Annotated in this window: 205 protein-coding genes and 5 pseudogenes (2 of these 210 cut by a window edge); 106 read left to right on the top strand and 104 right to left on the bottom strand. The window is 66.9% G+C overall.

Going from position 1 to position 230686, the window contains the following annotated elements:
• The 11 genes from GJG85_RS31470 to GJG85_RS31420 all read right to left on the bottom strand — a co-directional run.
• Window positions 1–7, bottom strand: partial view of an oligosaccharide flippase family protein gene (locus GJG85_RS31470; RefSeq protein ID WP_204384748.1) — the 5' end (the start) only. 1226 nt of this gene lie to the left of the window's left edge; only the first 7 of its 1233 coding nucleotides appear in the window; it begins with the start codon at window positions 5–7; the stop codon falls past the left edge of the window.
• Between the two features lie 63 nt (window positions 8–70).
• Entirely contained in the window at window positions 71–2308 is a 2238-nt protein-coding gene (locus tag GJG85_RS31465) for a polysaccharide biosynthesis tyrosine autokinase (RefSeq protein WP_204384747.1), read from the bottom strand.
• Window positions 2309–2360: 52 nt separating this feature from the next.
• Window positions 2361–2795 (bottom strand): low molecular weight protein-tyrosine-phosphatase, encoded by a 435-nt coding sequence (locus tag GJG85_RS31460; RefSeq protein ID WP_050013562.1) that lies wholly within the window; start codon window positions 2793–2795, stop codon window positions 2361–2363.
• On the bottom strand, window positions 2792–3961 hold the full coding sequence (locus GJG85_RS31455) for a polysaccharide biosynthesis/export family protein (RefSeq protein WP_239469032.1): 1170 nt from the start codon (window positions 3959–3961) through the stop codon (window positions 2792–2794). Before GJG85_RS31455 ends, GJG85_RS31460 begins: the two co-directional genes overlap by 4 nt.
• A 167-nt stretch (window positions 3962–4128) precedes the next feature.
• Complete coding sequence (locus GJG85_RS31450; RefSeq protein ID WP_089490097.1) at window positions 4129–5205, bottom strand: sugar transferase; 1077 nt, start codon at window positions 5203–5205, stop codon at window positions 4129–4131.
• 732 nt (window positions 5206–5937) lie between these two features.
• Window positions 5938–6891 (bottom strand): helix-turn-helix domain-containing protein, encoded by a 954-nt coding sequence (locus GJG85_RS31445; protein WP_124630198.1) that lies wholly within the window; start codon window positions 6889–6891, stop codon window positions 5938–5940.
• A gap of 279 nt (window positions 6892–7170) precedes the next feature.
• Window positions 7171–7410: a hypothetical protein gene (locus GJG85_RS31440; protein ID WP_124637467.1), complete on the bottom strand. Its 240-nt coding sequence runs from the start codon at window positions 7408–7410 to the stop codon at window positions 7171–7173.
• A gap of 709 nt (window positions 7411–8119) precedes the next feature.
• Window positions 8120–8944, bottom strand: coding sequence for an alpha/beta fold hydrolase (locus GJG85_RS31435; protein WP_089490189.1), 825 nt, complete (start codon window positions 8942–8944; stop codon window positions 8120–8122).
• 142 nt (window positions 8945–9086) lie between these two features.
• Window positions 9087–10076: a LysR substrate-binding domain-containing protein gene (locus GJG85_RS31430; RefSeq protein WP_050013566.1), complete on the bottom strand. Its 990-nt coding sequence runs from the start codon at window positions 10074–10076 to the stop codon at window positions 9087–9089.
• A gap of 619 nt (window positions 10077–10695) precedes the next feature.
• Window positions 10696–11547: a ferritin-like domain-containing protein gene (locus GJG85_RS31425; protein WP_204384808.1), complete on the bottom strand. Its 852-nt coding sequence runs from the start codon at window positions 11545–11547 to the stop codon at window positions 10696–10698.
• A 29-nt stretch (window positions 11548–11576) separates the two neighbouring features.
• Window positions 11577–12524, bottom strand: a complete 948-nt coding sequence (locus GJG85_RS31420) for a fatty acid desaturase (RefSeq protein WP_050013567.1) — start codon at window positions 12522–12524, stop codon at window positions 11577–11579.
• A 427-nt stretch (window positions 12525–12951) separates the two neighbouring features.
• On the opposite strand from GJG85_RS31420, the gene GJG85_RS31415 reads away from it, so the two are divergent.
• The 23 genes and pseudogenes from GJG85_RS31415 (at window position 12952) to GJG85_RS31305 (ending at window position 36697) form a co-directional block, all read left to right on the top strand.
• On the top strand, window positions 12952–14715 hold the full coding sequence (locus GJG85_RS31415) for a fatty acyl-AMP ligase (protein WP_239469031.1): 1764 nt from the start codon (window positions 12952–12954) through the stop codon (window positions 14713–14715).
• Window positions 14712–15422 carry an ABC transporter ATP-binding protein gene (locus GJG85_RS31410; protein ID WP_050013569.1) on the top strand — a complete coding sequence of 237 codons (711 nt, stop codon included), beginning with the start codon at window positions 14712–14714 and terminating at the stop codon, window positions 15420–15422. Before GJG85_RS31415 ends, GJG85_RS31410 begins: the two co-directional genes overlap by 4 nt.
• Window positions 15394–16611: an ABC transporter permease gene (locus GJG85_RS31405; protein WP_124630059.1), complete on the top strand. Its 1218-nt coding sequence runs from the start codon at window positions 15394–15396 to the stop codon at window positions 16609–16611. Before GJG85_RS31410 ends, GJG85_RS31405 begins: the two co-directional genes overlap by 29 nt.
• The gene (locus GJG85_RS31400; RefSeq protein ID WP_204384745.1) at window positions 16608–17351 is read left to right on the top strand and encodes an outer membrane lipoprotein-sorting protein; all 744 of its coding nucleotides are present in this window, start codon (window positions 16608–16610) and stop codon (window positions 17349–17351) included. The genes GJG85_RS31405 and GJG85_RS31400 overlap by 4 nt, the downstream gene beginning before the upstream one ends.
• Window positions 17341–18678, top strand: a complete 1338-nt coding sequence (locus GJG85_RS31395; RefSeq protein ID WP_204384743.1) for a hypothetical protein — start codon at window positions 17341–17343, stop codon at window positions 18676–18678. Before GJG85_RS31400 ends, GJG85_RS31395 begins: the two co-directional genes overlap by 11 nt.
• Window positions 18679–18691: 13 nt before the next feature.
• Window positions 18692–19777, top strand: coding sequence for a hypothetical protein (locus GJG85_RS31390; protein ID WP_050013573.1), 1086 nt, complete (start codon window positions 18692–18694; stop codon window positions 19775–19777).
• Between the two features lie 58 nt (window positions 19778–19835).
• Window positions 19836–20090 carry an acyl carrier protein gene (locus tag GJG85_RS31385; protein ID WP_006481176.1) on the top strand — a complete coding sequence of 85 codons (255 nt, stop codon included), beginning with the start codon at window positions 19836–19838 and terminating at the stop codon, window positions 20088–20090.
• 7 nt (window positions 20091–20097) lie between these two features.
• Window positions 20098–20973: a hypothetical protein gene (locus GJG85_RS31380; RefSeq protein ID WP_050013574.1), complete on the top strand. Its 876-nt coding sequence runs from the start codon at window positions 20098–20100 to the stop codon at window positions 20971–20973.
• 1 nt (window position 20974) lies between these two features.
• Window positions 20975–21601, top strand: a complete 627-nt coding sequence (locus GJG85_RS31375; protein WP_050013575.1) for a hypothetical protein — start codon at window positions 20975–20977, stop codon at window positions 21599–21601.
• Window positions 21601–22584: a ferritin-like domain-containing protein gene (locus tag GJG85_RS31370; protein ID WP_050013576.1), complete on the top strand. Its 984-nt coding sequence runs from the start codon at window positions 21601–21603 to the stop codon at window positions 22582–22584. The genes GJG85_RS31375 and GJG85_RS31370 overlap by 1 nt, the downstream gene beginning before the upstream one ends.
• A 1-nt stretch (window position 22585) precedes the next feature.
• Window positions 22586–23575, top strand: a complete 990-nt coding sequence (locus GJG85_RS31365; protein WP_050013577.1) for a 3-oxoacyl-ACP synthase — start codon at window positions 22586–22588, stop codon at window positions 23573–23575.
• Complete coding sequence (locus tag GJG85_RS31360) at window positions 23565–24737, top strand: PLP-dependent decarboxylase (protein ID WP_204384742.1); 1173 nt, start codon at window positions 23565–23567, stop codon at window positions 24735–24737. Before GJG85_RS31365 ends, GJG85_RS31360 begins: the two co-directional genes overlap by 11 nt.
• A gap of 16 nt (window positions 24738–24753) precedes the next feature.
• Window positions 24754–26345, top strand: a pseudogene (locus GJG85_RS31355) (acyl-CoA ligase (AMP-forming), exosortase A system-associated).
• On the top strand, window positions 26342–27436 hold the full coding sequence (locus GJG85_RS31350; protein WP_050013580.1) for a hypothetical protein: 1095 nt from the start codon (window positions 26342–26344) through the stop codon (window positions 27434–27436). The pseudogene GJG85_RS31355 and the gene GJG85_RS31350 overlap by 4 nt, the downstream one beginning before the upstream one ends.
• Complete coding sequence (locus tag GJG85_RS31345) at window positions 27436–29286, top strand: acyl-CoA dehydrogenase (RefSeq protein ID WP_050013581.1); 1851 nt, start codon at window positions 27436–27438, stop codon at window positions 29284–29286. Before GJG85_RS31350 ends, GJG85_RS31345 begins: the two co-directional genes overlap by 1 nt.
• A 1-nt stretch (window position 29287) precedes the next feature.
• Entirely contained in the window at window positions 29288–30535 is a 1248-nt protein-coding gene (locus GJG85_RS31340) for a citrate/2-methylcitrate synthase (protein ID WP_204384740.1), read from the top strand.
• Window positions 30536–30563: 28 nt separating this feature from the next.
• The gene (locus GJG85_RS31335) at window positions 30564–31226 is read left to right on the top strand and encodes a class I SAM-dependent methyltransferase (protein ID WP_050013583.1); all 663 of its coding nucleotides are present in this window, start codon (window positions 30564–30566) and stop codon (window positions 31224–31226) included.
• A gap of 3 nt (window positions 31227–31229) precedes the next feature.
• The gene (locus GJG85_RS31330; protein WP_050013584.1) at window positions 31230–32303 is read left to right on the top strand and encodes a TauD/TfdA family dioxygenase; all 1074 of its coding nucleotides are present in this window, start codon (window positions 31230–31232) and stop codon (window positions 32301–32303) included.
• A gap of 11 nt (window positions 32304–32314) precedes the next feature.
• Entirely contained in the window at window positions 32315–33328 is a 1014-nt protein-coding gene (locus tag GJG85_RS31325) for an ABC transporter ATP-binding protein (RefSeq protein WP_050013653.1), read from the top strand.
• On the top strand, window positions 33321–34400 hold the full coding sequence (locus GJG85_RS31320) for an ABC transporter permease (RefSeq protein WP_124592601.1): 1080 nt from the start codon (window positions 33321–33323) through the stop codon (window positions 34398–34400). Before GJG85_RS31325 ends, GJG85_RS31320 begins: the two co-directional genes overlap by 8 nt.
• Before the next feature lie 37 nt (window positions 34401–34437).
• Entirely contained in the window at window positions 34438–34980 is a 543-nt protein-coding gene (locus GJG85_RS31315; RefSeq protein ID WP_124555100.1) for a permease, read from the top strand.
• A 2-nt stretch (window positions 34981–34982) separates the two neighbouring features.
• On the top strand, window positions 34983–36401 hold the full coding sequence (locus GJG85_RS31310; protein WP_204384738.1) for an FAD-binding oxidoreductase: 1419 nt from the start codon (window positions 34983–34985) through the stop codon (window positions 36399–36401).
• A 32-nt stretch (window positions 36402–36433) separates the two neighbouring features.
• Entirely contained in the window at window positions 36434–36697 is a 264-nt protein-coding gene (locus tag GJG85_RS31305) for a hypothetical protein (protein ID WP_204384737.1), read from the top strand.
• A gap of 168 nt (window positions 36698–36865) precedes the next feature.
• On the opposite strand, the gene GJG85_RS31300 is transcribed toward GJG85_RS31305, so the two are convergent.
• The 5 genes from GJG85_RS31300 to GJG85_RS31280 all read right to left on the bottom strand — a co-directional run bounded on the left by GJG85_RS31300 (window position 36866) and on the right by GJG85_RS31280 (window position 42712).
• Window positions 36866–38425: a methyl-accepting chemotaxis protein gene (locus tag GJG85_RS31300; RefSeq protein ID WP_050013589.1), complete on the bottom strand. Its 1560-nt coding sequence runs from the start codon at window positions 38423–38425 to the stop codon at window positions 36866–36868.
• A 182-nt stretch (window positions 38426–38607) separates the two neighbouring features.
• Complete coding sequence (locus tag GJG85_RS31295) at window positions 38608–39699, bottom strand: lactonase family protein (protein ID WP_050013590.1); 1092 nt, start codon at window positions 39697–39699, stop codon at window positions 38608–38610.
• Window positions 39700–39793: 94 nt separating this feature from the next.
• Complete coding sequence (locus GJG85_RS31290) at window positions 39794–41146, bottom strand: TRAP transporter large permease (RefSeq protein WP_006481162.1); 1353 nt, start codon at window positions 41144–41146, stop codon at window positions 39794–39796.
• Window positions 41147–41150: 4 nt separating this feature from the next.
• Window positions 41151–41729, bottom strand: a complete 579-nt coding sequence (locus GJG85_RS31285) for a TRAP transporter small permease (RefSeq protein ID WP_089490111.1) — start codon at window positions 41727–41729, stop codon at window positions 41151–41153.
• Window positions 41726–42712: a TRAP transporter substrate-binding protein gene (locus tag GJG85_RS31280; protein WP_050013592.1), complete on the bottom strand. Its 987-nt coding sequence runs from the start codon at window positions 42710–42712 to the stop codon at window positions 41726–41728. The genes GJG85_RS31285 and GJG85_RS31280 overlap by 4 nt, the downstream gene beginning before the upstream one ends.
• 456 nt (window positions 42713–43168) lie before the next feature.
• Here GJG85_RS31280 and GJG85_RS31275 point away from each other — a divergent pair, with 456 nt between their 5' ends.
• On the top strand, window positions 43169–43363 hold the full coding sequence (locus GJG85_RS31275) for a hypothetical protein (protein ID WP_050013593.1): 195 nt from the start codon (window positions 43169–43171) through the stop codon (window positions 43361–43363).
• 35 nt (window positions 43364–43398) lie between these two features.
• Here the strand turns inward: GJG85_RS31275 and GJG85_RS31270 are convergent, their stop codons facing one another.
• The 3 genes from GJG85_RS31270 to GJG85_RS31260 all read right to left on the bottom strand — a co-directional run bounded on the left by GJG85_RS31270 (window position 43399) and on the right by GJG85_RS31260 (window position 45531).
• Window positions 43399–44490, bottom strand: coding sequence for a helix-turn-helix transcriptional regulator (locus tag GJG85_RS31270; RefSeq protein ID WP_050013594.1), 1092 nt, complete (start codon window positions 44488–44490; stop codon window positions 43399–43401).
• 193 nt (window positions 44491–44683) lie between these two features.
• Entirely contained in the window at window positions 44684–44935 is a 252-nt protein-coding gene (locus tag GJG85_RS31265; RefSeq protein ID WP_050013595.1) for a hypothetical protein, read from the bottom strand.
• Window positions 44936–45204: 269 nt separating this feature from the next.
• Window positions 45205–45531: a hypothetical protein gene (locus tag GJG85_RS31260; RefSeq protein WP_124630049.1), complete on the bottom strand. Its 327-nt coding sequence runs from the start codon at window positions 45529–45531 to the stop codon at window positions 45205–45207.
• Between GJG85_RS31260 and GJG85_RS31255 the strand changes: the two genes are divergently transcribed.
• The gene (locus tag GJG85_RS31255) at window positions 45530–46267 is read left to right on the top strand and encodes an NAD-dependent epimerase/dehydratase family protein (protein ID WP_239469030.1); all 738 of its coding nucleotides are present in this window, start codon (window positions 45530–45532) and stop codon (window positions 46265–46267) included. The genes GJG85_RS31260 and GJG85_RS31255 overlap by 2 nt on opposite strands.
• Window positions 46212–46652: pseudogene (locus GJG85_RS31250) on the top strand (hypothetical protein); the annotation flags it as partial. The gene GJG85_RS31255 and the pseudogene GJG85_RS31250, both read left to right, overlap by 56 nt.
• Before the next feature lie 119 nt (window positions 46653–46771).
• Here GJG85_RS31250 and GJG85_RS31245 read toward each other — a convergent pair.
• Window positions 46772–47260 carry a RidA family protein gene (locus GJG85_RS31245; RefSeq protein WP_089490114.1) on the bottom strand — a complete coding sequence of 163 codons (489 nt, stop codon included), beginning with the start codon at window positions 47258–47260 and terminating at the stop codon, window positions 46772–46774.
• 226 nt (window positions 47261–47486) lie between these two features.
• On the opposite strand from GJG85_RS31245, the gene GJG85_RS31240 reads away from it, so the two are divergent.
• Complete coding sequence (locus tag GJG85_RS31240) at window positions 47487–47786, top strand: H-NS histone family protein (RefSeq protein WP_050013598.1); 300 nt, start codon at window positions 47487–47489, stop codon at window positions 47784–47786.
• A 173-nt stretch (window positions 47787–47959) separates the two neighbouring features.
• Here the strand turns inward: GJG85_RS31240 and GJG85_RS31235 are convergent, their stop codons facing one another.
• Window positions 47960–48292, bottom strand: a complete 333-nt coding sequence (locus GJG85_RS31235; protein ID WP_204384735.1) for a cupin domain-containing protein — start codon at window positions 48290–48292, stop codon at window positions 47960–47962.
• A 464-nt stretch (window positions 48293–48756) separates the two neighbouring features.
• Window positions 48757–49680, bottom strand: a complete 924-nt coding sequence (locus GJG85_RS31230) for a LysR family transcriptional regulator (RefSeq protein ID WP_089490115.1) — start codon at window positions 49678–49680, stop codon at window positions 48757–48759.
• Between the two features lie 67 nt (window positions 49681–49747).
• Here GJG85_RS31230 and GJG85_RS31225 point away from each other — a divergent pair, with 67 nt between their 5' ends.
• Window positions 49748–50365, top strand: a complete 618-nt coding sequence (locus GJG85_RS31225; protein ID WP_089490116.1) for a LysE family transporter — start codon at window positions 49748–49750, stop codon at window positions 50363–50365.
• A gap of 50 nt (window positions 50366–50415) precedes the next feature.
• Here GJG85_RS31225 and GJG85_RS31220 read toward each other — a convergent pair whose 3' ends face one another.
• Window positions 50416–51048, bottom strand: coding sequence for an NAD(P)H-dependent oxidoreductase (locus tag GJG85_RS31220; RefSeq protein ID WP_089490117.1), 633 nt, complete (start codon window positions 51046–51048; stop codon window positions 50416–50418).
• Between the two features lie 132 nt (window positions 51049–51180).
• On the opposite strand from GJG85_RS31220, the gene GJG85_RS31215 reads away from it, so the two are divergent.
• Window positions 51181–52059, top strand: a complete 879-nt coding sequence (locus GJG85_RS31215; protein ID WP_089490118.1) for a LysR substrate-binding domain-containing protein — start codon at window positions 51181–51183, stop codon at window positions 52057–52059.
• A gap of 76 nt (window positions 52060–52135) precedes the next feature.
• Here the strand turns inward: GJG85_RS31215 and GJG85_RS31210 are convergent, their stop codons facing one another.
• Window positions 52136–53386 carry a saccharopine dehydrogenase NADP-binding domain-containing protein gene (locus GJG85_RS31210; protein WP_204384734.1) on the bottom strand — a complete coding sequence of 417 codons (1251 nt, stop codon included), beginning with the start codon at window positions 53384–53386 and terminating at the stop codon, window positions 52136–52138.
• 43 nt (window positions 53387–53429) lie between these two features.
• A pseudogene (locus tag GJG85_RS31205) lies at window positions 53430–53810 on the bottom strand (acetoacetate decarboxylase); the annotation flags it as partial.
• Window positions 53811–54153: 343 nt separating this feature from the next.
• On the opposite strand from GJG85_RS31205, the gene GJG85_RS31200 reads away from it, so the two are divergent.
• Window positions 54154–54561 carry a DUF3224 domain-containing protein gene (locus tag GJG85_RS31200; protein ID WP_089490120.1) on the top strand — a complete coding sequence of 136 codons (408 nt, stop codon included), beginning with the start codon at window positions 54154–54156 and terminating at the stop codon, window positions 54559–54561.
• A 9-nt stretch (window positions 54562–54570) separates the two neighbouring features.
• Here the strand turns inward: GJG85_RS31200 and GJG85_RS31195 are convergent, their stop codons facing one another.
• From GJG85_RS31195 to GJG85_RS31180, 4 genes are all read right to left on the bottom strand, one after another.
• Window positions 54571–56136, bottom strand: coding sequence for a methyl-accepting chemotaxis protein (locus GJG85_RS31195; RefSeq protein WP_124555112.1), 1566 nt, complete (start codon window positions 56134–56136; stop codon window positions 54571–54573).
• 345 nt (window positions 56137–56481) lie between these two features.
• Window positions 56482–57327, bottom strand: a complete 846-nt coding sequence (locus tag GJG85_RS31190) for an MBL fold metallo-hydrolase (RefSeq protein ID WP_050013654.1) — start codon at window positions 57325–57327, stop codon at window positions 56482–56484.
• An 18-nt stretch (window positions 57328–57345) separates the two neighbouring features.
• Window positions 57346–57672, bottom strand: coding sequence for a hypothetical protein (locus GJG85_RS31185; protein ID WP_204384732.1), 327 nt, complete (start codon window positions 57670–57672; stop codon window positions 57346–57348).
• Window positions 57665–58195, bottom strand: coding sequence for a sugar ABC transporter (locus tag GJG85_RS31180; RefSeq protein ID WP_204384731.1), 531 nt, complete (start codon window positions 58193–58195; stop codon window positions 57665–57667). Before GJG85_RS31180 ends, GJG85_RS31185 begins: the two co-directional genes overlap by 8 nt.
• 149 nt (window positions 58196–58344) lie before the next feature.
• Between GJG85_RS31180 and GJG85_RS31175 the strand changes: the two genes are divergently transcribed.
• Window positions 58345–59238 carry a LysR substrate-binding domain-containing protein gene (locus tag GJG85_RS31175; RefSeq protein WP_204384806.1) on the top strand — a complete coding sequence of 298 codons (894 nt, stop codon included), beginning with the start codon at window positions 58345–58347 and terminating at the stop codon, window positions 59236–59238.
• A gap of 54 nt (window positions 59239–59292) precedes the next feature.
• On the opposite strand, the gene GJG85_RS31170 is transcribed toward GJG85_RS31175, so the two are convergent.
• Entirely contained in the window at window positions 59293–60198 is a 906-nt protein-coding gene (locus GJG85_RS31170; RefSeq protein ID WP_050013609.1) for a LysR family transcriptional regulator, read from the bottom strand.
• Window positions 60199–60314: 116 nt separating this feature from the next.
• Between GJG85_RS31170 and GJG85_RS31165 the strand changes: the two genes are divergently transcribed.
• Both GJG85_RS31165 and GJG85_RS31160 read left to right on the top strand, forming a co-directional pair.
• A complete protein-coding gene (locus tag GJG85_RS31165; protein ID WP_204384730.1) occupies window positions 60315–60908 on the top strand; it encodes a flavodoxin family protein in 594 nt (197 codons plus the stop codon).
• Window positions 60909–61080: 172 nt separating this feature from the next.
• Window positions 61081–61323: pseudogene (locus tag GJG85_RS31160) on the top strand (aldo/keto reductase); the annotation flags it as partial.
• Between the two features lie 22 nt (window positions 61324–61345).
• Here the strand turns inward: GJG85_RS31160 and GJG85_RS31155 are convergent.
• The gene (locus tag GJG85_RS31155; protein ID WP_050013611.1) at window positions 61346–62029 is read right to left on the bottom strand and encodes a TetR/AcrR family transcriptional regulator; all 684 of its coding nucleotides are present in this window, start codon (window positions 62027–62029) and stop codon (window positions 61346–61348) included.
• Window positions 62030–62082: 53 nt separating this feature from the next.
• On the opposite strand from GJG85_RS31155, the gene shc reads away from it, so the two are divergent.
• Window positions 62083–64143: a squalene--hopene cyclase gene (gene shc / locus GJG85_RS31150; protein WP_124630047.1), complete on the top strand. Its 2061-nt coding sequence runs from the start codon at window positions 62083–62085 to the stop codon at window positions 64141–64143.
• A gap of 64 nt (window positions 64144–64207) precedes the next feature.
• Here shc and GJG85_RS31145 read toward each other — a convergent pair whose 3' ends face one another.
• Window positions 64208–65122, bottom strand: a complete 915-nt coding sequence (locus tag GJG85_RS31145; RefSeq protein WP_089490124.1) for a LysR substrate-binding domain-containing protein — start codon at window positions 65120–65122, stop codon at window positions 64208–64210.
• A gap of 149 nt (window positions 65123–65271) precedes the next feature.
• Here GJG85_RS31145 and GJG85_RS31140 point away from each other — a divergent pair, with 149 nt between their 5' ends.
• The 5 genes from GJG85_RS31140 to GJG85_RS31120 all read left to right on the top strand — a co-directional run bounded on the left by GJG85_RS31140 (window position 65272) and on the right by GJG85_RS31120 (window position 69955).
• Complete coding sequence (locus tag GJG85_RS31140; RefSeq protein ID WP_204384728.1) at window positions 65272–66396, top strand: FAD-dependent oxidoreductase; 1125 nt, start codon at window positions 65272–65274, stop codon at window positions 66394–66396.
• Window positions 66389–66688, top strand: a complete 300-nt coding sequence (locus GJG85_RS31135) for a (2Fe-2S)-binding protein (RefSeq protein WP_050013615.1) — start codon at window positions 66389–66391, stop codon at window positions 66686–66688. Before GJG85_RS31140 ends, GJG85_RS31135 begins: the two co-directional genes overlap by 8 nt.
• On the top strand, window positions 66685–68121 hold the full coding sequence (locus GJG85_RS31130) for a (2Fe-2S)-binding protein (protein ID WP_204384727.1): 1437 nt from the start codon (window positions 66685–66687) through the stop codon (window positions 68119–68121). Before GJG85_RS31135 ends, GJG85_RS31130 begins: the two co-directional genes overlap by 4 nt.
• A gap of 40 nt (window positions 68122–68161) precedes the next feature.
• Window positions 68162–68944 carry an ABC transporter substrate-binding protein gene (locus tag GJG85_RS31125; RefSeq protein ID WP_124592584.1) on the top strand — a complete coding sequence of 261 codons (783 nt, stop codon included), beginning with the start codon at window positions 68162–68164 and terminating at the stop codon, window positions 68942–68944.
• Between the two features lie 105 nt (window positions 68945–69049).
• Window positions 69050–69955, top strand: coding sequence for a LysR substrate-binding domain-containing protein (locus GJG85_RS31120; protein WP_089490128.1), 906 nt, complete (start codon window positions 69050–69052; stop codon window positions 69953–69955).
• A 78-nt stretch (window positions 69956–70033) separates the two neighbouring features.
• Here the strand turns inward: GJG85_RS31120 and GJG85_RS31115 are convergent, their stop codons facing one another.
• Entirely contained in the window at window positions 70034–70219 is a 186-nt protein-coding gene (locus tag GJG85_RS31115; protein WP_256975844.1) for an SRPBCC family protein, read from the bottom strand.
• Between the two features lie 17 nt (window positions 70220–70236).
• Window positions 70237–71256, bottom strand: coding sequence for an aldo/keto reductase (locus GJG85_RS31110; RefSeq protein WP_050013622.1), 1020 nt, complete (start codon window positions 71254–71256; stop codon window positions 70237–70239).
• 331 nt (window positions 71257–71587) lie between these two features.
• Here GJG85_RS31110 and GJG85_RS31105 point away from each other — a divergent pair, with 331 nt between their 5' ends.
• Window positions 71588–71932: a DUF4148 domain-containing protein gene (locus tag GJG85_RS31105; RefSeq protein WP_176015977.1), complete on the top strand. Its 345-nt coding sequence runs from the start codon at window positions 71588–71590 to the stop codon at window positions 71930–71932.
• Window position 71933: 1 nt separating this feature from the next.
• Here GJG85_RS31105 and GJG85_RS31100 read toward each other — a convergent pair whose 3' ends face one another.
• The 3 genes from GJG85_RS31100 to GJG85_RS31090 all read right to left on the bottom strand — a co-directional run bounded on the left by GJG85_RS31100 (window position 71934) and on the right by GJG85_RS31090 (window position 74169).
• Window positions 71934–72227: a hypothetical protein gene (locus GJG85_RS31100; protein ID WP_050013623.1), complete on the bottom strand. Its 294-nt coding sequence runs from the start codon at window positions 72225–72227 to the stop codon at window positions 71934–71936.
• Window positions 72228–72470: 243 nt separating this feature from the next.
• Window positions 72471–73646, bottom strand: a complete 1176-nt coding sequence (gene ampC / locus GJG85_RS31095; RefSeq protein WP_050013624.1) for a class C beta-lactamase — start codon at window positions 73644–73646, stop codon at window positions 72471–72473.
• Between the two features lie 154 nt (window positions 73647–73800).
• On the bottom strand, window positions 73801–74169 hold the full coding sequence (locus GJG85_RS31090) for a hypothetical protein (RefSeq protein ID WP_204384726.1): 369 nt from the start codon (window positions 74167–74169) through the stop codon (window positions 73801–73803).
• A gap of 88 nt (window positions 74170–74257) precedes the next feature.
• Here GJG85_RS31090 and GJG85_RS31085 point away from each other — a divergent pair, with 88 nt between their 5' ends.
• From GJG85_RS31085 to GJG85_RS31075, 3 genes are read left to right on the top strand one after another with little or no spacing between them, the layout of a single operon-like run.
• Window positions 74258–75556, top strand: coding sequence for a hypothetical protein (locus tag GJG85_RS31085; RefSeq protein ID WP_050013625.1), 1299 nt, complete (start codon window positions 74258–74260; stop codon window positions 75554–75556).
• Window positions 75550–76332 (top strand): DUF1266 domain-containing protein, encoded by a 783-nt coding sequence (locus GJG85_RS31080; protein ID WP_050013626.1) that lies wholly within the window; start codon window positions 75550–75552, stop codon window positions 76330–76332. The genes GJG85_RS31085 and GJG85_RS31080 overlap by 7 nt, the downstream gene beginning before the upstream one ends.
• 14 nt (window positions 76333–76346) lie before the next feature.
• Window positions 76347–78335, top strand: a complete 1989-nt coding sequence (locus tag GJG85_RS31075; protein ID WP_235356202.1) for a DUF4034 domain-containing protein — start codon at window positions 76347–76349, stop codon at window positions 78333–78335.
• Window positions 78336–78390: 55 nt separating this feature from the next.
• On the opposite strand, the gene GJG85_RS31070 is transcribed toward GJG85_RS31075, so the two are convergent.
• Together GJG85_RS31070 and GJG85_RS31065 are read right to left on the bottom strand one after the other, a co-directional pair.
• On the bottom strand, window positions 78391–79203 hold the full coding sequence (locus tag GJG85_RS31070) for an alpha/beta hydrolase (RefSeq protein WP_089490129.1): 813 nt from the start codon (window positions 79201–79203) through the stop codon (window positions 78391–78393).
• A 70-nt stretch (window positions 79204–79273) separates the two neighbouring features.
• Window positions 79274–79708 carry a hypothetical protein gene (locus GJG85_RS31065; protein ID WP_235356206.1) on the bottom strand — a complete coding sequence of 145 codons (435 nt, stop codon included), beginning with the start codon at window positions 79706–79708 and terminating at the stop codon, window positions 79274–79276.
• On the opposite strand from GJG85_RS31065, the gene GJG85_RS35130 reads away from it, so the two are divergent.
• Together GJG85_RS35130 and GJG85_RS31060 are read left to right on the top strand one after the other, a co-directional pair.
• Window positions 79602–79916 (top strand): hypothetical protein, encoded by a 315-nt coding sequence (locus GJG85_RS35130; RefSeq protein ID WP_239469039.1) that lies wholly within the window; start codon window positions 79602–79604, stop codon window positions 79914–79916. The genes GJG85_RS31065 and GJG85_RS35130 overlap by 107 nt on opposite strands.
• Window positions 79917–80036: 120 nt before the next feature.
• Window positions 80037–80306: a hypothetical protein gene (locus GJG85_RS31060; protein ID WP_176015849.1), complete on the top strand. Its 270-nt coding sequence runs from the start codon at window positions 80037–80039 to the stop codon at window positions 80304–80306.
• Window positions 80307–80546: 240 nt separating this feature from the next.
• Here the strand turns inward: GJG85_RS31060 and GJG85_RS31055 are convergent, their stop codons facing one another.
• The 8 genes from GJG85_RS31055 to GJG85_RS31020 form a co-directional block, all read right to left on the bottom strand.
• The gene (locus GJG85_RS31055) at window positions 80547–81734 is read right to left on the bottom strand and encodes a beta-propeller fold lactonase family protein (protein WP_124630044.1); all 1188 of its coding nucleotides are present in this window, start codon (window positions 81732–81734) and stop codon (window positions 80547–80549) included.
• A gap of 127 nt (window positions 81735–81861) precedes the next feature.
• Window positions 81862–83364: a M81 family metallopeptidase gene (locus GJG85_RS31050; protein ID WP_124630043.1), complete on the bottom strand. Its 1503-nt coding sequence runs from the start codon at window positions 83362–83364 to the stop codon at window positions 81862–81864.
• Window positions 83361–84650 (bottom strand): Zn-dependent hydrolase, encoded by a 1290-nt coding sequence (locus tag GJG85_RS31045; protein ID WP_050013657.1) that lies wholly within the window; start codon window positions 84648–84650, stop codon window positions 83361–83363. Before GJG85_RS31045 ends, GJG85_RS31050 begins: the two co-directional genes overlap by 4 nt.
• A gap of 32 nt (window positions 84651–84682) precedes the next feature.
• Complete coding sequence (locus GJG85_RS31040; protein ID WP_204384722.1) at window positions 84683–85384, bottom strand: ABC transporter ATP-binding protein; 702 nt, start codon at window positions 85382–85384, stop codon at window positions 84683–84685.
• On the bottom strand, window positions 85381–86148 hold the full coding sequence (locus tag GJG85_RS31035; protein ID WP_089490131.1) for an ABC transporter ATP-binding protein: 768 nt from the start codon (window positions 86146–86148) through the stop codon (window positions 85381–85383). The genes GJG85_RS31040 and GJG85_RS31035 overlap by 4 nt, the downstream gene beginning before the upstream one ends.
• A complete protein-coding gene (locus GJG85_RS31030; RefSeq protein WP_089490132.1) occupies window positions 86145–87188 on the bottom strand; it encodes a branched-chain amino acid ABC transporter permease in 1044 nt (347 codons plus the stop codon). Before GJG85_RS31030 ends, GJG85_RS31035 begins: the two co-directional genes overlap by 4 nt.
• The gene (locus GJG85_RS31025; RefSeq protein ID WP_050013636.1) at window positions 87185–88045 is read right to left on the bottom strand and encodes a branched-chain amino acid ABC transporter permease; all 861 of its coding nucleotides are present in this window, start codon (window positions 88043–88045) and stop codon (window positions 87185–87187) included. Before GJG85_RS31025 ends, GJG85_RS31030 begins: the two co-directional genes overlap by 4 nt.
• A 70-nt stretch (window positions 88046–88115) precedes the next feature.
• A complete protein-coding gene (locus GJG85_RS31020) occupies window positions 88116–89324 on the bottom strand; it encodes an ABC transporter substrate-binding protein (protein WP_050013637.1) in 1209 nt (402 codons plus the stop codon).
• A 228-nt stretch (window positions 89325–89552) separates the two neighbouring features.
• Between GJG85_RS31020 and GJG85_RS31015 the strand changes: the two genes are divergently transcribed.
• The 3 genes and pseudogenes from GJG85_RS31015 (at window position 89553) to GJG85_RS31005 (ending at window position 93231) form a co-directional block, all read left to right on the top strand.
• Complete coding sequence (locus tag GJG85_RS31015) at window positions 89553–90410, top strand: FCD domain-containing protein (RefSeq protein ID WP_089490193.1); 858 nt, start codon at window positions 89553–89555, stop codon at window positions 90408–90410.
• Between the two features lie 11 nt (window positions 90411–90421).
• Window positions 90422–90673 (top strand): annotated as a pseudogene (locus GJG85_RS31010) (helix-turn-helix transcriptional regulator); the annotation flags it as partial.
• Window positions 90674–90795: 122 nt separating this feature from the next.
• Complete coding sequence (locus tag GJG85_RS31005) at window positions 90796–93231, top strand: PEP-utilizing enzyme (protein WP_179233196.1); 2436 nt, start codon at window positions 90796–90798, stop codon at window positions 93229–93231.
• Between the two features lie 71 nt (window positions 93232–93302).
• Here GJG85_RS31005 and GJG85_RS31000 read toward each other — a convergent pair whose 3' ends face one another.
• Entirely contained in the window at window positions 93303–93680 is a 378-nt protein-coding gene (locus tag GJG85_RS31000; RefSeq protein WP_204384804.1) for a sugar ABC transporter ATPase, read from the bottom strand.
• A gap of 89 nt (window positions 93681–93769) precedes the next feature.
• Here GJG85_RS31000 and GJG85_RS30995 point away from each other — a divergent pair, with 89 nt between their 5' ends.
• Both GJG85_RS30995 and GJG85_RS30990 read left to right on the top strand, forming a co-directional pair.
• Window positions 93770–94822 carry an RNA-guided endonuclease TnpB family protein gene (locus GJG85_RS30995; RefSeq protein WP_060733338.1) on the top strand — a complete coding sequence of 351 codons (1053 nt, stop codon included), beginning with the start codon at window positions 93770–93772 and terminating at the stop codon, window positions 94820–94822.
• 206 nt (window positions 94823–95028) lie between these two features.
• The gene (locus GJG85_RS30990) at window positions 95029–96009 is read left to right on the top strand and encodes a helix-turn-helix domain-containing GNAT family N-acetyltransferase (protein WP_089490133.1); all 981 of its coding nucleotides are present in this window, start codon (window positions 95029–95031) and stop codon (window positions 96007–96009) included.
• A gap of 209 nt (window positions 96010–96218) precedes the next feature.
• On the opposite strand, the gene GJG85_RS30985 is transcribed toward GJG85_RS30990, so the two are convergent.
• From GJG85_RS30985 to rbsK, 13 genes are all read right to left on the bottom strand, one after another.
• Complete coding sequence (locus GJG85_RS30985) at window positions 96219–96548, bottom strand: H-NS histone family protein (RefSeq protein ID WP_050016590.1); 330 nt, start codon at window positions 96546–96548, stop codon at window positions 96219–96221.
• Between the two features lie 325 nt (window positions 96549–96873).
• Window positions 96874–98223 (bottom strand): reverse transcriptase family protein, encoded by a 1350-nt coding sequence (locus tag GJG85_RS30980; RefSeq protein ID WP_204384720.1) that lies wholly within the window; start codon window positions 98221–98223, stop codon window positions 96874–96876.
• A 327-nt stretch (window positions 98224–98550) separates the two neighbouring features.
• Window positions 98551–99306, bottom strand: coding sequence for a histidine utilization repressor (hutC, locus tag GJG85_RS30975; RefSeq protein WP_050016586.1), 756 nt, complete (start codon window positions 99304–99306; stop codon window positions 98551–98553).
• A gap of 50 nt (window positions 99307–99356) precedes the next feature.
• The gene (hutH, locus tag GJG85_RS30970) at window positions 99357–100850 is read right to left on the bottom strand and encodes a histidine ammonia-lyase (protein WP_050016584.1); all 1494 of its coding nucleotides are present in this window, start codon (window positions 100848–100850) and stop codon (window positions 99357–99359) included.
• Between the two features lie 7 nt (window positions 100851–100857).
• Window positions 100858–101649 (bottom strand): ATP-binding cassette domain-containing protein, encoded by a 792-nt coding sequence (locus GJG85_RS30965; RefSeq protein WP_050016582.1) that lies wholly within the window; start codon window positions 101647–101649, stop codon window positions 100858–100860.
• 27 nt (window positions 101650–101676) lie between these two features.
• The gene (locus GJG85_RS30960) at window positions 101677–102423 is read right to left on the bottom strand and encodes an ABC transporter permease subunit (protein WP_050016580.1); all 747 of its coding nucleotides are present in this window, start codon (window positions 102421–102423) and stop codon (window positions 101677–101679) included.
• Window positions 102424–102435: 12 nt separating this feature from the next.
• Window positions 102436–103158: an ABC transporter permease subunit gene (locus tag GJG85_RS30955; RefSeq protein WP_050016578.1), complete on the bottom strand. Its 723-nt coding sequence runs from the start codon at window positions 103156–103158 to the stop codon at window positions 102436–102438.
• A 93-nt stretch (window positions 103159–103251) separates the two neighbouring features.
• Window positions 103252–104112: a transporter substrate-binding domain-containing protein gene (locus GJG85_RS30950; RefSeq protein WP_050016577.1), complete on the bottom strand. Its 861-nt coding sequence runs from the start codon at window positions 104110–104112 to the stop codon at window positions 103252–103254.
• Window positions 104113–104443: 331 nt separating this feature from the next.
• Window positions 104444–105409: an SDR family oxidoreductase gene (locus GJG85_RS30945; protein WP_089490195.1), complete on the bottom strand. Its 966-nt coding sequence runs from the start codon at window positions 105407–105409 to the stop codon at window positions 104444–104446.
• Window positions 105410–105607: 198 nt separating this feature from the next.
• Complete coding sequence (locus GJG85_RS30940; protein WP_050016574.1) at window positions 105608–106021, bottom strand: DoxX family protein; 414 nt, start codon at window positions 106019–106021, stop codon at window positions 105608–105610.
• A 629-nt stretch (window positions 106022–106650) separates the two neighbouring features.
• Window positions 106651–107598: a dihydrodipicolinate synthase family protein gene (locus tag GJG85_RS30935; RefSeq protein ID WP_124555142.1), complete on the bottom strand. Its 948-nt coding sequence runs from the start codon at window positions 107596–107598 to the stop codon at window positions 106651–106653.
• Between the two features lie 43 nt (window positions 107599–107641).
• Window positions 107642–108961, bottom strand: a complete 1320-nt coding sequence (locus GJG85_RS30930) for an MFS transporter (RefSeq protein ID WP_050015698.1) — start codon at window positions 108959–108961, stop codon at window positions 107642–107644.
• Window positions 108962–109021: 60 nt separating this feature from the next.
• Window positions 109022–109948, bottom strand: coding sequence for a ribokinase (gene rbsK, locus GJG85_RS30925; protein WP_050015576.1), 927 nt, complete (start codon window positions 109946–109948; stop codon window positions 109022–109024).
• Window positions 109949–110198: 250 nt separating this feature from the next.
• Between rbsK and GJG85_RS30920 the strand changes: the two genes are divergently transcribed.
• Complete coding sequence (locus GJG85_RS30920; RefSeq protein ID WP_089490135.1) at window positions 110199–111266, top strand: LacI family DNA-binding transcriptional regulator; 1068 nt, start codon at window positions 110199–110201, stop codon at window positions 111264–111266.
• Between the two features lie 16 nt (window positions 111267–111282).
• Here GJG85_RS30920 and GJG85_RS30915 read toward each other — a convergent pair whose 3' ends face one another.
• Window positions 111283–112353, bottom strand: coding sequence for a lysozyme inhibitor LprI family protein (locus GJG85_RS30915; RefSeq protein ID WP_089490196.1), 1071 nt, complete (start codon window positions 112351–112353; stop codon window positions 111283–111285).
• 116 nt (window positions 112354–112469) lie between these two features.
• Here GJG85_RS30915 and GJG85_RS30910 point away from each other — a divergent pair, with 116 nt between their 5' ends.
• Entirely contained in the window at window positions 112470–112748 is a 279-nt protein-coding gene (locus GJG85_RS30910; RefSeq protein ID WP_143328927.1) for a hypothetical protein, read from the top strand.
• Between the two features lie 2 nt (window positions 112749–112750).
• Here GJG85_RS30910 and GJG85_RS30905 read toward each other — a convergent pair whose 3' ends face one another.
• Both GJG85_RS30905 and GJG85_RS30900 read right to left on the bottom strand, forming a co-directional pair.
• Window positions 112751–113872 carry a Fic family protein gene (locus tag GJG85_RS30905; protein ID WP_204384718.1) on the bottom strand — a complete coding sequence of 374 codons (1122 nt, stop codon included), beginning with the start codon at window positions 113870–113872 and terminating at the stop codon, window positions 112751–112753.
• 92 nt (window positions 113873–113964) lie between these two features.
• Entirely contained in the window at window positions 113965–114882 is a 918-nt protein-coding gene (locus GJG85_RS30900) for a LysR family transcriptional regulator (RefSeq protein WP_089490136.1), read from the bottom strand.
• Window positions 114883–115010: 128 nt separating this feature from the next.
• Here GJG85_RS30900 and GJG85_RS30895 point away from each other — a divergent pair, with 128 nt between their 5' ends.
• Together GJG85_RS30895 and wrbA are read left to right on the top strand one after the other, a co-directional pair.
• Window positions 115011–115736, top strand: a complete 726-nt coding sequence (locus GJG85_RS30895; RefSeq protein ID WP_050015583.1) for a pirin family protein — start codon at window positions 115011–115013, stop codon at window positions 115734–115736.
• A 61-nt stretch (window positions 115737–115797) separates the two neighbouring features.
• On the top strand, window positions 115798–116400 hold the full coding sequence (gene wrbA / locus GJG85_RS30890) for an NAD(P)H:quinone oxidoreductase (protein ID WP_050015585.1): 603 nt from the start codon (window positions 115798–115800) through the stop codon (window positions 116398–116400).
• Between the two features lie 106 nt (window positions 116401–116506).
• Here wrbA and GJG85_RS30885 read toward each other — a convergent pair whose 3' ends face one another.
• The 6 genes from GJG85_RS30885 to GJG85_RS30860 form a co-directional block, all read right to left on the bottom strand.
• Entirely contained in the window at window positions 116507–116815 is a 309-nt protein-coding gene (locus GJG85_RS30885; protein ID WP_050015587.1) for a hypothetical protein, read from the bottom strand.
• Between the two features lie 230 nt (window positions 116816–117045).
• Window positions 117046–117780, bottom strand: a complete 735-nt coding sequence (locus tag GJG85_RS30880; RefSeq protein WP_050015589.1) for an LrgB family protein — start codon at window positions 117778–117780, stop codon at window positions 117046–117048.
• The gene (locus GJG85_RS30875) at window positions 117777–118148 is read right to left on the bottom strand and encodes a CidA/LrgA family protein (RefSeq protein ID WP_089490138.1); all 372 of its coding nucleotides are present in this window, start codon (window positions 118146–118148) and stop codon (window positions 117777–117779) included. Before GJG85_RS30875 ends, GJG85_RS30880 begins: the two co-directional genes overlap by 4 nt.
• Before the next feature lie 228 nt (window positions 118149–118376).
• On the bottom strand, window positions 118377–119405 hold the full coding sequence (locus tag GJG85_RS30870; protein WP_050015592.1) for an alpha/beta hydrolase: 1029 nt from the start codon (window positions 119403–119405) through the stop codon (window positions 118377–118379).
• Window positions 119406–119459: 54 nt separating this feature from the next.
• The gene (locus tag GJG85_RS30865) at window positions 119460–119888 is read right to left on the bottom strand and encodes an organic hydroperoxide resistance protein (RefSeq protein ID WP_050015594.1); all 429 of its coding nucleotides are present in this window, start codon (window positions 119886–119888) and stop codon (window positions 119460–119462) included.
• Window positions 119889–120114: 226 nt separating this feature from the next.
• Window positions 120115–120681 carry a TetR/AcrR family transcriptional regulator gene (locus GJG85_RS30860; RefSeq protein WP_050015596.1) on the bottom strand — a complete coding sequence of 189 codons (567 nt, stop codon included), beginning with the start codon at window positions 120679–120681 and terminating at the stop codon, window positions 120115–120117.
• Window positions 120682–120988: 307 nt separating this feature from the next.
• On the opposite strand from GJG85_RS30860, the gene GJG85_RS30855 reads away from it, so the two are divergent.
• Both GJG85_RS30855 and GJG85_RS30850 read left to right on the top strand, forming a co-directional pair.
• Window positions 120989–122842, top strand: a complete 1854-nt coding sequence (locus GJG85_RS30855) for an ABC transporter ATP-binding protein (protein ID WP_204384716.1) — start codon at window positions 120989–120991, stop codon at window positions 122840–122842.
• Between the two features lie 175 nt (window positions 122843–123017).
• Complete coding sequence (locus GJG85_RS30850; RefSeq protein WP_204384714.1) at window positions 123018–124190, top strand: porin; 1173 nt, start codon at window positions 123018–123020, stop codon at window positions 124188–124190.
• Between the two features lie 80 nt (window positions 124191–124270).
• Here GJG85_RS30850 and GJG85_RS30845 read toward each other — a convergent pair whose 3' ends face one another.
• The 3 genes from GJG85_RS30845 to GJG85_RS30835 form a co-directional block, all read right to left on the bottom strand.
• Window positions 124271–124735, bottom strand: coding sequence for a sodium:proline symporter (locus tag GJG85_RS30845; protein WP_204384712.1), 465 nt, complete (start codon window positions 124733–124735; stop codon window positions 124271–124273).
• A gap of 60 nt (window positions 124736–124795) precedes the next feature.
• The gene (locus GJG85_RS30840; RefSeq protein ID WP_050015628.1) at window positions 124796–125461 is read right to left on the bottom strand and encodes a hypothetical protein; all 666 of its coding nucleotides are present in this window, start codon (window positions 125459–125461) and stop codon (window positions 124796–124798) included.
• Between the two features lie 220 nt (window positions 125462–125681).
• Complete coding sequence (locus GJG85_RS30835; protein WP_089490143.1) at window positions 125682–126644, bottom strand: LysR substrate-binding domain-containing protein; 963 nt, start codon at window positions 126642–126644, stop codon at window positions 125682–125684.
• Between the two features lie 57 nt (window positions 126645–126701).
• Between GJG85_RS30835 and GJG85_RS30830 the strand changes: the two genes are divergently transcribed.
• From GJG85_RS30830 to GJG85_RS30820, 3 genes are all read left to right on the top strand, one after another.
• A complete protein-coding gene (locus GJG85_RS30830) occupies window positions 126702–127601 on the top strand; it encodes an EamA family transporter (RefSeq protein WP_050015631.1) in 900 nt (299 codons plus the stop codon).
• Window positions 127602–128171: 570 nt separating this feature from the next.
• Complete coding sequence (locus GJG85_RS30825; RefSeq protein ID WP_089490144.1) at window positions 128172–129326, top strand: branched-chain amino acid ABC transporter substrate-binding protein; 1155 nt, start codon at window positions 128172–128174, stop codon at window positions 129324–129326.
• Window positions 129327–129413: 87 nt separating this feature from the next.
• Complete coding sequence (locus GJG85_RS30820) at window positions 129414–129716, top strand: hypothetical protein (protein WP_050015635.1); 303 nt, start codon at window positions 129414–129416, stop codon at window positions 129714–129716.
• Between the two features lie 95 nt (window positions 129717–129811).
• On the opposite strand, the gene GJG85_RS30815 is transcribed toward GJG85_RS30820, so the two are convergent.
• Window positions 129812–132856, bottom strand: coding sequence for an FAD-binding and (Fe-S)-binding domain-containing protein (locus GJG85_RS30815; protein ID WP_204384710.1), 3045 nt, complete (start codon window positions 132854–132856; stop codon window positions 129812–129814).
• Window positions 132857–133009: 153 nt separating this feature from the next.
• Here GJG85_RS30815 and GJG85_RS30810 point away from each other — a divergent pair, with 153 nt between their 5' ends.
• Entirely contained in the window at window positions 133010–133900 is an 891-nt protein-coding gene (locus GJG85_RS30810; RefSeq protein WP_050015638.1) for a LysR substrate-binding domain-containing protein, read from the top strand.
• Window positions 133901–133921: 21 nt separating this feature from the next.
• Here the strand turns inward: GJG85_RS30810 and GJG85_RS30805 are convergent, their stop codons facing one another.
• The gene (locus GJG85_RS30805) at window positions 133922–134770 is read right to left on the bottom strand and encodes a LysR substrate-binding domain-containing protein (RefSeq protein ID WP_050015640.1); all 849 of its coding nucleotides are present in this window, start codon (window positions 134768–134770) and stop codon (window positions 133922–133924) included.
• Between the two features lie 111 nt (window positions 134771–134881).
• Between GJG85_RS30805 and GJG85_RS30800 the strand changes: the two genes are divergently transcribed.
• Entirely contained in the window at window positions 134882–135529 is a 648-nt protein-coding gene (locus GJG85_RS30800; protein ID WP_050015704.1) for a LysE family translocator, read from the top strand.
• A 59-nt stretch (window positions 135530–135588) separates the two neighbouring features.
• Here GJG85_RS30800 and sfnG read toward each other — a convergent pair whose 3' ends face one another.
• Together sfnG and msuE are read right to left on the bottom strand one after the other, a co-directional pair.
• Window positions 135589–136692 (bottom strand): dimethylsulfone monooxygenase SfnG, encoded by a 1104-nt coding sequence (gene sfnG, locus GJG85_RS30795; RefSeq protein ID WP_050015642.1) that lies wholly within the window; start codon window positions 136690–136692, stop codon window positions 135589–135591.
• A 37-nt stretch (window positions 136693–136729) separates the two neighbouring features.
• Window positions 136730–137290 (bottom strand): FMN reductase, encoded by a 561-nt coding sequence (msuE, locus tag GJG85_RS30790; protein WP_089490148.1) that lies wholly within the window; start codon window positions 137288–137290, stop codon window positions 136730–136732.
• 453 nt (window positions 137291–137743) lie between these two features.
• Between msuE and GJG85_RS30785 the strand changes: the two genes are divergently transcribed.
• Window positions 137744–138871: a sigma 54-interacting transcriptional regulator gene (locus GJG85_RS30785; RefSeq protein WP_089490150.1), complete on the top strand. Its 1128-nt coding sequence runs from the start codon at window positions 137744–137746 to the stop codon at window positions 138869–138871.
• Window positions 138872–139119: 248 nt separating this feature from the next.
• Entirely contained in the window at window positions 139120–140820 is a 1701-nt protein-coding gene (dhaL, locus tag GJG85_RS30780; protein WP_050015646.1) for a dihydroxyacetone kinase subunit DhaL, read from the top strand.
• Between the two features lie 19 nt (window positions 140821–140839).
• On the opposite strand, the gene GJG85_RS30775 is transcribed toward dhaL, so the two are convergent.
• Window positions 140840–141127 carry a DUF1330 domain-containing protein gene (locus tag GJG85_RS30775; RefSeq protein ID WP_050015648.1) on the bottom strand — a complete coding sequence of 96 codons (288 nt, stop codon included), beginning with the start codon at window positions 141125–141127 and terminating at the stop codon, window positions 140840–140842.
• Window positions 141128–141390: 263 nt separating this feature from the next.
• Between GJG85_RS30775 and GJG85_RS30770 the strand changes: the two genes are divergently transcribed.
• A complete protein-coding gene (locus GJG85_RS30770; RefSeq protein WP_089490151.1) occupies window positions 141391–142773 on the top strand; it encodes an MFS transporter in 1383 nt (460 codons plus the stop codon).
• 307 nt (window positions 142774–143080) lie between these two features.
• Complete coding sequence (locus tag GJG85_RS30765) at window positions 143081–144013, top strand: MBL fold metallo-hydrolase (protein ID WP_089490152.1); 933 nt, start codon at window positions 143081–143083, stop codon at window positions 144011–144013.
• Between the two features lie 140 nt (window positions 144014–144153).
• On the opposite strand, the gene GJG85_RS30760 is transcribed toward GJG85_RS30765, so the two are convergent.
• The 8 genes from GJG85_RS30760 to GJG85_RS30725 all read right to left on the bottom strand — a co-directional run bounded on the left by GJG85_RS30760 (window position 144154) and on the right by GJG85_RS30725 (window position 153399).
• Entirely contained in the window at window positions 144154–145548 is a 1395-nt protein-coding gene (locus GJG85_RS30760) for an aspartate aminotransferase family protein (RefSeq protein WP_050015652.1), read from the bottom strand.
• Window positions 145549–145568: 20 nt separating this feature from the next.
• Window positions 145569–147047 (bottom strand): NAD-dependent succinate-semialdehyde dehydrogenase, encoded by a 1479-nt coding sequence (locus GJG85_RS30755; RefSeq protein ID WP_050015653.1) that lies wholly within the window; start codon window positions 147045–147047, stop codon window positions 145569–145571.
• Window positions 147048–147168: 121 nt separating this feature from the next.
• A complete protein-coding gene (locus tag GJG85_RS30750) occupies window positions 147169–147639 on the bottom strand; it encodes an Lrp/AsnC family transcriptional regulator (RefSeq protein WP_050015654.1) in 471 nt (156 codons plus the stop codon).
• Between the two features lie 13 nt (window positions 147640–147652).
• Window positions 147653–148678 carry a N(2)-acetyl-L-2,4-diaminobutanoate deacetylase DoeB gene (gene doeB, locus GJG85_RS30745; RefSeq protein ID WP_089490153.1) on the bottom strand — a complete coding sequence of 342 codons (1026 nt, stop codon included), beginning with the start codon at window positions 148676–148678 and terminating at the stop codon, window positions 147653–147655.
• A gap of 4 nt (window positions 148679–148682) precedes the next feature.
• Window positions 148683–149891 carry an ectoine hydrolase DoeA gene (gene doeA / locus GJG85_RS30740; RefSeq protein WP_089490154.1) on the bottom strand — a complete coding sequence of 403 codons (1209 nt, stop codon included), beginning with the start codon at window positions 149889–149891 and terminating at the stop codon, window positions 148683–148685.
• A 10-nt stretch (window positions 149892–149901) separates the two neighbouring features.
• Window positions 149902–150906, bottom strand: coding sequence for a cyclodeaminase (locus GJG85_RS30735; RefSeq protein ID WP_089490155.1), 1005 nt, complete (start codon window positions 150904–150906; stop codon window positions 149902–149904).
• A gap of 1 nt (window position 150907) precedes the next feature.
• Entirely contained in the window at window positions 150908–151879 is a 972-nt protein-coding gene (gene eutB, locus GJG85_RS30730; protein WP_050015658.1) for a hydroxyectoine utilization dehydratase EutB, read from the bottom strand.
• Window positions 151880–151986: 107 nt separating this feature from the next.
• Window positions 151987–153399: a PLP-dependent aminotransferase family protein gene (locus GJG85_RS30725; RefSeq protein WP_050015659.1), complete on the bottom strand. Its 1413-nt coding sequence runs from the start codon at window positions 153397–153399 to the stop codon at window positions 151987–151989.
• 356 nt (window positions 153400–153755) lie between these two features.
• Here GJG85_RS30725 and GJG85_RS30720 point away from each other — a divergent pair, with 356 nt between their 5' ends.
• From GJG85_RS30720 to GJG85_RS30695, 6 genes are all read left to right on the top strand, one after another.
• Complete coding sequence (locus tag GJG85_RS30720; RefSeq protein ID WP_204384708.1) at window positions 153756–154235, top strand: MarR family transcriptional regulator; 480 nt, start codon at window positions 153756–153758, stop codon at window positions 154233–154235.
• Window positions 154232–156355, top strand: coding sequence for an FUSC family protein (locus GJG85_RS30715; protein WP_050015661.1), 2124 nt, complete (start codon window positions 154232–154234; stop codon window positions 156353–156355). The genes GJG85_RS30720 and GJG85_RS30715 overlap by 4 nt, the downstream gene beginning before the upstream one ends.
• Window positions 156356–156389: 34 nt before the next feature.
• Window positions 156390–156602 (top strand): DUF1656 domain-containing protein, encoded by a 213-nt coding sequence (locus GJG85_RS30710; RefSeq protein WP_006481008.1) that lies wholly within the window; start codon window positions 156390–156392, stop codon window positions 156600–156602.
• 1 nt (window position 156603) lies between these two features.
• On the top strand, window positions 156604–157581 hold the full coding sequence (locus tag GJG85_RS30705) for an HlyD family secretion protein (protein WP_089490157.1): 978 nt from the start codon (window positions 156604–156606) through the stop codon (window positions 157579–157581).
• On the top strand, window positions 157578–159074 hold the full coding sequence (locus tag GJG85_RS30700) for an efflux transporter outer membrane subunit (RefSeq protein ID WP_050015665.1): 1497 nt from the start codon (window positions 157578–157580) through the stop codon (window positions 159072–159074). Before GJG85_RS30705 ends, GJG85_RS30700 begins: the two co-directional genes overlap by 4 nt.
• Window positions 159075–159241: 167 nt before the next feature.
• A complete protein-coding gene (locus GJG85_RS30695) occupies window positions 159242–159667 on the top strand; it encodes a TOBE domain-containing protein (protein WP_050015667.1) in 426 nt (141 codons plus the stop codon).
• A gap of 118 nt (window positions 159668–159785) precedes the next feature.
• Here the strand turns inward: GJG85_RS30695 and GJG85_RS30690 are convergent, their stop codons facing one another.
• Both GJG85_RS30690 and GJG85_RS30685 read right to left on the bottom strand, forming a co-directional pair.
• A complete protein-coding gene (locus GJG85_RS30690) occupies window positions 159786–160847 on the bottom strand; it encodes a DMT family transporter (RefSeq protein ID WP_089490158.1) in 1062 nt (353 codons plus the stop codon).
• A 470-nt stretch (window positions 160848–161317) separates the two neighbouring features.
• Window positions 161318–162016 (bottom strand): ProQ/FinO family protein, encoded by a 699-nt coding sequence (locus GJG85_RS30685; RefSeq protein ID WP_204384706.1) that lies wholly within the window; start codon window positions 162014–162016, stop codon window positions 161318–161320.
• A gap of 649 nt (window positions 162017–162665) precedes the next feature.
• On the opposite strand from GJG85_RS30685, the gene GJG85_RS30680 reads away from it, so the two are divergent.
• Complete coding sequence (locus tag GJG85_RS30680; RefSeq protein ID WP_050015673.1) at window positions 162666–163250, top strand: DUF2889 domain-containing protein; 585 nt, start codon at window positions 162666–162668, stop codon at window positions 163248–163250.
• A 107-nt stretch (window positions 163251–163357) separates the two neighbouring features.
• Here GJG85_RS30680 and GJG85_RS30675 read toward each other — a convergent pair whose 3' ends face one another.
• Window positions 163358–163849: an NAD(P)H-dependent oxidoreductase gene (locus GJG85_RS30675; RefSeq protein WP_089490160.1), complete on the bottom strand. Its 492-nt coding sequence runs from the start codon at window positions 163847–163849 to the stop codon at window positions 163358–163360.
• A gap of 173 nt (window positions 163850–164022) precedes the next feature.
• Window positions 164023–164676 (bottom strand): TetR/AcrR family transcriptional regulator, encoded by a 654-nt coding sequence (locus GJG85_RS30670; RefSeq protein ID WP_050015677.1) that lies wholly within the window; start codon window positions 164674–164676, stop codon window positions 164023–164025.
• Window positions 164677–164760: 84 nt separating this feature from the next.
• On the opposite strand from GJG85_RS30670, the gene GJG85_RS30665 reads away from it, so the two are divergent.
• The 4 genes from GJG85_RS30665 to GJG85_RS30650 all read left to right on the top strand — a co-directional run bounded on the left by GJG85_RS30665 (window position 164761) and on the right by GJG85_RS30650 (window position 170382).
• Window positions 164761–165885 (top strand): MBL fold metallo-hydrolase, encoded by a 1125-nt coding sequence (locus GJG85_RS30665; protein ID WP_050015679.1) that lies wholly within the window; start codon window positions 164761–164763, stop codon window positions 165883–165885.
• 127 nt (window positions 165886–166012) lie between these two features.
• Window positions 166013–167029 carry an AraC family transcriptional regulator gene (locus tag GJG85_RS30660; RefSeq protein ID WP_050015681.1) on the top strand — a complete coding sequence of 339 codons (1017 nt, stop codon included), beginning with the start codon at window positions 166013–166015 and terminating at the stop codon, window positions 167027–167029.
• 1633 nt (window positions 167030–168662) lie between these two features.
• Window positions 168663–169358, top strand: coding sequence for a ParA family protein (locus tag GJG85_RS30655; RefSeq protein WP_006497839.1), 696 nt, complete (start codon window positions 168663–168665; stop codon window positions 169356–169358).
• Complete coding sequence (locus GJG85_RS30650) at window positions 169351–170382, top strand: ParB/RepB/Spo0J family partition protein (protein WP_124555189.1); 1032 nt, start codon at window positions 169351–169353, stop codon at window positions 170380–170382. Before GJG85_RS30655 ends, GJG85_RS30650 begins: the two co-directional genes overlap by 8 nt.
• 95 nt (window positions 170383–170477) lie before the next feature.
• Here the strand turns inward: GJG85_RS30650 and GJG85_RS30645 are convergent, their stop codons facing one another.
• Complete coding sequence (locus tag GJG85_RS30645; RefSeq protein WP_050015685.1) at window positions 170478–171794, bottom strand: replication initiation protein; 1317 nt, start codon at window positions 171792–171794, stop codon at window positions 170478–170480.
• A gap of 2346 nt (window positions 171795–174140) precedes the next feature.
• Here GJG85_RS30645 and GJG85_RS30640 point away from each other — a divergent pair.
• Window positions 174141–174449, top strand: a complete 309-nt coding sequence (locus GJG85_RS30640) for a hypothetical protein (RefSeq protein WP_050015708.1) — start codon at window positions 174141–174143, stop codon at window positions 174447–174449.
• Between the two features lie 154 nt (window positions 174450–174603).
• Here the strand turns inward: GJG85_RS30640 and gcvA are convergent, their stop codons facing one another.
• Window positions 174604–175509, bottom strand: coding sequence for a transcriptional regulator GcvA (gene gcvA / locus GJG85_RS30635; RefSeq protein WP_089490163.1), 906 nt, complete (start codon window positions 175507–175509; stop codon window positions 174604–174606).
• Between the two features lie 140 nt (window positions 175510–175649).
• Between gcvA and GJG85_RS30630 the strand changes: the two genes are divergently transcribed.
• The gene (locus GJG85_RS30630; RefSeq protein ID WP_124637405.1) at window positions 175650–176948 is read left to right on the top strand and encodes an adenylosuccinate synthase; all 1299 of its coding nucleotides are present in this window, start codon (window positions 175650–175652) and stop codon (window positions 176946–176948) included.
• A 298-nt stretch (window positions 176949–177246) separates the two neighbouring features.
• Window positions 177247–178197, top strand: coding sequence for a LysR family transcriptional regulator (locus GJG85_RS30625; RefSeq protein ID WP_204384704.1), 951 nt, complete (start codon window positions 177247–177249; stop codon window positions 178195–178197).
• 169 nt (window positions 178198–178366) lie between these two features.
• On the opposite strand, the gene GJG85_RS30620 is transcribed toward GJG85_RS30625, so the two are convergent.
• Window positions 178367–179221 carry an AraC family transcriptional regulator gene (locus tag GJG85_RS30620; protein WP_239469029.1) on the bottom strand — a complete coding sequence of 285 codons (855 nt, stop codon included), beginning with the start codon at window positions 179219–179221 and terminating at the stop codon, window positions 178367–178369.
• Between the two features lie 721 nt (window positions 179222–179942).
• On the opposite strand from GJG85_RS30620, the gene GJG85_RS30615 reads away from it, so the two are divergent.
• The 4 genes from GJG85_RS30615 (at window position 179943) to GJG85_RS30600 (ending at window position 187011) form a co-directional block, all read left to right on the top strand.
• Window positions 179943–180824: a LysR family transcriptional regulator gene (locus GJG85_RS30615; RefSeq protein WP_050015694.1), complete on the top strand. Its 882-nt coding sequence runs from the start codon at window positions 179943–179945 to the stop codon at window positions 180822–180824.
• Between the two features lie 224 nt (window positions 180825–181048).
• Entirely contained in the window at window positions 181049–182299 is a 1251-nt protein-coding gene (locus GJG85_RS30610; RefSeq protein WP_050015696.1) for an efflux RND transporter periplasmic adaptor subunit, read from the top strand.
• Window positions 182300–182314: 15 nt separating this feature from the next.
• Complete coding sequence (locus GJG85_RS30605) at window positions 182315–185506, top strand: efflux RND transporter permease subunit (protein WP_050015697.1); 3192 nt, start codon at window positions 182315–182317, stop codon at window positions 185504–185506.
• Window positions 185507–185508: 2 nt separating this feature from the next.
• Window positions 185509–187011 (top strand): efflux transporter outer membrane subunit, encoded by a 1503-nt coding sequence (locus GJG85_RS30600; protein WP_204384700.1) that lies wholly within the window; start codon window positions 185509–185511, stop codon window positions 187009–187011.
• Between the two features lie 131 nt (window positions 187012–187142).
• On the opposite strand, the gene GJG85_RS30595 is transcribed toward GJG85_RS30600, so the two are convergent.
• From GJG85_RS30595 to GJG85_RS30585, 3 genes are all read right to left on the bottom strand, one after another.
• Complete coding sequence (locus GJG85_RS30595; protein ID WP_124557709.1) at window positions 187143–187856, bottom strand: dienelactone hydrolase family protein; 714 nt, start codon at window positions 187854–187856, stop codon at window positions 187143–187145.
• A gap of 278 nt (window positions 187857–188134) precedes the next feature.
• Entirely contained in the window at window positions 188135–188446 is a 312-nt protein-coding gene (locus GJG85_RS30590; protein WP_050018207.1) for a DUF4148 domain-containing protein, read from the bottom strand.
• A gap of 292 nt (window positions 188447–188738) precedes the next feature.
• Window positions 188739–189704 carry a GlxA family transcriptional regulator gene (locus tag GJG85_RS30585; RefSeq protein WP_050018208.1) on the bottom strand — a complete coding sequence of 322 codons (966 nt, stop codon included), beginning with the start codon at window positions 189702–189704 and terminating at the stop codon, window positions 188739–188741.
• Window positions 189705–189877: 173 nt separating this feature from the next.
• Here GJG85_RS30585 and GJG85_RS30580 point away from each other — a divergent pair, with 173 nt between their 5' ends.
• From GJG85_RS30580 to GJG85_RS30570, 3 genes are all read left to right on the top strand, one after another.
• Entirely contained in the window at window positions 189878–190519 is a 642-nt protein-coding gene (locus tag GJG85_RS30580; protein WP_050018209.1) for an HD domain-containing protein, read from the top strand.
• 299 nt (window positions 190520–190818) lie between these two features.
• Entirely contained in the window at window positions 190819–191274 is a 456-nt protein-coding gene (locus tag GJG85_RS30575) for an antitoxin Xre/MbcA/ParS toxin-binding domain-containing protein (RefSeq protein ID WP_050018210.1), read from the top strand.
• Window positions 191271–191750 (top strand): RES family NAD+ phosphorylase, encoded by a 480-nt coding sequence (locus GJG85_RS30570; protein WP_050018211.1) that lies wholly within the window; start codon window positions 191271–191273, stop codon window positions 191748–191750. The genes GJG85_RS30575 and GJG85_RS30570 overlap by 4 nt, the downstream gene beginning before the upstream one ends.
• Before the next feature lie 38 nt (window positions 191751–191788).
• On the opposite strand, the gene GJG85_RS30565 is transcribed toward GJG85_RS30570, so the two are convergent.
• Window positions 191789–192721 (bottom strand): tyrosine-type recombinase/integrase, encoded by a 933-nt coding sequence (locus GJG85_RS30565; RefSeq protein WP_050018212.1) that lies wholly within the window; start codon window positions 192719–192721, stop codon window positions 191789–191791.
• Between the two features lie 632 nt (window positions 192722–193353).
• On the opposite strand from GJG85_RS30565, the gene GJG85_RS30560 reads away from it, so the two are divergent.
• The 9 genes from GJG85_RS30560 (at window position 193354) to GJG85_RS30520 (ending at window position 208339) form a co-directional block, all read left to right on the top strand.
• Window positions 193354–195339 (top strand): gamma-glutamyltransferase family protein, encoded by a 1986-nt coding sequence (locus GJG85_RS30560; protein ID WP_089490169.1) that lies wholly within the window; start codon window positions 193354–193356, stop codon window positions 195337–195339.
• Between the two features lie 373 nt (window positions 195340–195712).
• Entirely contained in the window at window positions 195713–196255 is a 543-nt protein-coding gene (locus GJG85_RS30555) for a hypothetical protein (RefSeq protein WP_124557703.1), read from the top strand.
• Between the two features lie 1162 nt (window positions 196256–197417).
• The gene (locus GJG85_RS30550; RefSeq protein ID WP_239469028.1) at window positions 197418–198374 is read left to right on the top strand and encodes an ornithine cyclodeaminase family protein; all 957 of its coding nucleotides are present in this window, start codon (window positions 197418–197420) and stop codon (window positions 198372–198374) included.
• A 68-nt stretch (window positions 198375–198442) separates the two neighbouring features.
• Window positions 198443–199750, top strand: a complete 1308-nt coding sequence (locus GJG85_RS30545) for an alanine racemase (RefSeq protein WP_235356334.1) — start codon at window positions 198443–198445, stop codon at window positions 199748–199750.
• Between the two features lie 3 nt (window positions 199751–199753).
• Complete coding sequence (locus tag GJG85_RS30540; RefSeq protein ID WP_179233198.1) at window positions 199754–200791, top strand: cysteine synthase family protein; 1038 nt, start codon at window positions 199754–199756, stop codon at window positions 200789–200791.
• Window positions 200788–202164, top strand: a complete 1377-nt coding sequence (locus tag GJG85_RS30535; RefSeq protein WP_050018217.1) for an MATE family efflux transporter — start codon at window positions 200788–200790, stop codon at window positions 202162–202164. Before GJG85_RS30540 ends, GJG85_RS30535 begins: the two co-directional genes overlap by 4 nt.
• Window positions 202165–203194: 1030 nt before the next feature.
• The gene (locus GJG85_RS30530) at window positions 203195–203971 is read left to right on the top strand and encodes a LuxR C-terminal-related transcriptional regulator (RefSeq protein WP_235356336.1); all 777 of its coding nucleotides are present in this window, start codon (window positions 203195–203197) and stop codon (window positions 203969–203971) included.
• Window positions 203972–203983: 12 nt separating this feature from the next.
• The gene (locus tag GJG85_RS30525; RefSeq protein ID WP_050018218.1) at window positions 203984–204232 is read left to right on the top strand and encodes a hypothetical protein; all 249 of its coding nucleotides are present in this window, start codon (window positions 203984–203986) and stop codon (window positions 204230–204232) included.
• An 81-nt stretch (window positions 204233–204313) separates the two neighbouring features.
• Complete coding sequence (locus GJG85_RS30520; protein WP_343300069.1) at window positions 204314–208339, top strand: DUF3683 domain-containing protein; 4026 nt, start codon at window positions 204314–204316, stop codon at window positions 208337–208339.
• 50 nt (window positions 208340–208389) lie between these two features.
• Here GJG85_RS30520 and GJG85_RS30515 read toward each other — a convergent pair whose 3' ends face one another.
• Window positions 208390–209349, bottom strand: a complete 960-nt coding sequence (locus GJG85_RS30515) for a thioesterase domain-containing protein (RefSeq protein ID WP_143328928.1) — start codon at window positions 209347–209349, stop codon at window positions 208390–208392.
• Between the two features lie 96 nt (window positions 209350–209445).
• Here GJG85_RS30515 and GJG85_RS30510 point away from each other — a divergent pair, with 96 nt between their 5' ends.
• The 7 genes from GJG85_RS30510 to GJG85_RS30480 all read left to right on the top strand — a co-directional run bounded on the left by GJG85_RS30510 (window position 209446) and on the right by GJG85_RS30480 (window position 215835).
• Window positions 209446–210156: an ABC transporter ATP-binding protein gene (locus GJG85_RS30510; RefSeq protein WP_050016640.1), complete on the top strand. Its 711-nt coding sequence runs from the start codon at window positions 209446–209448 to the stop codon at window positions 210154–210156.
• Window positions 210153–211544: an FtsX-like permease family protein gene (locus GJG85_RS30505; RefSeq protein ID WP_050016639.1), complete on the top strand. Its 1392-nt coding sequence runs from the start codon at window positions 210153–210155 to the stop codon at window positions 211542–211544. The genes GJG85_RS30510 and GJG85_RS30505 overlap by 4 nt, the downstream gene beginning before the upstream one ends.
• A 61-nt stretch (window positions 211545–211605) precedes the next feature.
• Window positions 211606–212040, top strand: coding sequence for a FixH family protein (locus GJG85_RS30500; RefSeq protein WP_235356274.1), 435 nt, complete (start codon window positions 211606–211608; stop codon window positions 212038–212040).
• Window positions 212041–212099: 59 nt separating this feature from the next.
• Window positions 212100–213242, top strand: a complete 1143-nt coding sequence (locus GJG85_RS30495) for a DJ-1/PfpI family protein (RefSeq protein WP_050016635.1) — start codon at window positions 212100–212102, stop codon at window positions 213240–213242.
• A gap of 128 nt (window positions 213243–213370) precedes the next feature.
• On the top strand, window positions 213371–214138 hold the full coding sequence (locus GJG85_RS30490; protein ID WP_050016717.1) for an outer membrane lipoprotein-sorting protein: 768 nt from the start codon (window positions 213371–213373) through the stop codon (window positions 214136–214138).
• Window positions 214135–215406, top strand: coding sequence for a hypothetical protein (locus tag GJG85_RS30485; RefSeq protein ID WP_235356273.1), 1272 nt, complete (start codon window positions 214135–214137; stop codon window positions 215404–215406). The genes GJG85_RS30490 and GJG85_RS30485 overlap by 4 nt, the downstream gene beginning before the upstream one ends.
• Window positions 215407–215442: 36 nt before the next feature.
• On the top strand, window positions 215443–215835 hold the full coding sequence (locus tag GJG85_RS30480) for a RidA family protein (protein ID WP_050016632.1): 393 nt from the start codon (window positions 215443–215445) through the stop codon (window positions 215833–215835).
• A 19-nt stretch (window positions 215836–215854) separates the two neighbouring features.
• On the opposite strand, the gene GJG85_RS30475 is transcribed toward GJG85_RS30480, so the two are convergent.
• The 6 genes from GJG85_RS30475 to GJG85_RS30450 all read right to left on the bottom strand — a co-directional run bounded on the left by GJG85_RS30475 (window position 215855) and on the right by GJG85_RS30450 (window position 222090).
• Window positions 215855–217126 carry a cytochrome c peroxidase gene (locus GJG85_RS30475; protein WP_235356272.1) on the bottom strand — a complete coding sequence of 424 codons (1272 nt, stop codon included), beginning with the start codon at window positions 217124–217126 and terminating at the stop codon, window positions 215855–215857.
• Between the two features lie 13 nt (window positions 217127–217139).
• The gene (locus tag GJG85_RS30470) at window positions 217140–218102 is read right to left on the bottom strand and encodes an amidohydrolase family protein (RefSeq protein ID WP_050016628.1); all 963 of its coding nucleotides are present in this window, start codon (window positions 218100–218102) and stop codon (window positions 217140–217142) included.
• The gene (locus GJG85_RS30465) at window positions 218099–218764 is read right to left on the bottom strand and encodes a GNAT family N-acetyltransferase (RefSeq protein WP_050016626.1); all 666 of its coding nucleotides are present in this window, start codon (window positions 218762–218764) and stop codon (window positions 218099–218101) included. The genes GJG85_RS30470 and GJG85_RS30465 overlap by 4 nt, the downstream gene beginning before the upstream one ends.
• A 13-nt stretch (window positions 218765–218777) precedes the next feature.
• On the bottom strand, window positions 218778–219803 hold the full coding sequence (locus GJG85_RS30460) for a cysteine synthase family protein (protein WP_239469026.1): 1026 nt from the start codon (window positions 219801–219803) through the stop codon (window positions 218778–218780).
• Between the two features lie 159 nt (window positions 219804–219962).
• Complete coding sequence (locus tag GJG85_RS30455) at window positions 219963–221813, bottom strand: alpha/beta hydrolase (RefSeq protein ID WP_204384698.1); 1851 nt, start codon at window positions 221811–221813, stop codon at window positions 219963–219965.
• A 10-nt stretch (window positions 221814–221823) separates the two neighbouring features.
• Window positions 221824–222090: a phosphopantetheine-binding protein gene (locus GJG85_RS30450; RefSeq protein ID WP_050016620.1), complete on the bottom strand. Its 267-nt coding sequence runs from the start codon at window positions 222088–222090 to the stop codon at window positions 221824–221826.
• 173 nt (window positions 222091–222263) lie between these two features.
• Between GJG85_RS30450 and GJG85_RS30445 the strand changes: the two genes are divergently transcribed.
• The 4 genes from GJG85_RS30445 to GJG85_RS30430 form a co-directional block, all read left to right on the top strand.
• Window positions 222264–223010, top strand: a complete 747-nt coding sequence (locus GJG85_RS30445) for an iron-containing redox enzyme family protein (protein ID WP_050016614.1) — start codon at window positions 222264–222266, stop codon at window positions 223008–223010.
• Complete coding sequence (locus tag GJG85_RS30440) at window positions 222955–224532, top strand: AMP-binding protein (protein ID WP_235356271.1); 1578 nt, start codon at window positions 222955–222957, stop codon at window positions 224530–224532. The genes GJG85_RS30445 and GJG85_RS30440 overlap by 56 nt, the downstream gene beginning before the upstream one ends.
• A gap of 68 nt (window positions 224533–224600) precedes the next feature.
• Entirely contained in the window at window positions 224601–226862 is a 2262-nt protein-coding gene (locus GJG85_RS30435; protein WP_050016612.1) for an AMP-binding protein, read from the top strand.
• A 46-nt stretch (window positions 226863–226908) separates the two neighbouring features.
• Window positions 226909–230686, top strand: the 5' portion of a protein-coding gene (locus GJG85_RS30430; protein ID WP_204384696.1) for a type I polyketide synthase. It continues 1841 nt past the right edge of the window; the window shows 3778 of its 5619 coding nt (coding positions 1–3778); it begins with the start codon at window positions 226909–226911; its stop codon lies beyond the right edge, outside the window.

The raw sequence follows: 230686 nt of genomic DNA, 5'->3' as shown, positions 1-230686 counted from the left end.
TGATCATCGCGCCTCCGTGCGCCGCGCGCGACCGGATTCGCATGCCGGGACGCCGGCTGCGCTGGACGTATCACGCATCCTGCGCTCCGTACTCGTAGGCGACATAGCGATAACCGCCGTACTTCGAACCGTAGCCGTACTGTCCGAGCCGCGGGTTGACGCCGTTGAAGATGACGCCGTTCAGGCGAACGCCGTTTTGCGCGAAGCGCTTCGCTGATTCGTCGATCTCGCCGAGCTTTGTCTTGCCCGCCATCGTGACGAGCAGCGCGGTACCGGCGAATGCACCGAGAATACCGGTATCGGGCACGGCGAGCACCGGCGCCGAGTCGATCACGACGATGTCGTAACCCGACGACAGGCCGTCGACCAGCGCCGCGAGATTGCGGTTCAACAGCAGTTCCGCGGGATTTTTCGGCATCGTGCCGGTCGAGATGAAGTCGAGACCCTCGACCACCTCTCGGTGAATCACGTCCTCCACGCGTGCGCTGCCGGCGATCAGCTCCGTGAAGCCGCGGCCGCGCGGAAAGCCGAGATAGTCATGCATCCGCCCCTTGCGAATGTCGCCGTCGATCAGCAGCACACGCTTCCCGGCGCTGGCCATCACGACCGCGAGGTTCGACGAGATGAAGGTCTTGCCGACGCCCGGCGCGGGACCGGCGATCAGCACGATGTTGTTCTTCGCCTCGAGCATCGCGAACTGCAGGGCGGTGCGCAGGCTCCGCAGGCACTCGACGGCCGGCTCGTTCGGGAAATCGATCGACAGGATCGACTTGTGGCCGCTCTTGCGCGCGGCTTCTTCGGCCAGGTCGCGCTGATGGTCGCTGATCGGGACCGTCGCGTACACCGCGAGGCCGAGGCGGCGCTCGATCTCGTTGTGATCCGAGATGCCGTGGAACAGCATCGAGCGGACGATCGCGGTGCCGCAGCCGGCGAGCAGCCCGAGCAGCAGCGACGCCAGCGCGACGAGCACCTTCTTCGGCCGCACCGCCACTTCCGGCACCGCGGCCGTGTCGACGAGACGCACGTTGCCGACCTTGCCGGCCTGCACGAGTTGCAGCTGCTGCATGTTGTTCAGCAATGCCGTGTAGAGGTCGGTGTTGACCTTCACGTCGAGCATCAGCCGCACGGCTTCCTGCTGCAGGTCCGGCAGGCGCCTGATCTGCAGCTCGGCGGCGTTCCGATAGCCGTTCAGCGCGGCGATCTGCTCGTCGATCACGGCCACGCTCGGGTGCCGTTCGGTGAAACGGGACATCAACTCCTGCCGCTTCTGCTGCAACTCGAGCAGGCGCGTCTTCGCGTCCGCGGTCTGGGCCAGCGCGAGCTTCGCCTCCTCGGTGAGGTCGACCGTGCCATGCTCGTCTCGCAGTTTGGTCAGACGCGCTTCGGAATCGGCCAGTTGCAGCTTGAGCTGCGGCAATTGCGCGGTCAGGAATTCAAGCGACTGCGCGGCCTCCGCCGATTTCCGCTCGATGTTCTGCCGCACGTACTGACGGCCGATTTCGTTCATCGTGTCGCAGACCCATTTCGGATCGGTATCCTGAAGACTGGCGACGACGACGTCCGATTGCTTCACGCGCTCCTGCACGTTGAGGCGGTCGCGGATGTCCTCGATCGTCTTCAGCCGCGAGTGGCGAACCAGCACGAATGCGGCGCCGGGCTTCGCGGCGATCGACGCGACCTGCAGCACGATCGGGCCGCGCGGCGAGTCGAAGCGCTCGAGCGCGCCGACGGTGCCCTCGACCGGCGCATCGAGATCGCCGCCGTCGAGCCGATAGCGCTTGCCCCCGAGGCTCGTCAGCGTGAACGCGTCGCCTTCGTTCTTGCGCGGCACGTCGAAACGCCGCACGTCGATGCGTTCGCGGCCCCACGCGTAGCCGCCCAGGCCGGCGAGGCCGGGTTCGGACAAGCCATCGCGATGGCGCGCGATCCAGTCGCCAATCAGCGGAAATCGCTTCGGCTCCGCGTCGATGAACAGGTTGAGCTTGTCGACCGCACGTTCGACGACGAGGCGCGACGCGAGGATCTGCTGTTCGGCGGCGGCCGACGACTTGACGTCGAACAGCGCCGATACGTCGCCGAGCAACGACTTGGCGGCCGACGTGTCGGGGCTGTCCTCGACCTGGACCATGATGTTGGCTTCGAACACGGGCTTGCCGAGCATCGCGTACGCGAGGCCGGCCGCCAGCAGCACGCACGTGATGGACGCGATCAGCCAGCGGCTTTCCAGCAGAATGTCGAGCACCGCAACGAAATCGGTCTCGCTGCCGTCTTCGGCGGCTTGCTGCGGCGGGGCGGAGGGTTGGGTCATGGCAACGATATGAGGCGTAGGGGTTCCAGTGGAGCGTCGGCCGACGGCGGCTTCAGACGATACGAAGGCGCTTCGACCACTCGGACACGCCGAGTTCGATCAGTCGCGCGCAGCGTTCGAATACGAACCTGGGCTGCCGGTAAGGGTCGTGCACGTCGAAGTCCGTGTATTCGCCGAGACGGAACACGCGTCCCCGCACGAACGGAAACCGGTTCTCGAGCGACGTGCGCTGTCGACGGTCCATCACGAGGATCAGGTCGGCGTCGGTACACAGCGCGCGGTCGACCTGCCGGGCGCGATGCGGCGACACGTCGAACCCGCGCAGGCGCATGACGTCCAGCGCATACGGCGCGGCCGGCATGCCGACCAGTGCGTTCAGGCCGGCGGACGTGACGCGGCGCCCCGGCATCGACTGACGCAGCATCGCTTCGGCCATCGGGCTGCGGCAAATGTTGCCTTCGCAGACGATCAGGATGGACTCCATCATTTGGTCGCGATCGCCGCGGTCAGGCCGGCATTGATGGCCGGCAGCAACAGGCTGAGCACGCGGCTGAAGCGGACGAGCCCGTTGCCGTCGACGTAGACGACGTCCTTCGGCTTCAACTGGAATTGATTGGCGAGCACCATCGCGACCGGCGAGCGGGCATCGAGGTGATAGACCTGCGGTTGCGCGTCCTGCATCCCGCGCACCACGTAGAGCTGCGCGGCGTCGGCCGTGTTCGCGTTCAGGCTGCCTGCCTGCGCGATCGCCTCGCTCAACGTCAGCCGGCCATTGCGCATCGGCAACGCCGTGACGGGCTTGTTGACCTCGCCCATCACGAATACGCCGCTCTCGTCGCGTGCCAGCACGCGCACGAGGTCGCCGTTGCGCAGCACGATCTTCGACGGATTGCGTCCTTGTTCGGCCATCCCGGTCAGATCGATCCTGCGCTCGACGCCGTCGCGCACCAGCACGATGCGACTCTGGTCGGCCGCCGCCGAGAATCCCCCTGCCCGCCCTATCGCGTCATACAGCGTCATCGGGATGTCGTTCACCGGCTGCGAGCCCGGCGTATGCACCTCGCCCTCGATATACACCTGCTTCGCACGGAACGATGCGATCCGCACCGTGACCTGCGGATTCCTGAACGTCTTGTCAAGACGCCGCGCAAGCTGCGTTTGTACCTGCTCGGCCGTCAGCCCGGCGACCGGCAACCGGCCCGCGTAAGGAAACTGCAGCGTACCGTCCTGATCGACGACGAAACCCGGCGGCGCATCCGCGGCACGCGGCGCGGACTGTGCCGGCGCGCCGAGCGCCGCCGCCAGTTCGGGGTGATCCCACACGGTGATCTGCAACACGTCGCCGCGGCCGATGGTGTATGCGTCCGGCGACGAGGCGATATCGCGGAGCTCGCCGGGCACACTGCGTTCCGTATCGCGCATGCGCCGGATCAGCGACAGGTCGATATTCGTCACCGGAACCGGCAGCGTGGCGTTGTCACCGGGCGTCGTGCCGCTTTGCAGCGGAATCGACGCCGGCTGCTGCATGCGCATGCCCGGCGCGATACCGCACGCGCCCAGCAACGCACACAGCGGCAGGATCATCACGAGTCGACCGACACGCGATCGTCGGCGCGGCGCGCGCGCCGGCTCCATTTGACGCAACCTCTGCATTACAACCTCGATCTTTTTTAGTCTGAAATTGCTTCGGTCGCCTCGCGTCGTGTCGACCGCGAGTACAGCACCCCTGTCGAGACCGGACATGCCTGCTGCCACACCGTACCGTTGCGCCGCCTTCCGCCACGCGCGATCGCACCGCCTTCACACGCGGGAGGAAGCGGCTAGTACGCGCCCGAGCCGCGCACCACCACGGTGATCGTCCTGAACAGAATGCCGATGTCGCGGCGCAGCGACCAGTCGCGCACGTAGGACACGTCGAGCGACACGCGCGTCGAATAGTCGGTGTCGTTGCGGCCGCTGACCTGCCAAAGGCCGGTCATGCCGGGCTTGGCCATCAGGTAGTAGCGCACGTCGGCGCCGTAGCGTTCGAGCTCGGCCTCGACGATCGGGCGCGGCCCGACCAGGCTCATGTCGCCCTTCAGCACGTTCAGCAACTGCGGCAGTTCGTCGAGGCTCGTCTTGCGGAGCAGGCGGCCGATCGGCGTGATGCGGACATCGTTCTTCAGCTTGAATTCGCGCGCCCATTCCGCCCGGGCGTCGGCGTCGCGCTCCAGCAGCGCCTTGAGCACCACATCGGCGTTCGTCACCATCGAGCGAAATTTCAGGCACTTGAAGCGCCGGCCGTTTCGGCCGACACGCTCATGCCCGAAGATCGCCGGACCACCGTCGCGCCTCACGGCCCATGCGATGCCCAGCAATGCCGGCGCGAGTACGACGAGCAGCACCGACGCGCCCACCAGGTCGAAGCTCCGCTTGACCGTCCGTTTGACGCGTCCGACCGTCCGGTGGCCGATCTCGAACTGGCCGCGCCGGTCCGCGTGCGCGATCGCCGCCGCGCGCACCTGACCGCCCGCACGCTCGATCACACCAAAGATCGCGAGCGTCAGCGCGCGGAATGCGATCAGGCCGATCCCGCTGGCGAGCGTCCAGCACACGAACCACTCGCTCGACAGCACATGCGCACGATGCAGCACGTAAAGCAGCGCGGTGCTCATGCCCTGCACGACGATCCATGCCAGCACCGTGCGCCCGAGCAGGTGCAGCGCCGATTGCGTCCGCACCTTCTCGTAGATGCCACATGCGGGAAATACCGACAACGCCAGCGCGGCGGCAAACGCGACGAGGGCACCGTCGAACAGGGTGCCGCGCGCACCGCCGGTCGCACCGATCAACGCGGGGATGAACGCGCCCAGCACGATCATTCCGATATCGGTCGCTCGATTGATCAACGAATTCATTGATATGAACTCCTAAGTCATCACCCAATATCCATTCACGACGCAGCGCGGCATCACATCACGCGGAACGCTGGTTGCGGCGCCTCTGCTTCAACGTTTCCGCAGTGCATCATATTCGCCTCGACTTTCGCCTTTATCGATTGCGTCCGAATCCGCCTTGTTGATGGCGGAACAAATCAAGGCCGATTTCCCGAGCGAATTATTCGATCCATTTCTCGAATCGAGCGATGCACGAATAACGTGCGTTCGCACCCATTCATGCCCGGATTCGGATCGGATGTACGACATGAATTTCATGTCGATTTGCAATTCGCCGCGGCCGCCATGCGCGCGCACGGGGCATGCGCATGCATCGCCTGGTGCGTCCTGGCCTACGAGCGAGCATCGGCCGAACGACGGCGCTCGATGCTCGCCTAACGAATAAAAAGGCCTGCACGGTGCGCTCACGACGACACGGCAGGCAAAATTCCGAGGAGTACCGGGGTGCCGACTCCTCGAAAGGCCAGTCGATAACCTAATCAGTGGAAATACGCGCGGGTTGATCGATGTCCGACCGCGCCACGATTGTGGCCGAATCCGCCTTCGTCAAATCAGAATTACCGATACCACTGATTTGCATTCCAAATCATAAAACCGTCATGCTGAATGAACATCGATATCCAGGCATGGATTTGAATTCGGGTAAAGCGACTTCGCCGATGGGCGTCCGATGGCGAATTGCGATCGCCCGCTCTAGGACGATGCGCCGCTCATCCAGTCGCCCAAATCCGACGCGTACAGCGTGTCCGTCGATGCGTCACTGTCTTTTCGTGCAGCCGCCCGAAATTCGGTCGGCGATGTCTGCAAGTGCTGGCGAAACAGTTTTGCCATCCGGTCGCCGCTGCCGAGGCCGGTGCGCCGCGCGACCTTGTCCGCCGGAAGATCCGTCTCGATCAGCATGCGGCATGCCTTTTCGAGGCGTATCCTCAGCACGAACTCGGTAGGCGTGACACCGATTTCGTTCTTGAAGCGCCGCAAGAAATTGCGCTCGCTCATCGCGGCGGCCTGCGCGGCATCGGCGATCGAAATGCGGTTCTCGCTATTGACCCGCAGATGATGCGCAGCCATCCGGATCAGCGTGCTCGCACGGGCGACGCGTGCACCGAACAACACGTCGGTCAGTTTGCGGTTCGCGCCGGACACCATGCACATCACGATTTCCTGCGCGATTTCGTAACCCATGTCCACCCGGACGATCGACAACGCATCGGAGAAAGGCCCGTCGTCTTCGTCGCCGGCGGCTTCATCGTCCGACGCGCCGCCGTCCGTTCCCGACGCTGCCCTCTCTATCTCCTTCTGCCCCAGGCGAATCTGCGTCAGCAATCTCCGGCCGCCATGGCTGCCGCGCACGACCCGCGCCCGCTGATGGACATGCCGGACCCACGCAATAAACTGTTCGTCGAGCTCGTCGGTCCCGCCTTGACCGCTCAACACGAACATCGCGTGCACCCTGCTGGCTTCGAGTGTGCGCGCCGCTTCCGTCCAGATGCCGACGCCCGACGACGAACGAACCGGGCCGCCATGCACGGAATACAGGCGCAATTCGTAACGGTCGACGAATGCGCCATCGACCCGTCCGAGCTGATTCGCCAGTTCGAAAACGGCGGCCAGCTTGCCCATCTGCATAATCGAAAAACCCTCGAGCAACAGGACGATTACGCTTGCCCGTTGATGTTCGTTGCCGGCGCCTCTTCCCCGATTCACGCTTGACCCCGTCGATGAATGATTCGGCACTGTTTGCATCCTGCGGCCCTTTAACAATTTCTTACATTTGTTGTTTTCTGCGCCGCATCATAAGGGGCGCTCCTCGCCCGCCGATTTGTCAATGTCTGTTTTCGCCGTGTTGTTGTCGGATTCAATCAAGCCAATGATATGGACCTATTTATTGAAATTCATCAATTTTGGTGGAAATACGATCACGCCATTTCATTGAAAATTGACGTGCATCAATGCCAGGAAATATAAATCGCGATAACGCAGGCGGGGGAAATCACCGGTAATGAAGAGAAACCGAAATCGATCGAATGAGCCGTCTTTTTCGAGTGCCGCCGCCGCAATGGGCGAACGGGCCGCATCGCGGCGACCCCGCGTGGGCGCTGGTGAGAGCCGTTCAGGCAGCATGGTCGAATGTCGCTCAGGGCGGGTGAAACCGGCGATTTCGCGCAAACGTCATCCCGGGATTTTGGCCAGGCATTTAAGGAAAATTCAGATCGTGCGTGACCTCGGATCGGTAATGAAATACCGGCTCCATCGTCGAATCTTTCGGTATAGCGGCACGCAAACGTTTGTCGTTGAAGAGACCGAAACCTATGGGCGATACACGGGATCACACGGTATGACCAAGGATTACATGCGATTACGATCAATTACACGGGACGATTCGTTCGCGTGCCGGATCCTATGCCGTTTGTCGGACTTGTCGGTATGGATCCGTCATAGGGCAGTTCGTCCGGCGCGCGCTCATCGAATTCGGATCGACTCGTTTTGATGGGCGTTCGCGTCGGTCGAATGCGGCGCGTGCGATATGCGCGTTGCCCTGCCCGCACCGCCGGCCCGGGTCAGGAAAGGAGGAAACGGTTGCGGGCGACCCCGCCCGGTGCGTTTTAAACTTTCGTTCGTACTGCAGATTTTCGTGTGTCGACAGGCAACCCCAATGTCCAACCGAATCGGTAGTATTCCGGAAGATCGGTGGTCGATCGCAACCATTCGGCCGCGCGACCCGAGGGCGGCGCTCACGCCCACGCCCACGCAATCAGGATCGCTAGAAACCCGGCAGCCGCCCATGCCCGTCCGACCGCTGCGCTGCGGCGGCTCGCCACCGGAAAAACCGATCTGCGCGGCGCCGAGCACGCGGGCGTCGCCGTTCGCGCGATCGTCAGTTCGACGGCAGTGACTGCGCGTCGAACCAGTCGAGCAGCGTGCGCGTGACGAACGCCGGATTTTCCAGGTTCGAGATATGGCCGGCGTCGGGCACCAGCGCATGCGCGCAACCGATCACGCTCGCCATCTTCACGGTTTCCGACGGCGGGCGCGCCATGTCGCCCGCGCCGCACATCAGCAGCGTGCGTGCGGCATCGAGGTCGGCGAGTGTCGCAAGTGTGTCGGGCCGGCCGAAAATCAGCCGGCCGAGCGGCGCGATCGATTGCCGCAGCCGGTCGGCCGGCAGGTTCGCGAGCGCATCGCGAAACGCCGTCGGCACCGGGTCGTCGAGATTGACGTCCGGCCGGAAGAACAGCGGCACGATCGCGTCGAGCAGCGGCGGCGCGACGCGGCCCGCTGTCTCGATCGCGTCGAGCATCCCGAAGTAGCGGGCGCGCGTCGCATCGGGTTCGGCCTCGAGCGACGCATCCATGATCACGAGCGAGCGCACGCGCTGCGGCTCGCGCAACGCGAGCCGCGCGCCCCACATGCCGCCGACGCTGAGCCCGACGATCGCGCACTGTTCGATCTCCAGCGCGTCGAGCAGCGCGCTGGCGTGCGCGGCGAGATCGTCGAGCGTGTGCGTGCCGTCCGGCAGCGCGCCCGATTCGCCATGCCCCCACAGATCCGGCACGATCACGCGATACCGGCGCGACAGTGCGTCGATTTGCGGCGCCCACATCGTCGCGTCCCACAGATAGCTGTGCCCGAGCAGCACCGGAAAACCGGCGCCGTGATCGAGGTAGTGCAGGGTACTGCCATGAATAGTGTGTGCGGGCATGCTGTCTCCGGATGTGAGGACGCGGCGATGGCCCGGAAACGGGTGCCGCAGTCGGCGGCGTTCTGCGACGAACGCGAAGCGGCGCATCATCGCACAGGTTGCAGGCGTCGTGCATGACGCCGCGCACGACGTATTCGCCGCGCTATCCGACGCGGTACATCGGCAGCACGTTGCTGCCGGCGATGCCCGGCTCCTCCTCGAGCGAATGACACGCTTGTTCGAGCAACCAGTTGGTCAGCACCGCGATATCGAATTCGTTGCACGCATCGGGGTTCTGCACGAGCACGTAGCTGCCCGATGCAACGGTGCAGTGCGGGAACAGCTCGACGAGCCGCCCCTGCTTCAACAGCCCGTCGACGAGGGGCCGCCTGCCGATCGCGATACCGTGGCCGTCGACCGCGGCCTGGACCAGTTGATCGTACTGGCTGAAGTGCAGCGCGCCGACCGGCCGCAGCCGCGGCACGCCGAGCGCCTTCAGCAAATGGCTCCAGCCGTGCCACGGCCATTCGCCGCGCGGGTCGTCGAGATGCAGCAGCACGTGCTTGTCGAGGTCGGCCGGCTTCATCGACGCGGCGTCGCCCGCCGCCACCAGGCTCGGGCTGCACACCGCGACGACACGCTCGCGAAACAGCACGTCCGTATCGTCGGTCGACGTATACGGGCCTGCATAGCGCACGGCCAGGTGCAAACGTTTGCGTTTGAGATCTTCGATTTCGCTCGTGGCCGACACGCGCACGTCGATGTCCGGATAGCTGGCGCGAAACGAACCGAGGCGTGGAATCAGCCACAGCGCGGCGAACGAGACGGTGGTCGACAACGAGATGGCGCGCTGGCCGACACTCGACGACAGCTTACCGACCACCGATTCCAGGTCGGACAACGCGAACGAGATCGCGTCGTACAGCTCGCGCCCCTTGTCGGTCAGCGTCAACGAACGAATGTGCCGATGGAACAGCTCGATCCGGAGCTGCTCTTCGAGCGCCTTGACCTGCCGACTCACGGCCGATTGCGTGACGTTCAGTTCCTGCCCCGCCCGCGTGAAGCTCAAATGGCGCGCCGCGCATTCGAAGCCTCTCAGGAAATCCAGCGAAGGCAGACTTCTCAATCGCTTTGCCAATCTCACATTAGCCATACCGCCGCCTCAAAGTTGCACCCATCGACCGATAAGTCGCCGTTCGTCTCCCTGAATCGTCTCTCCCATTTGGATTCGGAAACGATTTTATATTGAAGCATGGATGCACATCATTCTTATTTTCAATCGTGACACTTGTATTTATCTATCGATTTTGATCGCAATGATATCCTTACATGAACATTATCCAGGTAGTGATTTTGTAAATTAATATGAGAACGAATCCAGCACTTCAAATAGTCGACAAACTCCTTAAAAAACAGAGGATTACCGCCAGAATTCGACGCTATCACGTCGATCTCGTCGCACAATCAGATGCATCATCCGATTCCTACAATTCAATTTCAATCGGCCAACTTTTAAATTTATTTTCCCGGACTGCGAAAGACAACCGGTCGGTAACATACACGAAAATGCCATCTAAATCCGGAATTCCGTGTTTACATAAATATGCTAAACGAATGAATTTCAAAGCTGCCATGCAATTTCAAGCAACTGATGCGCCGATTATGTCTGGAATGATTAATTCGCCTGCCGGTAGCGCCGTTCGGCCGCATGGCGTTCGGATGTCGGCGGGATTTCGGCCCGCACCGCGCGACGGGCTGCCTGTATCGATCCGCTACGGGCGGCCCAACGCGCCATTCGTCCGCGCGGTCACTTCGCGGCGATAGCGGTTCAGTTCCTGCGCGGTCGCGAACGTGCGCTCGAACAGGATCGACAGGTTGTGCAGGATCCGCTCGACGACCTTCTTCTCCCACTCGCCGTCGAAACGGATCTGCTCGTCGAGCCAGCGCTCGAGCCATTCCGGATCGGGCAGGCGCGACTGCACGGTGTCGCGCGGGAACAGCGCCTGGTTCACGTGCAGGTTGGTCGGGTGCAGCGGCTTCTCGGTGCGGCGCGCCGACGCCATCAGCACGCCGATCTTCGCGAATGCGGCGCGGGCGACGTCGCCGCAGTTGTTCAGCGCTTTCTTCATATAGCGCAGGTACGCGCCGCCGTGACGCGCTTCGTCGCGCGAAATCGTTTCGTAAATCTGCTTGATGACGGGCTCGGTGTGCCAATCGGCCGCGCAGCGGTACCAGTGGTTCAGGCGGATTTCGCCGCAGAAGTGCAGCATCAGCGTCTCGAGCGGCGGCGCCGGATCGAACTGGAAGCGCACCGCGTGCAGTTCCGCTTCGGTCGGCACCATCTCCGGCTTGAAGCGGCGCAGGTATTCCATCAGCACGAGCGAATGCTTCTGCTCCTCGAAGAACCACACGCTCATGAACGCGGAGAAGTCGCTGTCGTGCCGGTTGTCGCGCAGGAACATTTCCGTCGCGGGCAGCGCCGACCATTCGGTGATCGCGTTCATCCTGATCGTCTCGGCCTGCTCGTCGGTGAGCAACGCGGCATCGAACCGGTTCCACGGAATGTCCTTCTCCATGTCCCAGCGAACCGCTTCGAGCGATCTGAACAGTTCCGGATAGAGCATCGTCGTCCCAAGATAGTCGGCAGCGGTAGTCATGCCGATTGCGTGGACGCCGGCGCAACCGCTTCGGCATCGGGCTCGCGATCGTCCCGATCGTCGTCCACCGAGCGAGGCGTCAGCCGGCCGCGCAGCAACGCGTAGTAGAACTGCCGGTACGTGCGGTGGTAATAGCGGATGCGCGGCGCGATCGCGCCATGCAGATCGTGCAGGCGCTCGATCGGCAGGTTCGGCATCATGTGATGCTCGACGTGATAGTTGTTGCCGTTCGTGAACCATGTCATGAACGCATTGCTCTCGATCGTCCTCGTGTTGCGGAACGGGTCGGTGCTCGTCAGGTCGCAGCGGTAGTGCTCGGGCATCTCGACCAGCGCATGCACGGGCGCCGCGACGCACACGAGCGGCACGACCCACACCCAGACGACGCACCACGAGTGCAGCGCGAACGACAGCGCGGCCAGCAGCGCGATCGCCGCCGCCATCAGCAGGTAGTCGCGGCGGATCGCACGCGACACGAGCGCGTTGTCGCCGAAGCGCGCGCCCGGCACGACGAGCTTCGCAACGCTCTTCGCGAACTGGATATAGTGCGCGGCCATCGACAGCCGCCACGCCCACAGCCCGACATTGACGACCGGGCGCGCGCCGTACTGGTCGCCGTAGTCGAAGAACTCCTTGTTCTCCGGCGTGCCGAGCAGCCGGTGATGGCGCAGGTGGCTGTCCTGGTACGCGTGGAACGACACGAGCATCGGCATGCCGAGCAGCACGCCGAACACCATGTTCAGGCGCTTGCTGCGGAACCCCTGGTAATGCAGCGCCTGGTGCTGCAGTTCGACGCCGTGCGCATACATCGCACCGATCAGCAGGATGCCGAAGATCTTCAGGATCACGAGCGCCGACAGCGCGAACATCATCCCGTGCGCGATGAGCGCGACGTACACCGCCAGCTTCAGCGAGAAGACCACGCCGCTCGGGCGGCTCTTCATGTCTGCAACCGATTTCGTTCGGGCGACCAGCGATGAGGTGACGGACAAGACGCTCTCCTTGAGCCGGGCCCCGCCCGGCACGATGACGCGGCGGCGCTGGCGCGCTGCCGGGATGCAATTCTTCTGTGAGTCGATGTTTCGGACAAACGAATTTTCCGAACGCATTGCATGACGCCTGCGCATGAGCGCACCACATCGTGAACTAGACGACCGGTCGAATGAGACAGACCAGTCACCTAGCGCGTATTCATCGTTCACGCTGATAACGAATGTGCGCTGCCCCGAGTGGATGCGCTCCGCTCATGCATAGCCTGCATAGATTCCGTTTGTCGCGGCCGATCGATCCGGCAAGAATCCACCTCACTCGACGAACGGCGCCGCCGGCACCGTGGCGCGAGCGGCCGTGTTCCGCAACGGGAGAACCCTCGTGACGAAGTACGCATCGACCATTCATCGCCTGATCGAATCGCTCGAGGACGTCGCGGGCGCCATGCATCGCATGACGTTCGTCGACGATGCGGGCAACGAAGCCGGCGTCACGTACCGGCGCTTCGCGGAAGCGGTGTTTCATCAGGCCGGCGCGCTGCGCGAGCTCGGTGTGCGCGAGAACGATCTGGTGATGCTGGCGCTGCCCGCGTCGGTCGAACATGCGGTCGCGATGATGGCCTGCGTGATGACGGGTGCGCTGCCCTGCACCGTGTCCGTTCCCGCACGGCGCGCGGCGGCCGGACGGCAGGTGATCGACGTCGCGTGCGAGCTGTACCGGCCGCGCATCGTCGTCGCCGCGGATGCGCAGGCCGCCGCGTGGCGCGACGACGCGTTTCCCGCGGCCTCAACGCGCGTGGTCGATCTCGCGACGCTGTCGAATGCCGCCGACGCCGGCGCGCGCGCACTGATCAGCGCGAAGAGCGGCAGCGATCCGCATCATGTGCAGCTCACGTCCGGTTCGACGTCGCATCCGAAGGCCGCGGTGCTCAGCCACGAGAACGTGATCGCGAACGTGCTCGGCATCGGCGGCTCGGTGCGCTTCGATATCGCGGCCGGCGACGGCACCGCGTCGTGGCTGCCGCTCTATCACGACATGGGGCTGCTCACGCTGCTGTCGAACCTGCATTACCGCGCGCCGCTGCTGATGATGCAGCCGAACAGCTTCATCCGGAATCCGCTCGGCTGGTTGAAGCGCATCGCGTCGGCGCGCGCGACGACGACGTCGGTGCCGACCTTCGCGCTGCGCTACTGCGTGCGCCGCTTCAATGCGGCCGCGATGATCGGCGTCGATCTGTCCGCGTGCCGCAACATCTTCATCGGCGGCGAACGCGTCGACGACGCGACGCTGCGCGATTTCGCCGCGACGTTCGCGCCGTACGGCCTGGCGGCATCGGCGCTGCAACCGTGCTACGGGATGGCCGAATCGACGCTCGCGGTATCGATGCATCGCGCGTGGCACGAAGGCGCGGTCGACCGCGCGCCGTACGTGATCGCCGACACGCTCGACCGGCGCGCGCTGATCGAGCGCCGCGACGCGCAGCCGGCCGCCGCGAACGACGGTCGCGAGACGGACACCGAAACGGTGCTCGCGATGGGCACGCCGATCGACGGGATGGCGTTCCGCATCCTCGACGACGGCGACCACGCGCTGGCGAACCGCGCGGTCGGCGAAGTCGCGATCCGCGGCACGTCGGTGATGCTCGGCTACCTGAACCCCGACGACGGCACGATCGCCGCGCCGCTGACGGCCGACGGCTGGTTCCGCACGGGCGACATCGGCTACGTCGCGGACGGCCAGCTGCATATCCTCGGCCGCAAGAAGGAAGTCATCATCATTCGCGGCAGCAACTATTTCCCGCACGAGATCGAGGAAGCGCTGGCGTCGCACAGCGCGCTGCGCAAGAGCACGTGCATCGCGTTCGGGCTGCCCGATCCCGAAACCGGCACCGAGCGGCTGGTCGTCGCGATCGAGGCGCGGCCCGTCGACGCGACGCCGCAAACGCGCACCGAGTGCCAGCAGCTGCTCGCGTCGCGCATCGGCTTCGCCGCGCAGGATCTGTGTTTCGTCGAGCCCGGCTCGCTGCCGCGCACGACGAGCGGCAAGCTGCAGCGCGTGAAGTGTCGCGATCTCTATGCGAACGGCGCGCTGCCCGTCATCGCGGCACCGGTTGCCGTCGAAGCGGGCCAGGGAGCATTCGCATGACGGCCGCGCCCCTGGCCCCGGTGCTCGAGCTGCGCGACGTCACACGCACGTACGAAGGCGCGGGCCGCGTCGTCGCGGTGCGCGACGCGACGATCTCGATCGCCCGGCGCGACGTCGTCGCGCTCGTCGGTCCGTCGGGCAGCGGCAAAAGCACGCTGCTCAACCTCGCCGGCTTTCTCGACGTGCCGACGAGCGGCGAACGCTGGCTCGAAGGCCGCCGCATCGACGATGCGCCGGACACGCTCGAACGGATTCGCCGCGAACGCATCGGCTTCGTATTCCAGCAGTTCAACCTGATACCGGTGATGTCGGCGCTCGAGAACGTCGAGCTCGGCTGCTTCGCATGGGGCACGCCGCGCACGCGGCGCGAACGCGCGCGCGCGATGCTCGACGCGGTGGGGCTCGCCGCGCGCGAACGACATCGCCCCGGCGAGCTGTCCGGCGGCGAACAGCAGCGCGTCGCCCTGGCCCGCGCACTCGCCAAGGAGCCGGCGATCGTGATCGCGGACGAGCCGACCGCGAGCCTCGACAGCACGAATGCGCGGGCGGTCGCCGAGCTGATCCTCGACACCAATCGCACGCTGGGCACCGCCTTTCTGATTGCGTCGCACGACGATCGTCTGTGCGCGCACCTGCCGCGCCGCATCGAGATGCGCGACGGCGTACCGGGAGTGAATCGTGAACTGGTCGACGTTTGCGTGGCGTAACCTCTGGCGCAACCGGCGCCGCACCGTGCTGACGATGGCGATGATCGGCGTCGCCGCGTTCGCGTCGAGCCTCGCGCTCGGCTACGTGATCGCGACGTTCGATGCCGTGCGCGAAGGGTCGATCGACAGCGGCGTCGGCCACGTGCAGGTGCTGCATCACGGCTACCTCGACCTGATCGGCGAACGGCCGCTGCAATACGGGCTGACCGCCGACGAACAGGCCGCCGCCACGCAGGCGATTGCAAAGGTGCCCGGCGTCGCGACGACCGCGCGCGGCATCGACTTCGACGGGCTCGTATCGAACGGCGATCTCAGCTACGGCTTCGTCGGCGAAGGAATCGAACCGAACCGCGAGCCGCCCGGCTTCTTCGACTATCACACGGTACTGTCGGGCCGCTATCTGTCGCCGACGAACGCGGGGACCGAAGTCGTCGTCGGCGCCGAACTCGCACGCAAGCTCGGCGTGCACGTCGGCTCGGTCGTGCAGCTGATGGCGTCGACCGCGCACGGCGGCATCAACGCGACCGACGCGCAGATCGTCGGCGTGATGAGCACCGGCAACAAGGACGTCGACGAACGGATCGTCAACGTGACGTTTACGGCCGCGCAGGCGCTGCTGCGCACCGACCGCGCGTCGCGCATCGCGGTGTTCCTCGAGGACACCGCCGGCACGACGGCCGCCGCTGCGACGCTGCGCACCGCGCTGCCGACGCTCGACGTGCGGACCTGGGACCAGCTCGTGTCGCTCTATCACCAGGTCGTCGCGCTGTACAAGAACCAGTTCTCGGTGTTCGGCGCGATTCTGTGCGCGACGATCCTGCTGTCGATGAGCAACTGGATTTTGATGAGCATCGTCGAGCGGCGCCGCGAGATCTCGACGCTGCGCGCGCTCGGCGTGCCGGCCGCGACGGTGCGCGGCGTGCTGATCCAGGAAACCGCGCTGCTCGGCCTGCTCGGCGCGGCCGCCGGCATCGCGCTCGCGCTGTTGACGATGGTCGCGCTCAATCACGCGCAGATCCACCTGCCCGCGCCGCCCGGCCGCGTGAAACCGATCCTGCTCGAATTCACCGTATCGCCCGTCGCCGTGGCCGCCGTCGAAGCCGCGTTCGTCGTGCTCGGCGTGGCCGCGGCGCTGCTCGCGACGATCGGGCTCGCGAAACGCAACATCCTCGAAGGACTCGCCCCATGAACCGCATTCGCCTTACGTTCGCCGCGCTCGTCGCGTGCGTGCCGCTCGCCGCGCACGCGGCCGACACGCCGACGGCCCAGACCATGCTCGCCCGTGCCGACGCATACCGCAGCACGGCCGCCGATACGCAGACGAGCATCCGGATCACCAACGAGGTCGGCGGACAAGCCGGCGACGCGACGCGCTATCTCGTCTACACGCGCGGCAACGGCGACACGCTCGCGCTGACGCGCAGCGGCGAGAACGACGGCCAGAAATACCTCGCGACGACGCGCGGGCACTGGTTCTACGTGCCGAACACGCGCAGCGCGGTGCGCATCAACGGGATGCAGCGGCTGCAAGGGGAAGTCGTGATCAGCGATATCACGCGCACGCACTGGGCGGACAGCTATCGCGCGACGGCCGTGCCGGGCACGACGCCGATCGCCGGCAAGCCGGCCACCGAGCTCGACCTGAGCGCGACCGATCCCGACAACGTGTACCCGACGATCAAGCTGTGGGTGACGCCCGACACCGACGTGCCGGTGCGCGCGCAGTTCTTCCTGGCGAGCGGCCTGCTGTTTCGCAGCGCCGACTTTTCGGCTCCGGTCGACGCGAACGGCCGCAAGGTGATCCGCAAGATCACGTATCGCAACGAGGTCGAGAAGCAGCGCGCGAGCGTCGTCGACATCCTCGACGGCCAACCGCGCACGATTCCGTCGGGCTGGTTCAATCCCGACACGCTCGCCGATGGCCAGTGAGTACGACGCCGATGCCGACGCTCATCGTGACCGCCTCCGTTCGTCGCCCGACCGCGCAAGCCGCACGTCCTGCGGCTGGCCCGGCGTCGCGCTCGCGATCCCGCTCGCGCTCGGTTGCACGCTCGCGCACGGAGCATCGCTGATGGATCAGCTCGGCACGCTCAACGGTATCGGCTACGCGCGCTCCGTCGACAGCATGGACGGCCGCGCGCTGCTCGGCCGCCTGATCGGCGACTCGCCGCGCAACCAGCAGGAAGCCGGCCTGCTCGCACGCATCGACGGCGAGAACCTGTTCGTGAACGCGCGCGTCGTCGCCAGCAACCATTCGCTCGGCGCGCAGGCGAGCCGCTTCAACGAAGCGGGCGTGCGCTACGCGTTCGACAACGGCATCACGCTGACGGCCGGCAAGCGGATCGATACGCTCGACACGTCGCAGGCGTTCTTCCCGCTCGGCTTCTTCCAGAAGCGGGCCGCGACGGCCGACATCTACGATCGCTACGGCGACGTCGAAGGCACGCCGCTCATCGAAGCGAAATGGGCCGGCGAACAGACCACGCTGCAGTTCATCGCCGGCGAGAACCGCACGTTGCGCAACGACGTCGACAACCGCGACGTGCAGGGCGCGACGCAACTCGTGCGCGGCGCGTACAACGGGTCGGGCGGCTCGGCCGCGCTGCTCGCGGGCCGTCACGCGGGCCGCGGCGGCGCGGGCGCGACGCTGTCGTTCGACGTCGCGCGCTCGAACACCGTCTATGCGAGCGCGTGGCTCGAGCGCGGCACGACGCGGCCGCTGCCCGCGTTCATCGCGAACGGCACGCCGCTCGATTCGGCCGCCGCGTACGACGCCGTCGATCGCCGCAACGATCGCCAGTACATGTGGCGCAGCGCGGTCGGCATGCAGAGCGCGCTGCCCGGCAATCTGTCGCTGATCGTCGAGTGGTCGCACGACGAAGCGCGTTACGACGCGAGCCAGTGGCGCCGAATGGTCGGCGCGGTGCAGGCGAACAACGCGCTGCTGCCCGTCGCGCCCGGCGCCGCGCTGGCCGGCCTCGGCGGCACGGCCAGCTTCGTGAGCGTCGACGGCAGCCTGCGCGACTACCTGTTCGCGCGGCTCGGCAAGAAGGTCGGCCGCGTCGAGTATTCGCTGCGCGGCGTCTATTCGCCGCAGGACAAGGGCCTGCTCGCGATCGCGCAGGTCGTCGCCGACGTGAACAAACGCGTGAGCGTCGATGTCGCGCTCACCCACGCCTTCTCCGACAGCCAGTCCGAGTACCGGATGGTCGGCCTCGGCACCCGCATCGACGCCGCCGTGCGCGTGCGTTTCTGACAGGAACCCTGCCATGTCCACGCTTTCCGCCCCCGCCCCGATCGCACCGCCGCTGCTGCTGCGCGTGGCCGACCAGGCTGCGTATCCGGTGCTGCGCCACCTCGACGCGATCGGCACGCCGCCGCGCGCGGCGGCCCGGCTCGTCGAAGCCGCCGCCGTGCGGCTGCTCGACAGCGAGATGGTGATCGCGCTGCGCGCCGCCACGCCGGACGTGCTGCCCGACGCGTCCGCGTCGACACCGCTGCGGCACGACGAGGCGCCGCTCACCGAAGCGCTGCTCGAGCAGATCGACCGCGAAGGGTTTCATCACCTGTTCAAGCCGTTCATGCGCGCATTCATCCGCATCATGTTCGGGCTGTTCTTCTCCGACGACCAGAACCGCCGTGCATGCGCGTGCATCGACGCCGGCCACAACTTCGCGTTCCTGATGAGCGACGGTGGCGGCCCGACGCTGGCCGCCTGGCGCACCGTCGTACGTAGCGACGACAACGGGCTCGCGCTGACCGTCGACAAGGTATGGGGCATCGAGGCGCATCGCGACTGCATGGCCGTCGTCGCCGCGCGCCTGCCGGGCGTGATGTTCCCGGCCGCCTATCTCGTGTGGCCCGAAGAGTATCGAAAACTGAAACGCACGACCTGCGGCGCGCCGTTCCTCGCGGGCAACCTGCAGCTCGCAAACGTCGGCGGCCAGGTGCGCGTCGCCGCCGAGGATCGGCTGCGGATCGGCGGGCCGACCGTCTTCAACAAATACCTGACCGTGGTGCGACCGTACTTCGTCCGCGCGCTGATGGCACACGTCGGCTGGCTCGAACGGACCGGCCGCGTCGAACTCGATGCCGACGCGCGCGCCGTGCACCGCTTCATCGCGGACGCCGCGCGCACCCAGACCGACGACGCGCACTACAGCTTCGGCAAGGTGCAGCGCGTGCTCGCGATCAAGCTGCTGTCGAACGAGTTCCTGAGCGCGCTCGTGCGCGACGGCAAGGTGCCGCTGTTCGACGACCAGCGCGACCTGCTGGCGTTTTCGAAGATGGAAGGCAGTTCGTACCGTTGTTATCACGAGCTTCGCAAGAGCCTGCGCTGCGAAGCCGGCAGTTGATCCACGCGACAGGCCGATCGATCCCGATCCATTCAACTCAACTCCAGGAGCTCCCCTCATGACGACCCAGAACGTTCCGGCCGACGCGCTCGACATCCTGTCCCGCGAAGTCGCGAAGATCCTCAACGTCGAAACCGTCGACACGGACGCCGGCATCGGCGAACTCGGCATCGATTCGCTGAACATCGTCGAGCTGATCGTGTTCTGCGAACAGCTTTACGGTTCGATCGATCCGGAAGCGCTGAACATCACGCAGTACACGACGCTGCAGCAGCTCGACGCGCAACTGCGCAGCCAGCAGCACGCGGCCTGATACGGCGATGCTCGCGCCCCTTGCCCCCGTGGCGACCGCCGCCATCGAGCCGGCCCCGGCGACCGCGCTGACCGTGCAGGCGCTCGCGTACCGGCGCGTCGCGCCGTCGCGCGACGGCGCGGCGGTGCCGCTCGACGACACGGCGCGCGCGATCGGCACGCTCGCGTGCGCCGAGCGCGAGCGGCTGTGCGGCGCGGTCGGCGCGGACGACTACGTGGTCAGCTCGACGATCCTGTCGATGCTGCTGATGAACGATTCGCCGCAGCATCGCGTGTTCGCGCAGGCGCTGGCCGGCGCGAACGACTACACGCCCGACTGGATGACCTGCTCGTACGAATGCGCGGGGTGGGGCTACGTGCTGCGCCGCACGCTCGCGACCGCGGCCGAGACCGGGCCGCGCACGCTGCTGCTGCAGATCGTCGACATCGACGTGCACGGCTATACGTACTGGCACGGCAATCCCGCATGGGGGCGCTCGGGCTTCGGCGTCTGCACGCTGCTCGTCGACGTCGGCCGCGAACCGGCGCAGTCGGTGATCGCCGACGCCGCGCCGCCGTCCAGTGCGGTCGTGCGGCTCGGCCGCGACATCCGCACGTTCTGCGCGGCGCGCCCGGGCCTGCACGCGGCGTTGCCGTTCTTTCCGGCGACGTCGCGGCGCGCGCTGCTCGCGTCGGTCGGCAAGACGCCGCTGCTGCCGGACGGCCACGGCGTGTTCGGCCATGCGTTCGGCAGCGACCCGTGGCTGTCGGTGCTGCTCGCGCGGCGCGACGGCGACACGCCGCGCCGCGCGGCCGTCTGCTCCCTCGCGCTGAACGGCTATTACGCGATCGCGGACGTCGCGTTCGCGCCGGACGCGACGTTCTCTCTCGACGGCGAGGCGTGACATGGTGCGACCCGTTCACTTCACCTACCGGATCGAGCGCGATGCGCGCCAGCCGGTCGCGGTCGCGGCCAGCGCATACCGGATGCCGCTCGACACGCCCACCGACTACGCACGCGCCGCGCTCGCGGAAGCGGCCGGCGATGCGTACGACGCTGGCAATACGTCGGACGCGGCCGACGGCGAACGCCGCGTGCTGCTCGACCACGTGCAGTATTTCGCATTCCTCGCGGAAATCACCGCGCGGATTCGCGACGCGGTGCACCCGGACGCGCGCCTGTTCATCGAAGTGTGCGCGCCGTATTTCGGTGCGCTGCCGGCCGAACTGCTCGCGCCGCACGTGCTGCTCGGCGTGCACCTGTACGACGAAGCCTTGCGCGATGCCGCGCGCGGCGCGCCGGTCGTCTGGATCGGCGACCGCATCCTGCGCGATGCGGAATTCGCCGGCGACAACCGCGTGTGCTGCGCGATCTGGCCCGCGCGGCTCGCCGATGCGTTCGACGCGCAACTGCGCGGCGCGTGGCCGGCGTTCGCGATCCGGCTCGAGCCGCACCCCGGCGCGTCGCGCGCCGCCCCATTCACCGATTCCGCCCATCATTCCGGCGCCGCCGCGCGGCCGGGGAGACCCTGATGAACGACACGCTTACCGTGATGCAGGACACGGCCGATATCCGCTGGTCGATGCCCGTCGATGCGCTGATGTCGAACGACTACGCGCTGCGCGAAGAGGCGCTGAACCGGCTGTACGAGAAGGCTAAGGCCGCGCAGTGGGACGTCGCGACCGACGTCGACTGGCGCCACGACCTCGACCCGGCGAACCCGCTCGGCATGCCCGACCCGACGCTGCTGATCTATGGCACCGAACTGTGGGGCAAGCTGGCCGACGCCGACAAGCGCGAGGTACGCCACCACGCGCAGGGCTGGCTGCTGTCGCAGATCCTGCACGGCGAGCAGGCTGCGCTGATCTGCGCGTCGAAGCTCGCGTCGGCCGAGAACGGCCTGAGCGCGCGGCTGTGCGCGGCCGCGCAGATGATGGACGAAGCGCGCCACGTCGAGGCGTACGCGAAGCTCGTCAACGAGAAGCTCGACGTCAGCTACCCGATGAGCCGCTCGCTGAAGGGGCTGCTGCACGACACGATCACGAGCAGCGCGCTCGACATGACGAACCTCGGGATGCAGGTGCTGGTCGAGGGCATCGCGCTGTCGATCTTCCAGAGCGTCGTCGCGTACAGCACCGACCCGTTCATCAAGGACCTGTTCCTGCGGATCCAGCGCGACGAAGCGCGTCACTTCGCGGTCGGCCGGATCACGCTGTGCCGCGTGTACGCGGAGATGAGTTCGCACGAGCTGCGCGAGCGCGAGGAATTCATCTGCGAAGGCGCGGCCGTGCTGTACGAGCATCTGTGCGCGGACGACATCTGGGAGCCGATGGGACTGTCCAAGCGCGAATGCAGCGCGATGGTGCGCGAGTCGCCGGTATCGAGCTCGATCCGCCGCTCGATCTTCCGGCGCCTGGTGCCGACGATCCGCGAGATGGGCCTGCTCACGCCGACCGTGCAGGCGACCTTCGAAAAGCTCGACGTCCTCGACTACGCGGCGATGCCGCTCAACTGACATGACGATGCCCTCCTCCCCCGCATCCCGCGACGCCGGCTTCTGGATCGGCATCGACGCGGTGGCCTACGAGCTGCCGGGCCCGCCCGTCGATATCGAAGCCTGGGCCGCCGAACGCGACTATCCAGCCCAGCGGGCGGCCGCGATCGCGCAGTCGGGCAGCCGCTATTTCCACATGGCGCTCGACACGAGCGAGACCGATCTCGCGATCGCGGCGGTCGGCCGGCTGCTCGATACCGCGCGCGTGCCTCCGTCCGACGTCGGCGCGATCGTGCATGTGCACACGCAGCAGTTCAGCGTGCCGCCCGCGCCGCGCAGCCTGCCGCACGAAGTGGCCGCGCGCTTCGGCATCGAGCCGCTGTGGCTCGGCTCCGTCGCGCAACTGAACTGCGTATCGGTCGCGGCCGGCATCGAAACCGTGCGCGCGCTGATGCGCCGCCATCCGCAGATCGACGCGGCGCTCGTCGTGTCGTCCGACCGCGTATACGGCGAGGATTACCGGATGCGGCAGATGACGGGCGTGCAGTGCGACGGCGCGGCCGCGATGCTGATCGCGCGCAACAGCACGAAGAACCGGCTCGGCGGCATTGCGATCGAAACGCATGCGAAATGGCATCGCGGGTCTGACACGGTCGCCGCGAACGAGGCCGACCTGATCATGATGGAGTGGCCGTACACGCGTCGTGCGATCGACGCGGCCGTCGCGCTCGAACCGCATGCGCTCGACGCATACGACCTCGTGCTGCCGCACAACGCCGACCTGCCCGGCTGGAGCGCGCTGTGCCGCGCGATGCGCGTGCCGGCCGAGCGGCTCTATGCGGACAACATCCATGCGCGCGGCCACGCGTGCTGTTCGGATTTCCCGATCAACCTGGCCGACGTCGGGCTCGATGCGGTCGCGCACGGCCGGCGCGTGCTCGGCGTGATGCAGTCGAACTGCGGCGCGTATGCGGCCGCCACGCTCCATCCGGTGAGCCGCCATGACGCCTGAGCGCCCGCTTCCCGCCGCCGATCAGGCGTGGATCGCCGATCTGCGCACGCCGTGCTACGTGTACGAGCCCGAGATCGCGATCGCCCGCTACCGGTCGCTGAAGGCGCGGCTCGGCACGCGGCTGATCGTGTCGCTGAAGGCGAATCCGAACCAGGACATGCTCGCGCGTTGCGCGCATGCGTACGAGGACGGCGTCGAACTCGCGAGCCGCGGCGAACTCGACGCGGTGATCGGCCGGATCAAGACGCCGCGCTACCTGAACAATCCGTCGATGGACGAGATGTTCATGCGCGCGGGGCTCGCGTCGCGCTGCCATTTCGTGCTCGACAACCCGGACGCGGTCGCGCGCTTCGTGCCGCTCGCCCGCGAAGCGGCGGCCGGCGGCAGCACGCCGGGCGCCGTGCTGCTGCGCGTGAACGCCGGCGCGCTGGCGGGTGAACACGCACGGGCGCTGTGGCACGACCACTTCGGGATGACGCCGAACGAGGCGCACGACGCGGTGCGCACGCTCGTGGCCGCCGGCTTGCCCGTCGCCGGGCTGCATGTGTTCTCCGGCCCGCATTCGTTCATCCGCCAGGACCCGACGCAGCCGGACACGCTCGTGTTGCCCGAACGGCTCGCGGCGCTGGCGCGCGATCTCGCACCGGCCAACGGTGCGCCGCTCGCGTCGCTGAGCCTCGGCGGCGGTTTCGCCGACGATCATCCGGGCGATGCCGCGTTCGAACGCTATGCCGCCGCGCTCGCGCCGCTCGCCGGCCAGTATTCGCTCGCCCACGAATCGGGCCGCGCGATCTTCGCGGATGCGGGCGTGTTCGCGACGCGCGTCGTCGCGGTCAAGACGTGGCAGGACCGCACGATCGCGGTCTGCGACGGCGGGCTGTCGCATGCGTTCCTGCTCGCGCAGACCGAAACGATGATGCGCCGCCTGGCCGCGCCGTCGCTCGTGCGCCGCACGCCCGCGCCGCCGCCCCGTGGCGTGCCGACGCTCTACGTCGGCAGCACCTGCAGCCGCGCGGACGTGATCGGCCGCGACGACACGGGCGCGCCGCCCCAGGTCGGCGACATCGCGGTGTTCGAACGCTGCGGCGCGTATCACCGCACGTACTCGATGGCGCATTTCCTGTCCCACGAAGCCGCGCACGTGTACGTGCGGCCGGCCTGAACCCGAGGAGCCGATCATGAACGCATTGATCAGCATCGCCGACCTGCTCGAACACGGCGCCGAGCGCTGGCCGCATCGTCCGGCGTATGCCGACGGCGGCGGCACCCTGACTTACGACCAGCTCGCGCGCGCGGTTCGGCGCGCCGCCGCCGCGCTCGCCTCGCGCGGCGTGCGACCCGGCGAACGCGTCGCGATCTACGCGCCGAAGCGCATCGAAACCGTGGTCGCGATGCTCGCGGCCAACGCACTCGGCGCGATCTTCGTGCCGGTCAATCCGCAGTTGAAGGAAGCGCAGATCGAACACATCGTCGCCGACAGCGGCGCCGCGCTGTTCGTGACCGGCGCGCAGCGGCTCAAGCGCCTGCCAACACTCGCCGCGCTCGTCGGCGAACGCACGCTGCTGATCGAGGAATTGGCCGATGCGATCGAAGCGGCCGACACCGACGCGCCGGCGTCGGCATCGGCAGCGCCCCCCTTCGGCCGCCCGGTCGACGACGATCCGGCCGCGCTGCTCTACACGTCGGGCTCGACCGGCAAGCCGAAAGGCGTCGTCGTGTCGCATCGCAACCTGGTATCGGGCGCGTTCAGCGTCGCCGCGTACCAGCAGCTCGCCGAAGACGACGTCGTGCTCGGCGTGCTGCCGCTCAGCTTCGACGCGGGCCTGAGCCAGCTGACGACCGCGCTCGCGTCCGGCGCGTGCTATACGCCGCTCGACTTCCTGCAGCCGGCCGAAGTGCCGCGCCATTGCGAAGCGTTCGGCGTCACGTCGATCACCGGCGTGCCGCCGCTGTGGATGCAGCTGACGTCGGCCGGCTGGAGCGACAGCACACGCACGCGGGTCCGCCGCTTCGCGAACACCGGCGGCCATCTCGCGACGCCGCTGCTGCATCGCCTGCAAGCGCTGTTCACGCAGGCGTCGCCGTACCTGATGTACGGGCTGACCGAAGCGTTCCGCTCGACCTACCTGCCGCCCGCGGACGCGGCGCTGCGCCCGACGTCGATCGGCAAGGCCGTGCCGAACGCGGAGATCCTCGTGCTGCGCGCGGACGGCAGCGAATGCGCGGCCGACGAGCCCGGCGAACTCGTGCATCGCGGCGCGTTCGTCACACGCTCGGCTACTGGAACCGGCCGGAGCTGACCGCGCAGCGCTTTCGGCCGCTGCCGCGCCGCCACGGCGAAATCCCGCGCCCGGACGTCGCCGTGTGGTCCGGCGACATCGTGCGGCGCGACGCGGACGGCTACCTGTACTTCGTCGCGCGCGGCGACGACATGATCAAGACGTCCGGCTATCGCGTGAGCCCGACCGAGGTCGAGGACGTGCTGTTCGCGCTGCCGCACATCCGCGAGGCTGCCGTATTCGGCGTCCCGCACCCGGCGCTCGGCGAGGCGATCGCCGCGTGCGTCGTGTCGACGCTCGACGCCGACGCGTGCCGCGCCGACATCGCCCGCGCATGCCGCGACGCGCTGCCCACCTACATGAACCCGCTCGTCGTCGAGCCGCTGCCCGCGTTGCCGCGCAACCCGAACGGCAAGATCGACCGACCGGCGCTGAAAGCGCAGTATCGCGACGCGTTCGCGCGCCCGAACCTCGAGGAGACCGCCGCATGACCCTGTCGACGCTCGATGAAACCTGTGTCGGCGCGCCGCGCGTCGCCGCGCCCGGCATGCTCGCGCTGTCCGGCGGCGTCGTGGTGCTGCCGCCCGCCGTCGTGTTCAGTGCGATCCAGGCGCAGGAGCGCCATCCCGGCTACCGGCACCTGCTGCTGCCGCAGGCGCGCTTTGCGCGGCCGCGCGGCCTGGGCGCGCTGACGCCCGACGAAGGCACGCGTCTCGCGCCGGGCGGCCGGCCCGCGCTGCGCGTCGCGCCGCCCGGGCGCAGCCTCGCCGATCTCGCCGCCGATGCCGCGCTCGACCTGCGCGACCAGCTCGGCTCCGGCGCGCTGGCCCGCACGACGCATGTGATCGTCGCCAGTTGCGCGCTCAACGAAGGCATCGGCGACTCGGTCGTCGGCCGCATGCAGTACGAACTCGGGCTGCAGCGCGTGACGCCGTTCGCGCTCGGCCAGAACGGCACGCTCGGCTGGTATTCGGCGCTGATGCTGCTCGACGGGCTGCTGCGCGACGAAGGCGACCAGGCGCTCGTGATCCTCAGCGACAAGTGGCTCTACCCGTTCTTCCGCCAGTTCGGCGACCTGGTCGGCTACGGCGACGCGGCCGCCGCGCTGCTCGTGTCGCGCGCAGGCCCGTCGCCCGAGCCGGCCGCGTGGGGCGGCGTGCGGTCCGTCGCGCTCGAATTCGGGCCGTCGATCGCCGATCCGTGGGCCGATGCGCCGGCCACGCTGCGCGACACGCTCGCGCCGGTCGCCGCGCGCGCGATCCGCCGCGCGCTCGACCAGGCCAACCTGCGTGCGAACCAGATCGACTGGTGCGTGCCGCCCGGCTTCGATCCCGGCTTCGCGGCGCGCGTGGCTGACGCCGCGTCGATTCCGGTCCCCGCGCGCATCCAGCACGACGGGTCGGGCCATCTGTCGTCGGCCGAATCGGCCGCCGCGCTGATCCGGCTCGCGGGCGCGCTCGACGAAGGCGAACGCCGCACGGTGCTCGTATGGGATGCAGCGCTGCATGGCGCGGCGGCAGCAGCCGTCGTCGACCTGGCCGGCGGGCTCGACGCCGCACTCGATATCGAAGGAGACGCATGATGAGCGCCTACAAGGTCAGCCTGCGCGAGCTGCGCTTCTTTCTGTGGGAACTGTTCGAGGCCGACAAGCGGTTCCTGTCGGAACACGGCCTGTACGGCACGCACGATCGCGCGTCGATCGATGCGCTCCTCGAACGCGCACGCGATTTCGCGCTCGACCTCGGCCGCAGCTACCAGCAGGCGGACGTCGAGGGCTGCACGCTGCTCGACGACGGCCAGGTACGGATTCCTTCGCATTTCCACGCGTTGTGGGCGCGCTTTCGCGACGAGTGGTCGAACACGCTGTTCGGCACCGCGCACGGGCTGCCGCCGATCGTCACGCAGATGATCTACGAGATGTTCATGGGCGCGAATCCGTCGTTCATGACGTACGGCGGCTTCACGCGCCCCGCGGTCAAGCTGCTGCAGATGCACGGCACGCCGCACCAGAAGGCGCTGATCGCGCCGCTCGAAGCATACCGCTGGGATGCGTGCTTCTGCGCGACCGAACCGCAGGCCGGCACCGACCTGACCGCGGTCGCGCTGCGCGCGACGCCGCTCGAACGCGACATCTACGCGATCGACGGCGAGAAGGTCTATATCTCGGCCGGCATGCACGAGCTGACGGAAAACACGCTGTACTTCGTGCTCGGGCGCGTCGACACCGCATCGCCGGATTCGTTCTCGCTGTCGTGCCTCGTCGTGCCGCGCTTCTGGCCCGACGAAACGACCGGCGAGCTGCAGCCGAACCACGTCGACTGCATCGGCCTGCCGCGCAAGATGGGGCTGAAGGGCTGCGCGAACACCCATCTCGTGTTCGGCTCGAACGGCACGACGAAAGGCTGGCTGCTCGGCGGCCGCCGCAACGTCGGCCTGCTGCAGCTGATGCCGCTGATGAACCAGGCGCGGATGAGCACCGGGATGTTCGGCGTCGGCGTCGCGTCGAGCGCGTACCTGCACGCGGTCGAGTATGCGGGCCGCCGGCTGCAGGGCCGGCCGATCGAGCGCGCGTCGAACACGAACGCGGCACGCGTCGCGATCGTCGAGCACGCGGACGTGCAGCGCATGCTGGTCGACATGAAAAGCCGCGTCGACGGCTGCCGCGGCCTGCTCGGCAAGCTCGCGGCGACCGCGACGCGCGCGGCGATGCTCGAGGCGACGCCGGACGCCGACCCGGCCGAGATCGAGCGTCATCGCAAGCTGCAACTGCTGCTGACGCCGATCTGCAAGGCGTTCATCTCCGATCAGGCGTGGCGGATCTGCGAAACGGCGATCCAGGTGCACGGCGGGCTCGGCTATACCGATGCGAGCCCGGTCGAGCAGAACGCGCGCGACGTGAAGATCCTGTCGATCTGGGAAGGCACGAACTACATCCAGGCGCAGGATCTCGTGCGCGACAAGCTCGGCTTCGGTCGCCATTCGCGGCTGATCCAGTACTACCGCGACGAACTCGACGCGTTCCTCGCGCAGCAGCATCAACCCGGCACGCATGTGGAATTGCGGCCGCTGTTCGATGCGCTGCGCGCGGGCGCCGACCGCATCGCCGCCGCGCTCGACGACATCGCGCGCGACGTGCAGGACGGCCATACGCATCGCAGCAGCCAGTTCTACACGCGCTTTCTGGAGATGTTCGGCGTGGTCACGTCGGCATGGGTGCTGCTCGAATCCGCGACGATCGCCGCGCGCCGGCTCGATGCGCCGGAAACGGCCGACGCGCCGGCCGAACTCGCGTTCTATCGCGGCAAGCTGAAAAGCGCGCGCTACTACTTCGCGAACGTGGTGCCCGTCGTCGACCAGCATGCGGCCGTGATCGCCGCGATGGCGCACGCGGCGATCAGCGTCAGCAGCGACGAACTCGCCGCGGTGGAATGACATGGACACGACGCTCGATTACGGCACCTCCGCCACCATCGCCGCGACCGACGATGCGCCGCGCAACCTGCTCGGCCGCTCGGCGACGCGCCATCGCGGCACCGACATCGACGGCGCGACGCTCGACCCCGAAGCGCTGCGCGTGCGCGATCTCGACCTGAACGCGCTGATCGGCGCGACGACGTTCGAAGGCGCGCTCGCGCATCTGTGGTTCGACGTCGCGCCCGGCAGCACCGACCATCGCGCGCACGAGGCGACGATCGGCGCGCGGCTCGCCGCGTTCGCCGACGCACTGGCGCCCGGCTCGGTCGCGCAGTCGGTCGCGGCCGAGCTCGGCGCGGCCGGCGTCGCTCCGGTGTTCGCGGCCGCGTCCGGCCTGCTGCGCGGCCTCGACGACGTGACCGCACGCGTACATGGCGCGGCGCCGGACGATGCCGATCTCGACACGATGCTGCGATGCGCGGCCGCCGCACCGTTTCTACTGCATGCGGCGATCGAGGGCCGGCCGTTCGCGGCAGGCGCGGGCGCTGGCAGCACGGCGCTCGACGCAGCGCAAACACAAGCGCAACGCATGCTCGTGCTGACCGGCGCGACGCGCCACGACGCACCGGCGCAAGCGGCGATGGACATGCTGCTCGTCGCGTGGCACGCGGGCTTCGGCTACATCACGCCGACCGTGCTCGCGCCGCGCGTCGCGATCGGCACCGGCGTCACGCTGACCCAGGCCGTCGCATCCGGCTTTCTCGCGAGCGGGCCGTCGCACGTCGGCGCGGCGCTCGAAGCGATGCAGTGGCTCGCCGCGCTCGCGCAGTCGGTGCCGGGCGGCGCCGGTGCGCGGGCCGCGGCGCTCGATACGGCCGGGCGCGCGGCGATCGACGCGGCGGTCGACGCGAAACGTACGCTGTACGGCTTCGGCCATCCGCTGTTCGTCGCCGATCCGCGTCCGCCGCACATACGTGGCCGGTTGACGGAAGCACGCTTCGACGGCCGATACATGACGCTGTTCGACGCGTGCTGCGCGCAGGCCGACGCGCGCCGCGCGCTGCGGCCGAACATCGATTTCCTGACCGCCGCGACGCTGCTCGAACTCGGCGTCGCCGCGCCGTCATGGGGCGTCGGCGTCGGGCTCGGCGCACGCATCGCGGCGATGGCCGCGCATGCCGTGGAACGGCGCCGCCGCCCGGCGTTCGGCGTCAACAGCGCGACCGCGCGACGGCTGCTGGCCGCCGTGCCGGTCGGCTGGCTGTGAACCCTCACCCTTTCGCACAAGGAACGTCATGCTGCTCAAGAACCTGCGCCCGGCGAACGACTACGATCGCTTCGCCACCGAAACGCTCGAACCGTGGGACCTGCTGTTCATCAGTCGCATCCGCCAGCTCGCGCGCGGGATGACGGCCGGCACGATCGCCGATATCGGCACGGCCACCGGCGTCGTGCCGGTGCGGCTCGCGACCGATCCGGCGATGCGCGGCTGGCGCTACGTCGGCATCGACCTCGATCCGGCGATGCTCGACGAAGGCCGCCCGCGCATCCGCGAACTGGGGCTCGCCGACACGATCGAGATGCGCGTCGGCGACGCACTCGCGCTGCCGTTCGACGACGGCACGCTGACGATGGCGGTCGGCCGCGCGACGCTGCACCACCTGCCCGACAAGGCGCTCAGCCTGACCGAGATGTATCGCGTGCTGGAGCCGGGCGGCATCGCGCTCGTGCACGACATGCGCCGCGACGCGCCGCAGCACCTGCTCGACCGCTTCACCGAGATGCGCGCGGCCGCCGACTATCCGCCGACCCACGTCGAGGAAAAGATCACGCTCGACGAAGCGCATGCGCTGGTGGCCGAAGCCGGCCTGACTGCCGTTGCGTCGATCTACAGCCCGAGCATGGGGCTCGGCGCGCTGGGCTTCGAAATCCTGCTGAAGAAACCGGCGCTGGCCTGAGCGATGACCGATCTCGCCTTCCTCGCCGCGCATGCGGCCGTGCGGCTCGGCGCCGACGACGTGCAGTGCGCGCCGGTCGCGCCCGGCGCGACGCTGCCGCTGTGCGTGACGCCGCGCAGCGCCGAACTCGCGACGTCGCCGGAGATGTTCGTCGCGTGGTACCGCTCGCGGCTCGACACGATCGACACGCTGCTCGATGCATGCGGCGCGCTGCTGTGGCGCGGCTTCGCGGTGCCCGACACCGCCGCGTTCGGCCGCCTCGGCGCGCTGTATCCGGCGCACGCGAACGGTTATACGGCCGGCGCCGCCCCGCGCCGGCAGATCGACGGCCAGGTCTATGAATCGACCCGCATGCCGCCGCCGTTCAGGATCGGGCTGCATCAGGAGATGGCCTACATGCCCGCGTTCCCGCGCCTCGTCGCGTTCTACTGCCGGCAACCGGCCGACGCGGGCGGCGAAACGCCGATCTGCGACATGCGGCGCGTGACCGCGCGCGTGCCGGCCGCGCTGCGCGCGCGGTTCGCCGAGCGCGGCGTGATGTATCTGCGCAATTTCGCGGCGCCGGGCGACCGCGCGGACGGCCTCGCCGCGAACCCGAACCTGCCGTTCGCCGCGTACCACCGGCCGTGGGACGACGCGTTCGGCACGACGGCGCGCGACGAGGTCGAACGGCTGTGTGCGGAACGCGGCGTCGGCTGCCGCTGGCTCGACGACGGCAGCGTGACCGTGTCGCACGTCGGCAGCGCGCTGCGCACGCATCCGCGCACCGGCGAGACGGTGTGGTTCAACCAGGCGAGCGCGCAGCACCCGAACCCGCGTTCGATGGGCGAGCTCAGCTATCGCTACCTGCAGCGCATCTACGGCGCGCGCGCTGCGTTCCCGTACGAGATCCGCTACGGCGACGGCGCGCCGATGCCGTTCGACGATCTGGCGGCGATCTACGACGCGCTCGACGACGAGGAATGCGCGTTCCCGTGGCAGGCCGGCGACGTGCTCGTCGTCGACAACATGCTGGTCGCGCACGGCCGCAACCCGTACCGGGGCGCGCGCGACACGCAGGTCATGCTGTTCGACTGAGGATGCCGACGATGAGCGTTTCGTTTCTTGCGTCCGTGCGCGCGATGTTCGGCCCGCCCGCCGCGTTCGACCGGCCGCAGCGCGCGGGCACGCCGCCGCTGCCCGACGCGCATGCGCCGGGCGCGGCGCTCGGCGCACGCGCGATCGACGTCGCGGCCGGCGACTTTCGCTTGTCCGCGCGCCACGTGCGGTTCCGGCTCGGCGCGATCACCGCGATCGTGGGGCCGAACGGCTCGGGCAAGACCACACTGCTCGAGACGCTGCTCGGCTTCCGGCGCGGCGGCAGCGACGTGCGCGTGCTCGACGTGCCGGCCGAACGCTTCATGCGCGATTCGCGGTCGCTGCGGCGGCTCGGCGCGCAATTGCAGAAGGTCGAGTATCCGGACCATCTGCGTGTGTCGGAGATCGTCGCGCTGCACCGCGCAATGTACGCGCACACCGATGCGGCGATCACCGACGCGCTCGGCATCGCCGAACTGCTCGACAAGCCGTGCCGCGCGCTGTCGAAGGGGCAGCGCCAGCGCGTGGACCTGTACGTCGCGCTCGCGCACCGGCCGGAGCTGGCCGTGCTCGACGAGCCGTTCACGGGGCTCGACCGCCGCTATGCGGGCGTCGTGATCGACCTCCTGCGCCATCGCGCGAGCGGCACGAGCGTCGCGATGATCTGCCATTCCGACGAAGAGCTGAGCGTGGTCGACGATCTCGTGTGGGTGCGCGACGGCGGCGTGCGCTACCAGGGCGACCAGGACACGCTGCGCGCCAGGCTCGTCGGCGATGCGCGCGCGGTCCTGCATTGCCGCGACGAAGCCGACGCGCGCGCGCTGCGCAAGCGGCTCGCGGCGCTGCCCGGCGTGACCGGCGTGCGCGTATCGGCCGCGCATGTGGTCGAGGCGTTCGGCGATGCGACGCTGCATCCGAACGTGCACCGGATCGTCGGCGAACAGGGCATCCAGCATCTCGCGCTCGCGCCGAGCACGCCGGGCGACCTGCTGCGCCTGTGCACCGAGGGCCCGACCCATGACTAAGGTGTTCCTGATCCTCGTGCGCAACGAGCTGCTCGGCTATCTGCGCAGTCGCTCGTCGCTGTTCTGGACGCTCGTGTTCCCGGTGTTCCTGCTGAGCGTGATGCTGTTCGCGTTCGGCGGCTCGGGCTCGCTCGGCACGGCCGACCTCGCGTTCGACCTGCCCGGCGGCGCGACACCGTACAACCAGGCGTGCCAGGCGCAGATCGTCGCCAGCCTGTCGCACAGCGACACGGTGAAGGCGACCTTCGGCGGGCGCGGCGCGCCGGCCGATCGCGTGACCGTCGTGCTCGGCGCGGACGAACGCACGCCGGCGACGATCCGCTACGACTTCAACGGCTCGCTCGCGGTAAAGGCCGCGTCGCGCGTCGTCGAGATCGCGCTCGCGCGCTGCGCCGCGCAGCGGCTCGGGCTGCCGGCCGCGCAGGCGCGCTTCGAGAACGCCGCCCCCACGCGCCGCCCGTTCGACTATGGCGCATTCTTCGCGACCGGCATCCTGGTGATGGCGTTCATGGCGATCGGCCTCAATTCGACGACCACCGCGATCGCCGCGCTGCGCGAGCGCAATACGTTCAAGCTCTACGTGTGCTTCCCGGTGTCGCGCGGCGTGTTCCTCGCCGCGCTGATCGTCGCGCGGATGGCGATGATGGCGCTGTCGGCCCTCGTGCTGCTGACGGTCGCGCGCGTCGCGTTCGGCATCGCGCTGCCGATCGCGACGCCGGACGGGCTGCGCGCGTTGCCGATCGTGCTGCTCGGCGCGGCGATGGTGCTGAGCATCGGCGTGCTGCTGGCGAGCCGCACCCGCTCGCTCGCGGCGGCCGAACTCGCGTGCAACGTCACGTATTACCCGCTGCTGTTCTTCAGCGACCTGACGATCCCGATGCACGACGCACCCGCGTGGCTGAAGGCCGGGCTCGCGTTCCTGCCGACCAACCAGTTCGCGGTCGCGCTGCGCGGCGCGCTGGTCGACGGCGCGCCGTACGCGCAGCTCGCGCCGCAACTGCTCGGCATGGCCGCGTGCACCGCGCTGTTCCTGTTCGCCGCCGCGCGGCTGTTCCGCTGGCACGACGCGTGACGCGTCGCCACGCTGTTTCGACGAAGGAGAGACACCGATGAAATCGAACCATCCCATAACCGACTACCTGCTGCACGCGAGCAACTTCCTGCCGGCGATCGTGTTTCTGTTCTACGGCCGGCTCGGCCCCGAGCAGCCGGACCTGCGCTGGACCCATGCGTTCCTGATCGGCGGCGTGCTCGCGCTCGTGCACGGCGCGTGGCTGATGCGCCGCGCGGAGCGCAACAGCATCGCGATCGGCGTCGACCTGTTCCTCGTGATCGGCGCGGTGCTCGCGCTCGTGTCGCCGACAGGTAGCCGTCTGTGGGGCGAGGAACTCGGGCCGGCCGCGATGCTCGTCTGCGTGCTGGTGGTCGGCATCGTGCATACCGCTTGGTCGGACGGCGGCTTCGTCGACGGCACGTTCGTCGACCATGCGCGCACGCGTTCGCTGTCGCTCGTGCTGCTTGCGGTTACCGTCGTCGCGCTCGCGGTGTCGATTGCGATGCGCCACAGCCCGCTGTGGGGCGGCGTCGTGCCGCTGATCGCGCTCGTCGTCGTGCGCGGCCGGCTGCGCAAGCAGCTCGCGCGAGCACGCTGACGATGAACGCGTTGCCCACACACGCGGCACACGCCGCGCAACGGCACGCGCTCGCCGCGGCGCTCGGCGACGGCTGGCTCGAAGGTACGGCCTGCGAGCCGTATGCGGCCGACGTCATGCAGCACGGCGGCGTGCCGCTCGGCGTCGCGCGGCCGGCATCGACCGCCGACGTGCGCGCGCTCGCCCGCGTCGCCGTCGCGCACCGGATCGCGCTCGTCGCCCAGGGCGCACGCAGCGGGCTCGTCGGCGCCGCCGTGCCCGATCGCAGCGGCACGCAATGCGTGGTGTCGTTCGAGCGGATGCGCGCCGTTCGCGCGTTCGATCCGGCCAATCGCAGCATCACGGTCGACGCCGGCGTGCGGCTGTCCGACCTCAATCGCGTGGCGGGCGAAGCCGGCCTCTGCGTGCCGATCGATCTCGGCAGCGATCCGGCGGCCGGCGGCCTCGTCGGCGCGAACGCGGGCGGCAGCCGCCTGGTCAAGTACGGCGATGTGCGCCGTCACGTGCTCGGCGTCGAAGTCGTGCTGGCGGACGAAGCCGGCACCGTGATCGACGCGCTCGCGCCGCTGCGCAAGCGCAACGCGGGCTTCGACGTCGCGCAATGCTTCATCGGCGCGAACGGTGCGAACGGGCTCGTGACGGCCGTGTCGTTCGCGCTCGCGCCGCTCGAACGGTCGTCGTGCGCGGCGTTCGTCGCGTTCGCGTCGTACGATGCGGCGCTCGCCGGCCTGCTCGCGTTCGAACGCGCATTCGGCGAGATGGTGTCCGCGTTCGAGTTCATGTCGGCGGCGACGGTCGGCTGCGTCGCCGCGGCGTTTCCGGCATTGCGCGTGCCGTTCGAGCCCGGTGAAGCCGGATGCTACGCGCTCGTCGAAATCGCGACCGGCATGCCGGGGCTCGATGCGCTGCTCGAGGAACGCACGGTCGCGACGCTCGATGCGCTCGCGAACGAACGCGTCGTACTCGACGCGGCGTGCGCGCCGGCCGAACGGTTCTGGCGGATTCGCGACGCGCTGCCGGCCGCGGTCGCGCTGGACGGCCTGCCGCTGTCGTTCGACGTGTCGTTTCCGCGCGGCGCGCTGGCCGGATTCGTCGCCGATGCCGAGCAGTGGCTCGCCGCCGCGCATCCGGCGCTGCGCTGTCATGCGTTCGGCCATTTCGGCGACGGCGGCTGCCATCTCGTCGTGTCGATTCCGCCTACCGCGGCGCAACGCTACGGGCCGCTGCAGCAAGTGGCGCTGCGCGGCGCGCTGTACGACCGCGTCGTGCAGGCAGGCGGCTGCTTCAGCGCGGAGCATGGCGTCGGGCCGGTCAATATCGCGTACTACCGCAAGCACGTGCCGGCCGCGCAACGGCAACTCGCGGGCGCCGTCCAGCACGCGATCGATCCGCTCGGCCTGGTCGGGCGGGTCCGTTACTGATGCACCGCTTCGACACCCCACGGAGAATTCGTATGATGTCGCCCCGCCCGCCCAGCCCCGCCGTCGCCGTCGCCGTCGCCGTCGAGCCGGACGACGATCCGTCGTCCGCGGGCATTTCCACGCTGCCCGACTCCGGTGCGATGGTCAACGTGCGCGGCGTCGCGTATGTCATTGAATTGCCGCCGCGTGACCATGCGCGGCCGGCGCTGTGGCGCGAGCTTGCGCACTGGCGCAACGATCGGTCGGGCGATCACGCATCGGATGGCGACGCCGAGCGGGATGCACCGCAGGGTTAGGTGAGCGTTCGCGTCGCTCCGTGCGGCCGTGACGAACGGCCGCGCGCGGTCGTCGATGTCGATGTCGATGTCGATGTCGATACAAGTGGGACGGCGGCTACCGGTGCCGACTCCGGTGACCGCAACGCTTCGCGCGGCATGCCGAACACGGCAGCTTCGGCCGACGGCTCACCCCGCCCGCGCGACCCGGAAGACCGACATCGCGACCTGCATCGAACCGGCCTGCTGCTCGAGCGCCGTCGCGGCCGCACTGGCCTGTTCGACCAGCGCGGCGTTCTGCTGCGTCATCTGGTCCATCTGCGTAACGGCCTGCCCGACCTGGTCGATGCCCGCGCTCTGCTCGACGGTGGCCGTCGTGATCTCGGTCATGATCGTCGCCACGCGCCGCACCGACGACACGATCTCTTCCATCGCGTGCCCTGCCTGCGTCACGAGCGCATTGCCGTCGCGCACGTCGTCGATCGACGCGCCGATCAGCTGCCGGATCTCGCGCGCGGCGCCCGCGCTGCGTTGCGCGAGCGTGCGCACCTCGCCGGCGACGACCGCGAAGCCGCGCCCGTGTTCGCCCGCCCGTGCCGATTCGACCGCCGCGTTGAGCGCGAGGATATTGGTCTGGAAGGCGATCCCGTCGATCATTCCGGTGATTTCCGCGATCTTCTGCGAGCTCGTGTTGATCACGCCCATCATGTCGACCGCGCGGCCGACCAGTTCGCCGCCGTGCTGCGCGAGGTCCGCCGCGCTGGCCGCGAGCGTGCTCGCCTGCTGCGCATTGTCCGCGTTCTGGCGCACCGTCGACGTCAGTTGCTCCATGCTCGCGGCCGTTTCCTCGAGCGACGCCGACTGCTGCTCGGTACGGCTCGACAGGTCGAGGTTGCCGGCCGCGATCTCGCGTGCGGCCGTATGAATCGCATCGCTGCTGTCGCGCATGCCGGTGACGGTCGCCGCGAGCCCCGCCTGCATCCGCTTCATCGCCGCGAACAACTGGCCGATTTCGTTGCCGCCGGCATCGGGCACCGTCACGGTCAGGTCGTTCGACGCGATGCGGTCGAGCAGCGCGGCCGCGTTCGCGAGCGGCCGCGACACGATCGCGCGCAGCGCGAAGTGCGTCGCGACGATCAGCGCGAGCGCCAGCGCGACGCCGATCCCGACCATCGCGATGATGCGCGTATAGGCGGCGTTGTCGGCGTCGATCGTGTCTTCCGCCAGTTGGTTGGCGGTGCGCTGGAATTTCTCGACGTTCGCCGAATACACCTGGCCGGCGAGCGTGATTTCCTTGTCGTTGATCGCCGCATACGCGGCGGTGTCGCCGTTGCGCAGCGCATCGGCCGCCCGCGCGAGCACGCTCGCGAGATGCGTCGACGACTCGACGAGCGCCTGCTTCAGGTCCGCGCCGAGGCTGCCGACCGGCGCGGCATCCTTGAACGCCTGCGTTTCCTTCGCGGACAGGTCGAACGTGCGTTGCGCGCTTTGCAGCGCCGAGTCGCGCTGGGCCGGATCGTCGTGCTCCTTCAGCGCCGAATACGCGCGGACGAGCGCCGAGCGCGTACGCGTGCTGTCCTTGTAGGCGTCGTTGACGAGCGACGTCTGCGCCGCGATTTCGTGCAGGCGCTTCGCGTTCGTGTTCGCGCCGCCGAGCGCGACGATCCCGACGATGCCGCCGACGACGATCATCGCGGCAAATGCAGCGAGTACGGCGAGCAAACTGCTTTTCACTTTCAGATCACGCATGGCGAATCGACTCCCGAAGTTATCCCTTGTCGGTTAACGACGGCAATTACGCCAACTTGAGCCGATTGACCGGAATTTCGCCGCGCGATCGTGCGGCGCGCGCAAGCGCGCGCGTGCGTGTGCATCCGGTTCGCGCAACGAGCGGCACGCGATCGACGCCGCCCGTTGCGCCGCCCGCCGAATCAGTTCGTCCCGTCGTACGTGACGATCTCGATCCAGTTTGCGCCCTTGCCGACCGGATACTTGCCGATCGCGTCGAGATGCCCGGTATCGCGATCGATCCGGTACACGGCCAGCGTCGGCGACAGTTGCCCCGCGGCGAGCAGATACTTGCCCGACGGATCGATCGCGAAGCCGCGCGGCTGCCGCTCGGTCGCGAACGTGCCGATCCGCGCGAGCCTGCCCGACTTCGCGTCGACGCGATACGCGGCGAGCGTGCTCGACGTGCGCTCCGATGCATACAGGAATTTGCCGTCGGGCGTGAGATGCAAGTCAGCGCCCCACGGCTTGTCACCATGGAAATCCGGCGGCAGGATCGACACGGTCTGGATCGGCCGCGCGTCGGCGCCGCCGCGCGACAGCGCGAGCACGTGCAGCTTGCCGTCGAGTTCGTCGATCAGGTAAGCGAAGCGCCCATTCGACGAGAACACGAAATGGCGCGGGCCCGATTTGTCGGGCAGCCGGTACGCGGGCGTCGTATCGTCGGTCAGCGTTCCCGTCGACGCATCGAACGGCAAACGCAGCCACGCATCGGCGCCGAGCACCGACGCGAACGCATAGCGGCCGTCCGGCGACTGGCGGATCGCGTGCGCCATCGGGCCGGTCTTCACCGTCTGCTGCACGTCGCCCGCGACGCCGTCCGCGCCGATCCGGTTCACCGCGAGCAGGTTGCCGCCGTACGACGCCGAGAACAGGTAGCGGCCCGACGCATCGGTCGACACGTACGCCATGCTCTCCGCGAGCGGCGCGCGGCCCAGCTCGATCAGCCGCCCGTCGAGCGGATTGATCGCGAAGCTGACGACGCGATACGGCGTCGAGCGCAATGCCGCGTACAGGCGCCGATGATCGGGCGACAGCGCCATCGGCATCACGGTGCCGCCGACCGGCACCGTCTCGATCGCGGTCAGCGCACCGTTCGACGTATCGACGCCGAACACCGAGATGTCGCGGCTGTCGCTGTTCGATACGTACGCATACGTCGCCGCGTGCGCGAGCGACGCGGCCATCGTCAACGCAGCCGCCGCAACGGCGCGCCGCAGGAAAGTCGTTTTCATGGGAGGGGCGTGAAGTGAAGAAATAAAACCGCGGATGCGAACGCGGCGCCGGACCACCTCGGTCGTCCGGCGCCGCGAACGGCGAAACATCCGGTCAGAACACCGCGTGCCCGCTGATCAGGCTCGGCAGCCACGTCGAGAAGAACGGCATGTACGTGACGATGTTGATCGCACTGAAGATCGCGAGGTAGTACGGCCACGCCATCTTCGTCGTCTCGCCGATCGACACGTTGCCGATCGCGCAGCCGACGAACTGCACCGACCCGATCGGCGGATGCACGAGGCCGAGCGAGCAGTTCAGCAGCAGCATGATCCCGAACTGCACCGGCCCGACGCCGCACGCCATCGCGATCGGCAGGAACAGCGGCGTCGTGATCAGGATGTGCGCGGCCATGTCGACGAACGTGCCGAGGAACACCTGGATGATGTTGATGTACAGCAGCATCAGCCACGGCGCCGCGGTCGACTGCTTCAGCAGCCCTTCGATCGCATCCGGAATCTCCAGGTACGACATCTGGAAGCGCAGCATGTTGGACACCGCGATCAGCAGCAGCACGACACCCGTCGTGCGCGCCGCATGCGACAGCGCGCGGCGCAGCTTCTCGGCCGTCAGCGTGCGGTAGACCACCGCGGTCAGTACGAGCGAGTACACGACGGCGATCGCGGCCGCTTCGGTCGCGGTGGCGATGCCCTTCGCGACGCACACGAGGATGATCGCGATCACCATCAGCCCGGGCACCGCGCCGACGAAGCTGCGCAGCACCGCATACCAGCCGGGAAACCGCGGCAGCGCGGACGAGCCGTCCTCGCGGCGCGGATAGCCGTGACGCACGGCCTGCCAGTACGCGGCGGCGAGCACGAAGCCCATCACCCACAACACCGGCAGGAGCCCCGAGAACAGCAGGTCGCCGATCGACACGCCGCTCACCGGCTGGCCGTGCAGCATCCCGGTGATGCCCTGCGCGGCGAACGCGTAGATGATCATGTTGGTCGACGTCGGCATCAGCGCGCCGGCGAGCGATGCGTGCGTGGTCACATTCACGGCATACGCGGCGCTGTAGCCTTCGCGCTTCATCAGCGGAATCACCACGCCGCCCATCGCCGACGTATCGGCGGTCGGCGAGCCCGACACGCCGCCGAACAGCGTGCACGCGACGACGTTCGCCATCCCGAGGCCGCCGCGGAAGTGGCCGACGGTCGCCTGCGCGAAGCGCAGGATCCGGTCCGCGATGCCGCCATGCAGCATCAGCTCGCCGGAGAAGATGAAGAACGGCACCGCGAGGAACGAGAACGCGTTCATCCCAGAGATCATCGCCTGCATCGCGGTCGCGATCGGCAGGCCCTCGACCATGTAGGTCAGCACGCACGCAATGCCGAGCGCGAACGACACGGGCACGCCGAGCACGAGGAATATCAGAAAACTGACGGACAGGATCGCGAGTTCCATGGCGTTATTGTCCCGACGAAGAACGACGAAGCGCGAGCAGGTGCTCGAGCGAGAAGAAGATGATCGCAACCGCCGCGGGCATCGTGATCAGGTAGCGCACGCCTTCGGGCAGCCCGATGATCGGGATGCGGTCGCCCATCGTCTCGGCGGCCATGCTGCCGCAGCCGATCATGATCATGATCGCGAACGCGATCAGGCTCAGGTGCTGGATCGCGATGACGACCGTGCGCGCCTTCGGCGACAGCCGGCGCACCAGCGAATCGAGGCCGATGTGGCCGCCGTCGCGCACCTTCATCGCGGCGCCGAACATCGCGATCACGATCACGAGCAGCAGCGCGATCGGCTCGACGAAATCCGGCGCGTTCTCGAACACGTAGCGCATCACGACCGCGTAGAACACCAGCACCGTGAGCACCGCGAGGCACGCGGACGCGATCACGGCCAGCACGCGGAACAGCACGTCGTTCACGCAGCGCAGCCGCGGCGCGGCCGCGTGCGGCCGGCACGGCGTCGCGCCGTCGGCGGCCGCCGCGTCCGGCGAGCCCACGGTCGCGGCGCCATTCAGCGAAGTGCGACGCGTCACTTGGTGGCCTCGATCTCGTCGACGATCTGCTTCATCTGCGGCGTCTTTTCATACTTGGTCCACAGCGGCTGCATCGCCTTCACGAATGCCGCGCGGTCGATCTGCGCGGCCGGCAGGATCTTCGCGCCGCCCTTCGTCACCAGCTGCTGCGCGGACGCCTCGCGCGCGGTCCACAGCTTCTGGTAGTACGGCACCGAATCGGCCGCCGCCTTCCGGATCGCCGCCTGCTCCTGCGGCGACAGCGTGTCCCAGATCTTCTTCGAGAACACCAGCACTTCCGGCGTCATCGCATGCTGCGTTTCCGAGTAATCGGGCGCCACTTCGTAGTGCTTGGTTTCCTCGTACGACGGCAGGTTGTTTTCCGCCGCATCGACGAGGCCCGTCTTCAGGCCCGTGTATACCTCGGCGAACGGCATCGGCGTCGGCGTGCCGCCCATCGCGCGGATCTCGTCGACCATCAGGTCCGACGGTTGCACGCGCACCTTCAGCCCCTTCATGTCGGCCGGCGAGCGCACCGGGCGCTTCGCGTAGATCGAGCGCGCGCCGCTCTCGTAGAACGTCAGCGCGATCATCCCCTTCGCGGTAAACGCATCGAGGATCTTCTGGCCGGCCGGGCCGTACATCGCCTTGCGGAAATGGTCGACGTCGCGGAACAGGAACGGGAACGACGGGATCAGCGATTCCGGCACGATCTCGTTGAACGACGCGCCGTTCACGCGCGCCATGTCGATCGCGCCGATCCGCACCTGGTCGACCGTGTCCTTCTCGGAGCCGAGCGCGCTGTTGCCGAACACCTTGATCGAGTCCTTGCCGCCCGTCTGCTTCGACAGCGCGTCGCCCATGAACTTCACGGCCATGTTGGTCGGAAAATTGTCGCCGTGCACGTCCGCCGAGCGGAACACACGCGCCTGCGCGGACAGCGCGAAGCCGGCCATCAAGGCAACGGCCAGGGCGGTACGGGAGCCGGTGAATCGGTGCTTCATGGTGAGTCTCCTGGATGGTCGATCGTTGTTGTGCGGCGATCCGGCGGCCCGCGCGGACTTCCCCGACGCGCTTCCCCGAACCGCAGAGTCATACGTCGTATGACGTGTGGAGCGAATGTACGTCGGTTAATCGTTTAACTCACTTGGTGCATACCCCTATAACGTCTGTCATCAAGCGCTTACGGGGCAATCCGAAAGCTGGATGCTCCGTTTTCGTACTTTTTTGCGAAACGTTTTCCGGAAACGCTCGGCGAGCGGATTGGCCGTCGACGTCGCAGTTTCCACCCGCCTGACGGCCTTCTTTCGCTTCATTCATTGTTGTCATGTGATGACTGACAACAATATTGCCGCGCCGCCGCGATAACCCGCGCGATCGATCCGTGGTCGACGGGCGCGCCGCCTGACAGGCACGCGCGATGCGCGCCGCCACCGCGTGAAACGCGAAAGGAGCCAGTCATGTCGATCACGAAGCGATCAGCGCCGCCCGACCCGGCTACCCCACCGAACGCCGGCGACGAAGGCCCTGCCGACGCGCCGGGCATCGGCGAGGACACGTGCCGCGTCTGCCGCGGCACCGGCATGGTGGAGGGACAGGCGTGCACCGTCTGCGGCGGGACCGGCAAGATCCTGCAGGGAATCGGCGGCGGATAGGTAAAAACGCAGGCGCGCCCGCGCGCATCGATCGCTCAGGTCTGCATGACCAGCGACGTCAGCTGCGCGGCGCGCGCCACGTCGGTCTTCGTGTAGATCGACTTGATCTGCGCGCGGACCGTGCCGATCGACACGCCGCGCAGCGCCGCGCATTCCTGCGGCGAGCGCCCGTCGCAGCACAGCAGCACGGCGAGATCGGCTTCCGCCGACGACAGCCCGTAGAACACCCGCAAGCGCTGCGCGCGCGCCGATGGCGAACGCAGGTCGGCGGCCGTCATCAGCGCCGCGACGCCGGGCCGTTCGCGCGCGAGGCGCGACTGTTCGGGAACGGGGATCAACGCAAGCGGCAGCGGCTCGCCGGTCGCACGACGCAGCAACAGCCCGCCGCGTGCGAATGCATGCCGCCATTGCGCATCGTCGACGCAGCCTTCCGGCGCGAAACGGCCGTTCAGGATCCGCAGCGCGGGTTCGGCGGCGATCAGCTGCTCGGCCGCGCGGTTCGTATAGCGCAGCTCGCGCTGCGCGCCGAGCAGGAATACCGGCACGGGCACCGCGTCGAGCGCCGATTCCGCGGCGGCCACGCGGGCTTCGAGCTCGCCGATGCGTGCGTGGATGCGCAGTGCGCGGCTGATGTGGGCGCCCATGATTTCGATGGTGCGGCGCTGCTCGTCGGACAGCCCTTGCGATTCGAGGCCGCTCTGTACGCTGAGGAAAGCGCTGGCGCCCTCGCCGCGATGGATGTACAGGCCCGAGATGCTGCCAAGCCCGAACGGCTGCAGGAATTCCCGATAGAACACGCCATGTGTGCGCTGCCGCACCGACAAGTGCCTGACGTCCTCGAACCAGCGCCCTGCCTGCCAGTCGGCGGCAACCGGCACGACCGGGTCGTACAGGTAGAACTCGGTGTTGTAGCGGCGGTGGCACGCGGCGACCCATGACGGATCGTCGCCGGCCGCCCGCTCGATCGCCGGCAGCCGCGCCGCGTCGTCGAACGACAGCAGCGTCGCCATGCGGACGCCGACGGACAAACGCAGCCCGTCCAGCACCGCTTCCCATCGCTGGTCGCCCAGCGCCGCAGCGTAGACGTCATCGATCCATGTCGATGGAACCACCCCGTTCATCTGCATCTGGCCACCCCGTGCCGTGCGTTTTTATCGAACGCCGTTCGGGCATCTTACTCAATCGGCCTCATTGTTCAAATTGCCGATGCAGGTTTGATCGAAATACCACGCTTATTACCGGTTCTCGTCAGACGTAACGCTCGTTTTCGACCGGGCGACGCGACGGGAACGCGTTTGGCCGCCCGGTCCGACGAGGCACTTACTTCATCGCGGTGAACCGCGCTTCCATCTCGTCGATCTTCGCGAGCACCGCTTCGCTCAGCTTTCTGACGTGACGCGGCACGTCGGGCGTCGCCAGCAGTTCCTCGATACGCCCGCGCCAGTATCTCGGATGCCGGACGCGCCCCGCGCCCGACATCGACACATCGACGACGGCCGTCTCGCTGTCCAGCAGCGCCACCATTCTCTGGATGTGAGAGAGCTCACGTTCCACATAGTCTCGTGCGAGCATATCGATTGAAATTCCCCGAAATACGACATCAGGCCTTCCGTCACCCACCCGCGATCGTCCGCGGCGCCGACGACGCGCCGCATACGTTGCGCATCAGCGTACGCGCCGATCATGTCAATCGATTGTGCGGACGCACACAGCGATCGACAAAGGAACGACAGGCCTGTCCGATTGTCCTGGCGACATCCGGTCGCGATGCCCCGTTGACCATCGTAGGCGCACCGTTCGGCGCCGGCATCCCCAAAACTGGGGATGCCGGTTGATATGGGTCAGGCGATGACTTCCGGAAAGGACGGGGTAAAAACGGCCGGCTGGCGCGGCGGCTCGTTGCGCAGCAGCACGACGGCGAGCATTCCGGCGAAGCGTGCGCTTTCACGTCTGATGAATCGGCCGCAGGCAGCGACGTGCGGCTTCGTCGCACGCGTTGCGATGTTCCAACGCACGGCATCGTCGTTCCAGTCGTAGCCCCTTCGACTGGAAGCCGGGCATGGTGTGCCAGTCTCGCGCCGCCTGTCGCCCCTGCATGTCGATTGGCGCGCTTTGCGAGTGAAGCGGCGCGCAAATGGCGCATCCCCTCTGCAACGGAATTCCTTCATGAATATCGATACCGACCTTCCCGTCATGGTCACCGGCGCGACCGGGTACGTCGCGGGCTGGCTCGTGCAGCGGCTGCTCGAAGCCGGCCTGACGGTCCATGCGGCCGTCCGCGACCCCGACAGCCCGGACAAGCTCGCGCACCTCCAGCGCATCGCGGCCGGCAAGCCCGGCACGATCCGCCATTTCCGCGCGGACCTGCTCGAACCCGGGTCGTACGCGGACGCGATGGCGGGTTGCGGGACCGTGTTCCACACCGCGTCGCCGTTCACCGTCACCGTTCGCGATCCGAAGAAGGCGCTGGTCGATCCGGCGCTGCTCGGCACGCGCAACGTGCTCGAGACGGCAAACCGCACGCCGTCGGTGCGGCGCGTCGTGCTGACCCGCAGTTGCGCGGCGATCTACGGCGACAATGCCGATCTCGCCGTGACGCCCGATGGTGTGTTCACCGAAGCGGTCTGGAACACCAGCTCGTCGCCGACCCATCAGCCCTATTCGTATTCGAAGACCGTTGCCGAGCGCGAAGCGTGGAAGATTGCCCGCCCGCAGCAACGCCGGGATCTCGTGACCATCAATCCGTCGCTCGTGATCGGGCCGGGTATCAATCCGTACGCGACGTCGGAGAGCTTCGAGATCGTGCGGCAAATGGGCAACGGCACGATCCGCCGCTGTTCGCCGCGTTGTGCAGCCCGAACCTGGAGATCGCGCTCCGGCGCATCGGCCAGTTCAAGCCGCTGATCGGCCCGGTCCGGTTGCGCGTGTCGCACGAGGCCGACGCGCTGACTCTCGCCGTCGATTTCCTCGAGCGCGACATCCCGCCGCCCGGCACGCTGGTCGCGGCCGAACCCGGCTTCTTCGTGAAACTCGCGCGACTGGCGACCCGCACCGAGCTGTCGGCGCGCGCCGTCACGCTGCCGCGCGACGTCAGCCCCCAGCCACCGCGGACGGCGTCGCGCAAACGCTTGCGATCAGCAAGCGGACGCTGCAGCGGCGGCTCGGCGACGAAGGCGCGAACTTCAAAACCCTGCTGGCGGAAGTCCGCGAGAAGCTCGCGTGGCATCCCCTCGATCGCTCGGACCTGCCCTACAGTCAGATCGCGCTCCTGCTCGGTTACCAGGATCCGAATTCGTTCTTCCGCGCATTCAACGAATGGACCGGGATGACGCCCGACGCCGCCCGCTCGCGCAGGCGCACTGATCGATACAACGCGGGCCGCTGTCCCGTCGCCGCGGTGATCCCGAATCAACCGGCGACGCCGCCGCGAGTCAGCCCGAAAATGAAATCGGCTTCGACCGACGCACCCTTCGGCAATTGCAGCACGCCGACCGACGAACGCGTATGGACGCCGGCGTCGCCGAGCACCGCGACCAACACGTCCGACGCGCCGTCGGCCACTTCGCTTTGCATCGTGAAGCCGGGCGCGCTTCGCACGTACACGGTCATGCGCGGCACCGTTGCGATCGCATCGAGCGTGCCGCACTGCTTACGGATCAGCGCCAGCGCGCGCAGCGCGGAAATGCCGGCCGCGCGGCGGCCGTCTTCGAGTGAAACGGATTCGCCGACGATACCGACGAAATGCACGACTTCCCCGATTCGCGGCACCTGGCCGGCAATGTAGGCGGTGCTTCCGTCGATCACGACCGGCGTGTACTTTCCGCCGATCCTGATCGTTTCGTCCGGATCGAATCCGAATTCGGCTGCGACCTGTTTCAGCTTTTCATCCCTGTTCATCAGTGAATTCCCCAATCCCTCTGAAAAAAGATAAAGAATAATTGAGTCTCCGAAGCTTGTCCCGCACGAGAAGATCGGACGCAAACGATCCCGCCGAGCCACTTCTCAGGTGTTCGAAGCAGTCATCCATTGCGATATCGACAATGGAATTCGTAGTCGGAGCAATTTTCTTCATTATTTCAGCTGAAACCGCTATCATGTATGGACACAACCTGAAGAGTGATATATGGCAACTTACAAGGAACTGAAAGCCCAAATGGATGCTTTGGCCGAGAAAGCCGAAGCAGCGCGCGCCGCTGAATTCCAGGCGATCGTCGACGACATCCGCACCAAAGTCGCGGAATACGGCATTACCGAAAAAGACATTTTCGGTACGCGCCGCGGTCGGCCGGCCAAACAGGCGGGCGCCCCCGTGCAGGCCAAGTATCGCGATCCGAAGACCGGGGCCACCTGGTCGGGCCGCGGTCGCGCGCCCGCATGGATCAAGGATGCGAAGAATCGCAATCGATTCCTGATCCAGGAATAAGATTCCCCGCATGGGCCGGCGCGTGATTCAACACGCTGCCCGGCAAGTTGGGCATTGATTGGGGGCATCGATACCGGCGGTATTCCATGGCCGCTCCGGTTGACGAGGTTTTGCCCGATCGGCGTGTCGTGCACGGATTGATCCACCGACCGTGCCGCACGCCCATCCTTTCTTCAGCGTTCGTAATAGATCGCAAGCCAGACGGTTTGCAATTCGTCACGCGTCCATACGACACGATGACGGCAATGCGGCTCGATCAGTACGTAATCTCCGGCGCGCATATCGAGCCGCGTCGCATTCTCTTCGAATTCGAGCACGGCCGCGCCGGATAGCAGCACGACCCATTCGGCCCGCGGGTCGTCATACCAGAACCCGGCCGGGCTCGCATGCCCCATCGACACGATTCGCTCGACATTCACGCGCGAGTTCTCGACGAGCATGTCGATTCGCTCGTCGCCGCCGCGCCGCCCTTCGACGCTGAATAAATTACCGGTTTGAAGTTGCATGGCTTCGCCTCGTCGTTGACCTTCGGGTAAAGGATGCAGATTTAAACGCGACGGGGAAATAGTCGCTGCAGCCTGACGTCGCCCAGGTTTGCGCGTGCATCGTTAAAAACCGTATCAAAAAGATGAAGAATGACGGCGACTTCATCGGCGCAGATTCGTTGCGGCGGTAAAGCACGCATCGGGATTCTTTTAGCGACGTGCGCGCGCCGGGACACGTCATTTCGATAAAAGCCGGTCGACATCCTGCCGCCCTATGCAGCGTCGGGCCAGGGCCTGTTCACGCTAATGGCGGGCTTGCGAACGCGTCTCCGCCAACGCATTTTCCGTTCGCTGGCTGGCATGAGCAAGCATCGGCAAGACCATGCATTCTCTATGTCGATTCGAGATGGCGTCTGCCCCATAAGCGACAATATCGTCTTGGGCGTCGATATCGATAGCGAGCGTCGACGAAGTACCGGCCCCCGTCAAACCCGCCCCCTCAACCACCCCAACAACGCCGCCTGCGCACTCCCGTCCGCCACCGGCGCCGGCGTCAACAGGTAGTAATCCGATCCATCCTCGACGAACCCCATTGGCGCAACCAGCACACCGCTTTCGATGTCGTCGCGCACCAGGTGCCACGGCCCGATCGCTACCCCCAGCCCCGCGACGGCCGCTTGCAGACTGAAATAGAAATGATCGAACTTCTGCCCGTGCCCGTTCACGGCCGGCTGATTCGCCGCCCCCGCCCACGCGTTCCATGCGTCCGGCCGGGTCCGCGTATGCAGCAGCGCAGCGTCGGGCTTCAACGTGCGGCCGCCGCGCCGCGACGCAAACCACGCACCGACCTTGTCCGGCCGGCAAACCGGCGCCACCCGCTCGGCGAACAGATGCTCGGCGTGATATCCCGCCGGCCACGCGAAATCGTTGCGACGAATCGCCATGTCGACACCGCTGTCGAACGAGAACGGCCCGCCCGCGGCGGCCAGATGGATATCGACGCCCGCGTGCCGCGCCTGGAAATCCGGCCAGCGCGGGATCAGCCAGCGCATCAGGAGCGTCGGCTCGCACGACAGCACCGAACGCCGCGCACGGGCGGCCTCGGCGCGCAACGCGTGGGCGGCGTGACGCATCAGGCCCAGGCCGTCATGGACGGCCTGCGCGAGTGTGCGGCCCGCTTCGGTCAGGAACACGCGACGGCTGCGCCGCTCGAACAGCGCCACGCCCAGATCGTCCTCGAGCAAGCGCACCGCGCGGCTGACCGCGCCATGGGTCACGCACAGCTCGTCGGCCGCGCGACTGAAATGCTCGTGACGCGCCGCGGCCTCGAAACAGCGCAGCGCCATCAGCGACGGCAGGTTCGTCCGAATCGATAGTGATTCAGACTCACCATTCTGGTCAGAAATCATCGTTTTTCCTGATGAAGCACGATCGATACGATTGTGCCATCAACCTATCCTTCGCAGGAACAACGCCATGACCGAATTGATAGTCGTAGTCACCATTACGCTGCTCGCCGTCGTCAGCCCGGGGCCGGACTTCGCGATGGTCACGCGCAACAGCCTGATGCTGTCGCGTCGTTCCGGCGTGCTCACCGCATGCGGGATCGGGCTCGGCGTGACGGTCCACGTGAGCTACACGCTGCTGGGCGTCGGGCTCCTGATCCGTCAGTCGCTGTGGCTCTTCGATGCCGTCAAGCTGATCGGTGCGATCTACCTGGTCTACCTCGGTGCAAAGATGCTCATGACGAAAGCCGGCAGCGTGCAAGCCGACACGAGCGTCGCGCCGCTGTCCGATCTCGCCGCGCTGCGCACGGGCTTCCTGACCAATGCGCTGAACCCCAAAACCACGGTGTTCATCGTCAGCCTGTTCATGCAGGCAGTCCGGCCCGACACGCCGTTGATCGTGCAGATCGGCTACGGCGCGTTCATCGCGGCCGCCCATGCCGGCTGGTTCAGCCTCGTGGCGATCTGTTTCTCGGCCACGGCTGTCCGCGATCGCCTGCTGTCGCTGCGGCACTGGATCGATCGCACGTTCGGATGCCTGCTGGTGGGCTTCGGCGTCGCGCTCGCCGTCGCACGCGGCGGGCGCTGACGCTCGACCCGCGCCGGGTGCACCGCGCCGGGTGCCCCACGCCAGCAACGTCAGAACGTCGGTGCGATCGCTCGTGCTTCGTCGATCGCCCGGCTCCGGTCGACCCGCCCGTCCGGACCGAACAACGTGCGCTCGACGACGATCCCCGTGATGTCCGTCACGCCCACGAACTTGAGCCACGTTTCCATGTAAGGGCGCTGCAGATCGAATTCGGCGGCCGGCGTAAACGAACCCGGCGACTGATAGGCAAGCCCGCGCGCGTAGACCACCGCCGCCTTTTTCCCGACCAGCTTGCCGGTGAAACCCGTTCCGTCGAACGTGAACAACACATCCTTCTGCGAGATCACGTCGATCAGGTGCTTGAGCTTGTACGGAATGCTGAAATTCCACAGCGGCACGCCGAACAGGAACTTGTCCGCTTCGTGGAACGGCGCCGCGAGCCGCTCGATCTGCTGCCACGCCGCCGCCTGCTCCGACGTCAACGCCGTGCCGCTCAGTCCGGCATATTTCGCGGCCAGCGCGGCGCCGTCGAATTCGGGCATCGGCAGATCCCAGATATCGAGCGTCCGGATCTCGTGATCGGGATGGGCCTGCCGGTACGCGTCGAGAAATGCATTGCACACCTCGATGGACGCCGAATAGGCCTTGTTGGGTGAGCCTTCGATATAGAGCACGCGTGTCATGGCGTCGGTCCTTGCCAAGAGTGACGACGGCGCGCCGGATGCGCGCTCGCCCACTTGGCTTCGCAGCCTATCGGGTCGTCCTATAATCCGGAAACGATATTAATTGATCAGATTAACCCGGATTGGTGATAAATGAATGCTCCCCTCGACACGGCGTTGCTTCATACATTCGTTGCGGTTGCCGACGTGCGCAGCTTCACCGGCGCCGGGCGTCGGCTGAACCTCAGCCAGTCCGCGGTCAGCGCGCAAATCCTTCGTCTCGAGGAACAGGTCGGCCAGGCGCTGCTCGTGCGCAACACGCGCAGCGTCACGCTCACCGGGCATGGCGAGACGCTGCTCGGCTACGCGCGCGCGATGCTCAATCTGAGCGAGGAAGCGCGGGCCAGGCTGGGAACGGGTGACACCACCGACGTCAAGCTGCGGATCGGCGTGTCGGAGGACTTTGCAGGCGGCTGGCTGCCGGACCTGATGCGCCGCCATGGCGCCGCGCGGCGTGGCCTGCGGCTGGATCTGGTCGTCGACATCGGCGACAGCCTGTTCCGGCGGCACGCCAACGGCGAATTCGATCTCGTGATCGGCAGCCGGTGCGCGCACGCGGGCCACGGCGCGACGTTGTGGCACGAGCCGCTCGTCTGGGCGTTCGCGCGCCACGAGCCGCTTCCGGAAGGCGACGTGCCGCTCGCGTGTTTCCCCGATCCGTGCCCGTACCGCGGCGCCGCCATCACGGCGCTCGCGCTGGCCGGCATGCGCTACCGGATCGCGTGCGAAAGCCCCAGCGTGACCGGCATCCGCACCTTCGCACGCGCCGGCATCGCGATCGCGCCGGTGCCGCGCAGCGCGATCGACGACACGCTTCGCGAACTGGGGTTGCCCGAAGGCTTGCCGGAACTGCCGGAGATGGAATTCGTGATGATGCACGACGCGCGGATGCCGGCGGCCATCGAATTCGCGGCGACGATTCTGGACGAAACCGCTGCCCGCACGGGCGCGGGCAAGCGCAACCGGGTGTAGCGGTAGCGCCCGCGAGCGTATTACCGGGACGGGTACCGCGCCCCGCCGGGCTCGAATGGTTGCTGACGTGCTCCGTTCAAATCACCTCGAAGCGCAACCCGGCATGGCGCACCAGACGCTCGATATAGCGTTCGTCGAACATCGTCGCAGGTGTCCAGAACCCGCCACCGCGTCCGGTCTTCACGCCGTCACGGCTGCAATCGAGTGCAAGACTGATCGCGGCCTGACCGAGCATCTTGCCGGTGGAGCCATAGCCCGGATCGCGATCGCCGGTGACTTTCACACGCAAGCTTCGGCCGTCGTCGGCGCGGCCGAAGAAGCGCAAATCGTAGCGGCCGGCCTGTTGGGCGTCCACGCTCGGCCCTTCGCCGGGCTTCGGCAGCAGGAAGCGCTCCATCAGGCCGCGCACCGGCCCGATGAGGACGCCGACCATGAATGCACCGAGGCCCGCCACCATCGTCAGCGCGGTCATGCGCCCCTTCAGACCCGTGCCCGTCATCACGGCTTCGTCATAGGTAAAGCGGCTGCCGTACGCATGGCCGGCCAGCGCATTGGAGCGATGCACGACACGCTCGTTGATCGCCGCCATCACGAACGGCGCGATCCACGCATCACAGTCGCGATCGAATTCGGCGGATCGAACCGCATGCTGCCGCACGGTGAAACCATGCCGTTGCGGGCACAACGAATAAGGATCGAGCAGTTCGCGGCGCAATGCCGGATCGGCCGCCGCTTCTCGCACCACGTTGATCACGCTGGCCACGGTGCCGCCCGATGCACCACCCTTCAGCGCTTTCACGCGCATCTTCACGTGAGCGGCCGGCACGCCCCACTGCTGCCGAGCCTGTTGCTGCAGGAAAAACACGCCCATGTCGGACGGCACCGAGTCGAAGCCGCAGCAATGCACGATGCGCGCGCCCGATTGGCGGGCCGCGGGCTCGTACTTGTCGATCATCCGCTTGATCCACTGCGTTTCGCCGGTGAGATCGCAATAGTCGGTGCCGGTCTGCGCGCAGACCCGGACCAGCGGCTCGCCGTACAGCGCGTAGGGGCCGACCGTGGACACCACCACCCGCGTTTGCGCGCACAGCGCCCGGAGTTGCGTCTCGTCGGCCGCGTCGGCGACGATGATCGGCACCGACTGCGCGGCCGCGCCGAGCGTATCCCTGACCTGCCTGAGCTTCGCGTCGGATCGTCCCGCGATCGCCCACCGCAGCGTTTCGCCGGCACCGGCGTCCGGCAGATAGTCGGACAGATAGCGGGCCAGGATCTGCCCGACGAAACTGGTGGCGCCGAATACGACGAGATCGTAGGTCGGTTGCGGCATGGACGACTCCTTCGGTGCGCGCACGTCGCACGCATCCGTATCGTTAGCGTGGCTTTCCGGGTTCATCGAAGGCCGTCAACGACGTCGGCAGATTGAGCACCAGTTGCGCATCCTTGACCACGTCGAGACGCATGATTGTGGATGCGCCGAGCCCGTCGAGCAACTGGCTGAGCGGCCCACCGTGCCGCACGAGTTCGACGTTGCGCGGCAACAGGCGCTGCGCGAACGACAGCATGTTGGTCTGCACCGACGCCTGATGCCATGCGCCGTCGATGCGGTTGACCATCGTCGTCGTGCCCATGTGCGATTGCGACGGCACGCTGGTCAGCACCGGCAGCGGCACGCTCAGGCTCAGATCGGGTCGGCCGCCCGGCCCCGCGACACGCGCGCGCGCCGTGGCGCCGATGTTCACGTCGGTATCCGCAAATCGGTCGTAGTACCCGCCCTCGGGCACGTCGACCGTGTGCGGCCCGAATTCGACCTGTGTAAAACGCCTGTCCATGTTCGTTGTCTCCCGTCGATGGTCGACCAGTGACAGGCGAGATCCGAAGCCTGCCGATTCACTGTCGTCGGCAAGCACTCTAAGCTTCAAGTCGACTTCAAGGTCAAGGCGACGAGTAGAGGAACCTGTCGAACTACGGCGGCGCACCTTTCAAGTCGGTCCTTTCGCGTATCAAACAGGACGATCATCGCGCATAGGGACGATCAGCCACCGTCGGCAGCGTTGGCTTATAGTGCCGCTTGCCCATTCAACGAGGAGAACAGTCATGAAACTGCAGGCCAGCGGTCCGTTCGAGGTGAAGCTGAATCCGGAACCCCTGAGTCACGTCGCGGAAAGCAGCGGGCTCGGCCGCATGTCGCTGGACAAGCATTTTCACGGCGATCTGGAAGCCGTCAGCCAGGGCGAAATGCTCGCGTTTCGCAGCAGCGTTCAGGGTTCGGCCGGCTACGTCGCGATGGAAACCGTCAAAGGCGTGCTCGGCGGACGCAAGGGCAGCTTCGTCCTGCAGCACAGCGCCACCATGACGCGCGGGCAGCCGACGCAGTCGATCACGGTCGTGCCCGATTCCGGCACGGACGCATTGCTCGGGCTGTCCGGCACGATGCTCATCGATATCGATAACGGCCAGCACGCGTATCGCTTCGACTACACGTTGCCGGACGCACCGCAATAAGCGCACCGGTCACGCGAACGCCGCTTCGCGCAGCCGGAACTGCGCGACCGCCGCGCTCAGCCGCGCGCCCTGTTCGTCGAGCGACAGTGCCGCGGCCGCCGCCTCCTCGACCAGCGCGGCATTGCGTTGCATCGTCTGCTCCATCTGGATCACCGCGGCGTTCACCTGCTCGATGCCCGACGACTGCTCGTCGAATGCCTGGCTGGTTTCGCCCATGATCGCATTGACGCGCTCGACCGCCGCGACGAGCTCGGCCATCGCCGAGCCGGCCCGTGCGACGAGGCCGCTGCCGTCTTCGACGCGTCGCGCGGAATGACCGATCAGCTCGCGAATTTCCTTCGCCGCCGCGGCACAGCGCTGGGCCAGCCCGCGCACCTCGGTCGCGACGACCGCGAACCCGCGCCCCTGCTCGCCCGCGCGCGCGGCTTCGACGGCGGCGTTCAACGCGAGGATGTTCGTCTGGAACGCGATGCTCTCGATCACGCCGACGATGCCGGAGATGCGCGTGGAGCTGGTCGAAATTTCCGACATCGTCTCGACGACGCGCTGCATCGCTTCGCCGCCGCGCGACGCGATGCCGGCCGCGCCCTCGACGTACGTGCGCGCATCGCGCGCGTTGTCCGCGTTCTGGCGCACGGCCGCCGTCAGCTGCTCGACGCTCGCGGCCGCCTGCTGCAGCGACACGGCCTGCTGCTCAGTACGCGCGGACAAATCGACGTTGCCGCTCGCGATCGTGCGCACGTCGCCGACGATCGTCTCGGTGCTCGCGCGCACCTGGCTCACGGTATCGACGAGGCCGTCCTGCATCCGCTTCAGCGCATTCAGCAGATACGCCATTTCATTGTCGCCCGGGACGACGACCGCGCCGGTCAGGTCGCCCTTCGAGATTTTCTCGAACTGGTCGACCGCGAGGTTGATCGGCTCGATGATCGCCTTCGCGAGTACGCGTTGCGCCACGAACCCGACGACGAGCGCCAGCGCCGCGACCGCGCCCATCCCCCACACGATCCGGTGGAAATTGACGCCGGCCGCCTCGTAGCGCGCCTTCTGGCGCGTGACCTGGAACGATTCGAGCGCATCGATCGCCGCCTGGTACGCGGCGAACAACGCAGGCGGCGCCGTGCGCTGCGTGTCGAGGAAGTTGAACGCGTCGTCGCCGTCGAGCTGCGACAGCGCCTTCAGGAACACGCGGTCGAGCAGCGCGCGACGGTGGTTCTGCAGCGTGTCGAACAGCGCCTGCTCGCTGGCGTCGCGCGCGTGCAGACGCGTGTACGCGTCCAGTTCGTCGTTGCTCTGCTTGAGCAGCGCGTGAAGTTGCGCGACTTCGTCCTTCGCGGGCTGGCCGGCACTGATGATCTGCGCGACGTCGCTCATGCGTTCGCGCAGCACCAGCATTCGCTCGGAGCTGGTCTTCAGGTGCAGCAGCGACGCGGTGTCGTCGCGGTACATCGCCTCGAGCGAGCCGTTGCCGACGTAGAGCGCCGCGATGCAGGCGCCGACCACCAGCACGAGCAGCACGGTATAGCCGGCGATGGTCGCGACGAGGCCACCACGGATAGTGAGTTGTTTTCGCATGACGTTCCCTTGAGCCGGCCGGGCACGGCCAGCGGCGGATGTGAATTCCGGAACACGAACGACGCGCGCCATCACGCAGTACGCGGCGCGGGGGCTGCGAACGGGTTAACGGCGCAGGGAACGGGCGGCTTTTATCCGCAAGCGACGCGAATCTTGACGATTGCGACAGGGGAAGGGGGAAGCAGCGCGGCTACCGGCCGCCGCCGAGCCTGGAGCGAATCTGCCGACAGGTCGCGCTGGTGCGTGGCGATCTGCCAAACGTTTCCGCACGCGTACTACCCCATTGCCCGCCTGTCGCCGTAGGGCATGTCGGCAGGCGGCTCCAGCGGGATCACCGGCATCGCGTCACGCGTCGGTCTCGTAAAACAGCCCGTATTCGCCGTTCGTTCGCCTGATTCGCGCGAACCCGGGCTCGCCCAGATGCATGCCGGCGATCAGCAACCCTTCCGCGCTGACCCGATCCAGCAGCCGCGAACGCGTGGTCGCCGCCTGCGACGCGTCCTGGTCGAACGCAATCGACACATCCGGCCGCTTGATCTGGATATGCGGAAAATGCACGATATCGCCCCACACGAGCAGGCCCTGATCGCCGGATTCGAGCAGGTAGCCGGTATGTCCGTCGGTATGCCCCGGCAGCGGTATGGCAGCGATTCCGGGCAGCACCTCGCCTTCATCGAAGGTCCGCAGCGCGTCGCCGTAAGCGTCGAATGCGTGACGCGCGATCCGGAAATTGCCGCGCGCGCGCTCGCCGGCGCGACTCAGGTTGCCGTCGTCGCGCCAGAATTCGACCTCGCGTCGATGCGCGACCAGTTCCGCATTCGGAAACGCCGCGTGTCCGGCCGCATTCACCAGCCCGCCGACGTGGTCGGGATGGGCGTGGGTGAGCAGGACGGTGTCGATCGCGGCAGAATCGATACCGGCGAGCCGCAAATTGCCGTGCAGGCGGCCACCCCATTCCTTGATGCCGCCCGCTCCGGCATCGATGAGAATCGTGCGGCCCGCGCCGCGCACCACGTAGCAGTTGATATGCACGGCGGACGGCTGCTGCTGCCCGGCCGCGCGCTGCATCCCGGCAGCGTCGGTCGCGTCGATATTCGACAGGAAATCGAGGCTGGCCGTGAGGTAGCCGTCGCTGATCGCGGTGATCGTGAAATCCCCGACACGCCGGCCGGGAAACGTAACGTTGGACATCATGCTTCTCCGCAGCGGCTAGTTACGGGCGTGAAGGTCCGGCGCGGCATGACCGAAGCAACGGATGCGCGCCGTCAGCCCCGTGCGGCGAACGATTGCGCGATCCAGCGCTTCCATGAACGCGTTCATGACCGCGGGCGGGCGAAACGACGCCACGCGATAGCGGATTTCCGCGAAAACGGGATGCCCGCAGCCGTGCCGGACCGCCACGTAAATGATGTGGACATTCCGCTGTTCCGCCTGAAGGACATCCGTACAGAGTTCGATGCAGTCGCCGGACAGTTCGGCGAGGCTTGCGTCAGGCGGCATGCGTTCCACATCGATATGGAAAGTCACGTCAGGCATCGCGGGCGGCCTTCGTCAGTTGCTCGGTCATCGGTGCGTACAGATCAAGGTCGGCCGGCACGTTCCCGGCAAGCGGCGCATCGCTGCGCGGCAGGACCGCGAGCCAGCGGCGCGCCGAACACTGCTCCAGCGCGACGGCCTGCATGGCCAGCGGCTTCAGGCCCAGTTGGATCAGCGAGTCGGGCCCGCTGGCGCTCAGCACGAGCAGTTCGTCGGCATTGACCGCCGGCGCACGACCGATATCGCTATAGAGGTTGCGGTGCCAGTCGGTGATGTGCTGCTGCCACCGCGCGAAATTGCCGCCGCCCTTCTGCCGATATTCGTCGCCGGTCAGTACGTCGAGGCCGTCGATCGTGTGAACGGCCAGATAGACGGGGCAACCGTCGCTGATCGCGCTGAAACGCTGCGACGTGTGAAAACCGGCCACCGAGATGAGCGCCGGCAGCTTGTCGAGGTTGTAGAAGTCGTTCCATTCGGCTTCGCTGGCAGGGTCGGCGAAGCTGCATTCCACGGTGTAGATCATCGGCTTGTCCTTCGCTTCGAATGCGGGATATTCAGTGCAGTGACGTAATGCTAATCTGCGGCTTCCCGCGTAGATATCGACTTAAACTCAGCCTTCAGTGATATTTGATCAAGCTGACGGTCGAACGCACTCCCACCGGCGAGACCCCGATGCGACGCAAGATTCCGAGCAATTCCGCGCTTCTGGCCTTCGAGGCGGCGGCCCGACACGGCAGCTTCGCCCGCGCCGCCGACGAGCTGGCGCGCACCGAGGGCGCGGTCAGCCGCCAGATCGGCCGGCTCGAGGCGTTCCTTGGCGTGACGCTGTTCGAGCGCGTCGGCAACCGCGTACGGCTGGCGCCCAACGGCACGCGATACGCGGTACAGGTGCGCGAGATTCTGGATCGGCTCGAACGGGACAGCCTGTATCTGATGGGGCAGCCCGTCGAAGGCGCGAGCATCGATATCGCCGCGATTCCAACCTTCGCGACCCGCTGGCTGATCCCGCGACTCGCGCGCTTCCAGGCGCGCCATCCGAACGTCACCGTGCATATCGCCGAACGGATGGAGCCGTTCCTGCTGGCCGGCAGCGGATTCGACGCGGCCATTCACTTTGCGCATCCGGCCTGGGCCGGCATGCATCTGCATCCGCTGCTGGAAGAGGTGCTGGTGCCCGTCTGCAGTCCGGCGCTGCTCGAACGCGCCGGCGCCAATCCGTCGCTGGATGCGCTGCCGCGCCTTCACCGGCGGCAGAATCCGGATGCGTGGCAGCGCTATGCGCAGGAGACCGGCATCGTGCTGACCAATTCGGCGGTCGGCCCGCGATACGATCTGCATTCGATGCTGATCGAGGCCGCGCTGGCCGGCCTCGGCGTCGCGCTGGTGCCGCGCCTTTACATCGGGGCCGAGCTCGAGCAGGAGCGTCTGGTCGCGCCCTGGCCCGACGGCAAGGCGGTGACGAAAAACTTCTGCCTCGTGCTGCCGGAGCCGATCGAATTGAGCGCGGCGCCGGTGCGGGCGTTTGCGGAATGGGTGCTGGGCGAGGCGCGGGGCTCGGCGTGTTGATGCAGTGCCCGACGTTCATCGCCACACGGATTCGGAAAATCCTGCCCCCCTCCGCTAATCGAGGTACGGCTCCAACACGCCCCCGATCCAGTCCATGAAAGCCCGCACGCGCGGCGAAAGATTGCGCCGATGCGCGACGACGAGCGACGCGGCAAGCGGCTCGGGCCGCAAGTCGGGCAGCACCTCCACGAGCGCGCCGCTTTCGATGTGATGCGCGAGCGCCGAATAGCCGGCCTGGATCAGCCCGATGCCCGCCAGCCCCGCCGCGTGATAGGTCTGCACGCTGTTGACCTGCATCGCGCTGGGCAACGGCAGCCACGCATAGCCGTCGCCGTCCGGGTATTCCCATCCGGGATGCCGCGCGCCGAGCGTCAGCGTGTAGTGAATCATCTTGTGCCCCTGGCTGCGCAGATCGGCGAGCGTATGCGGCACGCCGTGCCGCGCGAGATAGTCGGGGCTCGCCGCATTCGTCATGCGCAGCCTGCCAAGCGGCCGCGCAATCAGCGTCTCGTCGGCGATCGGGCCGAGCCGGATCACGCAATCGAACCCTTCCCGAACGAGATCGACACGCCGGTCGGTGCTCGAAAGCTCCAGCTCCAGATCCGGATGCGCGGCCATCAGTTGCGGCAGCGCCGGCACCACGACGCTGCGCGCGAGTTCCGTGGGCATGTCCACGCGCAACCTGCCGCGCAGCGAGGTACCGCGCCCCGAGAACATCGACTGCAATTCCTGCACTTCGGCGAGCAGATCGGTTGCGCGCGCATAGAACGCGCGTCCGTCTTCGGTGAGCTGCACGCGTCTCGTGGTCCGATGCAGCAGTGCGACACCCATGTCCCGTTCGAGCGCACGGATAACCGTGGATACCCGTCCTTTCTGAATGCCGAGGCTTTCGGCGGCACGCGTGAAGCTCGCCATTTCGGCGACACGGGCAAAAATCAAAAGCGCGTCAAGGTTCTGCATTGTTCATCCGGAAAGTAACAGAACGTTCAATCTGTCGTCGTTTATCACCGGATTGCGGCTCGGTAGAGTGACTTCCCACGTCGTCTGAACGACAACCCGAACGAAAGGAAACCCTCATGGATCAACAACTCGACCCGCCGGCCAAAACGGTCGTCGTCTATCACTCCGGCTACGGCCATACGCAACGCATGGCCGCCGCTGTCGCGGACGGCGCCGGCGCCGCACTCGTCGCGATCGATGCCGACGGCAACCTCGCCGACGACGCGTGGCACACATTGGCCGCCGCCGACGCAATCCTGTTCGGCTCGCCGACCTACATGGGCGGCCCGAGCTGGCAGTTCAAGAAGTTCGCGGATGCATCGTCGAAGGTCTGGTTCGAAAGCGGATGGCGGAACAAGATCTTCGGCGGCTTCACCAACAGCGCAAGCGTCAACGGCGACAAGCTCAATACGCTCGAATACTTCTTTTTGCTCGCCGGACAGCACGGCGGCATCTGGGTCAGCATGGACATCAAGCCGGCGAATCTGAAAGCGTCGACGCGCGACGACCTGAACCGCATGGGCGCCTACATCGCGCCGATGGCGCAGACGCCGGCCGATGCGTCGCCGGAAGAGATGTCGCCGGGCGATCTCGAAACGGCCCGACGCTATGGCGCGCGCGTCGCGGGGATTGCCGGGCAGTTGCGGGCCGGCCAATCACGCGCCAACTAACATTCCGACGTTCATGCGGGGCGCCACCGGCCGACGCCCCGCATCGGGTCCGGCCGATTCTGAAGGGCGCTGCAATGAAATACAAGCAATTGGGCCGCACCGGCCTGTATGTGTCCGAGCTGTGCCTCGGCACGATGACGATGAGCGGCAACGCGGATGCCGGCATGTGGGCGGCGTGTCGGTCGCGCGGATCGCGCTCGCGTGGTTGCTCGTCAAGCCGGCGGTCACGAGCCTCATCATCGGCGCGAAGCGGATCGACCAGCTCGACGACAATCTCGGCGCGGTCGACGTCGTGCTGACCGACGATGAACTGGCGCGTCTCGATGCCGTGAGCGCGTTGCCGCCCTGCTATCCCGGCTGGATGATCGCGCGTCAGGAAGCCGGCAGGGTTCCCGCGCCGTTCACGCGCGGCGCGGCGCAACAGGATCGGCGGCGCATCACTTCGGAAACACGCCCTTGCTCATCGCATCGAGCTGCCGAACGATCTCCGCGCGCAATTCGGCCGATACGTCGACGCTGTCGAGCAACTCCGAAATCCACAACCCGTCGGCCGCGAGCCGGCAGATCATCAGCGTCGCGGCGCGCTCGAGCGGCACCGGGTCGGGCCGCGTCCATTCGCGCATCGGCACCGACCAGCGCGCGCGCGTGTCCTGCTCGGTGATCATCGACGCGACCAGCACGCGCAGCACCTCGATACTCGCGGCGGGATTGGCCGCATCGAGCACCGCATGCAGATATGCGCGCGCCGCCGCGCCGTCGCCGCGGAAATCGACCGCCAACCGCGCGGCCAGTTGCGCGCCGAACCGCTCGGTCGCCTGCCCGAACAGCGCATCCAGCAGCCCTTGCTTGTTCGCGAAGTGATATTGCAGCGCGCCCTTCGTCACGCCGGCACGCTCGGCCACCGCGTCGAGCGTCAACGCGGCCACGCCGTGATGCGTCGCGATCTCCGACGCGGCCGCCAGCAATTGCGCGCGCACTTGGTCCGGCGCTTTTTTTCGCCGCACGCCGGCCACAGGTACGGCCGGCGCCGATGATCCTTCAGGCGCCCGTGCGTCGGGTGTTCCAGCCGGTTCGACGGGCGCGGACACGTCGCGCGGCGCGGGTTCGAGGCGTTTTTTCATGGTGCGGATGGTAGCATCCAGGCGTGTCGATATAAACATTCCGGCTGGATGGTATGATCCGCCGCATGAACAAAATGGCCCCCTCTCCCTGGTCCGCGCTCGACACTGCAATCGCCCGTGGACGCGACGCACTCGTACGCCTTCAGCAGCCCGACGGCAGCTGGTGTTTCGAACTCGAATCCGACGCGACGATCACCGCGGAATACATCCTGATGATGCATTTCATGGACAAGATCGACGACGTGCGCCAGGAGAAGATGGCGCGCTACCTGCGCGCGAACCAGCGGCTCGACACGCACGGCGCATGGGATCTGTACGTCGATGGCGCGCCGGACGTGTCGTGCAGCGTGAAGGCGTACTTCGCGCTGAAGGCGGCCGGCGACAGCGAACAGGCGCCTCACATGACCCGCGCGCGCGACGCAATCCTGAAGCTCGGCGGCGCGGCACGCTCGAACGTGTTCACGCGCATCCTGCTCGCGACGTTCGGCCAGGTGCCGTGGCGCGCGGCACCGTTCATGCCGATCGAATTCGTGCTGTTCCCGAAGTGGGTGCCGATCTCGATGTACAAGGTCGCGTACTGGGCGCGCACGACGATGGTGCCGCTGCTGGTGCTGTGCTCGCTGAAGGCGCGTGCGCGCAATCCGCGCAACGTGTCGATCCGCGAGCTGTTCGTCACGCCGCCGGAACAGGAGCGCGAGTACTTCCCGCCCGCTCGCGGCATGCGCCGGCTGTTCCTCGCGCTCGACCGCATGGTCCGCCCAGTCGAGCCGCTGCTGCCGAAGCGCTTGCGGCAGCGCGCGATCCGGTATGCGGAGACGTGGTGCGCGGAACGGATGAACGGCGAGGACGGCCTCGGCGGCATCTTCCCGCCTATCGTGTACAGCTACCAGATGATGCAGGTGCTCGGCTACCCGGACGACCATCCGCTGCGGCGCGATTGCGAAAACGCGCTGGAGAAGCTGCTGGTCACGCGGCCGGACGGCAGCATGTATTGCCAGCCGTGCCTGTCGCCGGTGTGGGACACCGCGTGGAGCACGATGGCGCTCGAACAGGCGCGCGGTGTCGCGGCGCCGGAAGCCGGCGAAGCGCCCGGCGCGCTGCGCGAGCTCGATGCACGCATCGCACGCGCGTATGACTGGCTCGCCGAGCGGCAGGTGAACGACCTGCGCGGCGACTGGATCGAGAACGTCCCGGCCGACGTCGAACCGGGCGGATGGGCGTTCCAGTATGCGAACCCGTACTACCCCGACATCGACGACACGGCGCTCGTCACCGCGATGCTCGATCGCCGCGGCCGCACGCATCGCGATGCGGACGGCACGAACCCGTATGCGGCGCGCGTCGCCCGTGCACTCGACTGGATGCGCGGGCTGCAATCGCGCAACGGCGGCTTCGCGGCGTTCGATGCGGACTGCGACCGGATGTACCTGAACGCGATTCCGTTCGCCGATCACGGCGCACTGCTCGATCCGCCGACCGAGGACGTATCGGGCCGCGTGCTGCTGTGCTTCGGCGTGACGAAGCGCGCGGACGACCGCGCGTCGCTCGCGCGCGCGATCGACTACGTGAAGCGCACGCAGCAGCCCGACGGCAGCTGGTGGGGCCGCTGGGGCACGAACTACCTCTACGGCACGTGGAGCGTGCTGGCCGGCCTCGCGCTCGCCGGCGAGGACAAGTCGCAGCCGTATATCGCCCGCGCGCTCGACTGGCTGCGTACGCGGCAGCATGCGGACGGCGGCTGGGGCGAAACGAACGACAGCTACCTCGATCCGACGCTGGCCGGCACGAACGGCGGCGAGAGCACGTCGAACTGCACCGCGTGGGCACTGCTCGCGCAGATGGCGTTCGGCGACTGCGAATCCGATTCGGTGAAGCGCGGCATCGCGTACCTGCAGTCGGTGCAGCGGGAAGACGGCTTCTGGTGGCACCGCTCGCACAATGCGCCGGGTTTTCCGCGCATCTTCTACCTGAAGTATCACGGCTATACCGCGTACTTCCCGCTGTGGGCGCTCGCGCGTTATCGGCGGCTGGCGGGCGCGAAGGATGCGGGCGCAACCACGTCGTCCGCGTCCGGCGCACCCGCCGCACGCGCAACGGACAGCGCGCTCGCCTGAGCCGGAGCGCCGGCACGCGTGACGGCGTCCGGCGCGCTCAAAACGACTCCCGTCCCCTTCCTGCCTACGCGTCGCGCGGCGCCCGCATCCTCGCGAACGCATCGCGCAAATCCGCGCAAAACGCGTCGCCGATCATCGACAGCGGCTGCGACGCGGACGTCACCAGGTAGAAGTGATCGGGCACGGCCGGCTCGAACGGCTTGACGACCACGCGCGGGCCCGCGTATGCGGCGGTCACCGGATCGATCAGCGCGACGCCGGCGCCGTTCGCGACGAACGCGACGATCGTCCGCGACAGCTGCGCCTCGATCGACAGCACGCGCGACACGCCGGCTTCGACGAACACGCGGTCGATCGCGCTGCGCGCCTCGAAACTCGGCGGAAACGAGATGAACGATTCGTCGCGCAGGTCGGCCGGCTGCACGACGCGCTTGCGCGCGAGCCGATGCCCGCGCGGCACGACGCAGCACATCGCGCTTTCCGCGAGCCGCTCGCCGCGCACGGCCGGATGCGGGACGGGTTCGGCGATCAGCCCGACGTCGCATTGCCCCGACGCGACCTTGTCGACGACGGTGGACGCACTGTGCGCGAGCAGCGTGATGTCGACACCCGGATGCGCGTGCGAGAAGCGCGTGACGAGTTCCGGCAGCAGGTCGAGCGCGACGGCGGGCGAACCGGCCACGCGCAGCGTGCCGCGCCGCATCGCGCGGATCTGCTCGGCGGCCTGCGCGACGCGGTCGAGGCCGACGAACGCGCGTTCGACCTCCTCGTACAGCACGCGCGCCTGCGCGGTCGGCGTGAAGCGCCCCTGCTGCCGCTCGAACAGCACGAAGCCGATCCGCGCCTCGAGATCGGCGATCAGCCGGCTCACGGCCGGCTGCGAGATATGGAGATCGCGTGCCGCGCGCGTGACGGTATGGCGCTGCATCACCGCGCGAAACGCTTCGATCTGGCGAATCCTGAGCGAAGGCGTGGTCATAACACTGGATTATGGGTCGTTGATCAAGCTGTATTGGACAGCCCATTTTGCCTGTCCGAACATCGGTTCCGCAACGTACTGAAAGCAAGGAGCCGCGCCGTCATGGGATATAACACGCAACCGCCTCACCCGCGACACCGGAGCCGCGCATGACCATGCGCTGCTTCGACGTCGTCGTGGCCGGCGGCGGTCTCGTCGGCATGGCCATCGCGTGGGGCATCGCGCGTCTTGGCCAGCGCGTCGCGGTGTGCGACGGCGACGACATCGCGTTTCGCGCGGCGCGCGGCAATTTCGGGCTCGTGTGGGTGCAGGGCAAAGGCGGCCGCTGCCTGCCGTACGCGCGCTGGTCGCGCGAATCGTCGGCGCGCTGGCGCGCATTCGCCACGCAGTTGCAGCGCGAAACGGGCGTGGACTGCGCGTTCGAACGCCCGGGCGGCATCGAGCTGTTCGAGCATCGCGCGGAGCTCGACGGCGCGACCGAGCTGCTCGAATCGCTGCACCGGCAGGACGCCGCGCTGTCGTACGAGGTGCTCGATCCCGCGGCGCTGCGGCGGCGCATTCCCGCGGCGTCGCCATCGCTGGCCGGCGCGCTGTGGTCGCCGAACGACGGTCACGCGAATCCGCTCTACACATTGCGCGCGATGCTGCACGCGTTCCAGCAGTGCGGCGGCGTCTATCTGCCGCGCAGCGAAGTCGCCGAGATCCGCCCGCGCGCCGGGCGCTTCGAGATCGACACGCGCGACGCGCAACTCGAAGCCGGGCGCGTGGTGCTCGCGGCCGGCCTCGACAACGCGCGGCTCGCGCCGATGGTCGACCTGCGCGCACCGATCTCGCCGTTGCGCGGCCAGATCATGGTCACCGAGCGCCTCGCGCCGTTTCTCGACTATCCGACGCTCGTCGTCCGCCAGACATCGGAAGGGTCGGTGTTGCTCGGCGACTCGGCCGAAGACGTCGGCTTCGACGACGGGCAGACGCGGCCCGCAATGGTCGACATCGCGCGTCGCGCCCGCACGGCATTCCCGGCGCTGGCCCATGCACGCATCGTGCGCGCATGGGGTGCGCTGCGCATCATGACGCCCGACGGCCTGCCCGTCTACGAGGCGTCGGCCACGTATCCCGGCGCGTTCATCGCGATCTGCCACAGCGGCGTGACGCTCGCGGCGACCCACGCCGATCTCGTCGCGCCGTGGATCGCCGGCGGCGCCGCGCCGGCCGACCTGTCCGCCTTTACCACCGCGCGCTTCGCCGCGCCCACGGAAGCCCGGCATGTTTGAATCCCTCGTTCCCGCCGCCGCGACGCTCGAACGCGTGCGCATCCATATCGACGGCACGCCGCACGACGTGCCCGCGCACGACAGCGTCGCGGCCGCGATGCTCGCCGCCGGTTCGGCCGCGTGCCGCACGAGCGCGGTGAGCGGCGCGCCGCGCGGCCCGTTCTGCATGATGGGCGTGTGCTTCGACTGCCTCGTCGACGTCGACGGCGTGCCGAACGTGCAAGGCTGCATGACGCCCGTCGCCGACGGCATGCAGGTGCGCACGATGCACGGCAAGGCGAGGCTCGCATGACACGCCGCCAGTGCGACCTGCTGATCGTCGGCGCCGGGCCGGCCGGGATGGCGGCGGCGACTGCCGCGCGTGCGACCGGCTTGTCGGTGGTCGTCGCGGACGAAGGGCGCGCGCCCGGCGGCCAGATCTACCGCAACGTGGCCGACGCGCCGGCGCCGCTCGCGCAATGGCTCGGCGCCGACTACACGGCGGGCCGCCCGCTCGTCGACGGCCTGCTCGCGAGCGGCGCGCATTACCTGCCGCGCAGCGTCGTGTGGCAAATCGCGTTCGAGCCGGAACCCGTCGCGATGCTCACGCAAAGCAGCCCGTCGCGCGGCACGCTCGAAATCGGCACACGTGCGGTGTTGATCGCGACCGGCGCGCAGGAGCGGCCGTGGCCGGTGCCGGGCTGGACGTTGCCCGGCGTGATGGGCGTCGGCGCCGCGCAGACGCTGCTGAAAGCGTCGGGCCTCGCACCATCGGCCGACGCCGTGCTCGCGGGGAGCGGCCCGCTGCTGTGGTTGTTCGCCGCGCAATTGCTGAATGCCGGCCGGCGCGTGCGCGCGCTGATCGACACGACGCCGCGCGACGCGTGGCGCCGCGCGCTCCCGCATGCGCTGCCGGCGCTGCGCGGCGCCGACTATCTGCTCAAGGGCTGGCGCATGCTGCGCGCGGTGCGCGATGCCGGGATTCCCGTGTATCGCCGCGCGACCGATATTCGCATCGACGGCGACGACCGCGCCGAACGCATCCGCTTTCGCGACGCGCAGGGCGTCGTGCAAACGCTCGACACGTCGCTCGTGCTGCTGCATCAGGGCGTCATTCCGTCGACGCAGCTCGCGCGTTCGCTCGGCTGTGCGCACGCATGGGACGAATCGTCGGCGTGCTGGCGGCCACAGTGCGACGCGCGCGGCCGCAGCAGCGTGCCGCACGTGTGGATCGCGGGCGACGGCGCGGGCATCGGCGGCGCGCGGGCGGCGGCGCTCGCCGGCGAAGTGTCCGCGCTCGACATCGCCGCGCGACTCGGTGCACTCGACGCGCAACGGCAGGCCGCACGCGAACGTCCGGTGCTGCACGCGTTGCGCCGCCATCTCGCGGTGCGCCCGCTGCTCGACGCGCTGTACACGCCGCCCGCCGCGCTGCGCCGCCCCGACGACGACACGATCGTGTGCCGCTGCGAGGAAGTCACGGCCGGCGAAATCCGCCAGCTCGCGGCGCGCGGCTGCCAGGGGCCGAACCAGATGAAGGCGTTGACGCGCTGCGGGATGGGCCCGTGCCAGGGACGCTGGTGCGGCACGACGGTCGGCGAACTGATCGCCGACGTGCAGCAGCGCAGCGTCGGCGACGTCGGTCACTACCGGATTCGCGCGCCGATCAAGCCGGTCACCGTCGGCGAGATGGCCGACGCACTCGACCTGTCGAACGATTTTCAGCGCGGCGAATTTCCGAGCTGACGCGCCCGCCCACTCTTCCCCACACGAACGGAGCCTGACCATGAAGACGCGCCTCACGATTCTCCTTTCCGCCGCCGCAATGGCCTTCGCGTCGCTGGCGTCGGCGAAGGAATGGACGACCATCCGCATCGGCGTCGATCCGACCTACCCGCCGTTCGAGTCGACCGCGACCGACGGCAGCGTGAAGGGTTTCGACATCGATCTCGGCAACGCGCTGTGCGCGAAGCTGAAGGCGAAATGCGTGTGGGTGTCGAGCAGTTTCGACGGGCTGATTCCGGGGCTGCAGGCGCGCAAGTTCGACGTGATCCTGTCGTCGATGGCCGCGACCGAGCAGCGGCGCCAGCAGATCGACTTCACCGATCGCCTGTACCGCAACCAGACGCGATTGATCGCGCGTACCGGGTCGGGGCTGCTGCCGGACGCGGCGAAGCTCGCCGGCAAGCGCGTCGCGGTCGAACAGGGCACGATCCAGGAAACCTACGCGCGCGAGAAGTGGGCGGCCGCGAAGGTCGAGGTCGTGCCGTACCCGAGCTACGACCAGGCGTATGCGGATCTCGTCACCGGGCGCGTCGACGGCGTGCTGATGGATGCCGTGCAAGGCCAGCTCGGGTTCCTCGCGACACCGCGCGGCACGGGCTTCTCGTTCGCGGGGGGCGTGGTGTACGACGCGAAGATCATGGGCAACGGCGACGCGGCCGGCGTGCGCAAGGCCGACACCGACCTGCGCGACGCACTCAATCGCGCCATCGCGCAGATTCGCAGCGACGGCACGTACAACCAGATCCAGTCGAAATACTTCGACTTCGACATGTACGGGAACTGACGGCGAATACGGGCTCGGTTCGGTTAGCGTCGAACCGTCTCCAGGTTGAGCGGATAAGTCCTTTCAGGACATAATCTGTCAATCTTGAGTCCGATAAGGTCTGACATGCTCGACATCCGCCAGCTTCAGTACTTCATCGCGGTCGCGGAAGAGGAACACGTCGGCCGCGCCGCCGAACGCCTGCATATTTCGCAATCGCCGCTCAGCCGCCAGATCGCGCAGCTCGAGGAAAAGCTCGGCCTCACGCTGTTCGAACGCAGCCAGCAGCGCATTCGCCTGACGCGCGACGGGCGCACGTTCCTCAGCGAAGCGCACGCATTCCTGCGCCACGCGAACCGGCTCGAATCGCTCGCGCGCCGGCTCGGTCGCGGCGACGAAGGCGGCCTGTGCATCGGCTACCTCGAAACAGCCACGCACTCGGGCGTGCTGCCGCGCGCGCTGAAAACGCTGCGCGCCGGGCGCCCGTCCGTTCACATCGCTTTGTACAACTATCAATCGGCCGCGCAGCTCGAAGGCTTGCGCGAGCGCAGCCTCGACATCGCGCTCGTCACCGAGCCGCCCGCGCCGGACGATCCCGAACTCGAATCGACGAAGGTGCTGGATGATCCGATGCTGCTCGCGATGCCCGACGGGCATCCGCTCGCGAAGAAAAAGACGCTCGTCGCCGACGATCTCGCCGCGCAGGCATGGATCGGCGTCACGCAGCAGGACAGTGCGCCGCGTCACGGCGCATTCGTCGCGGCCTGCGCGAAGGCCGGCTTCTCGCCGGACATTTCGGTGGAAGCGACCGAGCCGCTCGCGGCGCTCGGCCTCGTGGCCGCGGGGCTCGGCGTGACGATGATCCAGCAGAGCCTGCGTCACCAGGTGCCGGAAGGCGTCGTGCTGCGCGAGCTCCCGTGGTTCAGCTATCGCACGCCGCTGTGGGCCGCGTGGCACAAGGTCAACCTGCGGCCGCTGGTCGGCATCTTTCGCGAGATCCTGACCGGCGAGGAGGTCGTCGCGGCAGTCTGAAATTGAATCCATGAAAGCGCGGGGCGTTGTTGCAGCGCGACGCCTTGCGCGCCAGTGAAGACGGTGCCGATTGCTTCGCTACCCTGATCTTTGATGCGCGGTGCGCGACCCGTGATCGACGCGTGCCACAGATGCGACGCCTTCGCTCAGCGCGCTGGCCGGAATGTACGGCAACCAGCCGGGCAGCGACCCGAAGCCGCCGATCAGTTGCCAGACCGTGTCGGCCGACGCCGCGATCTCGATACCTGCATGGGCCTGCGCCATGTCGTCACCCTTCACGATCAACGCTCGGTCGGCAGCGGCGCATTGGCCGCGATCAGACCTTGTTCGCGCATCTCGCGCCAGAAGTCCGCCGGAATCGCCACGTTCAGCGCCGCCTGGTCTTCAGCGATTCGCTCCGGACGGCTCGCGCCCGGAATCACCGCGACGGTGGCCGGATGCGACATCGAGAACTGTAGCGCGGCAGCCTTGACCGGCACGTCGTAACGCGCGGCGATCGCCTTGATCCGGTCGACCTTCGCGAGGATGTCCGGCGACGCCTTCTGGTATTCGAAATGCGTGCCGCCCGCGAGCACGCCCGAGCTGTACGGGCCGCCGACGACGATCCCGACGTTCCGCGCGGCCGCCGCCGGCATCACGCGTTGCAGCGCGCGCTCGTGATCGAGCAGCGTGTAGCGGCCGGCCAGCAGCATGCCGTCCGGTTGCGGTTCGGCAAGGTCGAGCACCAGCTCGATCGGTTCGACGCGGTTCACGCCGAGACCCCATGCGTTGATCACGCCTTCCTCGCGCAGCTTGCCCAGCACGCGGAACGCGCCCTTGCGCGCCACTTCGAATTGCGCGAGCCATTCGTCGCCGTAGAAGTCCTGCGCGATGTCGTGCACCCACACGATGTCGAGGCGGTCGGTGCGCAGGCGCTTCAGGCTGTCCTCGATCGAGCGCAGCGTCGCGTCGGCCGAGTAGTCGTTGACGATGCGGTTCGGCCGGCCGTGTTCGAACAGGCCGCCCTTTTCGCCGAGATCGCGCGCCGACACGTCTTCGATTTCGTCGAGGATCAGGCGGCCGACCTTCGTGCTCAGCACGTATTCGTCACGCGGATGGTTCGCCAGCGCGTCGCCGAGGCGGATTTCCGCGAGGCCGGCGCCGTAGAACGGGGCCGAATCGAAATAACGGATGCCGTGTTGCCACGCGGCTTCGACGGTAGCCGCGGCTTCCGCGTCCGGGATGTTGCGGAACATGTTGCCGAGCGGGGCGGTACCGAAACCGAGGATCTTGTTGCCGGGCAGCTTGTCTTTGAGACTCACGATTTTCTCCAGGGAAAGATGGAAAGCGAGTTCAGTCTAGGCACGCGGGTTAAGTCTGTCCAAGACGGAATTCGACACAGTTGAGTCCCGCGAGGTCTGATTGGGCGATCAGCGGCCTGTTTCGATCCGCGGCTGCGGCGCGCTGTTCGGGCGAACGGCCCGACCGGCAAGGCTGCCGACCGAATTCACGTTCGATTCATGACTCAGGATCAAAAATGATTTGGCCGGGCGGCCATTTTTCCCGGCTGCCGCGATACCTATATTGGGTGCACTCGCAACGACATCGACGCGGTCGGCGTTGGTTGCGGCTCACTCAACCACACAGGTACCCATGATGAAAACGCTCGTTTCTTCCACCCTCGCCGCCCTGATCCTTTCCGCACCGGCGCTGTCGTTCGCGCAACCGGCCGACCATCAACCGACCCGTGCCGAAGTGAAGGCCGAGATGGCCCGCCTCGCGGCCGTCGGCTACACGCCGGCGCTGGATCACAACCAGTATCCGGCCGCGATCGTTGCCGCCGAAAAGCGCGTGCGCGAAAACGCCGTCGCGCAGGCAGCGCCGCACGCCGCCCCGCTCACCGATGAAACCGGTTACGGCAGCGAACCCCGCACCACCAGCGAATCCGGCCGCGCGATGATGATCAACGGCCGCGACTCGATCTATCGCGGTCATTGAGTCACGTCGGCGCGCACGAGAGCACGCCTTTCGATACGCGCACCCGCTCGTCCGTCCCCTCCGCATGGCCGGCCCGAATCGCCTGAACAGGCATTCGGGCCGCGCGCCGTCGCTGCACTTCCGCCCCCTTGCCCTGCTCCGCGAAACCGCTCGCGCGTCGCCGTTGCGGGCTGCGATTCGTGACTGCGCAGTACAAGTTCTTATGCCGCTTCATCGGTTTATCCGCCGCGCGCCGCACACGATACTTCGGACCGTCCGGCGCCATGCGCCTCACGAAGATCCCGATGCCTTTCATTCGTTGCTCCGGGAGCGAGACGGGCCATGCGGCGCACGTCCCGCGAGATGTCTTGCGTCGCAGTATCGATGGCCGGCGCCGGCGGCGGAAGGCGTGAATCACTCAAACAGTTTTGCGCGCGGCGGGATGATCGGCCGTGTCAGACGAATCCTTCTTCGACCAGCGTGCAGCCGTCGGCCGTGATCGCGTGCCGCTGGCCACGCGGCTCCAGCGCTCCGGTGCCCGGACACGCGCGTGCCAACGTTACCGCGCGTCGGCGTCGCCGAGCGACCCGAGAATCCGGTACGCGACCTTCACGCGATCCTCGATCGGCACATTGCCGTTCGCGAGCATCACGATTCCGATCCGCTTCGCGGGAATGAACGCGACGTACGTGCTGAAGCCGCCGGTCGACCCCGTCTTGTTGATCCAGGTCGCGGGGTTCGGCGCGAGCGGCGGCTGGATCGCGCTCGCCGGCACCGCATCGAACAGCATCTTCGGCGCGTTGCCCGCGAGCAGCGTCGGCAGTGCGACCGGGTATGGATACTGTTCCCAGATCAGATCCTGCGTGAGCGGCCCCGCGCGGAAATAGCCGGTGTGCGTGCGTTCGATCGCGCGCCGCAGGCGCGGCGCCGTCGGGATCATCTCCATGTTCGCCTGCACGAAGCGCAGCAGGTCGGCCGCCGTGGTCCGCACGCCGTACGCGGGCTGCCACAGCATGCCTTCCGTCATCCGCACCGGCTTGCCGTCCTTCGTGTAGCCCTGCGCATAGTCGGCCATGCGCGCGGCGGGCACGTCGATGGTCGTGTGCGTCATCCCGAGCGCGGCAAAGAGCCGCTGCGCCATCAGCGTCGCGAAATCCTGGTGCGTCGCCTTCGCGGTGAGCCAGCCGAGCATGCCGATCGCGACGTTCGAATACGTGCGGTGCGTGCCCGGCGCATACTCGGGCCGCCACGCGTCGAGATAGCGGATCAGGCCCGCGTCGTCGCGGATGCTGTCCGGCACCTGCAGCGGCGTCCCGCCCGGCGTGTGCGTGCCGAGCTGGAGCAGCGTCACGACGCCGAACGGCCTGCCCTGCAGCTCGGGCAGATATTTGGCCACCGGGTCCGCGAGCGACAGTTCGCCGCCCTCCTGCGCGTCCGCGGCGAGCGTCGCGGTCAGCGTCTTGCTGACCGAGCCGATCTCGAACAGCGTGTCGCCGGTCACCGGCTTGCCGGTTTGCCTCGACATCACGCCGTAGTCGAACACGTACGGCTTGCCGTCGGCGACGATGCCGATCGCCATGCCAGGGATCGCGTACTGCTTCATCAGCGGCGCGACCTGGCGCGTGACGGTGTCGTGGAGCGCGTCCTGCGTGACGGCGGCCGCGCGACCGGCCGTGGCGGTCGCGCATGCGGCGACGAACAGGGTCGCGGCGAAGCGTGTCGCGTTGAATCGCATGGGTGCGGTTCCTTTCCTTTTCTAATGGTTGCATGGACAACGGATGCGGCCGCGCCGCGCGCAGCGCGCGGCGGCCGGCCTGTCGAAGCAGGACTATCCGCTACCGCCCGGCCGCCAACAATCGACGATATGTTGCGCGAGCCGAAAGAAAAACTTATGAGATACGCGGCAAGCAGGATGGGGCCGCGCCCCGCTCGGAGCCGCATGCCCGTTTTTCAGGAAAACCTGTCGGTTTCAACTGCATCGAATCCGGCCACCGATTGGCGCCGTATCGAAAATCGACGAAAAAGAGATAAGTCTTGTCAGATCCGCGGGCGCCGGCCAGCGGCGCGATTGATTCATCCGCATGGATCGAAGTAGACTCGCGGAAGCAAAAAATAAAACCCATCCTGAGAGAAACAATGAATCGCCCTTTCCCGATCGCCCGCTCCCGCGTCGTCGGCTCCCGCGTGGTCGCGTGATTTTCACGCACCGACCGACCTGAACCGAAATACGCGACGCCGCCGCGTTGCTGCGCGCGCACGTTCGCCGTTTCGTCGTTGAGCCAGAAGAACCGCCAGGGTCCCGCGCACACCGCCTGCGCACGCCCTGCCCGACCGGAGAGTGAGCCCGTGACCGCAACCGTGGCCGCGTCGGCCTATCGGCCGCGCGATGTCGTCAATGCGCCCGACATCAAGGCGGCCATCGCGCGCCGCAGCGCCGAGCGCGGCGATCCGGCCGAGATCCTCGCGTGGCTCGGCAACCATTTCTTCCGCTGGGTCGTCGGGGCGTTCGAGCAGGCGCAGCCGCTCGCTTCGCTGGCCGATTACCGCGCGCTTGCCGGCGCCGACCGGCCGGCGCCCGAGTGGCTCGTGCGCCGGTTCCGCGCGCAATCGGCATCTCCGGCATCCGGCCCGACGCCCGATGCGGCGCTGCCGCCCGCCGCTGAACCGCCGCCGCTCTACTTCATCGATCCCGAGCACATGCTGCTGATCGACCGCGAACGCGTGCTGGTCGAATTCCTGCGCTCGCGTGCCGGCACGCGGCTCGCGCAGAAACTGCAACGCATCACCTGCGCGATGGCGCTCGACATGTGGGAGCGCGAGCACCAGCGGATGCAGGCGCGCCGCGACAAGGGCTGGGTGCCGAGCAGCGGCCTCGCGCTGCGCGAGGTGTTGCGCACGCCGAACGGGATCGTGTTCGAATTCGTCGGCGATCATCCGGCGCTGCGCGAGGAACTCGCGTACGAGTCGTACTACATGCAGCACTGTCTCGGCCAGTTCGCGGATCGCCGCCGGCTGCGCGGCGGCTACGGCGAGCAGTACGCGCAAGCCGCACGGGACGGCCGGCTGCGCCTCTTCACACTGCGCGGCGCGGGCAACCAGCCGCACGTGACGATCAGCCTGCAGGCGAGCGGCGACGGCCTGCGCATCGACCAGATCAAGGGCAAGCAGAACCGCCATCCGGTGCGCCGCTATGCGGACGACGTCCGCCAGTTCCTGCGCGCGCTCGCGCCGCGCGGCGAGCGTCATCCCGATTGCGAGGGCATGGGCCTCGTGTTCGAACCGGATGCGCCGGGTGCGGCCACCGGCGCGTGGACCTTCGTCACCGACGTGCGCTCGTCCGACCATCTGCTGAGCGTGATGAGCGAGAACTTCCACCTGATCGAGCATTTCGAGCAACCGCCGGCCGTGCTGCAATGGCTGCTGCTGCGCAATGCACCGTATGCGCTCGGCCAGTTGCGGCAGATCGATCCGGCCGTCGCGGCGGCCGCGCGCCATGCGTTGCCGGCCGATGCACTGCCGGCCGCGCGCGCACCCGACGCGCCGCCGGCCGCGACCGCATTCGAGATCGAAGGCATCGCGATCGATCCCGCGCTGTGCGCGGCGTTCGCGTTGCCTGCGCCGACGGACGGGAGCGCGTCATGCTGAAACTACTGCTTGGCGCGGCCGTGCTGGGGCTCGCGTGGTACGTGTGGCGCGCGTTCCGGGTCGCCGCACGGATGGTGCACGAAGTCGACGCCGACCAGGCCGCGGGCGCCGACAGCACGGTGCCGGTGCGCCAAACCGCGGCCGTCAGGCTCGCGCAGGCGCAGGCCGAGCAGGCGCCGCCGAACCGCCGCCGCTGGGCGCTCGCGCTCGCCGACATCCTGCTGATCCGCAACGGGCTGCGCTGCGATTGCGACGACCTCGTCCATGCGCTGCCCGACGCGCAGCGCGAACAGCTCGCGCGCCAGGTACGGCGCGAACTCGACCTGCCGGCCGACCTGCCCGAGTGGCAGATCGTGCAGCGCGTGCCGTCGATCCTCGCGGGCTGGATTCGCGGCGTCGGCCGCTCGCACGACGGCTTCTACGAACAGCTCGCCGCCGTCGGGCGCGTGCGCGACGCACTCGCGTTCGATTGCGCGCGCACCGCGTTTCTCGTGCGCTGCATCGCGCTGCTCGGCTGGGCGTCCGAACAGCACGCGTGGATCGTGCTGCTGCTCAATGCGCAGCGCGCGCAGGACAGCTTCGACAGCTGGGAAGACTTCGGGCTCGCGTATGCGCGGGCACGCCAGCAGTGGCTGCGCGGCAGCAGCCAGGACGGCCCCGCGTCGTCGCGCGCCACGCAGGAAGTGCGCGAATACCTGCGCAATCCGTCCGGAAACTGGCTTTCGCTGCCGTGGAAGCGCTACCGCATCTTCGACCCCCAACCCGTTTCGTCATGACCGCCGATACCGACATGTCCTCCGCTTGCGCCGACCTGATTCCGCCCGCGACGTCCCGCTGGTCCATTTGCGACGTCGACGCGCTGCTGCGCGCCGGCGACTATGCCGCGCTCGACGCGCAACTCGATGCCGCACTCGCCGCCAGCTTCGCCGATCGCACCGCCGAGGCGCGGTACGTCGACGCGCTGCCGGCCGACGTGCAGCCGTGTATCGACGCCGGCGCCGACGGCCTCGCGCGCCTGCGCGCATGGCAGGCCGCGAACCCGCGCTCCGCGCACGCGTGGCTGTGCGAAGCGCATTACTGGCACCACTGGGCCTACGAATACCGCGGCAGCGGCTGGGCCGAAACGGTGACCGAAGCCGGCTGGATCGGCGCGCATGCGTGCGCGACGCTGACGCTCGTCGCCGCGCTGCGCGCGCTGATGCTCGCGCCGACGTTGTGGAGCGCGCCGATGGTGATCTTCACGAGCGTGTCGTCGTTCGGCGAACCCGAGTGGCTCGCGCAGCTCGTGCGCGAGCGCCGCTGGCCCGTCACCGAACTGCAGTTGAACGCCGGCGCCGACGACGCAGCCACGCGCACCGAACTGCAACGCATGTTCGCGCGTTCGGGACTGAACCCCGACGTGCCGGTCGCCTGCCCGCCGGAATTTCCGGACGCGCTGCCCGGCCCGGTCCAGGGCAAGAAGCTGCGCAAGGAGAAGTGGTACTGGATGGAAGCGACGCTGCACATCCACCCGAAGCTGTTCTTCCCGATGCGCACGTTCATCTGGTACATGCAGCCGCGCTGGGGCGGCTCGCACGATCACATCCGCGCGTTCGTCGCGTCCGACGCGTGCGCGCACCTCGACGCGGTCGAAAAGGACCGGCTGCTGCACGAGATCTGGCGCGACGACTACGCCGGCAATACGCTGGACGCGAATGACGACGACGACGATGCGCGCCACGCGATCACCGCGACGCTCGCGCGTGCGCAGGCGGCGCTGCATCCGTATCACCGTTGGGAAACGCTGAGCTGGCTCGCGCACAGCCATTACATGCGCGAGGACTACGAAAAAGCGTACGCCCGCCTGCAGGAAGCGGAACGCGACCAGCCGATCGACAACGACCAGAAGATGGCGATCGGCGTGCGACTGGCGCTCAGTCTCGATCCGCATGGCGACTGGCTGACCCGCGCGATCGAACGTGCATCGGACGCTCGCGCGTGCACGGCGGCAATGATCCTGCGCGGCTACGGACATCGTACCGGCACGTTCGGTTTCGCCCAGGACGACGCGCGCGGCGATGCATGGCTCGAAGCGGCACGCGTGAACGAGCCCGGCTCGCTCGCATGGAACCAGGTCGCCACCGCGCTGGAGTACGAAAACCGGCGCCCTGCCGATGCCGTCGCCGTCTGCAAGCTTGGCTACGAGGCAGGCGGCGATTCGTGCGATTACCTGCTCGGTTGCTTCTACAAGGACGGCACGCATGTCGAGGCCGACCCGTACCGCGCCGCCCACTACTTCCGCGAGTCGATGGAAGCCGGCGGCAACATGGCCGCGTATCGGCTCGGCTACACGTACTACCACATCGGGCAGACCAGCACGGACCGGGCCGAACGCGCGCGCATGCAGGTCGAGGCCGTCGAGGCCGCGCGCAAGGCGCACGAGATGGGGCATACCGACGGCCTCGAGTGCATGCTGATGTTCATCGGCGACATCGACGACTATCCGTCGCGCCATCGCTACGTCGACGAACTGCGCCGGCATGCCGAAGGCGGCCACCCGGCCGCAATGGCCGCACTGTCGTTCTTCCTTGCCGACGTCAACGACAAGTCGCTGTACGACTATCGCGAGAGCGTGCGCTGGATCATGGGGGCGCAGGCCATCGCGCCGGACGACGAGTACGTGCGCACCATCACGCGTGTCAGCCACGAGGACGGCATGCTCGGGAAGCTGCGCTACAAGCTGCAGCGCAAGCAGATCAAGGCGCACGAGATTCCCGGCGCCGACAACGCGATGGTCTGAACGCGGGCCGACGCACGCCGCCGCTCGTCCGCGGGCCGTGCGTCCTGCCCGCGTATCACCGTGGCAGCCGGTCGAGAAACGCCAGCATCGCCGCGTTGAACCGCGCGGGCCGCTGCAGCGGCGCGAAATGGCTCACGTCGGGCAGGATCGTCAGCGTCGCGCCCGGGATCGTCCGCGCGAGGTACGCCGCATGCTCGGGCCGGATGAATTCGTCGTGCTCGCCCTGCACGATCGCAACCGGCACGGCGATCGCCGCGAGATCCTGCGCGGTGTAATTCGGTTGCGTGCGCATCATTTCGCTGACGGCCGCGACGAACGCGTCGAACTGGTCCGGTGTCGCGGACAGTCGCGCATAGTCCTTCCGATGCCGCGCGAAACAGCGGTCGATCAGCGGACTCGGCGCCATCTCCTTCGTGCCGCCCGGATCCATGTTGCACGCGAAGAACAACACGCCGGCCGCGCGTTCCGGTGCGCGGGCAGCCAGCACGAGCGCGATGCATGCGCCGTCGCTCCAGCCGACGAAGCGTGCACGGTCGACGTGCAGCGCATCGAGGACGGCAAGCACGTCCGATGCCATGCGTTCGTACGAATAGGGGCGGTCGTCGCGCGTGCTGCGGCCGTGACCGCGGCTGTCGATCACGATCGCGCGGTAGCCGGCCGCGAGCAGCGCCGGCACCTGGTTGCCCCAGTTGCCGCCATGACCGAGGCCGCCGTGCAGCAGCACGACCGCCGGCCCCTGGCCGAACGACGCGTGCCAGATGCGCGCGCCGTCGTGGTCGAGCCATCCTTCGGCATCGGCTGCCGGCAGCGGCGTGCCGCCGTGCGCGTCGAAGCGAACGAGTTCGTCGTCGTCGAGTTCCGCGTTCATCGTTCAGCCGTCCTTGAGAGGGAGACGAACTGACGATTGTAATGCGTGCGGCCGACGCCGCCGCGGCCGCTCAGGCCTGCGTCGACACCAGCCCGCCCGACTGCGACCCGCCGGATTTTTCCAGCGCCGCGGCGAGTTGCGAGATCGCCGTCGCGAGCGCGGCCGAAATCGCGCTGGCTTCCGCGTTCAGCGACTGCTGCTCGACGGCCGCGGCCGGGTCGTCCTTGGCGCGCTGGGCCGCGGCGGCCATCTGCCGCTCCAAGGTCGCGAGCTGCTTCTGCAGCCGCTCGATCAGCGCCTTCAGCTGGGCGACCGCCGGGTCCTCCGACGATGCGCCGGCGGCGCCGGGCGTTGCGCCGGCGGCGCCGGTCGAATCCTTCGTGCCGGGAGTGCTCGACGTGCCAGTCACGGCGGTGGCGCCCGTTGGGCCAGTTGTGCCCGTCGTGCTCGCGGCATCCGTCGCGCCGCCGGTGGACGACGTCGCGGCCGGCGGGTTCGCGGCCACGCCGCTGTCAACGAGCGGCGATCGCGTGGTCGTGGATAAATCGATCTGCATCGTGTCGGTCCGTGTGTCGGTAAACGAAGTCACAGGGGCGGAAATCGCCTTCCAGTCCGTTTACGGCATTCATCACACGAAACTTGAATATCGGGGTCGGGTGGATTGTCCGTTGATGATCGCAATTGATCGCGAAAGGGCCAGATTGGCAGCATGACGGCACTGGTAAAATCGCCGCTTCGCCGGCCGGATGCGCACGTCGGACGCCTCGTTCAGGCCCGACCGCGCGATGCCGCCGGCTCCGACTCCCGGACTTTCGAGGCACGGCATACAACGTATGCCGACGACGCCCTCGCAGCTTCCCCGAGTCGCCTTTTCCGTCTGCTTGCACGCGTACCGCACGGCGCTCACCGCCGAGCGGCGAACGCCGTGCGGCACGCATTCACTTCATTACGCATTCGAGGAACACACGATGGCCCGCATCGGCGCCTTCTGCATCACGACGTGGCTCGCCGCCGCGATTCTTTACTTCGGCCAGCACTCCGTCGCAATGATCGCGCTCAGCGGTGTCGTGGTATTCGGCGGGTTCGATCTGCTGCGTCCGTAACCGCGGTCGTGCGACCCGGTGCGGCCGTACCGCGCGCATCCCCGCGTGCGCGTCGCCGGCTCGCGTGCCCCTTCAACCCTTGAAGGGGCGCATGCCGCTCACGACCGAACGGCCCGCATCGTTCCGCGTGATCCGCGCCGCCGGCGTGCGCGGCTGACAACGCTTCGTCGAGCCGCGCGATGATGTTTTCCGCCATCTCGCAGCTGATCCGCAAGCCGCCGACCAGTCCCGCCAAGCCCGTCAGCGCGGCAACGTCCTCAACGAAGACGGCCCGCCCGTCAGCGCGATCCGCTTGCCCGTATCGCGCAGCTTGCCGCCATCGACCGCATACAGCGCAAGCTGCCGTTCGACGTTGAACTGCACGATCACGTGCCGGCTGTCGGCGGTAAACGCGATGCCCTGCGCGGCTTCGCCTCCCGGCACCTCGCTCACCTTCACGGCCTGCCCGTCGCGGATCTCGAACAGCAGCACCTTGCCGATCTTGTGGCGGCCCGGGTTGTCGGCCGTCAGGTTCGAGCCGTCCATTGCCTGCACGGCGATCCACTTCCCGTTCGGCGAAATCGCGACGCCTTCCGGCAGCGACGGCACCGTCAAATACTGAACCGTGCGGAACGGCACGCGCGACACGTCGATCAGCGCGACCGAATCGGCGTCGCCCGCGAGCGTGCCGGTATAGCCCGGCAGCCCGGCGAGCCCGACGTTGCTGACGACGGCCCAGCGGTTGTCGCTCGACACGTCGATCGTGTAAGGCGCGACGCCTGTACTCAGCCGCGTGCCGCTGTCGGTCACCTTGCCGTCGTCGACGTTCAGCACCGCGATGCCCTGCTCGTCGCGCAGCGACACGAGCGCGTGCTTGCCGTCGTGCGTGAAGCTGATCCCGGCCAGCCGCTTCTTGCCGATTTTCAGGTTGCCGTCGAGCGTCACCTGCGTGCCGTCGATGCGCAGGATCGATACGCTGCCGTCGACGTTGGCGACGATCGCGAGCCGGCCCGCGCGGTCGATCGCGATCCCTTGCGGATGCGTGCCGAGCTCGACGCGCGTGATCGCGGGCGGCGCGCTGTCGAGATTCACGACCTGCAGGAACGTGTCGAACACGAGCTGCTTCGCGGCCGTGTCGTAGCGCGTCGGCGCGCCGACCAGCGCGAGCTTCGCGTCGGGCGTGATCGCGACGGCCTGCGGCGGCCCCTGGATGCCGTTCTCGACGTCGACCTGCAAAGCAACCTTCGGCGGGAACGTGCTGGCGTCGAGCAGCGTCAGCGTGTCGGCGGGCGGGGCAGGCAGATAGGTGTCGCGGCCCTCGACGCGTTGATACTTGCCGTCGTTGCCGGACACGATCCAGTCGGCGGCGTGCACGGCAACGGCCGTCGTGGCGAGGGTCAGCGCGGCGAGCAGGCGCGCGCTGCGCAGGCGGAAGGGATTCGAATGCATGGCGGTCGGTTCTCCGGATCGGTTGCGGACGCAATGGATTGCCCGGCCCTGCTGCCCGACGGGCCGGCGCCATCGCATGATGCCCGAAAGCGCGCGCGCCCGGCGTCTCGCACCCGGTTCGGTTCCGTCAATCCGTGCGTCGCGTGCCCGCCGACCACTCGACGATGTCGTCGAGCGGATACACCGGCCGCGCGAGCTGCTCGTAGCGAAACAACCCGTAGTCCGAGCTCGTCACGCCGCGGCTGTCGCATTCGACCAGCGCGGACGAAATCGGCACGAACACCGGCCGGCAATACATCCGCGACTTCAGCAGCAGGAAGCGCGCGCGGCGCGGATCGACGCCGACGCTCTCGAACACGCCGAGATCCCACGGCTCCTGCGTGCGCTCGGTGACGACGAGCGTGGCCGTGCCGATATCGAGCACGGCCGCGCGTCCCATGTACGCACGCTGCCCGGTATACGTCGGCCCGGTAATCACGTATTCGCCGTCGGTGATCGCGCGCACGATGCCCGTCGCGCGAAACGGTTCGCGCCGCACGCCGCCGTGCGACGGCAACCGGTTGCCGACCGGCACCGTGACGGTCGCGCCGACGCCCGCGTCGATCAGCGCCGCGACCGCTTCCGGGTCGCACAACGGCCCGCTGACGATTCCGTCGAGCCCGTGCGCGAGCGCGGCTTCGAGCAGATCCATCGTGTCGCACGGGCCGCCCGACATGCAGTTGTCGCCGTGATCGAGCATCAGCACCGGGCGGTCCGCGCCGTCGGCGAGCGCCGCGGCCCGCGCGACCGATTCGGCGAGCGGCGCGCTGCGATAGACGAACGCGTCGCGCGCGTCCCAGATCTGCCGTGCGATGCGCTCGGCCACTGCGTCAGCCGCGGCGCGGTCGCCGTCGGCCACCACGACCACGCTGATGCACGGCGCGGGGATATCCGCGAGCGAGAAGCCGGGCAGGATCGACACCGCGAGCATGCCGTCCGCCTCGGCCGCGCGCGCGGCCTCCACCGCGCGCCGCATCGCGCCTTCGGCGCTCGCGCTGCGCAGCGTCGACGTCATCAGCGGCGGCTGCCGCCATGCGAGCACGGGCCGCGCGCGGCCGTGAATCCGGTCGAGCAACACGCGCGCCGCATGCTCGCCGGTCTCGACCATGTCGACGTGCGGATAGGTCTTGAAACTGACGATCACGTCTGCGTTGTCGATCAGCTTCTGCGTGACGTTCGCGTGCAGGTCGAGCGCGACCGCGATCGGCGCATCGGGCAGCGCCGCGCGCACGCGCGCGAGCAGGTCGCCCTCGCCGTCCGCGCTCTGCTCGGCGACCATCGCGCCGTGCAGGTCGAGCATCACCGCATCGCAGCCGGGCGCGGCGGCAACGATCGCGTCGCAGATCGCCGCATACGCGTCGGCCGCGACGGGCCCGCTCGGGTTCGCGGCCGCCGACACGGGCGTCACGATGTCCGCGCCTTCGCGCTCGGCCGCATCGATGAACGCGGCCATCGCGGTACGCATTCCGTGATTCGCGCGATACGCGTCGTCGCCCCAGTCGGGGCCGTGGCGGCCGAACGCGGCGAGCGGCGTCGGCACCGGCGAGAACGTGTTGGTCTCGTGGTTCATCCGGGCAATCAGGATCTTCATTGCGCGGCGCCCTCCGCGATCCCGGCCGCGCCCAGCATCGCGTGCAGCAGCACGTTGCAGCCGGCTTCCAGATGCACCGGATCGGCGTCCTCGATCTCGTTGTGGCTGATGCCGTCCTTGCACGGCACGAAGATCATCGCGGTCGGCGCGACGCGCGCGAGATACACCGCGTCGTGGCCCGCACCGCTGATCACGTTCATCGACGACAGCCCAAGTGCACGCGCGCCGGCACGGACCTGCTCGACCAGCGCCGGATCGAACGGCTGCGGCGGAAAGTACACGACCGGCTCGATGTCGATCCGCATCCCGGCCGCCGCGCCCAGGTCCGCGCATGCCGCACGCAGCTCCGCATCCATCGCCGCCAGCATCGCGTCGTCGGCCGCGCGCAGGTCGACGGTCAGCGTCACGCGGCCGGGAATCACGTTGCGCGAATTCGGGTGCACGTCGACCCAGCCCACCGTGCCGCGTCCATGCGGCGGATGCGCACGCGCGATCTCGTTCACCTTGCGCACGAGATCGGCCGCGACCAGCAGCGCGTCGCGCCGCAGTTCCATCGGCGTCGGGCCCGCATGTGCCTCCATCCCGTGGACGGTCACGTCGTACCAGCGCTGTCCGAGCGCGCCCTCGACCACGCCGATCGTCGTGTCGTGCGCTTCCAGCACCGGCCCCTGCTCGATATGCGCTTCGAAATACGCGCCGACCGGATGCGCGCCGTGCCCGTCGTCCGCACTGCCCGCGTAGCCGATCGCGGCCAGCGCGTCGCGCACCGACACGCCGTCGCGATCGCATTGCGCGAGCGCATGGTCGAGCGTGAACGCGCCCGCGAACACGCCGGAACCCATCATCACCGGGACGAAGCGCGACCCTTCCTCGTTGGTCCAGACCGCCACCTCGAGCGGCGCGCGCGTGCGCACCCCGGCGTCGTCGAGCGTGCGCAGCACCTCGAGGCCGGCCAGCACGCCGTAGTTGCCGTCGAACTTGCCGCCCGTCGGTTGCGTGTCGATATGGCTGCCCGTCGCCACGGGCGGCAGGTCGTCCCGTTCGCCGGCGCGCCGCGCAAAGATATTGCCGATCGCATCGACGCGCACCGTGCAACCGATGTCCTGCGCCCACGCGACGAACAGGTCGCGCGCGTCGCGATCGAGTTCGGTGAGCGCGAGACGGCACACGCCGCCCTTGTCGGTCGCGCCGATCCGCGCGAGCCGCATCAGGCTGTCCCACAGCCGCGCGCCGTCGACGCGCAAGCCGGACGCCGCGACGCCCGGAGTCGAATCCTGTACTTGCATCGTTGCCATTCCTCGCATTGAAAGGGCACGGCTCATGCGACGCCGACGCCCAGGTAGCGGTCCTTCACGTCGTGATCGGCCGCGAACGCCGCGTTGCTGCCTTCGTAGACGATCACGCCCTGCTCGATCACGAAGTGGCGATCGGCGAGCTGCGTGCACACTTCGAGGTTCTGTTCGACGAGCAGGATCGCGACGCCGGCCGCCTTGATCCGCTTCAGTTGCTCGACGATTTCCTCGACGATCACCGGCGCAAGCCCCTCGACCGGCTCGTCGAGCATCAGCAGCCGCGGATGATTCATCAGCGCGCGACCGATCGCGAGCATCTGCTGCTCGCCGCCCGACAACTGCGCGCCGCCGTTGCGACGGCGCTCCTTCAGGCGCGGAAAGATCCGGTAGATATCGTCGAGCTGCCACGGCGAATCGCGACGCGCGCCGAGCCGCAGGTTTTCCTCGACCGACAGCAGCCGGAAGATCCCGCGATGCTCGGGCACGAAGCACAGGCCGCGCGCGGCGATCCGGTGCGCGGGCTGCCCGGACACCGGTCGGCCCGCGAACGTCACCGTGCCGCCGGTCGGCGCGACGACGCCCGCGATCGTCTTGAGCGTCGTCGACTTGCCCGCGCCGTTGCGGCCGAGCAGCGTCACTGCCTCGCCTTCGTTCACGTTCAGCGAAATGCCCTGCAGCACGTGGCTCTTGCCGTAGCACGCATGAACCTCTTTCACGTCGAGCATCATGCGCGGCCTCCGGTGATCATGTTGCCGAGATACGCGCTGCGCACGCGCTCGTCGCCGCGGATCGCTTCGGGTTTGCCTTCGACCAGCACGCGCCCCTGCTGCATCACCGTGATCGTGTCCGAGATGTCCATCACGATGCCCATGTTGTGTTCGATCAGCACGACCGTGTAGTCGTCGCGCAGGCCGCGGATCAGCGTCTTCATGTCGTCGAGATCGTCGATGCCCATGCCCGACGTCGGCTCGTCGAGAAAGATCGCGCGCGGCCGCGCCGCCAGCGCCATGCCGACCTCGAGCCGGCGCTGCTGGCCGTGCGACAGCACGCCGGCCGCGGTATCGGCGAAGCGCTGCAGGCCGAGCCGCTCGAGGACGTCGTCGACGATGCCGTCATGCGCGAGCGCACCGCGCGGCGGCGTCCACGGATTCAACGCCCGCCGCGATTCGACGCCCTGCGCGGCGACGCGCAGATTCTCGCGCACGCTCAGGTTCGGAAACAGGCTCGTGACCTGGAACGAGCGTGCGATGCCGCGCCGCACGCGCTTGTGATCGGGTTCGTGCGACACGTCGCGACCGTCGAACAGGATCGAGCCCGACGTGATCGGCAGCGTGCCGGTCAGCGTATGGAACAGCGTCGTCTTGCCGGCACCGTTCGGGCCGATCACCGAATGCACGGTGCGCGGCATGATGCGCAGATCGACGCCGCCCAGCGCGGTGAACTTGCCGTAGCGCTTGACGATGCCGCGCGCTTCGAGAATCGCTTCGCTCATTGCCGCTCCTTGACCGTGGCCGCCGCGCGATCGCTACGCCGCAGCGACGCCACGATGCGTTCGCCCAGCCCCCACAACCCACGCTGCATGACCAGGCTGACCGCGATCAAGACGAGGCCGAGCAGCAGCAACCAGCGCGGCCACAGCGTCGACAGCCAGTCCGCGAACAGCACGTAGAACGCCGCGCCGAGCACCGACGCGAACAGGTTGCCCGTGCCGCCGATCACCGTCATCACGAGGATCATCTCGCTCGTGTGGTAGTCGATGTTCGACAGCGGCGCGATGCCCGTCATCAGCGCGTGCAGCGCCCCGGCCAGGCCCGTGACCGCGCCCGAGATCACGAACGCCGCGAGCTTGAAGCGCTTCACGTCGTAGCCGGCCGCCGCCGCGCGCGCTTCGTTGTCGCGAATCGCGAGCAGCGTGCGGCCGAACACCGAGCGCGATACGCGCAGCAGCAGCCAGAACACCGCGACGAACAGCACCGCGACGAAGCCGTAGTAGCGCCACGGCGAAGCGAGCGACACGAGCGGTTGCCCGAATGCGGCGAGCGCCGGGCGCGGGATGTCGAGCAGCCCGTTGTCGCCGCCCGTCACGTTCGGCGTCGTATACGCGAGGAAATAGAACAGCTGCCCGAACGCAAGCGTCAGCATCACGAAATACGTGCCGCGCTGCCGGATCGAGAACCAGCCGACGAGTGCGGCCGCGACGGCACCGAGCACCGCGGCCGCGACCAGCGCGGCCGTCACGGACGCGACGCCGCGCGTCAGCACGAGCCCCGCCGCGTAGCTGCCGAGCCCGAAGAAGATGCCCTGCCCGAACGACAACAGCCCCGTGTAGCCGAGCAGCAGGTTGCAGCCGAGCGCGGCGAGCGCGAACACCAGCACTTCGGTCGCGAGCGAGCCCGAGCTCAGCACAAGCGGCAACACGCACGCGGCCACCACCGCGAGCCAGCCTTCCGGCCGCTGCAACACGCCGCGCCACGGCTGCGGGCGTTGCGACGCCGCCGCGCCCGGCGGCAGCGGTTTCGACGAATCGATCATGCAGCCCTCCCCAGCAAACCGTTCGGACGCAGCAGCAGCACGGCCGCCATCGCGACGTAGATCATCAGCCGCGCGCCTTCCGGCCACAGCGTGCTCATCAGGCTCTGCACGATGCCGACCAGCAGCCCGCCGACGAGCGCGCCGAGAAAATTCCCCATCCCGCCGACGACGACCACGACGAACGCGACGCCGAGCGCCTCGATGCCCATGAACGGATCGACGCCGCGGATCGGGGCGGCGAGTACGCCGGCCAGCGCGGCCGTCGCCGCGCCGAGCGCGAACACGAGGCTGAACACGCGGGTCACGTTGATGCCGAGCAGCGACACCATCTCCGTCGACTCGCTGCCCGCACGCACCGTACTGCCGAGCCGCGTGCCTTCGAGCACCCACCACAGCAACGCGGCGAGGACGGCCGTGAACGCGATCACGAACAGCCGGTACTTCGGGTAGACGAAGCCGCCCCAGATCACGACGCCGTTCAGCGCGTCGGGCGGCGGCACGTTGTCGCCGAGCGGCCCCCACGCGAGGATCGCGCACTCCTGCAGCACGAGCGCGAGCCCGACCGTCGCGAGGATGTGGAATTCATGCTGCTGCGCGTACACGTGGCGCAGAACCAGCTTCTCGACGATCCACGCGAACGCGCCGACGACGAGCGGCACGAGCGCGAGCGCGACCCAGAAATTCGCCGACCATTGCAGCGCCTGGTAGCAGAGGTACGCCCCGAGCAGGTAGAACGCGCCGTGAGCGAAATTCACGAAGCGCAGCAGGCCGAACACGATCGACAGGCCGACCGCGAGCAGGAAATACAGCATGCCCACGCCGATGCCGTTGACGATCTGCAGCAGATAGACGTTCATGGCTTCCGTGTCGGAAAGAAAGGTAACGGACGCCCGCGGCGCGCGATGCGCCGCGAACGCATGCACGGCGTCACGCGAGCTTGCAGCCCGTCTTGTCGAGCGGCAGGAACGACTGGCCGGCGCTGACGATGTCGGCATAGTCGTCCGCATTCTTCATCCGGCCCTTCGGCTTGCCCTTCAGCAGGTAGTAGTTCTTCAGCACCTGGTGGTCGCCCTTGCGGATTTCCTCCGGGCCCGTGAGGCCGTCGTACTTCATCCCTTCCATCGCCGCGACGACCTTCTTCGGATCGGCGCTGCCGGCCTTTACCATCGCGTCGATCAGGATCTTCGAGCAGATGTACGAACCCGCGAGGCTGTAGTTCGGGTTCGCCTTGAACGCGGCGTTCGCGCGCTTCACGAGATCGCGGTTCAGCGGCGAATCGATGCCGTGCCAGTACTGCGCGCCGAAATACACGCCGTCGCAGATGTCCGGCCCGAGCGCCTCGAACTGCTCGAGGCCCGATGCCCATGCGAGCAGGATCGTGCAGTTGCGCTTCATCCCGAAGCTGACGGCCTGGCGCAGCGTGTCAGACGATTGCGAGCCGAAGTTCAGGATCAGCAGCACGTCCGGCTGCGCGGCCGCCGCGTTCGTCAGGTAGCCGCTGAACTCCTTCTCGGCGAGCGAGTGGTAGCTGTTGCCGACGTGCTCGATGCCCTTCTCCTTGAAGACCGCCTTCGCGGCCGACAGCAGGCCGTCGCCGAACACGTATTGCGGCGTGATCGTGTACCAGCGCTTCGCCTTCGGCAGCATCTGGATCAACGGGCGCACCGTCTGCTCGATCGCGCCGAACGTCGGCACCGACCAGCGGAACGTCGCCGCGTTGCAATCCTTGCCGGTGATCTCGTCCGCACCGGCCGTCGTGATGAACACGCCGTCCGCCTTCTGGACTTCCTTGCCCATCGCCAGCGATTCGGACGACAGGATGCCGCCCGCGAAGAAGCGCACGCCCTTCTGCTGCGCGATTTCCTGCACGCGCCGCACGGCGGTCGCGGGCTTGCCCTCGGTGTCGAGCGCCGTATAGGCGAGCGGCGCGCCGAGCACCTTGCCGTATTGCTTGACGACGAGCTGCATGCCGAGATCGGCGTACTTGCCGTTGGCGGCGAACGGGCCGGACATCGGCACCGGGCAGGCAAGCTGGATGGGCGAGCCCTGCGCGAACGCGACCCGGGACGACATGCTGCCGAGCGCGCCCGGCACGGCCGACAGCGCGGCCAGTTTCAACAGTTCTCGGCGATTCAAGTTGAGCTCCTCATGAACGGGGACACACGCGATACGACCGACTGCCAAACCGTGCCCACGCCACTCCTGGATGCGCGCCGCCGGTTGATCCTATTTATCATGATAAATAGAATGAACCTGATGCTAGAGTTGATCAAAATTGGTGTCAATCAGGCAAAATTCCGTACCCGCGCCGGCACCGGTCGTCGACGATGACGCGGCGCGCAGCCACACAAAGGAGTCGTGAAGATGGTCATGGACCGAGCCAGGGCGGGCCTCGCGGTCGAAATCAAGCAGCCGAAGCGGGCCGATCTGGTCGCCGAGGAGATCAAGCGGCTGATCACCGAGAAGGACCTGAAGCCGGGTGACCGCCTGCCGCGCGAGGCCGAGCTGCAGCAGCTCTACGCGGTGAGCAAGAGCACGATCCGCGAGGCGCTGAAGTCGCTTGAGGTGCAGGGGCTCATCAAGGTCACGACGGGGCCGTCGGGCGGCGGGATGGTCGTCGAGGTGCCGCTCGACCGCACGCTTCAGCTGCTGCAGAACTACCTGTTCTTCAAGGACGTGACGATCGACGACATCTATACGGTGCGCAAGCTGCTCGAACCCGAGCTGGCCGCCGGCGCCGTGCCGCATCTAAGCGAGCGCGACTTCGCGGCGCTGGAGGCGAACATCGCGTGCTGCGACGGCGCGTCGAGCGTGCACGATCGCGGCCACATGCTGCGTCAGCGGCAGGAAGACACGACGTTCCACGACATCCTCGCGGCCGCGAATCCGAATCCGTTCCTGCGCTTCAGCTGCGAACTGATCAACGAGATGATCCGGCAGTTGATCGAGTTCCGGAACGACACGCCGCTCGTCGAGCACAAGCGCTTCGGCGAAGCGAACGTGTCGATCCACAAGGCGATCCTGCAGGCCGCGCGCGAGCGCGATGCCGAGCGCGTCCGGGCGCTGATGGTCGAGCACATGACCGAGGCGCCCAAGCACGTGAAGCGGATGAAAGGCAAGCTGCGCGGACGGTTGATCCTCGATTCCGAGATCCGCAGGCGCGCGGCCGCCGGATCCGTTGCGGCACTCGATGCGGCCGCAACGGATCCGGAAGAACGCTGATCGGCGGCACGCTCGCCGATGCGCTGCACCCGACCGAACGCACGCTGCGCCGTCGGCTCGACAAGGACGGCATCACGTTCCAGTCGCTGCTCGACGACGTGCGTCGCGACGACGCCGTGCGGTTGCTCGACGATCACGCGCTGACGGTCGCCGAGATCGCGGAGCGGCTCGGCGACAGCGAGCCGCGCAGCTTCCGTCATGCGTACCGGCGCTGGACCGGCAAGACGCCGCGCGAGACCCAAACAAACGGCAAATTGACGTAAATCGACTCGCGTAGAATGCCCCACCATCCATCCGAGCGGGGCCACGCTTCCATTCCACTCGCACCGGGCAATACCAACGACAACCGCGGCAATCGCGACGATCGTCGACCGACGAAGCCTTCATGAGCCAACCGATCCTGTACCTCCTCGCCGGCAACGGCAGCGCAGCCGACTGGTGGGACGACGCGCTGCCCCACTTCCGGCGCTATCGCCCCGTGCCGCTCGAACTGCCGGGCTTCGGCGATCATCCCGCGCCGCCGTGCGAGGATCTCGCCGCCTATGCGCAGGCGCTGCTGGACGCGACCGAACCCGGGCACGCGATCATGGCGGTCGGCGTGAATGCGCTGGTGGTCCTGCACGCGTTGCAGCGGCGCCCCGGCCACTTCGGCCGCAGCGTACTGCTCGCCCCGGTCGGCGCGTTCCTGTGGGAGCGGCGCCTGCCGAAACTGATGGCGCCGAAGCCGCTGCGCAAGACCATCCACTGGCTGCTCGCGCACTACCCGGCGCTGTTCGCCCGCAAGTTCTCGAACCGGACCTGGACGTCCGCGCAGTATCGCCGCATGGGCGCCGGCTATGCCCGTTGCCGCGCGTTCGTGCCGCACTGGGATCTCGTGCGCGCCGATACCGCGCTGCCGCTGCTCGAGTGGGTCACCGATCGCATCGAACTCGTGTGGGGCGGCCAGGATGCGGTGCTCGGCGTCGGGCAGGCCGCCGCGTGGTCGGCGATCCTCGCGCGCGCCGACCTGACCGTCACGCTGGAGCCCGGCTGGGGACACTATCCGTGGATCGATGCGCCGGCGGCGTTCGCGCAGTGGCTCGAAGGAGACGACACGGGCTTCGTCGCGCATACCAAAGGCGGGCGCCTCGCGCTGGCCGCGATGGCCGGGCTGCCGGTGCCGCCCGCGCTGTCGCTGACCGCTGCCGACGATCCGCGCCTGCCCGGCTTTCTCGCGAGCCAGCCGGACGCCGAGTGGGCGATCCGGTCGTCGAGCCATGGCGAAGACCAGGCCGATGCGGCGAACGCGGGCCTGCACACGACGTTCCTGCGCGTACCGGCATCGCAAGCGGCCGCGCGCGTGGCCGAACTGCTCGACGGGGGCCTCGAGGAAGCCGTCGTGCAGCGCTTCATCACGCCCGTGCTGTCGGGTATCGCGTTCGTGCGCCATCTCGCGATCGAAGTCGAATGGGTCGAAGGTCACCTCGAAACGCTCGCCGACGGGCAGGCCAGCCCGCAGCGCGCGATTCTGTCGCGGCTCGGCGAGCCGTGGCAGCGCGGCACGTTCGCGACCGCGCACGGCCTGACCGCGCAGCAGCTGTGGGCGTTCCTGCAACGGGTGCTGCGCGCGTTCCATTACGTGCCGGGCGACGTCGAATGGGCGTGGGACGGTGCGCAGCTGTGGCTGCTGCAGTACCGTCCGATCAGCACCTACGGCTGGCATCGTCACCTGACCGCCGCGAACATCGCGGAGATCCTGCCGCCGCAGCCGAGCCGGCTCGTCGAATATGCGCAACGGCGGGCGGCCGGCAGCATCCCGGCCATCATGGCGCGCTGGGACGCACGCGTGCTGCGCGACAACGAACCGTTCACCGCGCTGTACGGCGGCGCGTCGTACATCAACAACGACCTGTTCCTCGCGCGTCTCTCGGACTGGGGCGTGTCGGCCGCCCACTACAGCGGCGAGATCGGCGGTGCGACGCCGCCGCTGCGCTGGCGAGCGCTGCGCCTGCTGCGTGCGCTGCCGGTGTTCTGGCGGATGCTGCGCGTCGCGCGCGGGCACCTGCCGACGCTCGCGCGCGGCCTGGAACGCTTCGACCGGGAACTGGCGACGCTCGTCGAACGGCGCGCCGACGGCCAGCAACTGGCCGACTGGTTCACGCGCTTCTACGTGTTCGTCGTGCAGGGCAACCTGTGCATCGCGTCATCGCTGGCGAGCAGCGGCGGCGCCCTGTGGGGGCGTCCGCCGACCGCGTACGGCCAGCTCGACGACAGCCCGCACCGCCTGCCGTGGGAAACCGATCCGGGCACCGCGCGGCCACCGGCCGCCGACCTGCCGCTGCAGCCGTTTCCCGACTGGCCGCTGCCGGTCCGCGTACTGCACGCGCTCGGCGCGCCCGGCATGCGCGGCTGGTATCTGCAGGTGCGCGAGTGGTATCGCGACAACCTGATGCGCGTGTTCTTCCGCCTGCATCACGCGATGCCGGCCGCCGACCGCGACACGTGGTTCGCACCGCACCCCGAGCGCCGCGATCGCAACGGCAGCTTCTGGCAGGACGGCAGCGAAGGCACCGACGAGGCCGCCGGCTTCATGATCTATCCGGGTGACACGCAGGGCGTGCTCGGCCGCGACATCCTGCTCGAAGACACGCTCGACCCGGGCCGGCACGCGCGGTACCAGGCCGCCCGGGCGGTGATCGCGCGCATGGGCGGCCGGCTGTCGCACGGCGCGACGCTGCTGCGCGAACTGCGCAAGCCGTCGGCCGTGCTGCCGCGCGTCGACGCGGCGTGGGTGGGGCGCGAAGTGCGGCTCAGCGACGGCCGGCTGACGCTCGTCGAATAGGACGCGCGCCGGCGTGGCGATCCGGCAACCGCATCGCACGTCGCGGTTGCCGCCTACCGAATCGGTACGCATCAGCGCAGCGGCGTGCGGATTTTCCCGTCGACCTTCAACGTGCGCCGGTCGCGCGCGACCTCGTATTCGACCGTCTGCGCGGGCGTGACCGCGCCATAGGACCGGCCGTTCACATAGACGACGCCGTCGCGCAACTCGACCCTGTCGCCGTTGACCGTCGCGGTGGCGCGGTCTCCCTGCAACACCGCGCCCGAACAGCCGGCGGTCGAGAAGCTGCGGACCGACGTGTCCGGCATCGCGGCCTTCCCGCCGCCCGGGTCCGCCGCATGCGCGGCGCTGCATGGCAGCGCGTCCATGGTGCCGGCCGCGTGGAGCGGCACCGCCCCGATGCCGCTCCCGGCAAGCAACGCGATCGTCATCGGCAGCAGCTTGTTCATCAGTTGCTCCGAGAAACCCCGTCCTTCAGGACGGGGAGGAAAGGAGTGCAGTTGACAGGCAGCTTCTTCCACGGGTTAGGATCACTTGCATGATCCTTGTCTACCGCTACCGCGTGAAGTCGCTCAACGGACTGCTCAACAAGCAGAGCCGTGCGGTGAACTACGTCTGGAACTTCTGCAATGACACGCAGAAGCACGCGCTCAAGTGGGGCAAGAAGTGGCCGACGGGATTCGATCTGAACGTGCTGACGACTGGCAGCAGCAAGGAACTCGGCATCCACTCCGGCACGGTCAACGCGACGTGCGAGCAATATGCGAAGTCGCGCAGTCAGTACCGTCGGCCCTACCTGCGCTATCGCGGCAGGAAATCGCTGGGCTGGGTGCCGCTGAAGGGCCGCGACCTGAAGCGCGAAGGCGACGCGTTTCGCTTTGCCGGCAACACCTTCCGCGTGTTCAACAGCCGACCGCTTCCCGAAGGCAAGATCAAGGATGGAACCAACTTTGCGCAGGATGCGCGCGGCAATTGGTTCTTGAACATCGTGATCGAGATGCCGGATGTTCAGGCTCGTCCGATCCGTTCCGGCGTCGGCATCGATCTCGGCCTGAAAGACTTCGCCACACTTTCGACCGGCGAGAAACTGCCCAATGACCAGTTCGGTCGACGCGCGGCGGAAAAGCTGGCGAAAGCGCAACGGGCGCGAAAGCACAAGCGGCATATCGCGAAGCTGCACGCCAAGGTCGCGAATGCCCGTGCCGATTTTCAACACAAGCTCGCGCTCGATCTGGTGCGGCGGTTCGATTACATCGCGGTCGGCAACGTGTCGGCCGTCAAACTTGCCAGAACCAGGATGGCAAAAAGCGTCTACGACGCGTCCTGGTCGTCCTTCCGGAACAAGCTCCGCTACAAAGCGATCGCGCACGGAGCCACGTTCGAGGAAGTGGACGAAAGCGGTTCGACCCAGTCCTGTTCGGCGTGCGGGTCGAAAGACAGCACGACGCGACCGAAAGGTATCGCGGGACTGAGAATAAGAGAATGGACCTGCAGTGACTGTGGTGTCGAACATGATCGTGATATCAACGCTGCGCTGAACATTCTCCGATGCGGACGTGCATCGCCAGGTGTGGGAATCCTCTCCCTTTAGGGAGAGGAAAACGTCAACGTGATCTCCGTGGTCCGCGGTCGTCGATCGTGGGTCGATCGACACCCCTGTTCGCAGGTCGGCCCGCGCCGCCCAGTATGCGGCCACTTCGCCGCGTCGAAACAACCGATCCACGTGAAAATCGCCTTGCTCAAGTTGCGACCCGCAACTATTATTGATTGCGATACGCAACCGTTCGGGAGCAAACCATGGACCTCATCGACGCACCGGCCAAGCCGCGCGACGCAACCATCCTCGAGCTGCGCGACTTTTCGCGCAAACTGGTGCGCGAGCTCGGCTTCATGCGCGCGACGCTGGCCGACAGCGACTGGGCGCCGTCGGCCGTGCATGCGATCCTCGAGATCGGGATGGCGCCCGGCATCAACGCGAAGGATCTCGGCGCCATCCTGCGGCTCGACAAATCGAACACGAGCCGGCAACTCGCGCGGCTCGAAGCGGCCGGTATCGTGGAGCGGCGCGTGTCGACCGAGGATGCGCGTGCGATCGAGCTGTACCTGACCGCCGAAGGCAAAAAGCTCCAAAAAAGAATCGACACGTTCGCGACCGATCAGGTGTCGAATGCGCTGCGCCGCATGATTCCGGCCGACCAGCAGGCGCTGCTGCGTTCGCTCGCGCTGTATGCCGATGCGCTCGCGCAGGACAACGCGGCCAGGGCGAGCGTCGCGCCGGCCGATGCGCCGTCGGTTCGCGAAGGCTATCGGCCGGGCTGCATCGGCGATATCGCGAGCCTGCATGCACGCTTCTATGCGGAGCACTGGGGTTTCGGCGCGTTCTTCGAACAGCGGGTGGCGACCGAGCTGGCCGCCTTCGCGGGCGCGCTGCCGGCCGACGGCAAGGCGCTCTGGCTGTGCGAGGCAGACGGCCGGACGCTCGCGTCGCTCGCGATCGACGGCGACCCGGCGACGGGCGTCGCGCACCTGCGCTGGTTCATCGTCAACGACGCGTTGCGCGGCTCGGGCGTCGGGCGTCGGCTGATGACGCTGGCGATGCGTTTCGTCGACGAGCACCGGTTTCGCGAGACCTATCTGTGGACCTTCAAGGGGCTCGATGCCGCACGTCATCTATACGAGTCGTTCGGCTTTGCGCTGACGAGCGAATCCGCGGGCACGCAGTGGGGGACCGAAGTGGTCGAGCAGCGCTTCAGCCGGCCGGGGCCGGCTGGCGGTTGAGATCAGCGGACGTGATCGCAGCTGGCCGGACGGCGGACGCGAAACGGCGGGCAATGCGCGGAAACGGAAAAGGAAAGGAGAAAACGTCGATCCGGTACGGCGGCGAGGCCGACGATGTCGCGATCAGGCCGGACACCGAATGAAAGACAGCCGGCCGGCCCGCCTGCGCGAACCGGCCGGCGCCGGATGGCCTTGCGGCGCGGCGGGCTTCAGCCCTGATCGTCGCCCGGCCACCAGGTCCTCGCCTCGCGGTCGACGGCGAGCGTGTCGAGATCCTTGCCTTCGAGCCATTTCGGCCGCGGGCCGCGCCCGGACCACGAGCGGCCGGTCGACGGATCGTAGTACTTGGCAGGCGCCTTGCGCTTGCGCTGGACGATGTAGCCGAGCGCGCTCAGCACTTCCTGCTGCGAAATTCCCAACAGTTCGACCTGTTCCTTGAAGGCCGCGAGCGCGGCTTGCTTCTCCTTCTGCTTCGCCTCTGACAGCTTGATGTTCAGGTCCCGAAGTTGTGCTTCGAGTTCCTGCAGGGCCTGGGTCATGTATTCATCCTCTTTGGGCATGTTTTTGCAAAAAGCTCCGATGGCCGAACCTACCACGAAGTTCCGCCCATAGGGGCTGTCAAATCGGTGAATCGTCCACCTGAGCCGGCATGATTTGCGCGACGCGCACCAAACGACGTCGTGCGTCACTGACAGGCAGGACCAGGCCGGCAACGGGCGGCACGCCGCGTACGCATGCACGGGACGAACGGCGGCGGCAAGTGATTCGCCGCCCCTGACACGGGCGCGGCATGGCGCGAATGATAGCAGTGCGCGGCGTCGTGTTGCAGAAGTCGCTGACCGGAGTCGATTCGGGCCCGACGGTTCAGCGGTTTTCGCTGCCGGCGTCCCATGCGATCCGGTCGAACAGCGTGCGCAGCTTCGCGCCGCGCGCCGCATTCAGCGCGGTCGCATGCGCGACGCGTCCGGCCAGATGCGCGCGAAAATCCGGATGCGCGTCGCGATTCTGCGACGCCGGGCCATGCCGGATGCAGTTGGTCAGGATGGCCTTCAGGCGATCGAACGCGTCGCGCGCCAGGTTCGGATGGCGGTTGACGACCACGCCGGCCAGTTGCTGCCGCGTGCCGCGCGGCATCACGCGCGTCTTGCGCAATTGCAGCGCGAAGCCTTCCTCGAATGCGATCGCGGCGACCCGGATTTGCAGCCGCTCGACGTCGCGCGCCAGCGCATCGCCGCCGGAAAACGCGAGATCGTCCGCATAGCGCGTGTAGGTCGCATCGAGCGAACGCGCGAGCGCGGCGAGCCGCATGTCGAACCGGAACGCGCACAGGTTCGCGAGCGCCGGCGACGTCGGCGCACCCTGCGGCAGATGCCGTTCGCGATAGCGCTGGCGGCCGATCCAGTCGAACCGGTCGCGCAGGTCCGGCGCGAGCAGCCGTGCCGACGGCACGCGATTGGTGCACAGCCCGGTGAGCGTGCGCGCGACTTCGGCCGGATACCCGAGCGTCGCGAACAGCGCATGGACGCGCGCGGCGCGCACCGACACGAAGAAATCCGCGAGGTCGAAGCGCACGACGACGTCGCGATCCGCATGCGGCGCCGCGAACGACACGATCCCGTGCCCCTTGCGAAAACCGTGTACCGCGCCATGCGGCGCGATGCGATCGAGCAGCTCGTGCAGGATGCGGCGCTGCGCTTCGCGCAGCCGCCCCTTCGGGATTTCGACGAGGCGGCACCCGCCGCTGCGCTTGTCGACCGGGACGTACGTGTAGTGATGCAGCGGCGTGGCGCTGCCGCGCGCGTCGACGCGCCAATGATCGGACAGCCAGTCGAGTGCCGACGTGCTGATGCCGAGCCAGCTGGCGAGATCGCCGGGCGTCGGCCATTGCGGCACGTCGCAGCCGGCGAGCGGCGCCGGCGGCGGTCGCTGCACCAGCGGCCGGCGCACGATGCGAATCACCGCCGGCCGACGGTCGCCATACCATGCACGCACGAACGCGGGCGCGTCGGCAAGGACCGCCGCGAGCACGTCGGTGTCGGTATCGGCCCAGTTCGCGGCGAAGCGGACGAGCGCGACGTCCGCGCATTCGTACGTCCACGGCGGCGCGTCGCCGAGCACGGCCGCCATCCGCGCGACGACGCCGTCGCGCTCGGGCGAACCGGCGAGCATCGCGTCGGCAATCGTACGGGTGGTGTCGCGCAGGGATGAGTGCATGGACGAAGAGGGGCGGGACGATGAGCCAACGTGGCTGGTACTGCGAGTGCAGTCGTTGCGCAACGCGCAACATGCGCACTTGCGACGCATCGGCGTATCGATCTGATCCACGGGGTAGCCCCGTAGTCCTGGAACATCGGCTGCCTGTTCCGGGCGTGTGCTTGACCCGCCGCCCCGCGTCGCGACTTTAATCGGCGACGACGCCGGGTGTCAAATCGAGCCGGACGACGCGCGATGCGCGGCGGCATCGCGATGCGGTCGCCCGATTTCCCGACGCGCCGGCCGAAGCGGCAAACGGCCCGCTCCGCCCAGCGCCACCCTGCTTCCCTACATGTTGCCCGCCAGATGAAACCGCGACGCCGGATGCCACAGCCTGACCGACGTGGCGACCTGCTCGCCGACCCACGTCCGGCGTCGCAGCAGCAGACACGGTTCACCGATTTCCATCACGAGATGCCGGCGCACCTGCGCATTGGGCTTCTCCGCGTAGATCTGGAACTCCGCACGCTGGATCGGCGCCAGTCGCACCATGTAATGGTTCGGCGTCTCGATCGTGAAGTCCTGCTCCAGATACGCGGGAAACAAGGCCGGATTGACGTAGCGATCCTCGAACTGGATCGGTTCGTCCTCCTCGTAATGCACGATCCGCGAATGAAACACGGGCCCCGCGCGCAGTCCGAGCGCGTCGATCGCATCCGGGTCGACGCTGCGCTCGATCATCAGCACGCGCGCACTGTGCCGATGGCCGCGCTCGGCGATCTCGTCCGCGATGTTGCGGATCTCCAGCACCGTCGATTCGTAATGCCGGCGCTCGACGAACGTGCCGGCGCCCTGGATGCGCGTCAGCACGCGCTCGGCCGTCAGTTCGCGCAGCGCGCGCGACACCGTCATCCGCGCCACGCCGAATTCCTTGACCAGTTCCGCCTCGGTCGGGATCGCGGCGCCGGGCTTCCAGTCGCCCTGCGCGATGCGCTCGACGACGTAGCGCTTGATCTGCTGATAGGCCGGCAGCGCCCGCGCCGGTACGGTGTCGACCGATGCCTTCGCAGGCCGTGCGGAAAGTCTGCGTTCAGTTTCGCTCATGCGCCCTCGACCGGATGAATGTGGGGTGATCGGCCCGTCCTCGACCGTCGTCACTGCAACGACGGCGGCGCACCGGCGACGATGCCGGCCGCGATCGCGATATCGTCCGCGAGCGGCCGGTCGTCGTGATACGCCGGCACGCGTTCGCGCACCTGCCGCCACAGCGCGTCGGTCGATGCGGCCCGCGCCGTTTCGGCCGGCTGCAGGTCGTACGCCTGCGCGGCGGCCAGCAGCTCGATCGCGAGCACGCGCGTCGTATTCTCGATGATGTCGAGCGCCTTCAGCGCGGCCGGCGTCGCGTGACACAGGTGATCTTCCTGCAGCCCCGACGTGATACCGCCGTCGAGGCTCGCCGGCGCGGCAAGCCGCTGATTCTGCGCGACCAGCGCGACCGCCGTGTACTGCGCGATCATGAACCCCGAGCAACTGCCGCCCGGCGCGGCAAGAAACGCCGGCAGCCCGCTGACGAGCGGATTCACGAGCCGGTCGAGACGCCGCTCCGCGATCGCGGCGACCTGGGCCATCGCCGCCGCGAGGCTATCCATCGCGAGCGCGATGCCCGCGCCGACCGCATGCGCCTGCGAATGCACGGCCGGCGCCTCCCGCGTGCCGGCGACGATCGGATTGTCGGTGACGGACGCGAGTTCGCGATCGACGACCTCCGCCGTGACGTCGAACACGTCGCGCGCCGCGCCGTGCACGTGCGGAATCGTGCGCAGGCTGAGCGGATCCTGCGTATGCCGGCCGCTCGCCGCGACGAGCATGCCGCTGTCCGCCAGCAATGCACGCAAACGGGCGCCGACCTGCCCGATACCGGGCGAAATCCGCAGCGCGAGCGAAGCCGGATCGAATGCGGCGAGCTGCCCGCCGAGGTTCTCGAAACTCATCGCCGCGATCCAGTCGGCCCAGTCGAGCAACCGTTCGGCGCGAACCAGCGCGAGCGCGGCCAGCCCCGTGACGCACGGCGTCCCGTTGACGAGGCTCAACCCCTCCTTCGCACCGAGGACGAGCGGTTCGCGGCCGATGCGCCGCAGCGCCTCGTCGCCGCGCACGCGTTCGCCGCGATGGCGCGCATGGCCGTGCCCGACGCAGACGAGCGCGACGTGCGCCATGTGGGTCAGGTACCCGACCGAGCCGTGCGCCGGCACTTCGGGCAGGCAATCGTGCTCCAGCAGCGCGACGAGCTGTTCGACGACGTCGGCCCGGACACCCGAATGACCGTGCGCATAGTTGTTGATCGCGGCCGCGATGATCGCGCGCGTTTCGGCCGCGCCGAGCGGCATGCCGACGCCTACCGCATGACTCATCAGGATGTTGTGCGACAGCGTGCTCTGCTGGGCCGGCGATACGATCACGTCGCACAGCGCGCCGACGCCGGTATTGACGCCATAGGCGCGAATCCCGCGCGCGACGATCTCGTCGACGAGTTCGCGAGCGGCCACGACCCGCGCGCGCGCGTCGTCGGCCAACGCCAGCGGCTCGCCGGCCGCCACCGCCGCCACCTGCCGCCAGTCAAGCGGCTGCGCCGCACGGAATACGGTCATGGCAGCCTCAGTTCGTGGTGCGGTCGTGGTGGCTCGACACGAATTGCCGGAAGCGCTCGGAGGTCTGCCCGCCGAACACTTCATTGGGCGTCCCGTCCGTATCGACCTCGCCCTGATGCAGGAACATCACGCGATTCGACACGTGGCGCGCGAAACCCATTTCATGCGTGACGACCAGCATCGTGCGCCCCTCTTCCGCGAGCGAGCGCATCACGCGCAGCACCTCGCCGACCAGCTCCGGGTCGAGCGCCGACGTCGGTTCGTCGAACAGCATCACCTTCGGATGCATCGCCAGCGCGCGGGCAATCGCGACGCGTTGCTGCTGGCCGCCCGACAGGTGTGCGGGATAGTAGCCGCGCTTGTCCGCGAGACCGACGCGTGCGAGCAGCGCCTCGGCCTCCTCCACCGCTTCCGCGCGACTGCGCTTCTGCACGCGCAGCGGCCCCTCGACGAGGTTGTCGAGCACCGTCATGTGCGACCACAGGTTGAAGTTCTGAAACACCATCCCGAGCTGCGAGCGAATCCGGTCGACCTGGCGCCGGTCGCTCGGATGCAGCTTGCCGTCGCGCGCGCGCTTCATCGCCAGCTCTTCGCCCGCGAGCGCGACGGAGCCGTCGTCGGGCGTCTCGAGCAGGTTCAGGCAGCGCAGGAACGTGCTCTTGCCCGATCCGCTCGCGCCGAGGATCGAGATGACGTCACCCTCGTGCGCGTCGAGCGAAATGCCCTTCAACACGTGATGATCGCCGAACGACTTGTGGATGTTTCTGACCGACAGCGCAACGGGAGCAGTGGTGTTCATCGGATTCTCTTTGAAAGGACGGGGCGCTCAGGAGGCGGCGCGCTGAGGATTGCGCGCCGCCGCGGCGGACGCACCGGACGGCTTCGGCGCACGCAGGTGCCCGGAGAGCCGCCATTCGAGCGCGCCGAGCAGGCGCACGACGATGAAGTTCAGGCCCAGATAGATGAGGGCCGCGCAGACGAACACCTCGGTCGTCCGGTAGGTTTGCTGAATGATCTGCTGCGCGACGCCCGTCACTTCCCACACCGTGACGAGGCTCGCCAGCGCGGTCGACTTGACGAGCAGCACGGCCTCGGTCGAGTACGCGGGCAGGCACTGGCGCAGCGCGATCGGACCGATCACGCGCCGCAGCAGCGCGAAGCCCGACAGGCCGATCGAATAGCCGGCCTCGATCTGCCCGACCGGTACGGCCATCAACCCGCCGCGCAGGATTTCGGCCGTATAGCCGGCCGTGCACAGCGCCAGCGACAGCACCGCGCAGACGTACGGCTCGCGCAGCACCGGCCACATGAAGCTGTCGCGGATCACGCCGAACTGGCCGAGCCCGTAATACACGAGGAACATCTGGATCAGCAGCGGCGAGCCGCGAAACACCAGGATGTAGGCGCGCGCGAAGCGGTTCGGCAGCCAGCTCGGCGACACGCGCATCGTGACGATCACGAGCGACAGCAGGCCGCCGAGCACGAGCGATGCGAAGAACAGGCCGAGCGTGGTCGGTACGGCCGCGAGCAGCTGGCGCAGCGTATCGACGAGAAATGCGAAATCGATGGACATGCCCGTTCTCCGTCAGTTGCGCGCGAAATTGCGGCGGAACGACCGGCCGACGATCGCTTCCGCCCGGTTGAACACGCGGTTCGACAAGCCCGTCATCAGCAGATACAGCGCACCGCCCGCGACGAAGAACACGAAGTACTGGTGCGTCGAATTGGCGGCGATCTGGCTCGTGCGCAGCAACTCCGCGAGACCGGTGACCGAGATCAGTGCGGAGTCCTTCAGGCTCAGTTGCCACACGTTGCCGATGCCGGGCAGCGCGAAGCGCAGCACCTGCGGCACCAGGATGCGCCGCAGCACCATGCTGCGCGGCATGCCGATCGAGCGCGCCGCTTCGAGTTCGCCCTTCGACACCGCGAGCACCGCCGCGCGATAGACCTCCGCCTGATAGGCGCCCGAGATCATCCCGACCGCGAGCGCGCCGATCACGAACGGCGGCACGCCGATGAAGCCTTCCGCGCCGAACCACTGGCCGACGGCCGTCACGAGCGTCGAGCCGCCGAAGTAGAACAGATAGATGACGAGCAGTTCGGGCACGCCGCGAAATACCGTCGTATACAGATCGCCGAGCAGGCGCAGGGTGCGGTAGCGCGACAGCTTCGCCGCCGCGATCGCCGCGCCGATCACCGCGCCGACCGCGAGCGCCGCGAGCGTCAGCGCGACCGTCATCAATGCGGCGAGAAGCAGCACACCGCCCCAGCCTTCGGTACCGAAGCCGAGCATTTCAAGAATCTCCATGCGTGCCTCCCTGCATGCGTTGAGTGAATCCGGCTGAATGCATGCCGCCGCGCGTCGTTCGACGACCTTACGCGGCGGCGACCGAACGTGCGCTTACGGCGTGACGTCGGTCTTGAACCACTTGTCGGCGAGCTTCTTCACGGTGCCGTCCGCGAGCGCCGCGGCGATCGCCGTATCGAACTTCGTCTTCAGGTCGGCATCCTGCTTGCGAAACGCGAGCCCCTCGCCCGGCCCCCAGATCGGGCCGCCGAGCTTCGGCCCCGCGAGCACGATCGATGCGTTGTCCTTCTTCGCGTTGTTCGCCGCGTAGTACGTGACGTCGTCGAACGATGCATCGATGCGCCCCGCGACCAGATCGAGATCGCGTTCGGGCGACGTCTTGTACACGCGGATCGACGCGATGTCCTTGAAGCTGTCGTTGATGAATTTCGTGTAGACGGTGCCCGACTGGATACCGATCGTCTTGCCCTTCAGCTGCTTGCGCAGCGTGTCGACGGTCGGCTTGTCCGCGTTGGCGTCGCCCGTCAGCTTGACGATCGGCGCGCCGGGCGCGGCCTTCGGCAGGATCTTCGTATCGGTGACGGCGAACGTCGCCGGCGTCGCCGCATACGGACGCGAGAACAGCAGGATCTTTTCGCGCTCCGGCGTGATGGAAATCGCATCCATCAGGATATCGAACTTGCCGGCCTGCAGGCCGGGGATCATCCCGTCCCAGTCCTGCGCGACCATGTTGCACTGCACCTTGATCCGCTCGCACACGTTGGCGAGCAGTTCCGGTTCGAAACCGCCGAGCTTGCCGCCCGGCAGCGTGAGGTTCCACGGCGCGTAGCCGCCTTCGAGCGCGACCGTCACCGTCTTCCATTCCTTGGCCTGTACCGGTGCCGCCAGAGTGGCCGCCGCAGCCGCGATGACGCCGATCGTCCTGATTGCCCACTTGATGCGCTTGCCGTTCACGAGATTTCTCCTTGCGTTGAGGTTCGCCATCCCTTCGGTGCAGCAAGCCGCCTCAGGAATTTGTCTATACAAGCATGCAAGAAGAAAAACAGCGAAGCAAGCCGTGGTCAATAAAAACCGCGGAAACGCGGGAAATCCCCTAATTTCAAGGGTCTAGCGTGCATCGTTGCGGGGAAATCCGGCACATGTTTGGTGCAATTCGACTGATCGAATCTCAAGGATGACTAGACAAATTTTGAATTCGATCGCCGCTGCGCTCGACCGTGAAACACGTCTGAGGATCGGCGAGTGGATGTCGGCGAGGTATCGTGAGCCGTGAAGGACGCCGACCCTACCGCGCCTGCGGCGCATCGCGCAGCACGGACCGCAACGCAGTATCGAACGGCGTCGCGTAATCGATCCCGAGCGCGCGCACGCGCGCGGCATCCAGATGGCAGTCGTACGGGCGCGGCGTCGCGTCGGTCGGCTGGGCGATCGGCGCGAGCGACGCGTCGATGCCGAGCGCGGCCGCGATACGCTGCGCGATGTCGTACTTCGTCATCGGCTCCTCGCTCGACCAATGGCGAATGCCCGTGACGGATTCACCCGCGAGATGGCGCAGCGTCAGGTCGCGGATGACCTGCGCAACGTCGGGCGTGTAGGTCGGGTAACGGATCGCCCATGCGTCCATGCCGACCGCGTCGGCGCCCGGCCGCGCCGACGCGACGACGGCCGGCACGAGGCTCGTGACGGCCGATTCGCTCCAGTCGGCGATCGGGCCGAAGAGCAGCGGCAGGCGCAGCACGCACGACAGCGGCGAGGCGGCCAGCAGCGCGGCCTCGCCTTCCAGTTTGGTGCGGCCGTAGATGTTCAGCGGGTTCGGGGCGGCGTCCTCGCCGTAGGGGGCTGCCTTGCCGTCGAAGACGTAGTCGGTCGAGATGCCGAGCGTCCATGCGCCGTATCGCGCGGCAAGCGCGCCGACGCGGGCCGGTGCGGTGACGTTGATGGCGCGGGCGGCGGCCGGATCGCGTTCGCAGACGTCGGGGCGGCGTTCGGCGGCGCAGAGAATCACCGCTGCCGGTCGGTGAGTTTCGAAAACGCGTTCTAGGGACGGCTGATCGAGAACGTCGAGCTCGGCGACGTTTTCCGGCGGCAACGCGAGCAGTTTCGCGCCGGCGGTTTGCGGGTTCCGGATGGTTGCCAGCAGCGTCAGCGACGATTCGCGAGCCAGGGAGGCCGCAACCGCGCGGCCGAGCAGGCCGGAGGCGCCGATGAGGAGGATGGTTTTGTGCAGGGTCGACGGAGAGGGGTTTGGCATCGGTGCGATCAATCACGGGAAACGAATGGATTATCGAGCCTATTGAATCGCAGGAACGATCGCCGCGCAACGCTTCGATCTACTGGCTCGCATCCGGTCGCGAACATGTGCACCGATCTCTCCGTCGCCCGAAAAGGCAAAACCCGGCGCGCTCGCGCGCGCCGGGCTCCCGATACCGAACGGAAACGTCGCCCTGCGTTACTTCCGGTCGACCGAATACCGCCCCGGCCCGCTCAACGCGAGCAATAGCAGCCCGCCGACGATGCTCACGTTCTTGTAGAAGTTGATCATCGCCATGTACTGCTCCATTCCCTGCAGCGCCCAGTAGCGATGGCCGATCAGCGCGGTCGCGAGCGTATAGGCGGCGAACGCCAGCGCGAGCGGACGCGTATAGAAGCCGATCGCGATCAGCACGCCGCCCACCAGCTCGACCGCCACCGCGATCGCGGCCGCCAGCTCGGGCGCCGGGTTGCCGGTCGACGCCATGTACGCGACCGTGCCCGAGAAACCGGTCAGCTTCTGCCAGCCGAACAGCACGAACAGGATCATCATCAGCACGCGAGCGGCCAGCAGCAGCTCGTCCTTCTTCGACTCCAGCGAAACGTAACGCATAGCAATCACCCTTGAATTGACGGTTTGATGCGTCCGGTGCCGCTGCGCGCCGAATCGGCGCGCGATCGCGGCAACGGATCGCTCTTCGCGCAATCGGACGGCAAGCCATCTGGTCTGCCACCGAAGAATCCGTCCGGTGGCGCCGCGGCAGGCGGCGCGCTCCGGACCGGTTCTGGCGAAGCACGGGTGCAGTCTACTGTCACGCCTGAAATCATCAATATGCCAAAACATGATTCGCTGTCTCGAATTAGTGGACAATCCACGAAGATCGATCCGTCACGCGGCGTCTGCTGGCCATGCAAACCGCCGCCTCCGTCTGTCAGCAAGTTGAAGCTTCTTTACGTTACGGAATCAGTTGATAGTCGACACCGCGCTCGCGGATCGCGGGCGGTTCGCGTTCGTGATGGGGTGAATGGCCGTCGAATGACAGCCGGCGGTACGGCGGCGCAGCGGTATGACGGTACGCGTTGCCGCCACCGGCGTGATGGGAATCGCGATGTTTGGATGGCGCCGCGATTGCGACGCATCGTGCAAGACGGATCGTTCCAGCAGGCAACGAGCGTGCCGGCCACGTGCTCAGCACGCGATGCGATCGCGTGCCACGCCACTGGCGTGACACGCGTCCTCCGTTACAACGCAGCGATCCGCCGGCGGAAATGTTCGGTACCGGCGACGATCTTGTCGAGCACCGCGTCGAGCGCCCAGAAGCGTTCGCGCACGTCGTAGTCGATCGCCCGGCACTTGATCGACCCGAACGTGCCGATCCGCTGGTGATACAGCTTCGCGAGCGCCGGGTAGCCCAACGCCTCCGAGACCGCCGAGACGACGAGGAACGTCGACAGTTCGTCGGCGAGCGCCGGATTCGACTCGCCTTGCGTGCGCAACCACCGGTAGAGATCGGGATGGAAGTTCGTGAACACGCCGTTGAAACCGGCGGAGCCGGCCTTCATCGCGTCCCACGCGATCGCGGCGTTCGCGTTCAGGATCTTCAGCGGCGATCCCTCGGCAAGCGCGACGCGCCGCTTCACCGTCGCGAGATCGCAGCTCACGTCCTTCAGCATCACGAACCGACCCGTGTCGATGCACGCGCGCAGTTCGTCATCCGACAGAAGCCGCCGGTAAGGCGCCGGACATTCGTACAGGCCGAGCGGGAGATCCGACGGCAGTCGCGCGAGCAACCGGTGCAGATGGTCGAGCAACGCGGCGCTGCCCTTGCGTTGCGGATCGAGCCGGTTGGTCACGAGCACGACGCCCTGCGCGCCCGATTCGGCCGCCGCGCACAGTTCGGCGACCTGCGCGTCGAGATCGTCGCTGATGTGGCCCGACGCGACGACCGGCACGCGCCCGGCCACGCGCTCGACCACGAAGCGCGCGAGCGCCGCGCGTTCGGCCAGGCTCAGGAACTGCATCTCGCTCGATTGCGCGACCGCGAACAACGCATCCGAGCCGTGCGCCAGATACCATTCGATGAGCCGCTCGAGCCCGGCGTAGTCGATCGCGCCGGCGTCGTCGAACGGCGTCAGCATCACCGGCACGATCCCCTCGATGGTCACGTTCGATTGCTGCGGATGTTGCATCGGTTTCTCCTTCCTTCAGTGAATGCGAATGCAGGCTGCACGATCACGCCGGCAACGGTCCGGGCGCGGCGTTCGCGGCCTGTTCGGGAATCGGCTTGCGCACGAGCAGCAGATAGGCCATCGCGCCGGCGAACGCGATCGCCGCCGCGGTGAGCAGCGCGGGCACGAACGACCACTTCTGCGCGATGATGCCGGTCAGGATCGGCGCCAGCGCACCGCCGATGAAGCCGCCGAAATTCTGGATTGCGCCGAGCGACGCGATGCGGCTCGGCGGTGCGGCCGCCGTCGCGAGCGCCCACGAGCACGCCGACGCCGCGTTCGCGAGAAAGATCACGACCGAAATGCATGCGAGCGCAACCGTATTGCTCTGCACGAGCGCGGCCGGAATCGTGAACGCGACCATTCCGAGCATCGCGGCCACCACCGCGTTGCGCCGGCTCACGACCGGCGACCGGCTGCGGCGCGTGACGAAATCCGACAGCCAGCCGGCGACGAGCGAACCGACGAACCCGCACAGGAACGGCACCGATGCGGCGAATCCGGTACGAATCAGGCTCATGTGCCGCTCCATCGTCAGGTAGCCCGGCAGCCAGGTGAGGTACACCCAGTTCAGGTACACGGAGCCGAAGAAGCCGATCAGCATCCCCCAGGTCGTGCCGTGCGAGAACAGGCTGCGCCATTCGACGAAGGTCAGTTTCGGCGCGGCGGCGACGCTTTGCGCATCGGCATCGAGATAATTGCGCTCGGCGGTAGATAGTTGCGCGCGCACCGGATCGCGATACAGCGCGAACCACACGACGGCGACGACGAGACCGAGCGCCCCGGTCACGACGAACGCCCAGCGCCAATGGAACGAGGCCACGAGAACCGACAGCAGCAGCGGCGCAAGCGCGGTACCGAGCGGCGACGCGGCATTGAAAATGCCGGTCGGCGTGCCGCGCGCCCGCAGCGGAAACCAGTTGCTCACCACGCGCGCTGCCGACGGGAATTGCGGCGCCTCGCCGATGCCGAGCACGATGCGCGCGACGATGAACCACCCGAACGTGGACACGAGGCCGCCCGACGCCTGCGCGAACGACCAGACGATCAGCCCGATGCCGAGCAGCCGGCGCGGGCCGATGCGGTCGACCAGCCCGCCGACCGGAAACTGGCACAGCGCATAGCTCCATGAGAAGGCCGACAGCAGCAGCCCCATCTGCGCGAGCGACAAGCCGAGATCGCCGCGGATCGCCGAACTTGCGACGGCCAGCGTGCCGCGATCGAGATAGTTGACGATCCCGCTCGCCATCAACAGCGCGAGCGCGATGCGTTGACCGCGCCGGATCCGGGGCGGCGCGTGCGGAACAGATGGGTTGTCGTTCATGTCGATTGTCTCCATGTCACTGATAGGGGCCGGGTTCGGCCGTTCCGTCGCATGCGGAATTCAGGTGTCCGACCGTATGACCTCGTCGCGCGTCGGGATCGACGTCTGCGCGCCGTGGCGCGTGACGCTGATCGCGGCCGCCCGCTGGCCGAAGCCGATTGCGTCGTCCATCGACGCGCCGCCGGCCCGCGCGGCTGCAAACCCGCCGACGAACGTGTCGCCGGCCGCGGTCGTATCGACGGCCGCCACCGCGATCGCACGATGATGGCCGCTGCCTGCGCTGCCGCGCCAGCAGACGCCGCGCGCGCCGAGCGTGACCAGCACGTTGCCGGCGCCCTTCGCGCACAGCGCCTCGGCGGCGCGCGCGGCCGACACGTCGTCCCCGACGGCGATGCCGGTCAGCGACTCGGCTTCGGTTTCATTGACGACGAGATAGTCGACCCGCGCCAGCAATGCATCGAAGAGCGGCTGCGCGGGCGCGGGATTGAGCAACACCGGCGTGTGGTGCGCGCTGGCGCTGGCAATCGCGCGCGCCACGGTGGCGACCGGCACTTCGAGCTGGCACACGAGCAGCGCGGCCTCGGCGATCGCGTCGCGCGCCGCGTCGATCCGGTCGGCATCGACGCACGCGTTCGCGCCCGGCACGACGACGATGCTGTTCGCACCGCCGTCGTCGACCGTGATCGTCGCGACGCCGGTCGCCGTGCCGCCGATCCGGTGCAGGTGCGTCACGTCGATGCGCTCCGCCGCCAGCGCGGCGTGCAGGCGCGCACCGAACGCGTCGTCGCCGACGCAGCCGATCATCGCGACCGACGCGCCGAGGCGCGCGGCCGCCACCGCCTGGTTCGCGCCCTTGCCGCCGTGAACGGTCTCGAACGTCGTGCCGAGCAGCGTCTCGCCCGGCACCGGCAGGCGCGGCGCGCGCGTGACGAGATCGATGTTGACGCTGCCGACGACGGCGATACGCGGTGACGGGATGCCGTTCATTGCTTGATGTAACCGCTTACATTTGAGACCGACAAAATGACTGAAAAGGCCGTCGTCTCGGAAAATTTCGCCATACGGATTGGAAAAGTGTCTGACATAATAGGGAATCAGCAGCAAGATAGCGCTTACATTCTGGCAGGCTCGATCGAGAATGCAAGCGGGCCATCATGAATCGAGGGTAAACAATGACGCCAATGACGCTTCTGACGGCACACGGCAGCGGCACGGTCGCCACGTGCGGAGGCAACCGATGAGCACGCCCCGCGCACGCCGCGGCAGCGGCCGCTCGGTGCTCGGCGACGTCGCGAAGCTGGCCGGCGTGTCGACCGCGACCGTCTCGCGCGTGTACAACGATCCCGGCAAGGTGTCGGCCGACGTGCAGCAGCGCGTGCGCGACGCGGCGCTCGCGCTGAACTGGATCCCGAATGCGGCCGGCCGCGCGCTCGCGTCCACGCGCACCCACATCACGGGCGCGATCATTCCGACCCTTGACGATCAGGTGTTTGCGTCGCAGGTCGCCGGCATGCAGACGGTCATGGCCGAGCACGGCATCACGCTGTTCCTCGGCTGCTCGAACTACGACCCCGCGCAGGCGCTCGCGCAGGTGCGCGCGATGCTGTCGCGCGGCGTCGAAGCGGTGTCGCTGGTCGGCGAAGCGTATCCGCCGGAACTGTTCGAACTCCTTGCGATGCATCGCGTGCCGTACGTCGTCACGTATGCGTACCGCGACGACAGCCCGCACTGCTGCATCGGCTTCGACAACCGCGCGGCGTTCGCGCGGCTCACCACGCACCTGCTCGATCTCGGTCATCGCGATTTCGCGATCATCATGCAGCCGTCGACAGACAACGACCGCGTGCAGGCCCGACTGCGCGGCATTCACGACACGCTGGCCGCGCACGGGCTCGCGGTGCGCCCCGTGCATCAGCACGAAGGCGCGGCCACGATCGCGTTCGGGCGCGCGAGCCTGCGCGCGATCGCCAGCAGCGACGCGGCGACGCGGCCGACCGCCGTGATCTGCGGCAACGACGCGCTCGCGCTAGGCGCGCTGCTCGAAGCGCAGGCGCTCGGCATCGACGTGCCCGCGCAGTTGTCGATCACCGGGTTCGACGACATCGCGCTCGCGCGCGAGATCCAGCCGCCGCTGACGACGATGTGGGTCGACACCGACGCGATCGGGCGTCAAGCCGCGCATGCGTTGCTCGACGCGCTCGAAAACGGCGCCACGGGGTCCGGCCATGCGGTCCAGCCCGAGTTGCGCATACGGGAATCGGCGGCGCCGCCGCAGGCGCGCGCGGCGCGGAAGAACAAGACGTAGCGGGGCAGCGCCCTGCTTACTGCATCACGTCGATCGGCAGCGTCTTGTCGAGATTGTCGTGCCACGCGTTGATCGTCTTCGGCACCGTTTTCTTCCACGCGGGCACGTTCGAGTAGTAACGCATCCGGACGTTGTTCTTCGCATCGAACACGAGCAGCCCGATCCACAGATCGGTGCCGCGGCGCATCACGATCGCCGCGTTCGTCGTCGCGATGCCGCGCACCCAGTACGACGTCACGTGTGCGTTGAGGCCATCGAGGTCCTTCTCGTCGGCGCTGAGATTGACCACGTCGACGAGCGTCTGATAGTCGGCGCCGAGCAGTTTGTGCGCGGCCGCGTTCTGCTGTGCGTCCGCGACGACCTTGAGGCTCAGCAGGTCGGCCGGCGGCTTTGACTGCGACTGCGCGGCGGTCACGTAGTTGCCTGCGTACATGACGCCCATACCTGCGTCGCAATCGACATCGGCACCCTGCTGCGTGACGCGGATGCGTCCGCCCTTCCGGTCGAAGTCAAGCCGGCATTTGTCCCGGCGATAGGTTCCGCTGTCACCGTGCAGCACGATGTTGCCGTCGAGCCCGCCATCATGGGCGCCGTTGTTGGCGCTCAGCTCGAAATGCAGGCGCGGCACCGTGCCGGTAAACGTCAGCACACCGCCGAACGATGGGTTGTCGCTGTCGAGATACCACGTCTGCTGCCAGCGATCGGCGGCCAGCGGCATGCCATTCAGGCTCGCGAGCCGTTCGCGGTAGCGGTCGCCCAGGCACGACGCATCGCTGCCGCACTGGTCGCGTTGCTTGAGCCACTTCAATTGCGCGGCCTTCAGCGCGGCCGTATCGCCGCCCTTCGCGAGCGCCCGCTTCCACGCCGTCGACAAATCGCCGTCGAGCTTCGATAGTGTGGTGTCCGCACAGATCCTTTTCTCGGTCGGCGACGCGGCCTTCGCGCAGTCGAAACCGGCCGCATGCGTGACGTGCGGCAGCAGCGTCAGCAACACGGCCGCCGCGACGGATAACAGGTACGTGCTCCGCTTGCCGCTTGCGCAACGTGCAGCGTGCGCGCGCGGATTCGATCGGTTGTGAATGGTCATCGGCTTGATCGTCGCTGGGTCGCGCATCCGTAGAAGCTACGTGCACGCGACATTCGAGGTAAAAACGCCCGGCCCGGCATGCGACGCATGGCGCCGCCCGGCGAAGCGTAACCCGAATGCGCGACGCCGATCAATCGACGTTCGATGTTGTCGGAACTATCTCGACGCCCGCGCCGCAGTGCACGATACCGTCGCGCAGCGCAGCTTTCGTCGCGCGATCGACGATCCCGATGAACACGATCGCGCGAGCGCCGTCACGCCTGATCGGCCCGCCGTCTTCCATCGGCGAGAACCGGATGCGCCGCAACCTGCCACACACGTCTGGCAATCGCACCGGCTGCATCGGCCACGCACATGACGCCTTTCGCGCGCAGGGCGAGACGAGCCGGCAATGACGTCAGCCGTCGAACGGCACCAGCTCATAACTCGTGCTCCGCCCGCCGGACGCCGAGCGCCGCAACATGCGCTGCTCGACGAGCTCCGTGATGTCGCGCAGCGCCGTGTCTTGCGAGCATTTCGCGAGAGCGGCCCACTTGGTGGTCGTCAGCTTCCCTTCGAAGCCGTCGAGCAGGCGATTCATGACCTTGACCTGGCGTTCGTTCAGCGCGACGCCCGCGCATCGCTGCCAGAAGCGCGCCTTGATCAGCACCGCATCGAGCGTCGTGTGCGCATGATCGATGGCCCGACCCAGCGTGTCCAGAAACCACGCGAGCCACTCGGTGACGTCGAGCGAGCCGCGCTGCGTGCGCTCCAGCACGTCGTAATACGCGTTGCGCTCGCGCTCGATCTGCGCGGACAGGCTGTAGAAACGCTGCGGGCTTCGATCCGCGCGCGCCAGCACCAGATCGCCGAGCGCGCGCGCGATACGACCGTTGCCGTCGTCGAACGGGTGGAGCGTGACGAACCACAGATGGGCGAGCCCGGCCCGGATCAGCAACGGCTCGGCCGGCGGCGCGTTGAGCCACGCGAGAAAGCGCTCGATCTCGTGCGTCAGGCGTACGGCCGGCGGCGCCTCGAAATGCACGCGCTGCCGGCCGATCGGCCCGGAGACCACCTGCATCGGCCCGCTCGCATCCGTGCGCCATTCGCCGACCGTGATCCGCGACAGCCCCGAATAGCCGGTCGGAAACAGCGCGGCATGCCACCCGAACAGCCGCGCTTCGGTGACCGGTGCGGCCGAATGGGTCGTCGCATCCAGCACCATGTCGACGACGCCTTCGACGTGGCGATCGACCGGCGCCAGCGCGCCGATGTCGACCCCGAGCCGGCGCGCGATCGACGACCGGACCGATGCGACATCCAGGTTCTCGCCCTCGATCGCGCTGGTCTTGACGACGTCCTCCGTCAGCGCGGCCAGGCTCGCCTCGTCGCGCAATGCCAGGCCGACATCCGCCAGTCGGCCGACCAGCATGCCTTGCGCACGGCTGACGTCGGCGAGCGGCGCGGCGAGGGCCGGAAGGTCGAAGCGCCATGCCGGCCAGTCGGCCGATTCCCAGATGAAGGTGTAATCTCCGCTCATGATGCGGAGATTATCCACCCATTCGCCGCACCACTCAATAATCTCCGCAAATTCTGCGGAGATTACACGCCCCATTCACCGCAAGCGGCCGGCTACCGTACCCGGCCCGCCGCGCTCGCCTCCGCCCCGGCCGGCTCCCCGAGCCGTTCCGCGAGAAACCCGATGAACGTGCGCAGCGTGACGAACCCTTCCCGGTGCTGCGGAAACACCGCATTGAGCGTGATCGGCGGCGGCACGTACGCGTCGAGCACCGGTACGAGCGCGCCGCTGTCGAGCGCCGCGCCGACGATGAAGTGCGGCAGCAGCGCGATGCCGAGCCCCGCGATCGCGGCGTCGCGCACCACTTCGCCGTTGTTCGCGACGAGCGGCCCCTGCACGTCGAACGTGCGCGCCGCGCCGTCGACGCGGAACTCCCAGCCGACCCGCCGCTCGCGCCCGTACAGCACGCACGTGTGGCCGGCGAGATCGGCCGGCGTCTGCGGCGTGCCGTGCCGCTTCAGGTAAGCGGGGCTCGCGCACGCGATCATCCGCCACGCGCCGAGCGGACGCGCGATCAGCGTCGAATCCTCGAGCGAGCCGATCCGCAGCACGAGGTCGAAACCCTCGCCGATCAGGTCGACGCGCCGGTCGGTCAGGTCGAGGTTCAACCGCACGGCCGGGTGCGCGGACAGGAATTCGGCGATCAGTGGCGACACGTGCGTGATCCCGAACGACAGCGGCGCGCTGATCTTGAGCGAACCATGCAGCTCGGTGCTGCGCACCGACATCGCCTGCTCGGCGTCGGCGATCTCCGCGAGGATCCGCTGCGCGCGCGCATAAAACTCCTGCCCCGATTCGGTCACCGCGAGATTGCGGGTATTGCGATGCAGCAGCCGCACGCCGAGCGACGCCTCCAGCGCCATCGTGCGCCGGCTGACGAACTGCTTGGACAGCATCAGCTGATCGGCCGCCGCCGTGAAACTGCCTGCGTCGACGGTCGCGACGAAGATCCTCAGGTCGTTGAGTTCCATATTGTCCACTCCAGAGCGACAGTCATTATCTCTGCAGCGATTTATTTGTCAAATCGATTGACCTAAGATTCATCTCAACGAACAGCCGAGCCCACTTCCGAGGTCCGGCGACTTCAAGGACAAAAATCATGATCGATATCCGTGCAGCAAACCAACGTGGCCGTGCGGAGCATGGCTGGCTCAGCTCCCGTCATACGTTTTCGTTCGCGAATTACTACGATCCGAAGCAAGTCGGCTTCTCCGACTTGCTCGTGATCAACGACGACCGCGTCGCCCCGGGCCGCGGCTTCGGCACGCACCCGCACCGCGACATGGAAATCCTGTCGTACGTGCTCGACGGCGCGCTGGAACACAAGGACTCGATGGGCACCGGTTCGGTGATCGTGCCGGGCGACGTGCAACTGATGAGCGCCGGCACGGGCGTGCGCCACAGCGAGTTCAACCACTCGCCGGACACGCCGGTCCACTTCCTGCAGATCTGGGTCGGGCCGGCCGAAAAGGGCGCCGAGCCGCGCTATCAGCAGACGAATGTCGCGGCCGACGACAAGCGCGGCAAGCTCGCCCTCGTCGTGTCGCCGAACGGCGATGCCGGTTCGCTGAAGATCCGGCAGGACACCCGGATTTACGCGGGCCTGTTCGACGGCGACGAAAGCACTACGCTGGAACTTGATCCGAGCCGCTTTGCCTACGTGCACGTGGCGCGCGGCAGCGTGACGGTCAACGGCGTGACGCTCGGCGAAGGCGACGGCGCACGCATCCGCGGCGAACAGGCGCTGACGATCGCCGACGGCAAGGACGCCGAGGTGCTGGTGTTCGATCTGCGTCCGGTCGAAGTGACGGCCGAATGGGCGTGATGCCCGTTCGGGAAACCGGGCCCCGCTGACCGCGGGGCCCTTTTAATCGGAGATTCGCAACATGGCCAAGGTTCTCGTTCTGTACTACTCGTCCTACGGGCACGTCGAAACGATGGCGCAGCACATCGTCGAGGGTGCGAAATCGGTGCCCGGCGTCGAGGTCACGCTCAAACGCGTGCCGGAAACGATCCCCGTCGACCAGGCCCGCGCGATCGGCGTGAAGGTTAACCAGGCCGCGCCGGTCGCCACGGTGGACGAACTCGCCGACTACGATGCGATCATCTTCGGCACGCCGACCCGCTTCGGCAACATGGCCGGCCAGATGCGCACGTTCCTCGACCAGACCGGCGGCCTATGGATGAAAGGCGCGCTCGTCGGCAAGATCGGCAGCGTGTTCGCGTCGACCGGCACGCAGCACGGCGGCCAGGAAACGACGATCACGTCGTTCCACACGACGCTGCTGCATCACGGGATGGTGATCGTGGGCGTGCCGTATGCGTGCAGCGGCCTCGTCAACATGAACGAAATCACCGGTGGCACGCCGTACGGCGCGACCACGCTCGCGGGCGCGGACGGCAGCCGCCAGCCGAGCGCGAACGAACTCGACATCGCGCGCTACCAGGGCAAGCACGTGGCGGAACTCGCGAGCAAGCTCGCGTCGTAACGCGGCGGGCTCGCGGGCCCGCCGTCCTGCTGTCCCGCCCTTCCGCAGATGAACGAACGGCGCCGGTTCGACCGGCGCCGTTCGTGCTGTGCCACGCGTTCGACCGTTACTGGCCCGAAGCCGGCGCGGCCGGCGCCGCGTTCGTCGCGGGCGCCTTCTGCACGGCATTCTGCGGATAGTTGCTCTGATCGCCGGTCAACCGGTAGCCGCTGCCGGTGCCGATCGCCTTCAGGTCCGACGCGTGCCGCGCGCGGGCCGCCTTGCGCGCCGCCTTCTTCTGCGCCTTGGCGAGCTGCTTCTGCGTCGGCGCGGACGCCGCCGCGTCCTGCGCGTATGCCGCCGGCGCGGCGGTCAACGACAGACCGAACGACGCCGCTACTGCTACTGCCACCGAAACCACGCGAGACTGCTTCATGGCCGATCTCCTTGTCGATTGTTGAGTGTGGGTCGGACACCGGCGTGCACGCGATGGCTTGCGACAACGGCGCCGATGCAACGTTAGCCGATCGGCGCGCAAATGTCCGTGTGCGTTCCTGAATTGTCCTGATAACGTCAACGATACATGCGCGCCGGGTGCGCCGCCCTTTCGGCGTGCCGTCCGCGCCATCGGGGAAACCGATACCCGGGGCGGGCGCGGGCCGACGCTCAGATCCAGCGCGACAGCACCGGCAGCAGGACCGGTACGACGAATGCCGTCAGCACGCCGTTCAGCCCCATTCCGAGCCCAGCGAACGCGCCGGCTTCCTCGCTGACCTGGAACGCGCGCGCGGTGCCGATCCCGTGCGACGCGACGCCGAGCGCGAAGCCGCGCACGGCCGGCTCGTCGATCCGCAGCAGATTGAGGATGCCGCGCGCGCACACCGCGCCGAAGATCCCGGTCGAGATCACGAGCACGGCGGTGAGCGACGGAATGCCGCCGATCTCGGCGGCGACGGCCATCGCGATCGGCGTCGTCGCCGATTTCGGCGCGAGCGACGCGATCGTCTGGTGCGACGCCCCGAACAGCGCGGCGATGCCGACCGCCGACACGATCGCCGTCAGCGAACCCGCGAGCAGGCCGACGAGCAGCGGCAGCGCGCTGCGCCGCAGCTTCGACCACTGGCGGTACAGCGGCAGCGCGAGCGCGACGGTCGCGGGGCCGAGCAGGAAATGGACGAACTGCGCACCTTCGAAATACGTCGGATACGGCGTATGCGTGAGCGTCAGCAGCACGACGATCATCGCGACCGCGATCAGCACCGGATTCGCGAGCGGATTGAAACGCGCCCGCGCATAGACGGCCTGCGCGAACAGATACGCGACCAGCGTGATGGTCAGGCCGAGCAGCGGGCTCGCGGCGAGATAGACCCAGATCGCGCCAAGCTTCGGGAACGCCGTCATTGCGCACCCTCCGCGGTGCCGCCCGCGCGGCGCTGGCGCCGCAGCAACGCGCGCGTGACGAGCGCCGTCACCGCGATCGCGAGCGTGGTGCTGACGGCCAGCGCGACGACGACCGCGGCCGCGTCGCCGCGCACGCGGTCGGCCGACACCATGATGCCGACGCCGGCCGGCACGAACAGCAGCGACAGGTGACGCAGCAGCTCGAGCGCGGTCGGCTCGATCGCATCGGCCGCCTGCGGGCGCAGCATCACGAAGCCGAACAGCAGCAGCATGCCGATCACGGGGCCCGGCACCGGCAAGCCGAACAGATAAGACACGCCTTCCCCGAGACACTGGAAGATCAGCAAGACCGCGAACGCCTGCAACATGAACCGCTTCTCCCGAACGTGGCCGCGCTGCCGTGCAAGCGCGGCCGATGAGCCGGCGGCTGGCGACGCCGGCGTGAACGATACGCGCGATCGTACCAACAATGCCGGCGGCCGGGCGCGATTGGGTGATCGACACGCTGCCGGGCATGAACGAAACGCCCGCACGCAAAAACGGCGGGCAACGTGCCCGCCGTCCTGTCGTTCAAGTTCGAATGACCGTCGACCGCGTTACTTCAGCCGCGTCGCGATTTCATTGGCCATCGCCTTCGTCGCGGCCTTCGTCGGCGCATCGTCGGCCAGCGCGTTCAGCAGGCCGAAATCATGGATCGTGCCGTCGTAGCGCGTGGTCGTCGCGTCCACGCCGGCCGCGTCGAGCTTGCGGCCGTACGCTTCGCCTTCGTCACGCAACACGTCGAACTGCGCGACCTGGATCAGCGCGGGCGGCAGCCCCTTCAACTGCGCGACGCTCGCGCGCAGCGGCGATGCGTAGATCTCGTTGCGTTGCGCTTCGTTCTTCGTATAGGCGTCCCAGAACCACTTCATCAGCGGCCGCGTCAGGAAGTGGCCTTGCTGATACGCGTTGTACGAACCCGTGTTGAAATTGTGGTCCGTGACCGGCCACATCAGCCCCTGGAAGCGGATCGCGGGGCCGCCCTTGTCCTTCGCCATCAGCGCGACGACGGCCGACATGTTCCCACCGACGCTGTTGCCGACCACCGCGAGGCGGCTGCCGTCGACGCCGATCTCCGCGCCGTGCGCGGCCACCCACTTCGTCGCCGCATACGCCTGGTTGATCGCGACCGGATAACGCGCTTCCGGCGACGGCGTGTAGTTCACGAATACCGCGACGGCGCCCGACTGCACGACGAGATCGCGCACGAGGCGCTCGTGCGTCGGGAAATCGCCGAGCACCCAGCCGCCGCCGTGGATGAACACGAATACCGGCAGCGTGCCCGTCACGCCTTGCGGGCGCACGATCGTGACCGGCACCGACAGGCCGTCCTGTTCGATCGTGCGGTTCGACACGTCGATGCCGGACAGATCGACCTTCACGCCGTTCTGCGCGTCGACCAGCACCTGGCGCGCCTTCGCGGGGCTCAACGTTTCGAGGCCCGGGCCCTTCTGGCCGTTCAGCGCGGCGAGGAACGCGCTCGTCTTCGCATCGGGACCGACGGCATCGGCGGCGAACGCGGCAGGCGCGGTGGACAGGGCGGCTGCAACGGCGGCGGCGATCAGCAGCGGCTTGACGATCTTCATGGTGCGACTCCTTGGTCGAATCTTCGAATGGCGATGAATGGTTGGCAGTGCGACTTATTGGACGAGCGTGAGCGTGACGTCGATGTTGCCGCGCGTCGCGTTCGAGTACGGGCAGACGACGTGCGCGCGGTCGATCAGCGTTTGCGCGATGTCGCGATCGAGGCCCGGCAACGAGATCTTCAGCTCGACTTCGATGCCGAAGCCGTTCGGGATCGCGCCGATGCCGACGCTGCCTTCGATCGCCGCGTCCGCGGGGATCGCGATCTTGTCGCGCGCGGCGACGAACTTCATCGCGCCGATGAAGCACGCGCTGTAGCCGGCGGCGAACAGTTGTTCGGGGTTCGCGCCCGCACCGCCCGCGCCGCCGAGCTCGCGCGGCGTGGTCAGCTTCAGGTCGAGGCCGCTTTCGGGCACCGTCGCACGGCCGTCGCGGCCGCCGGTGGCTTTTGCATGGGCGCGGTACAGCACTTTTTCGATCGACATGACAGACTCCTTTTCAGCAAGTGAATGAAACACCCTTCGAACCGGGGACGGCGTGCCGGCGGATTCCGCATCGGCGTCGCATTTATTTATCTACTCATAGATAGACAAACATCCCCAAAAAATGCAGCCGGATGATCCCGCCTGCGCCAGATTATCTATCTACTACATGATAGACAACGAGATTCAATAAAAAGGCGGCGAACCGCCTCCCTGCTTGCGCCGTCCGTCAGGACCGCGTTTTCCAGACGGACTCGACGTCCTCGAGACGCGCCCGCGTGTGAAACAACCGGCTGGCCAGCACGCTGCCCTGGAACGCCGCATACAACGTGCGCGCCGCGGTTTCCGGCTCGCCGCTGAACTGCAGCGTGCCTTCCTTCGCGCCTTGCGCGAGCAATTCCGCAAGCCAGCTTTCGTTGGCCTTGAAGAACGCCTGCACGGCCTGCCGCACGTTCTCCGGCAAGGTTTCGATGTCGGACGCGAGCATCCCGCACAGACAGATCAAATTGCCGTCGCCGAGCGTGCGGCCGAACATCTTCGTGTACAGGCTCAGCTTCACGTCGGCCGGCAACGCCGGATCGATCGCCCGCACGGCCGCGAGGACTTCGTCGCTGTAGGCCGCCACCGCTTCCAGCACGAGATCGTCCTTCGACGGGAAGTAGTAGTGGATGCTCGACGTCTTCACGCCCACCAGGTCGGACAGGTCTCGATAGCTGAAGCCGTTGTAACCGCGCTGCATCATCAGCGTGATCGCGTGGTCGAGAATCTGTTCGCGGACGGTCGGTTTCGTTTCCATGGATCGAACTTTATCTACTCATAGATAGATAGTCAAGCGGTTTTTTCGGGACGCGTGCGATGAGCCTTCGCGCGAGCCCGATGCGCAAGTCCGGCGCCATTCGCACGGCCGGCGCGGCTTACAACCGGCCTGCAGCACGATCGAATCGATGCGACACTTGAAACTTGGCCGGGCGCTGCGCGACGTCCATCGCCCGGACGGATGGGCGGGCACACGACGGATGGGCCGGCACACGATGACCGCCTCGCATCCGGCCCGGTATCATCGGCCCGCCCGCCGCGTCGGGCCGTATAAGGAGAACAAGTCGATGTATTCGTGGTTTGAACGGCGCCTGCCGACTTTCCCGCTCGAAGATCCCGTCACGCCGCCGAAGGGATTCTTCTCGTTCGTCTGGGCGTGCACGAAAGGCGCGCGCGGCTGGATCCTGCTGATCGCGCTGACGTCGGCCGCACTGGCCGCGTACGAAGCCGCGCTGTTCGCGATGATGGGGCACGTGGTCGACTGGCTGTCGTCGTCGACGCCGGCGCAATTCGGCGGCCGCCACTTCGGCACGCTCGCCGGTTTCGCGACGATCCTCGCGGGCAGCGCGCTGCTGATCGCGCTGCATACGATGGTCAAGCACCAGGTACTCGCGATCAACTTTCCGATGCGGCTGCGCTGGCTGTTTCACCGGCTGATGCTCGACCAGAGCCTGTCGTTCTACGCGAACGAGTTCGCGGGCCGCGTGACGACCAAGATCATGCAGACCGCGCTCGCGGTGCGCGACGCGCTGTTCATGTCGGTCGACGTCGTGATCGGCGTCACCGCGTACCTGATCGGCATCCTCGTGCTCGCCGCGAGCTTCGACTGGCGGCTGATGATTCCGCTCGCGCTGTGGGCGCTCGGCTACGGCGCCGCGTGCGCGTATTTCGTGCCGCGCCTCGGCGCGGTCGGCAGCCGGCAGGCCGACGCGCGCGCGCTGATGACGGGCCGCATCACCGACGCGTATTCGAACATCACGACCGTGAAGCTGTTCTCGCATACGCGGCGCGAAGCCGACCACGCGCGCCACGCGATGGAGGCGTTCAAGGCGACCGGCGACGCGCAGATGCGGCTCGTCAGCGCGTTCGAGATCGTCAACCACCTGCTGTCGACGCTGCTGCTGGTCGGCTCGGCCGGGCTCGCGCTGTCTCTGTGGATGCACGGCGAGGCGAGCGCGGGCGTCGTCGCGGCCGTGATCGCGATGGCGCTGCGCCTGTCGAGCTACTCGCACTGGATCATGTGGGAAATGACGGAACTGTTCGAGAACGTCGGCACGATCCAGGACGGCATCAACACGCTGACGAAGGTGCGCAGCGTGGTCGACGCGCCCGATGCGAAGCCGCTTACGGTGCAGCGCGGCGAGATCGTGTTCGACAACGTGCAGTTCGCGCACGAGGACAACGATCGCGCGGTATTCGACGGGCTGAACCTGACGATCCGGCCGGGCGAGCGGATCGGCTTGATCGGCCGCTCGGGCGCCGGCAAATCGACGCTCGTGAACCTGCTGCTGCGCTTCTACGACGTGGGCGGCGGCGCGATCCGGATCGACGGACAGGACATCGCGCACGTCACGCAGGACAGCCTGCGCGCCGCGATCGGGATGGTCACGCAGGATACGTCGCTGCTGCACCGGACGATGCGCGAAAACCTGCTGTACGGCCGCCCCGACGCGACCGAGCGCGAGATGCAGGACGCGGCCGTGCGCGCGGAAGCGGCCGAGTTCATCGACCGGCTGCGCGACCGCCACGGCCGCAGCGGCTACGACGTCGAAGTCGGCGAGCGCGGCGTGAAGCTGTCGGGCGGCCAGCGCCAGCGCGTCGCGATCGCGCGCGTGATGCTCAAGGATGCGCCGATCCTCGTGCTCGACGAAGCGACCAGCGCGCTCGATTCCGAGGTCGAAGTCGCGATCCAGCGCAGCCTCGACACGCTGATGAGCGGCAAGACGGTGATCGCGATCGCGCACCGGCTGTCGACGATCGCCGCGATGGACCGGCTGATCGTGCTCGACGAAGGGCGCATCGTCGAGGAAGGCACGCACCAGCAGTTGCTGCAGGCGGGCGGCATCTACGCGGCGCTGTGGGCACACCAGAGCGGCGGGTTCCTCGGCGAGACGGCGGACGCGGAAAGCGTGGCGGAGTAGGGACTGCCTGTGACGATGCACGAGCGATCCGCATGCCGCGCGTCAATCCGTTGCGCGCGCATCCATCGCCGCGTCGCCTCATAACGATCCGACAATTTATTGGTTCCCTCGACGATACGCCGTCCGTATCGTTCACCGATTCGTCAGGCCAATCGACCAACGGGGGAATCCAACCATGAAACAGATCCGGTCATTCGCGCTGCTCGCCCTGCCGGCCACGCTCTTCGCCGCTGGCGCCCACGCACAAAGCAGCGTCACGCTGTATGGGATCGCCGACGCGGGCATCGCGTACGTCCACAACGCGCAAAACGCGAACGGCAGCAACGCGTCGAGCCTCGTGAAGTTCAGCAGCGGCAACCTGTCGGGCAGCCGCTGGGGGCTGCGCGGCATCGAGGATCTCGGCAGCGGCCTGTCCGCGCTGTTCCAGCTCGAGAACGGCTTCAACATCGGCACCGGCGCGCTCGGCCAGGGCCAGCGCGAATTCGGCCGCAAGGCCGTCGTCGGCGTCGCAAGCAGCACGTACGGCACCGTGACGCTCGGCCGCCAGTACGATCCGGTCGTCGATCTCGTGCAGGGCCTCACGCAGGACAACTACTTCGGCGGCGTGTTCGCGACGCCGGGCGATCTCGACAACTACGACAACAGCCTGCGCGTCAGCAACTCGGTGAAATACACGAGCCCGCTGATCGCCGGCTTCCAGTTCGCGGCGCTGTACGGCTTCGGCGGCGTCGCCGGCGCGACCGGCAGCGGCCGCACGTACAGCTTCGGCGCGAGCTACGCGAACGGCCCGCTGTCGCTCGGCGCCGGCTTCTTCTACGCGAACGGCGGCACGACGGTCGCGAACGGCGTGCGCACGTGGTCGAGCAGCTCGGACACGCTCTTCAACACCGTGATCAACCAGGGCTTCTCGAGCGCGAAGTCGATCCAGATCGTGCGCGTGGCCGGCCAGTACGTGGCCGGGCCGGCGACCTTCGGCCTCGCGTATTCGAACACGCAGTACGGCGCGGACACGCTGTCGGCATTCAGCCAGAACGCGAAGTTCAACAACGGCTCGGCGTTCTTCAACTGGCAGTTCTCGCCGGCGCTGCGCGCGGGCGTCGGCTACAACTACACGTCGCTGACGGGCCCGGCTTCCGCGCACTACAACCAGGTCAACCTCGGCGCGGATTACGCGCTGTCGAAGCGCACCGACCTGTATGCGCTGTTCGGCTATCAGAAAGCGAGCGGCAACACGCTCAACGCGAACGGGGCGACCGTTAAAGCGGCCGCGTCGGTCGGCTCGTACGGCGTGAACTCGGGCACCGATACGCAGGAACTCGCGATCGTCGGCATCCGCCACAAGTTCTGATCGTCGCGTCGCACGACGATCGTTCCGACAGGCGCGCACCGCCGTGCGCGCCATACCGCAACGCAGCAGGTTCGAAGCCATTACGCCGATTCGCGTCGGGCCGCATAGTAGACCGCGGCTGCCGTGATCCCGAAGAAAAGATGAGCGATCAGCGTGATCGCGCCGCGCACCGGGATGAACCACGGAAAGATCGCCGTGAACCCATACAGGTTCACGCCGTACAGGAGAAGCCCGAACGCGCCGCCCGCAAGCAGCGCGGCCACGCCCGACAGACTGTGGATCAGCCGTGCCAGCACGGCCGCATAGACCAGCGAAAGCGCCGCATGCACGAGCGTCGCCACGCCCATCACCACCGGATCGAAGCCGCCGGACGCACCAAGCACGTTTCGCCCCATCACGATCGCGGCCGTGAGGCGCGCGTCGCGAAACAGGTTCTGGACGGCGTCATCGCCGGCGATTGTCCAGAGCAGCAACTCGACGACAGTCGATCCGACCGCCGCGCCAAATGCTGCCCAGAGAATCGGAGCCGTACGCGATTGTTTCAATGCTCGTCCTCATGGCCGGCCAATCGATGCATCAAACGAACCGCCGTGAAAACCGGCGTACTACGCCCCTTCGCAGTCCGACCAGTACGCAAACGGGTCGCGATGTTTCGGATAGTGCTCGTCCAGCCATTTCAGCAGCGTCGCGCGGGCATTGTCCATGTCGGCCTTCAACGACGACGTCGTCAGTTCGTGCACTTCGACGGACTTTTCCCGATCGATCACGAAGCAGTTCCAGTCGGGGCCGTCGAGATCCGGATCGTCGGATGCCTTCGACGACTTGCTCCAGCCGAAACGCTTGCGCGCATCGATGTAGTAGCGCGGATGCACCTTCAGATACGACATCTCGCCGCCCTGCAGGCTGCTCTCGGCGCGCAGCACGTCGCGTTCGTCGACGATCTGCGTGACTTCCGGCAGCCGGCGCGAGCGCCATCCGGCCGGCAGCGTCGCCACCGCGCGGACGCTGTCGTACGCGCCCCACTCGAGGCCCCACGCTTCGGCCATGCGCTTCATGAACGCGTCGGCGCTCGGATAACCGCGCAGCTGGATGCGGGTCGACAGCGTGACTTCCACCCCGCCGCGACCGCCGGATGCGCTCGACACCTCGTCGTCCGTTGCGAACGGATTGCCCGGACGCGGCGATTCGCGCTTCGCGTCCGTGGGCGCCAGGCCGGAAAAAAGTTGATCCAGCGCCGCACGCGCTTTCGACGATTTGTCTGGTCTATTCATCGGTTCCCTTTTGTGCAAATTTGAACCCGTACTGTCATGGTTGGTGATTGCCCTGCCGTCGGGCAAAGGCTCGATTCCGCTTCACTGCGGCGATCTCGCCGTATTCCGCGGCTGCATTGTAACGATTCGGCGGCCGCGGCCGAGCGAACGTGACAGGCGGCCCGCCACACGCGTGACGTGCGCGCCGAAGCGGTCGCCTGCGCGAACCGCCGGGTGCGCGCTACCGCAGCGCCTTCACCATCCGCTCCATCAACGCGAGCACCTCCGGCCGACTCTCGCCCTTCGCATGCACGAAGTGATAGCTGAGCAGCGAATCGACCTCGTGGCGGCTCACGCGCACGAGCGCACTGCGCTGCAGATACGCATCCGCCAGCGGCGTTCGCGCAAGCGCCACGCCCAGCCCCGCTTCGGCCGCCGCGAGCACGAGGTTGTAATCCTCGAACCGGCGATCCTGCGCACGCGGCTTGAACGGAATGCCGAGCGCGTCGAACCACGTGCGCCAGCCGGTCACGTCGGAATCGTGCAGCAACGGCATGTCGAGCAGCGCGGCGTCGCCCGTTGCGCGGCGCATCCTGGCCAGTTGCGCGGCGAGCTGCGGATGGGCGACCGGATACAGCCGTTCCGGCATGAACGGCCGGGTGTCGAGCCGACGCCAGTTGCCGCGCCCGTACCGGATCGACAGATCCGCTTCACCGCCGGCGATATCCACGTTGCGCAGCTCGATACCGAGCTCGATGCGCAACGCGGGCGCTTCACGCTCGAGCATCTGCTGCCGCTCCAGCAGCCACAGCTGCGCGAACGCGGGCACCACGCTCATCCGGACCAGCCGCGGCGTGCGCGGCGAGCGCCACTGATCGGCCGCGCTGTCGATGATCGCAAACGCCTGCTCGATCCGGCCGACGAAGCGCTGCCCGTCCGGCGTCAGGCGCACGCCGCGCGCATGCCGTTCGAACAGCGCCATCCCGAGCCAGTTTTCCACGGCGGCCACCCGTCGGCTGATCGCGCCGTGCGTGACGCCGGAGACGTCGGCGGCCGCGAGAAACGAACCTTCGCGCGCCACCGTGCAGACCGTCTCGAGGCTCGCGAGCGGCGGCCGCGGGGCCGGCATCGGCGCGGCGGCCACCGGGCGCACCGGCGCCGGACCGTCGGCCCGCCGTGCCCCCGAGCTGTGAGCCATATTCATATCCGGGTGTTGATCTGTGCGCTAGCTTAGCATCTCGCGACGCCGCACCATGGCTTCATGAATACACTTTCGTCACCGACGTCGCGCGGCGCGCGACAATCGCTCGTCGCGGCAGCGGCGGTCGCGTTCACGATCGTCTCGTGGGCGTCCGCGTTCCCGTTCATCCGGATCGGCCTGCACGGCCTCGCGCCGCTGCAGCTTGCGGCCGCGCGCTTCGCGACCGCCGCGTTGCTCGTGATCGCGTGGCTCGCATGGCGACGGCCGCCGCTGCCGACGAAAGCCGACGCGTGGCGCTTTCTCGCGTGCGGCCTGCTCGGCATCGCACTCTACAACGCGCTGCTCAATACCGGCGAACAGACCGTGTCGGCCGGCGCGGCGAGCTTCATCGTGAACACGCTGCCGATCTTCACCGCGTTGCTGGCCGCCGTGTTTCTGCGCGAGCGCTTCAATCGCTGGGGCTGGCTCGGGTCGCTGATCAGCCTGGCCGGCATCGCGGTGATCGCGCAAGGGCAGCCCGGCGGCCTCGTGCTCGGCTCGGGGAGCACGCTGATCCTCGGCGCGGCGCTGTGTTCGGCCAGCTATTTCGTGTTGCAGCGGCGGCTGATTCCCGTGTACGGCGCGCTGCCGTGCACCGCGTACACGCTGCTGGCCGGCGCGGTGCTGCTCGCGCCGTGGCTGCCCGGCGCGCTCGTGTCGCTCGGCGGCGGGTCGCGCGACACGGCGTGGGCCGTCGTCGTACTCGGCGTCTTTCCCGCCGCGCTCGGTTACGCGACCTGGACCTTCGCGCTCGGCTACTTCGGCGCGGCGCGCGCGGCCAGCTTTCTCTATTTGACGCCGGCGGTCGCGACGCTGCTGTCGGTGGTGCTGACGGGCGAGCGGCCCGGCATCGCGACGGCGTGCGGCGGCCTGCTGGCGATCGCGGGGGTGGTCGTCGTCGCGTTGCGCGGGCGGTCGTAGCGTGAGAGTGCAGCGAATTGCGTGGCCGACGCGACGATCCGAATGTAGAAGCGACGCCGGCCCCAAAAACGCCCCAGGCTTTGTCGATCCGGATGCGCGGTTCGGCCCGTGCAATCGGCACCCATTCGCGGGCGCCACCGAACTTGACCGTTAGTTGCATTGATCAGCAATCACGCTTGACGAAGCGCGACCATGAAACCGGCTACGCGATGCGCAACCGACCAAACTGTGCAGACAAATCGACCGAACAGTTCCGGATTGACCGCCCATCAGTGTCCATGGCTTCGCCGTGGCGACCGGTCGAATAATGGATGCAGCCGTAAGGCCCACGACAGCGAACCGCAATCCGCGGGCCGCCGCGGCGCGCCGCAGCACACGGAAGCGGGTTCCGATATATTCATACGAATTGCATGGCGTCAGGCGCTCGCTCCCTCGGCCGGGCGGCAAGTCACCCGGCCCGACGCCATGCAAGCGACGCCCATGACGGGTAGCGAAAACCGTCCGATCGCCCCGGCCCCCGGCCGGCCGGTCGAGACGTCAATAGAAAGACATTCAATTCGGAGATGGCAGATGGAACGAAGCACTGTCGGCATGCGCTGCAAATCCCTGATCACCGTTGCACTGGCTGCCGCCGCGTTCGCGGCCGCGTCGAGCGCGATGGCCGACCAGGTCGTGAAGATCGGCAGCGTCGAACCGACGACGGGTGGCATTTCGCACCTCGGCAAGGACAATGAAAACGGCGCGCGCCTCGCGGTCGAGGAAATCAATGCGAAGGGCCTGACGATCGGCGGCAAGAAGATCACGCTGCAGCTCGACGCGCAGGACGACGCGGCCGACCCGCGCCAGGCGACGCAGGTGGCGCAGAAGCTCGTCGACGACAAGGTCGTCGCCGTCATCGGCCACCTGAACTCGGGCACGTCGATTCCGGCGTCGAAGATCTACAGCGACGCGGGCATCGTGCAGATCTCGCCGTCGGCCACGAACCCGACCTACACGCAGCAAGGCTTCAAGACGACCTACCGCGTGGTCGCGACCGATGCGCAGCAGGGCCCGGCGCTCGCGAGCTATGCGCAATCGAAGGGCGTGAAGAGCGTCGCGGTGATCGACGATTCGACCGCGTACGGCCAGGGCCTCGCGAACGAGTTCGAGAAGAAGGCGAAGGCGCTCGGCCTGAAGGTGCTGTCGCACGACGCAACCAACGACAAGGCGGTCGACTTCCGCGCGATCCTGACGAAGATCAAGGGCGAGAACCCCGACGCGATCATGTACGGCGGCATGGACGCCACCGGCGGCCCGCTCGCGAAGCAGGCAAAGCAACTCGGCCTGCGCGCGAAGATCCTGTCCGGCGACGGCGTGTGCACCGACTCGCTGGCCCAGCTGGCCGGCCCGGCGGCCGACAACGTGCTGTGCTCGCAGGCAGGCGCTGCGCTCGAGAAGATGCCGGGCGGCGCGGACTTCCTCGCGAAGTACCAGAAGCGTTTCAACCAGGGCATCAAGTTCGATGCGCCGTTCGCGTATGACGCGGTCTACATCGCGGTCGACGCGATGAAGCGCGCGAACTCCACCGACCCGGCGAAGATCCTCGCGGCGATGCCGGCGACGAAATACGACGGCGTGATCGGCACGACGACGTTCGACGCGAAGGGCGACCTGACGCACGGGATCATCTCGATCTACGGCTACAAGAGCGGCAAGAAGACCTTCCTCGACCAGGTGAAGATGTAACCCGACGCGGCGCCGGCACGACGGGAACGCCACTCGTCGGCGCCGGCGCCGCGCGGGCCGAATGCTGATTCACGGAGACGAAGCATCATGTGTGCAATGGCGTATGCGGAATTCCAACAGGAGTTGAAGAAGGCGCAGTTGACGGCGCGCGAGTTCGCCCGGCTGATCCGGATGAACGAAAGTTCGATCACCAACTATTCGAGCAAGGGCACCGTCCCTTCCCACCTCGCGGTCATCGCGAAACTGATCGGCACGCTGGCCGCGCACGAAATCGACTTCCGGCGCGTGATCCGGCAAATGCGGATCGAGCCGAAACGGCCGCGCGGCGTCGGCGTGTTTCCCGCGGCCGAAAAACCGCGGGCGCGGAAAGCGGCGAAAGCCGACGCCTGACCCGCGCCGGCGAAGGTCGACAGCGGCACGGGGACGGCCGCTCGACACGCGATCGACGCCCCGTTACCGGCCGTGCGTCCCGCACCGCCCCGTCGTCACCCCACCGCCCGCACGTGATCGAGCAGCGCCTGCAACGGATGGCGCAGTTGCTTCGACGACAGGCGCTTCACCTGGCTGCGACACGAATACCCGGTCGCCAGCGCCTCGCCTTCCTGCTCCATCCCGTCGACGTGCGCGGCCCACGACTGCGCATAGATCGTCTTCGACGTCGCGAGATTGCGCGCCTCGTGTCCGTACGTGCCCGACATCCCGCAGCACCCGGCCGCCTGAACCTGCAAGCGCAGCCCGCGACGCGCGAACACCTGCGTCCATTGCTTGCCGCTGTCCGGCGCATTGGTTTTCTCGGTGCAGTGCGGCAGCAACCGATATGAAACCGTCGGCCCGCCCGCACCGGCTTCGGGCAGCGCATCCAGCAGCCATTCCTGCGGCAGCGCGACCTTCGGCACGTCGGCGAGGCCCGTCACCTTCAGATATTCCTGCCGATACGTGAGCGTCATCGCCGGATCGAGGCCGACCAGCGCGACACCCGAGCGCGCCAGCGCCGCAAGTTGCGTCGCGTTGCGGATCGCGGCCTGTTCGAATGCCCGAAGAAAGCCCTGCACGTGCAGCGCCTTGCCGTTCGGCGCGAGCGGCGCGAGCCACACCTGAAAGCCCAGGCGCGCCGCCAGCTCGATCAGCGTCGCCAGTTGCTCGGTATCGAAATAGCGCGTGAACGTGTCCTGTACGATGACGACGCTGCACGCGCGCTGCGCATCGCTCAGCGCGGCCAGCGCGTGCGGATCGGCCGGCTTCACGTTCCATGCGCGGATCACGGCTGCGAGATCGAAGCGGCTCAGCAGCGGGCTGTCGACCATGCCGACGTGGCGCTCGAGCAGCGTCCGCACCCAGCCGGCGCCCATCAGCCCGTTGTACAGCGCGGGCACGCGCGCCATCCACGGCATCGTGAATTCGAGCGAACCGATCAGGTAGTCGCGCAACGGCCGCAGATAACGCTGGTGATACAGCTCGAGAAAGCGCGAGCGGAACTCGGGCACGTTCACCTTGACCGGGCACTGCCCGGCGCACGACTTGCATGCGAGGCAGCCGGCCATCGCGTCGTACACCTCGTGCGAGAAATCGGCGTCGCCATGACGCGCGTGGCGGCTGTTGCGCCAGCGCTCGGCCAGCCCGCGCAGCCACGGCTGACGTTTGCGCCCCGCCGCGACGACGTCGACGCCGGCCTGTCCTTGCAGACGCAACCATTCGCGCATCAGCGACGCGCGCCCCTTCGGCGACTGCACGCGTTCGCGCGTCGCCTTCCACGACGGGCACATCGCGTCGTCCGGATCGAAGTTGTAGCACGCGCCGTTGCCGTTGCAATGCATCGCGGTGCCGTAGCTCTGCCACACGCGCTCGTCGATCTGCCGGTCGTGGTCGCCGCGCGTCGGCACCTCGTCGATCTTCAGCAGCCGCAGCGTCGAATCCGGCGGCGTCGCGATCTTGCCCGGGTTGAACTGGTTGTGCGGATCGAACGCGGCCTTCAGTTGCTGCAGCGACGGATACAGCTCGCCGAAAAACGCCGGCGCATATTCGGAACGCACGCCCTTGCCATGCTCGCCCCATAAAAGGCCACCATGGCGCTGCGTGAGTTCGGCCACCGCGTCCGACACCGGCCGCACCAGCGCCGCCTGCTTCGGGTCCTTCATGTCGAGCGCCGGACGCACGTGCAGCACGCCCGCGTCGACGTGGCCGAACATCCCGTACTGCAGCCCGTGGCCGTCGAGCAGCGCGCGGAATTCGCCGATGTACGCGGCGAGGTTCTCGGGCGGCACCGCGGTGTCCTCGACGAACGGCTGCGGACGCGCCTCGCCCTGCACGTTGCCGAGTAGCCCGACCGCACGCTTGCGCATCGCATACACGCGCTTGACTGCATCGTCGCCGGTCGCGAGCGTATGGCCGAGACGCTCGACGCTCGTATCGGTGCGCAAATGCTCGACGAACGCGCGCACGCGTGCATCGACGTCTTGTTCGTCGCCGCTGAATTCGATCAGGTTGATGCCGAGCGTCGGACGCGCGTCGTCCTGCGGGAAATACTCGGCCACGCTGCTCCACACGAAGTCCTTCATCGCGAGCATCAGCACCTTCGAGTCGACCGTCTCGATCGACAGCGGCTTGAGTTCGAGCAGCGCGCGTGCGTCGCGCAGCGCGTCCATGAAGCCCGCGTAACGCACGTTGACCAGCACCGAGAACTTCGGGATCGGCAGCACGTTGAGCTTCGCCTCGACGACGAAGCCGAGCGAGCCTTCCGCGCCGCACAGCACGCTGTTCAGGTTGAAGCGGCCGTCCGCTTCGCGCAGGTGCGCGAGGTCATAGCCGGTCAGGCAGCGGTTGAGCTTCGGAAATTTCGCGTCGATCAGCGCGGCCTTGTCGTCGCTGATGCGCCGCGCGGTGCGATACACCTTGCCGACGCGGTCCTGCCGCGCGCAGCGGCGTTCCAGTTCCTCATCGTCGAGCGCGTCGCTGTGCAGCCGCTCGCCGCCCATCAGCACGACATCGAGTTCGAGCACGTGGTCGCGCGTCTTGCCGTACGTGCAGCTGCCCTGTCCGCTCGCGTCGGTGTTGATCATCCCGCCGACGGTCGCGCGGTTCGACGTCGACAGCTCCGGCGCGAAGAAGAGCCCGTGCGGCTTCAGCGCGGCATTCAGCTGATCCTTGACGACACCGGCCTGCACGCGCACCCACCGCTCTTCGGCGTTGATTTCGAGGATCCGGTTCATGTTGCGCGACAGATCGACGACGATGCCGTCGGTCAGCGACTGCCCGTTGGTGCCGGTGCCGCCGCCGCGCGCGGCCACCGCGACGTCACGATGCGCGGGCTCGGCCAGCAGCCGGGCCAGCAGTTGGACATCTTCCGCATGCGCGGGGCAGACCACTGCCTGCGGCAGGCGCTGGTAGATCGAGTTGTCGGTGGCCTGCACGGTCCGGTTCGCGTGGTCCGCATGGATTTCGCCGGCGAAGCCGGCCGCCTGCAGCGCGGCGAGAAAATCGCGGTAAACGTTCGCGGACGGGCTGACGGGACGGGGCAACGGGGCGATCGACATGGGGCAAAAGCGCAATGTAGGTGGAGCCAGCCGGTTCGCGCACGCCAAAACATGATTTTTTGGCAAGTTTCCGCACAACCGGGAATTCCAGTATCTTTGGATATTCCGCCAGAAACAAACGAATTCTCGCCCCGCGAAACTTGCATAAAACTCATGAATTACCGTCGCCTCACCCCGTCGATGTCGCTGCTGCTCGTATTCGAGGCCGCCGCGCGGCATGAAAGCTACACGCGCGCGGCCGACGAGCTGTCGCTGAGCCAGAGCGCGATCAGCCGGCAAGTGCAGACGCTCGAGGATCAACTCGGCGTGCCGCTGTTCCGGCGCGAGGGCCGCTCGGTCAAGCTGACCGAAGTCGGCCGCCGCTACTTCGCCGAGCTGAGCGGCGCGCTCGGGCGCATTCGCGGCGCGACGCTGCAGGCGATGTCGCATCAGGCGGGCGCCGGCTCGCTGCGGCTGGCCACGCTGCCGACCTTCGGCTCGAAATGGCTGCTGCCGCACCTGCACGGCTTCTACGCCGCGCATCCGGGCGTGACCGTGCACCTGCATTCACGGATCGGCGCGATCGATTTCCTCAACGACGATCTCGATGCGGCGATCACCGTCGGCGCGGGCGACTGGCCGGGCCTGCACGCGCACCGGCTGTACAACGAGTTCCTGGTCGCGATCGCGCCGCCCGACACGGGCCGCGGCCGCCAGGCCGACGCGCGCACGCCGGCCTGGGCCGCGAAGCAGACGCTGCTGGGCGTGACGAGCAATCAGCAGGCCTGGGCCGAGTGGTTCTCGCACTATCGGCTCGATCATCGCCAGATGCGCGTCGGCCCGAGCTTCGAGCTGACGTCGCACCTGATCCAGGCCGTGCGCGCGGGAATGGGGATCGGGCTGGTGCCGAAGGTGCTCGTGGAGGACGAATTGAGCCGCGGCGAGCTCGTGTCGATCGGCGACGCGATTACCAGCCAGCGCAGCTATTACCTCGTCTACCCGCCGGGCAACGACACGCTGCCGTCGCTGGTCGCCTTCCGGGAATGGCTGCTGGCGTCGTGCTGACGCGCTGCCAGTAGGCGGACCTCAGGCGCGCCATTCACCGAGAATCTGCTCGGCGAGGTAGTCGCACGGCGGCCGCGCGGACTGCGCGCTGCGTGCAAGCACGACCTCGAGTTCGCCGAGCGACGGCAGCCCGTGGCTCTCCGACAGCTGCAACAGGTGATCGGGCACGCAGCAGCGCGCGAGCGGCGCGATCGCGAGGCCGGCCTCGACCATGCTGAGCAGCCCGAGAAAGCTCGGGCTTTCATACGACATCCGGAACGGAATCTTCCGCCGGTTCAGCGCCTTGATCGCATGATCGCGCGCCATGCTGCCGTGCGAGAACAGCGCGACCGGCAGCGGCCGCTCTTCCCATACGTTCCGTTTCGCCGATCCCGTCCAGACGATCGGCTCGAGCCGGATCAGCTCGCCGGACACGCCCTTGACGCGGGTCAGGCATGCGAGGTCGACCGTGTTGTCCTTCAGCATCGGCACGAGCGCGCTGCTCGGCTGGCCGATCACGCGCACCTCCACGCGCGGATGCATCGCGGCGAACTTGCCGAGCACCTGCGGCAGCAGCGACGAGATGTAATCGTCGGGCACGCCGATCGTCACGCGGCCGCGGATCTCCGGACGCACGACCGACGCCCATGCCTCGTCGCGCATCGCGAGCATCCGGCGGCCGTAGTCGGCCAGCATCCTGCCGTCGTCGGTCGCCGTCACGTTGCGCGTGTCGCGAATGAACAGCGGCTTGCCGAGCGCGTCCTCCAGCGTCTTGATCTGCATGCTCACCGCCGACGGCGACCGGTGCACGACTTGCGCGCCCTGCGCGAACGATCCGGATTCCGCAACGGCCACCACCATCGCGAGCACATCGAGGTCGAGCTTCTTCATGTCGATTCAGAAAAACTGATCAATCGATTCAGTTTATCCCGTTTTACTGTTCGCTTCCAGCGCCGGACAATGAACTCCGTCAGCACTCATTCGATGCAGGAAGCGGAAAACATGCACACGTCCGGATCGCTCTACGGGTTTCTCGTCATCGGCGGCATGCTCGCGGTCACGCCGGGGCCGAACATGGTCTACGTGATGTCGCGCTCGATCGCGCAAGGGCGGGCGGCCGGGCTGGTGTCGCTCGCCGGCGTGATGCTCGGTTACCTGTTCTACATGTTCGCCGCGGCGTTCGGCATCACGACGCTGTTCATGAGCGTGCCCTACGCGGGCAGCGTGCTGGGCGCGGTCGGCGCGACCTATCTGCTGTACCTTGCGTGGCAGGCGGTGCGGCCGGGCGGCCGCTCGCCGTTCGAAGTGAAGACGCTGCCGAACGAGCAGCCGCTGCGGCTGCTCGCGATGGGCGCGACGACCAGCGTGCTGAACCCGAAGCTCGCGATGCTGTTCGTGTCGCTGCTGCCGCAGTTCATCGACTACGGGCAAGGCAGCGTGTTCGGCCAGTCGCTGTTTCTCGGCTCGCTGCTGATCGCCGCGTTCGCGTCGGCCAATGGGATGGTCGCGATCTGCTCGGGCAGCCTCGCGAAGTTCCTGCATGGCCGCCCGACGCTGCTGCTCGCGCAGCGCTGGGCGATGGGCGCGGTGCTCGGCGGCCTCGGCGTGGAGATGATGATCGACGCGTCGAAGTTGGCGGGAATCGCGTAAGCGTCGTGCCGCCGCGCGCGTCCGCACGATCGCGGGCCACGCGCCGGCGGCGGGCGGCGTCACGCAGCGATGGCCTGCCGCTGTGCCTCGAGTTCGCGCACGAGCGGCAACACGCGCTTGCCGAAGTACTCGACTTCCTCGATGAAATGCAGGAACCCGGCCAGCACGAGATCGACGCCGATCGCCTTCAGCGCGACGATCCGCTCGGCGATCTGCTGCGGCGTGCCGATCAGGTTCGTGCGGAAGCCGTCGTTGTACTGCACGAGATCCTCGAACGTCGATTTCGCCCAGTTGCCCTCGCCTTCGGGCGACGCCTTGCCGGCCTGCTTCACCGCATCGCCGAACGCGTGCACGGCCTCGACGTGCGCGTGCCGGATGATGTCGTCGAGCACGGCCTTCGCCTCTTCCTCGGTGTCGCGCGCGATCACGAATGCATTGACGCCGATCCGCACGCGATGGTCGTTCGCGGCCGCCTTCGCGCGAATGTCGTCGATCTGCGCTTTCAGGTTCTCCGGCGTATTGCCGTTCGTGAAATACCAGTCCGACACGCTCGCCGCGTTGTCGCGCGCCGCGCGCGAGCTGCCACCCTGGAAGATTTCCGGATGCGGCTTCTGCACCGGCTTCGGGCTCAGCGTGTAATCGTTGAAGCGGTAGAAGTCGCCCTTGAACGTGAAATTGTCCTGCGTCCAGATGCCCTTCAGCGCCTGGATGAATTCCTTCGAACGTCGATAGCGTTCGTCGTGCTCGAGCCACGGCTCGCCGATCGCGGTGAATTCGCCCTTGAACCAGCCGCTCACGACGTTGATCGCGATGCGCCCGTTCGAGATGTGGTCGATCGTCGCGAGCTGCTTCGCGACCACGGCCGGATGCCACGGCCCCGGCAGGATCGCGGCGAGCACCTTGAGCTTCGTCGTCGCATGCAGCAGCGCCTGGCTGAACGACACCGACTCGTGCTGGTATTCGGCGCCGTAGCCGGCCGTGAAGCGGATCTGGCTCAGCGCGTAGTCGAAGCCGGCCGCCTCGGCCGTGCGTGCAAGCTTCTGGTTGTATTCGAGGCTCCAGTCGGTGCGCTGCTCGATCGTGCTGACGACGAGGCCGCCGCTGACGTTCGGCACCCAGTATGCGAATTTGACGCCGTCGGCGGAAGGGTCGGGAAGGCTCATGAAGGTGTCCTGGTCGAAGGGGGAACGAAAAAGCGGCTTACGCAGCCGCGGCGGAAAGCGCGTGCGGGCGCAGTTGCGGCGCCGCGCGCGCCACGGCGAGCGCGATGCGCTCGCGCAACGCCGGGTTCGCGATCTGGTACCGATCGAAATCGCTTTCGGACGCGTACACGCCGATCGGCAGCGTGCGCGCCTGGAAGAAGCTGAACAGCGGGCGCAGCTGATGGTCGATCACGAGCGCATGACGCTCGCTGCCGCCGGTGGCCGCGAGCAGCACGGGCACGTCGATGAGCGCGTCGTGGCGCACGAGGTCGAACAGGTGCTTGAAGAGGCCCGTGTACGACGCGCGATACACCGGGCTCGCGACGACGAGCGCGTCCGCCGTCTCGATCGCGCGGATCAGCGCATCGAGATCGGCCGGCACCTGCGCGCGCGTGAGCGCGCCGGCCAGCCGGCTGCCGATCTCGCCGAGTTCGATCAGCCGCGTCTCGATCGGCAGCGCGGCGCCGAGCGCCGCGACGATCGCGTCGGTCAGCGCCAAGGTGCGCGACGGCCGCTGCAGGCTGCCCGATATCGCGACGACGTTCAGGGTGTGGCTCATGCAATGCGTTCCCGTGGTGAAGCCGCGTGCCGTGCGGCGATACCGGTTCGGGTCAGCAAGGAGCGTGCCATCGGTTCGGGTGCGTGACGGAAAGGTCATCTGGATCCCGAAATTTTTCGCCATCGCCCAGCAGAAATGGCGCTCGGCCTCATGCGCGACAGTGACAAGCGTTCCCGTTCGTGCGTCACATCGATATTCCGTCACGCGATGAACACCATGCAGCGGGCCTGCTGATGCGCTGCTGATCAGGCAGCAGCGCATCGCACGCGATAGCACCGAATTCGACGACAAGGCGTCACGACACCGCCGCTCGTCCGCGCCATTGCGGGTTCCGCAGCAATCGCGCTTTGGTTATCAGAAATCGATGCTTTTCGCGCGCGGCGAAACGTTCAACACTCTGCTGACCACGCAGCAGCCGGCCCGCATTGCCCGGCCATCCAACGGTTCATCGCCATGACTTCCATTTCCGCATCGCCGCGCCCGCTCAATCTTCGTGTCGTCAACGCTTCCCGCGACCCGGCCGCGCTTCAGGCCGCGGCGCCCGTGCTCACGCAGCCCGAACGTTACGCGCCGTCACGCGCGCACGCGCAGGTGTTCGCCGATCCGCGCTCGCTCGCGCTGCTCGAACAGGTTCGCCGCGTCGCGCCGAGCGACGCGAACGTGCTGATCGTCGGCGAGACCGGCACCGGCAAGGAATTGATCGCACGCCGCGTGCACGATCTCGGCGCCCGGCGCGAGGGGCCGTTCGTCGCGGTGAACTGCGGCGCCTTCTCCGAAACGCTCGTCGACAGCGAGCTGTTCGGTCACGAGAAAGGCGCGTTTACCGGCGCATTCAGCGCGAAGCCCGGCTGGTTCGAAGCCGCGCACGGCGGCACGCTGTTCCTCGACGAAATCGGCGACCTGCCGCTCGCGATGCAGGTCAAGCTGCTGCGCGTGCTGCAGGAACGCGAGGTCGTGCGGCTCGGGTCACGCACGGGCATTCCGGTCGACGTGCGCGTGGTCGCGGCGACCAACGTCGACTTGCAGCAAGCGGTCGCGGCCGGGCAATTTCGTGGCGACCTGTTCTACCGGCTCAACGTCGTGCAGCTCGCGGTGCCGCCGCTGCGAGACCGGCCGGGCGACATCCTGCCGCTCGCGCGCCACTTCTTCGACATGTACCGTGATCGGCTCGGCGGCGGGCCGCGCCGCATCGATCCGCGTGCCGAGCGCCGGCTCGAGGCCCACGGCTGGCCCGGCAATATCCGCGAACTGGAAAACGTGATCCATCACGCGCTGCTCGTAAGCCGTCACGATGCGCTGCAGGACACCGACCTGCAGATCGCGACGCCGTGCCTGCCGGCCGTTGCCGCGCCTGTGGCCGAGTCGTCCGCCGATGCACAGGCGGCGCTCGAACACGCGCTGCGCGACCTGTTCGACGACGGGCACGGCAATCTCTTCGAACGCATCGAGGACACCGTGATGCGCGTCGCGTTCGAATTCAGCCATCGCAACCAGATCCGCGCCGCGCAGTTGCTCGGCATCAGTCGTAACGTGCTGCGTGCGCGGCTGATTCGCGCGAAGGCGATCGCCGCGCTGAAATAGCGGCATCCGGCGCGCGCCCCGACGCCGTGGCGCCATGACGCCATCGCGCCGCGATCCGTGTCGCAACATCCGAACCTGATGTATCGTGGCGCGAAGCGTACGCTTCGTTGCCCGCGCCGCATTCGGTCGCCGTTATGCGGCCGCCCGTGACCGGCAACAGGCCACGCACGATCCTCCGCAACACGAAAGCCGTCCGGCGCCCCGTGCGTGTCCGGCCGAGCCCCGTTCACCCGTCCGGAACCGTCGCCATGAAAAAGCTTGTGAACCGCCCGTCCGACGTCGTGCGAGAAATGCTGGAAGGCATCGCGCGGCAATCGCCGCATCTCGCGATCCTCGGCGACGAGCACGTGCTCGTGCGCCAGCCGCTGGCCGAGCCGTCGCAGCGGCCGGTCGCGATCCTGTCAGGCGGCGGCAGCGGCCACGAGCCCGCGCACGGCGGCTATGTCGGCGAAGGGATGCTGAGCGCGGCCGTGTGCGGCGAAGTGTTCACGTCGCCGTCGACCGACGCCGTGCTCGCCGCGATCCGCGCGAGCGCCGGCCCGAACGGCGCGCTGCTGATCGTGAAGAACTACACCGGCGACCGGCTCAATTTCGGGCTCGCCGCCGAGCTCGCGCGTGCGGAAGGCATTCCGGTCGAAACCGTCATCGTCGCCGACGACGTATCGCTGCGCGGCCGCGTCGAACGCGGCCAGCGACGCGGGATCGCCGGCACCGTGCTGATCCACAAGCTAGCGGGCGCCGCCGCCGCGCGCGGGCTGCCGCTTGCCCGCGTCGCGAGCATCGCGCGCGACGCGGCGGCCGAGCTCGGCACGATGGGCGTCGCGCTCGACGGCTGCACGATCCCGGGCGCCGACAAGTCGGGCTTCAGCCTCGCCGATCACGAAATCGAGCTGGGCCTCGGCATCCATGGCGAGAAAGGCGTCGAGCGTCGCGCGCCGTTACCGGCCGACGCGCTGGCCGACACGCTGCTGTCGAGCATCGTCGCCGATCTCGTGCTCGAGCGCGACGAGCGCGTCGCGCTGTTCGTCAACGGCCTCGGCGCGACGCCGGACATGGAACTCGCGATCGTGCTGCGCGCCGCATTCGACAACCTGACCCGGCGCGGCATCGTCGTCGCGCGCGCGTGGGCCGGCACGTTCCTGTCCGCGCTGAACATGCCGGGCTGCTCGATCTCGGTGCTGCGGCTGAACGACGAGCGCGCGGCGCTGCTCGACGCGCCGACGCAGGCGCGCGCATGGCCGGGCGGCGGCCTCGTGAACACGCAGATTCGCGTGGCCGCGGCCGCGTCGCAGGACGCGCCGCCGCCGCCGCTCGATGCAGCCGGCCGCGCATGGGCCGCGCGCCTGCAACCGGCGCTGCGCGCGGTCGCGCAAACGCTGATCGATCACGAGCAGACGTTGACGGATCTCGATGCGGCAGCCGGCGACGGCGATCTCGGCGCGAGCATGCGCCGCGCCGCGCAGGCGATCCTCGAACTGCCCGACACCGCGTACGGTACGCCGTCGGGTGCATTGGCAGCGCTCGGCGCCGCGTTGCGCCGCGCGATCGCCGGCAGCTCCGGGCCGTTCTATGCGACCGCGCTGCTGCGCGCGTCGCGCCGGCTGGCCGATATCGCCGAGCCGTCGCCGCGCGACTGGGCTGCGGCGTTCCGCGCGGCGGTGGATTCGATCGGCGAACTCGGCGGCGCGCAGGCCGGCGACCGGACGATGCTCGATGCGCTGGCGCCGGCCGTCGACGCATTCGGCCGCGCGCTCGACAGCGATCGCGATCCCGCGAGCGCATGGACGGCGGCCGTCGACGCGGCCGAGCGAGGCGCGGAGAAAACGACGCGCATGACGCCGCGCGCGGGACGGGCCAGCTATCTCGGCGAGCGTGCGATCGGCACGCCGGATGGCGGTGCGGTGGCCGTCGCGTACTGGCTGCGCGCGCTGCTGCCGCACGTGCGGTAACGGGCGCGCGCGGCCGCGTTCAGACGCCTTCGACCAGCACCGCGCGATAGCGCGCGCCGTTGAAGCGGTGCTGGACGACCGCCTGGTATTCGGGGCCGTGATACCACGCGTGCGCGGCCTCCTTCGACGGGAACTCGACGATCACGACGCCTTCCGGGCCTTCACCCTCGAGGATTTCCTGCGGCCCATAGGCGGCGAGCACCTTCACCGGATGGCCGGCAAGGGTCGCGCCGACCTGGCTCGAGTAGAGGTCGAGCTCCTGCTGGTTCTGCGTGCTTTCCCGTGTAAAGACGATGTAGGTCGCCACGATATGCGCTCCTGATCAAGGGTGAAAAAAGGGACGCCACGCGCGGCACAGTCCGAGAAATCCCGCGTGGCAGCGCGCAGCTTACCGCCGTTCGCCGACCGGCGCCGCGCCGAGCCGGCCACGGCCTCCGCGGGCCGCCCGCCACGGCGCGGGAAAACCCCGATCTCCACATCGTCCTATGACATCGGGCAGCGCTAATTGGCGGGATTACTTTGATCCTCGTCGGCGCCCGCCCGGGCGCACGCTGATAGCGAGGACCCCTCATGCGATACGTGCCATCGTGGACTTCCGTTTCCGCCGCCGCGTCCGTTCCGGACGAGACGGCTTCCCGCGGCGACGAGCCGCATAGCCTGCCGCGGGTCGCGATCACGGCCGCCGCGCTCGGTAACGCGACCGAATGGTTCGATTACGGCATTTACGCGTACGGCCTCGCGTATATTTCCGCCGCGCTGTTTCCCGGCAACACGGCCAGCGCGACGCTGTTCGCGCTCGGCACGTTCGCGATCTCGTTCCTGATCCGCCCGCTCGGCAGCCTGTTCTGGGGCCCGCTCGGCGACCGGCTCGGCCGCAAGCGCGTGCTCGCGCTGACGGTGCTGACGATGTCGGGCGCCACCTTGCTCGTCGGCGTGCTGCCGAGCTATGCGACGGCCGGCTGGCTCGCGCCGGCCGCACTGATCGTGCTGCGCATGGTGCAGGGCTTCTCGACCGGCGGCGAATACGGCGGCGCAGCCACCTTCATCGCCGAATACGCGCCCGATTCGCGGCGCGGCCTGTGCGGCAGCTTCCTCGAATTCGCGACGCTCGCCGGCTTCTCGCTCGGTGCGTTCCTGATGCTCGGCTTCGCGCTGCTGCTCGGCGATTCGGCGATGCATGCGTGGGGCTGGCGCCTGCCGTTCCTGGTCGCCGCGCCGCTCGGCCTGATCGGCTTCTACCTGCGCTCGCGCCTCGAGGAAACGCCGGTGTTCCGCGAGCTCGAGGAACAGGCGCACCGCCGCGAGAAAAGCGTCGCCGCCGCGCTGCCGATCCGGCTGCTGCTGGTGCGCTATGCGAAGCCGCTGCTGCTGCTCGGCGGGCTCGTCGTCGCATTGAACGTCGTCAACTACGTGCTGCTCGCGTACATGCCGACCTACATGCACAAGGAACTCGGCGTCAGCGAGAACATGTCGCTGCTGATTCCGTTGATCGGCATGCTCGCGATGATGGTGCTGCTGCCGTTCGCCGGCTGGCTGTCGGATCGCGTCGGTCGCAAGACGATGTGGTGGTTCTCGCTGGTCGGGCTGTTCGTCGCGGCCGTGCCGATGTTCACGCTGATGACGCACGGTCCGCTCGGCGCCTTCATCGGCTTCGCGGTGCTCGGCGTGCTCTACGTGCCGCAGCTCGCCACCATTTCCGCGATGTTCCCGGCGATGTTCCCGACCCACGTCCGGTATGCGGGCATGGCGATCGCGTACAACGTGTCGACGTCGTTGTTCGGCGGCACCGCGCCGATCGTCAACGACTGGCTGATCGGCAAGACCGGCAACGCGCTGATTCCCGCGTACTACATGATGGCCGCCTGTGCGGTCGGGCTGATCGCGCTGCTGGCGGTGATCGAGACGCGCGGGTGTTCGCTGCGCGGCGACACCCTCCCCGGCCAGCCGGGCTGACCCGCGCCCCGGCGGCGCCCGGCTTCCCATAAACGGCATCCATTGCATCGCCCGCCGTCCGGCAACGGATGGCGGGCGATGTGCATTTCGGGCGGCTGAAGCCGCCGCCGGATTGTTGTCGTCCGGACAACACGATGTGCGCACCTGCGGCGCTGTCGGCATGTATCGGCCGTCACTACAATCGCTCACACGCTCACCCTCAACCGGAATCCGGGCGAACCGAAGCGCGATCTTCACGATCGCGCTCGCGAACCGCGCTGCGCCGCGCAGTGCGGATTACCTCACTCGACGAACAGGATTACTGAACATGAACGCACCCATCCGCAACGTCCAGCCGGTCATCGAACCCCTGGGCAACGAAGCTTCGGGCGAGCTCGTTCCGTCCCGCTACGCCGTACGCATCGGCGATGTCGATGTCGTGCTGATCAGCGACGGCGTGCTGCCGCTGCCGACTTCCACCATGTCCACCAATGTGAGCGAAGCGGAGCGCAACGCATGGTTCGACGGCCGTTTCCTGCAACGCGACATGTTCGACTGGGCGCTCAACATCGCGCTCGTGCGCAGCGGCGATCGCCTGATCCTGATCGATTCGGGCGTGGGCGACGGCTTCGAATACTTCACGCGCGCCGGGCGCTCGGTGATGCGTCTGGAATCGGCCGGCATCGACCTGGCTGCGATCACCGACATCGTGATCACGCACATGCACATGGATCACGTCGGCGGGCTGAACGTCGACGGCGTCAAGGCGAAGCTGCGCCCCGACGTACGCATTCACGTATCGGCCGCGGAAGTGGCGTTCTGGAAAAATCCGGACTTCAGCAAGACGGTGATGCCGGAAACCGTTCCGCCCGCGCTGCGCAAGGCGGCCGCGACGTTCGTGGAACTCCATGGCGAAAACATCGTGCCGTTCGACCGGACCGTGGAAGTCGCGGCGGGCGTGTCGGCGCGGGTGACGGGCGGCCATACGCCGGGCCACTGCGTGGTCGACATCGCATCGAAAGGGGAGAAGCTGACGTTCGCGGGCGACGCGATTTTCGAAGTCAACTTCGACAATCCCGACTGGCAAAACGGCTTCGAACACGATCCGGACGCGGCGGTCGACGTGCGTCTCGCACTGTTCAACGAAGCCGCCGACACCGGCGCGCTGCTGGCCGCGGCCCATGTCGCGTTCCCGTCCATCGGGCACGTTGCGCGGCACGGCGACGGGTTCCGTTTCGTTCCGGTCGTGTGGGATTACTGAGTGACGGCCGGTAGCCGACGCGCACCGCAGGCGATGCGCTGACGGTTTCCGCGAACCATACCGGCAAAAAAGACGCCGCCGCACTCGCATGCGGCGGCGTCACCTCACGCGCCGGAGCGCGCATCAGCACCGCTTGATAATCAAGCGACGGTCGAAAGATTCCGCTCCGCGACCTCATCCACCGCGTCCTTCACGATCGCGACGATCTCGTCGGCTTCAGCACGCGTCATCACGAGCGGCGGCGCAAACCCGAGAATGTCGCCATGCGGCATCGCCCGCGCGATCACGCCGCGCTGCAACGCGGCAGCCGACACCTGCGCACCGATCTTCAGCGCGGGATCGAACGGCGTGCGCGCGTCCTTGTCGGCCATGAACTCGAGCGCGGCCAGCATGCCGACGCTGCGCACCTCGCCGACGAGCGGATGCGCGCCGAATGCATCGCGCAGCTTCGCGCCGAAATACGCGCCCACTTCCGCAGCGTTGCCAACGAGGTTCTCGCGCTCCAGGATCGCAAGGTTCGCGAGCGCGGCGGCCGCGCACACCGGGTGCCCCGAATACGTCCAGCCATGCCCCATCGGCCCGTGTTCCTGCGAGCCGCGCGCGATCACGTCCCACACCTTCTCGCCGACGATCACGCCCGACAGCGGCGCATACGCGCTCGTCAGCCCCTTCGCGACCGTGATCAGGTCGGGCTCGATCCCGAAGTGCTGCGCGCCCATCTTCGAGCCGAGACGCCCGAACCCGCACACGACTTCGTCCGAGATCAGCAGGATGTCGTGCTTGCGCAGCACGGCCTGGATCGCGGGCCAGTAGCCGGCCGGCGGTTCGATGATGCCGCCCGTGCCCATCACCGGCTCCGCGATGAACGCGGCGACCGTGTCGGCGCCCTCGCGCGCGATCAGCTGCTCGAGTTCGTCGACGCAGTACGCGACGAACTGCGCTTCGTTCATGCCGGCCGGCGCCTTGCGATACCAGTGCGGACACACCGTATGCTTCACGCGGTCGATCGGCAGGTCGAAATGCTGATGGAAGCTCGGCAGGCCCGTGAGGCTGCCCGTCACGATGCCCGAGCCGTGATAGCCGCGCTCGCGCGAGATGATCTTCTTCTTGTTCGGGCGGCCGAGCACGTTGTTGTAGTACCAGACGATCTTGACCTGCGTTTCGTTCGCATCGGAACCCGACATCCCGTAATAGACCTTCTTCATCCCGGCCGGCGACCAGTCGATGATGCGCGACGACAGCTCGATGATCGCGTCCGACGCGTGGCCGACGTACGTGTGGTAGTACGCGAGCTGCTTCGCCTGCTCATGCATCGCGTCGGCCACTTCGGTGCGGCCGTAGCCGATGTTCACGCAGTAGAGGCCGGCGAACGCGTCGATATATTGCTTGCCCTGGTGATCCTCGATGCGGATGCCTTCGCCGCCGCGCACGATCTTGCCCGGCAGCGCGCCGGTCTCGTGGTCGTACGCGTGCGTCGACGGGTGCATGAAGTGGGCGCGGTCCTCGCGCAGCAGTGCGTCGATCGATTTTGTCATGATGTGCTCCTTTGAATGGGTCAGGCCGTCGCCGCGACAGGCAGGCCGAGATTGCCGAGGCAGAAGTACTTGGTTTCGGTGAACGGCTCGAAGCCTTCGGCGCCGCCTTCGCGCCCGAGTCCCGACGCCTTCATCCCGCCGAACGGGATCGGCGCGCCGGTGAATTTCACGCCGTTGACCGACACCATCGCGAAATCGAGCCGCCGCACGAGCTGGAAGATCGTGTCGATGCGCGTCGCGCATACGTACGCGGCGAGCCCGTACTCGGTGTCGTTGGCCGTTTCTACCGCTTCGTCGAGCGTGTCGAACGCGCAGACGGCCGAGATTGGCGCGAAGTTTTCCTCGTCGACCACGCGCATGCCCGGCGCGGCATCCGCGATCACGGTCGGCTCGTAGAACCAGCCGCCGAGCGCGTGCGGCCGGCCGCCCGCGACGATGCGCGCGCCGCGTGCCCGCGCATCGTCGACGCGCGCGACAGTCGCGTCGAACGCGGCCTGATGCATCAGCGGACCGACGTCGACGCCTTGCTCGAACGCAGGCCCCGTCCTCAGCGCGCGCACCGCGTGCGCATACCGTTCGACGAACGCGTCGTACAGCGGTCGCGCGACGAGAATCCGGTTCGCCGCGCAGCAGTCCTGGCCGGACGTCTGGAACTTCGCGCCGACGGCAATCCGCACCGCCTGGTCGAGATCCGCATCCTCGGTCACGATGAACGGCGCGTTGCCGCCCAGTTCGAGCGCGATCTTGCGGATGCCGGCCTTCGCGGCGGTCTCGGTCACGAGCCGCCCGACCCGCGTCGAGCCGGTGAAGCTGACCGCACGCACACGCGTATCGCCGACCAGCGTTTCCATCGCCATCTGCGGCTCGCCGAGCACCACGTTGAACACGCCGGCCGGGAAGCCGGCCTCGTCGGCGAGCTGCGCGAGCGCGAGCGCCGAGAACGGCGTTTCGTGCGCGGGCTTCACGACCACGGTACAACCGACCGCGATCGCGGCCGCCGCCTTGCGCGTGATCATCGCGGCCGGGAAATTCCACGGCGTGATCAGCGCCGCGACGCCGACCGGCTCCATCACGGTGCCGAGATGCGCGCCGTCGATATGCGTCGGAATCGTGCGGCCCGCGACACGTTTCGCCTCGTTCGCGAACCATTCGACGAAGCTGGCCGCATAGCGGATCTCGCCGCGCGCTTCGGCCAGCGGCTTGCCCTGTTCCAGCGACAGCAGCGCGGCCAGATCGTCGACGTGACGCAGGATCAGCGCATGCCAGCGCAGCAATGCCGCGCTGCGTGCGGCCTGCGGCGTCCAGCGCCACGTGTCGTACGCGCGCTGCGCGGCGTCGACGGCACCGACGATTTGCGCGCGTTCGAGCATCGGCACGTGGCCGATCACGGCCTGATCGGCGGGGTTCACGACGGCGACCGTCGCGGCACTGTCGCTGTGGATCCAGCGACCATCGACGTAGCAGGTCGACTTGAACAGAACGGGGTGTCCGGGCAGCATGCTGCGTCTCCTGGTTGGTGGGCACGAACTTCATTGTGTCGCGCCCGCGCATGCGGAAATTTCGGTTTGCACGGCGGGAAATGCCGGTTTTTTCCGTATTGCCGCGCGCCGGCGCGAACTTTTACAGCCAGTCCGGCGCGCCGCCGGAGCCGCACTTCACGACCTTCGTCACGATGTACGTGAAGTAGCGCTCGATGCCGAGGTCTTCCATCAGCAACGCATCGATGAAGCGCTGGTAATGGTCGATGTCGCGCGCGACCACGTGCAGCACGTAGTCGACGCCACCGCCCGTCGCATAGCACTGCGCGACTTCGGGCGCGGCGGCCACGCGATCCTCGAAGCGCCGCATGTCGGGCGCGGTGTGCCGCGACAGCGTCACTTCGACGACGATGCGGCTGCCGGAGAACGCGCCGATCCAGTCGACGTCCGCGCGATAGCCGCGGATCACGCCGCTTTCCTCGAGCTTGCGCACGCGCTCCCATGCGGGCGAAATCGACAGGTTCACGGCTTCCGCGAGCTTCGACTTCGTGATGCGCCCGTCGCGCTCGAGCAAGTGCAGGATCGCGAGGTCGTATCGGTCGAGCTTGATCACGTCGTGCGCGTCCTTATACGGCGACCGGGATGTTGCGCTCGACGATGTCGGCGACCACCGCGATCGTGTCGCCCGGTTGCACGATGCCCGGGAAGTGCCGGGCCGCGAGCAGCCCGCGCCGCCGTGCGACGTACTCGATGGGCGTGACGCCCGTGCGGTCGATGTCGTGCACGCGCGCGAGCACGTCGCCGGCCTCGACCTCGCTGCCGAGATCGCGGCACATCTCGAGCAGCCCGTGATGCTCGCTCGTCGTGTAGCAAGAGCCGTCCGGCATGTCGAGCAGCGTCGTCGTACGCGGCGCGTTGCCATCGATGACGTCCTTGGCGATCACGCCCGCATGCGCAAGCAATCCATACACGCCGCGCTCGGCGATCGCGACGCTCGTCGCCGTCGACGTGCCGCCGCCGCCCAGCTCGGTCGACACGAACACCTTGCCGGCTTCCTCGGCCGCGCTGTCGTACAGGCCGACGCTGTCGAGTTCCAGCATGCGCATCGAATACGGCGCGCCGAACGCACGCATCGCGCGCTCGCAGCGCGCTTCCTGGTCGCGATCCTGCAGCACGTGAATCGCCGCGAACGGCACGAAGTCGAGCGTGCGCCCGCCCGCGTGAATGTCGAGCACGTGCGTCGCGAGCGGCAGCAGGTGGCGCTGGAAGTAGTCGGCGATCTTCTCGGTCACCGTGCCGTCCGGTCGGCCCGGGAAGCTGCGATTGAGGTTGCCCGCATCGATCGGCGACGTGCGGCAACCGGCGCGGAACGCCGGGTAGTTCATGAACGGCACGACGATCACGCGGCCGGTCACGTCGGCCGCCTTCAGCGAGCCGGCGAGCTTCGACAGCGCGACCGGCCCTTCGTATTCGTCGCCGTGATTGCCGCCGGTCAGCAACACCGTCGGCCCGTCGCCGCGCTTCACGACGGTCACCGGAATCATGATCGCGCCCCACGCGGAATCGTCGCGCGAGTAAGGCAGCTTCAGGAAGCCGTGCTGTTCGCCGTCCGCGTCGAAATCGACGGTCGGCGTGATCGGGGAAGCACGCATCGCCCTACTCCTTTACGAACAGCTTGCGCGGTGCGTTGCAGAACGTCTCGACGCCGGTCTCGGTGATCAGGATGCTCTCCGTGATCTCCAGCCCCCAGTCGTCGAGCCACAGCCCGGGCATGAAATGGAACGTCATGCCGGGTTCCAGCACCGTCCGGTCGCCCGGGCGCAGGCTCATCGTGCGCTCGCCCCAGTCGGGCGGATAGCTCGCGCCGATCGGGTAGCCGCAGCGGCTGTCCTTGTCGATGCCCGCGCGGCGCAGCACCGCGAAGAACGCGTTCGCGATGTCCTCGCATACGTTGCCCGGCTTCGCGGCCGCGAGCCCGGCCTCGATCCCTTCGACCACCGCGCGCTCGCCTTCGATGAAGTGCGCGGGCGGCTTGCCGAGATAGACGGTGCGCGACAGCGGGCAGTGATAACGGCGGTAGCAACCGGCGATCTCGAAGAACGTGCCGGCGCCGCGCGCGAACGTCGAGTCGTCCCACGTCAGGTGCGGCGCGGCCGCGTCGGCGCCGGTCGGCAGCAGCGGGACGATCGCCGGGTAGTCGCCGCCGAAGCCTCCCGCACCGCCGATCCCGGTCGCATAGATCTGCGCGACCAGGTCGCTTTTCTTCATGCCCGGCTCGATCGTCTCGACGATGTGCGCATGCATCCGCTCGACGATGCGCGCGGCCACGCGCATGTACTCGATCTCGCGCGGCGACTTCACCGCGCGCTGCCAGTTGACGAGCGCGGTCGCATCGACCCAGCGCGCGGCCGGCAGATGCTTCTGCAACGACGCGTATGCCGCTGCGCTGAAGTAGTAGTTGTCGAGTTCGACGCCGATGCGCAGCGCGCTCCAGCCGCGCGCGGCGATCACTTCCGTGGACAGGTAGTCCATCGGATGGCAGGCCGTCGACTGCACGTAATGGTCTGGATACCCGACGATGTTCTCGTGCGCCATGAACGCGGTGCGCTTCGCGCCGTTCGCGTCCTGGCCGCGGCCGAACCACACGGGTTCGCCGTCCAGTGCGAGCAGCACGCACTGGTGCACGTAGAACGACCAGCCGTCATAGCCGGTGAGCCAGCCCATGTTGGTCGGGTCGGTGACGATCAGCAGGTCGATGCCGGCCCGCTCCATCGCCGCGCGTGTCTTCGCGATGCGCGCGGCATATTCGCTGCGCGCGAACGCGAGCCGCGGCGCGGCTGTCTGGGTTTCGATGACTGCGGACATCTGTCTCCTCTCAAGTCGTGAGGTCGTTGTGAAAAATCGTGCCCACTTCCGCCGCGCGGGCGCGTTGCAGCGCGAGCACGGCAATCGCGGTGTCCTGCGCGCCGGTGCCGGTCAGGTCGCAGATCGTGATGTCGTCGCGATGCGTGCGGCCGTCTCGGCGGCCGGCGATCACTTCGCCGAGTTCGGGAAACACCGCGTCGGCTGCAACGGCGCCGGCCGCGATCGCATGCGCGAGCTCGCCGGCCACGCGGGTCTGCCGCAGCCGGTCGCAGAAATAGCGCGCGGCGCCGAATACCGACGGCGCGAGTTCGGTCTTGTAATCCGCATCCGAACCCATCGCCGTCACGTGCAGCCCGGGGTGCAGATCTTCCGCGTGCACGAGCGGCGCACGGCTCGGCGTGGTCGTCACCGCGATGTCCGCGTCGGCGAGCGCCGCGTGCACCGAGCGCGCGACGACCGCGTCGATCCCGTGCGCGGCACGCACGTCGGCCGCGAATCGCGCGGCACGTTCGGCATCGCGCGCCCACACCGTCACGTGCGTGATGTCGCGCACGAGCATCAGCGCGGCAAGCTGCAACCGCGCCTGTTCGCCCGCGCCGACGATCGCCGCGCGGCGCGCATCGGCGCGCGCGAGCCGGCGCGCGGCCACGGCGCCGGCGGCCGCGGTGCGCACGGCTGTCAAGTAACCGTTGTCGAGCAGCACGGCCTCGGTCAGGCCGGTACGCGCCGACAGCACGAGCATTAGCCCGTTCAGGCTCGGCAGCCCGAGCGACGGGTTGTCGAAGAAACCGGGGCTGACCTTGATCGCGAAGCTGTCGAAGCGCGGCAGGTACGCCGTCTTCACGTCCACTTCGGCGTGGCGCTCGGGCAGCGCAAGATTCAGGATCGGCGGCATCACGACGGCGTCGGTCGCGAGCGACGCGAACGCGGCCTCGACCTGGTCGATCGCGGCGAGATCGAGTGGCACCAGCGCACGCAGTTGCGCGTGGCCAAGCAACGTGACGGGATGGGCCATGTCAGTTCTCCGAAACGAGCCTGCGATGCACGGCCATGTCGATGTTCGCACCGCTCACGACGACCACGATCGGGCCGCTGCGATCGCGGCGTGCGATCCGTTCATCCAGCAGGGCGGCGAGGCCGACCGCGCCGGCGCCTTCGACGACGAGCCGCTCTTCCCGATACGCATGCGCGATGCCGCGCGCGATCGACGGCTCGTCGAGCAGCACGACGTCGTCGGCCAGCGCGCGCGTCATGTCGAACGTGTAGCGGTTGTCGAGGCCGATGCCGCCGCCGAGCGAATCGGCCAGCGTCGGCTGTTCGTCGACGTCGACCGGGCGACCGGCCGCGAGGCTCGCGTGCATCGCGGCGCCGCGCGTCATCGATACGCCGATCATCTCGATCGGCGGCCGGATCGCCTTCGCGGCAAACGCGACGCCGCTGAACAGGCCGCCGCCCGACAGCGGCACGACCAGCGTCGCCGTATCGGGCAGCGCTTCGAGTATCTCGACGCCGATCGTCGCCTGGCCCGCGATGATGCGCGGATCGTCGAACGGCGGCACGTATGCATAACCTTCGTCGCGCACCAGCCGCCGCGCTTCCACCTGCGCGTCGTCCTGGCTGTCGCCGACGATCACCACGCGCGCGCCGAGCGCCGCGACCGCCTCGACCTTGTTGTCCGGCACGAGCGACGACATGCAGACGGCCGCATCGATGCCGAGCGCGCGTGCCGCATGCGCGACCGCGCGGCCATGATTCCCGGTCGATGCGGTGACCACGCGCGTCACGCGCTGCGCCGCAAGTTCCGCTAGCGCGTTGGTCGCGCCGCGCAGCTTGAAGCTGCCGGTCGGCTGCAGCGTTTCGAGCTTCAGGTAGACCGGGGCGCCGACACGCGCGGACAGCGCGGCGGACGCGACGAGCGGCGTACCGTCGGCGCGCCCGGCGAGACGGCGGCGCGCGCGGTAGACGTCGGACAGCGACAGGGAAGACATGGAATGCGCGCCTCGCGACGAATGTGATGCGATCCAGTCTAATGTTCCAAATCGCGCTTTCGAATGTCCTGATACATTGCGCGCGATGTCGCGGCAGCGCCGCCGGTTCAGTGGAAGTCGTTCAGGTGCGGATACTGTTCGAACACACCCGCGATCGTCTCGAGCGCTGCATTGCACGCCGCATCGGAGGTTTCGGCGCCGATGCACACGCGCACCGCGTTCGGTCGCTCCGTGCCGCCGACGAGAAACGGATCGGGTGACGTCACCGCGATCTTGCGCGTGCGCAGTTCACGCACGATCCGCTCGGCTTGCCAGTAGTCGGGCACGCGCAGCCATGCCGACAGCGCGTTGGGATGCGCACCGAGCACATACGGCCCCAGTGCGGCCCGCACCATCTGCTGACGCACGGCGAGCCGCTGGCGCTGCAGTTCGACGAGCCGCCGCGCGGTGTCGTCGACGATCCAGCGCGTCGCGATTTCGGCGATCGGCGACGTCGCCATCCAGCTGCTCACGCGCAGCACGCTCTCGACGCGCAACGCGAGCCGTCGCGGCATCGCGAGATAGCCGGTGCGCAACCCCGTCAGTACCGATTTCGTCATGCTCGTGCAGTAGAAGCCGAGCTCCGGAATCAGGCTGGCGATCGGCGTGCCCGTCTTCTCGAGCAGCGGACCGTACACGTCGTCCTCGATCACGTATACGCCGTAGCGCGTCGCGATGCGCGCGATCGAGCGGCGCCGCGAATCGGTCATCAGCGACACGGTCGGGTTATTGAGGGTCGGCGTGCAGACGAGCGCGCTGATCCGCTCGCCATCGCACATCTCCTCGAAATGTTCGGGACGGATGCCGTGCTCGTCCATCTCGAGCCCTTTCAGCGTAAACCCGAGCACGTTCGCGGAGCCGATCACGCCGTGATCGGTCAGGCTCTCGCACAACACGGTGTCGCCCGGCCCGACGATCGACGCGAGCGCGAGAAAGATCCCGTGCGCCGCGCCGTTCGTCACCAGCAGCGATTCGCGGTGCACCGGCATGTTCAGCGACGCGAGCCAAGCCGCGCCGGCGTCGCGATGCGCATCGAGGCCGGCGATCGGCCGGAACGAACGGATCCACGGCTGATCGTCGGTGCCGGCCAGCGCCGTGCACACGCTGCGCCATGCCGCGTCGTGCTCCGGCGTGTGCACGATGCGGGCGATCGAGAAGTCGACGAGTTCGCGCTCGGTCGTATCGAGGATGTAGTTCGACATCGATTCGGTCACGCGCGCGGCCACGAAGCTGCCGCGGCCGACCTCGCAGCGGATCAGCCCCTGACGCTCCAGCTCCTTGTACGCGTTGGTGACGGTCTGCACGCTGACACCGAGGCTCGACGCGACGTCGCGCTGCGGCGCGAGCCGCGCGCCCGGCGCGAGCGCGCCGTTCTCGATGTCGCTGGCGATCGCCTTCACGAGCCGCTTGTATTTCGACTCGATGCCGTGCACCGCGCCGAGCGCGTCGCGCCAGCCTGCCGATACCTCGGTCCGTCCCATCTCGATGTCTCCGTCGTGGCTTCCGCATGGTCGCTCAGAAAGACACCCCGAAAATATTGTCCTAGTGCAATCGCGTTCGAAAGCAGGACGTCGTGGGCGAATCGCGCGGTGCAATCGGCGTGCCCGAGCGACCGCGGCCCGCACATTTTCCGGTCGGTCGAAAGTCGCGGGCTACCTACCCGCCCAGCGGGCGGCGCGCGGGCTTGGAATTTGCTTCACATGCACGGCCGTGCTCGTGTGGTCGAACAGTGGTCGTCTGACAATTCAATATCGTCGCCGCGCCCCATGCGACGTGTCATCCCGGCGACGAAAACGATAGTTTGCTATCGAATATTTTTGCCCCTATCATCTCGCCCATGACCAATCTGCACGACCTCCGCCTCGCCGTCAGCAGCCTGCTCGTGCTCACCGCGCGCAAGTGGCGCCGCACCAGCGACGGCGTGCTGACCGCGTACAACGTATCCGAGGCCTGCGCGACGCCGCTCTTGATCGCCGGGCGTCTCGGCGAAGGCGTGCGGCAAGGCACGCTCGCCGAGCACGTGGGCATCGAAGGGCCGTCGCTGGTGCGCCTGCTCGACCAGCTGTGCGCGGCCGGCCTCGCACGCCGCGACGAGGATCCGCACGATCGCCGCGCGAAAACGATCTCGCTGACGGCCGCCGGCCGCGCGGTCACCGCGAAGATGGAGGAAGACCTGCGCGCGCTGCGCGCCCAGGTGCTCAAGGGCGTGTCGCGCGCCGATCTCGAAGCGACGCTGCGCGTGCTGAACGCGTTCAACGCCGCCGACGCGCATCCTCCGGCGTCGCACGCGTCCCACCCCACCGATTCCGCGTCATGACCTATCCGAGCCTTCGCGACTGGCTGTTCTCGGGCAAGACGTTCGCCGCGTCGATGCTGGCGCTGTACCTCGGCCTGTATTTCCAGTTGCCGCGCCCGTACTGGGCGATGGCGAGCGTCTACATCGTGTCGAACCCGTTCGTCGGCGCGACGCGCTCGAAGGCGCTGTACCGCGCGCTCGGCACCGCGCTCGGCGCGGCCGCCGCGATCTTCTTCGTGCCGCCGTTCGTCGAGACGCCGCTCCTGTTCAGCATCATCGTCGCGACCTGGTGCGGCACGCTGCTGTACCTCGCGATCTCCGACCGCACCGCGCGCAGCTACGTGTTCATGCTAGCCGGCTATACGATGCCGCTGGTCGCGCTGCCGACCGTCACCGATCCGTCCACGATATTCGACGTTGCGATCGCGCGCACCGAGGAAATCGTGCTCGGCATCGTGTGCGCGAGCGTGGTCGGCAGCGCCGTGTTCCCGAACCGGCTCGCGCCGACGCTGATCGAGCGCACCGACGCGTGGTTCAAGGACGCCGCGTTCTACGGCCGCGAAACGCTGTCCGGGCACCTGGCCGGCAAGGCGCTGTCCGCATGCCGGCAGCGGCTCGCCGCGACGATCACCGGCCTCGAATTCCTGCTGAGCCAGCTGGGCTACGACCATGCGCATCCGCGCGTGCTTGCGCGCGCGCAGGCGCTCGCGGGCCGGATGCAGCTGTTCCTGCCGCTGATGTCGTCGCTCGCCGACCCGCTGATCGCGCTGATGCGCGACCTGCACGTGCGCCCGCCCGCGCTCGACGCGCTGCTGGCCGACGCCGCGAAATGGTTCGACGCGCCGCTGCCGGCCGTGAAGACCGGTTCCGACGGCGATATGGCGCACGATCCGGTCGCGGACGACCTGCGCGCGCGCATCGCCGCGCTGCAGCCGCCCGACAGCGCGCTGGCGAGCTGGGACGGCGCGTTGCTGTCGAATGCGCTGTGGCGGCTGCGCCAGGTCATCGACATCTGGCAGGACTGCCGCTCGCTGCGCGCGCTGATCGCGAACGAGTCGGGCGTGTGGCAGCCGCGCTACCGGCACTGGCGGCTCGGCGGCACCGAGCGCTTCTTCGATCGCGGGATGATGCTGTTCTCGACGCTGACCGTCGTGTTCGCGATCGTGTTCGCGTGCTGGCTGTGGATCTCGTCCGGCTGGCACGACGGCGCGGCCGCCGTCACGCTCGTGGCCGTGTCGTGCAGCTTCTTCGCCGCGCTCGACGAGCCCGCGCCGCTGGTGTTCAAGTTCTTCCTGTCGACCGCCGCGAGCGTCGTGTTCGCGGGCCTGTATCTGTTCGTCGTGCTGCCGCACGTGCACGATTTCGCGATGCTCGTGCTGATGTTCGCGGGGCCGTTCATCCTGATCGGCACGCTGCTGCCGCGCCCGCAGTTCAACATGGTGACGATGCTCGTCGCGGTCAACACAGCCACCTTCATCAGCATCCAGAGCGCGTACGAGGCCGATTTCTTCGTGTTCCTGAACAGTAATCTCGCGGGCGTCGCCGGGCTGCTGTTCGCGTACGTGTGGACGCGCGCGACGCGGCCGTTCGGCGCGGAACTCGCGGTACGGCGCCTGCTACGCTCGGGCTGGGAGGACGTCGCGCGCTCCGCGTCGACGCAACCGCTCGACGATCAGCGCAACCACGCATCGCGGATGCTCGATCGCGTCACGCAACTGCTGCCGCGCCTCGGCGCGTCCGACGACCACCGCCACCCGTCGATCGAAAGCTTCCGCGACCTGCGCATCGCGCTGAACGCGCTCGACCTGCGCCGCTCGCGGCGCCGGCTGTCGGGCGACGTGCCCGACGCGATCGATCGCGTGCTGGCCGGCGTCACCGATCACTACGCGCGCTGCGCGGCCGCGAACGCGCGCCAGCCCGCGCCGCCCGCCCTGCTCGCGACGATCGACGACGCGCTGCGGCGCGTGGCCAGCCGCAACCTGCCGGGCGCCGCGCCGGCCGACGGCACCGCCGCGCCCGCGGCGCCGGTCACGCACCGCCGGCTGCGCGACACGCTGCATGCGCTTGTCGGCCTGCGCCTGTCGCTGTATCCGGCCGCGGCCGCGCAAGCGCCACAGACGCCGGACGGAGCACGCGCATGAGCCGGCTTTCCACCTTGTCCTTCCGACCGCGACCATGATCGGCGAAATCGATATCTTCGGCGTGTTCGTGCCGGCCCCGCTCGTACTGATGTTGATCGCGTACCTGATCAACATCGTCGTGCGCGCAGTGCTCGAGCGCGTCGGCTTCTACCGCCTCGTCTGGCACCGTTCGATCTTCGACCTCGGCATCTACGTGTTCGTGCTGGCCGCCGTCGTGATCGTGTCCCACCAACTCGTGGCTACCTAACGTGAAAAAAACCTGGCTTTCGGCAGGGCAAGTCCTGCTCACCCTGATCGTCGTCGTCGTGGCCGGCCTCGTGCTGTGGCGCATCATCAACTACTACATGTTCTCGCCGTGGACGCGCGACGGGCACGTGCGGGCCGACGTGATCCAGGTCGCGCCGGACGTGTCGGGCCTCATCACGTCGGTGCAGGTCGCCGACAACCAGGAGGTCAAGCGCGGCCAGGTGCTGTTCGTGATCGACCAGGCGCGCTACGCGCTCGCGGAACGGCTCGCCGAAGCGACGCTCGCGCAGCGCCGCGCGACGCTGGCGCAGGCGAAGCGCGAATACGCGCGCAACCTGCAGCTCGGCAACCTGGTCGCGAGCGAACAGGTCGAGGAAAGCCGCACGCGCGTCGAGCAGGGCGAAGCCAGCGTCGCCGATGCGCAGGTGTCGCTCGACACCGCGAAGCTGAACCTGCAGCGCACGACGATCGTCAGTCCCGTGGACGGCTACCTGAACGACCGCGCCCCGCGCGTCGGCGAATACGTGCCGGCCGGCCGCGCGGTGCTGTCGGTCGTCGACCGCAACTCGTTCCGCGTCGACGGCTACTTCGAGGAAACCAAGCTGCGCGGCATCCATATCGGCCAGCCGGTCGACATCATCGTGATGGGCGAGCCCCATGCGCTGCGCGGCCACGTGCAGAGCATCGTCGCCGCGATCGAGGATCGCGACCGCACGCAGGGCGCGAACCTGCTGCCGAACGTGAACCCGGCGTTCAGCTGGGTGCGGCTCGCGCAGCGCGTGCCGGTGCGCGTCGTGCTCGACGAGGTGCCCGACGATTTCCGGATGATCGCGGGCCGTACCGCGACCGTATCGATGCGCGGCGCCGACACGCACCGCAACGACGACGCGAAGCCGGTGGGCACCGGCGCCGCATCGGCGGCCGCGCCGGTTTCGGCTACGTCAGGTACGGCCGCCAGCGCCGCGGGAGCCTCGCAATGAAGCGGCATGGTCTGCGCGTCGCGGCGACGCTCGCCCCGCTTGCGCTCGCACTCGGTGCGTGCAAGTCGGTCGGCCCCGACTACACGCTGCCGCAACAGGCGTACGTCAACGCGCCGCTCGCGAACCATGCGCTCGACGACGCGAACGGCACGCTGGTGTCGCGCGACGCGGTGCCCGGCAACTGGTGGCAACTGTACGACGACCCGGTACTCAATGGGCTCGTGCGCGATGCGCTGAAGTCGAACACCGACCTGCGCGTCGCCGCGGCGAACCTCGCCCGCTCGCGCGCGGCGCTGGTGGTCGCGAACGAACAGGGCGGCTTCTCCGGCAAAGCCGAAGCGGCCGTGCAGCGCGCGCAGGAATCGGCCGAGCAATACCTGCTCGAAAACAAGCTGCCGGTCGTCAACGAAGGCACGGTCGGCATCAACGTGTCGTACGAGCTCGACCTGTTCGGCAAGCTGCGGCGCGGCGTCGAAGCCGCGCGCGCGGACAGCGAGGCCGTCAAGGCGGCCGGCGACCTCGCGCGCATCACGGTCGTGGCCGACGTCGTACGCGCGTATGTCGAAGCGTGCTCGGCCGGCGACGAACTGGCGATCGCGAAGCAGTCGCTCGCGCTGCAGCAACAGCGCGTCGCGCTGTCGCAGCGGCTGCGCGACGCGGGGCGCGGCAACCAGACCGACGTGACGCGCGGCGTGACGCAGGTGCGCACGCTGTCCGCCGACATTCCGCGCTTCGAAGGCCGCCGCAAGATCGCGCAGTACCAGCTCGCCGCGCTGCTCGCGCGCGCGCCGGCCGACCTGCCGAAAGCCGCCGCCGAATGCGAACGCCTGCCGAAACTGCGTCAGCCGATTCCGATCGGCGACGGCGCCGCGCTGCTGCGCCGCCGCCCCGACGTGCGCGAAGCCGAGCGTCAGCTCGCCGCCGCGACCGCGCGGATCGGCGTGGCAACCGCCGCGCTGTACCCGTCGGTCAGCATCGGCGCATCGGCCGGCTCGGTCGGCGTCGCCGCCGACCTGTTCTCGTCCACCACGAATCGCTGGTCGTTCGGACCGCTGATCAGCTGGTCGTTCCCCGTGAACGGCCAGCGTGCGCGCGTGCGCGAAGCCGAAGCCGCGACGGGCGGCGCACTCGCGCACTTCGACGGGGTCGTGCTGAACGCGCTGCGCGAAACGCAGTCGAGCCTCGCGACCTATGCAGCCGACGTGCAACGCACGGATGCGCTGCGCACCGCGTACGAATCGGCCCGCAGTTCCGCCGCCGAAACCCATCGGCTCTATGCGGCCGGCCGCGAATCGTTCATCGCCGATCTCGACGCGACGCGCACGTTGACGAGCGTGCGGGCGCAGGTCGCGGCGGCCGAAGGGCAGGTCGCGGCCGACCAGGTGCGGCTCTTCCTCGCGCTCGGCGGCGGTTGGGACGGCGACGGTGCGGCAGCCGCCGCGAACGCCGGCTCCGCGGCCACCGCACCTGCGGCCGGCCCGTCGGCGCCGTAGCGACATCGGCTATATCGCATGCGTGACGACACGCCCCGCGGCAACGGGTTGGACTGATTCGCGCGATGGCACTCGCAGGGCCGGCGTTGACGGTACACTGGCCGATGCATTTCCAATCACCTTTTGCCGCAGCCGGCTCTGCCGCGGCAACCACCCGGAGAGTCATCATGCGAACGAGCGCCCGCAACCAATTCGCCGGCGAGATCAGCGCCGTCAAGCCCGGTGCCGTCAACGACGAAATCACGCTGCGCACGCAGGACGGCCTCGAGATCGTCGCCGTGATCACCCATGGCAGCGCGGCGTCGTTGGGCCTCGCGGCCGGCACGAACGCGTTCGCGCTCGTCAAGGCGTCGTCGGTCATCGTGATGGTCGACGTCGACAGCAGCAAGGTGTCGGCTCGCAACTGCGTCGCGGGCACCGTCGCGTCGGTCGCGAAGGGCGCGGTCAATTCGGAGGTCGTGATCAAGGCGGCGAGCGGTGCGGAAATCGTCGCGATCGTCACCAACGACAGCGTCGATCGTCTCGGGCTCGCGAGCGGCGCCGCCGCATCCGCGGTCTTCAAGGCATCGAGCGTGATCGTCGGCGTCGAGTGATCGCGTGACGATCGCACGCAATGTGCGGGCAACCAGCATTCCGGAACCAACGATCGGCTGTTAGCGTTCCCATAAACGGCCACCTTGCAATGCGCAGCGCCCGTCGCTCACGACGCGGTCAGTGTCGATGCCGGTGATGAATATCCGGAAAATGCGCGTGACTGTGCGTGATCGGCAGATGCACGTGCGGATGCGTGTGCGGTTCATCGCCGTCATACGGGAAGTCGTGCGCGTGCTGGTGATGGTCGTCGTGCCGATGCCGATGCGTATGCTCGAGCCGCTCGTGCGCATGCGTGTGTTCGTGCCGTTCGCGCACGTGCAGCCAGATGCCGAGCGCCATCAGCGCGGCCGCGATCCAGAACGTCGCGGGCGGCAACGCGGGCCAGATCAGCAGCGACAGCACGACTCCGAACAGCGGGGCAATCGAAAAGTACGCGCCGGTGCGCGCGCTGCCCAGATGACGCAGCGCGACGACGAACAACACGAGGCTGATCCCGTAGCCGCCGAGCCCCGTCAGCATCGCCTCGGCCATGACCGGTATCGCAGGTAGCGTCGCGCCGGTCGCCAGCGCGATGCCGATGTTCACCGGCCCCGCGATCAGCCCTTTCACGCCCGCGATCACCATCGCGTCGTTCGCGGCCACCTTGCGGGTCAGGTTGTTGTCGATCGCCCAGCACAGGCATGCGCCGACGATCAGCAGCGCGCCGACCGGCACGCCGGCCCGGCCCGGCGTCCACGACAACAGCGTGCCGCCGGCGACGATCGCCACCATGCCGAGAAATATCTGCGTATCCACGTTCTCGCGAAACACGACCCACGCAATCACGGCCGTCAGCACGCCCTCGAGATTGAGCAGCAGCGCGCTCGTCGCCGCCGGCGTGCTCGATAGGCCGAGCATCAACAGAGCCGGGCCAGCCACGCCGCCCGCCGCGATCGCCCCGGCCAGCCACGGCAGATCGGCGCGCTGCAACGGCGCGGCGTCCGCGGCCGGTGCGTGACGGCCGTGCCAGCCGCGCAGCAGCATCCCGATGCCGAGTCCGACGCCACTGCCGAGATAGAAGAGGCCAGCGACCATGAACGGCGACATCGCGCCGATCAGCGCCTTGGCGAGCGGTGTCGCGGCGCCGAACAGCGCGGCAGCGGCGAGCGCGACGAAAATCGCGGAACGTCTCGGGTTCATGGTCCGGGTTGAGTTGGCGTTAACGACGCTGGGCGTGGCTTTGGATCGAGCCGGGCCTGCCTTATTTTTCGAATGACGGTTGTATCGCGGCAATCGGCTTGCCCGCGGGCTGATGATCCAGTCGTGATTATCGCGCGCAATTTTTATCGCGACGAGCAGGCGGGATCGCTCACGCGTCGATCGACGCGTTTCGCTTCATCATTTCGTAACGCGAATTATGCGGTAGGCTCGCCAATTACTCAGGGATACGAATTATCTGAACGTAAGCGGAACAATCAAGCTCTCGCGCGTGTCGAGCCCGATCGACGAATGTGAGTCGTCCGGTCGCGTTGTCTGTTCGACGGGGAGGAGATGGACCGGCAGGTTCAGTGCCGGTAGAGGCAGTCCCGACCTGCGTCTGTCGACGCCGGTCGGTCTGTCGTGTCATGCGCCGCCGCGGCTTGCAGCGGGTACGCGGCGCGCGATGTGGATTACTCGTTGCCGGCCGCTTGCTGTTCGACCTGCGGTGCGGCGCCGGTCTGCACCTTCGCTTCCGCTTCGACCCGCGGCGCGGCATCGGTCTGCACCTTCGCTTCGGCTTCGGCTTGCGCCGGTTGCAGTGCAGCAGCGACCTCGGCCTGCTGCGGCGCACCCTTGGCCGATTGTGCCGCGCCCTTGCCGCCGGGGCGACGAGCCTTCAGACGGCGCGCACGCGCCGCGTCGTCGTGCGTCACGCGCCCGGCTTCGTTACCCTGCAGGTCGACGCGCACCGCGTCTTCGACGAGGCAGGACCAGTAGCGGTTGCCGCGGCACCACGTCGACATTGCCTCGCGCAGTTCCGCTTCGCTGAGGCCCACGGCCTGCGCTTCGCGGGCGAGATCGTCCCAGATGCCAACCTTGAGCGGCACTTTAGGGGCCGGATTCTTCGGGAACGCGCGCGGAAACTTCCGCTGCAGTTTGCCGATCGCGACGATGACCGGATCGACCGGCGCCGACGGCTTCGTCGGAGCAGGCTTCGCTCGCTGCTGCGCCTTCGCGCCGGCGCCCGGCTTGGCGCCGCGGGACGGCTGGTCGCCGGACTTCGGCTTCGCGCCGGCGTCCGTCGGCGCCGCCGGCCGCTTCGCGTTGCGCTCCTGCTTGGCCTTCGCTGCGAGCTGCGCCCGCAATTCGGCAAGTTGTTCAAAACCCATAAATTCAATCCACCAGGAATATAAGGTGTGGTTCGTGCGGCCATGCCGCGCGGCGCAAAAGCATCGCCGCCATGCGTGCGGCCGGCCTGCCGCCGGTGCGGAACACTACGGGGCCGCATCGCGCACGCCACTCTGTTTTCAGGCACCCGGCCTCGATGCCGGACAAGGCAGGAGTGGAAGTATACCGGTACGCGGGACGGTCGGTTGACTCGCCGGTCCGCATTTGCCCGAGCCGCGGCGCCGAAAATGCGTCCGCGTGGTCGTGTTGCGCATTATATGGATACGTTTCCGGATGTCACGCCATTCGCGGCCCGGCCGGAAATCGGGCCGGGCGGACGCTCGACTGAATATGCGATCTTCCGCGCGACAGCCGTCGAACAGCGTCGTGCCGCGTCCGCAAAGCGTTGCATTGCATGGCCCCCGACGTCGCCCGACACGCCCGCCCGACCCTCGCTTGCGCCGGCATCGGCGGCCGATTGGTTGCGTCCGCATCGAACGCGTCGCGGACGAAAATATCGGAAAGTGCGTAGTATGGCCGAATCGACTTCGTTGGCAGCACGTCCCGCCGGCTTTTCACCGTACGCCCGATCGGCCGTGCGCGATCCCGTTGCCTGCGAAAAGACCCGGTTTCAAGAGACGGAGCGGATGCATGGTTTCCCAAGACGACACCCCGCACGACGGCATCACGCGCGACGAGATCCACCATCGGCAGATCGACATGCGCGGCTATCGGCGCAGCGACGGCCTGTTCGAAGTAACGGCCTGCCTCGCGGACCGCAAGACCAGCGATTTCACGCCGCCCGGCGGTGCGCGGACGGTCGCGGCGCTGACGCCGCTCCACGAGCTTGGCGTGACGCTCGTCTTCGACGTCGACATGGTCGTGCGCGCCGTATCCACGTTCATCCGTTCGCATCCGTATGCGCAATGTCCGGGCGGCGGCGACTCGCTGCAGGCGCTCGTCGGATTGACCATCGGCGCGGGCTGGAACAGCGAGGTGCGCAAGCGCCTGCCGTCTTGCGATACGTGCACGCACCTGAAGGAATTGCTCGGCCCGATCGCGACGACGGCCTATCAGACGATGGTCGGCATGCGGCGATCGTCGCTCGATTACCGCGACAGCGAAGGCAAGCCGCTCAAGATCGACAGTTGCTATGCCTACGGCGCATCGCGCGATCTCGTCAAACGTCTTTGGCCCGAACATCACCGGCCTTCGGGCACTGCGAAGGGCGGCTGAAGCCCCGGCACGCGGCGGTCCGGCGTTGTTTGCGAAACCGGTATTGCGCGAACGACTGCAGATCCTGCCTGTGTCGATTCGGTAGATCGGCGCTGCCGTATCCGTCCTCAGAACACGCCCAGTGCCAGCCCCGCGGCAAGACCCGCACCCAGTTCTGCGCAGCGCGCGAGCGCGTCATCGTCGATCGTCTTCGTCGCGAGAATACGCTCCGGCGTCTGCGCATGTGTGCAGACGATCAGCCCGGGTGCGACGTTCTTCAGCCGCCATCCGGTCGCAATCCGGTCGATCTGCCGCAACGCGTTCTGTCCGTCGCTGCCCGCGCAGATCATTGCCGCATACGGACGACCGTTCACGCGATCGAGCGCCGCGTAGTAGCAGCGATCGAAGAAATCCTTCATCAGCCCGGACATCGCCGCTAGATTCTCCGGCGTCGCGAACAGGTACGCGTCGGCTGCCAGCACGTCGTCGGCGCTCGTCGCGTCCGCGCGCTGCAGCCTGACGTCGACGCCGGGCTGCTCGCGAGCCGCACCGGCAGCCGCTTCGGCCATCTGCTGCGTGCCTCCGGTCATCGTGTGATAGACGATCAACAGCGTTTTCATGGGTCGTTGCTCGCAGTCGGTTTCGGGTGCGCGGACGTATCGCCGGGTTTGGGCCGGCTGGCTGGTCGACACGGGTAGGTGCGATTGTGCGTTCGGCTTCTCCGGATTGGCGGGTTTCGCGCATCGCAACGATTTCGACTGGTCCGCGCTACCGGATGCCCGCGGATGCGCGTTCAATCCTGCGTGCGATGCGACGCGGCGCCGTCGTCCAGTCGCGCGTAGTACGCGAGGAACATGTCGGCGGCCGATTCCGCCACTTTCTGCTGCTCCTGCGCCGTCAGCGGCGGCTGGCCCATCGTGATCTGCGGCCAGAACGCGAATGCCTTCATCGCGCCATGCAACTGATGCGCGGCGAACACCGGATCGGTGACCGCCAGCCGGCCGGCCGCCGCGGCCGCACGCACCCAGACCGTGACGTCTTCCTCACGCTCGCCGAGACGTTCGACCATGTCGCGCGCGCGTTCCGGCGAATGGATGGCCGCGCCGATCGCGACGCGCGCCAGCGCGAGAAACGCTTCGTCGTTCATCAACCGCAATTTGCGCTCGAGCAGCGCGAGCAGTTGCTCGCGCAGCGGCACGTCGGCGCGATAGGTCGGCAAGTTGCCGGCCCGGGTCGCATCCCACAGCTTGTTCAGGATCGCGGCGAATAGCGTCTCCTTGCTCGGAAAGTGGTTATAGACCGTGCGTTTCGACACATCGGCGCGCGCGGCGATACGATCCATGCTCGTCGCATCGTAGCCGGCCGCGAGAAATTCCTCGATCGCCGCATCGACGATGGCCGCGCGCTTTCGGTCGGTCAGGCGCTGAGGGGAAGTGCTGGTATCCATACAGAAATTTTACACCGGGCAGTTTACTTATCTCAAAAATAAACTACACTGTTTAGTGTACTTTATTCTTCGGACGAACCGGACATGGCATCGCCTCTCGTTTTGATTCACCGCATTCTGGGCTTTGCGGCGGCCCGCCGCGGCCGGACGCTGTCCGGCGGTTCGCCGCAGCACAACGGCGAGCGCTTTGCCAATGTCGCGCCGCGGCCCGCCGAAGGATTGGGCAAGACGCTGGGCATCGCATGGAACATGCTGGTCAACAAGCCGCGTCATACCGTGCCGGCCGGCGCCCTCCCCGTCGATTCGCTGACCCGCGCGGAACTCGACGCGGCGCCCGATCGCAGCCTGTACCGGCTCGGCCATTCGACGCTGTTGCTGAAGCTGCGCGGCGAATTCTGGCTGACCGATCCGGTGTTCGCCGAGCGCGCGTCGCCGTTTCGGCGCATCGGCCCCAAGCGCTTTCATGCGCCGCCGATCGCGCTGGAAGATCTTCCGCCGCTGCGCGGCGTGATCCTGTCGCACGATCATTACGATCACCTCGATCGCGACACGGTGCTCGCGCTTGCCTCCACCACCGGCGTGTTCGTGACGACGCTGGGTGTCGGCGATCGATTGATCGAATGGGGCATCGACGCGGACAAGGTTCGCCAGCTCGACTGGTGGCAAAGCGCGGACGTGGCCGGGCTGACGCTGACGGCTACGCCCGCCCAGCACTTCTCCGGGCGTAGCCTGTTCGACGGTAACAGTACGCTGTGGGCGTCGTGGGTGATCGTCGACGACGACCTGCGCGTATTCTTCAGCGGCGATACGGGTTATTTCGATGGCTTCCGGGAGATCGGCGAGCGCCTCGGGCCGTTCGACGTCACGCTGATCGAAACAGGCGCCTATGATGCGCAATGGCCGTACGTGCACATGCAGCCGGAAGAAACCGTGCAGGCGCACATCGATTTGCGCGGACGCTGGCTAGTCCCGATCCACAACGGCACGTTCGACCTCGCCATGCATCGCTGGCAGGAGCCGTTCGAGCGTGTCACGGCGTTGGCGCTCGTACGCGGCATCGAACTGTCAACACCGAGAATGGGCGAACACCTCGATCTCGACGCGCCGCATCGTGGCGCGCGCTGGTGGCGCGCGGTCGACGAGCGCGCGGCAGCGCCGGCGGCGAAATCGCGACGCTGGCAGCTTTGCGCATCGCAGGCGACGAAGTAGTCCGCCAGTCGCTGCGCGTGCCTGCCGGGAAGATGACCGTGCCGCGATTCCGGGTGGTGAATGCGTTGCCCGCCTCCCCTGCACGTCGACGGCTGCCTGTCGACCCGATTACCTGAGTAGAGAAGTCATGCATCCGGTACCCGTCCGATACATGCCCGGCCAACGAGACGATGATGTCGCCATCACGGCATTCGACCAGGCAGGCCACCGTTCGACCCGCCGCAGCCGCGAGAACGAATTGCGGCAGGCGCTCGCAGAGCGCGTCGCGAGATGGACCGAAGGTGTCGATCACCTCAACACGGCCATTCCCAATCTCAGCTTTCATCGAAGGGAAGCGCCGACGCTGCCGATGGAATGCATGGTCGAGCCGAGCTTCGGCCTCGTCGTTCAGGGCGCGAAGCGGGTCATACAGAGCGGGGATGCGTATATCTATGACGCCGACCGCTTTCTGATCACGTCGCTCGATCTGCCCGGTTCGACGCAAATCATCGAGGCCAGTCCCGACAAACCGTTTCTCGGGCTCGGCCTCAAGCTCGATTTCCGCGTCATGGCCGAACTGATGATGCAAGTCGCGCCGGATCACGACGATGCGCCGGCTGGCCGCGGACTCGTCGTCGGCGACATGACCGAACCGCTGTACGACGCGCTGAACCGGCTACTCGCGCTGCTGGACGACCCGAACGCGATTGCCGTTCTCGCACCGTATATCGAGCGGGAAATCTACTATCGGCTGCTGACGAGCGACCAGGGCGCGCGCCTGCGCCAGATTGCGTCCACCGGCAGTCAGTGCAACCGCGTGTCGCGCGCGATCCGGTGGTTGCGCGCTCACTACGACGAATCGTTGCGCGTCGATGATCTCGCGGCGCAAGTTCAGATGAGCAGTTCGACCTTCCATCATCACTTCCGTCAGCTCACCGGCATGAGTCCGTTGCAGTATCAGAAATGGATACGACTCAACGAGGCGCGTCGGCTGATGCTGGCGGAGCGGCTCGATGCAGCGTCGGCGGCGTTCAGGGTCGGGTACGCGAGCCCAACGCAGTTCAATCGGGAATATAGTCGGCTGTTCGGTAATTCTCCGCGACGGGATATCGATAGCCTGCGAGGTGGCGCGGACGTCGCTCTGTCGATCGTGGCGAGTTATTGATCGCGAGCGCGGACGGTAGCGATGTACGGGCTTCGATGGGATTCGCAAAGTACGGGGCTGGATTTGTCGCATGCAGTTTAAGGGGACGCGCGCCACTCTGTAAGATCATGTTGTACCGGCGGCGCTCCAGAGTCCTGCTCGACGACTCCCCGGCCTCAGCTTCTCCGCTCCATATTTCGCGATTTCACGAATCTGGGGCTCGGCACATGCGTTGTCACGTGACAACCGGCGCTAAATACCAAGCCCACTTGATGCCGAATTGGCGGCTCGATGCCACACAGTGGTGGAGTGATCCCCCGACACGTCGACAACCTCTAGCTGCGCCCCGCCACAAAACGTCTCATAAACTACAAATCACGTATCGATCAAGACGAATCTACCTGCGATTGGGCCGTTCCCCAACGCCGTCGCACTGAAATAGCATACGCCCCCATTTCCAAGCTTTTTCGCGCTCATTTCGCGTGAAACAGGATGAAGAATGTGGCGCAAGCCATTGCCACACAAGGATTTCCGGCGAGCATCGATTTTCGGCGAATGTTTCACGACCCGATCCGTTTGGGTTGGCACATGTCCCTGGCACATGGATTCATCACCCATTGCGGCCGGTATACGCGGCGATCTCGCGCACGTCGAACCTCTCCAGGGCACGGTGAATTGATACTTGCCACGAGACAGCCTCCCCTGTTAGCCGACACGAGCAGCAACACTAATTTCGCTCCACCGCGTAAATGGGGACACATCATAGTCGCCACGATATCGTCGTGGGGGCGCACCTCAGCAGTTGTTCTGACGCATAGCTTCGACACGTGAGCGTCCATGCGACGATAGCGGAATAACGGCCCGATGATGTCCCGACCACGCTACCGAGACGCTCGTTTGCAACCCTCGCGCGGGACTCTTCCCTTCATATACAGCCCGCCTGCCGCACGAGTCTTCCAGACACCGGCTCCTGTTGTCACGTGACAACTCGCTAGCGATTCAGTGACGAGCCGAGACCGAAAACTGTCGACGATGCCGTTCCTCCCTAGCAATAAGCCCTGTACGCCACGAGCACACGCCAACCACGACGACTCCCTGATGATCGCGGAGTGCCCGTTAGGAGATGCGTCGGAATCCATTTGTCACGTGACAACTCACCTCGGTACCGACGAGGGGTATATGGTCACGCGCCGCGCGCATCGACAATTGAAGTAAGGAAATTTCTGACGTTCCTGCGGAATCCGAGACGCAGCGTATGGAACAGTTCCTCACGGCGTACGGCCCAAGAGAAATCGGAGATCCAGCGACTTGTCACGTGACAACCCTCTGTTTCCCCGTGGCCAACATCATCACCGACATGGATTCGTATCGAATTTCGAATGAGATCTACGCACGCCAAAACGCCAAGTCTCTCCACAAGATCTCGTTATGGACCCCAAAGACCGTCGGCTTCCCTCACATTTGTCGTTCGTTCTTTTGCAACCGAGATCGATGGTTTTTTATCGAATCGCTACTCTCGAATAACGCTTAGCTATTCGGTCTACTTGTCACGTAACAACCACAACGACCAATAAAACATCCATAGCATTGAACACTTTTGTAGACAACCTATGAATAACTGCCTATATTACGTAAAACTCCTAGGAGGAATTCAATGGCTTTCAAGATCGCCGTCAGTAATCAAAAAGGTGGAACTGGAAAGACAACCATCTCCGTCAACATCGCGGCGGCATTCGAAGCCGGCGGCAATAAGGTCGCGCTGATCGATGCCGACCCTCAAGGCACTTCCGTCCGGTGGGTCACAAGTGGCGAGAACACGCTCCCGATGACGGTCCTGTCGCTGGCGCCTGCCGGCCGCGGCATCGGCGGCGAAATCAAGAAACAGGACGCGAACTTCGACGTGATCGTCGTCGACTGCCCCGGCAACCTCGAAGATCCACGTATTGCATCCGTCCTCGAAGTGGCGGACTTCTGCCTGGTGCCGCTTTCGCCGTCGCCGGCCGATCTGTACAGCACGGTTGCAATGATCCGCATGATCGAGTCGATGCGCGCCGTTCGAAATCCTCAACTTTCTTCCGCATTAATGCTGAATAGCGTTAATGGAAAAACTAAAATGCGTGAAGAAATTTTAAAAATTTTACGAGCTGAAGAAATAGGGGAGCATCTGCTCGACAGCCAGATCGCGCAACGCGAGGTCTATCGTCAGACGTTCGCGCTCGGCACCACGATCCATCACCATAATCGATACCTGAAGGGCCTGAAGGAAGCCCGCGCGGAAATCGAAAAACTGGTCACGGAAATGGCCCAATACATCGCGTCGACGCGCGCTACCGGAGCCGCCCATGGCTAAGGACACCTCGAAAGACAAGAAGCCGACCGGCAACCTGCATCTGGCAGCCGGCCTGTTGCGCGGACTCGCGCAGGAAAACGCGGCGCTCGAAACGCGGCTGCCCGAGCCGGCGGCCGCACCGGCTGCCGTCGTCGAAGCGGCGCCCGCCAGTGCGCCGGCCGCAACCGCGCCCGCCGGTGCGCCCGATCTGGGCGCGCCGCAGAAAGTACTGGTCAAGGACTGCATTCCGAACCCGTTCAACCCGCGCGTGTTCTACTCGGAGTCGAGCCTGCACGAACTCGCACTGACGTTGAAACGGGAAGGGCAGATCGAGCCGATCAAGGTCACGCGGCTCCCCGAATTTCCCGGCAAGCTCGTCGTGATCGACGGGCAACGCCGGCTGCGTGCGACGAGCATCAACGGCGACGAGACGATCAATGCGACGTTCCGCACCGATCACACGCCCGAGCAGCTCTATACGATCGCGTACCGCGCGAACCACGATCACGAACGCCAGACGATCTTCGACGATGCGGTCGCGTGGAAACGTCTGCTCGACGAGAAGGTCTTTGCCGACCAGAACACGCTGGCGGAAAAAATCGGCAAGGACAAGGCATCGATCAGCAAGACGCTGTCGCTGAACGCGCTGCCGAACACGCTGCTGGAGCGGATGGCGAGTGCGAACGACGTGGTCGGTCTGCAGGCCGCGTACTTTCTGAAGCTGATCTTCGAACGCCTGGGCGAGCCGACGGCCGACCGGCTGCTGACGGCCGTGATCGACCGGAAAAAATCCGTCCGCGATCTCGAGAATTTCCTGCGTGCGCAAAGCGACGGCGCCAAGAAGCCCGGACGGACGCGCTATAGCGTCCGTCATGACTTCGCACTCGAATCGCGCGCAATCGGTCAGTTGAAGACTTATCCGGACGGACGTCTGGATCTGCAGCTCAAGGGCGTCGACGCATCCCACCAGGAAGCGCTTGCCGACAAGCTCAAGACCGTCATCGACGCGTACGTCGCCGATCTGGCGGCGGCAACGCCAAAGTAACGCGCCACCGGCAAAAGGCCTCGCCTTCGCGCTGCGCCGCGCAGCCGGACCACAACAGGGTCCGGCGCACGGCGCGCACGACGGCGAGGCCTCTTTCAGTTGCCCGCGAGACTGCTTTTCAGCAGGAATTCCAGCAGGTCATCCGAGGTCGGCTCGCCCCACGTATCGAGCGCCAGCCAGCGGAAGAAGCTGGTCTGCGCGAGCTTGCTCGCCTTCTTCTTCGGCGACAGCGTCAGATCCTTCGAACCCGCCACCGTCTCGTTGTAACGCTCGATCAGCCTGGTCTGGTCGTCGATCTCCAGCTCGCGGAAATACGCGCCGGCTTCCTCGACCTTCGCCGCCAGATACTTGTCGCGAATCTGTTCCTGCTTGCTCTGCGCGGATTCCTTCGCCGGTGCGGCCGCTTCGGTTCCCTGCCCGTCGGCCAGCGTGTAACCGTGCGTCAGCGCCTTGCGGAAATACGCGGCGACGTTGTCGACCGGCGCCGCATTTTTCTTCGTGGTCCGATTGAGCGTATAGGCGATCGCCGCCTTGATGCGCTGCACGCCGTATTGCGTGATCAGCCGGCGCGCCTCCGAACGCGGAATGCCGAACTTCGCGACCTCCTCGACCAGCGCTTCGTTCTTGACGTCGCCGTCTTCGACCGTATCGGTGCTCTGCTTGCGTGTCACCTTGAACTGCACGGCTTCCACGCTGCGGCCGGATTTGTGTTCGATCAGCTCGAGCGTGTGATCCGATACTTCGTTCACCTCCTGAATGCACGGCACCAGGACCTTGCTCTTGAACAGCTTGTATTCCTTGTACGACTGCGACGCCTTGTCCTGGCCGAGAATGAGGTCACGGAATTTCGGCAGCGGAATCTTCGCGGTGATGCCGATCCCTTCGTAGCGCACCGTGTTTTCCCACAGCGCGAGCGAGTGCGAGCGCCGGAACTCGCGAGCGATCCGCATATCGATCAGCGCGTAGATCTCGGGATTGAGCAGTTCGCTGCGAATCTGGTCGGAGAAGCTGTACTTCAGCACCGATTGCTCGAGCTCCGCGCCGGCGAGCAGGCCCGATGCTTTCCAGACCGTCGAACGGTCCGCGGCCAGGTAGTCCCAGTTGACGACGGTACTGATCAGCGAGTTGACCGTATCCTTCACGTACTTCGTGTTGTTGCTGTTCAGCCCGCTCTCGTGCGACAGCGACGCGATCGAGATCGAGAAGCTCGTCCGGCCCGGTTCGAACGCCTCCTGCCGAAGTGCGTTCTTGATCAACGAGCTGAACATCTTGCGCTGCTGCAGACCGATCTTTCCCGACTTCGGTGCGATATGAATCGCCTGGACCGCCTTGCGCAGCAAGTCGGGCGGCTCGGGTGTCTGAAACAGCGAAACCTGTTTGTCTGAGCCTTTGCTTGCGGGCTTGCGCGGCATCGTGGTGTCCGGGTAAGGTTGCCTTATTGAGAGCGGACTTTATACCTTTTCGCGCCACGGAGCAACGCCCTTGCTCAAGCATTACTTTCACTATATGAGCTAACTATCTGACACGTAATGAGAAATCCGTGTTTCACGATTTGTTCAGAGCCCCATATCCGTCTACCTTTTGATCAAAATACCTCCCAAAAGCCGCTACCTTTCCTGGCTCGACAGGGCAACCCGGCACAAGAATTGCCATACGAAGGTACCCATCCATGGGGGCAAACGGACGGAATCGAGATCGCCGGGAAGATTCGTGGTGCCCCGCAACACAGCCGCCTTTTTCTCCCATAACGGGCTACCTTTGTCGTTTCCCATAGGAGGCTACCTGTCACCGGGGTCGACGCAGCTGCTTTCCGGATTGAAGGTGGAAATCGCTCCCATAAACGGCAACTATTCGTTTTCCCCATAGACGGTAACCTGTCCGTGGCCTTAGCCCTGTCTATGGGAAAGCTTCACGGCGTCCCCGAGCAAAGGGCAGCAAATTGACTGAGACCGACTCCCATAAATAGGTACCTTTCAGATTTCCCATAACCGGCTACCCGAAGAAAATCACTGTGCACGCATCGGACTACCAACCGAGAAAAGCCCCCCATAAAAGGCTACCTTCCTGTGTTCCCATAGACGACTACCGAGCGCGATTGACGGTCGATTTCCCATAACCGGATACGTTCGCCCCATATCCACAACCCGGATTCCCCACAACACGGTACCCCAACCCCCAAATCCACAGACCTGAAACCCCAAACCCTTCCACCTGTGCTCCCATAAATGGGTACCGAACACCCCTCAAACCCTTGCCAGACAAGGCTGTGAGCCGTCTAAAAGTAGTTAAAGAAGTAAACGTGGTTTACCAAAGATGTAAACACACGTGTGCTTGCACAGAAAGACGAACCCCATAAACCGCTACCAATGGGAGTCGTCTGTGGGACGCAAGGCGTTCAGATCCTGCGATCCAGACCGACTCGGCTCTGTTTGACACACCGTTCCAGGAAGGCTCCAGGCCTGACAAGGCCTCCCGAAGAGGTGAGTACCCACTCACAAACGCCGAAACGTAGAAACTTATGGGAGGAAATGCGCGGTTTCGGCGTAGAGGTTCCCGTTTATGGGACCCAAAAATGTGCCCCATGGCACCCTCGGCACCATGACTGACGAGCGCAGCGAATCCCGTCGCTTCGTCCACAGCAGTTGGAAATCATCCTGGACTGCCCACGAATGGTTTTTTGCACTCGCGCGGCCTCGTCTATGCACAAGTTTTTGTCGATCGCCTGTGATGCCGCTCGCCAAATTTAGCCTGTGGACTGTGCCCGACGGAATCCGATCCCGGCTGTTTCCATCCCACGTCCGGTCCGTTTTTCTACCTTTGGAGTGCCGCCCGGCAAGCCATGCTGTGTCCGTCGACATCGTTGCGAACCAACGTGAAGGTGCTGTCGGTGCCGCAGCTCACCGCAATCGAATTCCCCGATGCGCCCGAATATGCTCACCTTCCGAAAAAGCAGAGTCCCGTAAAAGCTCACCGATAGGCGGTGGCACAGGTATAAGCAAGCTGTGTAGATCCCAGCCCTCATCCACATAAGGAACCGTCGATGGGAGCAAACGGGAAACGATCGGCATCCTTGTGTGGCGCTTCAGCGTCGGCAAGCACGGTTGCACAGACGGATAGGCTTCACGGCCATGGGCATATCCATCCGACGAGCGCTGCTCGCTCATGATCAGTTTCAGCGCATTCGTGCAGTCCATCGGGCCGACGTCTTCACCGCTTGCGCCGCCCCGCCTTTTTTGTCAGACCTACGGATCGACAACCCGCTTTGCCTCCACACACAGACAACCTTCTGCATCACAGTGCGGCAAGCGGTACCGAACAGATCACCGCACGCCGCAACGACGCAACGTAACCCTCCTGACCGCCGAAGAAACGAATCGTGGTCGTTTATGGGAGGAACCGTCGCTCGAGCCGCATCGAACGATAACGTGACGCATGGATCGACTGCTGCTGCGGTGATCGTGCAAGCACGACGATCCTCACGTCGCGCATGAGCGCATGAGCGTATCGATATCGCCACCAGTGAAACACGCGTCGGCGCCTCGCACCGCGTCGAGTACCGCGGCGGCCGACCTCGAGCGCACCAACCGCGTTGTCTCCCATACGTGTATCCCCAATTCCGTCAGCACGTTGACGCCACAATTTTTGCGACACGGTTATGATGCTCAAGTCCTGACCGCGACATGACGACTGGTCAGGGCAGGGGCGGTATCTCGATGGTTTTTCAAACCGTGATGGTCATCAAAAAAGAGAGTTCAGCGATGCGAATCCAGATCAGAAAACTCACGCTGGCTGCTACCGCAGCCGCTTTCCTGTTCGGCTCGGCCGTTCCGGCCTTTGCACAGGAAACCGCAAGCGCGCCGGCTGCACAGGACGCCAAGGCCGCGAAGAGCGAAGCGCGCAAGGCGGCCAGGGCCAAACGCAAAGCCGAGCGCAAGGCTGCGCGTGCGAAGAACACCGCCGAGCTGAAGAAACTCGAAGACGCCGGTTACAAGCCGGCGGCCAATGATCCGAACTATCCGCAGAACCTGCAGAACGCGGAAAAGAAGGCCGGCGCCGCAAGCCAGTAAGCGTCGTCCGGCGGCAAGCCACGGGGCCGATCCGCGGCTTGCCGCGTGTGTCGCGATCGCGCGATGCACGAAAGCAAACATGCTCCATACGTTTATTCAATTCGATTCGGAATCCTGCATGTCGTGAAGATGCACGACACACAGGCGCGGGCGCTCAGCGCCGCTCGCCCGACGCAGTCGCGCTTCCCGTTGCCTTTAGCCAGTCCTTGAACGCGCGTACGGCGTCGTCGTCCGCTCGCGCGGACGCCACATATGTAAAGTAGCGCCACGGCGGCAGCGCCGGTTCGCTGAACGGCTGCACGAGCCGGCCTTCGGCGATGTCGTCGGCGACCAGCGCGATCGGGCCCATCGCGACGCCGAGCCCGTCGAGCGCGCCTTGCAGCGTCAGGTAGAAATGCTCGAGCGTGAGCGAGTGCCGCGGGACGAGGTTCGGGTGCCCGGCCGCCGCGAGCCATTCCGGCCACATGCCCGGATAGGTTGCCGCGTGCAGCAGCGTGAAGCCGGCGAGATCGGCAGGCGTCTCGAGCGACCGGCCCTCCAGCAACTTCGGCGCACACACCGGCAGCCGGACTTCGGACAGGAATTCCTCCGCAACGTACCCGTCGATGGCCTGCGGGCCGCCGCGAACGATCAGGTCGACCTTGTCGCGCAGCTTGTCGATCGGCTCGTTCGACGTCGACAGCCGCACCTCGATGGCCGGATGCCCGACCTGGAACGACGACAGCTTCGGGACGAGCCAGCGCAGCGAGAACGTCGCGGGCGCGCTGACGCGCAGCACGCGCTGCTGCGCGTGGCCGAAATGCTGCGCGGTGGCAAGTGCGATCCGGTCGAACGAAGCGCCGACCTCGGCGAGGTACGCGCGGCCGGCCGCGGTCAGTTCGACGCGCCGGTTGTGGCGTTCGAACAGCGGCCGCCCGAGCCACGCTTCCAGTTGTTGCACGTGCCGGCTGATCGCGCCGTGCGTGACGCACAGCTCGTCGGCGGCCAGCGTGAAGCTGCCGAGCCGCGCGGCGGCTTCGAACGCGCGCAGCGAATTCAACGGAGGGAGTCGTCGGGCCATTGCATCGTTTCGCGTGAAATTTACTCACACGATGGTTCAGGTTTAATCGTTTGATCGGGTGATTCGGCTCCGCCAATATGGCACACAAACGGCCAACCGGGCCGACCGAGTGTCTGAATTTCTCACATGGAGTACGGAGCATGCCGAACGTGGTGGTGGTGGGCGCCCAATGGGGCGACGAGGGCAAGGGGCGCGTCGTGGACTGGCTGGCGGCGCAGGCCGATGTCGTCGCACGCTACAACGGCGGCCACAACGCGGGCCACACGCTGGTCGTCGGCGGCAACACGTACAAGCTGGCGCTGCTGCCGAGCGGCATCGTGCGCGGCAAGCGCGGCGTGATCGGCAACGGCGTGGCGCTCGATCCGGAAGCGCTGCTCGCGGAAATCGGGCGGATGGCCGAACTCGGGCTGTCGGTGACGCCGGACAACCTGTCGATCGCCGAGAACGCGACGCTGGTGCTGCCGATTCACCGCGCGATCGACGAGGCGCAGGAGCGTTTGCGCCGCGAACCCATCGGCACCACGCTGCGCGGAATCGGGCCGGCCTATGAGGACAAGGTCGGGCGTCGCGGGCTGCGCGTCGGCGATCTCGCCGAACCGGGCGGGCTCGCCGCCAAACTCGACGTGCTCGTCGACCATCACAACGCGTGGTTCCGCGGCCTGGGGTTCGACGAGTACGATCGCGACGCGATGCTGGCGACGCTGGTTGCGCTTGCGCCGAAGATCCTGCCGTTCGTGCGTCCGGTCTGGGCCGACCTCAACGACGCGACCGATCGCGGCGAGCGCATCCTGTTCGAGGGCTCTCAGGCCGTGATGCTGGACATCGACTGGGGCACCTATCCGTTCGTGACGTCGTCGGGCACCGTGGCATCGGCCGCGGCGGCCGGCACCGGGCTCGGGGCAGCGAAGCTCGGCCACGTGCTGGGCGTGACGAAGGCGTATGCGACGCGGGTCGGCGGCGGCCCGTTCCTCACCGAGCTGACTGACGCGACCGGCGACACGCTGCGTGCGCGCGGACAGGAGTTCGGCGTCAACACGGGCCGGCCGCGACGCTGCGGATGGCTCGATGCCGCGCAACTGCGTCAGGCCGTCAGGATCTCGGGCATCGAGTCGCTGGCGCTGACCAAGCTCGACGTGCTCGATGGTTTCGAGTCGATCGCGCTGTGCATCGGTTACGAATTCGACGGCGTGCGCGTCGATCATTTGCCCGCGAGCCTCGATGCGCAGTCGCGCGCGAAGCCGCTCTACGAACGGTTCGAAGGCTGGCAAGGCTCCGTGCAGGGCGTGCGCGAGCGTGCGGCGCTGCCGCGGGCCGCGCAGGCTTTCATCGCGCGCATCGAAGCCGTGGCGGGCGCGCCGGTGTCGATGATCACGACGGGCGCGGAGCGCGACGACACGATCGTGTTGCGCAATCCGTTCGATGCGGTGGCCGCCGCGTAATGCGCGGGATGCACAGGGTGTCGATCGAGAGCGCGATCGTGGTCGGCGGGTAGCTTTTTCCGATCGCTGCGGTTGGCCTGTCGGTCCCTCCATACGCATGTCCGCCCGGCCCGGATGCCGCTCGGTGAGCGGCTTCGCAGCACGATTCGGCATCCGGATCGTGCCGCCTACGGCGAACTGGACACGCCTGCACCGCTGCTGTACTGTTCCGCACAATTCGCGCCAGACCGGCGTGTGCCGGCGCTGCCGGCACTCTGGCCGCACGACGGCGCGACGTGACAATCGCGGGGACAGGTCGATGGACACGTTACAGATGATGCGCATTTTCGTCCGGGTCGCGGAAGAGGGCAGCTTCACGAGCGCGGCCCAGCGCCTGGACATCACGACGGCCTACGCGTCGCGTTCGGTCGCGCAACTCGAAACGCATCTGCGCACGCGCCTGCTGAACCGCAGCACGCGCCGCATCGCACTGACCGACGCCGGGCAGCGCTATCTCGACCGCTGCCAGCGCATCCTCGGCTATATCGACGAAGCGGAAGCCGAGGCGGCCGATGCACAGGTGAAGCCGTCCGGACGGCTGCACGTCCACGCGACGACGAGTTTCGGCCAGTCCTACGTGGTGCCCGCGGTCGTGCGCTACCGCGAACGCTATCCGTCGGTCGCGGTCGAGCTGACGCTGTCGCAGCACGTGCCTGACATCATCGACGAAGGCTACGACGTGTCGCTGCAGTTGAGCACGACGGAGCTGCCCGATTCCGGGCTGGTATCGCAGCGGCTCGGCGACGTGGGCAGCGTGCTGTGCGCGTCGCCTGCCTACCTGAAGGCGCGCGGCACGCCGCGTGCGGTGAGCGATCTCGCCGGGCATGCGTGCCTGCGGCTCGTCACGTCGTTGTTTCCGCGCGACCGCTGGCATCTCGACGGCCCGAACGGCCGCGAAACGTTCGAACTGTCGGTGCCCGATTTCCAGGTGAATATCGCCGATGCGCTCGGCGCCGCGCTGCGCGCGGGGCTCGGGATCGGCCCGCTGCCGATGTCGGCTGCGCTGCCCGCGCTCGCGAGCGGCGCGCTGGTGCGCGTGCTGCCCGATTACCGGTTGCAGAAGCTGACGGTCTATACGCTGTATGCGTCGCGTCAGTATCTCGATGCGAAGATCCGCACGTTCGTCGATTTCCTGCGGGAATGCGTGCCCGAGATGCTGGCCGCCGACGAGGCCGCGTTGAACGCTTGCTGCGCGTCTCGTCAGTCCTGATTCACGCATGATCGATACGTGAGTACCGCGCACTGTCTTTCGGGTCAACTGAAATAATTCGCAGTCCTGCATTAAAGGCAGGCGACGCATGCATGTGCGCGGACCGGTTGGACAATGATGCCCGTGTTCCCGGCACGTCCTTATGAAAGCGTTTTCTTGCGATTCGCGTTCATGGTGCGACGCGCGACAGCGGCACCGCTTCGCCGCGCAGCCGAGCGACGTCGCGGCCCGGTGCGTCGCCGAACAGCCGTGCGTATTCACGGCTGAACTGCGACGCGCTCACGTAGCCGACGCTGCGGCACGCCTGCCGCGCATCCATCGCCGACACGCACATCAGGCGGCGCGCCTCCTGCAGCCGCAGCACCTTCTGGCATTGCAACGGACTCATCGACGTGACCGCACGGAAATGATGGTGGAAGGTCGACGGGCTCATCTCCACCCGTCGCGCGAGCGTGTCGACCGCCATCGGATCGAGATAGTGATCGCGAATCCATGCGACGGCGCGCGAGATGCGCTGGGTCGTCGAACCGGCGTCGCCGATCTGCGCGATGCGCGCGCCCGACGGGCCGCGCAGCAGCCGGATGAGGATTTCGTCGACGATCAGCGGTGCGAGGAGGTCGAGGTCGTCCGGTTGTGCGATCAGTTGCATCAGCCGCGCGACGGCGTCGACGATTTCGGGCGTCGCGTCGAGCGTGTCGAGCGCGCGGTAGTCGACGGCTTTCGGCAGCCCGCGCGGAAAGACGACGGGCGTGAGCGCCGCGATGCGGTGCGGATCGAGTGCGAGTTGCGCGTAAAGGAACGGCTCGGCGGGGTTCGCGCGCGTCACGCGTCCGGTCACGGGGAGGTCGGCGGTGGCGACCAGCATCCGCGATTCGTCGATCGTGTAGGTATCGTCGCCGACCCGCATCGACTTCGCGCCTTGCCCGACGATGCTCAGGCACGCGTGGTGCACGCCGTGGTTCCACTGCGGCGGCAGCGCGGACGCGCGCGCGACACGCATGCCGCGCAGCGGAAGGTCGAACATGCCGTCGTGCGGCGCGTACACGGCGATCAGCGCCGCCAGCCGGGCAGCGGGCGATCGGGCTGGCGACCGGGCATCGTGATCCGGTGGATGGCGCGGTTGGGTCGGCGTTCGGGCGTCGATTTCCATGTTGCGTGAGCGGTTGGCGGAGCGGGCGATGCCGTGCGTGCGCTGCGATTCGCTGCCGGCGTGCAGGCATGGCGGTCACATCGTACGGCCAGTTGCGTGCGCGGGATTGCCTAAAACTGTCCGAAATTAGCCCGATCATCCGGACCTGCATGATCGGCGGCCGCGTCGCCTGTCGTGGCAGGGTGTGCGACGCACAAATTCGGAAATTAAGGCAAAACAATCGCAGGATCGGGCAAGCCATTTTCCGGCGGTTTCCCTACCATTGCACCTGCTGAAGGAAATGCGATTCAGCGTGCCCGGACGATACGGGCAACACCGTCCGCGTGATGCGCGGACGCCGCCGGCCTTGCCGCGCGCGTTGCCGCCGCGAATCGCCGGGAAAGACTCAGGACTGCTATTGAACGATCGTGCATTGGGCTTGCCGAGGCCGGCTTGCGTCCGTTGCAAGCCGACGCGTGCCCGTCGCGAGCGTGTCGACCGACCCGGCGGAGCCGGTGTCGGGGCCGCCGCATTGGCCGGGCCGATGCGGGCCGGCTGTGGCGCGGCGTCGGGTGCAGATGGACGGGCAGTCGTCCGCGCAGGGAAATCCGGACAAATGGACCAACTTCAATCGATTCGGGCATTCGTGACGGTGGCAAGGGAAGGCGGGTTTCGCCGGGCGGCGACGCGGTTGCGCGTGTCGACGGCGATGGCCAGCCGACTGGTCGATGCGCTCGAGACGCGCCTCGGCGCGCGCCTGCTTCAACGCAGCACGAGCCACCAGTCGCTGACGGAAATCGGCGAGCTGTATCTCGCGCGCGTCGAGCGGATTCTCGGTGCGATCGACGAGATCGACGGCCGTTTCGTCGCGATGGGCAGCAAGCCGGAAGGCGTATTGCGCGTGGCCGCGCCGGTCGCGTTCGGGCTCAGCCAGCTGAGCGCGCTGCTCGATCGTTTCGTGCACCGGTTTCCGGACGTGCGGCCGACCGTGACGCTGACCGATGCCCACGTCGACCTGACTACCGAAGACATCGACGTCGCGTTCCTGACCGACGGGATGCCAGTGTCCGGCGCGCACGCATTGCATACGCTGGCCGCGTACGAATCCGTGCGCGTCGCGGCGCCCGATTATGTCGCCGCGCACGGCGGCGCGGCTGCGTCCGGCGACTGGCCGGACATCGCGACCGTGCGGCTCGAGTTGCCGGCGGCCGACGACGACCACGCGGCCGGGATTCGATCCGGCGTCGCGCCCGGCAATACGGGCGTCGGCCATCTCGAGATGGCACGGCGGCTGGCCGTGGCCGGCATGGGCGCGGCGGTGCTGCCCGCGTATCTCGTCGACGCCGATCTGGCGGCCGGCACGCTGGTGCGCGTGGCCCCGCTCCATCTGCTCGCGCCCGTCACGTTGAAGCTTGCGCATGCGCGTGCCGCACGTCTGCCGGCCGCCGCGCGCGCGTTCATCGAATTCGCCGGCGCTGCATTCCGACCCGCGCGCTAGCAGTCTGGCAGAACCCATGGCAACGCGATCCCGCCGAGGCAGCGGGCTCGCCGTTCTTTTTCGGAAGCAGTTCGGCGAACGAACGCTCCGCCGGGTGCAACGCACACCCGCAACACGTGTCCGCATCCGCGGCGGACAGGACCCTTCAGGTTCGCCGCGCGTCAGGGCCATGAGGAGATCTGGTGATTCCCATTGAAGGTCGTCTAATTGTGAGAGGTCGCTCCATGCGCGTCGAACGGGTTCCATACCGCTTAATCACTGCCGCAACGGCTGCCGTTTTCCTGGCCGCGTGCGGGAAAAAAGAAGCGGCGCCGCCGCCGCCAACGCCGGAAGTCGGCGTCGTCACCGTCCAGCCGCAAGCCGTGCCCGCGGTGACCGAGCTGCCGGGCCGCACCAGTGCATTCCTCGTCGCGCAGGTCCGCGCGCGGGTCGACGGCATCGTGCTGCGCCGCGAATTCACCGAAGGCACCGACGTCAAGGCCGGTCAGCGTCTCTACAAGATCGATCCGGCGCCGTACATCGCCGCGCTGAACAGCGCGAAGGCGACGCTCGCGAAGGCGCAGGCGAACCTCGTCACGCAGAACGCGCTGGTCGCGCGCTACAAGGTGCTGGTCGCGGCGAACGCGGTCAGCAAGCAGGACTACGACAACGCGGTCGCCACGCAAGGCCAGGCCGCTGCGGACGTCGCGGCCGGCAAGGCGGCGGTCGACACCGCGCAGATCAACCTCGGCTATACGGACGTCGTGTCGCCGATCAGCGGCCGCGTCGGCATCTCGCAGGTGACGCCGGGCGCATACGTGCAGGCGAGCCAGGCGACGCTGATGTCGACCGTGCAGCAGCTCGATCCGGTGTACGTCGACCTCACGCAGTCGAGCCTCGAAGGGCTGAAGCTGCGTCAGGACGTGCAGAGCGGCCGCCTGAAGACGAGCGGCCCGGGCGCGGCGAAGGTGTCGCTGATCCTCGAAGACGGCAAGACCTATTCGGAAGCCGGCAAGCTGCAGTTCTCGGACGTGACGGTCGACCAGACCACCGGCTCGGTGACGATCCGCGCGGTGTTCCCGAACCCCGGCCGCGTGCTGCTGCCGGGGATGTTCGTGCGCGCACGGATCGAGGAAGGCGTGAACGAGAACGCGTTCCTGGTGCCGCAGATCGGCGTCACGCACGACCAGAAGGGGCAGGCGATCGCACTGGTCGTGACCGCGGCCAACAAGGTCGAGATGCGTCCGTTGACGACGACCGGCACGTACGGCCAGAACTGGGTCGTCGAAGGCGGTCTGCAGGCAGGAGATCACGTGATCGTGCAAGGCGTCGACAAGGTGCGCCCGGGCGCGACGGTGAAGACCGTCGCCGCGCAGCTCGCCCCGGCGCCGGATGCCGCATCCGCCACCTCGGCAAGCGCCGCGCCGGCGACTACCGCGGCAACTACCGCGGCCAGTGCCGCAGCGAGTTCGGCCGCCGCGTCGAGCGCGCAATAACAGGGAGTCCGTTTCATGGCCAAGTTCTTTATCGATCGCCCGATCTTCGCGTGGGTGATCGCGATCGTGCTGATGCTGGCCGGCGTCGCATCGATCTTCAAGATGCCGATCGCGCAGTATCCGACGATCGCACCGCCGACGATCCAGATCCAGGCGAACTACCCGGGCGCTTCCGCGAAGACGGTGGAAGACACGGTGACGCAGGTGATCGAGCAGCAGATGAGCGGGCTCGACAACTTCCTTTACATGTCGTCGACGAGTGACGACTCGGGCAACGCGACGATCACGCTGACCTTCTCGCCGGGCACGAATCCGGACGTCGCGCAGGTGCAGGTGCAGAACAAGCTGTCGCTCGCGACGCCGAACCTGCCGCAGGTCGTGCAGCAGCTCGGCATGCAGGTCACGAAGTCGAGCAGCAACTGGCTGATGTGGTTCGCGTTCAACTCCGAGGACGGCCGGATGTCGAAGGAGGACCTGACGAACTACGTGGCCTCGCACGTGCTCGATCCGCTGAGCCGCGTGAACGGCGTCGGCCAGACGCTGCTGCTCGGTTCGCAGTTCTCGATGCGGATCTGGCTCGACCCCGTCAAGCTGACCAACTACAGCCTCACGCCGACCGACGTGACGGCCGCGATCACGCAGCAGAACGTGCAGATCGCGGGCGGCCAGATCGGCGGCACGCCGGCGAAGCCAGGCACCGTGCTGCAGGCGACGATCACCGAATCGACGCTGCTGCGCACGCCCGAGCAGTTCGGCAACATCCTGCTGAAGGTCAACCAGGACGGCTCGCAGGTTCGCTTGAAGGACGTCGGCCGCGCGGCGCTCGGTTCGGAAAACTACACGTTCGACACGAAGTACATGGGGCAACCGACGGCCGGCCTCGGCATCCAGCTCGCGACCGGCGCGAACGCGCTGGCGACCGCGAACGCGCTGCGGGCCAAGATCGACGAGCTGTCGAAGTACTTCCCGCATGGCCTCGTCGTGCACTACCCGTACGACACCACGCCGTTCGTGCGCCTGTCGATCGAGGAAGTGGTCAAGACGCTGATCGAGGGCATCGTGCTCGTGTTCCTCGTGATGTACCTGTTCCTGCAGAACCTGCGGGCGACGATCATCCCGACGATCGCGGTGCCGGTCGTGCTGCTCGGCACGTTCGCGATCATGGGTCTCGCCGGCTTCTCGATCAACACGTTGTCGATGTTCGGGCTCGTGCTCGCGATCGGCCTGCTGGTCGACGATGCGATCGTGGTGGTCGAGAACGTCGAGCGCGTGATGGCCGAAGAAGGGCTGTCGCCGAAGGAGGCGACCCGCAAGGCGATGAGCCAGATCACCGGCGCACTCGTCGGCGTCGCGCTCGTGCTGTCGGCGGTGTTCGTGCCGGTGGCGTTCTCGGGCGGCTCGGTCGGCGCGATCTATCGTCAGTTCTCGCTGACGATCGTGTCGGCGATGGTGTTGTCGGTGCTCGTCGCGTTGATCCTGACGCCGGCACTGTGCGCGACGATCCTGAAGCCGATCGAGAAGGGGCATCACGAAGAGAAGAAGGGCTTCTTCGGGTGGTTTAACCGGACGTTCGATCGCAGCCGCGATCGCTATACGAGCGGCGTGAACCATGTGATCAAGCGCTCCGGCCGCTGGCTCGTGATCTACCTGGCCGTGTTCCTCGCGGTCGGCGTGATGTTCGCGCGGCTGCCGAAGTCGTTCCTGCCCGATGAAGACCAGGGCTACATGTTCATGATCGTGCAGACGCCGTCCGGCTCCACGCAGGAAACGACCGGCAAGACGCTCGACAACATCAACACGTACCTGACCACCGCCGAGAAGGAGGTGGTCGACTCGGTGTTCACGGTCAACGGCTTCAGCTTCGCGGGCCGCGGCCAGAATGCGGGCCTCGTGTTCGTGAAGCTGAAACCGTACGAGCAGCGCCAGCGTTCGGACCAGAAGGTGCAGGCGCTGATCGGCCGGACCTTCGCGCACTATTCGACGTATAAGGACGGGATGGTGATTCCGTTCAACCCGCCGTCGATTCCCGAACTCGGTACCGCTGCGGGCTTCGACTTCGAGCTGACGGACAACGCCGGCCTCGGTCACGAAGCGCTGATGGCCGCGCGCGGCCAGTTGCTCGGGATGGCAGCGAAGGATCCGGCGCTGGCGCTCGTGCGTCCGAACGGCCTGAACGATACGCCGCAGTACAAGGTCGACATCGATCGCGAGAAGGCGAACGCGCTCGGCGTGACGGCCGCGGCGATCGACCAGACGTTTTCGATCGCGTGGGCGTCGCAGTACGTGAACAACTTCCTCGATACCGACGGCCGGATCAAGAAGGTGTACGTACAGTCGGACGCGCCGTTCCGGATGACGCCCGAAGACATGAACATCTGGTACGTGCGCAACAGCGCGGGCGGGATGGTGCCGTTCAGCGCGTTCTCGACCGGCCACTGGATCTACGGGTCGCCGAAGCTCGAGCGTTACAACGGCGTGTCGTCGATCGAGATCCAGGGGCAGGCCGCGGAAGGCAAGTCGACGGGGCAGGCGATGGCCGCGATGGAAGCGCTCGCGAGCAAGCTGCCGGAAGGCATCGGCTATTCGTGGACGGGGCTGTCGTTCCAGGAAATCCAGTCCGGCTCGCAGGCGCCGATCCTGTACGCGATCTCGATTCTCGTCGTGTTCCTGTGTCTCGCGGCGCTGTATGAAAGCTGGTCGATCCCGTTCTCGGTGATCATGGTCGTGCCGCTCGGCGTGGTCGGCGCACTGCTCGCGACGATGCTGCGCGGCCTCGAGAACGACGTGTTCTTCCAGGTCGGCCTGCTGACGACCGTCGGTTTGTCCGCGAAGAACGCGATCCTGATCGTCGAGTTCGCACGCGAACTGCAGGCGGGCGGGAACATGGGGCCGGTGCGCGCGGCGATCGAGGCGGCGCGCCTGCGGCTGCGTCCGATCCTGATGACGTCGCTCGCGTTCATGCTCGGCGTGCTGCCGCTCGCGATCAGCAACGGCGCGGGCTCGGCGAGCCAGCACGCGATCGGCACGGGCGTGATCGGCGGGATGATCACCGCGACGTTCCTCGCCATTTTCATGATTCCGATGTTCTTCGTGCGGGTTCGCGCGATCTTCAGCGGCGAAACGGAAAACGTCGACGACGCATGGCGTCTCGTGCAGGGCGACCTGCAGCGCGGTCGCGACGACGCACACGATTCGAAGGGGCAGTAACGATGCAAAAACATGCTTTGACTGCCACCGCGGCCGCACTGGCTGCCGCGCTGTTTGCCGCGGGCTGCACGATGGCGCCGCATTACACGCGGCCCGACGCGCCCGTCGCGCAGGTGTACCCGGCCGGCGGCGTCTACGCGACGCAGCCGGGCGCGGCCGGCGCGCGCAGCGCGAGCGGCCAGGCGGCGACTGCCATCGGCTGGCGCGAATTCTTCGTCGATCCGCGCCTGCAGCGGCTGATCGAGATCGCGCTGAAAAACAACCGCGACCTGCGCGTGTCGGTGCTCAATATCGAGGCCGCGCGTGCGCAGTACCAGATCACGCGTGCGGGGCTGTTCCCGACGCTCGACGGTACGGGCACGGGCAGCATCCAGCGTTTCCCGGCAGGTGTATCGCAGACGGGCCAGCCGCTGATTTCGCGCACCTACAACGTCGGATTGTCGGCGTCGTGGGAGCTCGATCTGTTCGGCCGCGTGCAGAGCCTGAAGGACCAGGCGCTCGCGCAGTACCTGTCGACGTCGTACGCGCGGCAGGCGTCGGAGATCTCGCTGGTGTCGCAGGTGGCCGATCAGTACCTGACGCTGCTGTCGACCGATGACCTGCTGAAGGTCACGGAGGACACGCTGAAGACCGCGCAGGCGTCGTACGACCTGACCAAGCTGCAATTCGACAACGGCACGGGCTCCGAGCTCGAGCTGCGTCAGGCGCAGACGGTAGTCGAGACGGCGCTCGCGAACCAGCAGGCGCAGGCACGTGCGCGCGCACAGGCGCTGAACGCGCTGGTGCTGCTGATCGGCGAGCCGCTGCCGGACGATCTGCCGGCGGGCATGCCGCTCGACGCGCAGAACCTGCTGACGGACGTGCCGGCCGGGTTGCCGTCGGATCTGCTGACGCGTCGTCCGGACGTGATGCAGGCCGAGCAGACGCTGCTGGCCGCGAACGCGAACATCGGCGCGGCGCGCGCGGCGTTCTTCCCGCGTATCTCGCTGACGGCCGCATTCGGCACCGCGAGCCCGACGCTGGGCGGCCTGTTCAAGGCCGGCACGGCGGCGTGGTCGTTCGCGCCGAACATCGCGCTGCCGATCTTCGAGGGCGGGCAGAACATCGCGAACCTCGATCTCGCGCACGTGCAGAAGCGCATCGAGATCGCGAACTACGAGAAGGCGATCCAGTCGGCGTTCCGCGAAGTGTCGGACGGGCTTGCCGCACGCGGCACGTACGATCAGCAGATCGCGGCATTGGAGCGCAACGAGCACGCGCAGCAGCGTCGCTTCGACCTGTCGGACCTGCGTTACAAGAACGGTGTGGACAGCTATCTGTCGGTGCTGACCGCGCAGACGGATCTGTACGCCGCGCAGCAGTCGCTGATCAGCGCGCGCCTGGCGCGCTGGACGAACCTGGTCGATCTGTACCGCGCACTCGGCGGCGGGTGGATCCAGCGCGCCGGCGAAGCGCCGCGCGCGCCGGATGCGCCGGTCGACGATCAGACGGCAACGACCGGGTAAGCATGGCACATGGCAGGAGCGGAAAGCCGCGCCTGTCCACCGAACCGAAGGAGTGTGAAAACGAAAACGCCACGGACGCAAATCCGTGGCGTTTTCGTTTGTACCGTCGCCGCGCGGGAAGCGGCATTACGTTACGCGTGCTTCGTCCAGAGCGTTCGGCCGAAGAACGTGAGCGTGCGGTCCCACGCCGTTTCCGACCACACCGGATCGAACTGCGTGCCGGCGATGCGGCCGGGGCCGACGGCCGTTTCGTTCGCGAACGCATGGTGCGCGAGATAGCGATGGAATTCGAAGCCGACGTTCGCATCGGTCAGCTTCTTTTCCAGTGCGTCGACCTGGTCGATCGTGAAGAACGCATCCTGCGTCGCCCAATGACCCATCAGCGGTACCTTGAGCTTGGCCGGATCGATGTAATCGAGCGGCGGGAGGCCGTACCACATGACGCCGGCATCTGCGTCGGCGTACTGCAGCGACAGCAGCGTGAGGGCGCCACCCATGCAGTAGCCCGTCACCGCGACCCGCGGCGACAGCGTCTTCAGGTATGCGACCGCGCCGGGAATGTCCTGCGACGCGGCGTCGCCGAAATCGAGGCCGGTCATCAGGTGGTGCGCTTCCTCCTCCTCGACCGTCGACTTGCCGCGATACAGGTCGGGCACGAGCGCGAAGTAACCGCAGCGCGCGAGGCGATCCGCGACGCCGCGGATCTGGTCGTTCAGCCCCCACCATTCCTGGATGACGACGACCGCGGGCGCGCCTTCGGTGCGTGCCGGCGTGGCGAGATAGCCTTGCAGTTCCTGGCCGTCCGGGCGGCGAAACGTGATCGTGGAACCGGATGTTTGAGACATGAAACCGCTCCTTTTCGAAAAATGCGCCGAGTGCGACATCGGGCCGGCCAGCGGGTGTCGTGATACCGCCCGCGTTCGTGCTGGCCGACGCCGACCACGCGGCCATTCTATGCGCAAACACCGGACGCTTGCGTGAACGGCGCCGCACGGCACGCGAGCCGCGAAGGGAGCGGACGACTGGAAAACGAACACCCCGCCCCGATGAACGGGAGCGGGGTGTCGCGTGTACGGCGGGGCGTATCCGGAATACGCCGGCAATACGCCGGCGGGTATCCGGCTTACTGACCGAAGTAGATCGAGTTGCGGCCTTCCTGCTTGACTGCGATCGTGCGGCCTGCACGCGCACCGGCGGCCGCTTGCGCACCGTAGCCGGCTACGTCGGCGTTCGTCACGCGGGCCTGCGCGGCCTGCAGCGCACGCGGGTAATACTGATCGGAGACTTCGGGCTTGTAGCCGGCCTGTTCGAGCTGGACGAGTTCCGCACGCACCTGGGCACGCGTGAGCTGACCCGACGGGTTCGATTGCGCGAATGCGCCGTACGACGCGGACAACGCGGTTGCGGCGACGACAGCGGTGATGAACGACTTCATGGTGACCTCCGGTTCTGTTGATTTCGCGCTTCGCTCGTTGCGTTCAGCGGTTGATTGCATCGTAACGAGCGCGTTCCCGGTCGGAAATACGCGTTGGAGCGAATCATTATTGCAACTGGGTAAACGATTCGCGCGGTACGCAATTTCATCTGAAGATTGCCGGTGAGCTGGAGCGTGGGTAAGGAGCGGCGGGTCGATCGGCGCGGAAGAAGCGGGTCAAACAATTGAATCGCATTCCGAAGTATTTTCGCGAGGCCGTCGGTGTCATTCATTCGGCGCCGCTCGTTCCGCCTCACGCAGCCAGGATCGCCTGCCGTTTCCGATATTCGGCCGGCGTGACGCCGACATGCCGGGTGAACGCTCGCCTGAGCGTATCGACGTTTGCGAAGCCGCATTTCGCGGCGACCTGCTTCGGCGTGTCATGGCCGTTCTCGAGCAACTGGCGGGCGGCAGAGATGCGGGTCGCCTCGACCCATGCGGCCGGCGTCATGCCGACTTCCGCGCGGAACAGCCGCGCGAAATGGCGCGGGCTCATGCCTGCATGTTTGGCCATCTCGGCCACCGAATGTTCGAGATCCGGATGGGCCGCGACCCAGCGCTGGACTTCCTGCAGCACCGAACGTCCGGCGGGGCGGGCTTCGCCCTTGCGGCTGAACTGGAGCTGCCCGCCCGGGCGCTTGAAAAACATCACCAGTTGCGCGGCGACGCGCCGTGCGATCTCGCGGCCGAGATCTTCTTCGACCAGCGCGAGCGCGAGATCGAGCCCGGCCGTGACGCCGGCGCCGGTGCGCAGCTTGCCGTCGCGCACGTACAGCGCGTCGGCGACGACGACGAGCGACGGATAGGCTTCGCCGAGTGCATCGGCGGCGGCCCAGTGCGTGGTCAGGTGACGTCCTTTCAGCAGCCCGGTGGCGGCGAGGATGAATGCCCCGGTGCAGATCGACCCGTAGCGTCTGCTGTGCACGGCCGCCGCGCGCAACCAAGCGAGGACGTCGGTGCGCAGCGCGATCTGGCCGGCGTTCGGCGCGCCGGCGACCAGCAGCGTGTCGATGCGCTCGGGGATGTCGGGGGCGATCCAGTCGGGCAGCAACCGTGCGCCGGACGAGCTGCGGATCGCACCGGCCCCGCTCGCGATGATCCGCGACACATAGAACGGCTTCCCGCATTCGACGTTCGCTTGCGCGAACACGTCGAGCGGCGCGGAGACGTCGAGCAGTTGAACGCCCGGAACGGCAAAAATGCCCACGACCTTCGGCATGATCGGTTGCGTGTCGTATCGAACGTGATGCGCAGCAGTATAGGGGCGCTTCTTTCACCATGCAGGCACCGTGTCCGTTCGTCGCGCGAAATGGCAGGATTCGTCGTAACCAGCCTATTTCGGACACCTGTCGGGCTGCGGAGAATCGAGCGTGTCTTCCATGGAGGTCGATCATGACTGTGAACGTTGCCGGCATCACCCTTCCCGATACTCGACTGACGCGCGAGATCACCGAACTCGTGCGCGATACCGAATCCGAACTGCTGTTCCATCACTCGAGCCGCGTGTTCTATTTCGCGGCGCTGGCGGGCCGGCGCCGCGGGCTCGAGTACGACCCCGAGCTGCTCTATTGCGGCTGCATGTTCCACGATATGGGACTGACGCACCGGTACAGCAGCGCATGCGAGCGCTTCGAAGTGGACGGCGCCAATGCCGCCCGCGATTTTCTGAAGGCAAAGGGAGTCTCGCAGCAGGACATCGATGTCGTGTGGACCTCGATCGCACTGCATACCACGCCCGGTATTCCGCAGCACATGCATCCGGTCGTCGCGCTGGTCACGGCGGGCGTCGAGATGGACGTACTGGGCCTCGCTTACCCGGAATACAGTGACATCGGGCGGGAAGCGGTCGTGCGCGCGCATCCGCGCACGCCGCATTTCAAGGAAGACATCATTCAGGCGTTCTATGACGGCATCAAGCACAAGCCCGGCACGACGTTCGGCAACGTGAAGGCCGACGTGCTCGCGGACAAGGAGCCGCATTTCCATGCGGGCAATTTCTGCAGCGTGATCCGGTCGTCCGCATGGGCCGGTTGACCTTGGACGGTCGGTTGCGCATCAGCCGACGGTGATCGTCCGCCGGCGTGTACACAGGGAAAGCGGGGATTCCCGCCACTCGCGTATTACCGTTCGAAATTGTTACGTGACAACTTCAGATCATCGCGAACAGGAACTTTATATACTGAATTTCCGTGCCACGTCCCCGAGGCGAATCTCCGATTCGCGTACCCCCAATACCGGTCTGCCAGCCCAACGAGGTAAAGCCTGCCGCTCCACCACCCGCAAGTATTCGGCAAAACGCCTATAATGATTGGGCAAATTGCCGGAGAGAGGTCATGAGCACCATCGCTTTTCATCCTTCGGGCGTCGCGCATCCGCGTCAGGCCGAATTCACGATTCTCGAGCAGCTGCTGGCGATCCGCGTCCGGTCGGGCGCCGATCTGGCCGAGCTGGCGAGCGCGCGCGTCGACGTGTCGGTGATCGACCGGTTGTCGGAGCGCGGGCTGAAATCGGACGAGCTGGCGTTCATCATTCCGCGCCGCACGCTGAGTCATCGTCGGCAGGCGCACGAGCGCCTGTCGCCGGAAGAGTCGGACAAGGCGATCCGTCTCGCGCGCATCGTCGCGCAGGCGGCGGCCACGTTCGGCGACCAGGACAAGGCGATGGCGTGGCTGCGCAACGGGCTCCAGCGCTTCGGCGGCCGCACGTCGCTCGATATGGCGAGCACTGAGCATGGCGCGCGGCTCGTCGAAGAGGCCCTCACGCAGATCGACGAGGGGTACTTCGCTTGACGACGCTGTGGCGGATCAGCAATTACGCCGATCTGAAAGGCATCGGCGGGTTGCGGGCCGGCGGGCGCTGGCATTTCGCCGGGCAGCCCGTCGTGTATCTCGCCGAACATCCGGCGCTTGCGTTGCTCGAGACGCTGGTTCATTTCGAAATCGCCGCCGTCGCGCAATTGCCGAGCGGATATCAGTTGCTGCGTATCGAGGTGCCCGATTCGGTGGACGTCGCCGAAATCGCGGAAGGCGATGCGCCGGACGACTGGCGCACGAACGTCGACTGGACCCGCAGCGCGGGCACCGAGTGGCTGGACACGCAGCCGAGCGCGCTGCTGCGCGTGCCAAGCGTCGTCGTGCCGCACGCCCATAACTTCCTGTTGAACCCGCTGCATCCGGCCGCCTCCGACATCCGCATCGCGGAAGTGATGCAGTCGCCGTACGACACGCGGATTCTGCGGCTGGTCCAGCCGAAGCCGGGCGAATAGCGCAGCGGGGGAACGCGGTTCGCGCCGGCGGCGCGCGATCACCGCTCGTGGGCAGCGCGATCCGCGGCCGCATCGGGCGGCAGCGTTTGCCGAATGCGCGTGACCGTTCGCGGGCTAGCGAGACCGAGCATCGCCGTGACATCGGCATGCGCATGGCCGGCGAGCAACTGGCGGCGCGCATATGTATTGCGCAGCACGCGCGGGCTCATGTCCGCTGCGTGAAAGCCGATCGCGTTCAGCGCATCGCGCACGACGAGCAGCAGGAACATGTCGTTCATTGCGCCCCCGCGCGGCGCGGGAAACAGCCGCGCCGACGGCGGCACGTCCGAGCGCGCACGCCAGGCGGCGAGCGGCGCCAGCGCGAATGCGGCGAGCGCGATCCGGCGCGCCGGCCGCGCGCGATCGCGCGGCACCGACAACGCCGCTGGCCGCGCGTCGAGATCGAGTGCGTCGCCTGTCGCCGCGCGAATCTCGGCCGACGTGATGCCGCTCGCGAGCAGCAGCGCGACGATCCCGCGATTCCGGCAGTCGGCGGGCGTGTCGTCCGCCCGAGGCTGCACATGGCGCTGCAGCGCCGCGTCGGCGTCGGGCGGCAGGTAGCACGGCTCGGGCTCGCCGTCCGGCCATGCGAGATGGTGCGTCGATCGGCCGGCCGGATGAATCGTCCGCACACCGGCATCGACCAGATGCCGGCCGAGCCGGTCGATCAGCTTCGCATAGCGCACGCGTGTCGACGTGCCGGGCGCGCAGGTGCGGTCGAGTTCCGCGAGGAAGGACGCGACGTGGTCGGGCCCGAACGTCACGAGCGACACGTGCCGTGCGCTCAGGTGACGCAGGAATCGCTCGAACATCGCGACATGCTGGACGATCGAACGCGGCGCGAACGGCCGTCGGCCGGCGCCGGTCGCGGCGGTTTCCTGCCAGGCGCGAAACGCGCCGACGGGGTCGTGAATCCAGCGATTCGTGTCCATCCCCGCTTTATAGCCGGACGCGGCGACGCCGGCAATCGTCCCGATGGCCGGTCGCCGGCGCGCGACGAAGCCGGCGCGTCAGGCCGCGGCCCGGGTGTCGTCTATGCATGGCTGTCCAGGAAGAGACAAATAATCATCACGGATTCCGAAATGAATGGGCGGGCGAAATGCGGCGTCGAGAAGACGCACGCGCCGGCTGGATCGAGTGCCCGCGCAGGAGGGGGCGGCGATTGTCGATCGAACCGCAGGCGTCATCCAGCGGCGCGCCGCTGCCGTCATGCGTCGCGCGCTCGTTCAGTTGCATCTACCAGCGGGCGGACACGAGCGCGACGGTCGCGATGACGATGTGTCTCGCATTCTTTTCCGAGGCGATCGGCGCGATGGAGCACGGGGCCGGCACGCGTCGCCGGGGGAAAAGGTACCGACGTTACGATACGCCCATGCGCTGCAATGCAGCAGATGAAACCGCATGCCGGTTCGGTGACGTTGCGCACACAACGTCCGGTTGCATGACGTCATTTCCCGATTGCGAAAAAAATTCTGTTCATGGGACTATCGAACGCATCGCCTGCGCACCGAGGGGGTCGCTGGCGACAGGATGTCCATCGCAACGACCAGCACATCGGCAGACAATGAACAGAACAGCGATTTTTCCGTATGCGTCCGCGTTGCTCGCGGCTGCGTTGTTGACCGCATGCGGCGGCGACGTCGAGAACGAGGCGGGCCGCACGACCGCACCTTCCACCGATACGAGTTGTCTCGCGGTCGACAACAGCGGCGCGACGGTCGTGGTGGGTTCGAACCAGCCGGGCGACCCGTCGCTGCCGGAAGCGTCGTCGGGCTATCGCATCGGGATGAAGCCCGTCTATGCGAAAACGTACCTGGTGGCCACGTCGAACGCGTACGCGAGCGCGGCCGGGTGCGCGGTGCTGAAGAAGGGCGGCACGGCCGCCGACGCGGCGGTCGCCGTGCAAGCCGTGCTCGGCCTGACGGTGCCGGAGGCCACGGGCCTCGGGTCGGGCGGCGTGCTGCTCTACTACGATGCGCGCGGCAAGACGCTGCAGGCGTACGACGGCCGCGAAACCGCGCCGGCCGCCGCGACGGAGAACTATCTGCGCTATGTCGATGACGCCACCGACCATTCGTTGCCGCTGCCGAACGCGCGTGCGAGCGGCCGCTCGATCGGCACGATCGGCGTGCCGCGGCTCATCGAGGCGCTGCAACAGGATCATGGCCGCTTGCCGTGGCAGAGCCTGTTTGGCGACGCGATCACGCTCGCGACCAACGGTTTCCCGATCGGCGGCCGGCTGGCCGACGCGATCGCGGCGAACGCCGCGAACCTGAAGCGCGACCCCGAAGCCGCCGCGTATTTCCTGAACGCCGACGGTTCGCCGAAGCCGCTCGGCACCGTACTGAAGAATCCGGCCTACGCGCGCACGCTGTCGCTGATGGCGCAGTCGGGCGCGAATGCGCTGTACACGGGGCAGATCGCGCAGGACATCGTCGCGAAGATCGCGGTGACGAAGGGCGCGGACGGCTCGACGCTCACGCCGGGCAAGACGACCGTCGCCGATCTGGCCGCGTATCAGGCGAAGCGCCGCGAACCGGTGTGCACGACTTATCGCAGCTACTGGGTCTGCGGGATGCCGCCGCCGTCGTCGGGCGGCATCGCGGTCGCATCCGCGCTCGGCATTCTCGAGAATTACGACTTGAAATCGTTGAAGCCGACGGCGATCGATCTCGAAGGCGGCAAGCCGACCGTCGCGGGCGTCCACCTCATCACCGAAGCCGAACGGCTCGCGTATGCCGACCGCGACAAGTACGTGGCCGACACCGACTTCGTGCCGCTGCCGGGCGGCACGTGGGACACGCTGCTGAACAAGCCGTACCTGAAATCGCGCGCGGCGCTGATCGACACGACCAAAAGCATGGGCACCGCGCAGCCCGGCAATCTCGGTGCGGTGCCGCTCGGCGTCGACACGACGCTGATCGAGCACGGCACGAACCAGTTCACGATCGTGGACGGCGACGGCAACGTGCTCAGCGCGACGACGACGGTCGAGTCGAGCATGGGCTCGTTCCACATGACCAACGGTTTCCTGCTGAACAACCAGTTGACCGACTTTTCCGCGAACCCGCTCGACGCGTCCGGCAATCCGGTGGCGAACCGCCTGCAGCCGGGCAAGCGGCCGCGCAGCTCGATGGCGCCGACGATCGTGTTCGGGCGGGCCGCCGACGGCTCGCGCGGCGACTTCGTGATGGCGACCGGTTCGCCGGGCGGCGGCACGATTCCGCAATACGTGGTCAAGACGCTGGTCGGCGCGCTCGACTGGGGGCTCGACGCGCAGCAGTCGGCGGGGCTCGTCGACTTCGGCGCGAGCAACAGCCCGACGACCACGATCGGCGGCGAGCATCCGAACGTCAACGCGGCGAACAACGGTGCGAACGATCCACTGATCACGGGGCTGCTCGCGCTGGGGCACAAGGTGTCGACGTCCGCGCAGGCGAGCGGCGTCAATACGGTGATGCGCGTGACGGTCGGCCAGTCGCCGGCGTTGCAGGGCGGCACCGATCCGCGTCGCGAAGGCGTCGTGCTGGGCGATACGTTCCGGCCGTAACCGCGCAGCGTGCGCACGGCCCCGGTTCGCTTGCTGGCGGCCGGGGCCGTGCATCATGACGAGGTCGCATCGACGGCCGCGCAATCCCCAATAATTCGGAATGCAGATGAAGGCGTCTGAATGAAGCACGTCTGCCGGCCCGGGCCGCGGCCGTCCGTCGTCAAATGCAGCGGCCACCCCGCCACAAACCTCCGATTGTCAAACAGTGTGAGTCAATCGTCAGCATTTGCAACGGAAGTAACAGTCCCCGCAATTCAGTCGTTTTGCTCGCCGGCGCCGCTACATTGGCTCCACCTGCCGCATGTCGCGGCAAGGCATGCGACCAGCCGCACGAACGCGGCCCGCAGCAACAACGTCTTTGGGGAGAATGACCATGAACAAGATTCGTACGATTCTGCTGGGTGCCGCTCTGACGGCGATGGCGACGTCGGCTGCATTTGCACAGACGGCCCAGACCGGCGCCCAGGGTTCCGCAGGCGTCGGCGCGCAGGTCCAGACGCCGCTGCTCGGCGGCGGCGTCGGTGTGCAGGCTGGCGCCGGTGCGAATGCGGCAGGCTCGGGTTCGGGCGCGGGCAATGTCGTCGGCGGCGCGCTGAACGGCGTCGGCCAGACGGTCGGCGGCGTGGGCTCGGCAGCCGGGACGGCGGTGGGCGGCGCGACGCAGGCGGTCGGTTCGGCGGCCGGCGCGACGAAGGATGCGGCGGCATCGGCCGTGCACACGACGAAGTCGCACGTGAAGCACGTCGCCGCCTCGGCGAAGAGCCATGCCCAAGGCGCGGTGTCGACCGCAGGCGACGTCGCGGGCGGCGCGAAGGCGAAGGCCGGCGAAGCGCTCGAAGGCGCGACGAATTCGGTGCAGGGCGGCGCGTCGGTCGGCGTGAAGGGCTCGGCGTCGGCGCAAGGCGGCGCGCTGTAACAAGCAGCACGCATCCCGTCACGGCCCGGCCCGGCCCGCTTCGTTGCGGGCCGGGTTTTTCTATTGAGGAACGCGATACGTCGCGCACGGAGCCTCATGTCGAAACGCGGGGAAACGATGCATCGATATTGATTTGGATTGCGAAGAATAATAAGCGGCTGGTCGACTGAACTGGCACGCAATGCGGCCCGCAGGCGGTTCCCCAAACCGCCTACCGCGGAAAGCCCGGCACCGTAACGACATATCTCCCCCGAACGTTTCGGCAGCCCCCGATGCAGGGCATTTTTTCTCCCTCAACAAACCGATTTTGCTTTTCTATACCGCCATCGAGCGGCTAGCGGCCTCAATTTCACTTTCATGATTCAATGACGGCCGCCGTAAATGCATTCGCAATAATGAAATAAAGTATTTGCAAGGAAAGTGGAAGCTAGTTTATAAATACGAGCGATTTGTATTTTCTCTACCGGTCGCAACCATCGACGGTGACGGAACGCCCAGATGGTCGTGACACGGTTCGCTGCGCCTCATCATGTGCGCGCGTTGTCGCGACATGAATGCGCCTGCCAGGCAGCTATGCCGACGTGAGGGAATCCCGTCGAAATTGCTGAACTCGTCAGCCCGCGCCTGGTGAATATCAGGCGGCACACGGCATTTTCGTTATCGAAATGCTGATTATCTGATCGGCGTCAATCGCGAGCCATATTGTGGTTATCGATGATATTAATGTGGCTTTTTTAATCAATTTGATTCGGATTGCATAATGATGGAATTGTATGTAATGAAAAACGAAATGATTGCCGATCCAATATTTTGCTCCGTGATCTGCATTTCGGAAGGAAAGATTCCATGATCAATACGCTGCAGGCATGAAGCACCCGCAGTAATTGAACGTGCCGCCAGCCTCCCGGCGCATCCGCCCTCATGTCGAGCGCGCGATTCGCAGTGGCAACGCAGCCGAACAAGCATGTGCGATCTGGCGCGTCGGTGCCGGTCGCGGCACGTCAATCTTCAAGTCAACCTGCACGACGTGCGCGGCAGGCCCGTTCGATACGTGAAATCCGGTGAGACACAAGTGAATACGATGATATCCACGATGGCTGATGGCGCTGAACCCGACGCGGACGTTCGACCGCGGCTCGCAACGCAACCCTCGAGACTCCTTGTGCTTGGCAAGCGCACGATCGACGAGCTCGACTACGACCCGTCGATGGTGCTCGATGCCGTCGAACGGGCATACCTTGGCCTCGGTACCGGCGAATCCGACAATCCGCGCAAGCTGATGAGCCAGCCCGCGGACAAGCATTCCGTCGCGTACTCGATGCTGGGTCGAGACGGTGGACGCAGAACGGTCGGTTTCAAGACGTCGTATAAGTTCGATCCGGAACACAACCGCGAACTGCAGAAGTACTACACGACGTTGTTGCTGTTCGACGACGAAACCGGCATGCCTGTCGCATTGATGGACGGCAGCCTTGTCGGATCGCTGCGCACGCCGGCGGTGTCCGCCCTGATCGCGCGTGCGGCCGCGCCGCGGGCTCGAACGGCGCTCGTCGTCGGCACGGGGACGCAGGGGCGGATGGCGGCGCCGTTCCTGCTGACCGCATTGCCGGACATCGAGCGCGTGATCGTACACGGCCACTATGAGTCGGGAATCGATGCTGTCCGCAAGACGTTGAAGCGCTTTCATCCGGGCCGTGACATCGAAGTATCGAAGGATCTCGCCGCCTCCGCGAACGAAGCGGACATCGTGCTCGGGGTGGCCGGCGCCGGCGTATCGGAGAGCGTGCGGCACGCGGCGTTGAAGCCGGGTGCGCTCGCGCTTCTGGTCGGATACGGCATTCACGCCGACGCGCTGCATGGCGCCGATTACCGCATCGCGACGAGCGAGGCCCAAATGCAGGTGACCGGTGCCGATCTCGCGGACGAAGCGGGAAAACTGCCTGCCGTCGATGCGGAGTTTCCGGACATACTGCTTGGCCGCAAGCCTGCGCGGCGCAACGATGCCGATATCGTTTACGCGTTCAACAGCGGCATGATCGTGACCGACATCGCGCTGGGGCGCGTGCTGGCCGACGCCGCGCTGACGAAAGGGCTTGGCCGGGAAGTCGAGCTATGGTGACGGATATTCCGCGACTGCCGGCGTTGTGGGATCCGCTACTGCGGGATTTCGTGGACGAGCATCAGGCGATGATCCACGATCTTGTCCATGGCTTCGACGCGCCCGTTCATTTCCTGTTTCCCGAACGTTTCGCGCACAATGTCGCCGAATTTCGGCGCGTACTGGACGATCGCCAGGTGTCCGGGCGCATTTACTACGCGAAGAAGGCGAACAAGGCGCGATGCTTTGCGCATGCGGCGGCAGCATCCGGGATCGGCGTCGACGTCGCAAGCACGGGCGAGTTCTCGGAAGCGTTGGCTGCGGGGGTGTGCGGAGCCGATATCGGTGTATCCGGCCCGTCGAAGTCGCGTGCGCTGCTGCGGCTCGCGGTTTTGCACGATGCGTTGATCGCCATCGACAGCGACGAAGAACTGAATCGGCTGATCGCGATCTCGGAACAGGCGAAGCGGGTTGCACGCATTCTGTTGCGGATGGCGCCGGCGGCACGCAACGATAGCCGATTCGGTTTGAGTGCCGACGCACTTCGCGTTGCGCTATCGACCTGTGCCGCGACGCGGGCGTCGCTCGTCCTTGAAGGGTTCTCGTTCCATCTGTCCGGTTACAGCGCGACGGAGCGCTGCAATCAGGCCGCGATCGCGATGCGTGCGTGCTTGGCTGCGCGCGAACTCGGTCTTGCGCCGCACACGATCAACATCGGTGGCGGCTTCGCGATGTCGTACGCGAGCGAGCGCGACTGGCACGCATTCCAGCGTGCGCACCGGGCGGACGATTACCACGCCAACAAGGTATTCGACGGATTCTATCCATATCACTCGGCCTGCAGCGGCGCGCAGATGCTCGATGCGATCCTGGCTGGTACGCCTGGTGGGGAATCCGCATCGCTCGCCGAACTGCTTCGCGAGCACGGCCTGACGATCATGCTGGAGCCGGGGCGGGCGCTGCTGGATCAGGCAGGGTTCACGGCGTTTGCCGTGCAAGGCGTGAAGGACTGCGGCGACTATGGCATCGCGACCGTCAACGGCACGAGCTTCAGCGTGTCGGAGCAATGGTTTGCCAGCGAATTCCTGCCCGATCCGGAACTGCTGAGCGTCGTGCGCGAGCCTTCGCGATCGCCGCGCACGGGCATGCCTTATCGCGCCTGTGTCGGCGGGGCGAGCTGCCTCGATTCGGACATGCTGACCTGGCGCAAGATCGCATTCGGGCAGCGCCCGGAACCCGGCGATCTGCTGATCTACCCGAACACGGCCGGCTATCAGATGGATTCGAACGAATCTTCATTTCACGAGCTGCCGCTTCCCCCCAAGCTTGTCTTGACACTTGACGGCGCGCGGCCACGCTGGCGCGTCGATCGCCTCTTCCAGCTTCCGGGAGCCTGACCAATGAATGTGCGTTTTATGGGTGAGCAAGCCACGATCACCGTCCCTGCGATCGTGTCGAAGGTATCGGATCTTGTCGGCCGCACGCCGTTGTTCGAATTGATTCGCGGCGCCAACGGCGCGCGCATCCTGCTTAAACTCGAATCGACGAATCCGACCGGCAGCGCCAAGATCCGGATGGCGAGGCAGATGCTCGACGAAGCGGAACAGGACGGCAGTCTGCGGCCGGCCGGACACGTGATCGAATCGACGTCCGGCAATACGGGCATGGGGCTGGCGCTGTTGTCGGCCGAGCGCGGCTATCGGTTTACCGCGATCGTGGACAGTCACGCGTCGAAAGACAAGCTGCGCGCGATGCAAGCATTCGGCGCAAAGCTCGTTTGCGTGAGCGACGGCGACACGATCGCGACGGCGGACCGCGACGCGCTTGCCAAGCGCATGGCAGCCGACGATCCGGACAGCATCTGGACGGAGCAGCACAACAATCCCGCGAACGGTAACGGTTACCGCGGGCTGGCACATGAACTGCGCGACGTCCTCGGCGACCGAATCGACTTTCTGGTCGGGTCGGTTGGCACCGGAGGCTCGCTGTTCGGCACTGCACGAGAACTGCTCGCGACGGGCCCGGCGCCGCGCGTCATTGGTGTCGAGCCCGTCGGGTCGATCGTGTTCGGCGGCGAAGGCGGATCGTATTATCAGTCCGGCACCGGGACGCCGCCCGGCGCCGAGATCGGCGCGTTGGTCGACTATGCGTTGCTCGACGAAGGCCACAAAGTGACGGACGCGGCCGCCTTCAATACGGCACGCTATATCGCACGCAAGAAGTCGCTGCTCGTCGGCGGCTCGGCCGGCAGCGTCATCTGGCACGCGTTGAAGATGTTCGATTCGCTGCCGGCGGGTGCTACGCTCGTGGCCCTGGTCTGTGACGGCGGCGAAAAATACCTCGACACGGTGTTCGACGACGACTGGATGCGAGCGCGAAATCTGCTCGACGAGTCGATTGATCAGGAACTCGAATCGATATTTTCCGGCGCCGCATGAAAGTTCATCGACAAGTCTGGCTCGATGCCGCGCAAATCGGCGTGCTGGCCGCTCCTCTGATCCTTACGCAGCTCGCCCAGGTGGCGCTGACGACCACCGACATCGTCATGATGGGGATGCTTGGCCCGCGCGAGATCGCCGCTGGGGGGCTCGCGCTGACGATCTTCAACCAGTTCCGGACGATGGGAACCGGACTGGTGACGGGAACCGGCAACCTCGTCGCGTTCGCGAACGGTCAACACGCGCATGCCGACATCATGCGGCTGGTGCGCTCCGGCTTTGCGCTGTCGACGCTCGCGGCACTGGCGTTTGCATTGATGATGCTGTGTATCGAAATGCCGCTTGTCTGGCTCGGGCAGGATCCGGACGTTGCGCGGCAAGCCTCGTTCTATCTTGCGGCGGCCGCACCCGGCATATTGCCGTGTCTGTGGTTTCAGGTGCTTCGACAATATACCGTCGGACTGCGCAAGCCCGGGCCGCTATTGGCGATCACGATCGTATCGATCGTCGTCAATGCGGCGCTCGACTACGCGTTGATGTTCGGCCGGTTCGGCTTTCCGAAGCTCGGCCTGATCGGTATTGCGTGCGCAACCAGCAGCGTGTACCTGCTTTCCTTCATCGCGTTTCTGACGATCGCCAGGCGCCGGCCGGAACTGTCCGAACACTTGTCGCTTGCCGTCTGGCGCGCCGATGCCGATACGTTGGCGCGGACGTGGCGGATGGGTTTGCCGATTGCGGCAACCTATGGATCGGAAGCTGCGTTCTTCACCGTCCTCACGCTCGTGATCGGGACGCTCGGCGCCGATGCGCTGGCTGCCCAGACGATCGTGAATCAGGTGATCTACATCGTGTTCATGATTTCGGTCGGTTTGTCTCACGCTTCGTCGATCAGCATCAGCCATGCGTGTGCGCGGCACGACTATCGCGGTGCGCGTCGACTCGGCTATACGGGGCTCGCGCTGGGCGTCGTGACCATGTTGATCGTTGCGCTGCCGTATCTCGTTGCGCCCACCCGCGTGCTCGCGCCATTTCTCGATAACGGCGTGGCCGCGAGTGCCGAAGTCCTGCGCCTCGCCGGTGGGCTGCTGACGATCGCGGCGCTGCTGCAGATCTTCGATTGCAGCCAGAACATCGGCGTCGGCATTTTGCGGGGCCTCGGTGACGTAACGAGTTCGTTTCGGATATCGATCGTCGGATACTGGTTGATTGGTCTGCCGATCGCCTGGGCGGCCGGTGTGATGCTGGGATACGGCATCTACGGCATCTGGAGCGGACTCGCCATCGGGCTTGCGGCCACGGCATCGATGCTGCTGCACAAGTTCGAGGGCCGCCTTCGCGCGATGACGAAGCGGACGCAAGACGGACGTTCGTGAACGCGACGAAGCTTCCAATGCGCACACCGGTGCACATCGGGCACCGGAATTTCCTGAAATACCGGCCGGCATTGCATCGAACGCGCCACGTCCGCTCGTCTCGCCAGCGGCGGAATGCCGGCCGAATCCCCGACTGCCCGCAGGTGTTGTCGTTGATGGACGTCGACGTATCTTTGTCCGCAACCGTACCCGGTGCGCGGCATGGTCGTCGTAACCGGCCTCATACGGCGTATTCCGCTTTGGGGACGCACAAGCGGTGACGGTCACTGCTCATGATTGCGCTAATCGTATGCCGACGAGATGCGTCGGTGGAAAGTTTGCGTAGTCTGCCAATTTTTCTAATTCGGCCGATCGATGGCCGCAAGAGCGCGACAAATATAACGGCATTTGAAAGACATGATTTGATCGGCCGGATTTCTTGAATTATCGAAACCGTAATTGATTGCGGTGGATTCGGGGGATGTAAATAATGCCTCGCATTATACGAGGGGGTGAAATTGATGTCGGCTGATTTGTAAAGTTTTCTGGCGTTCTCGGGTCGGAATTGTGACAAAATGCCGCACTTCGCCGGATTGTTGAAATATTATGCGATATAAAATCGTTTTTATGCAATCAAACCGCCACTTTTTCGCGTAATACAAAAGAAAGGTTCATTACATATTTTTTTCGGAAAGTAATGTTTCTGTCTTCTGTCCTCCGATATACTTGCGCAGCTTCAAGTTTAGAGCGCGGAATCTAGACAGGTGGCCCGTACAGTGAACTGTTTCAGCCATTGGCAAAGTAAATAATTCAGATGTTAATGGCCTTGCGTAATTGGTTTGTATTCCTCGTGAGTACTGGTTATCAAAACATGGTTCGCGAACGATGGCGGCCTAGACGTTGCCATCGGATACTGTCGCAGTGCTGGCGCGTAGAAAGCAAGCGGCGTTGGATTGCCCGTCCGGTACGGCCTTGAAGCCTTGGCAGATATTCGGCTGCCGGAGCATGTCAACGAATACGAATCTTGTCTTTTCAATAAGGGCCCAGAAAATTGGAGACCTTTTCTCGCATCATTGGCGAGATTCTTCGTCCCAACGGTTTGACCGAGGGGATCGATCAACTCGCGGAAAAAATCGGACGCGTGATTCCGTTCGACAAGTGTTTGATTTTGCACGGCGGAAGCGGCGATACGGCTTCTCACGGGCTGATATATCGCTATGGGGCCGCGAGCGACGCCGGAACCCGGCGAGGCGTGACTTTGTTTGGTCCCGGGATCGATATCGATCGATATCTGAGTTGCTTCGCGTTGTCTGATCGTCAGGATCATACGTTTCGCTGGCGCGATCTCGACGGGGAAGCGCCGCAACGCGATGCGCAGGTCAACGATGTCGCGTCATACATGCGCGGGCGGGGTGTGGTCGCGTGCATCGGCGCTCCACCCGGTGATTCGACGGCCATTCGGACCGTTTTGCAGCTGAAGTGCGAAGACACGACGTTGCATTCGGCGTTGCTCGTCAGTCTCATCGCCATGCATTTGCACGCAGCGTTGACCCAGAAGATTGCGAGGCAGAACCGGGAAGGCGCGCAACCGTGCGCAGCGGGTCTCGAGCCGGATGCTTGCGAAAGCGCGAACAGGATTCAGTTCACGAGAAAGGAATCCGATGTAATCAAATGGGTCGTCGAAGGCAAGACTGCGTGGGAAATCGGCCGGATCCTTTCGATGTCTGAAAGAACGGTCAAGTTTCATCTGACGAACGTCTATGAGAAGCTGCGTGTGTCGAATAGAGCGCAAGCGGTGGCGAAGGTTAGCCGTCTGGGATTGATCTAGGAGAGTTCGGGAATGTCTTTCAAGGAAAAGGTCAAGGCATTTGTCGCGCGTCACGGGTTGACGTACAAAGCCTATATTTTGTCGATTCTCTTTCTGCCGCCGGCAGCACTTTATATCGCATGGAAGCGACCGGGCTTGCCGATCCCGGGCCGTGTCTTGCTGTGCGTGACCGGCGTGCTTGCGCCTCCGTTGGTCGGTATCGCCACGGCGATGATGCTGAAAGGCGCATTCGATTTGATCCGGACCGTCATTTCCGTTTAGTTTCCCTGCTGATTGCCGAATACGATTCCGCTTTTCCGAGCGTGGTTCTCGATCGCTTCATCATTCATTTCATAGACGCCAATGAATGCCCGACTGCCAACCGTACAATTGCTGGAGCGTATTCGGGCAATAGCAGGATTGCATGAACCGTCGCGCAATATTCCGTATAACTACACGTCGTTTTCCGATCGCGAGATCGTGATCCGCCTGCTCGGCGAGGACGCGTGGGCGGTGCTCGACGAACTGCGCGCCGAGCGCCGCACGGGCCGCTCGGCACGGATGCTCTGCGAAGTGCTCGGCGACCTCTGGATCGTGCGCCGCAACCCGTACCTGCAGGACGACCTGCTCGATAACCGAAGGCGTCGCCGGTTCCTGATCGCCACGATGCATGATCGGCTGTCCGAAATTGCAAGGCGCCGTCGGGTGAGTGTGAGCGGATGGTACGACGACGCCGGCCGGGAACGCGCGTCGCGCGTCGAGATGCTCGAAACCGCCGCGCAGCGCGCGGTCGACGAATTCGCCGACGAATTCGACAAGATGGCCGAGCTGCGCCGCCGCGCGACCAAGGCGCTCGGCCGCTGCACGCAGAAGAACAACATCCGCTTCGACGGGCTGTCGCGCGTGTCGCACGTGACGGACGCGACCGACTGGCGCGTCGAATACCCGTTCGTCGTGCTGACGCCGGACACCGAAGCCGAGATCGCCGCGCTGATCAAGGCGTGCTTCGAGCTCGGCCTGACCGTGATCCCGCGCGGCGGCGGCACCGGCTACACGGGCGGCGCGGTGCCGCTCACGCCGTTCTCCGCGGTGATCAACACCGAGAAGCTCGAACAGCTCGGCGCGGTCGAACTGACCGAGCTGCCGGGCGTCGCGCACAAGGTGCCGACGATCTTCTCCGGCGCGGGCGTCGTCACGCGCCGCGTGACCGAGGCGGCCGAAGCGGCCGGCTACGTGTTCGCGGTCGATCCGACCTCGCTCGACGCGTCATGCATCGGCGGCAACGTCGCGATGAACGCGGGCGGCAAGAAGGCCGTGCTGTGGGGCACCGCGCTGGACAACCTCGCGTGGTGGCGAATGGTCGACCCGGACGGCAACTGGCTCGAAGTCACGCGCCACGAGCACAACCAGGGCAAGATCCACGACATCGCGGTCGCGCGCTTCGAGCTGAAGTGGTTCGACGGCGCATACGCGCCCGGCGAGAAGCTGCTCAAGACCGAGATGCTCGAGATCGAGGGGCGCCGGTTCCGCAAGGAAGGGCTCGGCAAGGACGTGACCGACAAGTTCCTCGCCGGCCTGCCGGGCGTGCAGAAGGAAGGCTGCGACGGGCTCATCACGTCCGCGCGCTGGGTGCTGCACAAGATGCCCGCGCATACGCGCACCGTCTGCCTCGAATTCTTCGGCCAGGCGCGCGAGGCGATCCCGAGCATCGTCGAGATCAAGGACTACCTGTTCGAGACGTCGAAGCAGGGCGGCGCGATCCTCGCGGGCCTCGAGCACCTCGACGAGCGCTACCTGCGCGCGGTCGGCTACGCGACCAAGAGCAAGCGCAACGCGTTCCCGAAGATGGTGCTGATCGGCGACATCGTCGGCGACGACGCCGATGCGGTCGCGCAGGCGACGTCCGAAGTGATCCGGATGGCGAACGGCAAGAGCGGCGAAGGCTTCGTCGCGGTCAGCGCGGAGGCGCGCAAGCGCTTCTGGCTCGACCGCAGCCGCACGGCCGCGATCGCGAAGCACACGAACGCGTTCAAGATCAACGAGGACGTCGTGATCCCGCTGAACCGGATGGGCGAGTACACCGACGGCATCGAGCGGATCAACATCGAGCTGTCGCTGAAGAACAAGCTGCAGCTGGTCGACGCGCTCGAGGCGTTCTTCAAGGGCGGCAACCTGCCGCTCGGCAAGACCGACGACGCGAACGAGATCCCGAGCGCCGAGCTGCTGGAAGACCGCGTGCAGCAGGCGCTGGAGCTGCTCAAGCGCGTGCGTGCGCGCTGGGAATTCGTGCGCGACCGGCTCGACCAGCCGCTGCGCGAGGCGCAGCACTACCTGGTGCAGCTCGGCTACGAGGCGCTCGCGGAGAAGTTCGCCGATCGCGCGGACGCGCAGCCGGGCGCGACCGTGTTCCACGTCACGCAGGATCGCACGGTCCGCATCTCGTGGAAGCAGGAGATCCGCGCGGAGCTGCGCGCGATCTTCAACGGCGGCGCGTTCAAGCCGATCCTCGACGAAGCGCAGGCGATCCACAAGCGCGTGCTGCGCGGCCGCGTGTTCGTCGCGCTGCACATGCATGCGGGCGACGGCAACGTCCACACCAACATCCCGGTCAACTCCGACAACTACGAGATGCTGCAGGACGCGCACGCGTCGGTGGCCCGCATCATGACGCTGGCGCGTTCGCTCGACGGCGTGATCTCCGGCGAACACGGGATCGGCATCACGAAGCTCGAGTTCCTGACCGACGACGAGATCGCCGAATTCCGCGCGTACAAGCAGCGCGTCGACCCGAACGGCCGTTTCAACAAGGGCAAGCTGCTCGACGGCGCCGATCTGCGCAACGCGTACACGCCCAGCTTCGGGCTGATGGGCTACGAGTCGCTGATCATGCAGCAGTCCGACATCGGCGCGATCGCCGATTCGGTGAAGGACTGCCTGCGCTGCGGCAAGTGCAAGCCGGTGTGCGCGACCCACGTGCCGCGCGCGAACCTGCTGTACAGCCCGCGCAACAAGATCCTCGCGACGTCGCTGCTGGTCGAGGCGTTCCTGTACGAGGAGCAGACGCGCCGCGGCGTGTCGATCAAGCACTGGGACGAGTTCAACGACGTGGCCGACCACTGCACGGTGTGCCACAAGTGCGCGACGCCGTGCCCGGTGAAGATCGACTTCGGCGACGTGACGATGAACATGCGCAACCTGTTGCGCAAGATGGGCAAGAAGAAGTTCAACGCGGGCAACGCGGCGGGGATGTTCTTCCTGAACGCGACCAATCCGCAGACGATCAACCTCGCGCGCGGCGTGATGATGGGGGTGGGCTACAAGGTGCAGCGCTTCGCGAACGACATGCTGAAGAAGGTCGTGACGAAGCAGACGCAGCACCCGCCGGCGACGACGGGCAAGCCGCCGGCGGTCGAGCAGGTGATCCACTTCGTGAACAAGAAGATGCCGGGCAACCTGCCGAAGAAGACGGCGCGGGCGCTGCTGGACATCGAGGACAACAAGATCGTGCCGATCATCCGCAACCCGAAGTCGACGACCGTCGATTCGGAAGCGGTGTTCTACTTCCCGGGCTGCGGCTCCGAACGGCTGTTCTCGCAGGTGGGGCTGGCCACGCAGGCGATGCTGTGGGAAGCGGGCGTGCAGACGGTGCTGCCGCCGGGCTACCTGTGCTGCGGCTATCCGCAGCGCGGCTCGGGGCAGTACGACAAGGCCGAGAAGATCGTCACGGACAACCGCGTGCTGTTCCACCGGGTCGCGAACACGCTGAACTATCTGGACATCAAGACGGTGGTGGTGTCGTGCGGCACGTGCTACGACCAGCTGGCGGGGTATGAATTCGACAAGATCTTCCCGGGGTGCCGGATCATCGACATCCACGAGTTCCTGCTCGAGAAGGGGATGAAGCTCGACGGGGTGACGGGCACGCGCTACATGTATCACGACCCGTGCCATACGCCGATCAAGACGATCGACCCGGTGAAGCTTGTCAACGAGCTGATGGGCGCGGAGAAGGACGGCTACAGGATCGAGAAGAACGATCGCTGCTGCGGGGAGTCGGGCACGCTGGCGGTCACGCGGCCGGACGTGTCGACGCAGGTGCGCTTCCGCAAGGAAGAGGAGATCCGCAAGGGCGCGGCGAAGCTGCGTGCGATTCCGGTGATGGCGGGCGATGCGCCGGCGCCGGCCGCCGCGGGCGCGAACGGCCCGGACGTGAAGATCCTGACGAGCTGCCCGTCGTGCCTGCAGGGGCTGTCGCGCTACAACGAGGACGCGAACCTGGAGGCCGACTACATCGTGGTGGAAATCGCGCGTCAGGTGCTCGGCGAGAACTGGATGGCCGATTATGTCGCACGGGCGAACCATGGCGGGATCGAGCGCGTGATGCTGTGACGCAATGACCTCGCAAACAAGGCGGGCGCAACCGGTTCCCTGTATCGAGACTATGCGTGCGCGGCCAGCGTCGCGACAACGTGATCCTGGAGCTCGCGCTCCCGGGCATGGATGAAGAAATGATCGCCGTCGAACCGATGAAGCGAGAACGGCCCGCCGCTGTAGCGGCGCCATTCGCGCAGCGCGTCGATGTCGACATGCGGATCGTGCAGGCCGCCAAATACGGTCAGCCCGCAGCGCAACGCGAAAGGCGTATCGGTGCGATAGCCTTCGGCGAGCGCCAGATCGGCTCGCAGCGCACGCAGGAAATGCCGAAGCCAGTCCGGCTCCGACAGCAACGCATCCGGTGTGCCGCCCATCGTCTTCAGCCAGTCGATGAGGTCCGGTTCCGGCAACCGATGAATCGCTAACGGACGAGGGACGACATGCGGCGCACGGTGCGCCGCGCAGAATGCGTGAATGGGCCCGCGAAGCCGTCGTCGGTCGAGTTCCCTCAGCCATTCGATACCGACGACACTGCCGAAACTGTATCCGAAGGTGCCGAACGGTTTGTCGAGGAGCCCGTGCGCGGCGGTGGCCAATGCATCCGTCATCGCATCCAGCGACGTGGGCGGCGCTTCCGAGAAGCGCGTCTGGCGCCCAGGCAGTTCGACCGCCACGACTTCGATCCAGTCGGGCAGTTCGAGCGCCCAGCGCCGATAGAGCAGCGAGCCGGCACCGGCGTACGGGAAGCAGAACAGCCGGTGCGTGGCCGCGGGTTGGGGGCGATGCAGGATGAACCAGGGCGTGATCTTGACTGGCATGCCGATTGAGAGCGGAAGTCGTGACGCGTCGCAGCCGCGATCCGATCCGGGGCGGCGCGCCGATGACGGTGCAGCGTAATCGCAAGGGCCGGCGACGGGTGCCGTCCGACGGTACAGGTTGACGATCCCTCCCGGCCGTGATTGTTCGCGAATGCGGGGCGCGACATGCGATCCCGGCATCGGGTTCGCGCCCGGATGCTGCCCCAACGAACAGGTTTTTCCCTACACGCAAGTTGGTATTCTGCGCTGCGCGATCGTCCTGCACCGTGCTGTCGCGGCCCGCCAACTTCGTACATCGAGACCATGAACGCCGTAATACTCGAAGCCGTTGAAAAGTCGTATCTGATGGGTTCCGTCAACGTGACCGCGCTGCGCGACGTCACGCTCGACATTCGCGACGGAAAACTGACCGTCATCGCCGGTGCTTCCGGTAGCGGGAAGTCGACGTTGCTGAATCTCGTCGGATGCGTGGACCGGCCCGACCGCGGCCGCATCGTCGTGGCGGGCGAAGACGTCGGTCGTTTGTCGGACGACGCACTGTCCGATTTTCGTGCGCGACGGCTCGGTTTCGTCTTCCAGAACTTCAATCTGCTGCCGGTGCTCACGGCGCACGAAAACGTCGAATATCCGCTGCTTCTCGCGGGCACGCGATTGACGGAGTCCGAACGTGCACTGAAGGTGCGGGACATGCTCGATGCGGTCGGCCTCGCGGACAAGGCGCATCACCGTCCGGGACAGATGTCCGGCGGTCAGCGGCAACGCGTCGCGATCGCACGCGCACTCGTTGCGTCGCCGAACCTCGTGCTGGCGGACGAGCCGACCGCCAATCTGGACAGCAAGACCGGTCAGCAAATCATCGCGCTGATGCGGCGGTTGCAACGGGAGCGGCGCGTGTCGTTCGTGATTTCGTCGCACGATCCGCAGGTCATCGCGGCAGGCGACGACGTCGTTCACATTGCCGACGGGATCGTGTCCGACGTGACACGCACCGACGACCAGGAGGCGTTCGCATGAAGACTTTTTCGCTCGCGCTCCGCAATCTGCTGCGCAACCGTCGCCGCTCGATCACGACCCTGCTCGCGATGATCGTCGGCGCGCACGCGGTGCTGCTGTTCGGCGGCTATACGCGCAACATCACGTACGGTCTGCAAACCGATTACGTGAAGTACGGCGGCCACCTGCAGATCGAACGCAAGGGGTTCTACGAGTTCGGTAGCGGCAATCCTTCCGCGTACGGGATCGACAACTACGAGGCGATCATCGATGCGGTGAAGGCCGATCCGGAACTGGCGACGATGGTGCTCGTCGCGACGCCCACGCTGCAGTTGCAGGGTATCGCGGGCAACTTCGACGCGGGGTTGTCGCGTACCGCGCTCGCGCTCGGCGTGCGCGTCGACGACCAGAACCGGATGCGAGCGTGGAACGACTATCAGTTCCCCGTGACGATCCCGCCGATGGCGCTGACCGGCACGACCGGCGACGCAGCCGTGATCGGGACGGGCCTCGCGCGCGTGCTCGAACTGTGCGGGCCGCTCAAGGTACCCGACTGCCACCCGCCCAGGAAGCCCGCGGATACCACGCCGGCTTCGCCGCTTCCGGGCGACATCGCGGCCCTTGCCGAGGGGACGCGTGCGGCGCCGGTTGCCGCGGCGGACGGTCGGCGGATCGAACTGCTTGCGGCGACCGCGCGCGGTGCGCCGAACGTGGCGGAACTGCAGGTCGTGAAGGCGGAGCGGCAGGGCATCAAGGAATACGACGACATGTACGTCGGCCTGCATCTCGCGCAAGCGCAACGACTCGTCTACGGCACCGAGCGGCCGATGGCGACGGCGATCGTCGTCCAGTTGCGCCACACGTCGGATTTGCCGGCCGCGAAGGCGCGGATCGAGACGCTGCTGAAAACGAAATTCGCGGGTACGGACACGGAAGTCGTCGACTACACGGTGCTGAACCCGTTCTATGGTCAAGCGCTTGCGATGTTCGCGACGCTGTTCGGTTTCGTCGCGCTCCTGATCGCCGCGATCGTGCTGTTCACCGTCGGCAACACGATGAGCACCGCGGTGTTCGAACGCACGGTCGAAATCGGCACGCTGCGCGCGATGGGATTGCGCCGTGCGGGCGTACGTCGCCTGTTCCTGTGCGAAGGGTTGCTGCTCGGCGTGATCGGCGCGGTGCTGGGCGTCGCCAGCGCGGCGTTGCTCGCCGGCGTCATCAACGTCAGCGGTCTGACGTGGACGCCGCCGGGCCGCTCGCCGGTGCCGCTGATCATTCGTGTGTGGGGCGAGAACGACCTGATCGTCGGGACCGCGATCGGCCTGCTCGTGGTGGCGATGCTTTCCGCGTTGCTGCCCGCGCGCCGCGCGTCGCGAATGGAGATCGTCGATGCGCTCCGCTATGCGTGATCGAACGATCGGATCGGCCATCGATGAAATGTCGATGAAATCGATTCGTCGGCGGATTGTCATGTTAGCCTTCGCCGGGAGTGGCATCGCGATGCTCGGCGCATGTGGCGCACCGGCCGAGCAGCCGGCGCCCGCGGGTCTGAATTTGTCGCTGACGCAAGCGACGGCGTCGGGCGCGTACGTCGTGACACTCGAACCGCCGACGACACCGCCGCCGCTGAACCGGATCCATGCATGGACCGTGATCGTGAAGCGTGCATCGGGCGAGCCCGTGCGCGGTGCGCGCATCGATGTCGGTGGCGGGATGCCTCAGCACGGGCACGGTCTGCCGACGCGCCCTCGCGTGATCGACGGCGACGCGAACGGGACGTATCGACTGCAAGGGATGAAGTTCAGCATGCCCGGCTGGTGGACGATCACGTTGAAGGTCCGGGACGCGCAGCGCGACGACGACGTGACGTTCAACGTCGTGTTGCCGCCGGCGGCGGCGTCATGACGGTCGACACGGGCGCCATGCCCGATTACTGGATGAGTTCCATACACGGAGAGGCTTCAATGCGAAAAGTCATGTTGTACTGGATGATGGTGCTGCTCGCGCCGTTTGCATCGGGTATCGCGAACATGGCCCATGCGGGGCCGGCGAGCGAAGCGTCGGCGCCGGCCGCCGCCGCGCCCGCGGCGGCACGCGCGGACCGGCTGCCCGCGTATCAGCCGCGCTTCGGGCGCACGCGCCCGATCGTCGCCGTCGTCGGCGAAAACTACTATACCGAGCTGACCGATTACGTCGTTCCCTATGGGATCGTGGCCGAATCGGGCGCGGCGGATCTCGTCGCGCTTGCGACGAAACCGGGCCCCATCCGGATGTTCCCGGCACCGATGAACGTCATTCCGGACGAAACCACTGCCCAGTTCGATCAGCGCGTGCCCGAAGGGGCCGACTATGTGATCGTGCCGGCCGTGCATCGCGACAGCGATCCGGCGCTGCTGGCGTGGGTGGCCGAGCAGGCGAAGAAGGGCGCGACGATCATCGGCGTGTGCGACGGCGTCTGGGTGGTCGCCCGTGCGGGGCTGCTGGAAGGCCGCCGTGCAACCGGGCACTGGTATTCGATGAACGATCTCCGCAAGAAGTTTGCCGATACGCGCTGGGTCGACGGCAAGCGTTACGTTGCCGATGGCAAGGTCGTCACGACGACCGGCGTCACCGCGACGATTCCGGTATCGCTTGCGCTCGTCGAGGCGCTCGCGGGGCGCGAACGTGCGCTGCAGGTCGCCGAGCGGCTCGGACGCCCTGCATGGTCGTCCGAGATCGCGAGCGACCGCTTCAACCTCGGCTTGCCGGCGATGGCCACGATCGCAACCAACTACGTGTCGTTCTGGTCGCATGAGGACTTCGGTATCCCGATCGCGCCGGGTGTCGACGAAATCGCGCTCGTGCTCGAGGCCGACGCGTATTCCACGACGTTCCGCTCGACCGCCTACACGGTGGCCGCGAACCGCGAACCCGTGCGCACCCGGCGCGGGTTGACGATCGTTCCCGACCGCGTGGCCGGCGTCGACGCGCCGACGCGGATGTTGTCCGCGCCGATCACGCGCTATCCGTTGCATGCGCTCGATGCATCGCTGAATGCGATCTCGTCCGAATTCGGCAAGCGCACGGCCGCATGGGTCGCACTGCAGATGCAGTATCCGGGCTACTGAGCGGCACACCGCAGCGTTACCCCGTTCCTCCCCAAGCCTGTCGGTTTTCCACCCGTTTTTCGGGTGGGAGCCGAACTCGTCCCTGTCATTCCGTAATTGCTCCGGAGATTCCGATGCAGACGCATTCGATGGCGCGCCTGTCCGCCGCCGCGATCCTCGCACTCGCCTGCTGTACCGCACACGCCGCGCCCGATCCGCAACGCATCCTCGCCGCGAGCGATGCCGTTCGCAACCCGAGCGAACCGTTCACGCTGAACGTCACGCTGACCCAGTACACCGACGGCAAGCAAACGGATTCGAACGCACTGACCGCCTATTCGCGGATCAACCCGACGAGCGGTCAGTTTCGCAGCCTGATTCGATTCGCCGCGCCGGCGCGCGATGCGAACAAGCTGATGCTCAAGAGCGGCAACGATCTGTGGTTTTTCGATCCGGCAAGCAAGGCGACGATCCGCATTTCGCCGCAGCAACGGCTGCTCGGGCAGGCGTCGAACGGCGACGTGGTCACCGTCAATTTCGCACAGGGATATCGTGCCCAGGTCGAGGCGGAGGAGGACGTGCAGGACGGCGAGCGCCAGATGCGCCGTGCGTACCGGCTGAAGCTGGTCCAGAGCGTATCCGACATGACGTATCACTCGATTGAAATGTGGATCGATACGACGGACTCGCGCCCCGTGAAGGCACGGTTCTTCAGCGAAAGCGGCAAGCTTCTCAAGACCGCGTTCTATCGGCGCTTTCAGCAGCAGCTCGGTGCGTTGCGGCCCACCGAGATCGTGATCATCGACGGGCTCAATCCGAATCTCGTGACCGTGATGCGATATGCGGACTACGTGGCGAAGGAGATTCCGGATGCCTGGTTCCAGTCCGATTTCATGGCGCGTTTCCAGCCTGAATGATGACGCGCATCGGCATCGCCTGTATCGCGTTGGCCGGCATGGCGGGCGTATGCCATGCCAACGACGCGGAAGAGGCCGGGCTGGCGCTGGCCGACGCGACGCCGGTGCAGAAGGTCGACGACGGCAAGTACCAGTTCAGTCTTGAACCGGGCCTGCGCTTCGCCACCTTGCGCCCGGGCGGCACGCGGACGGCCACGCGGCTGTCGCTCGACCTGACGGCGCGTCACGCATTCTCGAACGGCTGGGGCATCAGTCTTGCAGACCGACTCGACCTGAACGGTCCGTGGCGCTTCGATGGCGACTCGGGCGCGATCAACACGCTGAAGGAACTGTATGTGGACGGCCGCGTAGGCAGCGGCAGCACGCTGCTGCAGGCCGGTCGCGTCAATGTGCGGCTCGGCGTTGCGACCGGCTACAACCCCACCGACTTTTTCCGCGACAACGCGGTTCGTTCCGTGACCTCGGTGGATCCCGCGAGCCTGCGCGAGAACCGGCTCGGTACGGTGATGCTGCGCGGCCAGCAATTGTGGGCAGACGGTTCCGTCAGTGCGCTCGTCGCGCCGCGGATAGCGGATCGCTCCACCGACGCATCGTTCTCGCCGGACTTCGGCGCAACGAATCAGCGCACGCGCTGGATGCTTCAGTTCACCCAGCGCATCATCTCGGATCTGTCGCCGCAGATCGTGATCTACGATGACGGAAAGCCCGGCAGTTCGCCGCAATTCGGTGTCAACCTGGTTCATCTCGTCAACAATGCGTGTGTCGGCTACGTCGAGTGGTCGGGCGGGCGAGGGCCGTCGACGCTGGCGCGTGCGCTTGGGCAGCCGTACGGCGATGTCGCGTTCCGCTGGAAACTCGCAACCGGTGCGACTTGCACGACGTCGCGCAATCTTTCCGTCACGCTGGAATACGACCGGGACGGCGCCGCGCTCGACCGTGCGGGTTGGCAGGCGCTGCGCAATGGCCCGCCGGCCGGCTACGCCGCGTATCGAACGCTGGCGGCCGCCCAGCAGGACCCGACGACCCGCGACGGGCTCTTCGCGATGATCAGGTGGCAGGACGCGTGGATCCAGCGTCTGGATCTCTCCGGTTTCGTCAGGTTGAACCTCGCCGATCGCAGCCGGCTCACATGGCTCGAGGCGCGTTATCGCTTCGCCAGAACCGATGTCGCGCTGCAATGGCAGATCAATGCGGGCGCGTCGTCGACCGAATATGGCGCGCTGCCTCAGTCGAATCTCTTCCAGTTGCTCGTCAAGCACTATTTGTGACGCGGCAGCGCCACCTGCTTCAAGGAGAAGCACTGCATGAAACACTATGTGACCTCGGGCCATGAACTGCCGCAGTGGCCGTCGCCGATCAGCCATGCGGTGGTCGCGAACGACACCTGTTATCTCAGCGGCCAGCTTTCGCTGGATGCCGACGGCCGCTATGTGCCCGGTACGCCGGCCGAAGAAGCGCGGCGCGCGTTCGCGAACCTGTTCCGTGCGATCGAGGCGGCGGGATTCAGCCCGCGGGATCTCGTGTTCGTCGACATCGCGTTCTCCGACCTCGGTGCGCTCGCGGACGTGAACGGGGTTTATGCCGACCTGTTTCCCGCGGATCGCCGGCCGGCGCGAACCGTCTATCAGGCCGCTGCGTTGCCGTTTGGCGGCCAGGTCAAGGTGATGGGCGTCGCCGTTCGCGACGCGTCGCGCTGACGCACGACGGCGCGGACGATCAGCGCTCGACGATGGGGCCGGAAAACGCGCCGAGCAGCGCGACGAGCTGCCGTTGCTCGTCATCCGACAACGCGATCCTTTTCAGTTCGCTATGCCCGATCGCGGCCGCGGGCGCGTCCGCGTAGTGGCGCATCACCGCGTCCAGCGACGCGAACTGACCCGCGTGCATGTACGGCGGCCGCAGCGCGACGTTGCGCAGGCTCGGCGTCTTGAACGCGCCGAGCATGTGCGGATCGTCGGTCGAGATGAACTGCAACTCGTCGCACTGCTCGGGCTTCGCGTCGCTGAACGGCCCCATGCAGTTGAATTCGTCGTGCAACACCTTGGCGACCGCCGCCGCGCGACCGGGATCGGCAGCCGTTCCGCTACGTGGCGGTACGCCGATGTTGTGGAACTGCCGGTCGCTCAGCATGGGCCCGGTGTGGCAGGTCATGCATTGGCCTTTGTTCACGAACAGGCGCAGGCCTGCTTTCTCGGTCGGCGTCAGCGCGGCCAGCTTGGCCGGGTCGCCGGTCCGGACGCCGTCGACATAGGTATCGAAGCGTGAAGGCCCGTATTGAAGCGTCGCTTCGTACGCCGCGATCGCCTTGCCGAGATTCGCGAACACGCGCGACACGTCGGTGCGGGTGCGTTCGTCGAGTCGCTGCCACACCGCTTTCTCCGCGTCCGTGCCGAGCGGGCCGCCGTCACGGGGCAGCGCGCTCAGGTCGGGCAGCGGTCCGAACAGCGGCTCGTAAGCGTCGCGGTAGTGCTCGGCAAGCACATGGGCGGCGCGCAGCCGGGTGCCGCCGTGTTCGTTGTGATCCTCGATCGGCCCGATCGCCTGCGACCACATACTATCCTTGCGGCCATCCCAGAACAGCCACGGCGCATCGGTCATGCCGACGACGGGCATCGTGCGACGCACGCCGATGCCCAGGCCGATTGCCAGCGGTCGGCCGTCTTCGAACTGGCGATCGGTGGTGTGGCAGCTTGCGCAGGCGATCGCGCCGTTTCGGCTGAACCGCGGATCGGAGAACAAACGCTTGCCAAGCTGCGCCGCCGGTGCGGACGTGGCCACGCGATTCGACGGGTCGACTTTGACGACGACGTTCGCGGGCAGGCGCATCGATTCGAGCTGCGCCCGTTCGTCGGCGCGCCAGTGGTCCGGCGCGTCGGCGGTTTCCGCCATCGCGTCGGCGCGATGCCCCGGCCATGCGGTCCAGACGAGCAGCGCGCCGATCATCGACGCAGCGGCGAGCCCATAGTGCGTGCGGGACGGCCGTCGCATGCGACGGCCGGAATCACGCGACCGCATCGATCGTGCGCGATGCCGGCAGCAGCGCACGCGTATTGCCCGACATCAACCACTTGCGTTGCACCGGCGCGACCGCCGCGAGCGGGCCATCGGCGGCGAGGAACTGCTCCATGACCTTGCGGTGGCCGCCCGAGTTGCGAAAGACCGGCCAGTCGGTGCCGAACAGAATCTTGTGATTGATGTTCATGCGGAACAGCTCCGCGAGCGCGACCGACCACCCCTGCGGATGCTGCGAGCCGAGAAATGCGCTGACGTCGAGATACACGTTGGGTCGATACGCGCACTGTCGCGCGCAAGCGTCGACGTGATGGACGGCGCCGTGCGCGAGGATGAAGTTCACGTCGGGAAAATCGAACGCCGCGCGATCGAGCAGATCCGGGTGCGAGTACGCAAACTCGAGCGCCGGGCTGGTCGGCCCCACGTGCAGAAGCACCGGCAACCGGTGGGCGCGACAGATTTCGTACAGCGGGTACAGGCGCTTGTCGCTGGGGCTGTAGCCGCACGGCGGATAGAGTTTCAATCCGGAGAAGCCGTACTCGACCACGCCTTTCTCGAACAACGCGACACCGTCCGCGCCCCAACGCGGATCCATGCCGCCGAAAACGTGAAAGCGCTCGCCGTGACGCTGCAGAATTGCATGATGCTCGGCATACATCTCGGCGATCGTGAGGTCGCTTTTCATCACGTACGTGAAATCGGGCAGCAACACCACGGCCTGCTCGATCCCGGCCGACGTCATGTCGGCCACCAGTGCATCGCCGAAGTGGTCCTGGCTTTGCGCGAGATAGGTATCGAGCAGTTCCGATCGCGATTTCCGTACGCCGTTGGCGACGAGCCGGACATGAACGTTGGCGCAGAATCCCTCGAGGAACGCAGTGGGGATGAAGCGCGTCGACGCGATGTGGCAGTGCGAGTCGATGATCGGCCCGTCGTAGATGGCGTGGCTCATGCCGTTGCTTTGACGGGGGCGGTGCGGTCGGCGTCGCGACCGGTGAGCATGCCGAGCGCGCGTTCCTTGAGGTCGGCCACGCGCTGCATCATGAAGTGGCCGGCATGCATCTTCCCGTTCGCGCGGGCGTAGTCCGGCAACGTGCCCCACGTCTGAAAACCGTAGTGTTCCCATACGCGGTGAGCGGGCGTGCCGTCTCGCACGTCGAGCGTCAACAGTTCGACATTGTCCCGATCGCATTGCAGCGCGATCTCGACGAACGCGGCAGGCAGCACGCCACCGCCGCGACAGGCGTCGTGGATCATGCCTTTCGCGAGATCGGTGATATGGCGATTGTTGGGGTTCAGGTTGCGGCGCAACGTGCACAGGCCGATCAGCTGCCCGGTGTTCGCGAAGATCGTCAGCAGGCGCACCTTTTCCGCGGCGAGATTCGAGCGCAGTTCGTCGAGATAGCGGCTCGCTTCCGCGTCCGTGATCGTTTCGGCGAAGCCGATGATCGGCGCGCTTTCGCTCGTGCGCCGCATCAGTTCGACGATCTGCGCGCCCAACGTATCGTCGACGGCGTTCGTCCAGCGATAGGTGACGTGCGTGACGTTGGCCTTCGGCAACGCGATCGGATACTGCGCGCCGTCGGCAAGCAAGGTACGGATGGAGTCGTTCATGGGTGTCCCTGGATCACGTGGTTTCGAGGGCCACGGCGCTTTCGGCGCGTGGCGGGGGCGCGTCGGTGCACAGGTCGTCGAGCACGGCCTGGAGGCCATGATCGACCAGCCACTGATCGTCGTAGATCGTGTCGAGATACTTGGTGCCGCTATCGGGGAAGACGAGCACGATGTTGGCCGGACCTTGCAAGGTGGCGACGTAGCGACGCGCGGCCTGCGCGATGGCGCCGGACGAACCGCCGAGCAGCAACCCTTCGTCGAGCGCGAGGCGACGACAGCCGACGAACGCATCGCGATCGACGATGCGCATCGTTTCGTCGACGAGATGAATCAGGATGTTGCCGGGCTGAAAACTGAGCCCCGCGCCGTTCTGCAGATGCGGCCGGTAGGTGCCGCCGAACACGACCGAGCCGTCGGGCTCGACACCGATCACGCGGGTGGCCGGGTCGCGCTCCTTCACATAGCGTGCGATGCCGCTCAGATGGCTGCCGGTGCTCGCGGACACGATCACGGCGTCGAGCCGGTCGGCGAGCTGGGAGACGATTTCGGGCCCGGTGGAGTAATAGTGGGCGTCGATCGCGGCCGGATTGTTGTACTGATCGAGGTTCACGCAATTCGGCACGCTCGCGGCAATCGCCTTCGCGACCGCAATGCGCTTGCGCTGATAGCTGCCCGTCTCGTCGGGGTGTTCGACCATCTCGACCTCTCCGCCGAATGCGCGCACGAGATTCGCATTCGTCTTCGGCGTCTTCGGATCGAGCACGCAAATGAAGCGATAGCCGCGCGTGGCGCACAGCATCGCAAGTGCGTGCCCCATGTTGCCCGACGTCGATTCGACGATCGACCAGCCCGGCTTGAGGCCATGGTCGCGCTCGGCCTGGCGGAGCAACTGCAGCGCGCTCCGGTCCTTCACGCTGTTGCCGGGGTTGTAGCACTCGAGCTTTCCATACACGCGGATTCGCCTGTGTTCATTCGACAGGCTTTTCAGATACAGCAGCGGCGTATCGCCGATCAGTTCGACTAGGCTGTTTGCGTACATTCGACATCTCCGACCAGCGGGTTGGCGTTGGCTTGTGCGTCGTTTGCGAGTTGTACGACGCGATCGGCCGCGTGTGATCCGGCTTGCTTCACAGTGCGACTTTAGTGATCGATGCCCGGGGCCTGTAACTGTCCGAACGGGCATCGGAAGGCGCGTGCGTCACAGTTCGCCCGATTCCATCTCTGTCTCCCTCTCCCTCTCGCCGCGGTCGGCCGCAGGGAGGACGCGCAGTCTCGGATGCGGCAGTGCGTCGGGTGTCAGCGCCCGATCGCCGACGAACGCGCCAACGAGTTGCGCGAGCAGCGCCGCATTCTGCTGAACCATGTGATGACTGCCGGCCTGGAGCTCGATCTGGATCGGGCGAAGCTGGGCCGACGTAATGGCTCGCGCACGAATCGCGCAGGTCATTTCGTCGTATTCGCCGGTCACGAGCAGCGCGGGGATGCCGGCGATCGATCCGTCGCGTTCGGCTTCGATCCGATGGGCGCGGAAATTCAGCAGTTGCTGGCTGTATTCGATCATGTTCGCCGCCGACACGAACGGCGCGTGCAGCCAGTGACGGGTCGCCGAATCGGGTAGCGCGAACATCGATGCGTGGCCGCCTTCGCGTGCGTCGCTGCGTGCCCGCTTCTCCAGGAGCCCGATCATCGATTTGGCCATGCTGTCCGCGGCCTTCGGCATGCGCGCGACGAGCGAGCACATCGTATTGAGATTGTTTTCGTACGCGCTGTCGGCGCCGTCGTAGTCCTGCGCGCCGGCAAACGACGGCGCGATCAGGCTCATCGACGCGATGCGGCCGGGCAGTGCGCGCGCCAGCGCCAGCGCATATCGGGCGCCTCCGCACCAGCTCGCGACGTGAATCGCGTCGATCCCCTCGACGTCGAGCAATTCAGCCACGCTGCGCGCGTAGCGGTCCGGCGCATCGGGGCTCGAATAGTACGCGCGTGTCAGTCCTGCATCGGCTGACGCATCGCTCGCGTCGTCCGCCAGATAGAGCGAAAAATCCGGCGCCAATCCGGCCGCGAAGTCGTGCCACACGTCGTGCGGGATGCCGAATGCGTTGATGAGCAGCATGGCCCGCGAGCCGCGCCCGGCATTCAGATACCGATGCCCGCTGCCGGTCGTGATCCGGCGCGCGGACGGCAGGTCGACAAACCGGGGCGCGTCGCGCCTTTCGTGCCGGGCCGCGTGAGCGGCGACGCGTGAAGCGATCCGGGCTTGCCAGTCGAAGCCGTCGCAGCGTAGTCGGTGAGAACGGATGTCGGTCGGGGGAACGTGCGCGTCATCCGCGTATCCCAGCATGTGCTCGGCGTGCTTCAGATTCGTTTCGAGCAGCGCGAGAACGGCGTCGGAGCCGGCCTCGTCGGCATCGCTTCGCGTCGGAATGGGCACCCTTTGCGCGACGCTTTCGGCGAGTTCGCGCCAAGCAATACGCCGATCGCCATGCACGACGTGAAGGCCGGGCGACGCTTGCGTCGCAAGCCAGGCCAGCACCGCTTCAGCCGTCAGCAGGCAGGCCGCGCCGGCTGTTTCGGCAGGCAACGCCAGCGGCTCTTGCTCGAAGTACGTGTCGACGCGGCGGCGTACCTCGAACACGGTTTCGGCGACCGCGTCGGCGAGCGTGTCGAGTGACGCCAGCGATAGCGTACCGGCTTCGCCGATGGCGGCCGTGCCGTCCGCGAGCGCGTCGCCGAGTACGACGATGCATGCGTTCGCAACGGATGCGGACGCAACGTCGAGCGCGGCCGACAGGAGGCGGGGCAAGGACGCGAATTCGCGCGTGCGGCGAATCTCGGGATCGTCGACGACGACGGCGAGCTGCCCGGAACCGGGCGCGTTCAATGCGTCGCGAAGCCGAGCGATGCGCGGGTACGCACCGAGTGCCGTAGTCGCATCGCCGGCATCGGCCGCTGCGCGCAGCGCGGCGAGGTCGCTGGCATCCAGCAGGCAGATACGGTCGTCGCCGCCGGCCGACGGCATCCTGCATGCGTCGTGCGGATGATCGTTCATCGTCATCTCGTTACGCTTTCACGGACAACAGCATTTCCACCAGATCAACCGCATCGCCGATGGTTTCGAGGTTCGCGACCTGTTCCGTGTGCGATGCGAAGCTGATGCCGAGCCGATCCTCGGTCAGCGCCATCAGCGACAGCAGCGAGATCGAATCGAGCATCAGATCCGACGTCAGCGACGTTTCCCGCGTCAGCATGTCCGGCGCAATATCGAGCGCAGCAATCTGCGGAATCAGTTCGGTAAGCGTAGCGAACACGTTCGCGTGGTCGTCCATCGGATTCTCCAAGTGCCGTAGGGGTTCCGCTTTATAGCGTCAAGCCACCGCACTGCCTACCTGCACTGACGTACAGGGTTGGCGCAGCAAGGGAAACACTCGCCCGAACGGACAGGTTTCAGTCTTGAAAGCGGCCATTACATTGCCGGTTACCTCACCGACAGGGAACGATCATGACCCTCACCAAAGAAGCCGTGCTGATGGACAAAGCGACGTTTTCGCGCGCGCTGCGCGAAACGCTGGACGAGCAGCTCACGCTCGATCACCCGATCTTCGCGGAGTTGTTCACGCCGCAGAAAAACTGGCGCTTGCTGAAGATCATCTCGCTCGAGGGATACCAGATCACCCGGTACTTTCTCGAGTACATCGAGAACCTGTACTTCCGCTGCCCGTTCCCCGACCACAAGCGCCGGCTGCTGTACAACCTGTTCGAAGAGGAAACCGGGCGCTTCTCGAAAACGAAGAACCATGTCGAGCTCATGGAAGACTTCATTCGCGCGCAAAACATCAGCGACGAGGAGCGCGATGCGTGGACGCCGTCCGCGGCCACGCGCGAGTTGATCGACTATCGCCTCGAGAACTGCAAGGGCGAGGGTACCTACCATATCGGCGCCGCCGCGGTGATGATCGCGAGCGAAGGGCAGAGCCTGGAAACCCGTGCGGGCGACGCGCGCCACTCGATTCTGGCGAAGTGCTACGGGCTCACCGAGGAAGACACGCGATTCTTCTCGGTTCACCAGAAAGAGGACGTCGCGCACGTCGCCGAGGGCATCTCGCTCGTGACCGACCTGTGCACGACCGTGGAGATGCAACAGGAAGCGCTGTTCGCGGTGCGCCACACGTGCAAGCTGTTCTGGAACATGTATGAAAGCGCCGCGCAAAAGTACTACGCGTCCGCCGAGGGCGTCGCGCACGCGTGACGGGACAACGCCGATGATGACCTTCGACGATCTAGTCGCGCGCTTGCGCGACAGCAGTCATACGCTGACCTTTGTCGACGACAAGGGCGCCGAAACCGTCCGGACCTTCCACGAACTGTTCGAAGACGTGCTCGCCACGGTCGAGCGCGGCAAGACAATCGGCCTCGTACCCGGGGCGCGCGTCGGCATCGCGGCCCCGAACGGCTATCCGTGGATGGTGTGGGATCTGGCGTGCATCGAGCTCGGCTGCGTTTCGGTCGCGTTTCCGAACGATGGCCTGCTCGACACGTGCGACGCGTTGATCGAGCGCTACCAGCTGAGTGTGCTGGCAGTAGACGCACGATGGATCGATGCCGGCGAGACGATTGCCGGGCGCGTCGTGGATATCGATCCCGCCAGCCGCGGCGATTCGCACGCGCGCATCGAGCCGGTGCGGGTCGAGCATATGCCCGATACCCATTCGTTGGTGTTCAGTTCGGGCACGACGGGCAGGACCAAAGGGCTCGTGATGAGCCGCCGCGGCACCGCGCACTTGCTCGGTCTGTATGGCGACGCATTCGGCGTCGCACCGGGCGAGCGGTTCCTGACGTTCTTGCCGTTCGCGAACTATCAGCAACGGATGACGTACTACTTCTGCCTGTATCACGGGGTCGATCTCGTGTCGGTGCCGTTCCACGGACTCTTTCCGGGGCTCAAGCGGCACCAGCCGACGTTCGTGATCGCACCGCCGGTGCTGTACGAGACGCTGCATACGCTGGCGCGCGCGGCTGCCGGGCCCGGCAGCGATCCGTCGACGCTCGCCGAGCGACTGAGCGCGCTGACCGGCGGCAACATCCGCTACATGGTCACCGGGATGGCGCCGATCAAGCGCGCGGCGCTCGATTTCTTCTGGGATTGCGGGATCGCGCTGTACGAGGCGTTCGGGATCACCGAGGCCGGCATGGTTGCGTGGAACAAGCCCGGGCAGGTACGCGTCGGTACGGTCGGCCAGCCGGCGGAGCCGGGCAGCGTCTCGTTGCTGGAGGACGGCGAAGTCGTCGTCACACGGAACGCCCTGCTGTCGCTCGGCTACTTCGATGCGCCGGAAGAGGACAGTCGCGCGACATTCATCGCACCGAATGCGGTCGCGACGGGCGACATTGCCGAATTCGACCGCGACGGCTTTCTGCGCGTCGTCGGGCGCAAGAAGGACGCGATCATCACGAGCAACGGCGAGAAATTCCATCCCGAGCCGATCGAGGCGCTGTTGTATCGCGATCCGCGCGTCGACGTGGCCGTCGTGATGGCGGGCCCGCAAGCGGGGCTCAGCGTCGTCATCGCGACACGCCGGCCGGACGATCCCGACGTCACCGACGCGCTGCGCGAACTCGTCCGCGCGGTCAACGGCACGCTGCCCGCACAACGGCAACTGGTGAAGGTGATTTTCACCGACCGCGCGTTCGACGTCGAAGGCGGATTGCGCACGCGCAACCTCAAGCTCAATCGCCGCGCGATCGCGGACGCGTTCCTGCGACACGCATGAGATCACCCCCCGTGCGCAAGCCGCCGCCTTTGCGCGGCGGCGCGCACGGACCTCATTCTGGATACACCATGACGACGCATCCGAATCCGAACGTGTTTCAGATGGAAGTCGAACCGACCTCCATCATCGAGACGCTCGCCCATCACACCGAGCGAGACCCCGACCGCGTCGCGCTGACCATCCTGCGCGACGGCGAGGCGATCGAAAGCGAAAGCACGTTCGGCGATCTGCATGCCGGCATGATGCGCGTGGCGCGCGGACTCGCGCAACTGACCGAGCCGGGCGCTCGCGTGCTGCTGCTGTTGCCGACGAGCGCCGAGTTCGTCTGCACGTTCTATGGATGCCTGGCATCGGGGCGCGTCGCCGTGCCGGCCTATCATCCGCAGCAGGTGCGCAAGGTCGCGCAATGGGCGAAGCTGCACGCGATTGCCGACAATTGCGGCGCCACGCTGATCGTCGCGCCGGCGACCTCGGTCGAGACCATCGAGACCCTGCGCGCGACGCAGCAGCTGTTCACCGGCTGCCAGCTCGTCACGTACGAAGCGCTCGTCGACGCGGGTGCGAAGGACACGTCGGCGTTGCCGCGCATGCCGGCGCTGGACGATCTTGCGTTTCTTCAATACACGTCCGGATCGACGGGCACGCCGAAGGGCGTGATGATCACGCACGGCAACATCATCGACAACCAACGGTCGATCGCGCTGCTGATGCAGCACGATCGCGACACGCGCATGCTGTCGTGGCTGCCGCTGTATCACGACATGGGACTGTCGATGCCGTTGCAACTGGCGTCGATCGGGCTTTCAGTGGTGCTGATGTCGCCCGTTGCGTTCGTCCAGCAGCCGGGGCGATGGTTGCGCGCGATTGCCGCACACCGTGCGACGACGTCCGGCGGGCCGAATTTCGCGTATGCGCTTGCCGCGGCCGCCCTCGACGGAAGCGACGACGGCGGCCGGCTCGATCTGTCCAGCTGGCGGGTGGCGTTCTGCGGCGCGGAGCCGATTCATCGTCAGACCGTCACCGACTTTATCGACGCCGCAAGCCCGCACGGCTTCGCTCCTGGGTCGTTCTATCCGTGCTACGGGATGGCCGAGGCGACCCTGATCGTATCGGGTGTCCCTTACGGTGAAGGCGCCCATTATCTGGACGTCGACAACGTGAAGCTTGCCGCAGGCATCGTCGAACCGGTTCAGCCCGGCGCCGCGAACGCGAAGAGCCTCGTGTCGTGCGGCGGCACGGCGCCCGGCACCGAGATCCGGATCGCAGGGCCCGATGGTTGCCCGGTGGCCGACCCGAACGGCGTCGGCGAAATTTGGGTGCGCGGCGGCGCGATCGGCGTGGGCTACTACGGCAACCCCGAAGCGACACGGTCGACGTTCGGCGCGCATGTCGATGACGAGCCTGGCGCCCGTCCGTTCCTGCGCACCGGCGATCTGGGCGCGATCGTCGACGGCCGCCTGTACGTGACCGGCCGCGTGAAGGACATGCTGATCGTTCGCGGGCGCAACCTGTATCCGCAGGATATCGAGGCGTGCGTGCAGGACGCGGTGCCGGCGTTGCGCCGCGGGTGCGGCGCCGCCGTATCGGTGCAGGCGGACGGCGAAGAGAAGCTCGTGCTCATCCAGGAAGTCGGGCGCACCGCGCGCCGCACGCTGGACCTCGACGCCACGCTGCGCGCGATGGTGGTCGCGATCGGCGAGGACTTCGGGGTCACGCCGCACGCGATCGTGCTGGTCGAGCCGGCAACCATCGAAAAGACTTCCAGCGGCAAGATCGCGCGTGCGCTGTGTCGTCGTGCGTATCTGCAAGGCGAACTGCGGGCCGTCGCCAGCTGGACCGATGGCGCCTATGCGATGGATGCGGGCGCGGCGCGTGACGGTGCGGTGGCGCCGGCTGTCGCCGAGGTTGCGCCCCATTCCGAATCGACGCTGATCGAGCGCGAAATCGCGGACCGGATCGTACGGATCGTCGCCGAGCGGCTCAAGATCGCCGAGGCGCAAGTGTCGCGCACGGCCGCGTGGGTCGAGATGGGTTTCGACTCGATGAGCGCGCTCCAGTTTTCGTTGAAGGTGCAGCACACGATCGGGCTGACGTTCGACGCCGCCGTGCTGTGGGACTGTTCGAACGTCGAGCAGCTTGCCGCGCATCTGGCGCGCATGCAGGGCGCGGCCGATGCGTTGCGATCGAGCGACGCGCCCGCACCGGCCGCCGCGCACGCGCGTTCCGCGTCGGTCGTCGACGGCGCCGACGCGCCGCCTACCCGGGAGCAGCTTGCGGCGCTCTCCGACGCGCAGGCCGAAGCGCTGCTGCTGAAAGCGCTGCAGGGCTGAGCCGATCCCCGGCAGTCTCGTTCCGCGAACGTCTGGAGTGGTACACATGATCGAGTCCAATCGCGCGGCCGCCGCGCCCCTTACACCCGTGAAGCAAGCGTTGCTGAAGATCGACGCGCTGCAACGCGAACTGGCAGAAGCGCGCAGCGCGATGAGCGAACCGATCGCCATCGTCGGCATGGGCTGCCGCCTGCCCGGCGGCGTGGATTCCGCCGACGCGCTCTGGTCGATGCTCGCGGACGGGACCGACGCCGTCGGCCCGGTGCCGGCCGACCGATGGACCGATGCGATCTACGATCCGCGGCCGGGCCGGCGCGACACGAGCTACAGCCGGCATGGCGGGTTCATCGACGACGTCGATCGTTTCGATGCGGGATTCTTCGGCGTGTCGGAGCGCGAGGCGCCGCACATCGATCCGCAGCAGCGGTTGTTGCTCGAATGCACGTGGCGTGCACTGGAAGATGCCGGCTTTTCGCGGGAAACGATCGCGTCGTACCGAACCGGCGTGTTCGTCGGTTCGTCGGTCGACGACTACGCGCGCGTCAGCGAGAGCGTAGCGGGTGACGCGCTCAGCTATGCGCAGACATCGCTCGGTACCGCGCGGCCCTTCGCGGCCGGACGCATTTCCTATCTGTTCGGGTTTCATGGCCCGGCGTTGCATCTCGACACCGCGTGCTCGTCGTCGCTCGTCGCCGTCCATTTGGCTTGCCATAGCCTGCGTACCCGCGAGTCCGATGTCGCATTCGCGGGTGGTGTCAACCTGATGCTGTCGCCGGAGATGACGATCGCGCTGAGCGAGCTTCAGGCGCTGTCGCCGAGCGGCCGCTGCCGGACGTTCGACGCGGCCGCCGACGGTTACGTGCGCGGCGAAGGCTGCGGCGTCGTCGCGCTGATGCGGCTGTCCGATGCGCGGGCGCAGGGCAGGCCGATCCGGGCGGTGATCCGCGGCTCAGCCGTCAATCACGACGGGCGCAGCAACGGAATGACGGCGCCGAATGGCCGTGCGCAACGCGACGTGATCCGCGACGCGCTCGAGCATGCCGGCGTGTCGCCGGCCGACGTCGACTACGTCGAGGCGCACGGCACCGGTACGCCGCTCGGCGATCCGATCGAGCTGCGTGCGCTCGAGGACGTGTATTGCCGCGACACGAATCGCACCGGCGACCTGTACGTCGGCAGCATCAAGACGAATATCGGGCATCTCGAATCGGCCGCCGCGGTCGCCGGGCTGATGAAGGTCGTGTGCGCGCTGCAGAAAGGTGAATTGCCGCGGCACCTGCATTTCGATACGCCGACCACGCACGTCGACTGGGATGCGAACGGCATTCGCGTGCCGACCGAGCATGCGGCGTGGCCGTCGTCCCGACCGGGCCGGCGTATCGCGGCGATCAGCTCGTTCGGCATGAGCGGCACGAACGCACACCTGATCATTGAGGCATGGCAGGAGACGCGCGCAGCGGAACCCGACGCGGACGTCGCGCTGGCCGGGCACGCGCGTCACGATATCTGGCCGTTGTCCGCCCACACGGCGCCGATGTTGAAACAGGCGATCGAAGACTGCGCGGCGCACGTGCGGGCAGACGCGTCGCTGGCGCCCGACGCGGTCGCCAGCGCGCTGCGTCTCGCGCGCGACAGCCATCGGCATCGCGTGGCGATTGTCGCGGATGCTCGCGACACGCTGCTCGATGCGCTGTCGGACGCGGCGCGGGCCATGACGGTCCGGAGCGGGCAGCCGGGCGGCGCCCGCGACCGGCTTGCGTTCCTGTTTACCGGACAGGGCGCGCAGCGCGCCGGGATGGCTCGACAGCTCTATCGGGATTTCGCGCCGTTTCGCGACGTATTCGACGCATGCGACAGCCATATCGAGGCGCAAGGAGAACTGTCGCTCGTGGACGTGCTGTGGGGCGATCATCAGGACCGGATCAACGAAACGCGTTACACGCAACCGGCGATGTTCGCGCTCGAGGTCGCGCTCGCGCGCTTGTGGATGCACTGGGGCGTCGTGCCGGAGGTCGTGATGGGCCACAGCATCGGCGAGTACGCGGCTGCATGCATCGCCGGCGTGTTCTCGATCGAGGACGGCTGCCGTCTCGTGACGGCGCGCGGACGTTTGATGGATACGCTCACCGCGCCGGGCCGTGCGCTCGCGGTGTTCGCAAGCGTGCGTCACGTGGCCGATGCGGTGCGCGACTACCCCGGGCGCGTCGCCATCGCCGCGGACAACGCACCGGAGAGCGTGCTGGTGTCGGGCGACCCGGACGCAATCGAGTCGATCGAGCGACTGTTCGCGTCGCGCGGCATCGCGACGAAGGCGCTGGCGGTATCGCGCGCATTCCATTCGCCGCTGATGGAGCCGATGCTCGCCGATTTCGGCGCCGTCGCCGCGACCGTGCGCTATCGCGTGCCTGCGATTCCGATCGTGTCCAACGTGACGGGCCGATTCGAGGCCGAACGCCTGTGCGATCCCGCGTATTGGGTCGAGCATGTCCGGGCCACCGTAGCCTTCCGTGCGGGTGTCGACACCCTGCTCGACGACAAGGTGACGACGGTCATCGAGATCGGGCCTGGCAAGACGCTTTCGAGCCTCGTCTCCGCGTGCACGGCGGAGCGGGCGGATCATCGCAACGTGATTGCGCTGCCGTCGATGAGCAATGACGGGCGCGAAACCGAGCAGTTGCTGCGTGCATTGGCACATGTCTATATGTGCGGTCGTCGTGTCGACTGGCATGCGTACGAGCGCTCCCGAACCGGTGCGCCGATGCGGCAAGCCGCGCGCCGCGGCGTGCTGCCGCCGTATCCGCTCGAAGCGCAGCGTTACTGGGTGAATGCGCGGGAGCCGGCGCAGCGGGCGAACGTGCTGACGAGCGCAACCGGCGCGCGTCGGACCGCCGGTCGCGGCGTGCTGGGCCGGCATCTCGCGATTCCGGCATCGGATCATCTTCGCTACGAGAGCGAGGTGTCCGATCGGCATCTGCCGTTTCTGGGCGGACACCGCGTGCACGGGCAACTCGTTTTTCCGGCGGCAGGCTTCGTCGAGGCGCTGCTCGACGCGGCATCGCGGCGCGATGGCGGCGATACGGAATCCGCGGCCGGCCGCTGGCTGGTCGCGCGTGAGGTGTCGTTCGATAACGCGCTCACGCTGGAGCCCGGCAACGCGGTGACGTTCGGCACGGTCGTGCACGCAGGTGACCCCTCGCATCCGGGCGAAGCAGGCGTGCGGATCGACATTCACGCCTGCCACGACACGGCCGCGTCCCAACCCGAATGGACGTTGCAGTGCGCCGCGCAGATCGGGACGACGCATGGCGTTGCCGACGTGTCGGCCGTGCCGGCGCTCGATGAATGGCGCGCGCAATGCGGCGACGCGTTGCCGGTCGACGGTTTCTACGCGCGCTTGCAAGCGACCGGCCTCGAATACGGTGGCGCATTTCGCTCGATTCGCGCGCTGTCGCGGGGCGGCGACGTGGCGCTGGCCCGAATCGAAATGGAGCCGGACGGCACGGACGACCTCGTCCGCATCGTTCATCCGGCGCTGCTCGACAATGCGTTTCAGACCGTCGCGGGCGCGCTATGGGATGCGGAGCTGAACACCGCCTTCGTGCCGATCGGCATCGAACGGATCGCTTGCATGCCGATACGCGGCGTGCAGGCGGTGTGGTGTGCAGTGCGGGCTCGGGTGAAGCGCAGCGTTGCTACCGCGGATCTCTGGATATACGACGACGCGGGCAGCCGCGTCGCCGTCGTCTCCGGATTGCGGCTGATGGCCGTCGATCCGCGACGGTTTCAGCGGGTCGCGGAGCCTGTCGCGCTGAACACGCTCGTCT

Origin of the sequence: Burkholderia sp. MS389 (assembly GCF_016899425.1) — a bacterium.
In the GTDB taxonomy this organism is placed as follows: Bacteria; Pseudomonadota; Gammaproteobacteria; order Burkholderiales; family Burkholderiaceae; genus Burkholderia; species Burkholderia sola.
Note: the sequence above shows the minus strand (reverse complement) of the source record. Positions and strands in the feature narration are given on the sequence as shown.

Bases quoted from the DNA above. Each gene is read 5' to 3' on its own strand.
- GJG85_RS31465 (WP_204384747.1), bottom strand. From the start codon at position 2,308: ATGACCCAACCCTCCGCCCCGCCGCAGCAAGCCGCCGAAGACGGCAGC.
- GJG85_RS31460 (WP_050013562.1), bottom strand. From the start codon at position 2,795: ATGATGGAGTCCATCCTGATCGTCTGCGAAGGCAACATTTGCCGCAGC.
- GJG85_RS31455 (WP_239469032.1), bottom strand. From the start codon at position 3,961: ATGCAGAGGTTGCGTCAAATGGAGCCGGCGCGCGCGCCGCGCCGACGA.
- GJG85_RS31450 (WP_089490097.1), bottom strand. From the start codon at position 5,205: ATGAATTCGTTGATCAATCGAGCGACCGATATCGGAATGATCGTGCTG.
- GJG85_RS31435 (WP_089490189.1), bottom strand. From the start codon at position 8,944: ATGCCCGCACACACTATTCATGGCAGTACCCTGCACTACCTCGATCAC.
- GJG85_RS31430 (WP_050013566.1), bottom strand. From the start codon at position 10,076: ATGGCTAATGTGAGATTGGCAAAGCGATTGAGAAGTCTGCCTTCGCTG.
- GJG85_RS31425 (WP_204384808.1), bottom strand. From the start codon at position 11,547: ATGCTCTATCCGGAACTGTTCAGATCGCTCGAAGCGGTTCGCTGGGAC.
- GJG85_RS31420 (WP_050013567.1), bottom strand. From the start codon at position 12,524: ATGAAGAGCCGCCCGAGCGGCGTGGTCTTCTCGCTGAAGCTGGCGGTG.
- GJG85_RS31410 (WP_050013569.1), top strand. From the start codon at position 14,712: ATGACGGCCGCGCCCCTGGCCCCGGTGCTCGAGCTGCGCGACGTCACA.
- GJG85_RS31400 (WP_204384745.1), top strand. From the start codon at position 16,608: ATGAACCGCATTCGCCTTACGTTCGCCGCGCTCGTCGCGTGCGTGCCG.
- GJG85_RS31395 (WP_204384743.1), top strand. From the start codon at position 17,341: ATGGCCAGTGAGTACGACGCCGATGCCGACGCTCATCGTGACCGCCTC.
- GJG85_RS31390 (WP_050013573.1), top strand. From the start codon at position 18,692: ATGTCCACGCTTTCCGCCCCCGCCCCGATCGCACCGCCGCTGCTGCTG.
- GJG85_RS31385 (WP_006481176.1), top strand. From the start codon at position 19,836: ATGACGACCCAGAACGTTCCGGCCGACGCGCTCGACATCCTGTCCCGC.
- GJG85_RS31380 (WP_050013574.1), top strand. From the start codon at position 20,098: ATGCTCGCGCCCCTTGCCCCCGTGGCGACCGCCGCCATCGAGCCGGCC.
- GJG85_RS31375 (WP_050013575.1), top strand. From the start codon at position 20,975: ATGGTGCGACCCGTTCACTTCACCTACCGGATCGAGCGCGATGCGCGC.
- GJG85_RS31370 (WP_050013576.1), top strand. From the start codon at position 21,601: ATGAACGACACGCTTACCGTGATGCAGGACACGGCCGATATCCGCTGG.
- GJG85_RS31365 (WP_050013577.1), top strand. From the start codon at position 22,586: ATGACGATGCCCTCCTCCCCCGCATCCCGCGACGCCGGCTTCTGGATC.
- GJG85_RS31360 (WP_204384742.1), top strand. From the start codon at position 23,565: ATGACGCCTGAGCGCCCGCTTCCCGCCGCCGATCAGGCGTGGATCGCC.
- GJG85_RS31350 (WP_050013580.1), top strand. From the start codon at position 26,342: ATGACCCTGTCGACGCTCGATGAAACCTGTGTCGGCGCGCCGCGCGTC.
- GJG85_RS31345 (WP_050013581.1), top strand. From the start codon at position 27,436: ATGAGCGCCTACAAGGTCAGCCTGCGCGAGCTGCGCTTCTTTCTGTGG.
- GJG85_RS31340 (WP_204384740.1), top strand. From the start codon at position 29,288: ATGGACACGACGCTCGATTACGGCACCTCCGCCACCATCGCCGCGACC.
- GJG85_RS31335 (WP_050013583.1), top strand. From the start codon at position 30,564: ATGCTGCTCAAGAACCTGCGCCCGGCGAACGACTACGATCGCTTCGCC.
- GJG85_RS31330 (WP_050013584.1), top strand. From the start codon at position 31,230: ATGACCGATCTCGCCTTCCTCGCCGCGCATGCGGCCGTGCGGCTCGGC.
- GJG85_RS31325 (WP_050013653.1), top strand. From the start codon at position 32,315: ATGAGCGTTTCGTTTCTTGCGTCCGTGCGCGCGATGTTCGGCCCGCCC.
- GJG85_RS31320 (WP_124592601.1), top strand. From the start codon at position 33,321: ATGACTAAGGTGTTCCTGATCCTCGTGCGCAACGAGCTGCTCGGCTAT.
- GJG85_RS31315 (WP_124555100.1), top strand. From the start codon at position 34,438: ATGAAATCGAACCATCCCATAACCGACTACCTGCTGCACGCGAGCAAC.
- GJG85_RS31310 (WP_204384738.1), top strand. From the start codon at position 34,983: ATGAACGCGTTGCCCACACACGCGGCACACGCCGCGCAACGGCACGCG.
- GJG85_RS31305 (WP_204384737.1), top strand. From the start codon at position 36,434: ATGATGTCGCCCCGCCCGCCCAGCCCCGCCGTCGCCGTCGCCGTCGCC.
- GJG85_RS31300 (WP_050013589.1), bottom strand. From the start codon at position 38,425: ATGCGTGATCTGAAAGTGAAAAGCAGTTTGCTCGCCGTACTCGCTGCA.
- GJG85_RS31295 (WP_050013590.1), bottom strand. From the start codon at position 39,699: ATGAAAACGACTTTCCTGCGGCGCGCCGTTGCGGCGGCTGCGTTGACG.
- GJG85_RS31290 (WP_006481162.1), bottom strand. From the start codon at position 41,146: ATGGAACTCGCGATCCTGTCCGTCAGTTTTCTGATATTCCTCGTGCTC.
- GJG85_RS31280 (WP_050013592.1), bottom strand. From the start codon at position 42,712: ATGAAGCACCGATTCACCGGCTCCCGTACCGCCCTGGCCGTTGCCTTG.
- GJG85_RS31275 (WP_050013593.1), top strand. From the start codon at position 43,169: ATGTCGATCACGAAGCGATCAGCGCCGCCCGACCCGGCTACCCCACCG.
- GJG85_RS31270 (WP_050013594.1), bottom strand. From the start codon at position 44,490: ATGCAGATGAACGGGGTGGTTCCATCGACATGGATCGATGACGTCTAC.
- GJG85_RS31265 (WP_050013595.1), bottom strand. From the start codon at position 44,935: ATGCTCGCACGAGACTATGTGGAACGTGAGCTCTCTCACATCCAGAGA.
- GJG85_RS31255 (WP_239469030.1), top strand. From the start codon at position 45,530: ATGAATATCGATACCGACCTTCCCGTCATGGTCACCGGCGCGACCGGG.
- GJG85_RS31260 (WP_124630049.1), bottom strand. From the start codon at position 45,531: ATGAAGGAATTCCGTTGCAGAGGGGATGCGCCATTTGCGCGCCGCTTC.
- GJG85_RS31245 (WP_089490114.1), bottom strand. From the start codon at position 47,260: ATGAACAGGGATGAAAAGCTGAAACAGGTCGCAGCCGAATTCGGATTC.
- GJG85_RS31240 (WP_050013598.1), top strand. From the start codon at position 47,487: ATGGCAACTTACAAGGAACTGAAAGCCCAAATGGATGCTTTGGCCGAG.
- GJG85_RS31235 (WP_204384735.1), bottom strand. From the start codon at position 48,292: ATGCAACTTCAAACCGGTAATTTATTCAGCGTCGAAGGGCGGCGCGGC.
- GJG85_RS31230 (WP_089490115.1), bottom strand. From the start codon at position 49,680: ATGATTTCTGACCAGAATGGTGAGTCTGAATCACTATCGATTCGGACG.
- GJG85_RS31225 (WP_089490116.1), top strand. From the start codon at position 49,748: ATGACCGAATTGATAGTCGTAGTCACCATTACGCTGCTCGCCGTCGTC.
- GJG85_RS31220 (WP_089490117.1), bottom strand. From the start codon at position 51,048: ATGACACGCGTGCTCTATATCGAAGGCTCACCCAACAAGGCCTATTCG.
- GJG85_RS31215 (WP_089490118.1), top strand. From the start codon at position 51,181: ATGAATGCTCCCCTCGACACGGCGTTGCTTCATACATTCGTTGCGGTT.
- GJG85_RS31210 (WP_204384734.1), bottom strand. From the start codon at position 53,386: ATGCCGCAACCGACCTACGATCTCGTCGTATTCGGCGCCACCAGTTTC.
- GJG85_RS31200 (WP_089490120.1), top strand. From the start codon at position 54,154: ATGAAACTGCAGGCCAGCGGTCCGTTCGAGGTGAAGCTGAATCCGGAA.
- GJG85_RS31195 (WP_124555112.1), bottom strand. From the start codon at position 56,136: ATGCGAAAACAACTCACTATCCGTGGTGGCCTCGTCGCGACCATCGCC.
- GJG85_RS31190 (WP_050013654.1), bottom strand. From the start codon at position 57,327: ATGTCCAACGTTACGTTTCCCGGCCGGCGTGTCGGGGATTTCACGATC.
- GJG85_RS31185 (WP_204384732.1), bottom strand. From the start codon at position 57,672: ATGCCTGACGTGACTTTCCATATCGATGTGGAACGCATGCCGCCTGAC.
- GJG85_RS31180 (WP_204384731.1), bottom strand. From the start codon at position 58,195: ATGATCTACACCGTGGAATGCAGCTTCGCCGACCCTGCCAGCGAAGCC.
- GJG85_RS31175 (WP_204384806.1), top strand. From the start codon at position 58,345: ATGCGACGCAAGATTCCGAGCAATTCCGCGCTTCTGGCCTTCGAGGCG.
- GJG85_RS31170 (WP_050013609.1), bottom strand. From the start codon at position 60,198: ATGCAGAACCTTGACGCGCTTTTGATTTTTGCCCGTGTCGCCGAAATG.
- GJG85_RS31165 (WP_204384730.1), top strand. From the start codon at position 60,315: ATGGATCAACAACTCGACCCGCCGGCCAAAACGGTCGTCGTCTATCAC.
- GJG85_RS31155 (WP_050013611.1), bottom strand. From the start codon at position 62,029: ATGAAAAAACGCCTCGAACCCGCGCCGCGCGACGTGTCCGCGCCCGTC.
- shc (WP_124630047.1), top strand. From the start codon at position 62,083: ATGATCCGCCGCATGAACAAAATGGCCCCCTCTCCCTGGTCCGCGCTC.
- GJG85_RS31145 (WP_089490124.1), bottom strand. From the start codon at position 65,122: ATGACCACGCCTTCGCTCAGGATTCGCCAGATCGAAGCGTTTCGCGCG.
- GJG85_RS31140 (WP_204384728.1), top strand. From the start codon at position 65,272: ATGACCATGCGCTGCTTCGACGTCGTCGTGGCCGGCGGCGGTCTCGTC.
- GJG85_RS31135 (WP_050013615.1), top strand. From the start codon at position 66,389: ATGTTTGAATCCCTCGTTCCCGCCGCCGCGACGCTCGAACGCGTGCGC.
- GJG85_RS31130 (WP_204384727.1), top strand. From the start codon at position 66,685: ATGACACGCCGCCAGTGCGACCTGCTGATCGTCGGCGCCGGGCCGGCC.
- GJG85_RS31125 (WP_124592584.1), top strand. From the start codon at position 68,162: ATGAAGACGCGCCTCACGATTCTCCTTTCCGCCGCCGCAATGGCCTTC.
- GJG85_RS31120 (WP_089490128.1), top strand. From the start codon at position 69,050: ATGCTCGACATCCGCCAGCTTCAGTACTTCATCGCGGTCGCGGAAGAG.
- GJG85_RS31115 (WP_256975844.1), bottom strand. From the start codon at position 70,219: ATGGCGCAGGCCCATGCAGGTATCGAGATCGCGGCGTCGGCCGACACG.
- GJG85_RS31105 (WP_176015977.1), top strand. From the start codon at position 71,588: ATGATGAAAACGCTCGTTTCTTCCACCCTCGCCGCCCTGATCCTTTCC.
- GJG85_RS31100 (WP_050013623.1), bottom strand. From the start codon at position 72,227: ATGAAAGGCATCGGGATCTTCGTGAGGCGCATGGCGCCGGACGGTCCG.
- ampC (WP_050013624.1), bottom strand. From the start codon at position 73,646: ATGCGATTCAACGCGACACGCTTCGCCGCGACCCTGTTCGTCGCCGCA.
- GJG85_RS31080 (WP_050013626.1), top strand. From the start codon at position 75,550: ATGCTGAAACTACTGCTTGGCGCGGCCGTGCTGGGGCTCGCGTGGTAC.
- GJG85_RS31075 (WP_235356202.1), top strand. From the start codon at position 76,347: ATGTCCTCCGCTTGCGCCGACCTGATTCCGCCCGCGACGTCCCGCTGG.
- GJG85_RS31070 (WP_089490129.1), bottom strand. From the start codon at position 79,203: ATGAACGCGGAACTCGACGACGACGAACTCGTTCGCTTCGACGCGCAC.
- GJG85_RS31060 (WP_176015849.1), top strand. From the start codon at position 80,037: ATGCCGACGACGCCCTCGCAGCTTCCCCGAGTCGCCTTTTCCGTCTGC.
- GJG85_RS31055 (WP_124630044.1), bottom strand. From the start codon at position 81,734: ATGCATTCGAATCCCTTCCGCCTGCGCAGCGCGCGCCTGCTCGCCGCG.
- GJG85_RS31050 (WP_124630043.1), bottom strand. From the start codon at position 83,364: ATGAAGATCCTGATTGCCCGGATGAACCACGAGACCAACACGTTCTCG.
- GJG85_RS31045 (WP_050013657.1), bottom strand. From the start codon at position 84,650: ATGCAAGTACAGGATTCGACTCCGGGCGTCGCGGCGTCCGGCTTGCGC.
- GJG85_RS31040 (WP_204384722.1), bottom strand. From the start codon at position 85,384: ATGATGCTCGACGTGAAAGAGGTTCATGCGTGCTACGGCAAGAGCCAC.
- GJG85_RS31035 (WP_089490131.1), bottom strand. From the start codon at position 86,148: ATGAGCGAAGCGATTCTCGAAGCGCGCGGCATCGTCAAGCGCTACGGC.
- GJG85_RS31030 (WP_089490132.1), bottom strand. From the start codon at position 87,188: ATGATCGATTCGTCGAAACCGCTGCCGCCGGGCGCGGCGGCGTCGCAA.
- GJG85_RS31025 (WP_050013636.1), bottom strand. From the start codon at position 88,045: ATGAACGTCTATCTGCTGCAGATCGTCAACGGCATCGGCGTGGGCATG.
- GJG85_RS31015 (WP_089490193.1), top strand. From the start codon at position 89,553: ATGGTCATGGACCGAGCCAGGGCGGGCCTCGCGGTCGAAATCAAGCAG.
- GJG85_RS31005 (WP_179233196.1), top strand. From the start codon at position 90,796: ATGAGCCAACCGATCCTGTACCTCCTCGCCGGCAACGGCAGCGCAGCC.
- GJG85_RS31000 (WP_204384804.1), bottom strand. From the start codon at position 93,680: ATGAACAAGCTGCTGCCGATGACGATCGCGTTGCTTGCCGGGAGCGGC.
- GJG85_RS30995 (WP_060733338.1), top strand. From the start codon at position 93,770: ATGATCCTTGTCTACCGCTACCGCGTGAAGTCGCTCAACGGACTGCTC.
- GJG85_RS30990 (WP_089490133.1), top strand. From the start codon at position 95,029: ATGGACCTCATCGACGCACCGGCCAAGCCGCGCGACGCAACCATCCTC.
- GJG85_RS30985 (WP_050016590.1), bottom strand. From the start codon at position 96,548: ATGACCCAGGCCCTGCAGGAACTCGAAGCACAACTTCGGGACCTGAAC.
- GJG85_RS30980 (WP_204384720.1), bottom strand. From the start codon at position 98,223: ATGCACTCATCCCTGCGCGACACCACCCGTACGATTGCCGACGCGATG.
- hutC (WP_050016586.1), bottom strand. From the start codon at position 99,306: ATGAGCGAAACTGAACGCAGACTTTCCGCACGGCCTGCGAAGGCATCG.
- hutH (WP_050016584.1), bottom strand. From the start codon at position 100,850: ATGACCGTATTCCGTGCGGCGCAGCCGCTTGACTGGCGGCAGGTGGCG.
- GJG85_RS30965 (WP_050016582.1), bottom strand. From the start codon at position 101,649: ATGAACACCACTGCTCCCGTTGCGCTGTCGGTCAGAAACATCCACAAG.
- GJG85_RS30960 (WP_050016580.1), bottom strand. From the start codon at position 102,423: ATGTCCATCGATTTCGCATTTCTCGTCGATACGCTGCGCCAGCTGCTC.
- GJG85_RS30955 (WP_050016578.1), bottom strand. From the start codon at position 103,158: ATGGAGATTCTTGAAATGCTCGGCTTCGGTACCGAAGGCTGGGGCGGT.
- GJG85_RS30945 (WP_089490195.1), bottom strand. From the start codon at position 105,409: ATGCCAAACCCCTCTCCGTCGACCCTGCACAAAACCATCCTCCTCATC.
- GJG85_RS30940 (WP_050016574.1), bottom strand. From the start codon at position 106,021: ATGCGTTACGTTTCGCTGGAGTCGAAGAAGGACGAGCTGCTGCTGGCC.
- GJG85_RS30935 (WP_124555142.1), bottom strand. From the start codon at position 107,598: ATGCAACATCCGCAGCAATCGAACGTGACCATCGAGGGGATCGTGCCG.
- GJG85_RS30930 (WP_050015698.1), bottom strand. From the start codon at position 108,961: ATGAACGACAACCCATCTGTTCCGCACGCGCCGCCCCGGATCCGGCGC.
- rbsK (WP_050015576.1), bottom strand. From the start codon at position 109,948: ATGAACGGCATCCCGTCACCGCGTATCGCCGTCGTCGGCAGCGTCAAC.
- GJG85_RS30920 (WP_089490135.1), top strand. From the start codon at position 110,199: ATGAGCACGCCCCGCGCACGCCGCGGCAGCGGCCGCTCGGTGCTCGGC.
- GJG85_RS30915 (WP_089490196.1), bottom strand. From the start codon at position 112,353: ATGACCATTCACAACCGATCGAATCCGCGCGCGCACGCTGCACGTTGC.
- GJG85_RS30910 (WP_143328927.1), top strand. From the start codon at position 112,470: ATGCGCGACGCCGATCAATCGACGTTCGATGTTGTCGGAACTATCTCG.
- GJG85_RS30905 (WP_204384718.1), bottom strand. From the start codon at position 113,872: ATGAGCGGAGATTACACCTTCATCTGGGAATCGGCCGACTGGCCGGCA.
- GJG85_RS30900 (WP_089490136.1), bottom strand. From the start codon at position 114,882: ATGGAACTCAACGACCTGAGGATCTTCGTCGCGACCGTCGACGCAGGC.
- GJG85_RS30895 (WP_050015583.1), top strand. From the start codon at position 115,011: ATGATCGATATCCGTGCAGCAAACCAACGTGGCCGTGCGGAGCATGGC.
- wrbA (WP_050015585.1), top strand. From the start codon at position 115,798: ATGGCCAAGGTTCTCGTTCTGTACTACTCGTCCTACGGGCACGTCGAA.
- GJG85_RS30885 (WP_050015587.1), bottom strand. From the start codon at position 116,815: ATGAAGCAGTCTCGCGTGGTTTCGGTGGCAGTAGCAGTAGCGGCGTCG.
- GJG85_RS30880 (WP_050015589.1), bottom strand. From the start codon at position 117,780: ATGACGGCGTTCCCGAAGCTTGGCGCGATCTGGGTCTATCTCGCCGCG.
- GJG85_RS30875 (WP_089490138.1), bottom strand. From the start codon at position 118,148: ATGTTGCAGGCGTTCGCGGTCTTGCTGATCTTCCAGTGTCTCGGGGAA.
- GJG85_RS30870 (WP_050015592.1), bottom strand. From the start codon at position 119,405: ATGAAGATCGTCAAGCCGCTGCTGATCGCCGCCGCCGTTGCAGCCGCC.
- GJG85_RS30865 (WP_050015594.1), bottom strand. From the start codon at position 119,888: ATGTCGATCGAAAAAGTGCTGTACCGCGCCCATGCAAAAGCCACCGGC.
- GJG85_RS30860 (WP_050015596.1), bottom strand. From the start codon at position 120,681: ATGGAAACGAAACCGACCGTCCGCGAACAGATTCTCGACCACGCGATC.
- GJG85_RS30855 (WP_204384716.1), top strand. From the start codon at position 120,989: ATGTATTCGTGGTTTGAACGGCGCCTGCCGACTTTCCCGCTCGAAGAT.
- GJG85_RS30850 (WP_204384714.1), top strand. From the start codon at position 123,018: ATGAAACAGATCCGGTCATTCGCGCTGCTCGCCCTGCCGGCCACGCTC.
- GJG85_RS30840 (WP_050015628.1), bottom strand. From the start codon at position 125,461: ATGAATAGACCAGACAAATCGTCGAAAGCGCGTGCGGCGCTGGATCAA.
- GJG85_RS30835 (WP_089490143.1), bottom strand. From the start codon at position 126,644: ATGAATATGGCTCACAGCTCGGGGGCACGGCGGGCCGACGGTCCGGCG.
- GJG85_RS30830 (WP_050015631.1), top strand. From the start codon at position 126,702: ATGAATACACTTTCGTCACCGACGTCGCGCGGCGCGCGACAATCGCTC.
- GJG85_RS30825 (WP_089490144.1), top strand. From the start codon at position 128,172: ATGGAACGAAGCACTGTCGGCATGCGCTGCAAATCCCTGATCACCGTT.
- GJG85_RS30820 (WP_050015635.1), top strand. From the start codon at position 129,414: ATGTGTGCAATGGCGTATGCGGAATTCCAACAGGAGTTGAAGAAGGCG.
- GJG85_RS30815 (WP_204384710.1), bottom strand. From the start codon at position 132,856: ATGTCGATCGCCCCGTTGCCCCGTCCCGTCAGCCCGTCCGCGAACGTT.
- GJG85_RS30810 (WP_050015638.1), top strand. From the start codon at position 133,010: ATGAATTACCGTCGCCTCACCCCGTCGATGTCGCTGCTGCTCGTATTC.
- GJG85_RS30805 (WP_050015640.1), bottom strand. From the start codon at position 134,770: ATGAAGAAGCTCGACCTCGATGTGCTCGCGATGGTGGTGGCCGTTGCG.
- GJG85_RS30800 (WP_050015704.1), top strand. From the start codon at position 134,882: ATGCACACGTCCGGATCGCTCTACGGGTTTCTCGTCATCGGCGGCATG.
- sfnG (WP_050015642.1), bottom strand. From the start codon at position 136,692: ATGAGCCTTCCCGACCCTTCCGCCGACGGCGTCAAATTCGCATACTGG.
- msuE (WP_089490148.1), bottom strand. From the start codon at position 137,290: ATGAGCCACACCCTGAACGTCGTCGCGATATCGGGCAGCCTGCAGCGG.
- GJG85_RS30785 (WP_089490150.1), top strand. From the start codon at position 137,744: ATGACTTCCATTTCCGCATCGCCGCGCCCGCTCAATCTTCGTGTCGTC.
- dhaL (WP_050015646.1), top strand. From the start codon at position 139,120: ATGAAAAAGCTTGTGAACCGCCCGTCCGACGTCGTGCGAGAAATGCTG.
- GJG85_RS30770 (WP_089490151.1), top strand. From the start codon at position 141,391: ATGCGATACGTGCCATCGTGGACTTCCGTTTCCGCCGCCGCGTCCGTT.
- GJG85_RS30765 (WP_089490152.1), top strand. From the start codon at position 143,081: ATGAACGCACCCATCCGCAACGTCCAGCCGGTCATCGAACCCCTGGGC.
- GJG85_RS30760 (WP_050015652.1), bottom strand. From the start codon at position 145,548: ATGACAAAATCGATCGACGCACTGCTGCGCGAGGACCGCGCCCACTTC.
- GJG85_RS30755 (WP_050015653.1), bottom strand. From the start codon at position 147,047: ATGCTGCCCGGACACCCCGTTCTGTTCAAGTCGACCTGCTACGTCGAT.
- doeB (WP_089490153.1), bottom strand. From the start codon at position 148,678: ATGCGTGCTTCCCCGATCACGCCGACCGTCGATTTCGACGCGGACGGC.
- doeA (WP_089490154.1), bottom strand. From the start codon at position 149,891: ATGTCCGCAGTCATCGAAACCCAGACAGCCGCGCCGCGGCTCGCGTTC.
- GJG85_RS30735 (WP_089490155.1), bottom strand. From the start codon at position 150,906: ATGGCCCATCCCGTCACGTTGCTTGGCCACGCGCAACTGCGTGCGCTG.
- eutB (WP_050015658.1), bottom strand. From the start codon at position 151,879: ATGTCTTCCCTGTCGCTGTCCGACGTCTACCGCGCGCGCCGCCGTCTC.
- GJG85_RS30725 (WP_050015659.1), bottom strand. From the start codon at position 153,399: ATGGGACGGACCGAGGTATCGGCAGGCTGGCGCGACGCGCTCGGCGCG.
- GJG85_RS30720 (WP_204384708.1), top strand. From the start codon at position 153,756: ATGACCAATCTGCACGACCTCCGCCTCGCCGTCAGCAGCCTGCTCGTG.
- GJG85_RS30715 (WP_050015661.1), top strand. From the start codon at position 154,232: ATGACCTATCCGAGCCTTCGCGACTGGCTGTTCTCGGGCAAGACGTTC.
- GJG85_RS30710 (WP_006481008.1), top strand. From the start codon at position 156,390: ATGATCGGCGAAATCGATATCTTCGGCGTGTTCGTGCCGGCCCCGCTC.
- GJG85_RS30700 (WP_050015665.1), top strand. From the start codon at position 157,578: ATGAAGCGGCATGGTCTGCGCGTCGCGGCGACGCTCGCCCCGCTTGCG.
- GJG85_RS30695 (WP_050015667.1), top strand. From the start codon at position 159,242: ATGCGAACGAGCGCCCGCAACCAATTCGCCGGCGAGATCAGCGCCGTC.
- GJG85_RS30690 (WP_089490158.1), bottom strand. From the start codon at position 160,847: ATGAACCCGAGACGTTCCGCGATTTTCGTCGCGCTCGCCGCTGCCGCG.
- GJG85_RS30685 (WP_204384706.1), bottom strand. From the start codon at position 162,016: ATGGGTTTTGAACAACTTGCCGAATTGCGGGCGCAGCTCGCAGCGAAG.
- GJG85_RS30680 (WP_050015673.1), top strand. From the start codon at position 162,666: ATGGTTTCCCAAGACGACACCCCGCACGACGGCATCACGCGCGACGAG.
- GJG85_RS30675 (WP_089490160.1), bottom strand. From the start codon at position 163,849: ATGAAAACGCTGTTGATCGTCTATCACACGATGACCGGAGGCACGCAG.
- GJG85_RS30670 (WP_050015677.1), bottom strand. From the start codon at position 164,676: ATGGATACCAGCACTTCCCCTCAGCGCCTGACCGACCGAAAGCGCGCG.
- GJG85_RS30665 (WP_050015679.1), top strand. From the start codon at position 164,761: ATGGCATCGCCTCTCGTTTTGATTCACCGCATTCTGGGCTTTGCGGCG.
- GJG85_RS30660 (WP_050015681.1), top strand. From the start codon at position 166,013: ATGCATCCGGTACCCGTCCGATACATGCCCGGCCAACGAGACGATGAT.
- GJG85_RS30655 (WP_006497839.1), top strand. From the start codon at position 168,663: ATGGCTTTCAAGATCGCCGTCAGTAATCAAAAAGGTGGAACTGGAAAG.
- GJG85_RS30650 (WP_124555189.1), top strand. From the start codon at position 169,351: ATGGCTAAGGACACCTCGAAAGACAAGAAGCCGACCGGCAACCTGCAT.
- GJG85_RS30645 (WP_050015685.1), bottom strand. From the start codon at position 171,794: ATGCCGCGCAAGCCCGCAAGCAAAGGCTCAGACAAACAGGTTTCGCTG.
- GJG85_RS30640 (WP_050015708.1), top strand. From the start codon at position 174,141: ATGCGAATCCAGATCAGAAAACTCACGCTGGCTGCTACCGCAGCCGCT.
- gcvA (WP_089490163.1), bottom strand. From the start codon at position 175,509: ATGGCCCGACGACTCCCTCCGTTGAATTCGCTGCGCGCGTTCGAAGCC.
- GJG85_RS30630 (WP_124637405.1), top strand. From the start codon at position 175,650: ATGCCGAACGTGGTGGTGGTGGGCGCCCAATGGGGCGACGAGGGCAAG.
- GJG85_RS30625 (WP_204384704.1), top strand. From the start codon at position 177,247: ATGGACACGTTACAGATGATGCGCATTTTCGTCCGGGTCGCGGAAGAG.
- GJG85_RS30620 (WP_239469029.1), bottom strand. From the start codon at position 179,221: ATGTTCGACCTTCCGCTGCGCGGCATGCGTGTCGCGCGCGCGTCCGCG.
- GJG85_RS30615 (WP_050015694.1), top strand. From the start codon at position 179,943: ATGGACCAACTTCAATCGATTCGGGCATTCGTGACGGTGGCAAGGGAA.
- GJG85_RS30610 (WP_050015696.1), top strand. From the start codon at position 181,049: ATGCGCGTCGAACGGGTTCCATACCGCTTAATCACTGCCGCAACGGCT.
- GJG85_RS30605 (WP_050015697.1), top strand. From the start codon at position 182,315: ATGGCCAAGTTCTTTATCGATCGCCCGATCTTCGCGTGGGTGATCGCG.
- GJG85_RS30600 (WP_204384700.1), top strand. From the start codon at position 185,509: ATGCAAAAACATGCTTTGACTGCCACCGCGGCCGCACTGGCTGCCGCG.
- GJG85_RS30595 (WP_124557709.1), bottom strand. From the start codon at position 187,856: ATGTCTCAAACATCCGGTTCCACGATCACGTTTCGCCGCCCGGACGGC.
- GJG85_RS30590 (WP_050018207.1), bottom strand. From the start codon at position 188,446: ATGAAGTCGTTCATCACCGCTGTCGTCGCCGCAACCGCGTTGTCCGCG.
- GJG85_RS30585 (WP_050018208.1), bottom strand. From the start codon at position 189,704: ATGCCGAAGGTCGTGGGCATTTTTGCCGTTCCGGGCGTTCAACTGCTC.
- GJG85_RS30580 (WP_050018209.1), top strand. From the start codon at position 189,878: ATGACTGTGAACGTTGCCGGCATCACCCTTCCCGATACTCGACTGACG.
- GJG85_RS30575 (WP_050018210.1), top strand. From the start codon at position 190,819: ATGAGCACCATCGCTTTTCATCCTTCGGGCGTCGCGCATCCGCGTCAG.
- GJG85_RS30565 (WP_050018212.1), bottom strand. From the start codon at position 192,721: ATGGACACGAATCGCTGGATTCACGACCCCGTCGGCGCGTTTCGCGCC.
- GJG85_RS30560 (WP_089490169.1), top strand. From the start codon at position 193,354: ATGAACAGAACAGCGATTTTTCCGTATGCGTCCGCGTTGCTCGCGGCT.
- GJG85_RS30555 (WP_124557703.1), top strand. From the start codon at position 195,713: ATGAACAAGATTCGTACGATTCTGCTGGGTGCCGCTCTGACGGCGATG.
- GJG85_RS30545 (WP_235356334.1), top strand. From the start codon at position 198,443: ATGATCCACGATCTTGTCCATGGCTTCGACGCGCCCGTTCATTTCCTG.
- GJG85_RS30540 (WP_179233198.1), top strand. From the start codon at position 199,754: ATGAATGTGCGTTTTATGGGTGAGCAAGCCACGATCACCGTCCCTGCG.
- GJG85_RS30535 (WP_050018217.1), top strand. From the start codon at position 200,788: ATGAAAGTTCATCGACAAGTCTGGCTCGATGCCGCGCAAATCGGCGTG.
- GJG85_RS30525 (WP_050018218.1), top strand. From the start codon at position 203,984: ATGTCTTTCAAGGAAAAGGTCAAGGCATTTGTCGCGCGTCACGGGTTG.
- GJG85_RS30520 (WP_343300069.1), top strand. From the start codon at position 204,314: ATGAATGCCCGACTGCCAACCGTACAATTGCTGGAGCGTATTCGGGCA.
- GJG85_RS30510 (WP_050016640.1), top strand. From the start codon at position 209,446: ATGAACGCCGTAATACTCGAAGCCGTTGAAAAGTCGTATCTGATGGGT.
- GJG85_RS30505 (WP_050016639.1), top strand. From the start codon at position 210,153: ATGAAGACTTTTTCGCTCGCGCTCCGCAATCTGCTGCGCAACCGTCGC.
- GJG85_RS30500 (WP_235356274.1), top strand. From the start codon at position 211,606: ATGTTAGCCTTCGCCGGGAGTGGCATCGCGATGCTCGGCGCATGTGGC.
- GJG85_RS30495 (WP_050016635.1), top strand. From the start codon at position 212,100: ATGCGAAAAGTCATGTTGTACTGGATGATGGTGCTGCTCGCGCCGTTT.
- GJG85_RS30490 (WP_050016717.1), top strand. From the start codon at position 213,371: ATGGCGCGCCTGTCCGCCGCCGCGATCCTCGCACTCGCCTGCTGTACC.
- GJG85_RS30485 (WP_235356273.1), top strand. From the start codon at position 214,135: ATGATGACGCGCATCGGCATCGCCTGTATCGCGTTGGCCGGCATGGCG.
- GJG85_RS30480 (WP_050016632.1), top strand. From the start codon at position 215,443: ATGAAACACTATGTGACCTCGGGCCATGAACTGCCGCAGTGGCCGTCG.
- GJG85_RS30475 (WP_235356272.1), bottom strand. From the start codon at position 217,126: ATGCGACGGCCGTCCCGCACGCACTATGGGCTCGCCGCTGCGTCGATG.
- GJG85_RS30470 (WP_050016628.1), bottom strand. From the start codon at position 218,102: ATGAGCCACGCCATCTACGACGGGCCGATCATCGACTCGCACTGCCAC.
- GJG85_RS30465 (WP_050016626.1), bottom strand. From the start codon at position 218,764: ATGAACGACTCCATCCGTACCTTGCTTGCCGACGGCGCGCAGTATCCG.
- GJG85_RS30460 (WP_239469026.1), bottom strand. From the start codon at position 219,803: ATGTACGCAAACAGCCTAGTCGAACTGATCGGCGATACGCCGCTGCTG.
- GJG85_RS30455 (WP_204384698.1), bottom strand. From the start codon at position 221,813: ATGAACGATCATCCGCACGACGCATGCAGGATGCCGTCGGCCGGCGGC.
- GJG85_RS30450 (WP_050016620.1), bottom strand. From the start codon at position 222,090: ATGGACGACCACGCGAACGTGTTCGCTACGCTTACCGAACTGATTCCG.
- GJG85_RS30445 (WP_050016614.1), top strand. From the start codon at position 222,264: ATGACCCTCACCAAAGAAGCCGTGCTGATGGACAAAGCGACGTTTTCG.
- GJG85_RS30440 (WP_235356271.1), top strand. From the start codon at position 222,955: ATGAAAGCGCCGCGCAAAAGTACTACGCGTCCGCCGAGGGCGTCGCGC.
- GJG85_RS30435 (WP_050016612.1), top strand. From the start codon at position 224,601: ATGACGACGCATCCGAATCCGAACGTGTTTCAGATGGAAGTCGAACCG.